Below are 195,673 nucleotides of genomic sequence, written 5' to 3'. Positions count from 1 at the left end.
GGATCGCGCCGTCCATCTGTGCGGCACCGGTGATCATGTTCTTGACGTAGTCGGCGTGGCCGGGGCAGTCGACGTGCGCATAGTGACGCGTGTCGGTCTCGTATTCCACGTGGGCGGTCGAGATGGTGATGCCACGTGCTTTTTCTTCAGGCGCGCCGTCAATCTGGTCATACGCTTTGAAGTCACCGAAATACTTGGTGATTGCTGCGGTCAGCGTGGTCTTGCCGTGGTCAACGTGGCCAATCGTGCCGATGTTGACGTGCGGCTTATTACGCTCAAACTTTTCCTTTGCCATGATGGCCTCCTTTTTCGGTAATGAAGGGAGCCCCTGAACAGAGCTCCCTCAAATCTTCGCTTATGCGTATTTCGCCTGGATCTCGTCCGAGATGTTCTGCGGAACCGGATCATAGTGATCGAACTGCATGGTGAACTGGGCACGGCCCGACGACATCGAACGCAGAGTGTTGATGTAGCCGAACATGTTGGCCAGCGGAACGAACGCGTCGATCGCGATGGCGTTGCCACGGTTTTCCTGACCGGAAACCTGTCCCCGACGTGATGTCAGGTCGCCGATGATGCCGCCGGTGTATTCTTCCGGGGTGATCACTTCGACCTTCATGATCGGCTCAAGCAGTTTCGCACCGGCTTTGCGCATGCCTTCACGCATACCCATACGAGCCGCGATTTCAAACGCCAGAACCGAGGAGTCCACGTCGTGGTATTTACCTTCGATCAGGGCAACTTTGAAGTCGATCACGGGAAAGCCAGCCAGCGGGCCGCTATCCATGACGGATCTGATGCCTTTTTCGACACCCGGGATATATTCCTTGGGTACCGAACCACCAACAACGCGGGATTCGAACGAATAGCCTTCGCCCGGCTCTGTCGGCGAGATGATCATCTTCACCTCAGCGAACTGACCCGAACCACCCGACTGTTTTTTGTGGGTGTAAACGATCTCGGCTTCGTGACCGATGGTTTCGCGATAGGCCACCTGCGGTGCACCAATGTTCGCTTCAACCTTGAATTCACGCTTGAGACGGTCAATCAGGATGTCCAGGTGAAGTTCGCCCATACCCTTCATGATGGTCTGACCAGATTCCAGGTCAGTTTCCACACGGAAGGACGGGTCTTCTGCAGCCAAACGGCCCAGACCCTGGCTCATCTTTTCCTGGTCAGCCTTGGTTTTCGGCTCAACCGCGATCTCGATAACCGGATCGGGGAAGGTCATGGTTTCCAGAACCACCGGATCGCCGGTCGAACACAGAGTGTCGCCCGTGGTGGTGTCTTTCAGACCTGCCAGTGCGATAATGTCACCTGCGAATGCTTCCGTGATTTCCTCACGATCATTCGAGTGCATCATCATCATACGGCCGATACGCTCTTTCTTACCCTTGGTCGAGTTCAGAAGCGTGTCGCCTTTGGCCAGAGTACCGGAGTAGATGCGGGTAAAGGTCAGAGAGCCAACAAAGGGGTCGTTCATGATTTTGAACGCCAGGCCCGAGAACGCCATGTCATCATCCGCGCGGCGGGCAATGTTACGGGTTTCTTCTTCGTCACCGGGTTTGAAGCCCATGTAATCGACAACGTCCAACGGGCTAGGCAGATAGTCGATCACAGCATTCAACAGCGGCTGAACGCCTTTGTTCTTGAACGCCGAACCACCCAGAACCGGAACAAACGCGATTTCCAGAGTACCTTTGCGCAGCAGGGCGCGCAGGGTCGGAACGTCGGGCTCATTGCCTTCCAGGTATTCCATCATCGCGTCGTCGTCCATTTCGACGGCCGCTTCGACCATTTTACCGCGCCATTCGTCAGCCATGTCTTTCAGGCTTTCACGGATCGGTGCTTTGACCCAGCTTGCGCCCAGGTCTTCGCCCTGCCACAGCCATTCCTCCATGGTGACCAGGTCGATCAGGCCTTCCAGCTCGGTTTCTGCGCCGATTGGAATACCAACCGGAACAGCACGTGCGCCGGTACGGTCTTCGATCATTGCAACGCAGTTGAAGAAGTCCGCGCCGATCTTGTCCATCTTGTTGACGAACACCATACGCGGAACCTTGTAGCGGTCAGCCTGACGCCACACGGTTTCGGTCTGGGGCTCAACACCGGCGTTTGCGTCCAGAACGCAAACGGCACCGTCGAGAACCGCCAGCGAACGCTCAACTTCAATGGTGAAGTCAACGTGGCCGGGGGTGTCGATGATGTTCAGGCGGTGCTTGGGCGAGTCAGCAGTTTCACCATCTTCGGTGCGTTCCCAAAACGTGGTGGTCGCAGCCGAAGTAATGGTGATGCCGCGTTCCTGCTCCTGCTCCATCCAGTCCATGGTGGCTGCACCATCGTGCACCTCACCGATGTTGTGGGATTTGCCGGTGTAATACAGGATGCGTTCCGAACAGGTCGTTTTACCTGCATCGATATGCGCCATAATACCGAAGTTACGGTAATGGTTGAGTGTATATTCGCGTGCCATTTTGATAAGCCTCTGGAATTACCAACGGTAGTGGCTGAAGGCTTTGTTCGCCTCGGCCATCTTGTGGGTGTCTTCGCGCTTTTTCACGGCAGTACCGCGGGACTGTACGGCGTCCAGCAGTTCGCCCGCAAGGCGCTCTTCCATGGTGTTTTCGTTACGGCCACGCGCAGCAGTGATCAGCCAGCGGATGGCCAGTGCTTCGCGGCGCTCGGGGCGCACTTCGACCGGAACCTGGTAGGTTGCACCACCAACCCGGCGCGAGCGAACCTCGACCGACGGTTTGATGTTGTCGAGCGCTTCGTGGAACACTTCGACAGGAGCGCGCTTGATCTTGCCTTCAACGCGGTCAAAGGCGTTGTAAACGATGCGCTCTGCGACCGACTTTTTGCCGTCGATCATCAGGTTGTTCATGAATTTGGTTAGTACCTTGTCGCCAAATTTGGCGTCAGGCAGGACTTCGCGTTTTTCGGCGGCGTGACGACGTGACATATCAGCCTCTCCTTCTTACTTGGGACGCTTCGCGCCGTATTTCGAACGACGTTGCTTACGGTCTTTGACGCCCTGGGTATCCAGAACACCGCGCAGGATGTGGTAACGGACACCGGGAAGGTCTTTTACACGGCCGCCACGGATCAGAACAACCGAGTGTTCCTGCAGGTTGTGGCTTTCACCGGGGATGTACGAGATGACCTCGAACCCGTTGGTCAGGCGAACTTTGGCAACCTTACGCATAGCCGAGTTCGGCTTTTTCGGTGTGGTCGTATACACACGAGTACAGACGCCGCGTTTCTGCGGGCACTGCTCCAAGTGCATGGACTTCGAGCGTTTTACTTTGGGCTGACGCGGCTTGCGGATCAGCTGTTGAATAGTTGGCATTCCGGTTTCTTCCCCGTTTTGCAACACACATGACATGCACGCGCATTGCGTGCGGCTAAACTTGCTGCGTTCGTGCGTCCACAAGCGCAAAACCCGCGAGCGTTCCCATTCCGAGGTGAACGTCGCGGTTTGTTATCAGAGGGCGCGAACGATAAAAGTGTCCGGGCCTTGACCAGTTCATTACTGGAATCGGTTGTGGGGCGGCCCCCGGCACCGAGATGACGCGCGTATATGGGGAGTCGGCCCGAGTGTCAACAGCACATACACGCCAAGCCAATTGGCAGCGTTTTATCAAGACTTAGCTGCGGCTTCCAGTGCCACTCGCCCGTTGCTGGCAATTGCGGATTTCTGCATAGTGGCCGCAAAACTTTTCGATGGATGAAACATGCAAGTCATTGGCCTGTGCCGCTTTTCCTACCCCGCGATCGGCGGCTATCAGGTAGAACACGAAACTGTCGAAGAGCGTCGTCAATACCTGTACAATCCAGAGCGGCTGGATGAACGGTTTCGTCTGTTCGAAACCACCACCCTGCCCGGTTTTCGCGAACAGACAGACGAAGATTTTGAACTTGTGGTGCTAACCGGTGAATGCCTTCCCAAGAAATCCATGGACCGGCTGTATGATCTCACCTCGGGCATCAGGCAGATCCGCATCGTCAAGCGCGCACCAGCCCGGCATCGCCCAGTTGTCAAAGAGGTTCTGCACAGCGCCCGCACCGACCCGGATCACCCGTGCCTCCAGTTCCGGCATGATGACGATGATGCCGTCTCGGTCGACTTTGTCGAACGTCTGCGCCTTGCGGCGATTGACGCTAAAGGACTGACCAGGAATAGCCGGACGGTCGGGCTGGATTTCAACAGCGGGTTTCTGGCGCGGTTTGGACCGGCTGGCACTCAAGCCCTCCCGGTGTTCCGATCCCTTTTGGGCGTTGGGTTGGGGATGTATATTGCCGGCGGCTGCAAACACACAATCATGAGTTTCACTCACCATAAGATCGGTCGTTTCATGCCCGTGATCAGCTATCCCGACGCGCCCATGTGGGTACGTACGCTGAACAACTTCAACGACTCCCCCCATGCCCGCGCCAGCAAGACCGAGTTGTCCCCACTGACACCGGAACAAGAAGGCGAGTTCATTGCGCGATTTGCCATTGAACAGGACAAGGTGCGGCGGGCTCACTCGGCTGGTTGAAACTGACGTTCCCGGAACAAGGTGAACAGCCCCGCGCCCACGACCAGAACAGCGCCCAACATTGTGATCGTATCAGGCCAATCGCCAAAGATGACCCATCCCAGCCCCAAAGCCCAGATCAGGCTGGAATAACGGAACGGCGCGATAAACCCGACGTCGCCTTCGCGCATGACCATGACGCTGCAAAGATATCCGGTGAGGACAAAGACCGCAGCTGAGGCCACCATTATCCCTGCCCCCAGGTTAACCGGCTCCCACCCTGTGACTGCAGTTGCGATCCCTGCGGCCAATGTAATGGAAACCGTCGTCGCCAATGTGACCGTCAAGGAAGGAACATGCGTCGACATGCGCCGGGTAATCAGATCACGCGCGGTGACGGATGCCACGGCAATCAGAGCGTAAATCGCGTAAATACTGAACCCATCAGGCCCCGGCCGTACGATAAGCAACATTCCGGCAAAGCCCATCCCGATCGCTAGAATGCGGCGCCAGCCGATATGCTCACCAAAAAACAGTACAGCGCCCAACGTCACAGTAAGTGGCAACGCCTGAAGAACGGCCGTAACATTCGCCAGCGGCATATGCAGAAGCGCTGTCAGAAAGAAGAATGTGGCCGACAACTCGGCCAGGCAGCGTGCAGCAACAAGCCACTTGTCGTGCCGCGGGAAGTTCAGGTGCAGCGCCCCAAGATGACGCGCCATCAGAAACACCAATAACGTCGCCAAGAGTCCACGCATCGCAACCATCTGAAACAGCGGCAAGTCTGCCCCCGCAACTTTGATCAAAGCATCATTCACGGTAAAGGCGGCCATGCTGCCCATCATCAGCACCGCGCCCTTCACATTCGGGGTCATAGTGATGGAATCCAATACTTTAAAAAAACTTGGCCCATTGGCCGTAAGCCCGTGAACGATGTCAATATGCAACGTCGAACCTGCTGATCAGCCAGGCAATATCACCAACGTGTGGTCCATACCCGCAAGAGCTGCGCCAATGAGCGGCGCGATCTCTGCCCAATCGCCGCCGGCCAGACCTGCACCAATCATCGGATAGCCGATCCGCGATGCGGGAAATGCGCGTGCAATCTTCGAAAAACAACCCGAGATCGCCTCATATTCCACAAGCGGCCTCGGCCCCTCCCAATGAAATTGGGTATAGGCATTAACCACTACAAATTCGGTCGTGCCCCGCGTGATCTGGACCGAAGAAATCGTTCCGAGTTTTGATCGGGACCCAAGGTCCGTCTGCTTGTCGGCCTCAAGCGCATCAGGGAATTCCGCCGCAATCGCCCGTGCTATCCCGGCCCCCATCGCATGGAAGCAATTGCAACCGTGGATGATGACATCAAACTCACCATTCAGTGCAAGCTGTATCAAATCACCCTTGATTGTAGGCATCATGCATCCCTTGGTCAGTGGGTCGCTGTCTTCGAGACTATTCAGTTGTATCACGATTGGGCGAAATCGCACCAAGGGCAAAAGAAAAGGCCCCGCGAAATCGCAGGGCCTTTCCGTATTTCTATGATGAATAAGTTACTCGCGGCTTTCCGGTGTTTCCACCAGAACGTCCAGCTCGTCACCGACCATATCGTCATCCATGACCGGCGCAGCGAGGGCAGCGGCCGCTTCGGCCTCTTCCCGGCGGGCTTCGATCACGACGTTGTCGCGGCCTTGCGCAACCTGGCGCACGGCCTGAGTAGCCCCACCGGTACCGGCTGGGATCAGACGGCCAACGATGACGTTCTCTTTCAGGCCAACCAGTTTGTCCTTCTTGCCCTGAACCGAAGCCTCGGTCAGTACGCGGGTGGTTTCCTGGAACGACGCCGCCGAGATGAACGAACGTGTCTGCAGCGAGGCTTTGGTGATCCCCAAGAGGATCGGTTCGCCCTGAGCCGGACGACCACCACGCGAGAGTGTTTTCTCGTTGGCTGCGTCAAACTCCTGCTTGTCGACATGCTCGCCTTTCAGCAGGGTGGTGTCGCCTGAGTCCAGGATCTCCCACTTCTGCAGCATCTGACGCACGATGACTTCGATGTGCTTGTCATTGATCTTCACGCCTTGCAGACGGTAAACATCCTGCACCTCGTCGATCATGTAGTCCGCCAGCGCTTCGACACCCATGATGGACAGGATGTCATGCGGAGCCGGGTTACCGTCCATCAGGTATTCACCCTTCTGGATAAAGTCGCCTTCCGCAACCGGGATATGCTTGCCCTTGGGCACCATATACTCGATCGTTTCCATCGACTCATCCGCCGGTTCGATGCTGATACGGCGCTTGTTCTTGTAGTCGCGGCCAAAGCGCACGTAACCATCGGCTTCTGCGATGATCGCGTGATCTTTCGGACGACGGGCTTCGAACAGTTCGGCCACACGTGGCAGACCACCGGTGATGTCCTTGGTCTTGGCGCCTTCACGCGGGATACGCGCAACGACTTCACCAGCCTCGATTTTGTCACCGTCTTCGATCGACAGGATCGCATCCACCGACATCGGATAGTGAACCGGGTTGCCCGCATCATTGCGGACCGGCTCGCCATCTTCACCAACCAGAATGATCTCGGGCTTCAGGTCGCTGCCTTTGGGGGCGGCGCGCCAGTCGATCACGATTTTCTGGGTCATGCCGGTTGCATCGTCGGTTTCATCGCGGACAGCAATGCCCGAAACAAGGTCAACATACTTCGCGGTGCCGGCTTTCTCGGCGATGATCGGCAGGGTGTAGGGATCCCACTCGTACAGTTTGTCGCCACGAGCCACCTTGGCGCCGTCCTTGACGAACAGCTTAGAGCCGTAGCCCAGCTTGTGGCTGGCACGTTCCTCGCCGTGTTCGTCCTTGATCACCAGTTTCATGTTCCGGCCCATGACCAGGATTTCGCCTGCGGAATTGGCCAGAACCTGCGGGTTCTCGAACGAAACCACGCCGTCTTGGCTGGCTTCCTGGAACGACTGCTGACCACCTTGGGCAACACCGCCGATGTGGAAGGTCCGCATCGTCAGCTGTGTACCAGGTTCACCGATGGACTGGGCGGCGATGATGCCGACAGCCTCACCCGTGTTGACCCGCGTACCACGTGCAAGGTCACGACCATAGCAGGTGGCACATACACCTTCCTCGGACTCACAAGTCAGAGGCGAGCGGATGCGCATCGAAGCAACACCGGCCTCGTCAATGGTGTCGGCCATGCGTTCATCAATCAGCTGACCCGCAGCGACCAGAACCTCTTCCGTACCCGGACGCAGAACGTCATCGGCAGAAACACGACCCAGCACACGTTCGGCCAGCGATGCAACAACCTCACCATCGTTGACCGCAGCTTCGGCGGTGATCGCACGTTCAGTACCACAGTCGATCTCACGAACGATGCAGTCCTGCGCCACGTCCACCAGACGACGGGTCAGGTAACCCGAGTTCGCCGTCTTCAGAGCGGTATCCGACAGACCCTTACGGGCACCGTGGGTCGAGTTGAAGTACTCGAGAACGGTCAGACCTTCTTTAAAGTTCGAGATGATCGGCGTCTCGATGATGTCACCGTTCGGCTTGGCCATCAGACCACGCATACCGCCCAGCTGTTTCATCTGAGTGACCGAGCCACGCGCACCCGAGTGGGCCATCATGTAGACCGAGTTTGGTTCTTGTTCGGAACCATCCTCTGCCCGATCCGAAGACGAGATCGTGCCCATCATAGCATCGGTGACTCGGTCGTTACACTTCGACCAGGCATCGACAACTTTGTTGTACTTTTCGCCCTGTGTGATCAGACCGTCCATGTACTGCTGTTCAAAGTCTTTTACCTGACTGCGGGTCTCATCAACGATGCCCCACTTGTCATCAGGGATGACCATGTCGTCCTTACCGAACGAGATGCCGGCCTTAAACGCTTCTTTGAAGCCCATCGACATGATCTGGTCACAGAAAATGACTGACTCTTTCTGACCGCAGTAGCGGTAGACGGTGTCGATCACCTGCTGCACTTCTTTCTTCCGCAGCAGACGGTTAACCAGCTCGAACGGGGCCTTGTTGTTCATCGGCAGCAAGGCACCCAGGCGCAGACGGCCCGGAGTAGTCTCGAAACGCTTCTGAACTTCGTTGCCTTCGTCGTCGATCTGCGTGATCCGCGCGGTGATCTTGGTGTGCAGGTGCACTTCGCCGGAATCCAGCGCGTGCTGAACTTCGTCGATCGAACCAAACACCTTGCCTTCGCCCGGCATGCCTTCGCGTTCCAGGGTCACATAGTACAGACCCAGGATCATATCCTGCGACGGAACGATGATCGGCGCACCGTTTGCAGGCGACAGAACGTTGTTCGTCGACATCATCAGAACACGGGCTTCCAGCTGGGCCTCAAGGCTCAGCGGGACGTGCACAGCCATCTGGTCACCGTCGAAGTCGGCGTTAAAGGCCGAACAGACCAGCGGGTGCAGCTGGATGGCTTTACCTTCGATCAGGACCGGCTCGAACGCCTGAATGCCCAAACGGTGCAGCGTCGGCGCACGGTTCAGCATGACAGGGTGTTCGCGGATCACCTCGTCGAGGATATCCCACACTTCGGGACGCTCTTTCTCGACCAGTTTCTTCGCCTGCTTCACGGTCGAAGACAGACCCTTGGCTTCAAGGCGCGAGTAGATGAACGGCTTGAACAGCTCCAGCGCCATCTTCTTGGGCAGACCACACTGGTGCAGCTTGAGTTCCGGACCGGTCACGATGACCGAACGGCCCGAGAAGTCGACGCGCTTACCCAAAAGGTTCTGACGGAAGCGACCCTGCTTACCTTTCAGCATGTCCGACAGCGATTTCAGCGGACGCTTGTTGGCACCGGTAATCACGCGCCCACGACGGCCATTGTCGAACAGAGCGTCCACGGATTCCTGCAACATCCGCTTTTCGTTGCGGACGATGATGTCAGGTGCGCGCAGTTCGATCAGACGCTTCAGACGGTTGTTCCGGTTGATGACGCGGCGATACAGATCGTTCAGATCCGAAGTCGCGAAACGGCCACCATCCAGCGGAACCAGCGGACGCAGTTCCGGCGGAATGACCGGGATCACGGTCATCACCATCCACTCAGGCCGGTTGCCCGACTCGAGGAAAGATTCAACAACCTTCAGACGTTTGATGATCTTCTTGGGCTTCAGTTCACCGGTTGCTTCGGCCAGATCAGCGCGCAGCTGCTCGGCTTCGGCTTCCAGATCGATCTGAGCCAGCATTTCACGGATAGCTTCCGCACCGATGTTCGCCGTGAACGCGTCCATGCCATAGGCATCCTGCGCGTCCATGTACTCTTCTTCGGTCAGCATCTGGCCATAAGACAGGTCGGTCAGACCGGGCTCGATGACGACATAGTTTTCAAAGTACAGAACACGTTCCAGATCGCGCAGCGTCATGTCCAACATCAGACCGATGCGGGACGGCAGCGATTTCAGGAACCAGATGTGCGCAACGGGTGCTGCCAGTTCGATGTGGCCCATACGTTCGCGGCGGACTTTCTGCAGGGTGACTTCCACACCGCATTTCTCGCAGACAACGCCGCGATACTTCATCCGCTTATATTTGCCGCACAGACATTCGTAATCTTTGATCGGGCCAAAGATACGCGCGCAGAACAGACCGTCACGCTCGGGCTTGAACGTCCGGTAGTTGATGGTTTCGGGTTTCTTGATCTCGCCATAGGACCAAGACAGAATCCGCTCGGGCGACGCCAAGGAGACTTTGATCTCGTCAAAGACTTTCGGCGGCGTCAGCGGGTTGAACGGGTTATTGGTAATTTCCTGGTTCATTTTGCGTCCTTACAAATTGGGATGGGATGAGTTTGGGGCGTTGCCGCCCCTACTCTTCCTCCGCATCCAGGAGTTCCATATTCAGGCCGAGGCCACGGACTTCTTTAACCAGAACGTTGAACGATTCCGGTACGCCCGCTTCAAAGTTATCCTCGCCCTTGACGATCGACTCATAGACCTTGGTCCGGCCGGCGACGTCATCCGATTTCACGGTGAGCATCTCCTGCAGGGTGTAGGCGGCGCCGTAGGCTTCCAGAGCCCAGACTTCCATCTCACCAAAGCGCTGACCACCGAACTGCGCCTTACCACCCAGCGGCTGCTGGGTAACAAGGCTGTACGGCCCGGTCGAACGCGCGTGGATTTTGTCATCCACAAGGTGGTGCAGTTTCAGCAGGTACTTGATGCCAACGGTCACAGGTCGCGCAAATTGCTCACCCGTACGACCGTCGAACAGAACCGACTGACCGCTTTCCGAGAAGCCTGCACGCACCAGCGCATCGTTGACGTCAGCCTCTTTGGCACCGTCAAAGACCGGGGTCGCGATAGGGACACCGCGGGTCACGTTGCCCGCAGCCTCGATCAGGTGACCTTCGTCCATGCCGGCAATGCCTTCTTCATATACATTCTCGCCATAGGCCAGCTTCATCGCTTCGCGAACCGGGGTCAGGTCGCCAGAACGGCGGTATTCACCCAGTGCTTCGTCGATGTTCAGACCCAGACCGCGTGCGGCCCAACCCATGTGGGTTTCAAGGATCTGTCCAACGTTCATACGCGAAGGCACGCCCAGTGGGTTCAGACAGAAGTCAACCGGAGTACCATCAGCCAGGAACGGCATGTCTTCCATCGGAACAACCTTGGAGATCACACCTTTGTTTCCGTGACGACCGGCCATCTTGTCGCCCGGCTGCAGCTTACGCTTCACGGCGATGAAGACTTTAACCATCTTCATCACACCCGGCGGCAGGTCGTCGCCACGACGGACTTTCTCGACCTTGTCTTCGAAACGGGCATCCAGAGCGCGCTTGAGCACTTCGTATTGCTCGTTCAGAGCCTCTACGATCTGGGCGTCCTTCTCGTCTTCCAACGCCAGCTGCCACCACTGACCACGGGTCAGCATGTCCAGCAGTTCCTCGGTGATCACCGATCCTGCCTTGACGCCTTTCGGGCCTTTGACAGCGGTCTTACCCAGGATCAGACCTTGCAGACGCGCATAGATGTTGCGGTCAAGGATCGCCAACTCGTCGTCCCGGTCACGGGCCAGACGTTCGACTTCCTCACGCTCGATCTGCAGCGCACGCTCGTCTTTTTCCACACCGTGACGGTTGAAGACGCGGACTTCCACGACCGTACCGTAATCACCCGGCTTCACGCGCAACGAGGTATCGCGCACGTCAGATGCTTTTTCACCAAAGATGGCGCGCAGCAGCTTTTCTTCCGGGGTCATCGGGCTTTCGCCCTTCGGAGTGATCTTGCCGACCAGAATATCGCCCGGCTCAACATCCGCGCCGATGTAAACGATGCCAGCCTCGTCGAGGTTGCGCAGCGCTTCTTCACCGACGTTCGGAATGTCGCGGGTGATCTCTTCCGGGCCCAGCTTCGTGTCACGGGCGGCGACTTCGAATTCCTCGATATGGACCGAGGTAAAGACGTCATCACGCGCAATACGTTCGCTGATCAGGATCGAGTCTTCGTAGTTGTAACCGTTCCACGGCATGAACGCGACGACCACGTTTTTACCCAGCGCCAGCTCACCGATATCGGTGGACGGACCATCGGCAACAACCTCGCCTTTAGTGACAGTGTCACCAACTTTCACCAGCGGACGCTGGTTGATGCAGGTGTTCTGGTTCGAACGCTGGAATTTGCGCAGACGGTAGATGTCCACACCCGCGTCGCCCAGTTCCAGATCTTCGGTAGCACGAATAACGATACGCTGGGCATCGACCTGGTCGATGATACCGGCACGTTTCGCCTGAATCGCAGCGCCCGAGTCGATCGCAACCTTTTCCTCGATACCGGTGCCGACGAGCGGCGCCTCGGCCCGCAGCAGCGGAACCGCCTGACGTTGCATGTTCGAGCCCATCAGGGCGCGGTTGGCGTCGTCATTTTCAAGGAACGGGATCAGCGATGCAGCGACCGATACCAACTGTTTCGGGCTGACGTCGATCAGGTCCACATTCTCGCGCGGGGCAAGGGTGTAGTCGCCGGACTGACGGGTCGAAACCAGATCGTTGATGAACTTGCCATCCGCATCCAGTGTCGCGTTCGCCTGCGCCACAGTGTGACGCATTTCTTCGGTCGCGGACATGTAGTGAACCTCATCGGTCACCTCGGCGTCTTTGACGACGCGGTACGGTGTTTCGATAAAGCCATACTTGTTCACGCGGGCGAAGGTGGCCAGCGAGTTGATCAGACCGATGTTCGGGCCTTCCGGCGTTTCAATCGGGCACATCCGACCATAGTGGGTCGGGTGTACGTCGCGCACCTCAAAGCCTGCACGTTCGCGTGTCAGACCACCGGGGCCAAGCGCCGAAAGACGGCGTTTGTGCGTGACTTCCGACAGCGGGTTGGTCTGGTCCATGAACTGCGACAGCTGCGACGAGCCAAAGAATTCACGAACAGCAGCAGCAGCCGGTTTCGCGTTGATCAGGTCCTGCGGCATGACAGTGTCGATCTCGACCGACGACATACGCTCTTTGATCGCGCGCTCCATGCGCAGCAGACCGACGCGGTACTGGTTTTCCATCAGTTCGCCGACCGAACGGACACGGCGGTTGCCGAGGTGGTCGATATCGTCGATGTCACCTTTGCCGTCGCGCAGTTCCACCAGCGCCTTGATGCAGGCCACGATGTCTTCGCGACGCAGGGTGCGCAGGGTATCCGGCGCATCCAGAGCCAGACGCATGTTCATCTTCACGCGGCCAACGGCGGACAGGTCATAGCGCTCGCTGTCGAAGAACAGCGTGTCGAACAAGGCCGAGGCCGCTTCGACGGTGGGCGGTTCACCCGGACGCATAACACGGTAGATATCCATCAGCGCGGTGTCCCGGCCCATGTTCTTATCTGCCGCCATGGTGTTGCGCATGTACGGACCGACGTTGATGTTGTCGATGTCCAGAACCGGAATCTCGGTGACGCCGGCATCGACCAGTTCTTTGACTGTGCCGCCGATCAGATCGCCGTCCTTGTCATATTCCAGCGTCAACTCATCACCGGCTTCGACATAGATCGCACCGGTTTCTTCGTTGATGACGTCTTTGGCGACGAATTTTCCAACGATGTGATCGAATGGAACCAGCAGGTTGGTGACAGTGCCTTCGTCGATCAGTTTCTTGACAGCGCGCGGTGTGACCTTCTTGCCTGCTTCAGCAATCACTTCACCCGATTTCGCATCAATCAAATCATAAGTCGGACGGGTGCCGCGCACACGTTCCGGGAAGAACGGAGCGATCCAACCCTTCTTCTTGTCCAGCTTGTAGGACACGGTGTCGTAGTACGCATCCATGATCGCTTCCTGATCCAGACCCAGCGCATACAGCAGGGTCGTCACAGGCAGTTTGCGGCGACGGTCGATACGGGCGAACACGATGTCCTTGGCGTCGAACTCAAAGTCCAGCCAGCTGCCGCGATACGGGATGATGCGGCAAGCAAAGAGCAGTTTACCCGAAGAGTGGGTCTTGCCCTTGTCGTGATCAAAGAACACGCCGGGCGAACGGTGCATCTGGGACACGATCACACGCTCGGTGCCGTTCACGATGAACGTACCGTTGGGCGTCATCAGGGGCATGTCGCCCATGAATACGTCCTGTTCTTTGATGTCTTTGACGGATTTGGCGCCGGTGTCCTCGTCAACATCGAACACGATCAGACGCAAAGTGACCTTCAGCGGTGCGCTGTAGGTCATGTCGCGCTGCATGCACTCTTCGACGTCATATTTGGGTTTTTCCAGATCGTATTTCACGAACTCCAGAACGGAGGTTTCGTTGAAATCCTTGATCGGGAAGACCGATTGGAACACGCCTTTGATGCCTTCGCCATCTGTGGGCACATCTGCATCGCCGGAGCGCAGGAATAGATCATAAGAAGATTTCTGGACCTCAATGAGGTTCGGCATCTCCAGCACTTCGCGGATTTTGCCGTAATATTTACGAAGACGTTTCTGGCCAAGGAACGTTTGAGCCATGTCAGATGTCACCTTTCGATGTTCTCAGCGGACAAAGACACCGTCGGGCCCCGGTGCCTTGCACATTAGAGACGACACGTCCGGATCAATTCGTGGCCACCGTCCCGAATGGCAGCCTCCCGATCCGCGAACCGCGTCTTAGAAAACGCCCTATTTTTCAGAGGCCCTTTCTAAGACAGGTTCGGCTGGACCCGGAATTTTCCGGATCCAGCCAAATTCTGCGGCACATCAGCGATGAACCTGTCGAATGGCTTAGGCCAACTCGACTTCGGCGCCAGCTGCTTCCAGCTTGCCTTTGACTTCTTCGGCTTCGTCTTTCGACACGCCTTCTTTGATCTTGCCGCCAGCTTCGACCAGTTCTTTAGCTTCTTTCAGGCCCAGACCGGTGATGCCGCGAACTTCTTTGATCACGTTGATTTTCGAAGCGCCGGCGTTCTTCAGAACGACGTCGAATTCGGTTTTTTCTTCCTCAGCTGCGCCACCGGCGTCGCCACCGGCTGCCATGACAACTGCGCCGCCTGCTGCGGGTTCGATGCCATATTCGTCTTTGAGGATGGTTTTCAGTTCTTGTGCTTCCAGCAGGGTCAGACCCACGATGCTTTCTGCGAGTGCTTTCAGATCAGCCATTTTATCAGCTCTTTCCGTTTACAGTGTGTGTTCCAACGTCAGGGTGGTTACCCTACGCAGATCATTCAGTGCCAACCGCTTACGCAGCTTCCGCCTTCTCTTCGATGGTGGAAAGGATGCTTGCGATGTTGCTTGCAGGTGCGCCAATTGCGCCAGCGATGTTCGAAGCAGGTGCGCCAAGCATGCCCGCGATAGTAGCAATAAGCTCCTCGCGCGAAGGCATTTTCGACACGGCTTCGACGCCGGCACGATCCAGAGCGTTCTCACCCATTGCACCGCCAAGAATTTCGAACTTTTGGTTCTCTTTGGCGTAGTCCTGGGCCACTTTGGCTGCTGCCACAGGGTCCTCGGAATAGGTCAGAACGGTCATACCCGTCAGCAGGTCGGCAATGCTTTCACATGGCTTTCCGTCGAGGGCGATTTTGGCGAGCCTGTTCTTGGCAACACGCACGGAGCCACCCGCGTCACGAGCACGTGCGCGAAGGTCCTGCATCTCGGCAACTGTCAGACCGGCGTAGTGCGAAACCACTACGACGCCAGAGCTTTCGAAGATTTGGCCGAGTTCCTCGACCACTTTCTCTTTCTGGGCTCTATCCACAGTTCTCTCCAAGTTTGGGGCGATATCTCACCCCGGCTCATATTAGCCGCAGCTTTCGCTCCGGCGTTCAGGTCCGTTGTTACGGGATTGGCCAAAATGCGCCCGAGGGTTGGACCCCCCAGAATTCTTTGGTCTTACCCGTCTCAGGCAGGGAATTAAGGGGCCATATGGCACCACCCACCGTCTTGGACGAAACAAAATAAAGCGCACGACGAATCGCACGCTTTACTTCGTAGCCTTACTTAGGGCAGATGGGGCCGGTTTCCAAGGGGTAAATTGCGGTTTCCGCAGGTTCGCCACAGCATCTGTCGAAAACGATTTCCACCCTGTTTGGGGCCTAGCGTGCTGATAGACGCAGATTTGCGAAATACAACGCGCAAACGCCAAATCAAGCAGGTCCAAGCATCGACTTTCCGTTGACACGGACATCGCACTGTTATCCTGTCCGGGGACTGGACAATAACACTCAGGACTTGGCTCGTTGGCTGGAACGCTGTCCCTTTCAGACGAAGAAGATGCCCGCGTCGCCTCGTACATCGACGAGTATTCAAACCAGTTCCTGAAGGAGCCCGTCGGCCGCTATGAATGCATCTACCGATCGCATGCGTTCGACGACACGCGATCCGTCGTGATCCTGCATACCGCAGCGCAGGCTTTCGCCCTTAAGATCGACACGCAATCGCCAGACACCGGGCGATTGAAGAACGAATTTGACCTGCTCGTCGAACTGTACCGATTTTTTGAGGGCAATGAGACCTCACGCGTTGTCCGGCCCGTTTACCTCTCGCCAGGTGGTGCTTTTCTGGTGACCGAATACATCAATCGGCCGACCGCCGTTGATCTGATCTATAACAGCAAGGACGACGATCAGGTCGCCCAGGTGTACCGTCGCGCGGGGTCGTGGCTGAACGATCTTCACAGTCGCAACCCGCCTGTTCGTTACGCCTTTCGCCCCAGGTGGATGACAGACAGCCTGAAAGAGCTGATGACGGCCGTTCCCAATAAAATCGCGAACCAAAGCCGGACGAGGGTAAACCTTATGCTGTCCGAAGGGACCCGCCTGAAGGGCACCGAGGACCTGCGCGTGTTTTCACATGGCGATTATCACGGACAGAACCTGATTGTAGGACAGGGGAAAACGATTGGTCTGGATTTCACCGAAGCCCGAGACAAGCTGGCGGTCTACGATATCGTCGATTTTCTGAAGGCGGATATCTTTCGGAATGGTGGCGCAGCGGGTGTCGACCGAAGCGGTATCCTTAAAAGAAACAAGGACATGTTTTTTCGCCTTTACCGACATCCTGTCAATGTTGAAGTCTTGGAGTATTGTCTCCGCGGACGGTTGTTGAAAGACTGGCTGGCCTTGTGGCGAAACGACCACGAATGCAGCGAATTCGAAAGAGACAAACGACAACGACTGGGCGATCGCCTGCAAGTCGCGTTTCAACACCGTTGAGCTGGATGGATGGTCAGCCCGAATGACGGGATTGTGAGCGGGAACGCGAAAATCTTAGTTGACCGCAGCACTCTGAAAATCTGTTATCCCAATCCATAACTCACACGGCCTTTGTCAGCTTAGGCCGACAATATCCGGTACGCAGAAGGTAAGTCCGATAGATGGTTGAACGCAGTTTTTTTGCTCAGGACAGCTTTAGCCTGATCGCTACTTTTGTCCCGGATACAGCTGACGCAAACGATATCGTGGTCGGCGGCTCGATCATCAATAATTCGGACACACCGGATGGCACTATCTTTACCTATTCGGGCGGCAGCGGAACCACCATCACCTTGGATGACACAGCTGGCAGCCCCGACGTTTTTGAAGATGATCTTCCAACGGGCCACATCATCACGGATGGCGGTGGCATTGTGACAAACGGAACGCAGGTTGAATCCGAGTCGACAATCACTGTGCGCGCTCTCGACGACGATCTCAATCCGACCGGGCCAGAGATCACCATCTATGTGTTTTCCCAGAATGGGATTACTCAGGACGTTTGGGGCTTTGCCACATCCGCCCCCCTGGACACTGGGACGTCATATGTCAAAATCAGTGGGTCGAATGCCGGGTCATCCGCCTATACGGACTATGTCACCTGCTTTGGGCCGGGAACCCTGATCGAAACCGCCGACGGTATCGTTGAGGTACAAGACCTCACAAAAGGTCAACGCGTCTGGACACGGGACAGCGGATTTCAACCGATCCTCTGGATCGGAACGACCGAGGTTCACGGTCATGGGCCATTTGCTCCGGTGGTGATCGAGGCTGGCGCTATCGGGAACACGAAAGAGCTGGTGGTTTCGCAACAGCATCGAATTCTGATCGGCTCACCTGCCACTGACATGCTTTTTGGATCATCCGAAGTGTTCGTGACCGCCAAGCACCTGTGTGGCCTGCCGGGGGTTTCGATCCGCCCGACGGATCGCATTACCTACACCCACTTCATGTTCGACCGACACCACATTGTCCGGTCCAACGGCGCACTGACGGAAAGCTACTACTACGGCGACAACGCAAAATACGCGCTGTCGTCCCCGCAACGGTCAGAAATCCTGGCGCTGTTCCCGTCGATCGAGGATATCAGCGATGCGTTCCAGCGCACCGCAGCCCCAACAATCAACGCGCGTGAGGCCGGTGTATTACGGGCATATATCTAAGCCGTAGAAGTCAGACGCGCGCAGTCTTAAACCGCAGCTTCCGCCTGGCGCAGGCCACTTGAATGCGACCCTCACGCGGACAGCTCGATCATCTTTAAGTATAAAAAAAATCCCGGGCGGTTTGCACCACCCGGGATTTCATATTCGCGTTATTGCAATTGGGCTTATTCGCCCGAAGCAGCAGCAACATCCAAAGTCACGCCAGGGCCCATGGTTGAGCTCAGCGCGATTTTCTTCATGTAGGTGCCTTTGGCGCCTGTCGGCTTGGCCTTGGCCACGGCCGAGATAAAGGCGCGGACGTTTTCGACCAGCTTGGCTTCGTCGAAGGACGCTTTGCCAACACCGGCGTGCACAACGCCGCCTTTTTCTGCCTTGAACTGAACTTCACCACCCTTGGCTGCTTCCACGGCCGCTTTCACGTCCAGGGTCACGGTGCCAACCTTGGGGTTCGGCATCAGGTTACGGGGGCCCAGAACTTTACCCAGACGACCGACGATCGGCATCATGTCCGGGGTGGCAATGCAACGATCGAATTCGATGGTGCCGCCCTGGATGGTTTCCATCAGGTCTTCTGCGCCGATGATATCCGCGCCAGCTTCTTTCGCTTCGTCAGCCTTGGGGCCACGAGCAAAAACAGCAACGCGCATCGTTTTACCGGTGCCATTGGGCAGGCCGACAACGCCACGAACCATCTGGTCTGCGTGACGGGTGTCAACACCCAGGTTCAGAGCGATCTCGACGGTTTCGTCAAACTTCGAAGTTGCGTGGGCTTTAACCAGTGCAACCGCTTCTTCCACCGACAGATCTGTCTTGCCAGCGAAAGCTTCGCGCGCGGTTCGCGTACGTTTACCGAGTTTTGCCATCTTACTTCACCTCGATGCCCATAGAGCGGGCCGAGCCCAGGATGATCTGCATTGCGCCTTCGACGTCGTTGGCGTTGAGATCTTTCATTTTGGCTTCGGCGATTTCGCGAACCTGCTTCGAGGTAACGGTTGCCACGGTCTCACGACCTGGGTTTTCCGCGCCACGGGGGCGGTTACGCTTACCAACCGGCTTCAGACCAGCGGCTTTTTTCAGGTAATAAGACGCGGGCGGCGTCTTAATGTCCATGGTGAAGGACTTGTCCTGATAATAGGTGATCACGGTCGGGCAAGGTGCGCCTTGCTCCATGTCTGCGGTCTTGGCGTTGAACGCCTTGCAGAATTCCATGATGTTGATGCCGCGCTGACCCAGCGCCGGACCAACTGGCGGCGACGGGTTCGCCTGACCTGCAGGAACCTGCAGTTTCATTGTACCAGCAAGCTTCTTGGCCATTTGGTTTTCCTTTCAACGTAGGCAGGACGCGTCCCACCCGGTTTATGTTGCGTGGTCCGATCCGGGATCGCGATCCCAGCAACCTCCCACGAGAGAATCTCGCCCAAAGACGATAGAGGCGGCATTTATCCGGGAATGCGGGATTTGGCAAGGGGATTGCATCGCTGCGTTACTCTACCAGTTAAGGGCAGATCAGTTCTGCTTCGTAACCTGCGTATAGTCCAGTTCGACCGGGGTTTCGCGGCCAAAGTCCAAAACCGAAACGTCCAGGTTCTGGACCTCGCCGTCCACGCCGTCGATCATGCCGCAGAAATCCCCGAACGGGCCGTGGGGGACCTGTTCGTCCCCATCTCGGTGTCAGAAAACTGTTTACCCTCGCGCAATCAGCGTCAAATTGGCAAAAATCCGCTAAAAATCGCCTAAAGACACTGCCTAGGGCGTCACGGCAACGTCCAATCCCGCGTTGCGTAGTGAATGTGCTATACTTCCCGAATTCAGGCGTTTTGTTTTGGAGGTAAGTTATGATTTTTCGTTTAGTAATGACGCTCGGAATCGCCCTATCCTTTGCTGTAGCAGTTCCTCAGGTGGTGCGGGCCGACGCCGGTGACTTCCTCGGCGGCGCTGTCGTTGGTGGGGTCTTAGGTTACGCGATCGGCCAGGACCAGCAGAAGAAAAAAACCCAGAGAACAACGCGGTCAACTCGGACCTACCGGCAGGGTATACCGTCGACGACGCAAGGTGCGCAAACTCAGACCGCGCTCAACTACTTCGGCTACAATGCCGGAGGGGTCGATGGTCAGGTTGGCCGCGGAACCCGGGCTGCAATCGAACGTTACCAGGTTTCAATGGGCTACCCTATCAATGGCTATGATTTTCAGCCCTATCAGCGCGACTTCCTGATGCAGGCATACTATTGGGCGACAAGCGGAGGACAAGCTTCTACTCAACTGTCGGGTCAGCCTCTTTTGTTGGCGTATCGCCAACAGGTGCATAGCGGCACAGCTCTGGCAGCTGCTCCCCAGCCCCCGGCAGTGGCAGCCCCCGTCGCAACCTCGCAAGAGGCCGAACCCGCGACGGATGTTGCCGAAGCACCATCCGCTACCCTGCCGACCCTATTTTCTGGTGGCGCAACAGGCCCATCACTCGCCAATCGCTGCAGCGCGGTTATGCTTCAAACATCAACCAATGGCGGCTACACGACTTTGGCAAATATGGCCGATCCTGATTTTGCACTAAGCGAACAGTTCTGCCTAGCTCGAAGCTATGCGATGGCGCGAGGTGAAGATCTGATGCAGGACATTCAGGGACTGACACCAGATCAGGTAGCAGCCCAATGCGATGTCTTTGGTGAGATGTTGGAGCCGCAAGTTGTTGCGCTGTCTCTGAAATCAAGGACAGAATCGGAAACTCAGATGCGCAAGCTTGCATTGGATTCTGGGCTCAGCCCTGAAGATCTTGCGGCGACAAGCAAAGTCTGTCTGGCAATGGGTTACCTTCAGGACAACATGGATACCGCTCTTGGTTCTGCACTGATGTTGGTCGCAATGGGCGAGCCAGCCTATGGAGAGTTGGTTGGACACCACCTGCGCGAAGGCTTTGGTGTACAAGAACGCCGCGATCTTGCGATGCAGTGGTACGATGCGAGCCTTTCTGCGCTGGATGCAGGATCGCAGGCTGTCTTCTTGCCATCCCAATCGGACCGCCCGCAACTCTTGCGAGCGGCTATGGTGCAGGCGCGATAAGCCGATAAACTAAACGCTTTGGCCGTCTGCCATGCTGAAACAAAAAAGCGCCGCGTTGCGTGTTGCATCGCGGCGTTACTAATGTAGCCAGAAAACCACCTAGCTCTACTTCGCAGGCTGCTAGAAACCTAGTTCGACCGTGACTTCACCGCCAAAAGTCAAAACAGCAGCTTGACCAGCACATCCCACCCGACTTGTTTCGCGCGGTCAGATACGGGACCGCGATCCCAGCAACCTCCCACGAGAGAATCTCGCCCGAAGACGATAGAGGCGGCATGAATAGGGGAATGGTGGCGTTGGCAAAAAGCTCGCACCTTATTTTCAAAAGGCGCGTTTGTGTCACGGGCGAGCCTCTGTACAGTCAGAAACAGCGAAACAAAATAAATAAATTGAATACATAAGTTGCTTAAGAAACGCAGGCGGGTATCTTGGTACAGCTTGGACACAGAAGAGGTGGTCAGGGATGGCATCATCTCGACTGAACAAGGGACTATTGGTCTGCATTCTTTTTGCTATGCTGCCGGGCTGTGGTAGCAAGGCTCAGGATCAGGGCACAGAGCCGGAGCCGGTCACGCAAACCGGCGGGTCCAACAGTTCTTCTTCATACTCTTCGACGGGAATTGATCCTGCCACCTATGCCGGTCGGTTTCAGATCAAATTAACTAAAGAAGTCCCGTTGCGCGATATTCCCGTTCCCTTCACTGTCTATGGTGGCCTCGAAGAAGCCAGCCCAACCCGTTTGCAACTGCGCGCCTTCATGGATTTGCGCGGATTGCAGGAAAAAGCGCCTCAGATACTGACCGGTCCTTTGGAAGAAAGCTGCAAACGCCAAATCTACCTCGAGATCCGTAACATCACCGCCAAAGATGACACAGTGCAGATTGAAGGCTCTGCCCGCGCGCGGTTTACAACCTGCAATCGGCGCGAAGAACCTGGCTTTCGATACTTTGGGGCCACAGTAGACGCGGTCGCCGTCGCTAAGGCCGAGGTGAAGGGCCAATGCCTGAGATTCAGCATCGAAGGTGTTGATCTAAATCCGCGCGGTTTTATTGGCGCTGTCTCCAATCTCTTCGGCCTGACCAACCGCATCAACGAAGCCGTCCTCGAAAAAGGCGGGGAGTTTTTGGCTGCGCACCCGGTCTGCCCGCCATTGCCCGCAGAGTTCACTTTACTCGACCCGGTTTACGAGTCCGGAGGCACTCGGGAAATTGCGCCTGGCGGGATGGGTGCTGCTATTGTCGGATCTGCCGATGTCAGCGCTGAGACAATTGTCGAAGTCCTTGGAGGACTGAAGGAGCTTGGCGTATTGGAGTTTGCTGAATGAGACTTTGGTTAATTTTTCCAGTCTTAATGGCAGTTGTTCTGGGAGCCCGAGCACCCAACGCGCAACAGGTAGATTTTGTCATCGACGCAACGCTGCCAGTTCGTGATACGGAATTGCCATATACGCTTGATCTGAACCTCTCCGCCGCTGCCCCGACGCGGATCGGTGTGGGTGCCCTTCTTGATCTGCGCGAAGTACAGAAAACTGTTCCTGAGCGACTGGCGGAAAACGCAATAGTCGACAATTGCGGCCTGCAAGTCCGACTGGATGAATTCAGCTTTAAAGCCCAAGACGACGCGATAGATCTGGATGGGCAAGTGACCATCACGATCTTTGAATGCAGCCGAACCAGTGAGCGCGACTTTCAGCGGGGTGAACAAAAAAATGCTATTCAGGCAAACATGTCCACCGAAGCGACTGTCGACTTGCGGGACAACTGTGCCTATTTCGAAATTGTCGACCTCGTACTCACGGCTCCCGAAGCGCAGCGCGAAAAACTCCTTGAGGACGATACCCTCGAGTCCGTCAAGAAACTGATGTTGGCCGCCGTAGACCTTGTTTTGAAAGAAACCCCTTTGTGTCCGGTCCTGCCGGCAGAGCTCGCGTCTCTTGATCCGATTTATGACACCGGCGGCCCACGAGAGATCGGGGAGGGCGGACTTGGTGTTTTCTTGGACGGTTCGGTGGATGTCAGCCCGTCGACAATTCTGGACATCCTAACAGTTCTTCAACAACAAGAACTAATTCCCGGACCGCCCTAGCTGCAAAGCTCTATTTTTCCGGTCGAGATCTTCCGCCTTTCACCCGTGAACCTGAAAAGCTGATGCCATAAAAGCAAAAACGCCGCGTTGCTCCAAGCATCGCGGCGCTCCAAAATTCGCTGAAGTGGGGTTTTAGCCCTGCTTCGTAACCTGCGTAAAGTCCAGCTCGACCGGGGTTTCGCGACCAAAGATCGAAACCGAGACTTTCAGCTTCTGGGCTTCGTCGTCCACACCTTCGACCATCCCGTCGAAATCTTCGAACGGACCGTCGTTGACCTTGACCTTCTCGCCCACTTCGAACGAGATCATCAGTTTCGGCGCGTCTTCACCTTCCTGAACACGGTTGAGGATCTGGTTCACCTCGGCGTCGCGCATCGGCATCGGGCGGCCCTGCGGACCCAGGAAGCCGGTGACCCGGTTGATAGAGTTGACCAAGTGATAGCCCTGATCCGACATTTCCATATGCACCAACACGTAGCCGGGCATAAAGCGGCGTTCGGTCGTGACCTTCTTTCCCCGGCGCACTTCGATCACCTCTTCGGTGGGCACCAGTACTTCGTCGATATCGTCCTCAAGGCCTTGCTCAGCCACGGACGTGCGGATCTGCTCTGCGATCTTCTTTTCGAAGTTCGAAAGAACGCTGACCGAGTACCACCGTTTCGCCATGAACCTGTCGTCCTTGTTTGCCTTCGGTGCGTTCGGAATTCCGCAAGCACCGTCATTGAAATTCTGTCACGTCACCCGGAATAAAAAGCGGCGCACAGCCCGAATCGCCGCACGCCCATTCCGAATAGTACTGTGTCAACTACTCTGACATCCCGCGCTGTGCAAGGGGGCTGTGGCGTTTCCGCTCGGCCCAATCCGGTTTAACCGAATGCGCCCAGGATCAGTTGAAGACCGCCGCGAATACCCAGATCGACCAGCGCAAAGAACACGGCGGTCAGGGCCGCCATGATGAACACCATGACCGTGGTCAGCAGAACCTCGCGACGCGTGGGCCATACGACCTTTGCGACTTCGGCGCGGACTTGCTGAATGAACTGGATCGGATTCACTGTTGCCATTTGGCTTGGTTCTCTCTGCTAGCGGATGGGCCGGACATAACCGGGCATTGCGGCAATTTCAAGAGTGGTCAGGACTTGGGTTTGTCATCCCATTCATCGCTGAGGATACGCCGCGCGTCACCTTCGGGATCATCATACTGGTTCGACCGCACCGTGTAGATAAACGCCACAAGGCCAACCCCGCCCAAAAACAGAGAAATCGGTATGAGATAGGCCAGAACTTCCATATCAACTACCTCAGGCGCAAGGCATTCAGGGACACGGTAATGGACGAGGTCGACATCGCCAATGCCGCGATCAGCGGTGTGGCAAACCCGGCCACGGCCAAGGGTACGGCTATAATATTGTAAACCGTAGCGATGCGAAAGTTCTCGCGAATCCTTTTGGTCGCCTTCACCGCTGTGTCACCGGCATCTGCAATCGGGGTCAAGTCGTTGCCGAGTAATACGATATCCGACGCCACCCGCGCCGCGTCCAGCGCCGAGGCGGGCGAGATTGACACATGCGCCGCTGCAAGCGCCGCCGTATCGTTCAGCCCGTCACCAACCATCAGGACATGGCGGCCCTGGTCGCTGAGCTTCTGCACATGGGTGGCTTTATCCTGAGGCAGCGCCTCGGCAATCCATGTTTCAATCCCAAGCTTGTCTGCCAGCGTTTGAACCGCGCCTCGTGTATCACCCGAGATGAGAACGACGCTCTTTCCGCCGTCACGGAACGCCTGCACGGCCTCAGCCGCGCCCGGACGCAGTGAATCCGAGAACAGGAACGCAACCGGTGACTGCCCCGTGACCGCCAACCAAGCTGCCGTCTGATCACCTTCGGTCGCGCCAGTCCAACCGGCGCGCCCAAGGCGCACGCGCTGACCACGGTAGGTTCCTTCGGTACCATACCCCGGAACCTCGACCACATCCTCAAGTCTGGCAGGCTTGATCCCGGCATCTCTGGTTGACTTGGCAAGCGACACCGACAAGGGATGCGAAGACGCCTCGGCCAGCGCCAGTGCAATCTCAAGATCCGCTCGGGAATGATCCTCAAGATTGGTCAATTCCGGAGTGCCGGATGTAAGTGTGCCGGTTTTATCAAAAACGACCGTATCAACCTCGGCCAGACGTTCCAGCGCAGTAGAGTGTTTGATCAGCATCCCCTTGCGGAACAGTCGCCCCGAGGCCGCCGTCGTCACCGCAGGCACGGCAAGCCCCAGCGCACAGGGGCAGGTGATGATCAGAACCGCCGCAGCGATGTTCAGCGCGGTTCGGATATCGCCGGAATAGATGTACCAACCCAAAAAACTAAGCGCGGACAGAATATGCACCCCCGGCGCGTATAGCTTGGCCGCCTTGTCAGCCAGCGACGTATAGCGCGATCGACCGGATTCTGCGATTGCCACCAGATCCGCCATACGGTGCAATGAAGTATCCTCACCGACCGCTGTGGTCCGGATCGTCAGCGGGCCGGTCAGGTTAACCTCACCCGCGCTGACGGCAAGACCGGCTTCGGCAAAGACCGGGAGGGTCTCGCCCGTCAACAATGACCGGTCGAGCTCCGATTTGCCCGATACAATCTCACCATCCACAGGCATACGCCCGCCGGGCCGAACTAGAATCAGATCACCAACCGCGAGGCTTGCGACGGACACCTCTTCTTCCGCCCCATCCACCAAGCGAATGGCACGCGGCACTTCCAGGGCCGTCAGTTCTTCGGCTGCTGATCGCGCTGCGGCGCGGGTGCGGTAGTCCAGATATCGGCCTGCGAGCAGGAAGAAGGTCAACGTCAGTGCGGCGTCGAAATACGCATGCTCTCCGCTAAGCGCGGTTTCCCAAAGCGACGTGACAAGTGCCAGTAGGATCGCCAGCACAATCGGCACATCCATGTTCAATCGTTTGACGCGCAGTGCACTCCAGGCGTTGGCGAAGAAGGGCTGCGCGGAAAAGGCAATCGCAGGCAGCGCAATGGCCGCTGAAATCCAGTGAAACAGGTCCCGCGTCGCATCCGTAGCCCCTGACCAGACCGACACAGACAACAGCATCACGTTCATCGACGCGAAACCAGCCACCGCAAGTCGCATTAGCAGATCACGCCCGGCCTTGTCGGATTGGGTAGCCGACAAAGCGCCCGGGTCCAGCTCATGCGCCTCGTACCCGGCGCGCTCCAAAACGGGGATCAGGTCGGCAGCGTGTGTCTCAGCGGCTGCTTTGACCATTGCACGCTTGAGCGTCAGATTGACCCGCGCGTCCTCGACACCCGGATGGGCGTTCAGCGCGCGCTCGACATTCGCAATACAGGCCGAGCAGTGAATGCCGGGCAGAGATAGGGCAATCTGCACATCTTCAGGAACGGGCCGCGCTGGTTCAGCCGGAGCTGCGATGCAACCGGGACACGCCGCCGTACCTGAGCTGAGCTGAGCGGTCATCCCCTACCCTTTCACATACAACGGGACCCGCTGCGCAAATTCGGCACCGCTGTTGTCTTTGGCCACCAGACGGATGTTCCAGTTCCCCTTGCCCAGCGCTGCGGGCGTGGAATAGGCGGTCCCGTCAAAAGTGAAATCCGGGGTGAAATCCTCTTTCACATGTGTCGCCCGGCCAACAACTGCCTGCAGCTCGGCCACCTTGACCGGCGCACCGGTTTGGTCGGTGATGTGCAGGATCAAAAGACCGCCATTGGTCTCAGCCCGGATTTCCCAACCCAAGGCCTGTTGCACCTTCAGGCGCTCGTTGAACTCCTGACTGGCGACGTAAGAGTTTTTGACCTCAAGCCCGGGAAAGGTTTTGACAGCTTTGTAGGCCAGCACGAGATTCACGGAAATGATCACCCCGAAAGCAGCGACAAAGATCGCCAGAAAGTGCTTTCCGGTAAATTGACGCTCGGCCATCTCAGTTTCCTCGTCCATTGAACGTCGTGTCCTTGTAGGCGCGCTCACCGCTTTCGATATCCTCGATCCAGATCCGAACCGGTGTCGCGTCCGCCGCTGCCGGATCCGTGTCTTTCGAGGCGATAATATAGACCCGCTGCAATTGCGCAGTATCCGCCGTGACATTCACCGTATCAAGTGGCGTGCCTTCGATCACGATCCGCATCGCCGGATCACCGGACAGAGACAGCTTGAACAGCCGTTCCTCGCCATGTTTGTTCCGCACGCGCACATCATAGGTGTTGCGGATCGTGCCGTCGGACAGGGTGACAAAGGTCGGGTTGCGAACCGGGGCCACGGTAACTTCGATGTCGGACCGAATGAACAGGGCAAACAGCAACCCAAAGCCGACAAGTGACCAAAGGGCCGTGTACAGGATGGTCCGGGGCCGCAGGATATGTTTCCAGACATTCTTTGGCGGCTTGCCTGCCCGCTCGCTAGTTTCATCGCTCAGCGCCATATAGTCGATCAGGCCGCGTGGTTTTCCAATCTTGGCCATCATGTCGTCACAGGCGTCGATGCACAGCGCACAGGTGATGCACTCCAATTGCTGCCCGTCGCGAATGTCGATTCCAACCGGGCAGACATTGACGCAGGCCATACAGTCGATGCAGTCGCCCAGCTCGGAATCCGCAGTACGTTTGCCCTTGCCGCGCGGCTCACCACGCCATTCACGGTACCCGACGACGAGTGTATCCTCGTCCATCATCGCCGCCTGAATCCGGGGCCATGGGCAGGCATAGATACAAATCTGTTCGCGCGCGAAGCCACCGAACAGGAAGGTCGTTCCCGTCAAAATCAGTATTGTCGTATAGGCAACCGGATGGGCATTTCCGGTCACAAGGTCCCGCAGAAGTGTCGGCGCATCGGCAAAATAGAACACCCAGGCGCCACCGGTCGCCAGACCGATCAAAAGCCAGGTAGTCCATTTCGTCAGTCGCAACCGCGCTTTACGAAAGTCTAGCTTTTCCTGACGATGCAGACGCAACCGGGCGTTCCGATCCCCTTCAATCCAGCGTTCGACAAGGATGAACAGGTCAGTCCAAACCGTCTGTGGGCAGGCATATCCGCACCACACGCGCCCCAGTGCCGAAGTAAAAAGGAACAACCCCAACCCAGCCATGATCAACAGACCGGCAACAAAATAGAATTCATGCGGCCAGATCTCGATCCAGAAGAAATAGAACCTGCGGTTGGCCAAATCCAGCAACACCGCCTGATCCGGCAGGCTGGGCCCCCGGTCCCATCTGATCCACGGGGTAATGTAATAAATCCCCAATGTGACCGCGAGAATGATCCATTTCAGATTTCGAAACGGCCCGGACACGCGCCGCGGGAAAATGGGTTCTCGTGCGGCGTAAAGGCTGGGTGCGGGGTCGGAATCGCTCACGGGCTGGCTCCAGATGTGGCTATATCACGGTGTCTTTTTCCAGAACACAAAGGTAGCCACTTTGACATGGGTCAAAAGCGCATCGTGCAGACACCTTTTGTCACATCTTACCAGCTTGCCGCCTGAGCCATGCAATAAAAGTTTTTGCCGCCGGCCGCAGAGGGAAATCGCCAGTAACAAGGTGATATCCGCTGTTTTCGGGCTCGCGAAACAGTTCGATGATTTGGCCCGACGTGATTTCTGCTTCGACAAAATGCCGCGCCGTGACGGTTACGCCCTGCCCCGCGCGCAACCCTTCCAAAAGCAGATTGCCGGGCAATGAGATTCGCCCTGCGCTTGGCCCGTGCCCGACACCACGTCGGGCCAGCCAGTTGGTTGCCTCGGTGGTGCCGAACTCTTCAAGCCAGGGCAGTTCGCTGAGCTCGTCTGGAGTCCACGACGTTTTTTCCCCCACCAGATTGCGGGCCGCGACGATCACCATAGGGCTTTGCAGCAACATTTCTGTACGGACACCGGGCCATGTGCCCGCACCATAACGGATGGCTACATCGACACCGCCGGGATCCAGGCTGACCAGTGCAGGTGACGGATCAAGCGCCAATTGGATATCCAGGTGTTCGGCCTGAAATGCAGGCAGGCGGGGCATCAGCCATGACGCGGCAAATGACGATGTCAATGATACGTGAACCGGACGATCCTGTTTGGATTGGGTCAGTTCGACCAAGGCATCGCCAATCGCACCGAACCCAAGATGCAGTGCGCGCGCCAACCTTTCACCTTCAGGCGTCAAGGTCATGGATTTGCCGGTGCGGTCCAACAGCGCAATTTCGAGGTGCTTCTCAAGCGCGCGCAATTGCTGGCTGATGGCAGCGTGGCTGACATTCAATGAGTTGCCCGCGTCCACAACATTCCGTGTCGCCGCAAAAGCGGAAAAAGCTCTGAGCGATGCGAGCGGCGGCATCTCCATCCAGTTCATATGTAAGCCCTGGTTACATATAGAAATGCTAATTGAGTCGCATTTTGCAGTCTGAAAATCAATCCTGATGACAGAAGAAACAAAACTCAGGAGATGTCAGATGCTCTCAATTCTTGCAAAGTCATTCATGATCGCTACCCAGACACATGAGTTGGATGAACCAAAATCATCGGATGGATCTGACAGACAAAAGCAACGTTGGTTGCCGGAAAGTCATTGGTGGAGGCAACACAAACGCGCCAGTTTTTCGCAATGCGACTAGCAAACCGAAGCCCGCGTCTGGACCGCCTCGCTGGTGATTTGTAAGGTAGAGAGGCAGCACCGGCTGTTCAGGAAACGCGCGAACAGATGGAACAGCCGGTGCCTCAACCTTCGGACGGCGAACCGTCCGAAGGTATTCTTTTGCGGTTACTGCCCGCCACCCAACTGGTGGACATATGCGGTGACGGCGCGGATTTGCGCTTCGGTTAGGCGGTTTTCCCACGGGGGCATCACACCAAAGCGGCTGTTGGTCACCGTTTCTGTCAGGGCTTCCTGGCTGCCGCCGTATAACCAGATCGCGTCGGTCAGGTTCGGAGCACCTTGTGTGACGTCACCCTTGCCGTCTTCGCCATGGCAAGCCGAGCAGTTGTCCTCAAATACAACCTTGCCCGCCTGCGCCGCCGCGTCGTCGCTTTGCGCATTGGTCAGAGACATGACGTATTGTACGACCTGGGTGACCTCTTCTTTTTCGAGTATTTCACCAAAGGCTGGCATCTCGGAATAGCGCGCGTCGTCGCTTTCTTCATTCCGAATACCATAGGCAATGGTGGTCTCGATATCTTCCAGCGAACCGCCCCAGAGCCATGCGTCGTCCAGCAGGTTCGGGAAACCCGGCGCACCCTGCGCGCCCGAACCGTGGCACTGCGCGCACCATGTCCGGAACACCGCACCGCCCGCGTTGACCGCGTATTGCTGCAGCTCGGGATCTTTCGAGACATCCTCAAGCGAGGTTTCAACCAGTTTGGCGTTCCACGGCGCGTTCGCTTCTTCGAAAGAAACGATCTCTTCCTGCACCAATTCTCGCGATGACCAGCCAAGAACACCGGCGGTTGCGGACTGAACCAGCGGCCAGGCCGGATACATGATTGTGTATATCACGCCCCAGATAATGGTGACATAAAAGGTCCAAAGCCACCAGCGCGGCATGGGATTGTCGAACTCTTCGATGCCATCCCAGGAGTGTCCGGTTGTGTTTGGATCGCCCGGCTGTTTTTCAGGTATCTTGCTCATTGCCGCGCCTCCTTGGATGTGGCGGGTTTGTCGCCCCAACGGGGCGCAGCTGTTTCGTCGCCTCTAAGGGGCGCAGGGGCATCTTCGTGCCGGAACGGGATGTTGGCGGTGTCCTTGTATTCTTTGCTGGCTCCGGGACGGAAAACCCAGATCACGATGCCAACAAAGAAGACAAACAGTACCAACAGCATCCAGCTATCCGCGAATTGCCTCAGGATTGTGTATTCTTCCATCACACCCTCCTTTAGCGGCTCGGGTCTGGGGTGAAGGTCGAGAAATCGACCAGTGTTCCCAGCATCTGCAGATAAGCAACCAACGCATCGGCTTCGGTCAGTTCCGGCTGACCGTCGAAGTTTCGAATGCTGACCTTGTCACCGTACCGTTCCAGCAGACCATCATAGTCGCTGTCCGGGTCGGCCTGCGCTCGGAAGTCGGCCTGTGCGTTTGCCAGCATCTCTTCGGTATAGGGCGTGCCCACGACGGCATTCGCCGCCATAACATCACCGATATACTTGCCGTCGATCTTGCGATGCTCGAGGAAGCCGTATTTCGGCATCACCGATTCAGGGACCACCGACTGCGGGTCACGCAGGTGATCCACGTGCCACTGGTCGGAATAGCGGCCACCGACACGGGCCAGATCAGGACCGGTACGCTTGGACCCCCATTGGAACGGGTGGTCATACATCGATTCAGCCGCCAGCGAGTAGTGGCCATAGCGTTCGACCTCGTCCCGCATCGGGCGGATCATCTGGCTGTGGCAGGTATAGCAGCCTTCGCGGATGTAAATATCACGGCCCGCCATTTCGAGAGGGGTGTAAGGGCGCATGCCCTCCACCTTCTCAATGGTGTTCTCAAGATAGAACAGCGGGGTGATCTGCACGATGCCACCGATGGTCACGACCAAAAAGCTGAAGATCAGCAGGAGGGTCGCGTTGGTCTCGAGGATCTTATGTTTGTCGAGAATTGCCATTGCTCCGGCCCTCCTATTCAGCCGGGACCGCGACGGTCAGGCTGGCCTCTTTGGCCGGCGCTTTCCGCACAGTCATCCACAGGTTGTAGCACATGATCAACGCGCCAGCGACGAACATCACGCCACCCAAAGCACGCACCACATACATCGGGAACTTAGCAGCCACGGTGTCAGCGAACGAGTTCACCAGGAAGCCGTTTGCATCCACTTCACGCCACATCAGGCCTTCCATGATACCGGTGACCCACATCGACGCGGCGTACAGAACGATACCGATGGTGGCGAGCCAGAAGTGCCAGCTGACCATCTGCAGCGAATACAGACGCTCACGCTTCCACAGCACAGGCACCAGGAAGTACAGCGCACCAAAGGTGATCATGCCGTTCCAACCCAGCGCGCCCGAGTGTACGTGACCAATGGTCCAGTCGGTGTAGTGGCTGAGGCTGTTGACCGCGCGGATCGACATCATCGGGCCTTCAAAGGTGGACATGCCGTAGAAGCCGACCGAGATCACCATCATCCGGATCACCGGGTCAGTACGCAGCTTGTCCCATGCGCCCGACAGGGTCATCAGGCCGTTGATCATGCCACCCCAGGACGGCATCCACAGGATGATCGAGAACACCATGCCCAGCGTCGACGCCCAATCCGGCAGCGCGGTATAGTGCAGGTGGTGCGGACCGGCCCAGATATACAGGAAGATCAGCGCCCAAAAGTGGATGATCGACAGCTTGTAACTGAACACCGGACGCTCGGCCTGTTTTGGGATGAAGTAATACATCATGCCCAGGAAGCCCGCAGTCAGGAAAAAGCCCACGGCGTTGTGGCCATACCACCACTGGATCATGGCGTCTTGTACACCCGACCAGACGATGACCGATTTAGAACCCCAGATGCTGACGGGGACGGTCATGTTATTAACCAGATGCAGCATGGCGACTGTGACGATAAAGGCCAGATAGAACCAGTTTGCCACGTAGATGTGGGGTTCTTTCCGTTTGACGATCGTCCCCAGATAGACGGCCAGATAGGCCACCCAAACGATGGTCAGCCAAAGGTCAACATACCATTCGGGTTCAGCGTATTCCTTGGACTGGGTCCCGCCCAGAACGTAGCCGGTTGCGGCGAGCACGATGAACAGCTGATAGCCCCAGAACACAAACCATGCCAGATTTCCGCCCCAAAGGCGCGCGGCGCTTGTGCGCTGTACGACATAGAACGATGTCGCGATTAGCGCGTTGCCGCCAAAGGCAAAAATCACCGCGGAGGTGTGCAGCGGGCGCAAACGGCCAAAGTTCAGATAACCTTGCGCCCATTCGAAGTTCAGCACAGGAAAAGCGAGCTGAAAGGCGATAAAAGTCCCCGCAAGGAACCCGACCACCCCCCAGAAGGCAGTTGCGATCACGCCATAGCGGATCACGTCATCCATGTACTCGGCTGAACGGTCGACGAGGATATCTGGCTCATCCGTATTTCTCAGCGTCCAGATGAACAACCCACCGGCGATCAGCATCACCAGAATTGCATGCACCTGATACGCCAAATCGCGTGCGTAATTGGTTCCGATCGCCGCGAATATCGCGATCAGACCAAGCACGATCAGCTTGATGTAATTTGACATATTGCGTCCCTTTGCCATGCCCCGCGCGATTCTTATTTGTCGCGGAACCCTTTTGACTGGCCGTTGTTTTGTCCGACAGCGGCCAATCTTGCTTTGATCTGTATCAAAACATTAACCTGAAATCTGTGACAATCCTAAGCCTTAGACTGAGCTGCGTAGCCGCAGGTGTCTCAGCCCCGAAGACAAGAGGTCAAAATGGCGTACAAATCTCTTCTCACAGTCGTAACCGACTCGGAACAATCACAATCGGCGTTGGCGCAAATGGCTGCACTGGCAAATGCACAGGATGCGCATGCCGAAGCGCTATGCCTTGGCGTCGATCGCAGCCAAGCGGGCTATTACTATGCAGGCGCCAATGCGCTGGTCCTGCAAGAAACGCTGAGCCGTGCCAATGCAGACGCAGAGGAGCTGCTGACGCACACACAGGAATATCTGGGCAAATCCGGTATTCGCTGGTCTGCCGAAAGCGGGGTCGCTCAGATCGCCGATATTGGTCGACACGTGGCGCATCGTGCCAGGTTCTCGGATCTGGTCGTTCTGCCGCAACCCTATGGCAAAGACCGCAGCGCCGAGGCTGAGCCTATTGTCGAAGCCGCCATGTTCGAAGGTCACGCACCCATTCTGGTTACGCCGGATAACACACCGCCATTCGAGCGACCCGGCACTATCATGATCGGATGGAATGAAAGTGTCGAAGCCATGCGCGCCATCCGATGCGCCCTGCCCTTTCTGACGCAAGCCGATCTGGTTCGGATTGTCGTTATAGACCCGCCGCGCCACGGTCCTGACCGCTCTGATCCCGGCGGGCTATTGTCTCAGATGCTGGCCCGGCACGGGACCAAGTGTGAGATCGACGTGCTCAGCAAAACCATGCCCCGTGTGTCAGACATCCTGAACAGGCACGCCGCCGACAGCGAAGCGGACATGATCGTCATGGGCGCTTACGGCCATTCAAGATTCCGCGAAGCCATCCTGGGCGGGGCAACCCGCAACATGTTGGAACAAGCCTCGGTACCAGTGTTTCTGGCACACTGACTGTAAGTTTTTCCGATTCGGGGGGCCATCCGTTCGAACGGGTGGCCTATACGCGTTTTATGAGACCAATCACAAACAACAGTATGACCGCGCCGATGGTTGCGAAGAGTATCGCCGAAAACACACCCCCACCGACCGAAAAACCCAGCGCCGGGAAAATCAAGCCTGCAAGAAAGGCGCCCACGATTCCGACTATGATATTTCCGATCAGGCCGAATCCTCGACCTTCCATGATTTTGCCCGACAGCCATCCGGCGATCGCACCGATGACAAGCATTGCCAAAATGCTACTGAATTCCATGCCTTGCTCCTGCGTGGTTCATTCACAGGTTCAGTAAATCACGACTGCACGCAGCAGAACAGGCTTAAACCAGAAAACCGCCATCCGAGTCGTCGCCGGCCTCGTCCATCAGGCGCCGCATGTCGGGGATTGTCACGTGGCGTTTGCCTTCCAACTCGATAACCCCTTCTTTCTTCAGGGCCGAAATCTGGCGACTTACGGTTTCAAGGGTTAATCCCAGATAATCTGCCATAGCCTCACGCGTCAGCGGCAGGTCAAAGACAATCGGGCCAGGTTTTTGCTTGGGCGCAATTGAAGCATCCCGCCGGGCAATGATTGACAGCAGGCTTGCAATCTTCTCGCGCGCGGTTTTGCGCCCGAGAACCAACATCCATTCACGCGCCGCGTCCAGCTCATCCAGCGTCATCTGCAGCAGTCGATGGGCGATGTGCGGCGTGTTGCCCATCAGGGTTTCGAACGGTTTCTTGCGAAAACAGCACATGACCAAATCGGTTGTGGCCAACACGTCGTAGGGCGCTGTTTCCCGACCGGGTCGTCCGACAAAATCGCTGGGCAATAGCAGGCCGACCATTTGCGTCCGACCATCTTCCATCGTCTGGGTCAACGAGGCGATGCCCGACACGACAGAGCCCACAAAATTCATCTGATCCCCCGACCAGATAACCGTTTGGCCCGCCTCAAAGGTCCGGTAATACTTGATGCCTTCAAGCTCTTCCAATTCATCGACATCACAATGTGCACAGACGGCTCGGTGCCGAATGGGGCAGTCCGAACAGTTGGTATGGTCAAATTGCGCTTTTAACATCGTTCGCGGTTCCACTTGATCTCGGTCAAGGCTTCATAGACGGCCGTGGCTTAACGGTATCGGTATGATAGTGAAACCGCAATTGGCACAGCTTGGACTATTTGACGCGAAAGTCCCGCGTTACACAAGCTATCCCACCGCCCCACATTTCAGCAACGATGTCGGGCAAAGTCTTTTTGGCGACTGGATTTCCGGGATTAAGCCCGGCAGTTCCGTGTCACTGTACGTCCACGTCCCGTTCTGCCGCAGGCTGTGTTGGTTCTGCGCTTGCCGGACGCAAGGCACCCAGACCGACAACCCGGTGATCGCCTATGTGGATGTCCTCAAGGCCGAGTTGGACCTGCTGGCCGCCCACCTTCCTGCGGGGGCAATCCTTTCGCGCCTGCATTGGGGCGGTGGTACTCCCACCCTGCTGAACCCCGATCTGATGCGCGATCTGGCCGCCCGGATTCTTGAGATTGTCCCACTGGGTTCGGATGCAGAGTTCTCGGTGGAAATCGACCCGAACGAGATTGACGAGGGTCGGCTCGATGCATTGGCCGAGGCCGGCATGAACCGTGCGTCTATCGGCGTGCAGGATTTCGACGACGAAATTCAGAAAACCATCGGACGCATCCAAAGTTACGACACCACTCGCAAGGCCATAGAAATGATCCGCGCGCGCGGCATTGCCAGCCTGAATGCCGATATTCTGTATGGTCTGCCGCACCAGACCAAGGCGCGGATGACTGAAAGCGTGCAGAAATTGCTGTCGCTCAGCCCGGACCGGGTGGCATTGTACGGGTATGCGCATGTGCCGTGGATGGCCAAGCGGCAACAGCTGATCCCGACGGATGCCCTGCCCACACCCGAAGACCGCCTGGATCTGTTCGATACGGCCCGGCGCCTGTTCCTGTGGGACAAGTATGCCGAAATCGGCATTGATCACTTTGCCACGCAGGATGACGGGCTGACGCACGCACTGAACACGGGAAGGCTAAAACGCAACTTTCAGGGCTACACCGACGATCAGTCCGACGTTCTGATTGGAATTGGTGCAAGCTCGATCTCGCGATTCCCGCAAGGATATGCCCAGAACGCACCGGCAACGTCGGCGCATACCAAAGCGATCCGCGAAGGTCGGTTCTCAATATCCCGTGGGCACTTATTCAAAGGTCAAGACATCTTGCGCGCCCGATTGATCGAAGCGTTGATGTGCGATTTCCGTATAGATACTGCCGAAATTCTGCGCGACCACAACATCACCGCCGCGGAATTGCAGGGGATGTACCAGACCGCAAACGCAACTTTCGACGGGTTGCTAAGCGTCTCTGAAGACGGCCTGTTCATCCCGCCTGAGGCGCGCGCGCTGACCCGGATGATCGCCCGCACCTTTGACGCCTATGATCTGAGCAAGGCGGGACATAGCTCGGCGATCTGATACCGACGCAGGACAGGACTTGACGCGGAGGGTGGGTTTTCCCCACACTTGTAGGGCGGGTGGAAATCCGCCCCGTGCCTGAGGCAGGCAGAGTACCAGACAGTATGTGCCGACGCGTTCGCGCTCGACCGCCTTTTTCGTGCAGCCGTTCTGCAACTTGAAAGAGGGACTGCATTCATGCGCGTTTTTTCTGTCCTCGGCCCCAGCCACTCGGGCAAAACAACACTGGTCGAGGCCATCAGTCGCCTTGATGGCCGGCCAACCACATTCGACGTTTCCGGAACCGTGCATTTGCACGGTTTTTCTTACTTGGACGAACCCTGGTGTGCCATTGACGTGAATGGCGGCAGCGACACAATGGCATATGTCGGTCCTGCCATGGCGATCTCGGATGCTGCTGTCGTTGTCGTACCGCCCGACCCGGACGCCGCCGTGCTGTGCGCCCCGTATCTGCGGCTGGTCGAAGAGGCAGGTATCCCCTGCTTTCTGTTTATCAACCGCATGGACACCCCAAATGGACGCATCCGCGATATTATCGCCGCCCTGCAGACCTACTGTACGCAACATATTGCCCTGCGGCAGGTGCCAATCCGCGATGGCGAGGCGATCATCGGCGCGGTCGACCTGATCTCGGAGCGGGCATGGAAGTATCAGGAAGGGCAACCCTCGGCCCTGATCGAACTTCCGCAGTCCGTCGAAGACCGGGAACAGGAAGCCCGAACCGAATTGCTGGAGACGCTTTCCGATTTCGATGATCATCTGCTGGAACAACTGATCGAGGACAAACAGCCGCCCAGCGCAGAAATCTATGATCTGGCCGCGCAGGTTCTGCAAAACCACCAGTTGATCCCGGCTTGCCTGGGGTCTGCCAGCCACGGCAACGGGCTGACCCGTTTGATGAAAGCGCTTCGTCACGAAGCCCCTGAATTCAATATCGCCGCCGGGCGGGACGAAGCAGCCGAAGACGCGCGCGCAATTGCCGGGTTCGCGGATGTCAAAAAGCACATCGGAAAAATCATCGTGCTGCGCGGTCTGGGCAAGGGCGTCAAAGCGCATGAAGCTTTAGGCGGCGAAACGGTTGGCAACCTGACGACACTGGACGCAAAAACACAAATCTCGGAATTGGAAGCTGGTCAGATCGGGCTGGCTGTGAAATCCGACCACCTCAACCCCGGCAACCTGTATGACAGTACCGGAGCCACACCGCTACCGGAGTGGGCCGAGGCCCATCCGGCCGCCCACCGGCAAATTGTGTCGCCGGCACATGAGCGTGACGATGTACGCCTGTCCAACGCGCTATCCCGACTGGTCGAGATTGACCCCGGACTGCACCTGCAGCACGATGAACTGAGCGGTCATGCCGTTCTGGGATCGCAAGGGCCTCAGCATATGCGCCGGGTCAGCGCCAAGCTGGCTGAAGACTTCGGTATCGAGATTGAGACCCAGACGGTTGAGACGGCCTATCGCGAGACCATCCGCGCACCGATCGAACATCGTCATCGCCACCGCAAACAATCCGGCGGCGCAGGACAATTTGCCGATGTGGTGATCTCGATCGCACCGACCCCACGTGGGGCCGGGTTCGAATTCGAAGAGATCGTCAAAGGGGGCGCCGTGCCCAGAAACTATATCCCTTCGGTCGAACACGGGGCCAAGGATGCGCTGGTGCAGGGGCCTGAAGGGTTCCCGGTTGTGGATGTCAAAGTCACGCTCAGCGATGGCAAGCATCACAACGTCGACAGTTCCGACTATGCGTTCCGCACTGCGGGCAAGAACGCGGTTCGAGAGGCTTTGCCGCAGGCGAAACCGGTGGTCCTGCAACCCATCCTGAACGCCGAAATCCACTTGCCCTCGGATTTCGTGGGCGACCTGGTGCCTACGATCAGTTCGCTGCAGGGTCAGGTTCTGGGCTTTGAAGGCAATCCCAACGCGTCTGGATGGGAGATTTTCAATGCCCAACTGCCTGCTGTGGCCGAAGACGAGTTACACCGTACCCTCGCCAGCGCGACACGCGGCACTGGGTGGGTGAAACTGCAATTCGACCATTACGAAGAGCTTCGCGGCCCGGTTCCAAAATCCGCGGCACGCGAAACAGCGAATGCCTGAAAGCCCCGGGCGGGCTGGTTTCAGCCCGCCGCCGCTATCAGTTCGCGGGTATAGTCTGTCTGGGCGTTTTCAAAAAGGTCTTCGGCCGCGCCCATTTCGATGACGTCACCGTTTCGCATGACAATCACATTGTGGGACATCGCACGCACAACTTTTAGATCGTGGCTGATAAACAGGTAGGCCAGCCCGTATTTGCGCTGCAAATCGCGCAACAGGTCGACGATCTGAACCTGCACAGTCATGTCCAGGGCGCTGGTCGGTTCATCCAGAACCAGCAACTTTGGCCTGAGGACCATGGCTCGTGCAATGGCAATACGCTGACGCTGCCCGCCCGAGAATTCGTGCGGATAGCGGTCCATCGCAGCCGGGTCCAAGCCCACTTCGGTCATCACTTCGGTCACCAGCTCCCGTGGCGAGCGGTGCGGGTCGACCTTGTGGATCGCCAGCCCCTCGGCAATGATCTGCTGGCAGGTCATCCGGGGACTGAGGCTTCCGAATGGGTCCTGAAACACAATCTGCATGTCCTTGCGCAAGCGCCGCAACTCTCGCGTCGACCAGCGGCGTACATCCTGATCGCGGAAGGTTATCGCACCTTCGGACGCAATCAACCGCATGATCGCCAGCGCCAGCGTTGTCTTACCCGAGCCGCTTTCGCCCACAATCCCTAAGGTTTCACCGGCGCGTACGCTGAGCGTTGCATCGTTCACCGCCTTCACATGGCCAACTGTGCGTTTCAGGAACCCGCGCTGGATCGGGAACCAGACCTTAAGATGATCGGTGCGCGCCACTTCTTCGGCGTCGGGTGCCACAGGATCGGGATGACCGGATGGTTCCGCCGCCAGCAGCTTGCGGGTGTAGGGGTGTTGGGGGTTGTCGAATATCTCCTGGGTCGCGCCAGTTTCGACAATCTCGCCGTCCTTCATCACACAGACCCGGTCGGCGATACGGCGCACGATCCCAAGGTCGTGGGTGATGAAAAGCATCCCCATATTCTCAGATTTCTGAAGCTCGGCCAGCAGTTCGAGGATCTGCGCCTGTATGGTCACATCCAGGGCCGTTGTCGGCTCATCCGCGATCAGGATATCGGGCTTGTTGGCAAGTGCCAGGGCGATCATGACGCGCTGGCGTTGGCCACCTGACAATTGATGCGGATAGCTGTCCAGGCGCTCCTCGGGATCGCGGATGCCAACCTTGGTCAGCAGTTCGACGATCCGGGCCCGTGCAGCATCACCTGTCAGACCCTGGTGCAGGGCCAGTGACTCGGCCATTTGTTTCTGGATCGTGTGCAGCGGGTTGAGCGAGGTCATCGGCTCCTGAAAGATGAAGCTGATATCGTTTCCGCGCACATCCATCAGGCGCTGGTCAGACGCGCCGATCATCTCCTGCCCTTCATAGGTGACCGAACCTTCGACAATCGCACTGTCACCCAGCAAAGACACTGTCGACAGCGCAGTGACTGATTTGCCGGATCCGGATTCGCCCACCAGCGCAACCGTTTCACCCCGATCCACAGTAAAGGACACGCCCTTGACTGCTGCGCTCACCTGCCCGTCCTGACGGAACGAGACCTTGAGGTTGTTCACATCCAGCAGGCTCATGAAAAGGTCTTTCTGGGATCAAATGCATCGCGCACGCCTTCGAAGATGAAGACCAGTAGCGACAGCATGATGGCAAAGGTGAAAAAGGCGGTGAAGGCCAACCAGGGTGCCTGGAGGTTCTGCTTGGCCTGCAGGGTCAACTCACCCAAAGATGGGGCCGAAGATGGCAGGCCGAAGCCCAGAAAATCCAGCGAGGCCAGGCCGCCGATGGTACCCGTAACGATGAAGGGCATGAAGGTCAGCGTAGCGACCATCGCGTTGGGCAGCATGTGGCGGAACATGATTGTCATATTGCCCACACCCAGTGCCCGCGCAGCGCGCACATATTCCAGATTTCTCGCCCGCAGGAACTCGGCGCGCACAACGCCCACAAGCCCGGTCCAGCTGAACAAGATCATCAGCGCCACAAGCAGCCAGAAACTTCGACCCAGAATGGCAAACATGATGATGATGACGTAAAGCGAAGGCGTCGCTGACCAGATCTCGATGATCCGTTGGAAGATCAGGTCCAGCCAGCCGCCAAAAAAGCCCTGAATGGCCCCGGCGAATATCCCAACCAGACTGGCCACACCCGTGACCATAAGCGTGAACAAAATCGACAGGCGGAAGCCATAAATTACACGGGCCAATACGTCGCGCTTGGTGTCATCCGTGCCCAGCAGGTTTTGTCCGTTGGGTGGCAGCGGCGCTGCACCGGGGCGATCAACACTGGTGTTGAAGGAATACGGGATCAACGGCCAGACGGCCCAGCCACGCTCGTACCCTTCTGCCTGGAATGTACCGGCCTTGATTTCGTCGATAATCCCCTCGGGATCGTCAAAACAGTCTTCGATGCCACCGCTGTCGATCAAACACTGAACCTCGGGGTCGCGATAGATCGCCTCGGTCTGGAAATCACCACCGAATTCGGTTTCCGCGTAGAAATTGAAGATCGGCGTATAAAACTCACCCCGGTATTTAACGAGGATTGGTTTGTCGTTGGCGATGAACTCGGCGAACAGAGAAAGGCCGAAAAGGACGGAAAAGACCATCAGCGACCAGAATGCACGCCCGTTACGACGAAAATTGCGCCAGCGGCGCTGGTTGAGTGGGGAAAGCGCCATTTACCCCTCCCGCTTTTCGAAATCGATGCGCGGGTCGACCAGCACATACATCAGGTCACTGATGATGCCGACAACCAACCCCATCAAGCCAAAGATGAACAGAGTGCCGAAGATCACCGGATAGTCCCGCGCAACGGCTGCCTCGAACCCCAGACGGCCGAGACCGTCAAGCGAGAAGATCGTCTCGATGATGATCGACCCCCCGAAGAAGACGCCGATGAAAACCGCCGGGAATCCGGCGATTACGATCAGCATCGCGTTGCGGAAAACATGGCCGTACAGAACCTGACTTTCGCTCAGACCCTTGGCGCGGGCGGTCATGACATATTGTTTTTTGATCTCGTCCAGGAACGAGTTCTTGGTCAGCAGAGTCAGCGTCGCAAAGGCCGAAATCGTCAGCGCGATAATCGGCAGGGCAATGTGCCAGAAGTAGTCAACGATCTTACCAAACAGGCTGAGGCTGTCCCAGTTGTCCGAGGTCAGCCCCCGGAGCGGGAATATCTGCCAATATGATCCCCCGGCAAACAGAACCAACAGCAGGATCGCAAACAAGAAGCCGGGAATAGCATAGGCTACGATGATCGCGCCACTGGTCCAGGTATCAAACTGTGACCCGTCCTTAATCGCCTTGCGAATGCCAAGCGGGATCGACACCAGATACGCGATCAACGTGGACCACAGACCCAGCGAGATCGACACCGGCATCTTCTCTAACACCAGATCGGTTACGCTGATCGACCGAAAATAGCTCTCACCAAAGTCCAGCGTCAGGTAATTGCCCATCATGTTGAGGAACCGCTCAACCGGAGGTTTGTCGAACCCGAATTCCTTTTCCAGCTCTTCGATAAACTCGGGCGGAAGGCCCCGCGCACCAATGTAGCGGTCATTCGTGCCGCCGGTCTGTTGCTCGATGTCACTGCCGCCGCCGGCGATCCCTTCGAACACATCACCGCCACCTTCCAACTGGGCGATGATCTGTTCAATCGGTCCGCCAGGAACGAACTGAACCAGCGTGAAGTTGACGATCATGATCCCAAGCAGGGTTGGGATGACCAGCAACAGTCGTCTAAGAATATATGCTCCCATGGGGGCGGATTACCTCAAGGCGCCGGAGGATTTCAACTCGGCTTCTTTCTCTTCGTTGATCCACCAGAGGTCTTCAACACCCAATGCGTAAGGCGGCAGATTTTCCGGGTATTCATACATGTCCCAATAGGCAACCCAGTGCTTGCCCAGATACCACGTGGGAACCATGATCCGCTTGGCGCGCAGGACGCGGTCCAATGCGCGGACATTTGCAAACAGTTCTTCGCTGTCTTCGGCAGAGGCAATGTTATCGATCAGCGGTTCGATATCCGGGCCATGCACACCCGACGGGTTGAAGACCGAGTAAGAGGCCGCTTCGGTTCCGAACTGCTGATACAACCCTGTCGACGGCTGCAACGACCTCGGGTACCCGCCAACAATCATGTCGAAATCACGGTCCCGGCGGCGCAAGGTGAACTGGGCGTTATCCACCCGGTTGTAGCTCGCATCAATCCCCATTGCCCGCAAATTGGCGACGAAGGGTTGAATAAGCCTGTCCAGCGTTGGCTGGTCGGACAGAAATGCAATGGACAGCACCTCGCCCTTGTCGTTGCGACGAATGCCGTCATCCCCAACAAGCCAGCCAGCTTCGTCCAGCAGTTTCATCGCCTTGCGCAAGTTGCCACGGTCATTTTGGCGGGCGGCCCGGGATTCATGCGCCGAGACGGGTTCCTCGGTCAGGATGGCAGGGTCCAGCGTGTCGCCCAATTCTTGCAACACCTCAAGCTCGCGCCCTTCGGGCAGACCGGTCGCCTCAAGATGCGTTCCTTCCCAGAACGAACTACGCTGCTGGAATAACCCATATTGCAGGCTCTCATTCGTCCATTCGAAATTATATGCCAGCTGGATAGCTTCGCGAACGCGGGGGTCCTGAAACTTTGGCCGGTCAAGGTTCATGATGAAGCCCGACGCTGACGGCACATTTCCGTCTGCCAGTTCAGCCCGCACGACAGAACCATTCGCAATTGCCGGGAAATCATAGGCCGTTGCCCAGCTTTTTGAGTTGTTTTCCTGCCGAAGGGTAAATGTGCCCGCCTTGAACCCCTCCATCGCAGCAATGGAATCGGCGAAATACTCAACGCGGATGGTGTCAAAGTTGTTGCGGCCCACATTGACGTTAACGTAGTTGCCCCAATAATCGGGGTTGCGCTTGTAGACGATGCGCCGGTTGATGTCATAATCATCCAGAACATATGGCCCCGAACCGATACCCGGATCCAGCCGCGACTTGTCCAATCGGCGGTTTTCAGGGTCTTCCTCGAACCATTTCTTAGAGAAAATCGACGTGGCCCCAACTTGAGAAATCCGGCCCCGGCGGGGGAAATCTGGCGAGAAGTAGAACTTTACACGATGGGTATCCAGCGCCTCGGCCTTGGGGATCCGTTGGCGAATTGCGTCGGCATAAGATTTCAGCCCTTGGTCCAGCAGCAGATTATGGGAAAACACCACATCCTCAGCTGTCACCGGTGTGCCGTCGGAAAACCGCGCCTCGGGGCGGATATTGAAGATCACCCACTCATAGCTTTCGGGATACTCCAGGCTTTCGGCTAGCAGGCCGTAATAGGCCGCAGGTTCATCATAGGACGGAACCAGCAGACTTTCGTAGTGATCTGCCGACCTCGCACCAGCCCGGCCCTGCCTGGTATAGGGATTAAAGCTGTCGAACGTGCCTTGCGCCGCATAGGAGAGTTCTCCACCACGTGGCGCGTCCGGGTTCACATAGTCGAAATGCGCAAAGCCTTCCGGATACTTCAAATCACCGAATTCCGAGAAACCGTGTGATTTGATGATCTTTTCCTCAGCAAAAAGCTGAGTTGCAGCGGCTGCACAGAGCAATGCCCCCAAAGCCAGAATGTGAACTAAGCGTCCGAAATCCCTTGTTCGCGCTAAAGCGGTAACTCGATTGGATTTCATGTGGTTCATCCCCTGCTCGTTGACGTCTTTAATATTGTTTGCGCCAGCTAAAAGACCAGCACTGCCAGTTCCAAGTTTAGAGTGCGTGAACACTTTGTGAAGATTTACTTAGACAAAAAAAAAAGCCGCTGCACGGGGCAGCGGCTTTTGAATGCGTCAAAACTGAGCGAAAGATCAGTTGATGGTCTGCAGATAGGCAATCAGGTCGGCCCGTTCCTGCGGTTTTTTCAGACCCGCAAAGCTCATGGATGTACCTGAGATATAGGCACTGGGGCGGGTCAGGAACGCATCCAGCGCTTCAGGTGTCCAATTGCCGCCATGGGCTTGCATCGAAGCTGAGTAGCCAGTGAAACCTTTGGCTGAAGCAACCGGGCGATCCACGATTGCAAACAGGTAGGGGCCAGTGCCGTTGGCGCCGTCTTCCAGCTTGTGGCAGGCAGTACACTTGCGGAAAACCCGCGCGCCCTTGTCCGGGTCTGCGGCGGCCAACATATCTTCGAACACCACTTCTTCGCCGTCAGCGCTTTCACCGGAGCTTTCGGTTTCGATAATATACGAGGCCGTCTCACCATGCCCATCCGCATGGTAAAGCACTTCGGCACCCCATTTGGCCAAAAGCAGCACCAGGAAGGTGCCAAACAGGCCTGCTGCGGCCTTGGTAACTGTCATCGTGTCGAACATTGATCGCGAGTCCATTTCAGCTGTCTGCGGGGTGTCTAAGGCTTCCCCTTACAAGAGGCAAGGTATAGACACCGCGACTAAACGCCCAATTATCGAACTTGTTGCACGGAATCGACCAAATGACCAAACGTATTGCATTTCAGGGAGAACCCGGCGCCTACAGCCACGAGGCCTGCCGTAATGCCCGCCCCGATATGGAGGCCCTGCCCTGCCGGACTTTCGAAGATGTGATCGAATCGGTGCGCGCAGGTGAGGCTGAATTGGCAATGCTGCCGGTCGAAAACACCACGTACGGCCGGGTCGCCGATATCCACCGTTTGCTTCCCCACAGCGGGTTGCACATCATCGAAGAAGCGTTCGTGCGCGTTCACATCAACCTTCTTGCCGTTCCAGGGGCCAAAATCGAGGATGTCACCGAGGCACACTCGCACCTGGTTCTGCTACCGCAATGCGCCGGGTTTTTGAAAGAACACAACATCAAGGGACGTGTCAGCCCCGACAACGCGCGTGCGGCCCGCGAGGTCTCGGAACAAGGCGAGGTGCATTCAGCAGCATTGGCCAGCGAGTTGGCCGGCGAAATCTACGGCTTGAACGTACTGGCCCGACACATTGAAGACCGCGACAACAACACCACGCGCTTTCTGGTGATGTCACAGCAGGCCGACATGTCACGCCGCGGAGAACACGGCATGATCACCAGTTTTGTTTTTCAGGTACGCAACATTCCGGCTGCGCTTTACAAGGCGATGGGTGGGTTTGCGACCAACGGCATCAACATGACCAAGCTGGAAAGCTACATGGTCGATGGGTCGTTCACTGCGACCCAGTTTTATGCCGATATCGTGGGCCACCCGGACGACAGGAACGTACAGCTGGCGATGGAAGAACTGGAACACTTCACCACGAATGTCGAGATTTTGGGCGTCTACCCAGCGGCTCAACCGCGCGGCTGAAGCGACCTCGGCTCAAATCACGCAAAAGCTTTTGCACTGGGCACCCTCGTGCTCCCGATAATCCACAAAGCCCATCGCCGAATAATAGGCCAATCCTTCGGCGTTTGTGGCCGAAATGGTCGCATCAATGGCCGGTAGGCCACTTTCCCGTGCCGCCAAGAGTGTTGCATGAAACAGGGCGCGCCCGACACCGCGCCGGGCGGCCGACGGGCGAATATGCGTTCCAATGACGCCCCACCCGACCGGAGCACCATATGGGTTGTTTTCAACCGCCCATTTCAGTGATTGAAATCCCAGGACCTCTTCTCCCTGAACAGCGACGGAACATCTGATCCGGTCGGGGTCGGCCACGTAATGCTCGCGGGCAAAATCAACGTCGCAGCGCTTGCTACGCTTTCCGGCCGCTGCGATGTCCTGCAGTACCTCTGAGATACCTTGGGCATCCGTCAAAACCGCCTTACGAACAATAAAACTATCCATCTCGTTCTCACCAAAGCTTTGGATAATCAGCCGCCATGAATGTGACGTTGTTCCATTTCCCGTGCGAACTCGGTCAGGCGCAACTGAAACTGTCGCCGAAACCGGGATTGCCCAAGCCTTAGTGATTGTAACAGCAGCCGCGCAGGGAGGGATTTGGCTGACAGGGACATATCAACGCTTAGACGCGTGCGGCGCTGCGACAGGGCCAAAAGCTCCACCGTCGTGACCCCGTTCATCCCCTTGCTTGCCGCTTCGAACCGCATCAGCAAAGGTGGGTCGCATTCGGCCATCTGCACAGAAATCTGACGTGGCTTTCCGCGTAACCTGAATTCTGTCTCCCAACTGGTGCCCGGAACAACGCCCAATTCACCCGAAACCCGCCGGACGTCGATCCCGCGCCGCATCGCGATCCGTTCGAATCGGTCAAAGTCGGCCACCATTTCGAACACCGAGTTGATGGGAGCTTCGATATCTTCGCGCACTGTAAACTGCATTGTGGTTCGGGGTTCTCTCGCTTTTCAGAACAGTATTTTGTCAGTCCAATGTATCCGCAAGCCAGTTTTGCAAAAGAAAATGCGCAATCGCTCCCTTGCGGGCTGGCAGCAAAACGGGGTGTTCGCCGGCAAAGGCCTGCAACATCTCGGATTTGGTAACCCACATCGCATCTTCGATTTCGACCGGGTCGATGGTGATGTCGCGCGACAACGCCTCACCCGCGCAGCCGAACATCAACGAGGCCGGAAACGGCCAGGGTTGGCTGGACAGGTAACGGACCTCACCTACGGGCACCCCGGCCTCTTCCATCACTTCCCGCCGGACCGCTGCCTCAAGCGTTTCACCTGGTTCAACAAACCCTGCCAACAGCGAATACATCCCTTCTGGCCAGCCCGGTGAACGTCCCATCAGCACTGAATCACCTTGCGTAATCAACATGATGACGACCGGATCAGTACGCGGAAAGTGCTGCCCACCGCAGGACGGGCAACTGCGCTGCCACCCCGCCTGCGCAAGTTCGCTGGCTGCGCCACACCGGGCGCAAAACCGATGCGTTTCGTGCCATGCGGTCACCGCCTTAGCCGAGGCCGCGAGTTCGGCGTCACGCGTCGACAAACGGGTCATGATCCGGCGCAGTTCGGCAAAGACATGGCCGTGGGGCAAGTCCGGGTGCTGTTGCTCTGACTTGTCGATAAAGCCTCCGACACCCGACACGTCCAACCCATCAGCCGTCCAGTCCGAAATATCAAAGGCAAACACCGGCGCATCGTCCGACAGCCCCAGGAACACAGGCTGCTCGACAGAACCTCCTGGCCCGGTTTCGACCAGCTTATGTGACATGGCGATCAGTCCCAACTGATCCAGCGCCTCGCCCTGAACCAAAACCTTACCGCGCCACAAGAGCAGGCATTTTGCATTGGGATGCCCCCGCGCCCCCGCGACCGCATCAGCATCCCCGCGAATATGCGCCGCACGATCCAGCCCCGAGCTACCAAACGTCACATATTCCGCATTTTTCATAAGTTATCCTTAGACTTGTCCGCACAGGGCTGCCATGTCGGCCAATCAGTTGCAACGGTATTTCACACCCAAAACCACAGGTCGCTATCGAATGAACACAGCTAAGCCTTGCAATTCGCAGCGATTAATCTTTTTGTTGAAAATGACTAAGACAAAACTGCCAAAAGTAGAAATTTGAAACCTTCCCCTTCTCTGCCTCCGCAGACCGTGCAGATCCGAATACTGGCCACCACGGATCTTCATATGAACTTGAGGAGTTTTGATTACTATTCTGACACCCCTGAACCCACAATCGGCCTGACCCGAACCGCCAGCCTGATCCGTGAAGCCCGAACTGAGGCGCAGGCGGATGGCTCAACCGTGCTGCTTTTTGACAACGGCGATTCGCTGCAGGGCACACCGGTTGGGGAGCTGGCCGCCGAGCAGGCCGATAAGCCTCATGCGCTGATGCAGGCCTTTGGCGCGTTAGAGTATGATGCGATCGGGTTGGGAAATCATGATTTCGGGTTCGGTCAAGATATACTGGACAGCATCCTTTCGCAGGCCCCCTGTCCAGTGGTTTGCAGCAATGTTTATCGCCCGGGCGCCAACGAGGTCTGGCAGGATCAGGCAGTTCTAACCCGCCGGGTTGAGGTCGCGGGGCACCAAGCCTCTCTAACCGTCGGCGTCTTCTCGGTCGTTCCGCCGCAGACCCGGAATTGGGAATCTCATCGGCTGGGTGATGACGTCCGGATAGACGACATCCTGACCTGCGCGCGTACTAAAGTGTCTGAGCTTCGATCTCACGGCTGCGACGTGATCATCGCGCTTGCCCATACGGGGCTGGGCTCCGCTGACCCCGCGCCCGATCTTGAAAACGCGATTATCCCTCTTGCCGCGATTGAGGGTATAGACGCCATCATCGCCGGGCACACACATCTTACCCTGCCGGGGAAATCGCACGCTGGGCTGGAACACGTCGATGCCACTGGCGGAATGGTGCATGGCACACCTGTTGTCATGCCGGGATCTGCCGGATCTCATCTTGGCCTGATTGATCTAACGTTGACTGCCACGACAGAAAAGGGCTGGGCGGTCGCGGCGCATCGCGTTGAACTGCGCCCGGTCTCAGGTGCTGACCCGGCACCCGAGGACCCGTCATTGGTGGCGCTATTTTCGGATGTGCATTCCGCAACACGAAAACGGGCCGAGGAACCAATTGGGCATACGGATCAGCACCTGCACAGCTATTTCAGCTTTTGCGCCAAGGATCGCGGGCTTGCGATGGTGGCCGCGGCACAGGCTTCGGCTGTGCGCCAGAACCTGAAGGGTACAGCCCATGAAGTGACGCCTTTGCTGTCCGCCGTAGCACCTTCAAAGTTCGGTGGTCGCGCCGGGCCTCGCTTTTACTCGGACATTCCTGCAGGCGTAATGCGTATGCGCCACGTGGCTGATTTGAACATCTTTCCAAACGAACTTCGAGCGGTCGTGGTGTCAGGAGAGCACGTCAGAGATTGGCTTGAAATGTCTGCGGGCGTTTTCAATCAGGTGAAACCCGGCGCGCAAACTGAATTGGTCAATCCTGATCGAGCCGGACACAATTTCGATGTTTTGTTCGGGCTAAGCTACGTGATCGATCTGAGCGTACCGCCCCGGTTCGATGCGGATGGACATCTGGTAAATCCGGCATGCCGGCGCATCTCAGATCTTCGTTTCCAAGGCCACGCGGTGACGGCCGAACAACGCTTTGTCGTTGCACTGAACAATTACCGCGCCAGCGGCGGTGGGCATTTTCCGTTCATACGGGACGCCGAAATCATCAACGTTCCGGCTTTGCCGATCCAACACGCGCTGAAGGATTACCTGACCGGTGCATTGCCCACGGAATCGCTGGAACAGGGCCTCTGCCCATTCCGTTTTGCGCCCATGCCGGGGTCCTCTGTCCTGTTGAAGACCGGTCAACAGGCACAACGTCACCTCGCGGACATCACAGAGTTCAGCCCAACGCTGGCTGGCACGAATGCCGAAGGGTTCTTGCGCATTCAACTCTCACTGTGACGGGTTGTCATTTCTGCGTGTCTTCCCTATATCGAATTTCGAGAGGTTGGCGCGGGCGAGCGCCTCGCCAACCTGGTCAGGTCCGGAAGGAAGCAGCCACAACGAGCCCCGCTTGGGTCGATGTCCAACCTCTCACTTACTTGAACCGTTAGCCGCAGGAGGGCTTTTATGATTGTAGCAAAAACCCTTTGGGCAGAGCGTTTCTGAGGCCGACTCTCACACCTGCCTGAACACGTTACCGCTGGATGCGCGACCGCCATCCAGACGGCTTGCTGTACCTGAACACAGGCAGAACAATGTCTTTTACACTTTCGGACTTGGGATGGTCCTCACACTTTGCCGCACAACATGCGGCCAATCCTACATGCGCTCCCTTTCGCATCACAGCCGTTCACCGTGATCGCCTGATCGGCGCAAGCATCAACGGTGAAACACCGCTGCTCACCCTGAACCAGTCGACGGGCGACTTTGCCGTCGGAGATTGGGTATTGGCGGATGATCAAAACCGGGTTCAACACCTGCTGGAACGCCGCAGCCTGTTGAAACGCCGCGCTGCCGGAACCGCGGCCGAGGTCCAGTTGATCGCCGCCAATGTGGATGTGCTGTTCATCGTCAGTTCCTGCAATGCCGACTTCAATCTGGCCCGGCTGGAACGGTATTTGGCTTTGGCACACCAGGCCGGGTGCTATCCGGTGATCGTTCTAACCAAGGCCGATACCTGTACCGATCCTGGTAATTTCTCCAAAGCAGCCGAGTCGCTGGCTCCGTTTCTGACCGTGCTGGCAATCAATGCTTTAGATGCCATGGACGTTCAGCAAGTTCTGTCCTGGTGCCCCACCGGGCAGACCGCTGCACTGGTCGGCTCATCCGGTGTCGGCAAGACAACATTGGTCAACGCCATGACGGGCCTGGATGAGGCAACCTCCGGCATTCGCGAAGACGACGCGCGCGGGCGGCACACGACAACTGGCCGCGCGTTGCATCCGATGCAGAATGGAGGCTGGTTGGTCGATACACCCGGCATGCGGGCTTTGCGGTTGCTGGATGCACAAGATGGTGTCGACGAGGTCTTTTCCGACATTCTTGAATTGGCTCAGACCTGCCGCTTTTCCGATTGTCAGCATCAGGCCGAGCCGGGCTGCGCCGTGCAGGATGCGATTTCCAACGGAACACTGGACGCTGAGCGGTTAGAGCGCTGGCGAAAGCTGCGGCGTGAAGATGAAAGGAACTCGGAAACCGTGGCGCAGTCTCGTGCGCGCGACAAGGCCTTTGGTAAGATGGTACGATCGGTGATGCAGGACAAGAAATCTCGCAAAAAGCTGTAAGTACCGGCTCAGGCGATCAACCGGGGCCATATGGCCGCATTTCGGCGCGCAAATGCGCCGATGTGACCGACCTCGACCAATCCAAAGTCTTTCGGCGACAACTGATGTCGGCGGGCTTTGGGACCGTAAAGATCGGCCAGGCGCCAAACCGCGTTCGGGGGCACCACCTGATCATCGTCCATTGTGAACAGATCGACGGGTGTTTCCGACGCAGCCCAACGGGCGTCTGGAAGGCTTTTGCCGATATCCGGCACGTAGCTCAGCGCAGCGGTGCACCATTTGCGCCACTGCCAGTAGACACGTGCCGGAAGGTCCGAGCCGAACCCAAGTGCCTTGCCCGGCAGGTATCCCAATGCCTTAACCAGCAATGGCGGGTGGCCATACCAAAACATTGTCGCCAGTGCGCGATATGGCCAGGGGTGGTCGGATACCGTCACCAAACCTGAACAGACACAGATCATCCGGTCGATCTGCTCAATATCGGGCTGAATTGGCCCCAGCATTCCACCCACCGAATGGCCAATGCTCCACTGCTGGGCGGCGGGAAATCTGCGCCGCATTTCAGCGCGGGCAGCGGGCATGTCGATCAACGCCCAGTCAGCCATCGTGGCCTGCGAATCGCGCAGGCGCCCGCGTAGAGAGTGGCCAAAATCGCGATAGTCATAGGTCAGACAGGCCATACCCTGTTCTTCCACCAACCACCGCGCAAAATGCTGGTAATAGTCGCGCGGTACGCCTGTGGCTGCATGGACTACAACCGCCACATCAGGTGCCGAGGCAGACATATACAGCCGTGCCGACAGTTCGGCCTCTCCGGCAGAAAACGTGAAATCTTCGGTCAAAACGACCGGAGTGTTGTCCAACATGGTGCCCTCGCAAGCATCTGAACTATTCGGTTCACATATGGCATATCGGCGCTTTTGCGCGACTAGAGTCAACAGATTTTCAAAGTGACCAAGCGTCCACTTGAACGATGGAAAACAGCCCGCTTGACTCAAGCCACCTACAACCGCTAGCGATGAGGTGATGGTTCTCGTCCTGATATTGGGGCGGGATGAAAAGGGAACTCGGTGCGGTCCAGCCCGGCAATGCCGGAACGGACCAAGGCCGCGACTGCCCCCGCAACTGTAAGCGGTAAGCAATGCCGAAATACCACTGGCCGAAAGGCTGGGAAGGTCGGCAAAGCAATGACCCGCAAGTCAGGAGACCTGCCATCAAAGTAAAAACCGAAACTCGGGCGGGGTGTCCGGGCAGGTCTTCAGTGCGCTGAGTTCCCTGTTCCACGTCCCCCGCTCACCGCGCGGAGGGCGCATTATGATCTGGAAGACAACGACCCACGAGTTCACCGCCACCCTGTGCCAGAAAACGGGGAAAACCTGCCCCGCATTGGCCCAAATGGCTCGGGCCTTGGCCGAGGCGATGGCAACAGCACAACCGATGACGACCAGCGAATTTGAGGTGGACGGCTCCAGCGAACTGACCCATTGCGATGAGGGCTGCACCGCACGGTTTCGCGCCAGCCCGGCCCGGATCAGGGTCTATTGCGGGGCAAACACGGGCGCCTCAGCCGACACGCTGGACGAATACGCCGATATGATGTTCGGCCCTGACTTTTCCACTCTGCCTGCTGGTGTTTTGGCGGCCTTGCCTTGCGCCATGCTTCAGGCATCGGCCCTTGTACCGTGTCCATCGCATCAGGTTGTTCAACAAGCCACGGCCTGATCCTAGTTCACCTATCGCTCTGGGCCGGTTTCATGGCCCAGGCCATCTGCTGCTCCGTTTCCACCGCGCATGGTCGGGCCAAGCGCAGCCGGTTTAGCGCATGGTTTGGATCTTCGCCGCATTCCAACATGAGCCTCAGCGCGACCATCCCCGACCGCCCACAACCGCCCCGGCAATGCACCAGCACGCGTCCACCGTCGGACAGCACTTGCCGGGCGGCTGCGCTGGCTTGAGGCCAAAGAGTTTCGATTGGCAGGGGCGGCGTGCCAAAATCCTCGACCGGAAGATGCACCCAGGTCGCGGGTCTGTTTTGAACGTCTCGACCAAAACCGCCTGCACCGACCTTCTGCATCTCGGCCTCGGTGGTCATTGAAATCACCAGATCGGGGTTCCAGTCCTGTATCACCCTCAGATCATCCACATACCCACCGCCGCCGCCAGGCAAGGGGGACAGCGCCAAGGTGCCTGAGCCAACAGGCAGCGCGTAGATTGCAAATTTTGCCAAAGCTTATGCTCCTACTGCCACCGGCCTACAGATTTTGACAGCCGGTTTATCCCGTTTACAGACGCTGTCCAAACCGAAATTCCACAAAGCCTGCTGTGGACGCGGGCGGCCCGTGTCTCTACGCTGCATTTCTGACACGAATCTGACAGAGCAGACATGACCGAAACGCCCAGCCCCGCCTATCAGGTTCTTGCCCGCAAGTACCGCCCTGAAACCTTTGCAGATCTGGTTGGACAGGACGCAATGGTGCGCACGCTGAAAAATGCGTTCGAAGCGGATCGGATCGCGCAAGCCTTCATCATGACCGGCATTCGAGGTACAGGTAAAACCACCACTGCCCGGATTATCGCCAAAGGTATGAACTGCATCGGTCCCGATGGTGAAGGCAAACCAACAACCGAACCTTGTGGCCAGTGCGAGCATTGCATCGCCATCATGGAAGGACGCCATGTCGACGTGATGGAGATGGACGCCGCCAGTCGGACCGGTGTGAACGACATTCGCGAGATTATCGACAGTGTCCGATATCGTGCCGCCAGTGCGCGCTACAAGATCTATATCATCGACGAAGTTCACATGCTGTCGACCAGCGCCTTCAATGCCCTGCTCAAAACGCTTGAAGAACCGCCCGAGCACGTAAAATTCATCTTTGCGACGACTGAGATTCGCAAAGTTCCAGTGACAGTGCTGTCGCGCTGCCAACGGTTTGACCTGCGCCGGATCGAACCCGAAGATATGATCGGTCTGCTCAACAAGATCGCCGCGGCGGAAAACGCACAGATCGCAGAAGACGCGCTGGCTTTGATCACACGAGCGGCCGAAGGGTCTGCCCGCGATGCAACATCGCTGTTGGATCAAGCGATTTCACATGGTGCCGGGGAAACCAGCGCCGATCAGGTTCGGGCAATGCTGGGCCTTGCAGATCGCGGGCGCGTGCTGGATCTGATGGACATGATCCTGCGCGGTGATGCGGCTGGGGCATTGACCGAGTTGAGCGGCCAGTATGCCGAAGGGGCCGATCCGCTGGCCGTTCTGCGCGATCTGGCCGAGATCACCCATTGGGTTTCCGTGGTCAAAATCACGCCCGATGCCGCCGATGACCCCACCGTCTCACCGGATGAACGCGCGCGGGGTCAACAGATGGCCGAGGCGCTGCCAATGCGGGTGTTGACGCGCATGTGGCAGATGTTGCTAAAGGCGCTGGACGAGGTATCTGCAGCACCCAACGCGATGATGGCCGCCGAAATGGCAATCATTCGTCTGACCCATGTGGCCGATTTGCCAAGCCCCGAAGAACTTATCAAGCGACTACAGGACGCGCCTCCCCCCCCACCGAACGGGGGACCCGGAGGTGGTGTGGCTGTGCCAACTCATGCACCTGCACAGACGACATCGTCTACGCATCTCTCGGCCCAGCGTGGACCGGCAGGGGCGCCCACCGCAGCGCTTGCCCAGGACATCCAGACCGAGCTGGCACGCTATCCAACCTTCGAATACGTGGTCGAACTGATCCGCACCAACCGGGACGTAAAACTATTGGTTGAGGTCGAAAACGGCGTGCGTCTCGTCTCGTATTCCCCGGGACGGATCGAGTTCACGCCTACAGACAAAGCGCCGACCGACCTGGCGCAAAGGCTTGGTTCGGCCTTGCAACGCTGGACGGGAAACCGATGGGCCGTCTCAATCGTGGCCGATGGGGACGCGGCAACAATCGCCGAGGTTCGAGACGCGGCTGATCTGGCGTTGAAAGCGCAGGCCGAACAACACCCACTGGTTCAAGCCGTTCTGATGCAGTTTCCAAAAGCGCGCATCAAGCGGATCGAAACCCCGGAAGAACGCGCCGCCAAGGTCGAAACCGAAGCCCTGCCTGAGGTCGAAGACGAATGGGACCCGTTCGAGGAGGACTGATCCGAGCGACCAAAGCGGAAACACTCCCGCGCTGCCGGGTCGGACGGGAGGAAAGGTCTTGCCACAGACCTTGACGACGGGCGGGAGAAGCTCTCCCCTTGTACCCTACCGACAGCATCCGTATTTAGGCGGCAAACCGATTTGCAGGAGAAAAGCAATGCTCAAAGGACTCGGTGGTCTGGGCGATATGGCCAAGATGATGAAATCCGCGCAGGATTTGCAGACCAAGATGACGGACATGCAGGAAGAGCTGAACAACCTGATGGTTGTAGGCGAATCCGGTGCAGGGCTGGTGAAGGCCACCGCCACAGCAAAAGGCGAGCTGAAGGGTCTGGACATCGATCCGTCGATCTTCAACGGCGACGATAAGGAAGTTGTCGAAGATCTGATTCTGGCCGCTATCAAGGACGCGCAAACCAAAGCGGCCGAGCGCTCTCAGGCAGAGATGGCAAGGCTGACCGAAAGCATGGGTCTGCCCGCAGACATCAAGCTGCCGTTCTGATAGATACTCCTGACGACCCAAAGGCCGGGCACAACTGCCCGGCCCTTTTGCAGGAGCGCACGCCGTGAGTTCGAACAGCGATATCGACAATCTGATCGATCTGATGGCCAAATTGCCGGGCCTCGGGCCCCGCTCGGCTCGCCGCGCGGTGCTGCACCTGATCCGAAAGCGCGCCCTGCTGCTGACGCCCCTGTCGGACGTAATGCAGCAGGTGGCCGCCACCGCCCGCGAATGCCTGAACTGCGGCAACGTGGGCACCACCGATATCTGCGACATTTGCGACAGCGAGGTCCGCGCGACTGGAGAGCTGTGCGTGGTCGAAGACGTCGCCGACCTCTGGGCGATGGAGCGCGCTGCAGTTTTCAAAGGTCGCTATCACGTTCTGGGCGGCACGCTGTCTGCCTTGGACGGCATCGGCCCGGACGAGCTTCGCATCCCCCGTCTAAAGGATCGGGTGATGGCCGAAGGGATCACCGAAGTCATTCTGGCGCTGAACGCGACCGTCGACGGCCAGACCACAGCCCATTACATTGCCGATCAGTTGGAGGGGCAGGTGCGCCTGACCTCGCTGGCGCAGGGTGTGCCAATTGGCGGCGAGTTGGATTATCTGGATGACGGGACGATTACGGCGGCGCTCAGGGCGCGGAAGGAATTGTAGGTAACCAGACTACGGTCAGAGCGCACAGAGGTTTTACCTGAGCAAAGCTACTTTTAGTGCAATTCCATCCGAGACAGATAGAAGTCTGCCCATTTGCGGTCTCTTCCAGACAAGTAACTAATACATCTTGCGCTGCTAATGCGCCGCAGCCTTTTGTTGCGCGGACCAATAATATACAAGTATTCAAAGCTGTTTAGGACGTTTCGAAAAGCCTGTTCGTCATGGGATGGCTTGTCTATCCTCCACCCTTCAAAACAAGCCAGATCAACGCGCTGCCAGAAGCTTTCGGGCAGTTCACTCATCAATGCCTCGTCCAGCCCCTGTGTGTCGGATTTCCAAATCAGGCGTCGGCCACTGGCCTCGTCCCCCATGCATTTATCCAACAGCCCTTCAGTTATTCTTCTGATTTTGGCGACGATGACCAGATGCTCACGGCCCGCCACGGCGTCTCGATTGAAGGAAAAATTCCCACCATTCACGCTGTCTTTATAAAATGCCAGTTCACCGTCTGATTGACCCAAGCCAAAGTCGAAAACCGACACCATGGGCATCGCTTTGAGGTTGCGCTTCAGGTGCTCCGTATTATCTGGGCTAGGTTCAAAACATGATGCTGATATTACCTGAGGGTAGTTGATCAAGACCTGCCGGGAAAAAAGACCGACATTCGCACCGATATCGATTAGATGATAGGGTCCAGTCGGACAGGCTTGCCCGATAAACCTGGTTTCGTTGAAGCTCCATTCTTCATGCTGGGCGACATGTGGAAATATCGAGCCATCGGTAAGAAGAGAAATCTCATTGCCCCCTTCGAACTCACCGCGCAGGGGGCTGCTTTCTGACAGTAAAAATTGAATTGAAGCGCATCTCTTGCGCAACAGTTTGGTCATTTCACGGTTCATGAAATCGGTCTCCCGCCAGACACAACTACAGCTTAGATCGCCAAATTAAACAAAAAACCTGTACCAACAAGTGCACACCGCTTGTCACACAAAAGCTTTTGGTGTGATAAGATCTTGTAGGTATCTCAGAACTAATAACCTTCCTCGCCGGGAATTGCCCTGTTTTGTCCGGAGCTTTCAATGACCCGTATTCTCGCCTTTGTCTTCGCCGCCTTCACCGCGACCGCCGCATGGTCACAACAACTCATCGACAAGGGATTTGTCGAAGGTTGGAACATCATGATGGACCCCGCGCTTGGCAACGGGTGCTTGATCCAAACGATCTATCAGGACCTCTCGGTCGTGCGGCTGGGCTATGACGCGCTGGACAATCGGGGATATTTTGCCGTCTACAACAAGGCGTGGGGCGACATCAAACAGGGCGAGAGTTATCCGATCCGGTTCGATCTGGACGGCAAAAGCTATGACGCCACTGCCATCGGATTCAATCAGCGCGACGTGCCAGGTGCAACGGTGTTTTTCACAGACCGAAGCTTCGTGGATGCGATTGCCCAGAACAAAACCATGACCGTCTATAACCCGGCGGGTGAGGTGGTCATGGCGATTGACCTGAAAGGCACGGCCAAGGCGCTGGAATATGCGCGCGACTGCCAGAACAAGAAACTCTAGCGAATCGGATCAAACAGGGCGTCTTTGGCGGTGCAATCTCGGATTACGTCTCGCCCACAAGGCACGGGTTCAAGGTCGCGCGACAGGCACAGGCGGACTTCTTCTATATAGCCCTGATTGCAGGTCACAGTGATCATGTCGCGCTCAAGGCCGGGGTTGGCTTTCAGAAAGGCTTCTTCCACAACCGATGCAGGCAGTTTGACCGAGGCGTCCAGCTTGCGGAATACCTGAGGACGCTCAACCGCCTCATACGCCTGCCGGGACAGCGCATAATAGTTGGACGCGCTGAGACCCGTGCAGGTGCCGTGCTTTTTCCACTGATGCCACGCCAGACCGGAACTGCCCTGAATATCGGTCATTTTGCGTGACATAGCGCGCGATGGCGGCGCCTCGGGCGTGCGGCAGAAGGCGGGCCAACCCTGATGGTACTGAGGCCACAGACCATGCAGTATCCAGCCATGGTCATGCCGGGTGTCGCATTGATCCGATCCGCGCGCGTCGCCTTCGCGGGCGCACCAGTTGGGCGACCAGCTAAGCGACAAGACATAGTAGTCAAACTCGCCCGCTTTTTCGCCATCGCCCAGCGCCGCCATTGCACCAAAAATCCACGAAACCAGCCCCAAAACAACCCAGCGCATTCGCCTCTTCCCTTCTTGCCTTGGCGCGACTATATACGGACCAAGTTCCCCGACAACGGAAACCTGCCCCAAAAAAGGGGCCGCCGAATTCCGGCGACGGGAAAGATGTATTTATAGGAGACGGGCTGATGGCAAAACCGCTTATGGCCAAGGCAACAGCCGTATGGCTGGTGGACAACACCACGATCAGCTTCAAGCAGATCGCGGATTTCGTAGGCATGCACGAGCTTGAGGTACAGGGCATCGCAGACGGCGATGTGGCCGCTGGCGTGAAAGGCTTTGACCCCATTGCCAACAACCAGCTGACCCAGGACGAGATCGACACCGCGCAGAACAACCCGCTGCACAAGCTGAAGCTCAAGTTCAACCCCGCTGCAAGCGGCGAGGAAAAGCGTCGCGGTCCGCGCTATACCCCGCTATCCAAGCGTCAGGACCGTCCGAATTCGATCCTGTGGCTGGTCAAATTCCACCCAGAACTCAGCGACGGTCAGATCGCCAAGCTGGTGGGCACCACCAAGCCAACCATCCAGTCGATCCGTGAACGGACCCATTGGAACATCTCCAATATGCAGCCGATCGACCCCGTTGCGCTAGGTCTGTGCAAACAGTCCGAGCTGGACGCGATCGTGCAGAAAGCCGCAGCAAAGAAAGCTGCCGAAGGTGGCGTCATGAGCGATGACGAGCGCCGCAAGCTGGTCTCGACCGAACAGTCGCTGGAAATGGACGCGGCGCCGAAGATCCCGACTGCCATCGAAGGTCTGGAAACCTTCTCGCTGTCGGACGAGCCTGCGGAAGAGAAAGAAGAAGAACCAATCCTCGACGCGGACAGCTTCTTCAACCTGCCCAAAGGCGGTGCCGACGACGAAGACGAAGACGATCCGCGCCCCTAAAGCACAGACAGCCCCGGCCTGAACGGACCGGGGCTTTTTTACGAGAAAACCATGCTGAACGTTCTTTCCAAACTATTTGGACCGCATCGCGCCGTTTCGATCTATGCCTTCCTGAAGACCTGGGGTTTGCCCGTGGCAGGCGGTGTTGGTCTTGTTGCCGTCGCTGCTGGTTTGCTGATCTTCAACGACAGCGGCGAGCACGAGCATGAGGCATTCATGACCGTCAACGTCTTGTCAGCGACACCCATCAACGGGGACCTCAAGAACGGCGTCATTGCTTCGGTCCGACTGCCGGACGGGTCTGCGACCTCGGTCACTTCGACCGACGCTCCGGTCTCACAAACCGTTGGCACCACGGCATGCATCGAAAAACGTGTGTACGTGGACAGTGGCGAGGCTCGGTATCGGTTCAAACTGCCGCGCCACTGCGAAGCAGGATAAGTAAAGCCGCCCGGTAAGAAAACCGGGCGGCTTTGGTTTCAGATCATCTGGAACAGAATGCCAGCGGTGATGGCCCCAGTGATCCCCAGCCCCAGATAGGTCGCAAAGACCCGTGGTTTGACCAATGACCAGACCGCGGCCATTGCCGGGATCGAACTGACGGCACCCGCGACCATGAAGGACATCGCGGCCCCTGCGCTCATCCCTTGTTCCATCAGGCCAGCCAGCAGCGGCGGCGCGACGTAAGAGTTCAGGTAAGCGGGCATCCCGACCAACGAGGCAATGACAATGGGTACAACACCGTCACCGCCGACAACGCGCGCGATCAGATCGGCCGGCACATAGCTGACCAACAACGCCTCAAGCACATAGGCCAGAGCCAACCATTTAAGCAGGAACAAGCTGTTGTGAATGAACTCGGACCGGAAGCGCTGACGACGCTCGGGTACCTGCCAGAACTTCCAGACAGGTTTGTCCTCCTGTTTAGGTCCGCATCCGCAGCCAGCCGGTTTGTATTCGCGCAGAGGCTGGGCAAACGCGCCGCCTCGCATCAGGGCACGGACGGCAAAGCCTCCAAACAGACCCAATGCGACCGCTGCAATGGCCTTGCCGATTGCAAATGGCCAACCCAATGCGCCTGCCGTGATCAACAGGGTAGGTGGATCAATCAAGGGCGAGCTGAGCCAGAACGCCATAACAGCGGACAGAGGTGCACCAAGCGCCAGCAGTCCAGCAATGAACGGAATGACTTCGCAAGAACAGAACGGTGCGAGGCCGCCGAAGACTGCGGCCAAAAAGATCATCCGCGTTTCGCGCCCCTCAAAGGCGCGCGCAACCATCACTTCGGCACCGGTCGCCTTGAGGTAAGACAGCAGCAAGACGGCGAACAGAATATACTGGCCGGTATGTGCAAGGGCTTTGCCCGCAAAGGTTACAACCTCTCCCCAATTGCCGGGGTCAAGGACGGCCACAAGCGCCAAAATGGCCACGATCACCGCCCATGGGGTTTTGATCAGATCAACGGCCACCTTTGCCGGTGCCTTTGGGTTTTGTGTCAGCTCAGCCATCGTTCGCAGCCTTTCCCACTTCGTCCGCGCAGCATTCGCTAAGAATGAACTGCGCGAGGTCTCTCAATTCTTCGTAATTTGCGCGGTTGATGGTGGCGCGCCCGATTTTCTCTTGCTCGACAACACCGCCGGCCGCGAGGAACCGCAGGTGATGGGCCAATGTCGAAGGCGCAATGCCTGTGCGGTTCTGGATTTCCCCAACGGTCAACCCGGCCTCACCAGCCCGAACCAATGTCTTGAGAACCTTCAGTCGCGCTTCAGAGCCCATGGCCGAGAATCCTGCTGCAGCTGTTTCCCACATCTGACTTCTCCATTAAGCTAGATTTATAGTTATTTAGGCGAGTCGTTCTTTTTCGTCAAGCGCCTTGTTCACGAATTCTCGAGACGAGATTAAGTCCAGATTGCCCTCACCTTAAGTCCACCCTATAAGGCGCTATGGGAATATCGGTCGACACATTCTTTCTGGAATTGAACGGACAGGGCACGCTGCAGGCGCAGATCCAGCAGATGATTGCCGAAGGCATCTTGTCTGGCCGGTTCCACGTTGGGGAAAAGCTGCCCTCGTCTCGCAAATTGGCGGCGCATCTGGGTGTTAGCCGGATCACGGTGACATTGGCGTATACGGAACTACTGGCCAATGACTACCTGACTGCCAAGGGCCGGTCGGGGTATTTCGTGTCGCAAAACGCGCCCGTGCCACCCAAGTATTCGCCTGTGCAAAAACGCGATGAAAATGTCGACTGGGACACGGCCCTCGCACGCAGGTTCTCGGACGGGGACGTGCTGCCCAAGCCCAGTAATTGGCGCGATTACAAATACCCTTTCATCTATGGTCAGGCAGATCGGAAATTATTCGACCACGCCAATTGGCGTCTCTGCGCGGTCCGTGCACTGGGTCACAAGGATTTTGCATCCCTGACCGGGGACTACATGGATCAGGATGATCCGCTGCTGATCGAATTCATCGCCCGTCACACGTTGCCGCGCCGCGGGATCGCCGCTCGCCCCGAAGAGATCCTGATCACAATGGGCGCGCAAAACGCGCTCTGGCTGGCTTCACGCATTCTTTTGAACCGCAACCGCACAGCGGTGATTGAAGACCCCTGTTACTATGCGCTGCGAGATTTGCTAAATCACTCCGACTGCAAAGTTTCACCACTGGCCGTTGACCGCGATGGCCTGACCCCGGATGCGTTGCCGGATGAAACAGATGTAATTTTCACCACCCCCAGCCACCAAAGCCCGACGACCGCAACCATGCCCGTCGACCGCCGCCACGAGTTGCTGAAACGCGCCCGCGAACTGGACGCCATGGTGGTCGAGGACGATTACGAGTTTGAAATGGCCTTTCTGGGATCTCCCTCCCCGGCCCTTAAGTCAATGGATCGCGACGGACGGGTGATCTATGTAGGCAGCTTCTCGAAATCGCTGTTTCCCGGATTGCGCCTTGGCTACATTGTCGGGTCCGAACCTTTTATCCGCGAGGCCCGTGCTTTGCGTTCTTTGGTGCTGCGCCACCCGCCGGGCCATATCCAGCGCACCGCGGCCTATTTCCTGTCCCTGGGCCATTATGATGCTCAGATTCGACGTATGTCGAAGACCCTTGCCCGGCGACGCGAAGCGTTGGACAGCGCGGTCGAACAGTACGGGCTTACCGTTGCCGGACGCGGAATCATGGGCGGGTCGTCGCTTTGGATGTCGGCCCCCGATCGTGTGGACACGACCAAACTTGCCAAAAAGCTGCAGAGCCAGGGCGTGCACATCGAACCAGGCGCCTCGTTCTTCAATGGGTTGCACCGACCGCGCAACTTCTATCGCCTTGGATACTCGTCCATTGGCCGGGACCGCATCGGGCCGGGCGTGAAACTGATCGCGGATGCCATCCGTTCCGCCTAGCACGACTCTGGACATATCCCGCCTAACGTTCTGGCCCTAACGCCGCTTCGCCCCTTGCGCCAAAACCGTATCAAAGGCGGGTGCTGTGCCCGAACCTTTCTTCAATTGTGCGGAGAACACTCAGATGAAAATGACCACTGAAGAGGCCTTTGTTAAGGTTCTGCAAATGCACGGTATCGAACATGCGTTCGGTATCATCGGTTCGGCCATGATGCCGATTTCGGATATCTTCCCGGCCGCAGGCATCAATTTCTGGGACTGCGCCCACGAAGGTTCGGGCGGCATGATGGCGGACGGCTACACCCGTGCCACCGGCAAGATGTCGATGATGATCGCGCAGAACGGCCCCGGCATCACCAACTTTGTGACTGCCGTTAAAACCGCATACTGGAACCACACCCCGGTTCTGCTGATCACTCCGCAGGCAGCCAACAAGACCATCGGTCAGGGTGGCTTCCAGGAAATGGAACAGATGCGCATGTTTGCGGACTGTGTTGCCTACCAGGAAGAACTGCGTGACCCCAGTCGTGTCGCCGAAGTTCTGAACCGCGTCATCCTGCAAGCCAAGCGTGCTTCGGCACCTGCTCAAATGAACATCCCGCGTGATATGTGGACCCAGGTTGTCGACATCGAACTGCCTAAGATCGTCGAATTTGCCGCAACTGCTGGCGGCGCCGAAGCGCTGGACGAAGCGGCAGCCCTGCTGTCCGACGCTAAATTCCCGGTCATCCTGAACGGTGCCGGTGTTGTTCTGTCCGGCGCGATCCCTGCGTCCGCCGATCTGGCTGAACGTCTGACCGCACCGGTCTGCGTTGGCTATCAGCACAACGACGCCTTCCCCGGCTCGCACCCGCTGTTTGCCGGTCCGCTGGGCTATAACGGCTCGAAAGCCGGCATGGAACTGATCGCCAAAGCGGACGTTGTTCTGGCTCTGGGCACTCGTCTGAACCCGTTCTCGACCTTGCCTGGCTACGGCATCAACTACTGGCCGACCGATGCCAAGATCATTCAGGTTGACCTGAACCCTGATCGTATCGGCCTGACCAAAGACGTGACCGTTGGCATCGTCGGCGACGCCAAGAAAGTGGCCGAAGGTCTGCTGGAACGTCTGGGCGACAACGCCGGTGAAGCAGGTCGCGAAGACCGCAAGAACCTGATCGCCACAACCAAATCGGCTTGGGCGCAAGAACTGAGCTCGCTGACCCACGAGAACGACGATCCGGGCACCACCTGGAACGAGCGTGCACGTGCCGCTAAGCCCGACTGGATGAGCCCCCGCATGGCATGGCGCGCAATTCAAGCAGCGCTGCCGACCGAGGCAATCATCTCGTCCGATATCGGTAACAACTGCGCCATCGGTAACGCGTACCCGTCCTTCGAAGAAGGCCGCAAGTACCTGGCACCTGGCCTGTTTGGCCCCTGTGGTTACGGCCTGCCTGCCGTTGTTGGCGCGAAAATTGGTTGCCCGGACGTTCCGGTTGTCGGTTTCTCGGGTGACGGCGCATTTGGTATCGCTGTGAACGAACTGACCGCGATTGGCCGCGAAGAATGGCCAGCCGTGACCCAGATCGTTTTCCGCAATTACCAGTGGGGCGCTGAAAAGCGTAACTCGACCCTGTGGTTCGACGACAACTTCGTTGGCACCGAACTGGACCAACAGGTCTCTTATGCCGGTATCGCAACCGCATGTGGTCTGAAAGGCGTCGTTGCACGCACCCAGGACGAGCTGACCGCGGCCCTGAACCAGGCGATCATCGACCAGAAAAATGGCATCACCACCCTGATCGAAGCCATGATCAACCAGGAACTGGGCGATCCCTTCCGTCGCGACGCCATGAAAAAGCCGGTCCGTGTTGCCGGTATCGACGCGGCTGACATGAATTCGTCGGCCGGGGCATAATCGCGTGAAGCCATTACGCACAATTCTCGGAGCTGCCAGCGGCTCCGACAAGATCATTGCCCTCGCTGAGGGCGATGATCCACGTGTTGTTGAAGGTGCTTTGAAGGCCCGCAAGGAAGGTGTCGCGCGCATCATTCTGGTCGGCGACAAAGCCAAAGTAACTGCCCTGCTGGCCGAACAGGCTGGTCAGGATGTCGATGGTATCGATATCCACGATCCATCGGACTCTCCCCATGCCGAAGCGTTTGCAGCTGAGCTTTTCGAGCGGCGCAAGCATAAGGGCATGACGCCTGAAAAGGCCGCTGAAGAAATCAAACACCGCCTGAACTATGCCGCGATGCTGGTTTATACCGGTAATGCCGATGGAACCGTCGGCGGAGCTGTTGAGACCACGTCGGCCACAGTGCGCGCCGCTTTGCAGATCATCGGCAAAGCGCCCGACGCGGCCATGGTTTCCAGCTTTTTCCTGATGCTCTACTGCCGCGATCACCACACGGTTCGCGGTGCGCACATCTTTGCCGATTGCGGCCTGGTCGTTGATCCGAACGAACAGGAACTGGCTGAAATCGCCCGGGCATCTGCCGCGTCTTTCAAGGCGCTGACGCACGAGACGCCCCGCGTTGCAATGCTGTCCTTTTCCACCGGCGGCAGCGCAAATCATCCGAAAGTCACGAAGGTCAGCGAGGCCACGCAGATTGCAAAATCGGCCGACCCCGATCTGTTGATCGACGGCGAGCTGCAGTTTGACGCCGCATTCGTCCCCGAGGTGGCTGCAAAGAAAGCCAAGGATTCGCCCCTGCGCGGCGAGGCAAATGTCTTTGTGTTCCCGAACCTCGACGCAGGCAACCTTGGCTACAAGATCGCGCAGCGTATTGGGGGTGCCGAAGCAATCGGCCCGGTCCTTCAGGGACTGGCGAAGCCGGCCAACGACCTTTCACGCGGATGCTCTGCCGAGGACGTTCTGCACATGATCGCGGTTACGGCCGTGCAAGCAGAAACATCCAAAACCCGGACAGACGCCTCGTAAATCCGGCTAAAGCGAAATACTGTTCCGATTGATCTCTGCTCATGAGAATAATCGGATCAAAAGCCACAGGGACCAGAAATGAACCAGCCAATCATTAATACCTCTCCCAAGGTCTCTGACGAGGTCAGAAAAACAACGTGCTACATGTGCGCCTGCCGCTGCGGCATCAACGTACACATGAAGGACGGCAAGGTTGCCTATATCGAAGGCAACCGCGATCACCCGGTTAACAAGGGCGTCCTGTGCGCCAAGGGCTCGGCAGGGATCATGCAGGTCAATGCCCCCTCGCGTCTGCGCGCGCCACTGAAACGTGTCGGTCCACGTGGTTCGGGCAAGTTCGAAGAGATCAGCTGGGACGAGGCCCTGGACATCGCCGTTGGCTGGCTCAAGCCTATCCGCGAGGACAATCCCGAGAAACTGGCCTTCTTCACCGGTCGGGACCAAAGCCAAAGCTTTACCAGCTTCTGGGCGCAGAACTTCGGCACATGCAACTATGCAGCCCATGGTGGATTTTGCTCGGTCAATATGGCCGCAGGCGGCATCTACACGATGGGCGGTGCGTTCTGGGAATTTGGCCAGCCCGACTGGGATCACACCAAGCTGTTCATGTTGTTCGGTGTTGCCGAAGATCACGACAGCAACCCGATCAAGATGGGCATCGGCAAGATCAAGGCCCGTGGCGCACGGGTGATCGGCGTCAACCCGATCCGCTCGGGCTATAACGCGGTTGCTGACGATTGGGTCGGGATCACTCCCGGCACCGATGGTTTGTTCATCCTGTCGATGATCCACGTGCTGATGAAGGCCGGCAAGATCGATCTGGACTATCTCAGCCGTTACACCAACGCGCCGGTTCTGGTCGACGCGTCCGAAGGCCCCACCAAGGGTCTGTTCCTGCGCGATGAGGACGGCAAACCACTGGTTGTTGACCGCAACACGGGCGAACTGACGGCGTTTGACAAACCGGGCGTCCGCCCCGACCTGTCGGCCACCTTTGAAAAGGATGGCGTCACCCACCGCCCCGTGTTCCATCTGATGGCCGAACGCTACCTCAGCGACGAATACGCGCCTGAGAACATCGCCGAGCAGTGCGGCATCCCCGCCACCCGTATCCGCGCCATCGCCGGTGAACTGGCCCGCGTTGCCTTTGACGAGGCGTTCGAACTGGAGCGCGAATGGACCGATTTCCGCGGCGAAAAACACACCAAGATGATCGGCCGCCCGGTTGCCATGCACTCGATGCGCGGTGTCTCGGCTCATGCCAATGGCTTCCAGACTTGCCGCGCACTGCACGTGTTGCAGATTATCCTTGGCACAGTCGAAGTCCCCGGTGGCTTCCGCTTCAAGCCACCCTATCCCAAACCGGTCGAGGCGCACCCGAGACCGCATTGCAAGGTGACCCCGAATACGCCGCTGGACGGCCCGCATCTGGGCTTTGTTCAAGGGCCAGAGGATCTGGCGCTGAAAGCAGACGGTAGCCCGGCGCGGATCGACAAGGCATTTACGTGGGACAACCCGATGTCCAGCCACGGGCTGATGCATATGGTAATCTCGAACGCACATGCCGGCGATCCCTACAAGATCGACACGCTGTTCATGTACATGGCCAATATGTCATGGAACTCATCCATGAACACCAAAGGTGTCATGGAAATGCTGACGGACAAGGATGAGAACGGCGATTACGTAATCCCGCATATCATCTACTCCGACGCCTATTCATCGGAAATGGTGGCCTATGCCGACCTGATCCTGCCGGATACCACCTATCTGGAACGGCACGACTGTATCTCGCTGCTCGATCGCCCAATTTGTGAAGCGGATGCTGCAGCCGACGCAATCCGCTGGCCTGTGATTGAACCCGACCGGGATGTAAAAGGCTTCCAATCAGCGCTGATCGAACTGGCCAACCGCTTGGGCCTGCCAGGGTTCACCAATGAAGACGGCAGCGCCAAATGGCAGGACTACGCCGACTACATCGTCAATCACGAACGCAAGCCCGGCATCGGCCCACTTGCCGGGTTCCGTGGTGAAAACGGCGACAAGGAAGGCCGCGGCGAGGTCAACCCTGACCAGTTGAACCGCTATATCGAAAACGGCGGGTTCTACGTGGCCCATATTCCCGAAGGCGCGGATTACTATAAACCATGGAACGCAGCCTATCAGGATTGGGCTGTCGGCATGGGCATCTATGACAGCCCGCAGCCATACCTGTTCCAGCTCTATTCCGAGCCGATGCGCAAGTTCCAGCTTGCAGCCGAAGGACATGGTGAACGTCAGCCCCCAGAACACCTGCGGGAACGCATCAAAGAGACATTGGACCCGATGCCCATCTGGTACGAAACAGACCAGACCGGCAACGAAGGCTTCACTGTCAACGCGCTTACCCAGCGCCCCATGGCGATGTATCACAGCTGGGGTACCCAGAACGCATGGCTGCGCCAGTTGCACGGCCGCAACCCTCTGTATGTTCCGACCAAACTGATGCGCGAGAATGGTCTGCAGGACGGTGACTGGGCCAAGGTGACCTCGCCGCATGGAGAGATCACGGTTCCGGTCATGGAAATGGCGGCCTTGAACGAAAACACCGTCTGGACCTGGAACGCCATTGGCAAACGCAAAGGCGCATGGGCTCTGCAAGAAGACGCGCCCGAGGCTACCAAAGGGTTCCTATTGAACCACCTGATCCACGAGCTGCTGCCGCCCAAAGGCGATGGTCTGCGGTGGGCCAACTCTGACCCCATCACCGGTCAGGCCGCCTGGTTCGACCTGAAAGTGAAGATCGAAAAAGCTGACGCTCCAACGGATGCGGAAAGCCAACCGGAATTCCCACCGATTGAATCTCCGGTCGGAACTGGACCGAAGGATTTGGCATGGAAGGTAGGCAAATGACCCGATCTTTGCTTCATCTGGCTAAAATTATCCTGGGGTCTGGGGCAACGCCCCAGTCCGCCCTCACTACAAAAGCAGAGGCAAGGTAGTCATGACCCAGCTCCCCACATCCACCGACCGCAAGATGGGTCTGGTCATCGACCTGGACACCTGCGTTGGCTGCCACGCCTGCGTCATCTCATGCAAAGGCTGGAACACGGAAAACTACGGCGCGCCGCTATCCGATCAGGACGCTTATGGTGCCAACCCGTCCGGCACATTCCTGAACCGGGTGCATTCCTATGAGGTGCAACCGGCGGAAGGTCACGCCCAGCTGATCCACTTCCCCAAATCCTGCTTGCACTGCGAGGACGCGCCTTGCGTCACCGTATGCCCCACAGGGGCCAGCTACAAGCGGGTCGAGGACGGCATCGTTCTGGTCAATGAAAGCGACTGCATCGGCTGTGGCCTGTGCGCGTGGTCCTGCCCCTACGGCGCACGTGAACTGGATCAGGCCGAAGGGGTGATGAAGAAATGCACCCTCTGCGTTGACCGTATCTACAACGAAAACCTGCCCGAAGTAGACCGTGTTCCGTCATGCGTACGCACCTGTCCCGCAGGCGCGCGCCACTTCGGTGATCTGGGCGATGCGGACAGCGATGTCAGCAAACTGGTCGCCGAACGCGGGGGCATGGACCTGATGCCGGAAATGGGCACCAAACCCGTCAACAAATACCTGCCGCCACGGCCCAAGGATAACGTCGAAGATCAGATCGACATCCTGGCCCCGTTGCTGGCCCCGGTCGCTGAAGAGCCCAAAGGGTTCCTTAGCTGGCTCGACAAGACCTTGGAGAAGCTCTGATGCATCCAGCACCTTCCGTTATCATTTTCACAACCCTGTCGGGTCTTGGATTTGGACTTTTGTTCTTTTTGAGCCTCGGTCTGCCAGACGTCTCTGGCTGGGTCGCTTTTGTCTTTTTCGCCATCGCCTACGCCCTGTCCGTTGGCGGCCTGATGGCCTCCACCTTTCACCTTGGCCACCCCGAGCGGGCTTGGAAAGCGTTTACGCAATGGAAGACCAGCTGGCTCAGCCGCGAAGGCTGGTGCGCGGTCATCGCTCTGATCGTCATGGGGCTTTATGCGATTGGCGTGATCTTCCTGGGCCAACGCTGGAGCCTTCTTGGCTGGATCGGTGCGCTGTTCTCGCTACTTACCGTGTTCACCACGTCGATGATCTACACGCAGCTCAAAACCATTCCCAGATGGAATATGAACCTGACTCCGGCCATGTTCCTCAGCTTCAGCCTGGCAGGCGGTGCACTGCTGGCCGGACAGGTCCGAGTGGCGCTGCCGCTGCTGCTGATCGCGGCGCTGGTGCAGATATTGTATTGGAAAAAGGGCGACAAAGCGCTGGAGGAGTCCGGCACAAATCTGGGCACGGCTACCGGATTGGGCGATCGCGGCACCGTGCGTGCATTCGAGCCTCCTCATACCGGCACCAACTATTTGCTGCGTGAATTCGTTCACGTCGTTGGCCGCAAGCATGCTGAAAAGCTGCGCATCATCTCGTTTATGCTGGCCTTTGTCTTGCCGGTTATCCTGCTGCTACTGCCGTTCGGCCACTTCTTTGCACTGCTGGCCGTGGCATCGCACCTTGCCGGCGTTGCCACATCGCGCTGGCTTTTCTTTGCGCAGGCCGAGCATGTCGTTGGACTGTATTACGGAAAACGATAGGGGGCTCTGCCCCCGTCGCGGCAAGCCGCGACGCCCCCGGGATATTTTGGGCCAGATGAAGTCTGGAACCGGAACAAAAAAGGCGGCGCTCGAGGTTCGAGGCCGCCTTTTTTTGAATTCGCCTTAGATAAGGCCGGCGTGCTGGAGCGCCGCGTCAATCGCGGATTTGGTGCTGCTTTCCAGCCCGGACAGGGGCGAGCGGACTTCTTCGCTGCACAGACCCAATTTGCTGAGCGCGTATTTGGCACCCACGAGGCCGGGCTCGATAAAGATCGCTTCGTGCAGGGGCATCAGGCGGTCCTGATACTCCAACGCTTTGGCATAGTCGCCGTTCAGCGTCGCCTGCTGGAATTCGGCACACAGTTTGGGTGCGACGTTCGCGGTGACCGAAATACAGCCCACACCGCCATGCGCGTTGAAACCAAGCGCCGTCGCGTCCTCGCCTGACAACTGGCAAAAGTCCGGGCCGCAGGACGCGCGCTGTTGGCTGACGCGGGCCAGATCTCCAGTTGCGTCCTTTACACCGACGATGCGTGGCAGTTTCGCCAACTCACCCATGGTTTCAGGGGTCATGTCGATGACTGACCGACCGGGAATGTTGTAGATGATGATCGGAATATCCGCGCAATCATGCAGCGCACGGAAATGCATCAGCAGACCCTTTTGCGTGGGCTTGTTGTAATATGGCGTCACGACCAGAGCTGCATCGGCGCCTACTTTCTGCGCGAATCGCACAAACCGGATGGCCTCAACAGTGTTGTTTGACCCCGCACCCGCGATCACGGGAACACGACCAGCTGAGGCCCTTACGACTTCATCCACAACAGTTTCATGTTCTTCGTGGCTCAGCGTGGGGCTTTCGCCGGTGGTGCCAACGGGAACCAGCCCAGTGGAGCCTTCCTGAATCTGCCATTCCACCAAATGTTTGAGCGTCTTCAGGTCCAACTCGCCGTTGCTAAACGGTGTGACGAGGGCTGGCATAGAGCCTTTGAACATGACACGCTCCTTAGGTGCAGTTTGTAATTTTTACGCCTCGGTTTGCCAGAAATCTGTCTTTCTTGAGTTGAACCCGACGGCGCAAGCTTTATCCTGAATGGCTGTATCCTTGGTTGGTTGGGAAATGCAAGGGATGACACGCTTTCTGGCGTTTTTGACGGTCGTAATTCTGATTTCGGGCACACAAGTGCGGGCCGACGCCGCAGGTGATCTGCGGGCCGGTATGAATGAAATGCGCAAGGGGGACTGGAATGAAGCCCTGCGTGTTTCTGGTGCGCGGGGCTCAGTGTCTCGTGACATCATCGTCTGGCATTGGCTTCGCGAAGGGTTTGGCAGTTCGGGTGACGTTCTGGTGTTTTTGGATCGTCGTCCAGACTGGCCTGGTCTGGCTTGGTTGCGGCGTAAAAGTGAACCCGCCTTTACTGGCGCCGATCCGGACCGCGTTCTTAGATTCTATGCCGAACAGCCGCCGCAAACCGCTGAGGGCGCGTTGAACTATGCAGTTGCATTGAAGGCAAAGGGTCGTCAGGGAGATGCTGAGGCGGATATCGTCGCGGCCTGGCGGACCATGCCAATGGGCTCTGGTCTGCAAAAAGACTATCTTGAGAATTTTGGCAAGCTGCTGAAACCCCATCACGCTGCCCGTCTGGATCGGATGCTATGGGACAACCACCTTGTCAGCGCAGGTCAGATGCTGCCTTTGGTCAGCGCCGAACAACGAAAACTGGCAGAGGCGCGGATCGGCCTTCAGAAACGGCAACCCGGCGTCGACGGCAAGGTGGCGGCGGTTCCAAAATCGCTGGTCGATTCACCGGGCTTGGCTTTTGACAGGTTCGTCTGGCGTGACAAGAAAGAACTGGACGACAGCGCGATAGATTTGATGCTGGCGCGCTCTACCGGCCCCGACGAGTTGGGTGAGCCTGACAAATGGGCCGAAGGCCGTCGCCGTTTGGCCCGACTTGAGATGCGAAATGGGGACCAGAACCGCGCTTATCAGATTGCAGCCAATCACCACATGACGCCTGAAATGGGCTATGGCTATGCGGATCTGGAGTGGCTTTCCGGGTTTCTGGCCTTGCGGAAGCTGAATGATCCTGCGACCGCGATCCGGCATTTCCAGAACTTCTCGGACGCGGTGAAATCGCCGATCTCGAAAGGGCGCGCCGGGTATTGGTTGGGTCGTGCCTATGCGGCGCATGGTGACGCCGAAAAAGCCTATGACGCCTATGCGATGGGTGCAGATTATCAATCCTCTTTCTACGGCTTGCTGGCGGCGGAGCAGATCGGGCGTCCTTTCGATAATGAACTGGCCACCCCCCGCCGGGCGCCACACTGGAAGCAAGCTGAGTTCTCCAATTCAAGTGTGCTGGAGGCGGGTCTACTGCTGCTGAAGGCTGACGAAGACACCCTGTCTGAACGGTTCCTGACCCATCTGGTTGAAGGGTTGGATCCGGTTCAGGCCAATCAGTTGGGCGATTTGGTGATCGAGTTGAAGCAGCCGCATCTGGCCGTGATGATCGCCAAACGCGCTGCAACAGTCGGCCTGGTTTTGCCAGCCGCCTACTACCCGGTGCATCCGGTGGCAGATATGGGTTTGCCCATGGCCAAGGAAATGACGCTGGCCATCGCCCGTCGGGAAAGCGAGTTTGACCCCGTTGTGATCAGCGGTGCCGGTGCGCGCGGGCTGATGCAGGTCATGCCAGCCACGGCAAAGCTTGTCGCCAAGGAACTGGGTATCCTAAGTGGCCACAAGACGATCAAGCTGACCTCGGATTGGCAATATAACGCGAAGCTGGGTGCCAATTACCTGTCCGGTCTGGCCGCTGATTTCAACGGAAACGTTGTGATGATGGCTGCCGGATATAACGCAGGTCCGCGTCGGCCGATGTCGTGGATGGATCGCTATGGCGACCCGCGCGCAGGTGAAATCGACGTGGTCGACTGGATTGAGGCGATCCCGTTCAGTGAGACCCGCAACTACGTGATGCGTGTGTCGGAAAGCCTGCCGGTCTATCGCGCCCGTCTTGGCAAACCTGCCTTGCCGATCCCGTTCTCGCAGGAACTGGTCGGGTCAACGCTGGCGTCTTTCGCGCCATAGTGTGAACAGCCCGGCGGCGACAACCAGCGCTGCGCCTATGACCACTTCGGGGCGCAGCGTTTCGCCAAACACCGAGATTCCCAGGATCGCACTCCAGACCAAGTGGAAGTAGGCGAAGGGCTGCACCGCGCTGGCCTCGGCCATCTCATAGCATTTGATCAGCAACCAGTGTCCCAGAACGCCGCTGACGCATAGCAGCGCCATCCAGGCCCAATCCGTCTGGGCCATCGGCTCCCAGAACCACATTCCCACTAACGTCATGGCGACGGCACCACTGACGCCTGTCCAGAAAAAGCTGGTGGCGGAATTGTCCCGGCGGGACACGTAACGGGTCAGCAAACCATAGACTGCAAACATGAAAGCCGAGATCAGCGGTACAATGGCCCAAGGGTTAAAGACACCCACGCCGGGCTGCAGGATGATCAGAACACCGATGCACCCAACGCCGATTGCGGCCCAGCGTCGCCAGCCGACCTGTTCGCCCAATACCGGCCCGCTGAGAGCGGCGATCAACAACGGGTAGCAGATGAAAACTGCCATCGCGTCGATCAGGCCCAGAACAGTAAAACTAAACACTGCGACGCAGATCTCGGCCGCCAGCAGCAGGCCGCGAAATATCTGCAGCTTCAGCTGGCTTGTCTGGGTGGTGGCCTTCAATCCGCCGGGCGCACGTGCGGCCAAAGCGATGACAAAGGCGGCGAAGAACCAATAGCGGATCATTACGACCATGTAGGTGTTGTATGTTCCCGCTAGATGGCGCGAAATACCGTCCTGCAGCGCAAAGACGATGGTCGCCCCGACCATCAACGCAATCCCGGCGCGCGAATTGTTCTGCTGCGTCATGATTTGATTGCCCGGGTCATGTGGCGCTTGCGGCCATAACCGGGCGCGCGCGTAACGGTGAAACCGGCATCCTCAAGCCCCCGCCGCACGAACCCGGCGGCGGTATACGTCGCCGCCGTTCCGCCAGTGGCCGTGTGGTCGGCGACTTGCTGCATCAGGTCTGCACCCCATAATTCCGGGTTTTTAGCCGGAGAGAAGCCATCCAAAAACCACGCATCGGCGGCACCTTCCCACGTTTGTAGGGTTCGTCGCGCATCGCCTTCAACAACCTCAAGCCGCAGGGTGCCCAAATCACATGTGCCACCCTCCCATTGCGCAAGGAACCGGTCAGACCAAGGCGCAAGTTCAGGAAAGGCCGCCAGCGCTCGGGACATGTCCGCGGACGCCATCGGATAGGCCTCAAAACTTGTAAAGGTCAGGGGCGTGGTCTGGCCCGATCTCTCCCATTCGGACCAGACGGTCAGCATGTTCAATCCGGTGCCAAAACCCAGCTCTGCTATGTGAAACCCCGGTGTAAACCGTGCGGGCAGGTCATTGCCCGCCAGAAACACATGCCGCGTCTCTTCCAGCCCGTTCTGCAACGAGTAATACGGATCGTCGAAATGATCCGAGACCGGGATCTGATCCTCAGTCCATGTCAGTTCGGCGCGCTGGTCTGCCATCGGAGAATCCTGTAGCTAAGCGGCGCGACACTGAACAAGGTAAAGGGGAATGGCAATGGTCGATGTGACGGTGCGCGGTGCAGGAATTTTCGGCCTGTCCATCGCTTGGACCTGCGCGCGGCGTGGCGCAAAGGTGCAGATCGTCGACCCTTTTGGTCCCGGAGCCGGATCCAGCGGTGGCCTGGTTGGCGCACTGGCACCTCATGTGCCTGAAAACTGGAATGCCAAGAAGGCGTTTCAGTTCGACAGCCTGATCATGGCCGAACCATTCTGGAAACAGGTCGAGGCCACAGGCGGCGTCTCACCCGGATATGCGCGGCTGGGACGGCTGCAACCCATCGCTGACACGCGAACGCTGGAACTTGCCCATGCCCGTGCGGGCACGGCGGTTGAACTGTGGCAGGGTCGCGCTGAATGGCGGGTCGTCGAAACAGCCGCGGTCGGTGCATGGTGTCCGCCCAGCCCGACAGGGTTTGTCATCCATGATACGCTGAGCGCCCGCATGCATCCCCGGCGCGCTTGTGCGGCCTTGGTTGCAGCGTTGGCTGTGATGGGCGTCGAGGTCGTAGCCGACACACCAGATCGCGGACAGGTTGTCCATGCAACCGGGCTCGCCGGACTTCAGGAACTGAGCGAGGCGTTTGGCAAGACAGTCGGAAACGGCGTCAAGGGTCAAGCCGCGCTGCTGCGGTTTGATGCGGGTGAAGTCCCGCAGCTGTTTGCAGACGCGATCCACTTCATACCGCATGCGGACGGGACATTGGCGATTGGATCGACCTCGGAGCGTGACTATGACGATCCGACCAGCACAGACGCGGCACTGGACGAGGTTCTGGACCGGGCGATGCGGGCCGTTCCCGTCCTACATGGCGCAGAGGTCATTGAACGATGGGCGGGTGTACGGCCGCGCAGCAAAAGCCGCGCACCGATGCTTGGCGCGCACCCGGTACACAAAGGTCAATTCATCGCCAATGGTGGTTTCAAGATCGGCTTTGGCATGGCCCCGAAAGTAGCTGAGGTTATGGCGGATCTGGTTCTTGAGAACCGGGACGCGATCCCCAGTGATTTCAGGCCCGAAGCATCACTCTGATCGCGGGACGGCCTCGGCGGACATGCATTGCCGCCCATCTGGTCCGCGCACCCACATCGCTTGGCCATTCCGGCACAAGGTCGCCGTCTCAGAGTGCATCAGCGGCGATGACGCGCGAAATGAGAACTGAGCCAGTGGACCTGCCAGATCCTCGGCAAACAGCATCAATAATTGTGCCAGCAAAGGTCCATGAACGACCAGACCGTCATAGCCTTCGACATCCCGCGCGTAGTCCAGATCGTAATGGATACGGTGCCCATTGAAGGTCAGCGCCGAGTATCGGAACAGCAATGTGCTGTCGAAGGTGACGTCTCGACTGTCGGTTTCATCGGTACGGGCCATAGGTGGCTTGGGCTTGATGTCAGTATCCGAAGGGTCAGGCCTATAAACCAGATCCTGCCATTCGCTCAGACACAATTGACCGTCCTGCGAAATCTCGTGTTGCAGGGTAACAAAACCCAGCGGACCGGTTCGCCCGGTTTTCGTGGACGCGCTTTCCCGCACTGACCGGCGCACGGCTTTTGAACCCACGACCAGCGGAGTGTGAAACTGCAACCGTCCCCCGGCCCACATCCGACGTTGCAGGCCCATATCGGGGATCAGACCGTCCCCAACCTTTGGATGCCCGTCGCGCCCCAAACTGGCAGGCAGCTGAGGGGACCAGAAATACAGCTGGTGGAAGAACGGCGGCAGTTGATCGCCTGCTGCGACCCTGTCCTTGGATCCAAGCGCCGCCAGCAGCGCGGAGGCGCGGGCCGGGTCCATCACATCTGTCTTTATATCCTCAGTCATGATGGGAGGTTATGTAGGCGGATCTGCCCCGGCAAGCGGCGTCTTGATCTCAGAACCCGGCCTCCGCCCGCAGTTTCTGCATGAGTGTCCGCAGAGAGCTTTCGTAACGGTCGCTCAACAATTTCCCCTGCTCATCAAACTCGTTCGAGCTGCTGGCCAGATGAATTTCCGGCCCCTGCAGGATACGAGGCTGGAACGGAACCATATAGCCGCGCAGAACCATCTGCGCCCGCTCGCCACCTGCGCGTCCTGCGGCAGCTGACATCACGGCAACCGGTTTGTCGGCCCAGGGGCGGCCATCTGTTCGGCTGACCCAGTCCAAAGCGTTTTTCAGAACACCCGACGGGCCTTTGTTGTATTCCGGAGTGGAAATGATCACGGCATCAGCCTGCGCGATCTGATCGGACAAGGTTTGAACTGCGGCAGGAATGCCCTCGCCATCCTCAAGATCACCATCATAAAGCGGCAGGTTCAGATCGGCTTCGATATGCGTTCCCGGCTCGAACAACCGTGCCGCTTCGCGCAGCAATTTGCGGTTGGTCGCGCTTTGGCGCAATGAGCCGGACAGGCTCAGAAGTATGGGGTCAGACATTGGGAAACTCCGGTTCGGGTGTTTCCCAATAGCTAGCGTAACTTTCGCGCGCACCAAAGACCGGATGACGCGCAGTCAATGTGCGAAAAATGGGCACCCGAAAGTGCCCATGTCATTATGTGTTTCCGTTCGGAATGATCTCGATGTCGACCCGGCGGTTCTGGGCCTTCCCCTCGGGCGTCAGGTTAGAGGCAATCGGGCGATTTTCTCCCTGACCAATGGTCGAGATACGTGCACCACTTACTCCATTGGCTTGAAGAATATCGGCGACAGACCGCGCCCGGCGTTCGGACAGGCCCTGATTATACGCAGCATCGCCGTCGCTGTCGGTATTGCCAATGACCTGCACGTTCGAATTGGGGTAATTCACCAGATTCTGCCCTACCCGGACCATATCGGCCCGCAGTGCCGGGCGCACGGTCGCGCTGTCGGTATCAAAGGTGATGTCATTCGGGACGGTCACAATCAGCCGGTCGCCTGCGTTGGTAACGATGATGCCCTGATTGGCCAGTTGCTGACGCAGTTCTGCTGCTTGTTTGTCTAGTTGGTTGCCTATCAGGCCGCCTCCTGCTGCACCGATTGCTCCGCCTGCTACGGCCCCCAAAAGTGGATCAGATCCATTGGCAATAGCGCCAACACCTGCGCCGATCAGACCGCCAAGGAGCGCACCCTGCTTGGCGTTCTGGTTCGGATCCGAGGGCAGGTTCAGCGTGCCGGGGTCCGTACAGGCCCCCAAAAACATGGCCGAACACAGCCCTGCGGCAAGAACACTCTTGGAAATCGTCATGAAATCACCTTCTGCTCTGGGGCCCGTTCACCGAACCCGCTTTGTTTGGCGCAGTATATCGCGTTACCTTATCTTAGGCTCAAGCAAGAATCGGGTGAAGTCGGCAAATTACCGCCGTTCAACAGGATCCAATTGGTTCTGGTCTTGCCAGATCGCTCGCAGAGGCTCCCCCTGCCCGCAGAAATGATCGTCTGTAACGTCGCAAGCCCAAATGCGATCCGTACGAAAATGGCGAAACCCATTCCTCAGCTCACACCACGCCGCCAACATCGTGCATTCAATGTGGTAGATCAGGGCGACGGGCCTGACGATCCGCTCGGTTCGCTCGCCTTCGGCATTCACATAGGTGATGCGAATTTTGCGTTCAGAGCGGATGGCCTCGCGATAGTTTACGACAGGCACGCACCCCTTGGCCGGATCATCCATCGGTGCACCCCATGGGGCGACTTGCAGCCAATCTGCAGGCGCGCGCAAAGCGTCAATCTTGCGGCAAACACGGTCCGCAGCTTGTTGCAGGGTGCTATCCCCGGTGCGCGCCAACATCGACAACCCGACCCACAGCGCCTCGACCTCTTCAGCGTCAAAATTCAAGGGTGGCAGGTCATATCCCCGCCGCATCAAGTATCCCACGCCGGCTTCACCCTCGATCGGGGTTCGCTGTGCTTGCAAAGCGGCGACATCGCGATAGACGGTACGCGCAGACACTTCCAGTTTTTCTGCAAGCGCCTCCGCCGTCACAGGCATTTCGGCCGAACGCAGGATCTGGATGATTTCAAAAAGGCGGGTTGAGCGGCGCATAAGGTTCTCCGGGCGGTCTGCTGACATCCTAGCACACCCCACTGACAGGGTGGTGTCAGGAGTGATCTGCGATCTTTGGAAAACAAACCAAAGGAGGTCGACCATGCCATACCTCGACAATCACGTGATGATGACATTGAAACTGGACTGCTGGGCGCAGGATCACACTTTGCGCGCGTTCGAGATCGAACGTGAAATTATGGCTGCCCGTCAGCCCTGCGCACCGCGCAAACGGACCAAGCGGTTCTCGCTGGGCAACCTCAAGATGCTGTGGACAAGCACGGCCTGAGGTCAGAAATCAGCCGGGGCGCGGAATTTCATCGAAACTCCGCCCTCGGGGCTTTTTAGGCGCAATTCCTCAGAATGCAGCATCAGACGCGGGAAATCGCGCGCAGGTCCGTCTGCGTAAAAAGGGTCGCCCAGAATGGGATGGCCCAGCGCCAGCATATGAACGCGCAACTGGTGCGACCTGCCCGTTTTTGGGAACAATCGGACGCGCGTTGTCTCACCTTCGAATTTCACAAACCGCCAGTCAGTGACTGCGGGCTTTCCAGTCTCATGACAGACCATCTGGCGCGGACGGTTGGGCCAATCCACGATCAACGGCAGATCGACGGTTCCGGACTTTTGCTCGATGCGCCCCCAAACGCGCGCAACATAGGTCTTGCGGGTCTGGCGCTTTTCAAACTGCATGCTCAGATGCCGCTGTGCGTGCGGTGACTGGGCAAACACCATGACACCCGACGTATCCCGGTCCAGCCGGTGCACCAGAAGGGCCTGCGGAAATGCCGCCTGCACGCGGGTCAACAGGCAATCGGCCAGATGCGCGCCACGCCCCGGTACAGACAACAACCCCGAGGGCTTGTTCACCACGATCAGCTGTGCATCCTCATGCAGCACATCCAACGGCGTATTCGGGGGATCATAGGTCTCGCTCATGCGCGCCTGCCTATCGCACGGCGTAGGTTCCCGCAACGTCGGCCTTGCCTGAACGGATCGGTTCAGCAACTCTCTGACCCAAAGCAGAGGAGAGAACATGCACCCCACAATCGAGCGCATGCAAGACGTTGTCGCCAAGGGCGATGAAACCCTGATCCACGAATTGCTGGCCGAAGACGTACGGTTTTCCCCGCCAACTTACTACAGCACCTGGACCGGTCGCGAACCGGTCGCGGCTGTTTTAGGACATGTGGGACAGGTGTTTTCCGATTTCCGCTATCGCCGGATTATGGGTGAAGGCAAGGATTGGGCGCTGGAGTTTCAATGCAAGGTCGGGGATCTGGACGCGGTCGGCGTCGATCTGATCACGTTGAACGATGAGGGTTTGATCCAAAACTTCGAAGTGGTCATGCGCCCCTACAAAACCATTGGCGCCCTGCGCGAGGCGATGATGGCCCGGGTGATGACAGACGCCCGCTTCCTCGAATACAAAAACGCGCTCAGCTAACCATGACTGCCCCGATTGCCGCCGATCAGATATTGCGTGTCCCACTGTTGCCGGTTCTGGCAGCACAGGCGATTTCCGTGCGTCGTAACACTCAGCTGCTGCCCGAACCCTCCGGCCCGCGCCAAGGGCGCGAAGGGCGCGGCCCCCGGTTGCGGCTGCTCATCGCTGGTGACAGCTCGGCAGCGGGTGTGGGGGCGGGGCGACAGCAACAGGCACTAACGGGGTTTCTCGTGGCGCGGTTGGCCTGCCATTACAGCGTGGAGTGGCGACTGGAGGCGACGACGGGCCACACAACACAGGATACGCTGGAACGATTGAACCGCCTTGAAGGCAGCTATGACGCCGCCGTGACAGCCTTGGGTGTAAACGACGTCACGCGTGGAGTATCCCGGCAAAAGTTCACGGCTTTGCAGACCCAACTTCTGGATCATCTGACGAGCAAACTGGGTGTTCGCCGTGTCGTGGTTACCGCTGTGCCGCAGATGAACCGTTTTCCGGCCCTGCCCCAGCCGCTGGCCTGGGCACTGGGGCGACAGGCGGCCCGGCTGGATCAGGGTTTGCAAAAGGCCGCTGCGACATTCCCGCAAGCCCAGCACCTGTCATTGGAGTTTCCGGATGACCCGGCACTGGCTGCTCCGGACGGATATCACCCAAGCCCCAAAGCCTATCGCTTGTGGGCAGAGGCCGCGGCTGACTTATTGCATCAGCGCTGACCCCGCATCTGGCGGATCATCGGGATCGTATAGACCACCAAAGCCGCCCAGATCAGCGGGAAGGCGATCATACGGCCCCGATCGATCTGTTCCCCGAACACGGTAATCGCAGTGATAAAGATCATCGTCGGCGCGATGTACTGCAGGATTCCCATTGTGGACAACCGCACCAATTTGGCCCCGTTGGCATAGACCAGCAGCGGAACAGCCGTGACAATGCCGGCACAGGCCAGCAGCATGGTGTCCCCAGCGGCAGCGCCAAAGTGGCCGGTTCCTTTTGCCCCCAACCAAGTGATGTAGACCAAGGCTGGGATCAGCAGTATCAGAACCTCTAGCAGAAAGCCCTGATTGGGGCCGATGGGCAGCGAGCGTTTGAAGAAAGCATAAAACCCCCAACTGACCGTCAGGGCCAGCGCGGCCCACGGCAGCCGACCCGCTTCGACGATCAATACCAACACACCCAAAGCAGCTAACCCCACTGCCGCCAATTGCGTACGATTCAAAGGCTCACGCAACAGGATTGCCCCTAGCGCAATGCTGAACAGCGGGTTGATGTAATAGCCCAACGCTGCGTCCAATGCGTTACCGCTGGCAATCGCCCAGACGTAAATGGCCCAATTCACCGAGATCAAAGCCGCTGTCAGACAGGCCATGCCCAGCATTTTCGGGTTTTGTAAGGCAGCCTTCAAATCCCCGGTTCGCCCCAGCGCCACCAGCAACAGCCCGGCCACAGGCACCGACCATACAATCCTATGCGCCACGATCTCGACCGGCCCGATATGCGCCAGAGCTTTCATGTAAAGCGGCAGGAAACCCCATAGAACGTAGGCGGTCACCGCCAGAGCCAATCCTTTTGGCGTGTCCTCATTCTGGGGTGATGTTGCGACGTCCGCCATCATGGATCTCCGGGTGATACCGTTTGTCTATACGGCTGTTCCGGAGGGTTTGGAAACTGCGAAAACCGTGAACGGTCGCATCAAGAAAATTGATATATACCAATAAAACGGGGCGCCGCAGCGCCCCGTGTGTCAAACCTTGGCGTTAAACTTTAACGCGCTCGGATTTTGGGTCGTACATCGGCTTGAGCGAAGCCTCGGCTTTGACTTTGACGCCGCACACATCGATCTCGTAGGTCGAGGCCAAAACGTCAGCGGCCTTTTCGCCTTCGCAGGGCACATAACCCAGACCGATCGCACCGCCCAGCGTGTGGCCATAGTTGCCTGAGGACAGATAGCCCACATACTCGCCGTCCCGGATGATCGGTTCGTTATGGAACAACAGCGGTTCCGGATCGGTCAGCTTGAACTGAACCAGGCGGTTATGTGGTCCGCTTTCCTTGCGCGCGATCACCGCCTCACGCCCGATGAAATCGCTGCCCTTGTCGACCTTGACCGCAAAGCCAAGCCCGGCATCGACCACATGGTCCTCACAAGTGATGTCGTGGCCGAAGTGGCGGAAGCCTTTTTCGATTCGGGCGCTGTCCATCATGTGCATGCCGCACAGTTTCAGCCCCATATCCTGACCTGCTTCGTGCAAGGTTTCGAACACGTGACCTGCCATGTCAGACGAGACGTAAATTTCCCAACCAAGCTCCCCGACATAGGTCACGCGGTGGGCACGGGCCAGACCCATGCCAATCTCGATGTCCTGCGCGGTGCCGAACGGGTTAGTCGCATTGGTGAAATCGTTGGGCGAGACCTTCTCAAGCAGCGTACGCGCATTTGGACCCATGATCGCCAGAACACCCACACCCGCCGTGACATCGGTGATGACGACGTTAAAGTTGCCCGCATGGCGCTGCATCCAGGTCTGGTCAGCCAAACGGGTCGCTGCCGGAGTGACCACCAGATATGCGATCTCGGTCAGGCGAGTGACGGTCACGTCCGCCTCAATCCCGCCTGCGCGATTAAGGAACTGAGTATAGACGATCTTGCCATTCGGGACCGAGTAATCGCCGCCACCGATATAGTTCATGAACTTCTCTGCATCGGGACCATCGACGCGGATTTTTCCGAACGACGACATGTCATACATGCCGACATTCTCGCGCACGGCTTTATGCTCGGCAGCCGAGTTCTCGAACCAGTTCTGGCGTTTCCAGCTGTACTGGTATTCCCGCTCCTGCCCTTCATTTGCGAACCAGTTGGCACGTTCCCAGCCTGCCAGTTCGCCCATGACCGCGCCCTGTTCCAGCAGGTGGCGGTGGAACGGGGTCCGACGCACGCCGCGCGCGGTGTCCTTTTGGCGATAGGGATAATGGTCGGCATAAAGCAAACCCAGCGTCTCTTTCGAGCGTTCGAAAAGGTACTGCTTGTTGCCCTGAAACGGCTGCATCCGGCTGATGTCCACGTCGCCCAGATCGAACGGCTTTTCACCGCTGTCCATCCATTCGGCCAGCGCCATACCAGCGCCACCAGCGGACTGGATACCAATCGAGTTGAAACCCGCCGCGACCCAGACATTGTCCATCTCGGGTGCGAGGCCCAGATGATAGGCGTCATCGGGGGTAAACGACTCGGGTCCGTTGAAGAAGGTATGAATACCGGCCTCGGCCAGCATCGGCATACGTTCACACGCGGCTTCGAGGATTGGCTCGAAATGGTCGAAGTCCTCGGGCAGCTGGTCGAACTCAAACGTGTCGGGGATGCCGTTCATCGCCCACGGCTTGGCGTTCGGTTCAAATGCACCCAACAGAATCTTGCCAGCATCTTCTTTGTAATACGCGCATTCATCCGGAACTCGCAGAACCGGCAACTGAGTCAAGCCGTCGATGCCTTCTGTGACGATGTAGAAGTGTTCGCACGCGTGCAACGGCACGTTCACGCCAGCCATCTGGCCGACCTGATGCCCCCACATACCGGCGCAGTTCACCACCATGTCGCATTCGATATGACCTGAAGCGCTGCCGTCATCCGCGACCCAGTCTACTCCGGTCACCTTGCGGCCCTGCTTGACGATGTCGGTGACTTTCACACGTTCTTTGACGATACCGCCACGCTGACGGGCGCCCTTGGCCAATGCCAAGGCGATGTTGGCCGGGTCACCCTGACCGTCCAGCGGCAAGTAAACAGCACCCTTCACGCCTTCGAGGTTGATGTGGGGATACAACTCCTGAACACGTTCATTCTCGATTTCTTCGACCTCGACGCCGAAAGCGCGCGCCATGGCCGCCTGACGGTAGATCTCTTCTTTGCGCTCTTCGGTTAGCGCAACAGTGATTGATCCACAGCGTTTAAAGCCTGTGGCCACACCGGTTTCTTCTTCGAGCGAGCCATAGAGTTCCTGGCTGTACTTCGCCAGCTTTGTCATGTTCGCCGTTGCACGCAACTGGGCGATCAGACCCGCCGCATGCCAGGTCGTGCCGCTGGTCAGTTGCTTACGCTCCAGCAGGACAACGTCTTTCCAGCCTTTCTTGGTCAGATGATACGCCACCGAACATCCGATGACACCACCACCGATAATGACAACACGGGCCTTGTTTGGAAGATCAGCCATTCTCATGATTCCGCTTTATGAGTTTCCACCCAAAATGACACGGAAGAGCGACACAGAATGCACGAAAAACGTCAGCCCATTTGCAAAAATCAACGTTGTTTGACTTGCCGTTTTTCGCGTCTCAGCACAAAGGGGGTTACGCCGAAAAAGCTTTTGTAGACCGACGAGAAACCGTTGGGAAACCCGCAGGCAAGACCAATTTCGCGAACACTCATCGTTGTGTTCAGCAACAGGTTATTGGCCTTGGCCAGCCGCATTTCGCGGTAAAAGCCGTTTGGTGTGGTTCCGAAATAGTTCTTGAACTTCCGTTCCAGCGATCGGTTCGAAAGCTTTAGCGCTTCGACGATTTCGTTAATCGGCAGCGGGTCTTCGATATTGGCCTGCATCACCTTGATGCACTGGTCCAGCTTGGCGTCGCCGGTTGCCGTGGTTTTTGACCCGGAAAAGGGCTGAAGCGAGGAAAAGTCCCGGATGTTCTCGTGCAGCATAATATCGGCCACGGTCATTCTGGTTGGCCCAGATATGTGGCGCCCGATCACGGCCAGCGCGACATCGGTTGTCGCCTCCATCCCGGCGCAGGTCACCACGGCGCCCTGTTCCGTTGCAATCGACAGTTTGGCCTCGAACTGGGCGCGGCGCTCACGCAGGAAGGACGCGTTTTCCCAGTGGGTCGACATGTCCTCGGTCCCCTGCTCGTCGATATACCGGCTTGCAGCTTCGGACAGCAAAAAGACCTGTGCACCGCGGAAAGTATAATCCGACACAACACGCCCCAGAGACAGATCAGGATGATCGGGGTCGGAATTTCCGATGACGAACAAATAGTCTGCGTTGGGCTGCGACGGAATGCGGTCGGTCTGGATCGTCGCCTCGCTGCTGCTAGCGACCGGGCCACCCCTGAGAGAGCGATAGGCATAGGTGAATGGCGGGCTCGGGCATACGCGGTTGGCCAGCCGCAGCACCTCAACCAATGACGCCAGTTCCAGCAGCACATAGCCCGGCGCGACAACGATGTCGAAATGTCGCAGCGCGCTAGAAGCCGGGATGTTCGACGGCGATGGCATCACGTTCCTCTCAGACAATCCGGTGTCCAGCGGACCGCAATCGATCGGCAAGGACCTCTATGTGATCCGGCCCGACTTCGCAGCATCCGCCAACAATCGTTGCCCCCTGCGCTACCCATTCCATGGCATGATCGGCATAAGCCTCGGGTCCAAGATCGTGGCGCTGTGTCAACACGTCGACAGTCGGCGCGTCTTTCAGGAAATCCTGTGCAATCCCGGTGAACCCATTTGCATAGGCCCCAAATGGCCGCCCCATCGTGGCGATGACCTTCAACGCGGCGGGGACGGCCTCGGGGCGCGAACAGTTTATCAGAACAGCGTCAGGGTTAAACCGATCCACAAGAGGCGCGATACCGGCAAGCGGTTCACCGGATCGCAGCCGTGTTCCGTCATCATCCATCACAGAAAGCGCCAGCCAAACCGGTTTGCCTGCCTCAGCCGTACCACGCAGGGCCCCTTCGGCCTCTTGCACCGAGGAAACGGTTTCGATCAGGAAAAGGTCGACGTCATCGGACATGAGGTTAACCAACTCGGCAAACTTTTCGGCGGCGTCTTCCACATCAGGATTCAGATCGGGGCGATAAGACGCCAGCAAAGGACCCAGCGCCCCGGCGATGCGCCCGGAACTGTCCTTTCGCGCCTGATTCGCCTGAGTAACCGCAGCATGGATCAGCTCGGGCAGTTGGCCTTCCATACCCAGACGCTCCAACCGAGAACGATGGACCGCGTAGGTGTTGGTCGTTGCAACCGTCGCGCCACGGCGGAAATATTCGGCGTGGACCTCTTGCACCAATTCGGGATGGTCGATCATAACGCGCGTCGACCACAGCGGAGTGGGTTTGTCCCCACTGCGTTTGACCAGTTCTTGCCCAATCGAGCCATCCAGAAGCGTGATTTCTGCCATTTGCCAACCTTCCTAAGGAATCAGAACGAGTTTTCCCGGCAGCGCCTTGGACTGGAAGTCCTCTTGCGCCTTGGCGATGTCTCTTAGTGAATAGGTCTTGGAAACCAAAGGCTTGATGCGGCCCGCATTCATCATCTCGACAAGGCGGCCAAAGACTTCAAATGCCTGATGTGTGCAGCCGTGAATCGTGATGTCGCGCAGGTAGATCTCACGCAGGTCAGCCGAAACGATTGGTCCTGCGATTGCCCCGGAAACGGCATAATGACCGCCGGGTTTCAGGGCCAGGATCAGGCTGGGCCAAGCCGGGCCTCCGACAACGTCGATCACGACGTCGAACATGTCCTTGGGCAGCGGCGCGTTGCGGTCAAAGGTGTCCACGGCCCCCTGCGCTTTGACCACCTCAGCCTTGGCTGAACTCGTAACGCCCCAAACCGTCGCCCCGCGAAGCGCCGCCAGTTGCACGGCGGCAAGGCCCACGCCACCCGAGGCACCGGTAATCAGCACCTTATGCCCAGCGGTCACGCCAGCACGGGTTAACAGGTTCTCAGCCGTGCCAAATGCACAGGGGATGGCGGCGATTTCGACATCTGACAGGTGTGAGGCCGTCACGTCATACAGGTCGTCGGCCTGAACCAGACAGTATTGCGCAAACGCTCCGTCGATTTCAGAGCCTAATGCGACAAAGCCTGTCGGATTGCCGGGACGTGGGCGTGGCAAGTTGATCGGGCAGGTCACCCGTTGCCCGGCTTGAAACCCGGTCTCTTGCCCTGCCAATTCGACTATCCCACACAGATCGCCACCCTGAATGCGCGGAAACGCCAACGCACCTCCCCAGCCTCCGGCATCAACATCCTGATCAACGGCGTCCGTTGCCCCGGTCACGTCCGAGGAATACCAGCCGACCCGTGTATTTATGTCCGTGTTGTTTACCCCTGCGGCCGCGACCCGAACCAGAACCTGCCCCGGTCCGGGCGTTGGAACCGGAATATCCTCGCGCCATTCCAGCGCTTCGGGACCGCCATGGCGCGTCAGGTAAATGCCGGACATTTTCGTGGGCGTGGTCATCTTTAGACCCTATCTTCCGGATGGGTTGGAGCCGGCCCCATCGGCACAATGTCGTAACGCGCGTTCAGCTCGGCCATTTTCGCCTCATCTGCGAATTCTGCCTCGGTCATTGTCGCCAGTTCGGCCAGAAACCCGTCGAACCCCGAGGGCTGAAAGATCATCAGCATTCTGGCGGGCGCGCCATCGGCGACACGACACGAATGGGGTACTCCGGGCGGGACATGCATGGTTGTGCCCGGAGTACAGCGATGCCAGTCGCCATCAACGTAGAAATCCACGGCGCCTTCCAGAAAATAGAAGGTTTCGGCATGGTTGTCATGGCGATGAAGGCCAAGCGCGAAGCTGGCCTTCAGATTATCTTCCATAAGCGTGTATGCGCCATCGGTGTCCTGACCAGATACTTTCACAAAGGTGTGGTCATTTTCCCAGTCATAGTTGGGACCCTCACCGGGTCCCAGTTTGGCGTATCGTTTGCTCATGGTGGTCTCCGTGAGAGTTTAAGCGCGCAACCGCTCGTTCTCGGGATCCCAGAGCGGCTGATCCTGCTCTACCACAGCGCGGCACTTTTGGCCGTAGATTTCGACTTCAAGCTCGGTGCCGGGGTTGGCAAGCTCGGCCTTGACCATGCCCAGCGCGATGGACTTGCCGACGCGGTAACCCCAAGCGCCCGAAGTGGTCTCGCCCACGATCTCGCCGTTCTGCCAGATGCAGGACATGTAGGGCGCGTCGCAGTCTCCTGCATCCACTGTAATGGTGACAAAGGCTTTTTTTACGCCCTGCTGCTTTTCGTTCAGGATCGCGGCCTTGCCGGGGAAGTCCTGCGGCTTGTCAAGTTTGACGAACCGCTCCAGCCCGCCTTCCAGCAGAGAGTAGTCGGTCGACAGGTCACCCTTCCATGCCCGATAGCCTTTTTCGATACGCAGTGAGTTCAGGGCATACATCCCGAACGGCTTGGCACCGGCGTCGACAATTGCGTCATAGATCGCAGGGATATGCTCGTTCAGGGCGTGCACTTCCCATCCCAGTTCACCGGCAAAGGAGACGCGGATCAGGTAGGCGGGCTGGCCAGCAACGGTGGCGGACTGGTGGGTCAGCCAACCAGTGGTCAGATCGGCATCTGTCAGGTTCGACAGGATCTCGCGCGATTTCGGGCCCGTGACGATCAGAGTGTCGCGTGTTGTGGTCACGTCCTCGATCGACACACTGGCAGGCATTGCGTTCATCAGGATGTCACGGTCATGCCACTGTGCAGTTGCGGCGGTGATCATGATGAACTCATCCTCACCCAGACGGATACATGACATCTCGGTCAGAATGCGACCACGGTCATCGGAGACGTAGATGAGGTTCATCCGGCCGACCTTTGGCAGCCCTCCGGTTGCGAGACCGCGCAACGCCTCAGCGGCGCCCTCTCCCTTGACCATGAAGCGCGAGAAGCCTGGCAGATCCAGCACTCCACAATCATCTCGCACGGCCTCGCATTCTTCTTGGATCCGCTGCTCCCACGGGCCGGAACGGCCCCAGGTATGGGTGGCATCGAGCGATGTGTCGTCGCCTGGCTTTGCGAACCAGTTGGCCCGCTCCCATCCATTATAGGCACCCATCACGCCGCCCAACGCTTTGACCTTGTCATGCACCGGCGACAGTTTCTTGTCGCGTGCGGCAGGCCATTCGTGATGAGGGAAGTGCATGGCGTATTCGTTGCCATAAACTTCCAGACCTTTCTGGTTGCAGTAGTCCTGATCTGTGTAGTCGGTGTAGCGGCGCGGATCGACGGCCCACATGTCCCATTCGGTCGCGCCGTCGACGATCCATTCGGCCAGCACTTTGCCCGCGCCACCGCCCTGCGCGATGCCGAAAGTAAAGGTGTGCGCTTCGAACGCGTTTCTAACTCCCGGCATCGGGCCGATCAGCGGCAGCCCATCCGGCGCATAGGGGATCGGGCCGTTGATCACACGTCCAACGCCGGAGGTCGCCATAAGCGGAACCCGCTCCATCGCATCGGTAACAATGTCTTCGATGCGGTCGAGATCGTCATTCCACAGCTGGAACGAGAAATCCTCGGGCATAGCGTCGTCTTCGGTCATCCAGTGGCCCTTGCAGTTGGGCTCATACGGACCAAGGTTGAAGCCATTCTTTTCCTGCCGCAGGTAGTACGAGATATCCACGTCGCGCAGCAGTGGCAGTTTCTTACCACCGTTCGCTTTGGACCATTCTTCAATTTCTGGAACTTCGTCGGTCAGCAAATACTGGTGGCTCATCACCATCGCGGGAACTGTGCGGCCGCCGAAAGGTTTGAACCACTCTCCCACGCGCTGCGCGTAATACCCAGCCGCGTTCACAACATAGTCGCAGGCGATATCGCCCTTGTCTGTATGGACGGTCCATGTGCCATCGTCGTGCTGAGTTACGCCAGTTGCCGGGCAAAAGCGGATGATCTTCTGGCCCATGTCACGGGCACCCTTGGCCAGTGCCTGCGTCAACTGTGCCGGGTCAATGTCCCCGTCCGTCGGGTCGTACAGCACGCCCTCAAGATTGTGCGTTTCTAGGAATGGATAGCGCTCTTTCGCTTCTTCAGGCGTCCACATCTCCATCGGGATGCCTTGATAGCGTCCCATCGCCATGGCGTGTTCGAACTCTTGCATCCGCTCCTTGCTGTGCGCAAGACGGATCGAGCCTGAAACGTGGTAGTTCATCGGATAGTCGACCTCTTCGCCCAGACGCGAATACAGCTCGGTCGAGTACCGCTGCATGTTCATGATCGCCCATGAATTCGAGAACGTAGGAACGTTGCCCGCCGCGTGCCAGGTCGAGCCTGCGGTCAATTCGTTCTTTTCCAGCAGGACACAGTCGGTCCAGCCCTTCTTGGCCAGATGATACAGCGAGGAGGCCCCCACCACACCGCCACCGATAACAACCACGCGGGCTTTTGTCGGAAAATCGCTCATTGGTCTTGATCCTTGTTACTGTGCCCGTTGAGGCAGATCGTCTGTGATGTCGTAATAATCGCCCTTGTCGGCCACAAAGATGTGCCGGGCGAGCTGTAATCCGGTGGGCGTATCGAAAGCCCCCATGGAAATCGAAATCGTGTCTTCGTCATTGTGCTGCCAGAAGAGGAATGAACCGCATGAACGGCAGAAACCGCGACGGGCGGTGTCCGATGCGCGGAACCAAGTAAGCGTATCGCTGGCGGTGAAGCTCAAGCTATCCTTATGCGTCCAGGTCGAAGACCAAACATGGCCGGACTGCTTGCGGCATTGACCGCAATGGCAGGCCGAAGGCGGTGAAAGCTCTCCGTCAATTGTGAATGCGACAGCGCCGCAGAGGCAAGAACCGGTTTGCATGTGACTACCCCTTTGCTGTGGGCGTGGAGCTGGCCCCCAGCAACACGCCATAGATGATGAAACAGGCGGCCATGACACGGCGCACCCATGTGTTGAACACAGCGCCCAGCGCCGCTTTACCCATCAGAGCGCCCATCAGGGTGAACCCGGTATAGCTGAGCGTGGTGATGATCAGCGCCGTGGGCATGATGACGACCATCTGCTGCCAGATCGGCACATCCGGTTGCACAAACTGCGAAAAGGCGGCGAGATACCCTGCCACGCTTTTAGGATTGATCGTCGCGACCGCCAGTGCGTGTAGATACACGTGACGCGCGGGGCGTTCGGTAACTGGCGTCGGACGCGATGCATTCATCCATCCGCGAACCCCAACCCAGATCAGGAACGCTGCCCCCACCACTTTGGCGATGAAAAACCCAGTTGGGGAGGCTGCGATCAACGCGGTCACACCTAGTGCTGACAGAATCAGAAACGCGCTGGCCTGCGTCAGAATCGCCAAGACACCCAGCATCGCCTTGGGAAACGGCAGGCCCATTCCGTTCGAGATGCAGTTTACCGCATTCGGACCCGGAGTGGTGACGAACACCACCCAGAACAATGCGAATATGGTCCAGGCCTCGAAACTCATCAGTACACCGGCGGGGCGATCACCCAGATGGCCACCGCGGGCTCATCATACGGGTTCGACCATTGATAGGGTTGGTGTTTGATGCGGAAGCTGTCACCGGGTCCCACGAGGAATCGGCGATCTCCGATCGTCAAATCCAACCGACCGGACACCATGTACCCAACCTCCTGCGTGGGTCGGTTGGCCGGGGTTTGCATTTTTGAGCGTGGTTTGAACGTCGAGTGTACCATCTCGAAATCATCGGTCAGGTCGGGCGAAAGCAGCTCTTCGATCAACCCTTCCTCGCCCGAGCCCATCGGGCGGCGCGATCCGGCACGCACGACGTAACCCTGTTCGTCCGCAGGTGCCGAAGAGTGCGCGAACAGCATAGACATTGGAACGCCCAGACATTCGGCGATCTCGCGAAGGTCCGAAATTGATGGATCCGACATGTCACGCTCGACCTGACTCAACCAACCGACCGAGCGTCCAAGGCGCGCTGCAATCTCGCTCAGCGTCAGCCCGCGCGCTTTGCGCAATGCGCGAAGGTCGGCTCCGAGTGTGGCGCTGTGCGGGGCTTGGCTGTTCACTGATCGCTCCGAAGTTTGGTGAAATTTTCTCCTCGTTTTTCACGATGCAATGATTCCGTGAAAAAACCAAGAATTTTTTCACTTGGGTCCACGACATTGTTTGGATATCCGTCAACCATGTGGATTGCGGTGATTTATCTGTGGGTCGTCAACACCCTGACTTTGCTTGCCTTTGGTTGGGATAAGCTGCGGGCAAGACAGCGGAAAAGGCGTATCCCAGAACGAAAACTATTGTGGTTGGCGGCGTTGGGCGGCAGTCCAGGCGCATTGCTGGGGCGGTGGATTTTCAGACACAAAACCCGCAAGCGGCTGTTTTCATACTACATCTTTGGGATTTTCGGCGCTCAGGCTGTGCTGGCCTATCTTCTGGCGGCCTTGGAATTGCCCAGCCTGGTCTAGCGCGAAAATTTCATCAGGGATTAGGTGCTAACCATTTGGGAAACTGTCTGCTACACTCCCATTCTATCTGAATATGATTATTCTTACGCATTCGCAAAGGGTTGGATGACAAATGGACAACGGCATCGGTTTCTTCGACATAGTCTGGTCAATCTTCTGGCTGTTCCTGATGGTGGCCTGGTTCTGGGTGATGATTTCGGTTGTGGCCGATGTCTTCCGCTCTAAGGACCTCAGCGGCGGTGGAAAGGCAGTCTGGATCGCCTTTGTCATCCTGATTCCATGGATGGGCGTTCTGGCTTACCTGATCGTCCGCGGCGACAAGATGCACCAGCACAATGCCGAGGCTATGAGCCAGATCGAACAGGCGCAAAAGGACTATATCCGCTCAGTCGCGACCGTATCCGCCGCGGATGAGCTGGAACGGCTTGCAGCGCTCAAGGAAAAAGGCGTTCTGACGGATGAGGAATTTGCGGCGCAGAAAGCCAAGCTTCTGAGCACCTGATAGGAAGCACACACTAATCAAAATGGCCGGGGGTACGCCCCCGGCCGTTTTTACTTGGCGAATACGCTGGACAGAATTCCGCTCAGTTGCCTTGCGTCTTGTTCATTAAACGCGTTGGGTTGATCACTGTCGATATCGAACACCGCAATGACGTCACCGGCGGCGTTGTGCACAGGCAGCACCACCTCGGATCTGGTCGAAGATGCGCAGGCGATATGGCCCGGAAACGCATCCACATCCGGCACCAACTGTACCTCGCCCGTACGGGCGGCAGCGCCACAGACACCGCGGTCGAACGGGATGACCAGACAGCCGTGCCCACCTTGATAAGGTCCAATCTTCAAAAGCCCCGGCTCGGTGACCCGGTAGAAGCCTGTCCAGTCAAATCGATCATCGGAATGATGCACCTCGCACGCGACTGTAGCCATCAGGGCCACGTCATCGGTTTCCCCCTCGGTCAGGGCTGCGATGGTTTTGGCAAGTGTATTATAATCAGCTGTCATGTCAGAACTCGTGGCACGTTTGCACCGGAGTATTTGGAAAAAGGTGAAGCGTCAAACGCGTTCGATGGCGATCGCCGTTCCTTCGCCGCCGCCGATGCAGATCGCCGCCACCCCGCGTTTCAGGTTTCGCTTTTCCAACGCGTTCAGCAGCGTGACTATAATCCGCGCACCCGACGCACCGATCGGATGTCCAAGTGCGCAAGCCCCGCCGTTCACGTTGACGATATCGCGGGGCAGACCCATTTCGTGCATGAACGCCATCGGCACGACCGCAAAGGCTTCGTTGACCTCCCACAGATCGACATCTTCTTTCGACCAGCCGATGTTGGTCAGCAGTTTCTGCGCGGCCGGAACAGGTGCCGTCGTAAACAGCCCCGGTGCCTGCGCATGGCTAGCGTGGCCGACAATACGGGCACGAACAGTCAGACCCTGCGCATGGGCTGCGTTCTCGGATGCCAGCACCAATGCAGCGGCACCGTCCGATATCGAAGAAGAGTTTGCCGCCGTGACAGTGCCATCCTTCCGAAACGCCGGCTTGAGCGTCGGGATCTTCTCGGGCCGCGCCGAAAGCGGCTGTTCATCCGTGGCCTGCGTGACCTCACTCTTTCGGGTGCGGACCGTAACCGGCGTGATTTCATCCGCGAATGCGCCGTTTTCCTGTGCGGCCAGCGCATTTGACAATGAACGCAGCGCATATTCGTCCTGCGCTTCGCGCGTGAACTGATAGGCCTCGGCGCAGTCTTCGGCAAATGTGCCCATCAGGCGACCTTTGTCGTAAGCGTCCTCGAGCCCGTCCAAGAACATATGATCCATTGCCTGCGTATGACCCAATCGCGCGCCTTCGCGCATTTTGGGTAAAAGGTATGGCGCGTTCGTCATGCTCTCCATCCCACCTGCGATCATTGTATCGGCATGCCCTAAAGCGATCTGGTCATAGGCCATCATGGCCGCTTTCATGCCCGATCCGCACATTTTGTTCAGCGTTGTGGCGGGAACGTCTTCGCCCAACCCTGCCGCAAAACCGGCCTGGCGCGCGGGCGCCTGCCCCTGCCCGGCCGGCAAAACACATCCCATAAGGACTTCGTCAACGGTTTCAGTACCGGCCCCTTGCAACGCTGCCCTGATGGCGTCGCCGCCCAGATCGGCCGCTGTCACGGTATCGAACATCCCCTGAAACCCACCCATCGGGGTCCGCGCCGCGCCGGCGATAACGACTTGCTTCATCTGGATGCTCCTTCGCTTTTCTACTGGAATGGATACAGAATGGTAAGAATTGTCGTCTAGCGTATTTCTACGAGTGATTTTCAGTTTAGAGAGCCCGTGCGCATGGCCCTGACCAGTAAGATAACAGACACGACGCAGATCATTACCGTGCATTCGGACCGGATTGATGCCGCAATGGCCATTCAGTTCAAGGAAGACATGCGCAATGAGGCCGACGGTGGCGCGTCGCGCGTTGTTCTGGACCTGACGGGGGTCGAATTTATCGATTCAAGCGGCCTTGGGGCCATCGTCGCGTCGATGAAACAACTGGGCAGTGACCGCAGGTTGGATTTGGCCGGGTTGCACCCGTTTGTCGAAAAGGTGTTTCGGCTGACCCGCATGGATACGGTTTTCAACCTCTATCCTACCCTGGACGACGCTCTGGCACCGCCGGCGGAATGACTTCACGGATTGAATAGGCGCGATGTCGATGGGGAACGGGAACTGCTTGGATCTGAGCTTTACTGCAACCGAAACCGAAGCCAGTGTTGGTATCGCCCAGCTAAGCAAAGGGCTGGAGGCGCAGGGTCTACCGCCACACAAGGCGAGCGACGTGAAAATCGCTCTGGCCGAGGCGATCAACAATGTGGTGGAGCATGCTTATTCGGACGTCACCCCGGCCAAGGTCCGGGTGCATTGTCGGCTGCACCAAAATTGGCTGGATATTTTGATCTCTGACACCGGGACTCCTTTGCCGGGATTTCGAGTGCCCGATGGTGTGCCCGCGCCTTTGGGATCGACACTCGACGAGTTGCCCGAAGGCGGGTTTGGCTGGTTCCTGATCCACGAACTGACCAGCGACATTCGCTATGAACATCGCAATGGCTGCAACCGGTTGTCCCTGCGGTTTGACTTTCCAAACCCGACCACCTGACCCAAAATAGTCACATAATGGCCCAGATCGCACCATTGCCGCGCCGCAATCAAAGGGCAAAAAGGTATCCGTAGCTCAGATAGCTTCCCTCGGCGCCTCGTGTCACAGCCCCCACCCAGTGAACGGCGCCGAGGATCTTCTCCTTGATGTGACTAGACAATCTCTGACCACGCTTTACCTTCGGCGCGTTCAAAGGGAGAAGGCAAAGCTATGCGGGATTTTCACACTCCGGGTCGGTCCGAAGTTTTGGCAACCGAAGGAATGTGCGCCACATCACATCCTCTGGCCGCGCAGGCTGCGGTGAGTATTCTCCAACAAGGCGGCAATGCCATGGACGCCGCCATCTCAGGTGCCGTGCTGCTGGGCATTTGTGAACCGCAGATGACTGGAATCGGCGGTGATTGCTTTGTTCTGTTCAATCGCGCGGGCGAAGATCAAATTCGGGCTCTGAACGGGTCTGGCCGTGCGCCAGCAGCTGCGGATGCCGATCGGTTGCGGGCCGAAGGGCTGGATTCAGTGCCATTGAACACGCCCGATGCTGTGACTATTCCCGGTGCAATTGATGCGTTATGCCATTTGGCAGAATCCGAAGGAAAGCTTGGGCTGGACGCAATTCTACAGCCAGCCATACACTATGCCGAGGTGGGTGTCCCGGTTGCACCCCGCGTCGCCTATGATTGGAAAACGGGGGCCGCCACGTTACAGGGCGCCGCGCGCAGGCACTACCTGACTGACGGCGAAGCGCCAAAAACAGGTCAGGTCTTTCGCGCGCCAGGGCAAGCCGAGGTTCTGCGCCAGATTGCACGCAATGGTCGTGACGCCTTTTATGCCGGTGAAATTGCACAGGATATGATTGACGCCCTAACAGCATTGGGTGGTGTTCACACGGCCGAGGATTTTCTAGCCACGCAATGCACAAAATCCCAGCCTGTCAGCGGAAACTACAACGGCATCGATCTTGTCGAACACCCGCCAAACGGCCAAGGTGCGACTGCAATCCTGCTTTTGAACATCCTAAAGAACTTCGATCTGACCGGTCTTGACCCATTTGGCCCAGAACTCATCCATCTTGAGGCCGAGGCCTCGAAACTCGCTTATGACGCGCGCAATCGGTTCATTGCGGACCCCGATCACACAACCCACGCTGAACGATTCCTCGACCAGAGCGTGGCGAATAAGCTGGCCGCGTTGATTGACCCCAAGCGCGCCATGCCAGCGGCAGCCCCACTAACCGAGTCCATTCACAAGGACACAGTCTATATTACGGTTGTTGACCGGGATCGGATGGCCGTTTCGCTGATCTATTCCATATTTCACAGCTTTGGGTCTGGCATCGCATCGGAAAAATACGGGATTTTGCTGCAAAACCGCGGCTCAGGCTTCAACCTGAGCGCCGGTCACCCAAACGAGCTTGGCCCGGGCAAACGCCCGATGCACACGATAATTCCCGGTATGCTTAAACAGGATGGCCGTGTGTTCATGCCATTTGGCGTGATGGGCGGAGCTTTTCAGCCAACAGGCCACGCACGCCTATTGTCCAACCTCACGGATCATGGGTTGGGTTTGCAGGCCTCTGTGGATGCCCCGCGCGCCTTTGCAGACGGCGGCGTTCTGAAACTTGAACGCGGAATTCCGCCCAGCACATCTCAACAATTGAGCGATTTTGGGCACAACGTTCAGGTTCCAGAAACGCCACTTGGCGGGGCGCAAGCAATCCGAATCCGCACAGATGGTGTTCTGGAAGGCGCAAGCGACCCCAGAAAAGACGGTTGTGCGTTAGGTTATTGACCGCCAGGGCGCGCAATCTGGCGCACCAAATTACTTAGTTCAAATTAAAGTGCAGCGGGTACGCGCCATTCTCGAAAGGACCGAACATGTCAGGAATATCAGGATGCTCAACCGGTTCCCCCGATTGGTCCGCAACCAGATTTTGTTCTGAAACATAAGCCACATAGAAGGATTGGTCGTTTTCTGCGAGCAGATGGTAAAACGGCTGATCCTTGATGGGGCGGCTGTCCTCGGGAATGGCCTGATACCACTCTTCTGTGTTGGAAAATTCCGGGTCCACGTCAAAAATCACCCCTCGGAAGGGATGCTTTTTATGGCGGACCACCTGTCCCAGGCGGTACTTGGCATTTGTCTTCAGCATTATCTCAGCCCCCAGAGATCTTACTACCTCTTTCCGGGCCGGAATGCCAATCATTGATCGGAAATTAAAGGAAACAGTCTGTGAACATCTTACTGGCAGTGTTCGAAATTGTGGCGCCGGTTTTCCTGCTGGCGGGCATTGGATTCACCTGGGTCAAACTTGGTTTTGAGTACCGTTTGGAGTTTGTGACGCGCCTTGCCGTGACGCTTGCCGTGCCCAGCCTGATCTTTGTGGCGCTGATGCAAACCGAGATCCCGGCAGGAGAGTTGACCCGCTTCACACTGGCCGCAATTGCGGGTCATGTTGGCCTTGCCGTGGCCTTTGGCGTTTTCGTTCGACTTTCAAACCTGGACCGTCGCACTTACCTGTCGCCGTTGATTTTCGGGAACACGGGCAATCTGGGCCTGCCGCTTTGTATTTTTGCGTTTGGACAGGCCGGTCTGGGTTTTGCAGTCATTTTCCTGGCCATTACCGCCCTGTTTTCCTTCACCTATGGAATTTACCTCGTCGCTGGAAAAGGTGCATTCGGCAAAGTTGCGCGCGAACCGATGGTTTGGGCAACCCTGCTTGGGGCCTTATTCCTATGGCAAGACTGGGAAACGCCACTGTTCCTGACCAATACGCTAGAGCTGCTAGGCCAAATGGCTATCCCCATGATGTTAATTACAGTCGGCGTGGCAATTGCAAGGCTGACGACGCGCAAATTGGGTCAGGCGATCTGGCTGTCCGTCCTGAAGCTGCTGGTCTGCTTTGCGCTCGGCTGGGCAATCGCCCGCTTCTTTGATCTGGATTCAACCGCCTTCGGCGTACTGGTCCTGCAGATGTGCACCCCGGTCGCGGTTACATCGTACCTACTGGCCGAGCGGTTTGACGCGGATTCGGACGCGGTTGCTGGGATGGTCATGGTTTCAACTGTGCTGTCCGTGGGCGCATTGCCTATAATACTAGCCATTGTTCTATAACGATTGTGATTTCCTAAACGCTCAATTTGCGCTAGAATAAAGAAAAAAGGCACGAGGCACATGAGCAGAATTCTTTTCGTACTCTTCGGGGTGCTGCTTTTGGCATCCTGCGGTGGCGGGTCCAAACAGCCACCGAGCAGATTGAATGACGCGTGCAGCATTGCGCGCGAACGGCCTGATTTTATCAAGGCGTTCAAAAGCACCGAACGGAAATGGGGCGTCCCAATTCACGTTCAGATGGCGACGATCTATCAGGAAAGCCGCTATAAGCACGACGCACGTACGCCGCACCAATACGTTCTGGGTGTGATCCCGATGGGCCGTCAAAGCAGCGCCTACGGTTTCAGTCAGGCGCTGGACGGCACCTGGGACGAATACCGCAAAGAGACCGGCAAGCGCCGCGCCAAGCGGGACCGCATCCGCGATGCGTCAGATTTCATCGGCTGGTACATGAATAAAAGCCAACAGCGGAACGGTATTCACCCCACAGATACGCGCAACCAGTATCTGGCGTATCACGAGGGGCACACCGGCTTTGCCCGTGGCAGCCATAACAGCAAATCCTGGCTGTTGAACGTCGCCAATGACGTGGATGCACGCGCCAAGCTCTATCAGGCGCAGCTGGCCAATTGCCGCTACTGACAGGAGTGCGGGTCAGCGATTGCCTGACCCGCTTCTTTTTGATCTGGAAAACAGATCGTTGCTGAGATTTCCGCCGGTACTCAACTGCCCCAGCAGAACGGTCGTCTGACTGCCGGCATTGTCGTGAATGACCCATTTTCGCAGCTCGATCGGGTCCCCCGTAAACATCAGTTCAATTCGGCCGGATTCGGGGTTCTTTGGGTCCCGAGCGGTAACAACCGTGGCCGTCCCGTCAAAATCATGGGCAACCACCATATTCGCCTGCCCCAGATTGACGTTGCGCGCCAGCACCAGCGACAACGGCGTACGTTTTAGCGGGTACTGCTCCGGCGGTTGGTTCGATTTCGGATCAAAGATCTGCACCGTACCTGCGCGCGCCAGAACCACAGCGCTGTTGGGCGGGTCATATTCGAACCGCATCTTACCGGGGCGTTCCATCCACAGCTTTCCGGTGCTCAGCGAGCCGTCATCGTTAACTTGTGTAAACGTGGTCTCAACGGTTTTGAGGCCATTGAGGTAGTTTGAGATTTGGGACAACGGCAGCTTTTCAGCCGCCCAGGCCGCAGGCGCGGCGAGTGTCAAAGCAAGGGCAAAGGCAATCTGTTTCATAAGTCCCCAGATAAGCGCTCTGCCCTTGTTATTAAATATCCTATTGCTCAGGGACGAGGATTTCGCGTTTCCCGACGTGATTTGCCGACGAAACAATGCTTTCATCCTCCATTTGCTCAACAAGTCGCGCAGCTTTGTTGTAGCCAATGGCAAGTTTCCGCTGAATGTATGAGGTCGAGCATTTGCGATCCTTTATCACAATCGCCACCGCCTGATCGTACAGCGCGTCTTCGCCGTTGGTGTTGCCGCCCGTGTTCAGGCCCAGAACCGCATCGATGTTGTCGGCTTTATCCTCAGATGGGCCGTCCAGCACGGTGTTCACATAGTCTGGTGGGCCGAACTGTTTTAGGTGGTTGACGATTTCCTCGACTTCCTCGTCCGAAACAAACGGGCCGTGGCAACGGGTGATCTTGGCGCCACCTGCCATATACAGCATGTCGCCCTGCCCCAGCAGTTGCTCGGCCCCCATTTCGCCCAGAATAGTCCGGCTGTCGACTTTCGAGGTCACCTGGAACGAAATTCGGGTTGGGAAGTTCGCCTTGATCGTACCGGTAATCACATCGACCGAGGGGCGCTGCGTGGCCATGATCAGGTGAATACCCGAGGCCCTTGCCATCTGCGCCAGTCGCTGGATACAGGCCTCGATCTCTTTGCCCGCGACCATCATCAGGTCGGCCATCTCATCAACAATCACGACGATGTAGGGCATCGATTCGGGCGCGAACTCTTCTGTCTCGAACGTTGGCTCGCCGGTTTCATCGTCGAACCCGGTCTGCACGGTGCGGCTGAACATCTCGCCCTTGGCCAACGCGTCCTTCACGCGGCCATTGTAGCCCGCGATGTTGCGTACGCCCATCTTGGACATCTTGCGATAGCGGTCTTCCATCTCGCCCACGACCCATTTCAGCGCGACAACCGCCTTTTTCGGGTCGGTCACAACGGGCGACAGCAGATGCGGAATGCCATCATAGACGGACAGTTCCAGCATCTTGGGGTCGATCATGATCAGGCGACATTCGTCCGGTGTCAGCTTATATAGCAGCGATAGGATCATGGTGTTGATCGCGACCGACTTACCGGAACCGGTTGTCCCCGCAATCAACAAGTGGGGCATCTTGGCCAGGTTTGCGACCATGGATTCGCCGCCGATATCCTTGCCCAGCGCCAGTGGCAGCGCGTGGTTACCATCACCAAAATCACGGCTGGCAAGGATTTCGCGCAACACCACCATCTCGCGGTTTTCATTGGGCAATTCGATCCCGATCACCGAGCGACCCGGCAGGGTCGAAACACGTGCCGACAGTGCCGACATTGAGCGCGCGATATCGTCGGCCAGACCGATAACCCGGCTCGCTTTCAGGCCCGGAGCAGGCTCCAGTTCGTACATGGTAACAACCGGGCCGGGGCGGACACTGGTGATCTCACCCTTGACGCCATAGTCGTCCAGCACGTTTTCCAACATGCGCGCGTTTTCTTCCAATGCCTCGTCGCTGAGGTGATGGCGCTGAATGCTGGAAGGGTTGGACAGCAAGCTCAAAGGCGGCAGCTCAAAGTCCGAATGCCGGTCTTCAAAGGACAGCCCAGGCTGTGCTTCGGCCTGTGCACGACGCGACGGCGCAGGGGTGCGGCGAACGGGCTGTGCCACTACGGGTTTGCGCGGTTCGGCCACTGGAATTTTCATCGCAGGAAGCGGGGCGGGTTCGGGTTCGGGTGCGTCTTCAAATACGGCCTCATCCTCATAGACGGGCTCGGGCGCAAAATCATGATGCAGGGCTTCCTGCTGCCACCCGGGTTCTGGCTCTGCTGTCAGCATCGGCTCAGGCGGCAGACCGTCCAATGTCATCGGCGGCTCGGGCGGAAGCTCCTCTCCGCCTCTGGCGTTCAGGATCAACGGATCCGGCCCCCGGCCACGCCCTTTGGTCAAAGGCAGGGTTGGATCGACCTCTGGCGCCACTTCACCCGCGGCCACTTTGCGATTGCGTACGGCTGCGGAAATCTTGGACTTGATACGATCTTCACCCGGCATTTCATCGAATCCTGCGACCGGTTCGCGGGCGACCAGTTCAGGTTCCGGCATGGGATCGGCGCGGCGGATCAGGCTTGGCATCCGCGCCAGCAGACCGGGCTTTGCGGGTTCGGGCTCTTCGAAATCCGGCTCTTCGAACATCGGATCGGCATACGCCATATCATCGTCAAACACCGCATCGGTGGCCTCTGCGCGGATGGCCTTACGCTCTTCCCACTGTGCCCGGCGATCTCGTGCCGCCTGTGCGGTAACCGACGCACTGCGACCCAAGAGGTTCATCAACATGTCATAGGACATCACAAGGCCCAACAAGAAGGCACGCGTGCCTTTGCGCACGTCGGCTTTTGTGAATCCAAGGACAAATGTACCCAGCACCAGCATGCCAGCTGCCATCGCCAGCGACATCAGTTTGACCATGAAATGTGACGATATAGGCAGCAGTGTCAGCAACGCACCCATGACGGTATCACCGAACAAGCCCCCCAGACCAAAGCTGTGGGTCGTGCGCCATGCCTCACCCGGCACCAAAGTCGCGGCATAAACGGAAACGATGGCAATCCAGATCGGAGCAAAGATAAGGCGGGCCACTGCGCGTTCCTCGCCGAAGTGCCCGGCAAAGCGTATGCCCCAGCCAATCAGCACCAGCGCGATGCTCCAACTGCCCCATCCGACGATCATGAACAGCGGCGCGGCGATCGACGCCCCAATCCGCCCCATCCAGTTCTGCACTGGCGCGTCTGTCGACACCATCCAGTTCGGATCATCCGGCGTGTAGGACCAGATCATCGCGGCTGAAGCCAGCCCCAGCAGGATCAGGGCGATCCCGATCAGTTCCTTGCTACGCCTTTCGATGGCGGCCTGGGTCGTACTGTCCAGCAATGGATCGCGGTTGCGCGCGTTATATGATGCCATTTTGCCCTCGTACCTCACGAATAGATGCAGTCACGGAGCGTAATCAGCCCCTGCCGCAACTCTGTTTTTGGGGCCACCATTGCGACCCGGATAAATTGTTCGCCCGGGTTTTGCCCCGGATCACCTTGAGAAAGATATGCACCAGGCAGCACCCGAACACCGGTTTCCTGCCACAGCCTTAATGTGGTTTCCTCGCCATTTTCGACTGGCAGCCATAGGAAAAACCCGGCTTCAGGCGCCATATAACCCTGCACGCCCGCGAAAACCTCATCCGCGATCGTGTATTTTTCCTGATACAGCGCGCGGTTCTCTACAACATGCACCTCATCTGCCCAAACTTTTGCGGCGGCAGCCTGCAAAGGTAGCGGTAAAGGCGCACCTGCGTAGTTGCGTAACTGCTTGACCCTCTTGATGGTCTCGGGACCACCGGCGATCAGGCCCGAGCGCAGACCAGCCAGATTGGACCGCTTCGACAGTGAATTGAACAAGGTGATCCGCTCCGGATCGGCCCCAAGTTCCTGCGCGACGGTCAGCACACCGGTTGGTGCCGTGTCGCGGTAAATTTCGGAATAACATTCATCCGCGAAGATGCGGAAATCATAGGTTTCGGCCAGTTGGATCAGTTCGACCCAATAGTCGCGCGAGGCGACTGCGCCCTGCGGATTGGCGGGAGAACAGATATAGGCCGCTACGGTGCGGTTCAGAACGTCCTTTGGTAGCCCCGAATAGTTCGGCAAGTGACCTGTGGCGGCAGTTGCGGATACGAATACAGGCTCGGCACGAACCGACAGCGAGGCCACCATATAGACTTGGTAGAATGGATTCGGGCACAGTATGACGGGCTTTTCACCGTTTTTCTGCTCGGGGCACAGCGCCATCGCGGCGTTGTACAATCCTTCGCGCGTGCCATTCAACGCCATCACGTTGGTGTCAGGGTCCATCGAAACGCCATAGCGGCGATCAATCCAGTCAGTAATCGCCGACCGCAACTCGGGCGACCCTTCGTTTGGAGGGTATCCTTTAAACCCGGCCGCGTTTTCTGTGATCACATCGGTGACCCACGCCGGAAAATCATGCATAGGCGCGCCAATGGTCATGTGAATCACTTCGCCACCCGGCTGGTGATGATCCAACAGGGTGCGCAGACGCGGGAATGCATATTCCGGTAGGTCCGAAAACCGTTCGGGGAAATTCATAACTACTGCCTCAATACCGGGATCATTTCGCCCCGTTTTACAGGCAGACTACAGATCGCACCCGGTTTCGTCCAGACAAAGAGGTGGCGAATCAGGGGATTGTGGCATTCAGGCCAACGCCGTCTCGGCCGCTGATCCCAGCCTTAGCAGGGCCTCTTCCGAGCCCGGATATCCCATCATCATCACGCCACAGCCGGGTATTCCGGTCGGCAGTGTCAGTGCAGCAATTCCCATCAGATTGCCAATACGGGTGTTGCGCAGCGCCAACAGATTTTCCGTGACATAGTAGTCATGGTCATTCATCAACCGATCCAGATTCGGCGGCAAAATGGGCGCTGTCGGCGCAAGCACTGCATCAAACCCGGATGTGGCGGCATCCCATGCCGCCCGACAGGCTTTCAGCCTGGACCAGGCCGCGATGTAATCGGCTCCGGTCGCGTTTTGACCCGACCGAAACCGTTCCAGTATCTCGGGATACATGGCGTCAGGGTTGGCCTCGATCACATCGCGCCACAACCCATAAGCTTCGGTCGTGTACAGAATGCCGGACAGCGCCATGGCGTCGTGCAGCTCGGGGACGTCCAGCGGAACGATCTCGGCGCCTGCCTCGGTGAGTCTTTGCAACCCATCCTCAAAGGCCTTACGCGGTTCATCCCTCAGGTCGTCCTGCGCCACAGTCTGAAGATTGGCAAAGCGGCGGCCTTTCAGACTGGCACCGCGAAGATCAGGCGGAGAGCGCCCCTCGAGCAAGGCCAGCATCTGAGCCGCGTCCTCGACTGAGCGGGTCAGTGGACCAACAGTGTCGAACCGCAGACACAAGGGCACTGTACCCTCAAGGCTGACGCGCCCGGCGGTGGTTTTCAGCCCGACCAGATTGTTCCAGGCCGCTGGAATGCGTACTGACCCGCCCGTATCCGAACCGATCCCACAGGCGGCAAGCCCCCAGGCCACCGATGCCGCCGCGCCGGAAGAAGAGCCTCCGGATACGGCGTCTTCATCGTCAATGCATGGGGGCGTGCCAGTGATCGGGTTCAGGCCAAGGCCTGAGAAGGCCAGCTCGCTCATATGCGTCTTACCCAGACAGACCGTGCCCATGGCAGTGGCGTTACGCACAACGACCGCGTCCATTTCGGGCACCCGGCCTTTCAGCAACGCCGAGCCTGCCTCAGTCGCGGTGCCGGCGGTGTCGAACAGATCTTTCCAGCTGATCGGCACACCATCCAACAGGGACCGCCGCAGGCCCAGATTGGCGCGCTCCTGCGCAGCCTGTGCCTCGGCTCGTGCACGATCATGCGTAACGCGGGCATAGATCCTGTCACGGTGCGGATGCGCGTCGATGGCGGCCAGATAGGTCTCGGTCAGTTCAACCGGATCGATCTGTCCCATGCCGATACCCCGACCCAGATCACACGCCGTCATGGTCAGCCAGTCCTGCATCCCTGCCCCCTTGCGAAAAAAGCACTTTGAGGGACGGTAGCGACAGGACCGCACATGGACAATCCCGAAAGGGCGCGCATATTGCAGGCCATGGAACACAACTCGGATATCCTGATCGTAGGCGGCGGCCTGAACGGCCCGGCCCTGGCACTGGCACTGGCCCAGACAGGGCATTCTGTCACCGTCATCGACGCATTGGCCGAAAAAGCCCGAAAAAACGCGGCTTTTGACGGGCGCGCCTATGCGCTGGCGCTGGCCTCGCAGCGGCTGCTGGATGCAGTTGGCGTCTGGGACAAAGTGGCAGACCATACCCAGCCCATGCTTGAGATCAAGGTCACTGATGGCCATTCCGGCGCTGGTCCATCCCCGTTTTTCCTGCATTTTGACCATGCCGAGATTGAAGAAGGCCCGATGGGTTACATGGTCGAAGACCGCCACCTGCGCCGCGCGTTTCTGGATGCCATGGCCGAACAGGACAGCATCACGCAGATCAGCGGCAAAACCGTTGTCGCGCAGGCCTCTGATGATACCGGCGTAACGCTGACGTTGGATGATGGCACGACCATGACTGGCGGATTGTTGGTTGGCTGTGACGGGCGCCGCAGTGGCACCGCCGCGCGTGCTGGGATCAAGCGCACCGGTTGGGACTACGGCCAGACCGCGCTGGTCTGTGCCATTGAGCATGAGCTGCCCCATAACGGCGTGGCGCATCAGTTCTTCATGCCCCCCGGCCCCTTGGCGATTCTGCCGCTGACCAGCAATCGCAGCTCGATCGTCTGGAGCGAACGCTCTGAAATGGCCAAACGCATCAACGCCATGCCCGAGGCGGATTATCTGCAGGTATTGCGCCCGCGCTTTGGTGATTTTCTGGGAGACATCCGCCTTCAGGGTGACCGGTTCACCTATCCGTTGAACCTGACCATCGCCAATTCCTTTATTGGTGACCGCATGGCACTGGTAGGCGACGCGGCCCACGGCATGCACCCAATCGCAGGTCAGGGTTTGAATGCAGGTCTTCGCGACGTAGGCGCTTTGGCGGAAGTTCTGACACTGGCTGGACGGCGCGGCGAGGATATCGCATCAGTTCTGGTACTGGAGCGCTATCAGGAATGGAGACGGTTCGACACGGCGGCGCTGGCCATGGCGACCGATGCGTTCAACAAGCTGTTTTCGAACGACAACCCGATTCTGCGCTTAGGGCGCGACATCGGGATGGAGATCGTTGGTTCAATGCCAAGCCTGCGCCGCGGCTTTGTACGCGAGGCCGCCGGGCTAACCGGAGACCTGCCGAAACTGCTGCAAGGGCGCGCGATTTAGTCTAGCTGCCGGGCTTCGTCCACCAACATCACCGGGATACCGTTGCGGATCGGAAAGGCTAGATTGGCAGCTTTGGACACCAGTTCCTGCTTTTCGGCGTCGTAGTGCAAAGTAGTGTGCGTCTGCGGACAGATCAGCGCCTCAAGCATATGGCGGTCAAAAGGGTGTTCGGCTTCGGTCATTGCAGTTTTTCCTCGCTCGATCCGCCGCGCATGGCGAACTCAATCAATGTCACCAATGTCTCGCGGCGCGTGCGAAGGCAAGGCGCTTCAAGCAACGCCTGTTTCTCTTCGGGATCAAAATCCAGCAGCATCGACAGGGAATTCACCAGTAGCTCGTCATCGGCGTCCTTCAACGTGTCCCAGTCGGTCGAAAGCTGGCGCGAGGAAAAAAACCGTTCAAGCAGATCCAAAAATCGCAACCGATCGAACGCATTGTCCGCCTCGGCCTTGCCAAGATCGCGGTCAAACCCGTCCCATGAAACAGCACAACGGCGATAAGGCGTAAACGCATCCAACTCGGACTTGATACGAAAACGCGAGACGCCGGACAGTGTGATCAGGTACCGACCGTCTTCGGTTTCAGAGAACTGCGTCACACGCCCGGCACAGCCGATTTGATGCAGTTTGCTTTCGTTGGACTGACATGGGTTCGGCTGGATCATGCCGATCAGCCGTTCAGGTGTTTTCAACGCGTCGTCCAGCATTTGCAGGTAGCGCGGCTCAAAAATATGTAGCGGCAAGCGAGACCGGGGCAGCAAAAGCGCCCCGGGCAATGGGAAAACGGATACCGTCTCCGGCAGGTCAGCGGGATGCATCATGTACCCGAGTGTAGCCCTGATCAGGAATTAGGCAAATATCATCGAGCTGAGCTTGCGCCGCCCGTTCAGAACAATCGGATCATTGGCCTTCAGCGCGTCGAAAATGGTGAACAGTTGCGCCTTTGCAGCACCGTCATCCCACTCGCGGTCGCGGCGGAACAGTTCCAGCAATTGCGTTACAGCCTCTTCAACTTCACCATTGGCGTGCAACGCCTGCGCAAGATCGAACCGCGCCTGATGATTGTCGGCATCCGCCTCGACCGCTGCTTTCAGCTCACCCACTGGGCCTGCATCGGCCGCTTGCTTCGCCAGCTCAAGCTGGGCATGGGCTGCTTCAACCTCAGCCGAGGTTGAAATCTCTGCGGGTGCGCCGTTCAAAATGGCCTCGGCCTGCTCCAGATCGCCTGCGGCAATATGGGCCCGCACCAGACCGCCATAAGCGGCAGCGTGGTTTGGGTCTTCTCCCAGAATGGCGGAAAAGGTCTGCGCGGCATCCACAGCTGCGCCATCGGCCAGCATTTCTTCGGCGGCCAGAACAGCGTCATCCAGCTGCCCCCCGGGGCTTTCACCACCGGCGGCCTCAATCACTCGGTCCACAAACGCCTTGATCTCGGACCCTGGAACGGCACCCTGAAACCCGTCGACCGGTTGACCTTTGTAGAACGCGTATACGGTCGGGATCGACTGAACGCGCATTTGCGAGGCGATCATCTGCGCCTCATCCACATTGATCTTAACCATCTTCACCGCCCCTTTGGCGGCGGTCACAGCCTCTTCCAACAGCGGCCCAAGCGTTTTGCACGGACCGCACCATGGGGCCCAGAAATCCACGATTACTGGGATTTCCTGCGAGGCCTCAACGACATCGGCCACAAAGGTGGCCTCGGATCCGTCCTTGATCAGATCGGCGGTATCGGGTCCGGCTGCGGCATTCAGAAGGTCCATGGCATTCACTCTTTCGTTCGAATTTGGCCCCTATATGCAACTGCAATGGGCAGAAACCAAGGGGAGAGTTACAGGGTCAAAGGTCGAATGTCGCAAAGACTGGTGCGTGGTCGCTGGGTTTTTCCCACCCGCGCGCATCGCGCAGAACGCGGCTGGAGTGCCCTGCGTTCGAGATATCCTGCGTGGCCCAGACATGGTCCAGACGCCGCCCCTTGTCGGCTGCGTCCCAATCGCGGGCGCGATAAGACCACCAACTGTATAGCTGCCCGTCGGGGATGTCCTGACGGGTAATGTCCACCCATCCGCCTGCGTCCTGCGTTTCAGCCAGCGCCTCAACCTCGATCGGCGTGTGTGAGACGACCTTGAGAAGTTGCTTATGCGACCAGACATCATCCTCGCGCGGGGCGATGTTCAGATCGCCAACCAGAATGGATTTTTCAGGTTTTTCAGCGTTGAACCAGTCGCGCATATCCGTGAGATAGTCGAGCTTCTGCCCGAACTTCTCGTTCTTTTCTCGGTCTGGGATGTCGCCACCGGCCGGGACATAGAAGTTGTGAATGGTGACACCGTTTTCCAATCGCCCAGCGATGTGGCGCGCGTGGCCGAGACCTGCAAAATCCTTGTCACCGACTTCTTCCATCGGCAGGCGCGACAGGATGGCGACGCCGTTATACCCCTTCTGGCCCCTTGCAACCATGTGGGTGTACCCCAGTTCGGCAAATCCGTCGGTTGGGATCTTCTCAACCGGCGACTTGCACTCCTGCAAACACAATACATCGGGAGCTTCTTCCTGCAGTAATTTCAGCACGATAGGCTCGCGCAGGCGGACCGAGTTGATGTTCCAGGTAGCAAGAGTAAAGGGCATGGGGGATTCCTCTGTCGCGGTTGGGCGGAGGTTAGCGTGGTGTGGGATGGGGTGCCATGAGAAATGTGTGCCCGGGGTGAGCTTCTGCAAAAACGTAATTTGGGCTTGATGCCGACCTTGCTTTTGAGATCAGTTGAGACTTGAACCACTGCGCGGACGTCTTATCGACGAGAATAACATTATGAAAAACAGAACTTATCTAATTCAGTTTGCGACCTCAGCCTTGCTGTCATTTGTCGCTGCAAATGCAGTCTTTGCCAAAGAAGTTCGTTTCTGGGACATGCCGACCGGCTGCAGTTGGACTGTCGAGTATTCGAATGGCGACACTTGGGTCAACACCTTCGACGGGCAGCGATCTGGCAAGTACATCGTCACCACAAAGAATAAATCTGGAAACAAAAACAGAGTAAAGACAACCGAGTACGACAAAGTGGGCTTGATGACCCAGCGCACTTGGGCAAACGGAAAGTGGGAGATGTTCGAACCACACAGTTGTTTTGGTGTTCCGGGAAAGTGTTCTTACACCTATCGAAACGCCGATGGTGTCGTTTCACAAACAACGTCAAAGACCACTGTAGTAGGCCCTACACGTTATCGCGTTAAAGCCAGATCAGGTGACGCAGGTACATACTCGGTTGATACTGTAACGACCACTCACTTTGGTCTTGCCTTAAGTTCAAGAAACAAGAACTTTTGGTCCAAAATCACCGAGTTCCGAAATTGTGGCATTGCTACTTCGTAGTCCGCAGCCTAAATCCCCCCAACAAAAAAAGCCGGGCCATAAGGCCCGGCAGTCCAACAGGGAGGTGCATGTCATAACCCGGACATGCGCGGGTTGGGAGTAATCTAATTACACATCCAGAGTATCACTTTGATCCACGTCAATCCACCCGGAGTTACGAAACCAAGCGATATCCGCCCGATTCTGTGACCAAAAGGCGCGCGTTCGATGGATCGGGTTCGATCTTTTGGCGCAGACGATAGATGTGGGTTTCCAGCGTATGTGTGGTGACACCGGCGTTATAACCCCAGACCTCGTGCAGCAACACATCGCGCGCAACCACCCCATCGGCCGAGCGGTACAGGAACTTGAGAATGTTGGTTTCTTTCTCGGTCAGGCGGATCTTGCGATCCTCTTCGGTGATCAACATCTTCATCGCAGGCTTGAAGGTATACGGCCCCAGCACAAAGACCGCGTCCTCGGATTGCTCATGCTGACGTAGCTGCGCGCGGATGCGGGCCAGTAGGACCGGAAATTTGAACGGCTTAGAAACGTAATCATTGGCGCCGGCATCCAGACCCAGAATCGTATCTGCGTCACTATCATGGCCGGTCAGCATCAGGATCGGGCTTTTGACGCCCTGCTTGCGCATCAGACGGCACAGCTCACGACCGTCCGTATCCGGCAGACCAACGTCCAGAATGACCAGATCGTAAATCGCCTCGCGTGCGCGCTCCATGGCGGATTGACCGTCTGCCGCTTCGAACACGTCGAAATCCTCGGTCATCACGAGTTGCTCGCTGAGCGCCTCGCGCAGGTCTTCATCGTCATCCACCAGCAGGATTTTCTTGAGCTGAGCCATGTCCGGTCCTCCTAAGCCTTTTCCATCATTTGCGTGCGGAAGATGCAATCAACAAGATTTACTGCAATGGTCTCACGCCCTCGTGTCTGACGCAGAGGAATTGTTTCACTTTTTCTTCTGTTCGGGTTAGACGAAGACCAACACGTTATAGGGTAACATAGATGAGTCTTATCCCCGATATCTCGGAATTGCTGGCACGGGCCCGCGCGGATCTGCGTATGGGCGTTCCCGTCGTATTGACTGATGACAGCGGGTTCAGCGTCATAGCGATAGCGTCCGAGACATTAAGCGCACAACGGCTGGCCGACCTACGGAACTTCGAAGGTCAGCCTGTGGTCGCGATCACCGTAAGACGCGCAGAAACGCTGAAGGCACGCGCCTATGATGGCGACCTCGCACGGGTAATTATCCCATCAGACACCGACATCGCATGGGTTCAGGCGGTCGCCGATCCCTCGGATGATCTGAATACCCCAATGAAAGGCCCCCTGATGTCCGAGCGTCAGGGTAGTGCCAACCTGCACCGTATTGCCATCGCTTTGACGAAGTCCGCACGCCTCTTGCCGGCCGCCGTGGTGGTTCCAATTGATGACGGTCGCGATTTTGCGGTGGCACATGGCCTGACCTGCATCGACCACACCCGTGCCGCGCCGCATCTGGCGGACCGCAGCGCGCTGCACGCGATTGCCGCCGCACGCCTGCCGATGGAAGTGTCCGAGGCCGGTCGGCTGCACGTTTTCCGCCCCGAAGATGGCGGAGAAGAGCACTATGCCGTGGAAATCGGTCGCCCGGACAGAAGCAAACCTGTGCTGGCCCGTTTGCATTCGGCCTGTTTCACGGGCGACTTGATGGGCAGCTTGAAATGCGATTGCGGGCCCCAGCTGCGTGGAGCTCTTGCCCAGATGGGGTCCGAAGGCGCGGGCGTATTGCTGTATCTCAATCAGGAAGGGCGTGGTATCGGCCTTGCCAATAAGATGCGAGCCTATTTCCTACAGGATCAGGGTTTTGACACGGTCGAGGCCAATCACCGATTGGGATTCGAAGACGATGAACGTGATTTCCGACTGGGCTCGGACATTCTGAAAGAACTTGGTTTTTCGTCGGTTCGGTTGCTGACAAACAACCCGGCGAAAATCGCGATGATGGAAAAGACAGGCATCGCGGTGACCGAAAGAGTACCGCTGAAAGTGGGTGAAACAGCCCACAACCGGGGGTACCTGGCCACCAAGGCAGCGAAATCAGGCCATTTGCTGTGACTCCGGACGATCTGGTTCTTACGCCACGGGGCATCCGGTTTGCCGGGCGCCTCTTTCCTTGTTCGATCGGAAAAGGCGGCCTGACGGATGACAAGCACGAAGGCGACGGGGCAACGCCAATCGGTGTGCATCACATAGTCGGTATGCTGTTTCGATCAGATAGAATCGCAGCTCCGGCCTCATGGGCTATCCCAATAGGCCCCGGCGACCTTTGGTCTGATGACAGCGCGGACGGCCAGTACAATCAGATGGTCAGCGCGCCCTATGCGCCCAGCCACGAAAAGCTGCGGCGCGCGGATCCTTTGTATGATCTTGTTCTGATCACCGACTGGAACTGGCCGAATTCTGTGCCGGACCGCGGTTCAGCTATTTTCCTTCACCAGTGGAGACGCCCCGGGTACCCGACCGAGGGCTGCGTCGCGTTTCGCCGCGATCACCTGCATTGGATCGCGCGCCGTATTTCCCCCGGATCTCGCCTGATTATCCCGCAGGTTTGACTCGCTCGCCAAAGATGGCGGACCCCACGCGCACGTGGGTGGCACCCAAGGCAATCGCCTGCTCGAAATCACCGCTCATCCCCATCGAGAGCCCTTGCAAACCGTTGCGTTCAGCGATCTTGGCCAACAATGCAAAATGCAGCGAGGGTTCTTCTTCAACCGGCGGGATTGCCATCAGACCCTGAACCGGCAAATCAAGATCGCGGCACTCGGCGATGAAGGCGTCCGCATCACCCGGCATGATCCCTGCTTTCTGCTCTTCTTCTCCGGTATTGACCTGGATAAACAAATCCGGGCACTGGCCAAGCTCTTGCGCCAGCCGTGCCAGTGTTTTGGCCAGCTTGGGCCGATCCACCGAGTGAATCGCGTTGAACAGTTCCATTGCCTGCCGGGCCTTGTTGGTTTGCAGCGGTCCGATCAGATGCAGGTCTATCCCTGAGATTTGCTCCTTAAAGCCCGGCCATTTTTCGGCCGCTTCCTGCACGCGGTTTTCCCCGAAACAGCGGTGGCCCTGCCTCAGCACAGCCTCAACACGTTCATTCGGCTGGACCTTTGAAACCGCGATCAGCTTTGTCGATCCCGCAAGTCGTCCGGCGGCGGATTCGGCCTTGGCGATGCGGGCAGTGATGTCGTGCAGCGACATGGATTCCCTCTCTCTGCTTTGAGGGCAGAAAAACACCAAGTCCACGCAAAAGAAAAGGGCAGGTCCGAAGACCTGCCCTTAAACTTTGTGGATTAGCTCAACTTAGAAGTTGAACTGAGCACCGAAGTCAGCACGGACGCGGCTGTCGCCGTCGCCACGCTTCTCGCTGCCAACACCACCGCGCAGCGATGCACCGCCACCCAGGTCGTACTTAACGCCAATACCATATTGCTGGTTGTCGTCATCCGCCGAACCGTCACCGTAAGCTGCGGTCAGAGTGGTTGCGGCGCCAAGGTTGTAGGCCAGCGACAGACCGTATGCGGTGCCGTTGCGAGCTTCGTTTACAACGTCATCGTCAGCTACGAACAGTGTACCCGAGAAGTCACCGAATTCTGCGCCCAGGGTCAGAACGGTCAGCGACTGCTTTTCGCTGCTGGCGTTCACGTTCGCCTTGGTCTGACCATAGGCCAGTGCAGCGGTGATGTTGTTGAAGTTGTAGGTTACGCTAACGTCCCAGCGGTCCGCATCCTGCGGCACACCGTCCAGAGCAACAGTTGCCTGGTCATATGACGCGCCGAACGCGAAATCGCCAACTGCGTACTGGAAGAACACAGCGTTCGAACCCGAACCGGTCGACGAGTAACCCAGGAAGCTATAGTCAACGCCCGAGTACTGGCCGATGAAGCTTTCCAGGCCAGGCTCGTTACCGTAGTAGTTCGCCAAGTTGTCGAACGAACCCGCAACGTTGCCGGCGTCAACACGCAGACCACCGTAGATGACCGAGAAACGTGCGCCGTTCAGGCCAGCCGAGTTGGCTTCGCCGTTGCCAGCGTTTTCGTCAGCCTGCAGACGAACACGAGCCGAGAACTCAACGCCGCCATCGGTTTCTGCGGTGCCGTCGATGTTCAGGCGGAAGCGCGAGACCAGGATGGTGTTGTCGGTGTCAACAGTTGCAGTTGCGGCATCACCAGTACCACGAGCAATTTCACCAGTTGCCGGGTCGGTCACGAAGTTGTCAACGGTACCGGTACGGTCTTCCTGATAGCCAATACCAAAACGGCCATAGCCGCTGAACTTAACGTCGGCCGCTGCAACACTTGCGGTTGCGATCAGAGCGGTCGATGCGAAGAGAACTTTTTTCATCTTGTTTCCCTCGGTTTCAAAAGTTTTTCTACTCGACACATGCCTCAGCACATGTCTCAGCACGGGAACCGTTTCGCTCGGATTACCCCCAAAGCGCAAGCTTGCCTTAAATGTGAGGGGTGCATTGACCCCAAATTGGTGCAAGGATGCCACAGTCGATATTTGGGGACTAAACTGCCGTCCACACTGACATGTGTAACAAGAATAGGGTTGTTGCTGAACTGGACCTTGTCTAGGAGTAACACGTAATAAAGTAGACCAAGTGAAACAGGACCAGTCGACAATGCGCCTGCAGACGATTTTCGGTTTGATCATAATGACTGCTGCCGTGTCGGCCTGCGGACAGAATCAGAGTGCGGCTCCGAATCCCGCGTTGCTGTATACAGATAGCACACGCACGGAAGAACGAGAGCTGAACGATCCAGAACGCACGACAATCTGGGACGTGTTCAACCGCGGGAATGCTGAACAGATCGTCAATGTGAACCGGTATTTGTGGGCGGCCTCACTGGATGTGCTGAATTTCCTCCCAATTCAGGAAGTTGATCCATTTACCGGCGTGATCGTAACAGGTTACGGCACGCCTCCTGGTGGCGGACGCTCTTATCGCGCTACCGTGCATATAAGTGACCCGGCCCTGGCGGCGCGGTCCCTTTCGGTAGCACTGCAAAGCAGCGGAGGCGCTCCGGTCAGCGCTGCAACGGCCCGGGCGGTCGAGGATGCGATCCTGAATCGCGCACGCCAGTTGCGCATTGCGGACAACAAACTCTAGCCACCCGCTGAAAATCACAATATTACCACGCCGGGTTCACGCCCGGCGTTTTCATTCACGAAGGACCGCACAATGTCGCGCTACTCGGCCACCGAAATCGAAGCAAAATGGCAAGAGGCCTGGGACAAGGCCGGGATCTTCACCGCCGACCATAAGGCGGACAAGCCGAAATATTATGTGCTTGAGATGTTCCCCTACCCGTCAGGGCGAATCCATATGGGGCATGTGCGCAACTATACGATGGGCGACGTCATTGCGCGTCACAAGCTCGCGACGGGGCATAACGTGCTGCACCCGATGGGCTGGGATGCCTTCGGGATGCCCGCAGAGAACGCCGCCATGGCCATTGGCGGCCACCCGAAAGACTGGACCTATAGCAACATCGCCGACATGCGCGGACAGATGAAGCCACTGGGCCTGTCGATTGACTGGTCCCGCGAATTCGCCACCTGTGACCCCGAATATTATGGCCAGCAGCAGGCTCTGTTCCTCGATATGCTCGATACTGGGTTGGTTTACCGCAAGAACGCCGTGGTGAACTGGGACCCGGTCGACATGACCGTTCTGGCCAATGAACAGGTGGAAAATGGACGTGGCTGGCGCTCAGGCGCACTGGTAGAACGGCGCGAGCTGACACAGTGGTTCTTCAAAATCTCGGACTATTCCGAAGAATTGCTGGATGCGCTTGATACGCTGGAGAACTGGCCTGCCAAAGTGCGGCTGATGCAGGAAAACTGGATCGGCAAGTCGCGCGGCCTGCAATTTGGCTTCGAACGTACTGATGGTGGTGAGCCCATCACCGTCTATACGACTCGGCCCGATACGCTGTTGGGCGCGTCCTTTGTTGGTATTTCGCCGGATCACCCGATTGCCAAGCAGCTTGAGGCCGAAAACCCCGAAGTTGCTGAGTTTGTTGCCGAATGCCGCAAGGGTGGCACCACGGAAGAGGCCATCGAGACGGCCGAAAAGCTGGGTTACGACACCGGCATTCGCGTGCGTCACCCGCTGGACCCGAACTGGGAACTGCCGGTCTGGATCGCCAACTTCATCCTGATGGATTACGGAACTGGCGCGATCTTTGCCTGCCCCGCGCATGACCAGCGCGACCTTGATTTCTGCCGCAAGTATGGCCTGCCGGTCATCGACACCTTCTTTGCACTGGGTGACAATACGACGGTCGACAAGATCGCTTTTGTGCCGCCGAAAACTGAAAAAGTCCGCTGGGTGGACCACTTCGCAGGCCTGACCGAGGCCACGGGGGATGAGGCGATCAACGCCACCGTCGATTTCGCGGAAAAAGCAGGTTGGGGTGAAGGCGTCACTAAATATCGCCTGCGCGATTGGGGGCTCAGCCGTCAACGCTATTGGGGTTGCCCGATTCCGGTCGTGCATTGCGACAAATGTGGCACCGTGCCCGAGAAGAAAGAGAATCTGCCGATAGAATTGCCTTATGACGACGGCAACGGCAAACCCATCGACTTCTCGATCCCCGGCAACCCGCTGGACCGCCATGCCAATTGGCGTGACACCCCTTGCCCGTCTTGCGGCGCGCCTGCCAAACGCGAAACCGACACGATGGACACCTTCGTCGATTCGTCGTGGTATTTCGCCCGTTTCACCGCGCCACGCGCTGACACACCCACCGATCTGGCCGAGGCCGAATACTGGATGAATGTCGACCAGTATATCGGCGGTATCGAGCACGCGATTCTGCACCTGCTCTATTCGCGCTTCTTCGCGCGGGCGATGAACATCACGGGTCACCTGCCTAAGAAAGCCATCGAGCCGTTCAATGCGTTGTTCACGCAAGGCATGGTCACGCATGAGATCTATCAGACACGCGACGCCAATGGCCGTCCGGTTTATCACCTGCCCGAAGATGTGACCGACGGAAAACTGGCCGACGGCACCGACGTTGAGATTATCCCCTCGGCCAAGATGTCGAAATCAAAGAAAAACGTGGTCGACCCGGTCAGCATCATCTCGGCCTTCGGCGCGGATACCGCGCGTTGGTTCGTCCTGTCCGATTCGCCGCCTGAACGGGATGTCGAATGGACCGCATCCGGGGCCGAGGCTGCGTTCAAGCACCTCAGCCGTGTGCATCGGATCGCCTCGGAAATCGCCGAATCGGATGTTCCGGCCAATGCCGAGGATGAAACCCTGCTGCGCGAGATGCACAAAGCCATCCATGACGTCACAGGCGGAGTCGAGTCTTTCGGCTTCAACGCCTCAATCGCCAAGCTTTATGCTTTCACCAACACGCTAGCCAAATCCAAGGCGGGCACCGCAGCCAAACGCGAGGCCGCCAAAACGCTGGCACAGCTGATGTCGCCGATGACCCCACACCTGTCCGAGGAGCTTTGGCAGCTGCTGGGTGGCGAAGGGCTGGTTGCCACGACGCCATGGCCAATTGCGGATGCAGCTATGCTGGTGGACGACACCGTCACCCTGCCGATCCAGATCAACGGCAAGCGCCGCGCGGAAATCAGCGTGGCCAAAGATATGCCCAAGGACGAGGTTGAAAAAGTCGCGCTGAGCACCGAAGCTGTGCAAAAGGCGCTGGATGGCGCCACACCCAAGAAAGTAATCGTTGTACCGGGCCGGATTGTGAATGTCGTCGTTTAACCGCAGAACCTTTTTGCTGATGCCGCTGGCCCTTGCCGCCTGCGGGTTTGAACCTGTGTACGCTCCGGGCGGATCGGGCTCGGCCCTTTTTGGTCGCGTAGAAGTGTCGGCACCAAACACGGTCACCAGCTTTCTTCTGGTCGAAGATCTGGAACAAAAGCTAGGCCGTAGCGCAACATCCGGCAGTGAATACAGTCTGGACGTTTCCGTCGTGACCCAGACGGTGGCGGCATCGATCACCTCAACGAACGAAACCAACCGTCTTATCATCAACGGGACCGCCAACTATTCGCTTAGATCGAAAGCGACGGGGCAAGTTCTTGCCTCTGGCTCGGTGACGGACTTCGTGGGGTATTCGGCTGCTGGTTCCACCGTATCCACACTGGCTGATGAGCGGGATGCTACGCAGCGCCTGATGGTGATTCTGTCCGATCAGATCATCAGTCGGCTGTACGCCACGCCGGGCCTGTCCGCATGAAGCTGAGCCCGCGCGAGGCCGAGGGATATTTCTCGAGACCCGACGCGGATAAGACCGGGCTGTTGATCTACGGTGCGGATGCGATGCGCGTGGCGCTAAAGCGGCAACAGGTTTTGGCCGCTCTGCTGGGCGCCAATGCCGAAGAAGAGATGCGGTTGACCCGCCTGCCCGGAAGCGATCTGCGTGGCGATCCGGCCTTGTTGCTGGACGCGGTCAAGGCGGTCGGGTTCTTTCCCGGGCCACGCGCTGTATTCGTCGAAGACACAACCGACACGGCCGCCCCCGCAATCCTTGCCGCGCTGGAAGATTGGGTAGCTGGCGATGCCCAAATCATCGTCACCGCCGGGCAGCTCAAGGCCAGCTCCAAGATTCGCAAAGCGTTCGAATCGCACCGCTCGGCCTATGCGGTAGGTATCTATGACGACCCACCATCCCGGGCCGAAGTCGAACGCATACTTTCTGAGGCCGGTTTGCAAAACATCCCGCGCGATTCGATGGCCGCGATTGCTGAGCTGGCAACCGGTATAAGCCCCGGTGACTTTACCCAAACGATTGAGAAACTGTCGCTTTACAAGCGCGGTGACAGTTCCGAGCTGACCATTGAAGACGTCGAAGCCTGCGCGCCCCGCTCGACCGAGGCCGCACTGGATGATGTGCTGAACGTGGTTGCCGATGGTCGCGCGGGTGAAATCGGCCCGCTGATCCGACGTTTGCAATCACAGGGAACCAATGCGGTCAGCCTGTGCATCGGCGCGACAAGGCACTTCCGCACTTTGTACGCCTGCGCATCCGATCCGGGCGGAGCAGCACAGGGCATCGGAAAGCTGCGCCCCCCGGTTTATGGGAAACGGCGCGACCGCATTCTGCGTCAGGCCCAAGGGTGGGGTGCGCCAAAATTGCAAACTGCGTTGACGGTTCTGACAGATACGGACCTGTCGCTGCGCTCGGCCGGGCAAACGGCACCGGCCATGGCATTGGCCGAACGTGCCATGATCCGTTTGGCGATGCTGGCGCGGACCCGCTAACCGCTTTGATCCAACCAATATGCCGCCGAACGCCCAGCCCAACGGCCGGTCGCCAGGCAGGCTGTCAGAAGGTACCCCCCGGTTGGGGCCTCCCAATCCAGCATCTCGCCCGCGCAAAACACTCCGGGACATGCAGTCAGCATGAGCCCTTCACTAAGCGCCGCACGTGGCACGCCTCCTGCCGTGGAAATGGCCTCGTCCATCGGGCGCAGGCCCGAGTGTTTGATCTGCAGATGCTTGATCATGCTCACGTCTAGCGACTGGATCTGGCCGTCACGCTTGGACATTTCATGAAACAGGGCAACCTTTTGCGGAGTCAGGTGCAGAGATTTCTTCAGCCACTGCGAAAGGGTTGTTTTTGATTTCTTTGACGCAAAACGGTTGCGCAGCGTATCGGCATCCAAATCCGGAACCAAGTCGACAAAAAGCGGTGCTCTGTCACGCAAGGCCGGGGTCAGTGAGTACAATCCGCCCCCTTCCAACCCTTTCGCCGACACCGCAGCCTCGCCCCGGCTTTCCAACTCTCCGGCCATCCACCGAACCGATTTCAAAGCCGCGCCAAAATGCGGCTGCATATGGGGGCTCCAATCTACGGAAACGGCTGAGTTTGCGGGTGCGAAAGGTGTGAGGGCCACGCCTTTACCCGTCAGCACCGATGCCCATTCTCCGTCTGATCCCAACCGCGACCAGCTTGCCCCGCCCAGCGCAAGAACAGTCACATCGGGGCACAGGTTCTGCCTGCCATCATCCGTGTCGAATACGGCTTGGGCACCATCCCAGCCAACCCACCGCCAACGTTTTCTGATCTGAACGCCAGCCTCTGCCAGCCGTGCCAGCCACGCCCGCAACAGCGGAGAGGCCTTCATCGACGTCGGAAACACCCGGCCGGTCGAGCCCGTGAACAACTCTTGCCCCAACCCTTGCGCCCATGTTTGCAAGTCCGAGGCATCGAATTCGGCAATCATTGGTCGCAACCAGGTCGCGGCCTCACCATAGGATCCCAGCAAAGTCTCAAGCGGCTCGTCCTTGGTCAGGTTCAGCCCGGACTTTCCCGCCATCAAGAATTTTCGCGCAACCGAAGGCTTGGCCTCGGCCACCACAACAGAGTGCCCGGCTTTGGCCAGTTCCTCGGCTGCCATCAGGCCTGCGGGTCCGCCGCCGATCACCAGTGCCTGTACCATCCCTGCCCTCTTGCCTTTCGCGCCACCTGACGCAACCTTGCCCTGTCATGACGAACAGCGATCCGATCTGCCCGCTCTGCAACCGCCCGATCCCGGACGGGGGCGGAAGCCTGCACCATCTGATCCCAAAACTCAAAGGGGGCAAGGGTGGACCGACTGTCTTGCTACACCAGATCTGCCATAAAGAGGTGCATGCAACCCTGACAGAGGCGGAATTGGCTCGTGAATTCAACACCGTCGAGGCCCTGTGCGCCCATCCGAGGTTGGAGAAATTCCTGAATTGGGTTCGCAAACGCCCGCCCGGCTTTCGGTCGAAGGTTCCGGGCAAGCGTCGGGGTCGTTGATTAAACAGGGTTTACCGGGTCGCCAAACGCATCCCGCGTCGGCCCGGCAAGCCCCTGAAACTCCAACCCGCGATAATCGGGAACTTTGGAAAATTGGGCGCCGTCGACATTCTGGAACTCCAACGTTGTGTAGGGGCGTTTCCAAAGCCATTCGCGGTTTTCCACAGACCAAGGGTCTGTTTTTGGAGGAACCTCGTCGGTGAACGCATAAAAATGCAGATCAAACCCGTATTGACCAACATCCTGCATCGAAAGCAGGCGCATACCCTGATCACGGCAGAATGCGTCCTCGGCTGCCATATCCCCGGTGCGCAGGGTGATCTGGCCGATACAAGCCTGCGCAAACGGATCGCTCGGGTCCGCGGCGTTGGGCGGCCTGTTCCCTTCAAAATCGTGCTGAAGCAGTTCTATCACGAACCCGTCGGGGTCTTTGAGGTGACACATATACCCAATGTCCAGAAACTGTTTCGGATCTGACACCTCAATCCCCTTGTCGCGCAGGACTGCGGTGGCCAGATCGACATCCGGTACGGTGATACCGATCTTCCAATAGCGCTGTCCTTTGTCATGGGTGTATCCCCTGCCGCCAGGCATCAGCAGCAAATCGGCGTCCTGCCCCAAATAGCCGATGCGAAGGCTCACCCCGTGAGTTTGCACTGACATCCCAAGAACTTCCGTATAGAATTTGCCAAGTTGTTCAGGATCGGCGACGCGCAGTCGCAAGCCAGAGAGCCTCATCCGCACAGCCCGGCTATACCGGCAGCGATCTGGGGATCGGCGGCGGTGCTATCAGCGACCAGTTCACGCGCTGTCTGGATCAGCGCGTCCGGCGCCACCACCCGGTCCACCAGACCAAAGGTATAAGCCTCATCCGCCGTGATCTTTTGACCGGCCATCAGGATCATCTTGGTTCGGGATGGTCCGATCAGGGCTGACATGCGGGCGGGATCAGACGGTTGCGGTAAAAACCCCAGTTTCATCACGGGATAGAAAAACTTGGCGGATGGGACCGCAATGCGAATATCGCAGGCCAGCACCATACCGTTCGCACCCCCAGCCAGGGTGCCATTCAGCGCGGCGACCGTCAGGCATGGCAGCGCAGCGATTGCGCCCGACAAACGCTCCCATACATCCGAGGTTGCAAGACCCGCGCGAGCCTCATCCAGATCGGCACCGGCACTGAACACTTTGCCGACCCCAGTCAGGATCAACGCGCGCGCCTCGGAGGCGGCTTCGGCAATCTCGGCCAGCTCAGACAGCATCGCCCCTGTCAGCGCATTGGCTTTGCCGGGATTGTTTAAGGTAACGATCCACAAACCGTCTTCTTTTTTTAGTTCGATCACGTCAGCTCAACCCTTTGTCGAATATCTTCACGCCGCAACGAGATTTCGGTCCCCAAAAATTCATCCGCATCGGACGTGCACATCCACAGCAGCGCCTTCGCTGGCCAATCGGCCGGGATATGATCGCTCCAATCCAACTGGCTGACGGCGTTTATGCCGCTGGTCTTGATGACCCGCTGCATGTCGGTTGCCACAGTGCCCGGTGACAGACCCATGGCGCGGATGCCGTGTATCGATTCCTCAAGATGCAGGCATTCCGTCAGCATCTTCGCTCCGGCCTTGGACGCGCAGTAATGGCTCCAGGCTTCGATCGGGTTCGAGGCCGCGCCGGATGATACGGTCAACACGGTGCCGCCGCCCGCCGCCCGCATAATGGGCAAAGCCGCGCGCATTCCGTAGAACACACCTTTGAGGTTGATATCGATCGCCTTGTCCCAAGCCGCAACATCCGCGTTCGAAAGATGGAAGATCGGATCAATGACACCGGCATTCCCGATCAGGACATCCAAACCGCCAAAGCGGTCGACGCAATCTGCAACGGCCTGTTCGACCTGCGCAAAATCACTGACGTCGCATTCCAGTGCGATAGCGTTTTCGCCAAGCGCAGATGCCAATGCGGCGATCTGATCGCGGCTGCGCGCGACCAGTGCCACGTTTGCGCCTGCTGCGGCAAAAACGCGCCCTGCCTCTGCTCCGATGCCGCGGCTGGCCCCGGTTATCAGTACGGTTTTCCCCTGCATTTGGATCCTCTACCTCCATCGGTTTGAAATTGTGTGAATGCTTACCGCGCGAAAGGGTAAAGGGTCCAGTCCTTGCCCCTTGACGCCCGACGTCACAAACACGACGATGCCGGCAAAATTATCTAGAAGGGTACTGTAATGTCCGTTTTCCTTCGCCGCAGTTGCGGTGCTATTTTGGCTTATGCCGTTATCACACAAGGTGCACTTGCCGACCTGACCTCACAGGATGTCTGGAATGACTGGAAAACCTATCTGGGTCAGATGGGGTACACCGTTTCGGGCGACCAGACCGATGCAGGAAATGTCACGACGATTGCCAACATGGCCATGTCCATGGACTTACCGGAAGAAGAGGCAACTTTTCAGATGGTCGTTCCAGAAATGACCCTGACGGAAAATGGCGACGGTACGGTCAGTATTGGTTTCCCCGAGAATTTTCCGATGACGATTTCCGGAGAGGGGGACGGCGAAAAGTTCTCAGTCAATGTCGATTATTCGCAGAGCGAGATGAACCTGGTCGTTTCAGGCTCGCCCGACGAAATGACTTACGACTATTCGGCCGACACGATAGGCATCAAGCTGGATGGTCTGAATGTTGACGGCGAAAAGATGCCCGCTGATGCGCTGGCGCTCAGCATGAACATGACAGATCTGGCTGGCAGCTCGGTCATGAAAATCGGTGAGAACCGTGACATTGATCAGAAGTTCACTGCGGGCGGGATGACCTATGATATGGCGTTTCAGGACCCGGACAGCGGCGATACCGCCAAGATTGACGGCTCGATGAGCCAGCTGGCGTTTGAGGGCACAAACGTTATCCCGTCTGAATTCGACATCTCGGACCCGCAGGCCTTTTATAAGGCGGGCTTCTCGTTCTCAGGGCTGTTCACCTACGGATCCGGCCAGAACGCGATTGCAGGCACCAGCGAAGGCGAGGCATTCTCGGTCGGAAGCGAGTCTCAGGGTGGCAAATTTGGCGCCAGCATCGACGCCGAGCGTCTTGCCTATGACATTGAGCAGAACAGCGCGAAAGTTGCAGTGACCACGGCCGACCTGCCCTTCCCGATCGAAATCGCGATGGAGAATGCCGGATTCAAGTTTGAAATCCCGGTGCAGAAATCCGAGGAAATCCAACCGTTTGGATTCGCGATGAACCTGACTGACTTCACCATGTCGGATATCCTGTGGAGCATGTTCGACCCAGCAGGCGCCCTGCCGCGCGACCCGGCGACGATTGCGCTGGACGCCACCGGAACCGCCAAGGTTCTGTTGAACATCTTTGATCCTACCGCAGTCGAAAACCTGGATACATCTGAGGCCGCACCGGGCGAGTTGCACTCGCTGAAGATCAACGAACTGCTGGTGTCTCTGGTCGGAGCCAAGCTGGCCGGTGAAGGCGATTTCACCTTCGACAACTCCAACGTCTCAGAGTTCGACGGAATGCCCACGCCGACCGGCGTTGCCAAGCTGAAGCTAAATGGTGCCAACGCCCTGATCGACAAGCTGATCGAGATGGGGCTGGTGTCGGACAGCGATGCAATGGGCGCGCGGATGATGATGGGTCTGATGGCCGTACCGGGTGACGAGCCCGACACGCTGAATTCGGAAATCGAATTCACTGCGGATGGTCAGATCCTGGCGAACGGCCAACGTATCAAGTAACACTTTGGGAAGGCAGCACCGCTGCCTTCCCAATCCTTCGCCCGTGGTGCGAACTCCGGCACCGGGCGGATCGTGCCGAATTCCCTTTCAATAGTTTGCTCAACCTAAAATAGCCGCAGGCCTTGCGAGACCGGCGGTCCAAGGCTAGGTCGAATGCACACAGACCGGAGGCCTCATGACCCGCACACCCGAAGAAATCAGCCTTAACCTGCTGGACGCGGCCCGCAAAGCCGGGGCCGAAGCGGCGGATGCCATCGTTCTGGATGGCTCATCGGTATCGGTTGAAGTCCGCAGTGGCGCGCTGGAGCACGCGGAACGGTCCGAAGGCACCGACCTGGGACTGCGTGTGTTTCTGGGCAAGCGGCAGGCGATCGTCTCAAGTTCGGACAGTCGCCCCGAAACGCTGACGGCGATGGCGCAACGTGCGGTGGCCATGGCAAGCGAAGCTCCGGAAGATCCTTTTACAGGGTTGGCCACGCCCGACCAGCTTGCAAAAGATTGGGATATCGCGGCGCTGGAACAATTCGACCCCACGCCGGAACCATCGGCGGATGCGCTTTTGCAGGATGCTCTGACTGCCGAAGCTGCTGCTTTGGCAATTCAGGGTGTGTCCCAGGTATCCGACGCAGCGGCAGCCTACGGCACCCACCGCGTGCATCTGGCTGCCACAAATGGCTTTTCCGGCGGGTATTCCCGCAGCAGTCGCTCGACCTCTTGCGTTGCCATCTCGGGCGAAGGCACGGGGATGGAACGTGACTATGACGGTGACAGTCGCACGTTCCAAAATGACCTGCGCAGCCCTGATGAGATTGGCCGCTCGGCAGGTGAACGCGCCGTTGCACTGATTGGGGCACAAAAACCCGCGACAGGCACATTCCCTGTTCTGTTTGACGAGCGGATTTCGTCTTCGCTGATCGGTCATCTTTTGGCCGCCAGCAACGGCGCCGCCATTGCCCGTGGTGCGTCATGGCTGAAGGACAGTCTGGGAGAGCAGGTCTTATCCGAACACCTGTCACTTATCGAAGACCCGCACCGCCCACGTATCTCAGGCTCTCGCCCCTTTGACGCCGAAGGTTTGCCAACACAGCGAAGGGCCATTGTTGAAAACGGAGTGCTGACCGGTTGGACGCTGGATTTGGCCAGCGCACGAAAACTGGGCATGACCTCGACCGGGAATGCGGCGCGTGGCGTGTCTGGCCCCCCGTCGCCCAGCAACTGGAACCTGAGCCTGACCCAGGGCACGCACAGCCGGGACGATCTGCTGCGTGACATGGGAACCGGCCTGCTGGTGACCTCGATGATCGGATCGACGATCAACCCCAATACCGGCGACTACTCACGTGGGGCATCAGGCTTTTGGGTCGAAAACGGGGAAATCACTCACCCCGTCAACGAATGCACGATCGCTGGCAATCTGCGTGACATGCTGAAACGGATTATTCCGGCAAATGACGCACGCACGTATTTATCCCGCGTGGTGCCATCGATCCTGATCGAAGGAATGACACTTGCCGGCACCTGACCTGCAACTGCTGATTGACGCCGCATTAGAGGCCGGAAAGATCGCCACTCGGTTTTCGGGGACCACGGCGCAACGCTGGGATAAACCCGACGGCGCCGGCCCGGTGACCGAAGCTGATCTGGCCGTTAACGCGATGCTTGAGCAAATGCTGCGCGCAGCGCGTCCGGGATATGGCTGGCTTAGCGAAGAGACCGAGGATTCAGCTGACAGGCTGTCGAAAGACCGTGTTTTCGTCATTGATCCCATCGACGGCACCCGCAGCTTTGCCGAAGGCTCGCGGACATGGGCCCATTCATTGGCCATCGCCGAACAGGGCGAGGTGACGGCCGCTGTAATCTACCTGCCACTGCGAAACCTGCTATATGCCGCAGCAAAAGGTCAGGGTGCTACGCTCAACACCGAAAATATCCGGGTCAGCGAACTCGGTGTGTTGGAAAGCGCCCAGGTTCTGGCCGCGAAACCCAACATGCAGCCGCAACACTGGCGTCAGGGGCAGGTGCCCGAGTTCAAGCGGAACTACAGGCCGTCGCTGGCTTATCGCATGGCCCTTGTTGCACAGGGTCGATTTGACGGGATGATGACCCTCAGACCCAGTTGGGAATGGGACATCGCCGCCGGTGATCTGATTATACGCGAAGCCCTCGGCCGGTGTTCGGACCGCGCGGGGCTGCCTCTGCGATTCAACAATGCAATTCCGCGCCTGAACGGTGTAATCGCTGCGGGTTCAGGTGTTTATGGGCTACTGTCGGAACAACTCGAACCGGAAAGCCCTGGAATCGAACCATGAGCAAGCCACGCTCGTTAAGCCTTGCCGCCTATCGCGTGCTGTCCTGGGGTATGCAGAATACCGCCGGCAACGGCGATATCGCGCGCCCCGAGGGCGAAGTGCTGTGGCTGCACATAAATGCGTGGGAACGCCACCGCGCCATTGTCGATTTTTGCCAGCGTCTGCAGCAGACGCGCCCCAATCTGTCGGTGGTGCTGACCGCGCCACCCGATGCAGATCTGACAAGATGGGCCAGCAGTGGATACCCTCTGGTCAACCTGCCCACCGAACAAACCGGGGCTGCGCGCGCGTTTCTGGACCATTGGCAGCCGGATATCGGAATATGGGTCGGGGGCGGCCTGATGCCCAATTTGATCACACGCGCCGAGGAACGCGGGATTCCCCTGATGTTGATCGAAGCACAGGCGGACGTGAAAATCGCACGGGGCGGTCGTTGGTTGCCCGATATCACAAGATACACGATTGACTGTTTTCAGACGATCCTGTGCACGACACCGGAAATCGCCCGTCAAATTCGGCGGCTAGGCGTCGCTTCGAACAAGGTGCAAGAGGCACCGCCCCTTCATATCAGCCCAAATCCGCGCCCATGGCCCGAGGACGAGCTGATCGAAGTGAACCATGCACTGTCTGGCCGACCGGTCTGGTTAGCGGCGTGGGTCCAAGACAAAGAATTCATCTCGGTCCTCAGTGCCCATAGACAGGCAATGCGCATGCTGCCGCGTTTGGCGTTGGTATTGCAAGTGGCCGACATTACCGAAGCCAGACCGTTGCACCGGCGGCTTGAGGCGATGGATCTGCGCTGCACCAACTGGGATGAAAGCGGGACTATCGAGGATATGACTCAGGTGATCCTCTCCGCCGTGCCCGAGGATCTGGGCCTTTGGCAGCGGGTATCGCCCGTTACCTTCATGGGCAGCTCTCTGGAACGCGGCGCCGGGGGCGCGGACCCGCTGATCGCCACGGCGCTGGGCTCTGCCGTGATCCACGGCCCATTTGTGCACAGCCAACAACAGCTATACGATCAGCTAGACCGGGCGGGGGCCGCGCGCACGGTCAGGTCCGCCACAGAGCTGGGCGATGCAGTGGTCGAGCTGTTGGCGCCGGATCAGGCCGCCAATATGGCGCTGGCCGGGTGGCAGATCGTAACCGAAGGTGCGCCGCAGGCGGATCACCTGATCGACATGATTCAGGACTATCTGGATCAGCGGAGTGCAGACGATGCGAGCACCTGATTTCTGGAATACCGCCCCGGATCGGCTGGACTTGCGCGCTCGAATGCTGGCACCGCTTGGGCGGCTCTACGCCGGCGCTACGGCGCGTCGGGTCGCCTCGGAACCCGGTGTTAACCCGGGCGTTCCTGTCATTTGTATTGGCAACCTGAACGCGGGCGGCACTGGCAAGACCCCGACGGTGATCTGGGTAATCGAGCAATTGCGCGACGCCTGGCATGAGACACATGTGGTCACGCGCGGCCATGGCGGCTCGCTCGAAGGGCCGGTGCGCGTGGACCCCGGCAAGCATACCGCGGCGCAGGTCGGCGATGAGCCACTTTTGTTGGCGGCTTTTGCCGATGTCTGGGTCGCCAAAGACCGCGCCGCTGGGGCAAAGGCAGCCGCCGCGGCGGGTGCCACAGTCGTCGTGCTGGACGACGGTTTTCAAAACCCCTCGGTGGCCAAAGATTTCTCGGTCATTGTGGTGGACGCATCGCGCGGATTTGGAAATGGGCTGTGCTTGCCGGCTGGCCCCCTGAGAGAACCGGTGGAAGTCGGATTACGGCGCGCTGATCTGGTGCTGTCCCTTGGCGAAGCTGATGCCCAAATCGAGTTTGCCGAACGCTGGGGGAAAAAACTGTCCGTCCCACATGCGACCGGCGCGGTTGAGCCGCTGCAAACCGGCATGGATTGGAGCGATACGCCTGTTCTTGCCTTTGCAGGCATCGGACACCCCGAGAAGTTCTTTGCCACTTTGCGCCAGCAAGGCGCGACCTTGCTGCGGGCCGAAGGGCTGGATGACCACCAGCCGCTGACACCCGCCCTGATGACCCGTCTTGAAAACGAAGCCCGCTTGTTGCGCGCGCAAATGGTCACCACGGAAAAAGACGCCGTTCGCCTGCCCGCTGCGTTTCGCAGCAAGGTCATCACGCTTCCGGTTCGTCTGAAGGTCGATGAGGCGGACAAGATCAGGCAGATGCTTTTGCAGATCGCCCCGTCGCCCTGAAGGACGACCGGCCCGGATTGAGCCGGTCGTAAAAGCAATTAGCTGCCCAGTTCGTCTTCGATCAGCTTTTTGAAGCCGTCATAGGACTGATTCTCGACCGGCTTGCCATTCACGATGAAGGACGGGGTCGCCTGAATACCGTCGCGCTCGGCATTTTCCTGATACCAGGCCACCAGCGTCTGCGCGCGGGTTCCGTCCTGCAGACAGGCTTCAAGCTGATCATTGTCGATACCAGCCAGACGCCCGATTTTGCGCAGCTCGTCCACGATTTCAGCGGGACCACCGGCTTTGGTCCACTCGGACTGACCTTCGTAGATCAGGTCGGAGATGCCAAAGAACTTTTCGGGCCCGCCGCAGCGTGCAACCATCGACGCCCACAGGCCATAGCGGTCAAAGTAGACCTCGCGATAGATGAACTTCACCTTACCTGTGTCGATAAAATCCTTCTTGAGCTGCTTGTACGCTCCCGAGTGGAAATTCGCACAATGCGGGCAGGTATAGGACGCATATTCGATGATCTCGACTGGTGCATCTTCGGCGCCCAGAGTCATCTCGACGATGGTCGAGGTGTCCAGATCGGCCTCTTGCGCCTCGGCGCTGCTAATCAGCGGATAGGCGGGGTTGGAATTTGACAGCGACAGCCAATAACCGCCAGCGGCCACGGCGACGGCCGCACAAATTCCGGTTGCAATACGGCTCATTTCTCAGCCCTTTCTCAGCGTTTTTGCTTGGATAAAACGTTACGGCCCAGACGTTCAAGGGCTGCGCGCAGATCACCATCGTGAACTTCCTGCGCAGCGCGGTCTGCCTCGGCTTCTATTTCTGGTTCGATCTTGGGTTTCGCTTGTTTCGGCTTGTGGTCGAAACTGGCCTGCCCCTCGGCAAATCCTGTCGGAGCGGTCTGGGTGATGCGCACCCGGCTGATGGCATTATAGCCATAAACCGCGTTCACCTTGCCACGCAATTGTTCCTTCTGCATCTCCAGCATCGGGGCCTGCGGTCCGGTGGTCAGAACCGTTAGCGTGGCACCAATACCACCCTTCCCGTAACCCACTTTTACCGGTCGCGCGATAGCGGCCATATCCTGTCCAACGATCTCGGACCAATGGGTCAGCAGGCGTGATACGGCAAAGCCCCGGCTTTCACCGGCGCGCCTGATCTGGTCGTTCAGCAATGTCGCGGTGCGTTTGAACCCGCGGGTCGAAGAACGTCTGCGCTGCATCTGGTTTCCAACTCCTGCGCCGCTATTGTAAAGGGCAGGACAACAGGCGCCAGCGAAACCCGACAGGGAGATAGATAAAACTTGCGTGACTCCGGTGAATTTGACGTGAGCGGTGCGCTGCTGGATTGGTACGACCGCCATGCCCGCGAGATGCCTTGGCGCGTAGCTCCTGCCGATCGGGCTGCGGGCGTGATGCCCGATCCCTACCGCATTTGGTTGTCCGAGGTCATGCTGCAGCAGACCACCGTTGCGGCTGTGCGCGACTATTTCGTGCGATTCACAAACCGTTGGCCGACAGTTAAGGCACTGGCCGCTGCCCCGGATGATCAGGTTATGGGGGAGTGGGCGGGGCTTGGCTACTATGCTCGCGCCCGCAATTTGTTGAAATGCGCCCGGGTCGTGGCCGAACAGCATGGTGGAACGTTCCCCGATACCTACGACGCGCTCCTCAATTTGCCGGGAATCGGTCCCTACACCGCCGCTGCAATTTCCGCCATCGCCTTCGACCGACCCGAAACCGTGTTGGACGGCAACGTGGAACGGGTTATGGCGCGCCTTTACGACATTCATGACCCGTTGCCAGGTTCAAAACCACAATTGAAAGAGCATGCGGCTGCGCTTACGCCTTTCACCCGCCCGGGTGATTATGCGCAGGCGGTCATGGACCTCGGGGCAACAATCTGCACACCAAAATCTCCGGCCTGCGGTATCTGCCCAGTGCAAGCCCCATGCGCCGCTCGCGCCGCCGGAACGCAATCCGATTTGCCACGCAAGACACCGAAAAAGCCCAAACCCACGCGATACGGCCATGTCTATATAGCCCAAGGCGATAACGGAGCCTTTCTGATGGAACGTCGTCCCGACAAGGGGCTGCTGGGTGGTATGCTGGGCTGGCCGGGGTCAGAATGGTCAGACGGCCCATCCGATGCACCGCCCTTCCCGTGCGAATGGCGGGAGCTGCCGGGTGAGGTACGCCATACATTTACCCACTTCCACCTGATCCTGCGCATCTGGACGGCCACGCTGCCGGTCGGCTGGTCGCATGACGATCTGATTGTCATGGAAAAACACGCTTTCCGCCCCAGTGACCTACCTACTGTTATGCGCAAAGCGTATGACCTCTGGCGCTCTACGTAACCCATTGTGTGGCATTGCCGGGTAGGGCTAATCTGCCCACAGTTTCTCGGAGCGAAGCGATGATCGCATCAGACAGTCTGTCACGCTGGCAAGTGGCATTGCCCTTCTGGGTGTCCTTCCTGCTGATCCCCGTCATCTGGCTTACCGCCGTTGCCGGAGGCTGGTGGGTCTTGCTTGTGCCTCTTTTGACTTGGTGGGCGTTTGCAGTTCTGGATCGGTTAACGGGGCGGAACCTTGAAAATGCCGATCCGGCCACGCCGGACGGCGGTCTCAAATGGTACATTCTGCTGACCAAGGCATGGGCCCCGGTTCAGTTTCTTACGCTGTTTGGGTTGCTCTGGTACGCCACACATACCGATCACCTGTCTGTTTTTAGCAAGATTGGATTGTTCTTCGGGATGGGTGTGATTTCGGGCACCATCGGGATCAACTACAGCCATGAACTGATGCACCAGAAAGGGCGGTCAGAACGTTGGCTGGGTGATATTCTACTGGCCATGGTGTTGTATTCTCACTTCCGGTCAGAACACCTGCTGGTCCACCACCGCTATGTCGGGACGCCGCGCGATCCGGTCACTGCGCGGTACAATGAAGGGTTTCACCGCTTCTATCCTCGCGTTCTGTGGCAGTGCCTTGCGTCCGCCTTCCACGCAGAACGGGACAAGCTCGCGCGGAAGCAACGTCCGTGGACCGACCCGGCGAACCCGTTCTGGCGCTATTGGGCGCTTCAGGCGGGTATGCTGGCGTTGGCTTTCGTGGTCGGGGGATGGCCGGGCGTTGCCCTGTTCCTGGTGCAGGCAGGCGTCGCCATATGGCAGCTGGAACTGGTGAACTACGTCGAACATTACGGCCTGACCCGCAAACACCTTGGCGATGGCAAGTACGAGCATGTCCAGCCGCGCCATTCGTGGAACGCCTCGCAAAAAGCGTCGAACTGGCTGCTGATCAACCTGCAGCGTCACTCGGACCATCACTACAAACCCAACCGGCGCTTTCCGCTGCTGCAGCATCATTCGGAAGATGCGGCTCCGCAACTGCCCTATGGCTATCCGGTTATGACCGTCGCTGCGATGGTCCCACCGCTTTGGCGGCGGGTCATGAACCCCCGCGTTCGGGCCTGGCGGCGTCAATATTATCCCGAAGTCACCGATTGGAAACCGTACAACAGATCTCTCAACCCGTTGCCGCGTTCGTGACCGCAGCGCGCGCCCGCGCGCTGCCCGGCCCAACAGAATGACGCGCATCTCTGATGCGTGTCAGATCGGCGGGAGCTGCCCGTTCTACTGCGCCCAGATATCCATAGTTCCCTGCACCCCGCGTACCGGCTGGTTTTCATGCTTCACAAAACCTGCTGTCAGGTCGGCGGCGTTATTGCCCTCTTGCATCACCTGTGCCCGGACCGCGTCACTCAGCACCACGCGGACACCAAGATCACGCGTCATCGCTTCGAGCTTGGCGGAGACATTCACCGCATCCCCGATAACCGCAAATTCCAGTCGGTTTGCTCCGATATCTCCCAATACCACCGAGCCATAGTGAACCCCAATTCCTACACGAATTTCCGGCTCACCTGCCCGTCGCCGCTCCAGGTTCCAGCGATCAATCACATCCACCATATCGCGGGCGCAAGCCACCGCGTTACTGGCATCCAATGGGGTGGTCACCGGCGTACCGAATGTGGCCATCAAACCATCCCCAAGGTATTTGTCCAACGTGCCATGATGGCGAAACACCTCGGTTTCCATTCGCGCGTGAAAGCCGCGCAAAACTTCAATGACGTCATACGGGTCGCGCCCGGCCGCGAATTTGGTAAACCCCACGATGTCGATGAACAAAACGGCGATGTCTTCTTTGCGAACCTGCTTGAGCGGCTCATCATTCTGGCTGAGTTCGTCCACGACGTTCGGAGAGAAATATCGCGACAGGTTTGCACGCTCCCTTTCAAGCCCGGCATTTGTCATCAACAATCGATTGAGCCGCCGCATCGAGATACCAAGCGTAACCGCAACCATCAGGAATACGATCACCTGCTGAATACGCTGAGGGACCATAAAGCTGTTGGGATCCAGAAGTTCCGCAACATCCGGATATCCGGCCAATGCCTCGTACACGCGCTCACTGATGCCCGGAATTGGCGTAGCCACCCACCAGGCGATGATCCAGCCCACTGTCCACATCGTCGCCGTCCACGTGCCGATAGCCACGACCGTGCGCCACGAATAGGCCAGAGTTCCCGCTGCCAGAATGATGAAGAAATACTGGAAGTTATCGAACCGGTATTGCATTGCCAGCGGTCGAACATCATCGCTGAACGGGTTCGGCACGATCATCCCCAAAGTCATGATCAGCAAGTCGACGAAGATCAGCAAAAGCTCGACTCGTGACTGGCCCACGCTGCCTGCCCGCCGGATCAACCAACCATTGGCGCAAATCAATAACAGGATGAAGTGATACCACAGAACGTCCCAATGGGGGTTCAGGTAGATCAACAAAATGCCGGTAAAGCCCATCGCCACCCAGCGGGCACGAACGGCCAGTTCCAACCCTTCGCGCTTATGCCGTTCCAGCGCTGCCTCGGTGTACTTGTTGTCCAGATCATACTTGTCTGGCTGTGTCACAAAAAACCGCCCAAATCGGGTTTCGCTGGCTGTGGTATCCGACATTGCCATGGTTCCTTCCGTGAGCAGCAGGACAAGGAATCTCATATCGGAACTGAATGAAGAATAAAACAAAAGACCCCGCCGAGATCGGCGGGGCAAGGCGTAGTGCCTTGTGTCAGGCCACAGGCACCGGCGGTATTCTTGAAATCAGTTGTGCATCTCGGCCCGGATCTGCTGACGCAAAACGTCGATCGGCACCGTTTTGCCATCGCGTTTAAAGCACCAGTAAGTCCAGCCATTGCAAGAGGGCGCGTTTTCCAGATGCGCGCCGACCTGGTGGATCGAACCTTTGACGTTGTCGCCCACCAGCGTTCCGTCAGCCCGAACCTTGGCCTTGTGGCGTTGGTTCATCGAATAAAGCTCTTCACCCGGGCGCAGCATGCCGCGTTCGACCAGCTGACCGAAGGGCACGCGCGGTTCAGCGCGCTTGCTGGCGCTGACTTCCAGCGCTTCGCGGTCGAACTTGCGGACTTTGGAAATCCGCTTCTCGGCGACCTTGCGATAGCTTTCCTCGCGTTCGATCCCGATGAATTCGCGGCCCAGCATCTTGGCGACGGCACCAGTGGTACCCGTGCCAAAGAACGGATCCAGAATAACATCGCCCGGGTTGGTCGAACCGATCAGGACGCGGTGCAACAAGGATTCCGGCTTTTGTGTCGGGTGCGCCTTGTCGCCGTTTTCATCCTTTAGGCGCTCATGTCCGGTGCAGATCGGCAGAACCCAATCGCTGCGCATCTGCACGCCTTCGTTCAGCGCTTTCAGGGCTTCGTAATTGAACGTGTATTTCGCGCCTTCGCGCTTAGAGGCCCAGATCATCGTCTCATGCGCGTTGGTAAACCGCTTGCCGCGGAAATTCGGCATCGGGTTCGATTTGCGCCAGACAACGTCGTTCAGAATCCAGTATCCGGCGTCCTGCAGGGCTGTACCGACGCGGAAGATGTTGTGGTAGGACCCAATCACCCAAATCGCGCCATTGGGCTTGAGCAGACGATGCGCCGCTTTTAGCCATTCGCGGGTGAACTGGTCATAAACACCAAAGCTTGAAAACTGATCCCAGTGATCGTCGACCGCATCAACCTGGCTGTTATCGGGGCGGTGCAACTGGCCTTTGAGCTGCAGATTATACGGCGGATCCGCGAAAATCAGGTCAACCGACTCCGCAGGCAGACTGTTCATCACATCGATGCAGTCCCCGGATAGAATCGTGTTTAAAGGGAGCGCTGTTGCGCCCTTTTTGGTTGTCGTTGTCATATCTCTGCCTCAAGTTCCACGGCGCTTTTGCGCTCATTTGGTTGAGACAAGGATGAGTCAAAGTCGATTCCCCGTCAATTTCTTTTTTGAATCAGCGGCTTACGATTTACTCTTGATACAAGATATTGTGTACCGGCTTGAACGAACGCCTATGATGTGGGGTCACACCAAGTTTTTGTAGCGCTTCCCTGTGTTGTTTTGACGGATAGCCTGCGTTCTTCTCCCATCCATAGCCGGGATGCTGTTGCGCCAAATCCACCATCAGTTGATCGCGCCAGTTTTTGGCAATGATCGAACCCGCTGCAATCGACACGGAATGCGCATCCCCTTTGACCACCGCCTGCGCCGGGATCGTCAAACCCCGCGGGATCATGTTTCCGTCGATCAGCAGATAGTCAGGCGGCGGATCCAAGGCCGCAACCGCACGTTCCATCGCCAGATGCGAGGCACGCAAGATGTTGTGTTCGTCAATCTCGGCAACTGAGGCTTCAGCTATCGCAAATTCAGCCCGGTCACGTACCGCGATATCCAAAACAGCCCGTCGTTTCGCCGTCAGTTTCTTGGAATCGTTCAGCCCCTCGGGAATATCTTCGGGGTTCAGGATCACGGCGGCAGCAACCACTGGCCCGGCCAATGGCCCACGGCCCACTTCATCCACACCGGCAATGCGCAGATACCCTTGCGCCACTGCCGCCTGTTCAATCGAATAATCTGGCGTTGTCATACCAACCGAAAACCGCGTTTCGCGCCCCACCGCAAGACAAAAAGAGAGGGCGGCTTGTGCCACCCTCTCCTGCGCGGCGCTTCTGTGGCACCGCTCCTGCTCGAAAGTGATTACTTGTAAACGACGCGGTATCCCTTCTGGCGCAGGCATGCGGGTTCATATGCCCGGTTCACCTTATTGCCGTTCCAGAAACCGACCTTGCACTCTTGCGGCAGGCTATTGGCATGTTTGTAATGCTTCTTGAGGCATTTCGGAGCCAGAAGCGGGTGATTGTTCGAATAGGCGCTATACTTGCGCAGGCATTTCTGCGGCAGATCATACCGCGCGACGTGTTGCGGCAAGGGGCGCACTGGGTAACTGGGCTGGGCCGCATAAGGCTGAGGCGTGTAGGTCTGATGACGCGTCGTCCGGTCCTTGCGTTTTTCCTTGTTATAGTAGTGGACCCCGGCACCGATGATCGCGATGGCAGCAAGCCCGCCAAGGATGTCCTTGGCATCCGCCGCCCGCGCCTGCGAGGCTGAGACGCCGGTGATGGTGATAGCGGTGGCAACGATAAAAGCGATGAACTTCCGGTGCATGATGCGTGTCCTTCCTGGTGTTTCGGGGCGATCCGGCACAGACCGCAAACGTGATGCCCCAACACTGGGTCCGCACCCTTCGGACAAGCAATAACGGGCGGTTGTTATCCGATATCACGCCCCTCAAACCCCTTAGGTTATTGAATATCGTGCAAACCCATGCGCAGGATGCAGCCTATGAAACCGATCCTCTCTTCTCTGGCCGTTGCGGCCCTGATATCGCTTGGTACCGCCGCGTCGGCGGAGTGCTATGCGGACTACAAGGCCAAGCAGGACAATCCACTGCGGCTGCATTACGGCGTGATGCAGGTTTCGGCCTGTGACAAAGGACAGGCTCAGCAAGAAGCCTCAAAACGCCTTAGTGCGTCGGGCTGGACATTGTTGAATGTCATGTCTGTCTTTGGGCCAGAAGGGTTGGATAAAAGGAAGGCCAATGCCGGACAATTCTATCTCCGTTACTGAGGCCAGGCGGTCAGGCACACGATTGGTCGGCGCAGGTATAGCGGCAATCGTCCTGATCCTGATAACCGCCGCCGTCTTCCTGTTCTGGACCCTGCCAGACGCCAACGCCTTCAACGCGCGAGTGGAGCGGTTGTTTGTCGAAAGCGACCTGACGTCGCAGACGGAAATCCGGCTGCTTGAGATTCTGGCCCAGTCCGGCACCGCCTTTGCCGATACCCTGTCCAGCTATCGGATGGTGATTTTCGTATTGCTGGTCTTTGCCAGCGCCATGCTTGTGACGGCGCTGGTCTTTTTGGTGATGCTGGTGATGCTGAACCGCCGGATGGCGCAGATCGAGCGCACGGGTATTCAGGTCACGTCGCTGCTGATCAGTCGCGAGGAAAACACCGTATATCTGAATAATATGGACTTCAAACTGACCCCAGCTGCGATGGAGACCCTGTCAGTCCTTGCCGAATCCCGACTGGATGACGAGGTCCTGTCCGGCGTTCAGATCGAAGCAGTGATTTCGGGCAAAAGCGCTGCCGATTGTGACGAAGCCGCTGGCGCTACGCGGATAAAACGGCTGCGTGACGCCTTGGGTAATCAGATGGTCAGCGAATTGCTGGTCAAGAACATCGCCAAGAAAGGTTATATGTTGTCCATCGAAAAGGACGTGATCCAGATGGTCTGATCCACTAGGACCGCACAGCTATCGTGCAGAAAAATGCCGAGGCTGCCCCTTGGAAAACCTCTTCACAAGGCCCATCCTATAGGGACCCCGCGCCAGGGAGGATGAAGATGAACGTCCACGCCACAGCAAGACCAAAAGGCTATGGAATCTCGGTCGAACGGTTAGATGGTAAGATTGCGATTTACCGGGACCAGACCCTTTTAGCCGAAAGCAGCAACGCCAAAGTCATGTACGAAACACGGCTGCCGCCGACGATCTACATTCCGCGCGAAGACGTGCTGGTGGATCTCAGCGACGAAACCGAGTTGCAGACTTTTTGCCCCTTCAAGGGCACCGCAACCTATCACGACGTCATTCTTGGCGGCGAACGGCTTGCCAATTCCGTTTGGGCCTACGAAGAAGCTCTCCCCGAAAGCGCCGCCATTCAGGGGCATATCGGGTTTTTACCCAATGCTTATTCCCGGATCGATTTGGGCGACAACCAACTGCGGGAACCCCAAGACGGCAATATCAGCGGCCCTTTGATCGATTGGCTGATGCGTGGGGCGTCCGCAAACAACACGCCTGAGGCGTTCACCAAAGCGCTGGCCGAGAAAATGCTGGAACACGGGATTGCCATTCAACGCCTCAGCATTCTGACATGGTCCCTGCACCCTCTGATCGCCGGCAAACACTATATCTGGGAAAAGGGCGAGGCTGAGATCTCGACCAATGTTCCGACCTATGAAATCCACGACCACCCGGCATACATCAACAGTCCGTTGCGCCATGTGTCGAACGGGCTGGGCGGTGTGCGTCAGCGGCTGAACGCGGAAAACCCCCACAACAGCTTTCCGATCATGGAAGACCTGCGGGAAAAGGGGGCAACCGACTATGTCGCCATGCCGTTGCCGTTCTCGGATGGGCGGACCAACGTTCTGACCCTGACCTGTGATCACCCGGACGGTTTCACGACCGAAAACCTTGGGCTGGTGTTCGAATGTTCGCTGGTCATCGCCCGGTTCTATGAGGTTTTCATGCAGCGCGAAAACGCGCAGGTCCTGCTGGAAACCTATGTCGGAAAACGATCGGGTGCGCGCGTACTTGGGGGTGAAATCCGGCGCGGTGACGGCGATGAAATTGATGCTGCCATCATGTTCTGCGACCTCCGCAATTCGACCAGTCTTGAGGAACAGCTTGGGCGCGAGGCGTATATCAATCTGTTGAACGACTTTTTCGAAACCGTTTCTGGCATCGTGCATGAAAATGGCGGCGAGGTCCTAAAGTTCATAGGCGACGCTGTCCTTGCCGTGTTTCCGGCAGGCGAGGATGCAAAAGCCGCCCGCGATAATGCCCAGCGCAGCGCCATCGATATCGTCGAAAAACTGGGAGAGTTGCGCCAGTCAGGGTCAGATGCACATTGCGATTGCTCCATTGGTGTTGCCTATGGGCGCGTAACCTACGGCAATGTCGGCTCGCGTGAACGGCTGGACTTTACCGTGATCGGACAAGCCGCAAACATCGCTGCGCGTCTGGGTGAATACGGAAAAACCAAAAACCACAGGATTGTCGTGTCTGCCGATATTTTGCCCGCCTGCGCCAACGCTCTGCCGCTTGGCGACGTCAAGCTGCATAACGTGTCGCAACCGGTCGAGTCATATGCTCTCAGAACTTCCGCGGATGCCGTTCTGAACGCTTGATTTACGCGATCGGTTTGCAATGTTTCAAAGCACTGAGTGTTGAGTTTCCAACACACGTTCAGATCGTTCTATGCCTCACCCGCCGACCAGAACCAGGCCGGCCATCAGGAAGGATCGCCCGCTGAGACCGCGCAACACACCGGTTCCTCTTCAAACGCGTCACCCATTCCCAAAACCGGCCCCGTTGGCCGCATCGACATGAGGTTGTGAAATTGATTACCCCGACCCAACCCAACGCCCAACCGTCAGCCACAGCACAAACCCAAGACGCACCAAAGCAAACAGGTCTGGCATCAGACTTTGAGACATTCCTGACAATGCTGACCGTACAGGCCCAGAATCAGGATCCTTTGAAACCATTGGATGCCTCAGAATATGCATCGCAACTGGCGCAATTCTCGATGGTCGAACAACAGGTTCAGACAAATAATTTGTTAGCGACACTTGGACAGGCGCTGGGTGGTGCAAATCTGGATAAACTCGGCAAATGGATCGGGATGGACGTTCGAGCGCCCGCGGCTTTCCAATATGAGGGCGAGCCTGTGACGCTGTTTGCCACACCTGCACCCGAGGCTGACAAGGCGGTCATGGTCATCCGCGACAGTGACGGAGCCGTTGTCGATCGTGTGGCTGTTTCCACGACCGACAATAAAACTGTTTGGACTGGTCAGGGAAGCGATGGGCAGCCTCTGGCGGCGGGAAGTTACTCGGCCACACTGGAACGTTATGATGGTGACGAACTGTTATCGACACAGCTGGCAGAGACCTATGGTGAAGTTGTCGAAGCTCAGGTTACGGACAATCAGGTTATGCTGACCCTCGAAAGCGGGCAGGTTGTCGCTGCCACGACGGTAACCGGGGTCAGAGCCGGAACTTGATCTGCCGGGCAGGACAGTTCACACCTTGGCAGATTCGACTCGCTAACTGCATTGGTGAAACTCCTGCCTGCCCCAACCCACCCTCCTTCTGATCTGATCGACGATCTGCGAGCCCGTGGCCTTGTTCAGCCCGGCGCAGAGTTTCAAACGTTGTATGGCGGGCGAACAAATCAGGTCTGGAAAGTACTGGGTGGCAGCGGTGACAAGGTTCTGAAGCTGTATCGCGCAACACCGCGCAATCCGCTGTTTCGCAATGACCCGGAACTCGAAGCGCTATGTTTGCGCGCCCTTGAGCCCACCGGATTTGTTCCCCGCCTGCGTGCGACCGGAACACATGATACAGGCCATTGGGTGTTCTACGATCACGCCCCCGGATCACCGTGGCAAGAAGGGCCTGAGAGTGTCGCCGGTTTGCTGCGTGAATTGCATAGGCTTGATGTTTCGGTCCAAGCGCCGGATGGCTGCAATGGCAGCAGGGATCTGGCTGAACATGCCGAACGTATTCTCAGCGTTTGCACCTCTGATACACGCGCACGACTCGCGCAGCTGCGCCCAAAAGGCCATGTGCCCGCGACCGCACACACATGCCTGATCCATGGCGATACCGTGGCCGGAAACATCCTTGTCGCGCCAACCGGCATAACCCTGATCGACTGGCAGTGCCCGGCTTGGGGCGATCCGTGCGAGGACATTGCGATGTTCCTGTCCCCGGCCATGCAACGGCTTTACCGCGGCGCACCCCTGAGCGTGACCGAGGAAGAGCGGTTTCTGGCAGCATATGGTCACCATGAAACTGTCGCGCGATACCGGGATTTGCGCCCGTGGTTTGCATGGCGCATGGCTGCCTACTGTTTGTGGCGCATCGAAAACGGGGCTGCGGATTATGCCCAAACGCTCGAACTGGAAATCGCCGCGCTTTAGAGCGATAACCGATCCGCGATTGCCATCGCAGCATAGGCGGGCGGCATCAGGGCGCGCCGCCAGAACCCAAGGGGAAACCGACCCGGCAGCTGTGCAATCGGCGCGGGCAACTCGGTCTGTTTATCCAAAACCACGCGGGCAAGGGCGCGTCCGCAATACGTCCCCATGGCGACGCCATTCCCGTGATAGGCAAAGGCAGCAAACATTCCGGGTTGATCGGGAACTGGCCCGACATAAGGCGTCAGCTTGCGCGACAGGCACACCATTCCGGACCACATATGGGCCACATCTACATCTTTCCATTCCGGAAACATGACCTGAAAGTCCCGGCGCATTGTCCGGCGAATGGCGGCCTCGGCCCGAGGGGACGACTGCAACCCTCCGCGCATACCGAACAGGAATCTCCGATCAGGCATCAGGCGGAAATAGTGCAGCAGGTTTCGGGTGTCATAACACATCTGCTCCGAGGTCCACCCCTGCGCTTGCAACTCAGCGTCTGTCAGGGGCCGGGTCACCAGAACCGTGGATTGCGTGGGCATGTAGCGTCCCGACAACCAGGGCGGCATATCCTCGCTGGAGTACCCGTTCGTGCAAATCAGCACGTTCGTGGCGCGGATGTGACCTGATCCAGATTCAATATCGAACCCGGCCTGAGTTTTCCTGATGGTTTCAACCGGCGATTTCTGGAAAACCTGTACGCCCCGCGCCTGGACAACGCCTGCCAAGCCAAACAGATACTTTCGAGGGTTAAGAGCGAAACCAACCGGATTTGTATATGCACCATGAAAGGAACCGCCCAGGCCCAGGCGCTGCAAGTCATCAGAACCGTGCAAGACACCTGATGCTTCTGCGTTACGACGTAGCTTTTCCATCGCCCGTGCCGAATGGGCCAGTTGGGTCTCCCCTTTCGAATGGGTATCGGCGTCGATCTGATGCTGTTCCAGCAAATCTGCGACAAGCAGAACAGCGTCTTCTTCCGCTTGTTCGTAAGACTGCGCAGCCTCAGCACCAAACCCACGGACCAAAGCCGCATGGCTCAGCTTGGACCCTCCGAGACAGCAAAATCCGCCATTCCGGCCCGAGGCACCCCACCCCGGGGTTGCGGCCTCAAGAACCGCAACTTTCACACCTGCCTCGGCCAGATGCAGGGCTGCCGAAAGCCCCGTGAAGCCGCCGCCGACGATTGCGACGTCAACGTTCAGATCACCTTTATGGGTCGGCCAATCAGGTGCCGAAATTGTCTGATCCCACCAGCAGTTCTGACGGGGTCCTGGCCCATAGGTGTAGTCCGGAAAAAGACGTTTCATTCGGTGCGCGCCGCGGCAAGTTCATCCTGCTTTTGCCGAACCATTGCGCGTTTCGTCACCAGCGAGGCGGTGATGACGCCAACCGTGACGACTGCAATCATGATGGTAGACAGCGCGTTGATCTCGGGGCTGACGCCCAGACGCACGGCCGAGAATATCTTGATCGGCAGCGTTGTCGCCGACGGGCCCGAGGTAAAGGACGCGATAACCAGATCGTCCAGCGATAGGGTAAAAGCCAGCAGCCAGCCTGAAATCACCGCGGGCGCAATGATCGGCAGTGTCACAAGACGGAACGCCTGCGCTGGCGAACATCCCAGATCCAAAGCAGCCTCTTCCAGCGACTTGTCAAATGTCACAAGGCGCGAGGACACGACGACCGACACAAAGCACATCGAAAAGGTTGTGTGGGCCAGAACGATGGTCAGAATGCCCCTGTCCAGCCCAATGCCGATAAACAGCAGCAGCAACGACAGGCCGGTGATCACTTCGGGCATTACCAGAGGCGCGTAAATCATTCCGGAAAACAGTGTCCTGCCAAAAAACCGCCCGCCACGGACCAGAACATATGCGGCAGCGGTGCCAAGAACCGTGGCCAATGTGGATGAGAACACCGCAACCCGTATTGTCACCCAGGCCGCGTTCAGAAATGCCTCGTTCTGGGCAAGCTCACCGTACCATTTGGTCGAGAACCCAGCCCATACTGTGACCAGCTTGCTTTCGTTGAAGCTGAAGATGATCAGGATGACCATCGGGATGTAGAGGAACGCAAAGCCCAGTGTCAGAGACACCGCGTTGAACCAACTTAGCCTGTTCATTGCTCGGCCTCCGTCTGTTTCTGCTGGTTGCGCTGGAACAGCACAATCGGGATCACAAGGATCAGCAACAACACAACGGCAACGGCACTGGCCACCGGCCAATCGCGATTTGAGAAGAACTCTTCCCACAGCACCTTGCCGATCATTAGCGTGCTGGATCCGCCCAACAGCGACGGGATCACGAATTCACCGATCACCGGGATCATCACCAGAAAACAGCCGGCAATGATGCCGGGGCGCGACAGCGGTATAGTCACCAGCCAGAACGCCTTCAGACGGGAACAGCCCAGATCTTCGGCTGCTTCGATCAGGGATTCATCCATGCGCTCCAACGATGAATAAATCGGCAGGATCATGAAGGGCAAATAGGTGTAGACGATACCGATGTAGACGGCAGTGTTGGTGTTCAAAATGGTCAGCGGGGTCGAAATGATACCCAGCCACAACAGAATCTGGTTCAGATAGCCTTCATTGCTGAGAATTCCCATCCACGCGTAAACGCGGATCAGGAACGAGGTCCAGAACGGCAGTATCACCAGCATCATCAGTGTCGGACGCCATTCGGCTGGCGCGCGGGCCATTCCATAGGCAATCGGATAACCCACCAGCAACGTCAGAACCGTGGAGATCAGAGCGATCTTGACGCTGGACAGGTAGGCTTTCCAGTAAAGGTCATCTTCGGTCAGCCAGACGAAGTTTTCGAAATCCAACTGGCTGAAAAAGTCGGTTATCCCAGACCAACCCTGCGACAGATCCAGTGTCGGCGTATATGGCGGGATCGCCAGTTCGACATCCGACAGCGAAATCTTCAGAACGATAAAAAACGGTATCAGAAACAGGGCCAGCAGCCAGACATAAGGAACAGCGATCAGAAGGGCGCGGCGCATCAGTTTGCCAGCAAAACCGCAGCCGTTGCCGTCCACGACAGCCAGACCGGGTCTTCCCATGTAAACGAGCGGCGCGAGATTCGGCGCGTGTTGGCCGATTGCGCCTTGATGATCGTGCCATTTGGCAGCTCCACGTAATAGGTGGACAAATTGCCCAGATAGGCAATGTCAAGCACCTTGCCCTGAACCGCGTTGATGGCATCCGCCGGGCGATCGGCCGATATCGTCACCTTTTCGGGGCGGATCGCAAGATGGCAGCTTTGCCCGTTCGAGAATCCTGTCGAAGAAGTTGCGGTTAGCGGCGATTGTCCTTCGGCCCAGTCGATCTGATAGGCTTCATCGCCGTTCGCGGTCGCGCGGCCTTCGATGATATTCACGTCACCTATGAAATCCGCGACATAGACCGAGTTCGGGTTTTCATAGATCCTGTCCGGCGTCGATACCTGCATCAGCTTGCCCTGATCCATCACGGCGACGCGGCTGGCGACAGTCATCGCCTCTTCCTGATCATGGGTCACGATCACAAAGGTGGTGCCGGTCTTTTCCTGAATGTCCATCAGCTCGAACTGGGTGTCCTGCCGCAGTTTTTTGTCCAGCGCACCCAAGGGTTCGTCCAGCAACAGCAGTTTTGGCGCTTTTGCCAGTGACCGTGCCAGCGCGACCCTCTGCCGTTGGCCACCAGAAATCTGGTGCGGTTTACGGCGGGCGAATTGCTCAAGCCGGGTCAAGCGCAACATCTCTTCCACGCGGTCTTCTAGATCCCGCTTGGGCATGTTGTCCCGGCGCAAACCGAAGGCGATGTTTTCCCAAATGCTGAGGTGAGGAAACAGCGCATAAGACTGGAACATCATGTTCACAGCCCGCTTGTTTGGCGGGATCGGGTCGATGTCCTGCCCGCCCAGCATGATGTGCCCATCGGTAGGCTTTTCAAACCCTGCCAGCATCCTCATCATGGTCGTCTTGCCGCAGCCGGATGGACCGAGCAAAGCAAAGAATTCCTGTTCGAATATGTCCAGTGACAGGTTGTCGATCGCCGTGAATCCGCCAAAACGTTTGGTCACATTCTGGAATTGGATCAATGGTTTCGCCTGTGGATCTTCCCACGGCGCAAAGACGTTTGTGTTCAAGGCGGCCCCCGTTCGACGGTCTGATTGAAAGGGCAAGGCGGTCGGGCCGCCTTGCTCAGATACTTCGGTTCAGGTGCCCGATTTGATTTTTGTCCACAGGCGGGTCACGCTCCGCTGTGTTTTGACCGGATAAGGCGTCGTGATGTAGAGATTCTGCATCGTGGCATCACTCGGATAGATTGCCTGATCACCAATCACGTCTTCCTCAAGGAACTCCTGAGAAGCCTTGTTGCCATTGGCATAGTACACATAGTTCGATGCGGCAGCCATGTTGTTGGCGTCCAGAATGAAGTTCAAGAACTGGTGTGCGCCTTCCGGGTTCGGAGCATCCGCTGGAATAGCCATCTGGTCGAACCACATCAGCGAACCTTCAGCGAAGGGGTGGTATTCAATTTCCACACCATTTTCGGCCTCGGCCGCGCGATCCCGCGCTTGCAGGATGTCACCTGACCAACCGACAGCTACGCAGATATCGCCATTTGCCAGCGCGTTGATGTATTCCGAGCTGTGGAATTTCTGGATATGCGGGCGAACGCCAGCCAGAACTTCTTCGGCTTTACCGATCACATCGGTGTCATGGCTGTCCGGATCTTCACCGATGTACTGCAGCACCATCGGAATAATCTCGGCCGGAGCGTCCAGGAAATGGACGCCGCACGAGGCCAGCTTTTCCATATTCTCTGGTTTCAGAACCAAGTCCATGCTGTCCAGAGCAACGTCGTCGCCCAGCACTTCCTTAACCTTACCAACGTTAACGCCGAGGCCGGTCGTCCCCCACATGTAGTTGATCGAATAGGCGTTGTTCGGGTCATAGCCAGCGGTACGTTCCTGAATCACGTCCCATAGGTTTCCTGAATTCGAAAGCTTTGCTTCGTCCAGTTCCTGAAAGGCGCCAGCCTGAATCTGACGCTGTAGAAACGTGCCCGACGGCACAACCACATCATAGCCTGATCCACCGGCAAGCATCTTGGTTTCCAGAACCTCATTGCTGTCAAACACGTCGTAGATCAGGGTCAGCCCTGTCTCTTCTTCGAATTTTTTCAGTAGATCCTCGTCGATATAGTCGGACCAGTTATAGACGCGCACCTCTTCGGCAAAAGCCGCCGAAGTCCCCAGCGCGACAATCGCTGTCATCGTCAGCGTTTTGATTGACATATTTCTCTCCCTGCAAGTGTACGGGTATTCTCCCGTTTTTTTTGATTTGATCAAGTTTTGCGTTTTCCCCCGATCCATCGTATGGTTTCACGAGGTCAGGCGTCTGGCAAGTCGACACCACGCGAAACAGGGTAAACCACTTGGATTTGATCAAAAATAAAGCATCCGGCTCGAAGGTGGATGAGGGCAAAAGACCAGCGCATGAACAGGTGTACCAAACCCTGAGATCGCAGATCATGTACGGTGATCTGGTCCCGGGACAACCCGTCACGATACAGGGTTTGACCGAATCGCTCGGGGTTGGAATGACCCCCGTCCGCGAGGCGATCCGGCGGCTGATTTCGGACGGCGCACTGGTGTTTCAGGGCAATCGGCGCGTCAGCGTGCCTTTGTTGTCGGGCACCGATGTTGAGCAGATGATTTTTGCCAGAATATCAATAGAATCAGAGCTTTCCAGACGGGCAACCGCGAATCTAGAACCTGCTGATATCGATCAGCTCGAAAAGCTTGATCAGCGATTGGATCAGACCATCACAGACGGCGACGTCAGTGGTTACTTGCGTTTGAACCACCATTTTCATGAAACGCTCTACGCGCATGCGGATGCCCCGATTCTCAACGATCTGGCCGAGCGGCTTTGGCTGCGGTTCGGTCCCTCACTACGCGTTGTCTGCGGACGGTTCGGAACACATAGCCTGCCGGATCGGCACAAGGACATCATCGCAAGCTTGCGGGCGAAAGATGCGGAAAAGGTCGCGAAAGCAACCGCTCAGGACATTGAGCAGGGTATGGAATTGATGTCGGACGCTTTGATCTCCGCCTGATTCAGGTCGATTCGATTGACACGAAAAAATTTGATCATATTGTGACGGGTAACCGCCTTTTGCAGGAGATTCTCTGATGTCGACCATCACCAATCACATGCCGACCGCCGAATTGCAGGCGCTGGATGCGGCGCATCATATGCACCCGTTTTCGGCCAACGGATCATTGGGCGAGGAAGGTGCGCGCGTCATCACTCGTGCCAAAGGCGTGTACCTGACCGATAGCGAAGGCGAAGAGATTCTGGACGCCATGGCCGGTCTTTGGTGCGTCAATATCGGTTACGGTCGCGATGAACTGGCCGAGGTTGCTGCCCGTCAGATGCGTGAACTGCCTTATTACAACACGTTCTTCAAAACGACCCATATTCCGGCCATCGCTTTGGCAGCCAAGATCGCAGAACTCGCGCCGGGGGATCTGAATCACGTGTTCTTCGCGGCCGGTGGGTCCGAGGCAAATGACACCAACATTCGCCTGGTGCGCACCTATTGGGCTGAGAAAGGTCAGCCGGACAAAAACATCATCATCAGCCGCCACAATGCCTATCACGGGTCCTCCGTTGGTTCGGCCTCGCTGGGCGGTATGGCGGGCATGCATGCGCAGGGCGGCATCCCGATCCCGAACATCCACCACATCAACCAGCCGAACTGGTGGGCAGAAGGTGGCGACATGGCGCCGGAAGAGTTTGGCCTAGCCCGCGCGCGTGAACTGGAAGAAGCCATTCTGGAACTGGGCGAAGACCGCGTCGCCGCCTTTATCGCGGAACCCGTGCAGGGTGCCGGCGGTGTGATTGTCGCGCCTGACACCTATTGGCCCGAGGTTCAGCGCATTTGTGACAAATACGATATCCTGTTGATCGCCGATGAGGTGATCTGTGGCTTTGGACGCACAGGTAACTGGTTCGGGTCCGAAACCGTTGGCATCAAACCGCATATCATGACGATCGCCAAGGGACTCAGCTCGGGTTACGCGCCCATCGGCGGATCCATCGTGAATGACGAGATTGCCGAGGTGATCGGCGGCACCGAGTTCAATCACGGCTATACCTATTCCGGCCACCCGGTTGCGGCGGCAGTCGCATTGGAGAACCTGCGCATCCTCGAAGAAGAAGGCATCGTCGACCACGTCCGCGACGTGGCCGCCCCCTATCTGAAAGAGAAATGGGGGGCCCTGGCTGATCATCCATTGGTCGGTGAGGCCAAGATCGTCGGCATGATGGCCTCAATCGCTCTGACGCCGGATAAGGCCAGCCGCGCCAAATTCGCGTCCGAGCCCGGTACGGTCGGCTACATCTGCCGCGACCGCTGCTTTGCCAACAACCTGATCATGCGCCATGTGGGTGACCGGATGATCATCTCACCCCCGTTGGTCCTGACCCCTGCGGAGATCGACGAGATGTTCGTGCGGATTCACAAGTCACTGGACGAGGCGCAGGCCGAGATCATCGCGCAGGGGCTGATGAAGGCAGCGTCATAGTCCAGATTGCTGCTTTTCAGGTTTGAGGGGTGCATAAAAATGCGCCCCTTTTCAATTTTTGAGTCGCAATTGCCCGTCAATCGCTCCAGCTCAATTGCTGAACACAACTAGATTCAATCAAATCGAGCGACAAAAAGAAGTAATTATGTATCGCGCGGCAACAATAAATTTATCGCGCGATAAATATCTTGATTTGATGTGACTCAGATTCAAGTATGCGAATGCGACTCGGTTATTTGTATTACCTCTACCGGCGTTGCGACCCGCTCTACTGCTGGGTCCACCTCCCGTCTATCGTAGTGAGTGCCGGTAGTCGGGAGGTTGCACAGCCATTACCTGAGAAAGTATCCGCGGCGCATACCCAGGCAATAGATCAACGCCCCTACATTGTCACCGCAACGCTTCCAAGAGGTTCAGACTGGCATATCCGTCTGGCAGCAACCCCTGCGCCAATTGATACGCCCGAACAGCTTTGACCGTGTTTGGCCCTGTGCGCCCGTCGACGCCTTGGGTATCAAATCCAGCCTGGGTCAGACGGGATTGCAGTTCCTTTTTCTCGGTGAAACTCAGCACCCTGTCACCACGCGGCCATTCGGTCTGGAACGACCCCCGTCCGGCCAGACGGTCAGACAGGTATCCTATCCCGATCACATAGGCGTCGGCACCGTTGTATTTCTCAATCACCTTGAAATTGTCGAAGATCATCAGCGCCACGCCCTGCCCTCCGGCCGGTAACAGGATCGCCGCTTGCCCGTGATCCGAAATTTGGGCGCCGTTCGCCGCCACCACACCACGTGCGGCCCATTGTGAGGGCATCAATGTGTGATCCCGCCGTGCGGTGGAATAGTCGAACCCTTCGGGCAGGGTCACCTCAACGCCCCACGGCTGCCCCTTGGTCCACCCATGCCGCGCCAGATAGGCGGCGGCCGAGGCCAGCGCATCGGTTGGATCGTCCGACCAGATATCGCGCCGCCCGTCCCCGTCGAAATCAACCGCATGGTCCAGAAACGAGGTTGGCATGAATTGCGTATGCCCCATCGCCCCGGCCCAGCTGCCCATCATATTGCGCGGGCTGACGTCGCCCGCCTGAATGATCTGCAATGCGGCGATTAACTGGGTTTCGAAAAACTGCGCGCGTCTTGCGTCAAACGCCAATGTCGCCAGTGATCGGATCGTGTGATCACTGCCCCGATAGGTCCCGAACGAGGTCTCAAGCCCCCAGATCGCTGTCACAACCTCTTTTTCGACGCCGTACTTGGCTTCGATGCGGATCAGTGCGTCGCTATGGCGTTCCAACCCCACCCGGCCGTTTCTGATGCGCGTGTCTGAGACGGCAGAATCCAAATACTCCCAAATGGGTTTCGAAAACTCTGCCTGGTTGCGGTCGCGCCTGATCACGTCCTTATCGTAGGTCAAACCCGCCAGCGACCTGTCCAGTGTTGAGGCTGATATCCCCTGCTCGGACGCCCGTTCACGAAATGCTCCAAGCCACGCCTGAAACCGCGCGTTTCCTTCCGTCGACACCCGGTACTCCTTAGCTGAGGGTCGTAAAACTGGCCGGATCGATATCGCCACGCCAGCTGACGCCAGCTGTATGGCCTGTGACCCGCCCAGAGTATTTATAGATTCCGCCTGCACAATGGATGCCCATAATGCGGCGGTCATAACGCCACCTATGCATTTACGCATTCCGAATTTTCCTGGTTACTGCTCGACTTCAGAGTACCGCAGAATTTGCATTTTCCAAAGCGTTCAGCTTGACCCCTCGCGATCTCTTGCTTTGTGTTCCGCACGAATTCCGGCAAGTGCCTCGCGCAGCAAAGGGATGCGGTTTGGTCTAAAGCTTTCGCCTGTCACGGACATTTCGCGTATCCGGTCCAGCCGAAAGACGCGAAAATCCTGCCTCAGATGGCACCAGGAAATCAAAACGCTGGCGCGGTCCATATAGACGATACTCAGCGGGTTCACCTTACGGCGCGTGCCATCGCCCTTGGCATCAGTGTAGGCAAACTCGATCGTGCGTTCGTTCCATGTGGCCTGCCGCAAGTCAGCCACCGCGATGGTGGGCTTGGCTGGGCGATCAAAGCGCGTTGCTGTCAGCACTGCATGGGACAGGCGGTGTGATTGGCGCTGTGGCAATCGCCCCTGCAATTTGCGCAACGTATTGCTGGCGGCGTCTGCCAACCCAGGATCACCAATGGCCTGAACCTCTCGCAGCCCCAAAACCAGTGCTTCAAGCTCATCATCTGTGAACCCAAGCGGCGGCAGGGTTGCGTCTTCGATCAGGGTAAAGCCAAAACCGGCCTCACCGTCGATCACCGCCCCAAGCCCGCGCAACGATTCAATATCGCGATGAACGGTACGCGGCGAGACGCCCAGATCCTGCGCCAATTGTTGCGACGTCTTCGGCGAAGGACCAGAGCGCAAGGCTTGCATCAATTGGAACAGGCGGGCGGTTCGGGACATAGTGCAGATTAATCTAAACCTGATGACAGAAACTGTCATCAGGCAAAGCTATTCCTCGGGCATCCCGAATTTGGAGCCTCCGATGTTGACCCTTATGATTTACCCTTCGGCCTTTGGCCTGTTCAGCGCCAGCCCCTTTTGCGTCAAGGCCGCATACATGCTGGAACATGCGGGCCAGCGTTGGCAGCGGTCCGATATGTTGGACCCCCGCAAGATGCCCCATCAGAAACTGCCGGTTCTGCGCACGCCAGAGCGTCTTGTCCCCGATAGCGACCTGATCCGCGATTGGCTTGAGGCGCAGGGCGCGAACTTCGACGCTGGGCTAAGCGACATACAAAGGGCGCAGGCGCGAACGCTGATCCGCATGGCAGAAGAACATATCTATTTTCAGGTCGTCCAGGACAGATGGGCCAATGACGAGGTTTGGCCAATTCTGCGCAAGACCTTCTTTTCGGTCATTCCCGCTTTGATCAGAACTCCTGTATCAAACTCTATTCGGAAAAAGGTCGTTCAGGGGTTGGGGTTTCAGGGTGTCGGCCGGTTCTCACCTGCTGAGCGTCAGGATCGATTGGAGCGGGACCTTGAAGCGATATCCGCTTATTTGTGGCAATCGCCGTACCTTCTGGGCGACCGGCCAACATCAGCAGATATGAGCGTTGGGCCCATGTTGGCCGCAATGCGCGCAACACCGGTGGAAACCCCGCTGACCCAGCGGATCAAACAGGATAGGCTGCTCAACGACTACGTAGACCGAATTGAGCAGGCAATACCGCTGCCATGACACCTTTTAACGACCCTGCGGTACAGACCGCCTTTGAAGCGTTCCCCGAGGACACCCGTTCAGGTGTCCTCGTCTTGCGCGAGCTGGTGTTTTCAACCGCTGGGACTTTGCCTAAAGCTCAGCCATTGAATGAAGCTCTGCGTTGGAGTCAACCCGCCTATCTGGCGCCCAAGGGGTCGACCATCCGGCTGGGCGGGCACAAAGCGGCATCGTTTGCGCTGTTCGTGCATTGTCAGAGCCGACTAATGGGTGATTTCACCACTGCCTTCCCGGGCGAGGATCGGTTGGACGGCAACCGGGCTATTCTGTTTGATGACCCGGATCAGATTGATAAAACCCGGCATGGCTGGCTGATCGCACGGGCGCTGACCTATCACCTTTGACGGCGTTTGCGTTCGACCTTGCGCTTGATCCTGTCCTTCTTGCGCTTTGTACTGACCGCCTTGCGCCGCGCACCCCCCCGCTTAGCAGGCCCGCCTCCGCGCGGCAGGGCCTGGTCATCGATGGACAGCAGCTCCAGCTCGAGCCCCCCGGTAACGGGCGTGGCCGCGGTCAGGCGAACGGTGACACGCTGGCCGATGGCAATGATCAGCCCTGAGTCCGATCCCATAAGCGTGCCGGCTTCGCGGTCGAAATGGAAAAACTCGCGCCCCAGTGACCGGACTGGCACCAGACCATCCGCGCCAGTTTCATCCATCTTCACAAAGGCGCCGAACCGGGCAATGCCGCTGATACGACCGCTGAACTCATTGCCCACGCGCTCGCTCAGATAAGCGGCCAGATAGCGATCCGTCGTATCCCGCTCGGCCATCATCGAGCGGCGCTCGGTGTCCGAGATATGCGTTGCCGTTTCATCGAGTCGCGCGATTTCATCCTCGGTCAACCCGTCGTCACCCCAGCCATGCGCCGTGATCAGTGCGCGGTGCACGATCAAGTCCGCATAACGACGAATGGGAGAAGTGAAATGCGCATAGTTCCGCAGCGCCAGACCGAAGTGTCCAAAGTTTTCCGAATTGTAATAAGCCTGTGCCATCGAGCGTAGGGTTGAAAGGTTGATCAGCTCTGCATCCTCGGTCCCGGCGGCAGCGTTCAGCAATGCATTCAGGTGCCGAGTTTGCAGCACCTGACCCTTGGCCAGGTTCAGACCAGCTGCCTGCGCGGTTTCCCGCAGGCTTTCTAGCTTTTCTTGCGCCGGTTCCTCGTGCACACGGAACAGCAACGGGCGCCGCTTGGCGATCAATGTCTCGGCGGCGGCAACGTTGGCGAGGATCATGAATTCCTCAATCAGCTTGTGCGCGTCTAAGCGGTCGCGGAAGGCCACACTTTGGACCTCACCCGCGTCGCTGAGAACGATCTTGCGTTCGGGCAAGTCCAATTCCAGCGGTTGCCGTTCTGCCCGCGCTTTCTTAAGCGCGGCATAGGCATCATATAGCGGCTTCAACACAGGCTCTAACAAAGGCCCTGTGCGGTCGTTTGGATTGCCGTCGATAGCGTCTTGAACTTCGGCATAGTGCAGCGACGCGGCCGAGCGCATCAGACCACGTACAAAGCGATGAGCAATCTTGTTTCCATCCGCATCGATCTGCATTCGAACAGCGATACAGGCGCGCGGAACGCCTTCGTGCAGCGAACACAGGTCTCCAGAGAGGCGATCCGGCAGCATCGGCACCACCCGGTCCGGGAAGTAGCTGGAGTTGCCACGCTTGCGCGCCTCACGATCCAGCGCCGTACCGGGCTGCACATAGGCGGCAACGTCGGCGATGGCGACCCAGATCACATGCCCGCCAGGGTTCTTGGGGTCATCGTCGGCATGGGCATAGCAGGCATCGTCATGATCCCGCGCATCTGACGGATCGATGGTCAGCAAAGGTATATCCCGCAGGTCTTCGCGGCCTTTTAGACCAACCGGTTTGGCCTTATCGGCTTCGGCAATCACCTTGTCAGGGAAATCATCCGGAATACCGTGCTGATGAATTGCAATCAGTGACACAGCCTTGGGCGCCGATGGATCTCCCAGCCGTTCCACAATGCGTGCGCGCGGCAGGCCCATTCGGTTCTTTGGCCCAGCCTGTTCAGCCTCGACCAATTCTCCATCCTTGGCACCCAATACGGCCCCATCAGCAACCAGCCATTCGGTCTGACCGGCTTTGTCTATGGGCACGATCCGTCCGCCTTCCGCCCCTTTGCGAAAGATGCCCACGATCTTGCGCGGGTTCGTCCCGACACGTCGGATCAGGCGTGCTTCGTAATTGTGGTCTTCTTCATGCACAACCGTGAGGCGGGCCAGAATGCGGTCGCCCTCGCCCAGCGCAGGATCGCTGGCACGGGTGATGAGCAGAATGATCGGCTCGACGCCTTCGCCATGCCATTCCAAAGGCCGCGCGAACAGGTCGCCATCCGCATTCGGAGCCTTCACCTGCAGCACGCTGACCGGTGGCAGGCGGTCCGGGTCGCGATAGCTGCGCTTGCGCTTTTCCAGATGCCCCTCGGCCTCTAGCTCTTTCAGGATGCGTTTCAGATCGATCCGGTCCGCGCCCTTGATACCAAAGGCTTTGGCGATATCGCGTTTCGAGGTCAGGGTGGGGTTCGCCGAGATCCAATCGAGGACCTCTTGCTTGGTAGGTATGCGAGTCATATCTCCGGCCTATCACGGGTATGCGACCGCGTCATGACCAAAAAGCTCAGGGCGTCAGGTCAGCCACCGTATCAACGTCCCGCAGATGGTCCAGCAATCCTACGCGGCACCCCGGAACTGAGGCCAGAGTGTCAGCCAGCGCAGTTTCAGTAGACCAGCGTACATTACGGAACAGGCTTGTCGGCAACGCCTTGTACCGCTGAGCCCCTACCAACCAATAGCCACCGTCCGGCGCAGGGCCAAATACAAATTCCGACTGTCCCAATTCCTTGAAGGCTCGTGCAATATGCTGGGATGTGATCCCAGGAATGTCCGCGCCGATCAGACAAACCGGTCCCTGCGGCATGCCGCGCAACATGCGTCCCATGCGGTCGCCCAGATCACCTCGCCCTTGCGCCGCGCGGGGCAGATCAACGGGCCAGATGCGGCTGGTCAGACCTTCCCGATCCGGGGCGACGGCAAGCACTATCTGCCAGCGTGGGTCCCGCAATCGCCGGATCAGCGCGCGTGTCTGATGGCGGAACCACCACGCCGCGCCAACCATGCCGATGTCGCGCCCCAGCCGTGTCTTGACCCGACCCGGGCGGGGTTCTTTCACCATGATGACCAATGTGCGCTGCATGGTTCAGGCGAAATAGTCCTGAAGGATACGCGTGTAGATCGCCTTGAGCTGTTCAATCTGCGCCACCTCGACGCATTCATCGACCTGATGCATCGTTCGGCCAACAAGGCCGAACTCAACCACTGGGCAATGGTCTTTGACAAACCGCGCATCAGATGTGCCACCTGTTGTCGACATCTCGGGGCGCACACCGGTTTCGGTCTCGACCGCTTTCGCGACCAGATCAGACAGGGGGCCGGGCGGGGTCAGAAAGCTCTCGCCTGAGATCTTGATCCGGACGTCGATCGCGACATCGTAGGTTTCAGCCACGGCTTTGGCTTCGGCCTCCAGCCACTCACTGAGGCTGGCGCCCGAGTGCAGATCGTTAAAGCGGATATTCACGGCTCCGGTACATTGCGCCGGGATCACGTTGGTAGCTGCGTTGCCCGTATCAATGTTCACAACAGCCAGGGTTGAGGCATCGAAATGGTCCGATCCCTGGTCCAGTTCGTGGCTGGCCAATTGATGCATCAACCGCGCCATAGCCGGCAAAGGGTTCTTGGCCCGATGCGGATAAGCCGAATGCCCCTGTACCCCGGTCACGGTAAACCAGGCGGTCATCGAACCACGCCGCCCGATTTTCATCATCTCGCCCATTGTGTTGGGGCAGGTCGGCTCGCCCACCAAACAGGCGGACATGCGCTCCCCGACCTCAGACATGTAATCAAGCAGTGCCGTTGTGCCATCCACGGCGTCACCCTCTTCGTCGCCCGTGATCGCAAGAATGATCGCCCCATCCGGTGGTGTGTCACGCACAAAGTCCACAGCTGCAGCCGCAAAGGCTGCCACGCCGGATTTCATATCCGTGGTCCCGCGCCCGTACATCACGCCTTCGCGGATTTCTGCACCAAACGGGGGCATCGACCATGCCGCCTCATCTCCGACCGGTACAACATCGGTATGTCCGTTGAATCCAAAGCTGCGCGGATGCGCTTTCGACCCCCAGCGCGCATATAGATTGCTAACATCACCCCGGTCCACACGGGTGCAATCAAAGCCTGCCGCCGACAATACCTGCTCCAGCAACACAAGCGCGCCGCCTTCCTCAGGTGTGACTGATGGGCAACGGATCAGGTCCGCCGTCAATTTCACCGGATCTGTCATTTCTGGGCCCTTTTGGTTCGTTCATGCGTAGGATCGTGCACAGATTCAACGAATTGGACCAATTGCCAACCCCTGACCACGGGAATCTGAACGCTTTTTCGCGCATCTCTCGAATTGACACCCCAATAAAACATGGCGGTTTACCTAGCGGCCACCTTGCCGTGCCTTTCAAATCTGCGTTAGAGGGCCGCGAAACAGGTGAATTGACGATGATACGTGCGCTTCTCGTTTGGATCTGCCTGACTTTCGCCGTTCTTGCACAGCAAAGCCAGGCGCAGACGCTTTCGGTCACAACCGTGACCCGCCCCCCGTTTTCCTATGTCGAGGACGGGGCCCAAACTGGTTTTTCCATGGACCTACTGCAGGCTCTGGCCGAGGCCCTGAACTGGGATTACTCAGTCAACCGGGTCGAGGCGTTCGGCGACATGCTAGATGCCGTGCAGAACGGAACAGCCGACATGGCTGTGGCCAATATTTCGATCACGGCTGCGCGCGAAACACAGATGGACTTCAGTCAGCCCATATTTGAGGCCGGCCTGCAGATCATGGTGCCATCGGATGCAGCCCGCAGACCTTCGCTGCTACACGCTTTGCTGTCTGTCGAGCTGTTCATTGCCATTGGTCTAGCCTTTGCGATCCTGCTTGGCGGCGGGATGCTGATGTGGGGGTTTGAGCGTCGGGCCCAGCCGTATTTCGACCGCAAGCTGAATGAGGCATGGTTCCCGTCTTTCTGGTGGGCGCTGAATCTTGTGGTCAACGGCGGGTTCGAGGAACGCATGCCGCGCACTCCGTTCGGACGGTTGCTGGGCGTGGTTCTGGTTGTGTCCTCTTTGTTCATCGTATCTGTCTTCACCGCGCGGATCACGTCGGTCATGACCGTGGATGCCATCAGCGGCAACGTGAACTCGGTCAACGATCTTTATGGCAAACAGGTGGGCACAATCTCGAACTCGACTGCCGCAAACTTCCTGAACCGACGCGAGATCGAGTTTTCCGGTTATGAAAACCTGGATGATGTGCTGACCGCATTCCAAGATAAGGAGTTGGACGCCGTTGTTTTTGACGCGCCGATCCTGTCCTATTACGCGGCGCATGAAGGACGTCGGATCGCATCGATGACTGGCGGTGTTTTTCTGCGAGAGAATTACGGGATCGCGTTCCCGACCGGATCACCATTGGTCGAGGACGTGAACCAGGCCCTGTTGGCGCTGCGCGAAGACGGCACCTATGACGAGATTTACCGCAAATGGTTCGGGGTCCGGAACTAAGCCGGTTCTTCATCCCCGAAAAACGGCGTCATTTGCGCCACGATAACGGCGTTTTCGTCCAAGGCCCGCTGCATCAGGTCGCGTTCGTCCGGGTCGATGTCGTGCCCCTGCGCCTCACGCTCGGCCAGAGTTCCATAGCCGGTGACGTCCAGTGGCGCGGTGTCGGCCTGTTTCAGGATCGCCACGGTTTCACGCACCGCTTCAGCCTCATCCACGCCGCTAGCAAAACACATCAGCGCTGCTCCGGTCGCGCCTTCGGGCAAGCCGTCGCCCTCTTTGCGGCCAATCTGAACGAGCAATGTATAAACTTGCTGACGGGACGGTTTCTTTTGCTTTTCCATGCAGGGGGCCATAGCCGCGCGTCTGTCCGTGGTCAAGCAGCCGGGAATTGCGGGAAGCTCCCAGCACGTCCATAGTACCCGCGAAAACCCATTTCAAACTGCAAAGGATTTTCATGGCCTACCCAGATTTCATCACAGACTTCCCAAGCCTCGCCGTCCCATTCCCCGAGGACGTGGTGCAAACCGCCGTCATCCGGTCAGATGCGGGTTTGGTCGCGTTCTTCACCTTCCTCAAGGACTTCGAACTGCCACCGCATTCACACAAGGCGCAATGGGGCACGGTGGTCGAGGGCGAGGTTGAACTGACAATCGGCGGAGAAACTAAGACCTATCGCCCCGGCGACAGTTATTCGATCCCGTCTGGTGTTGAACACGGCGGGAAAATCAAAGCCGGAAGCCGCGTGATCGACGTGTTTGAGGAACCCGACCGCTATCCGGTCAAAGGATAAACAAAAAGGGCTGCAGCGAGATACGCTACAGCCCCGTTTCATACCCGCGCCTACTTTAGTCGCGCAGCAGTTCGTTAATCCCGGTTTTCGAACGGGTTTTCTCGTCCACACGCTTTACGATCACGGCGCAATACAGGTTGACGTTGTTCTTGGACGGCATCGAGCCCGCGACAACCACCGAGTACGGTGGAACTTCGCCATAAGTGACTTCGCCGGTTTCGCGATCCACGATCTTGGTGGATTTGCCGATAAAGACGCCCATTCCCAAAACCGAGCCTTCGCGCACGATGCAGCCTTCGACCACTTCGGAGCGCGCGCCGATAAAGCAATTGTCTTCGATGATGGTCGGGCCAGCCTGCATCGGCTCCAGAACGCCGCCGATGCCAACACCGCCTGACAGGTGTACGTTCTTACCGATCTGGGCACAGGAACCAACGGTGGCCCAAGTGTCGACCATAGTGCCTTCGTCGACATAGGCGCCCAGATTCACAAACGACGGCATCAGAACCACACCGGGTGCGACATAGGCCGATTTGCGCACAACACAGTTCGGCACCGCGCGGAAACCGGCTGCGCGCCACTGGTTTTCACCCCAGCCAGCGAACTTGCTGTCCACCTTGTCCCACCAGCCGCCGTCTTGCGGACCGCCGGTCTGGATTTCCATGTCCTTGATGCGAAAGCCCAGCAGAACCGCTTTCTTGGCCCACTGGTTCACATGCCAATCACCGCTTTCCAGCTTTTCAGCAACCCGCAGCGAGCCGCTGTCCAGTGCGGCCAGCGTATCCTCGATCGCTTCGCGTTGTTCGCCGGTGGTGGCGGGCGTAATGGTGTCGCGCGCCTCCCAGGCGGCTTCGATAGCGGTTTCCAGTTGCGCGTTGGACATCGGATGGCTCCCTGCAGAATCTGTTCACGTTTGTTTGGCCTATACGCAACTGCACCTCGCGGTGCAATGCGACGCAGAAGGTACGATTTGCGGCTAGGTTAACCTGTGATCAGCTTGCGCGGCGGATATGACGCGTCAGAATGGCCGTCGCCGTGGCCGCGTCTTTGCGCTTGAGCGCCTGAACGATGGCTGCGTGGTCACCATCCGCACGGTGTACCCACTTGGGGCGCCAATGGGCAAACAGGTGGCGCGCGCCGGCGATATGCAGGTCATCAATCGCATGCAGCAGGCGTGGCAACCCGCACGGCGTCAGGATCGAGCGATGAAAGGTACGGTTGCACGCTTCCCACTCGGGCATCGTTTGCGCAGCATCACAGGCGATCCGAGCATCATCCGCCTCTTTAAGCGCGCCAGGCGTCATATTCTGTACCGAATGCTGCAAGGCCAGGGATTCCAGCGCAACGCGCATTTCAACCACTTCGCGCACTTCTGCCGGGTCCAGCGCCGAAACACGCATACCGCGGCGCGGCTCACTTTGGGCCAACCCGTGCGCTTCCAGACGCAGCAATGCCTCGCGCACCGGTACATGGCTGGTCTCAAAGGCCCGCGCGATGTGATCCTGACGCAGCTTTTCACCGGCAACCAATTCGCCCGTGATAATCTTCTGTCTAAGGTTTTGGTAAATTGTGTCGGCGATCGTAGTGGTCATAGATTATCGATAAAATCCTTAACCACCTTCCACAAGCCGATAATTCACCCCATCAGCGGGTCCGGGGTAATATTTCCCCCGCACAGCAGAACCGCCACGCGTTCGTCCGGTTCAGGCTGATAAACACCTGAGGTCAAAGCCGCCAACGCAGTCGCCCCGGCCGGTTCGACCAATATGCGATGGGTCTGCCACAGCGCCTTTTGCGCGGCTGCAATCGCCTCGTCTGAGACAAGAACAGATGTCATTCCTTGCGCAAGATCGAAACAAATCCCTCCGATCCGCCGCGCGCCCAGCGCGTTGGCTGCTATCCCCGAGACCGAGACATCCACAGGTTCACCCGCCTGCAGCGCCGCGTTCAGCGCGCAGGAGGTTTCCGGTTCGACTGCTACGACCTTGCGCGTGCCATCAAACCAACCCAAAGCCCCGCCAATCAGGCCACCGCCGCCCACTGCAACCAAAATGGTGTCAGCCTGCAGTCCCTGCGCCTCCCATTCGGCAAAACACGTGCCCTGCCCTGCTACGGTTGCGGGGGCATCATAAGCGTGGATTTGCATCGCCCCGGTCGCAGCCTCATGCGCTCTGGCCTCGCTCAGTGCGTTTGCGTATTCACCTTGCACCACCGTCAAATCCGCGCCCGTCTGTTCAATCAGGGCGATCTTGGATGGTCCGGCAAGGTCTGGCACGAAAATCTTGGCCGGATATCCCAGCGTTTGTGCCGCATACGCCGCCGCCGCACCGTGATTGCCGCCCGAAGCCGCCACAACGCCAGCCTCGGGCACGTCCAAGCTGAGCAGCGTATTAAACGCCCCGCGCGCTTTGAAACTGCCCGTGTGCTGCATATGCTCCAGCTTCATTTCGACCGGATAATCCAATCCGGGCACGCGGCTTTCAATCACCGGGGTCGCCTGCGCATAACCATTAATCCGTTCGGCGGCGGCGGAAATTTCACTCTTCCAATTCATTCTTGTTCTTCCGTGACTGGCACTCTGCCTGCGAACCCTATAGCTGTTTTATGAACACGCAAGCAGGGAACCATCACCCATGAGAGAAGACCGCCTCAGCCCTTTCCGCGACGCCCAGACAGACCGCTCGACCGCGAGCGAGGTGCCGGACACGCCGCAGACGCGCTCACCCGCCTATCGCCTTGCCTTTGCAGACGATGATTTCCTGTGTCGGGATGAGCTACGCCCCGTGCGTTTGCAGCTGGAGTTGCTGAAGCCCGAGATGATCATGACCGAACGTGAGATCACCTCGACCATCGTCATGTTCGGTGGCGCACGCATTCCTGAGCCGTCGCAGAAACACACTGCGCGAACCCAGACGCTGGCCAACCTGTCGCAATATTACGACGAAGCGCGGGAATTCGCCCGTCTGATGACCGAAAAATCCAATGAAACCGGCTGCCGCGAGAACGTGATCGTCACCGGCGGTGGCCCCGGCGTGATGGAGGCCGGAAATCGCGGTGCCCAGGATGCTGGCGGTTGTTCGATTGGCCTGAACATTGTGCTGCCGCACGAGCAGGCGCCGAACCTGTATGTAACGCCCGATCTCAGCTTTAATTTCCACTATTTCGCCATTCGCAAGATGCATTTCCTGATGCGCGCCCGCGCAATCACCATCTTCCCCGGCGGCTTCGGCACGATGGACGAGCTGTTCGAGTCGCTGACGTTGATCCAGACTGGCCGGATGGAGCGTGTGCCCTTCCTGCTGTTCGGTCGCGAATTCTGGGAAAAAGTCATCAATTGGGAGGCGCTGGCCGATGCGGGGACCATCTCGGACGAGGATCTCGATCTGTTCCGCTTTGTCGATACCGCACAAGAGGCGGTCGACATTATCGATAACTGGGAACCGGCCCCACCGCGCGACGAAATACCGGGGCGCTGAAACATGAAACCGCCAAAAACCGGTGAGATGCTGCACCTACGTGGGAACGCACTGAACAAGGGCGATCCGGTGGCCCTGCCGCTGACACAAAGCAGTATGTACCATCTGCCCGGCGCACCGGACGGGCATCCGACCTATGGTCGGGTCGACAACCCGACATGGGGGCATCTGGAACATGTGCTAGCACATTTGGAAGACGCGCCCTGTCTGACCTTTCCGTCAGGTATGGGGGCGATCTCTGCGGCTTTGTTCGCGACGGTCAAAGCCGGGTCCCATATCCTGATCCCCTCGGACGGGTATTATGTCACACGATTGCTGGCCGATCGGTTCCTGTCCAATCTGGGCGTCTCGGTTACTGAGCGTCCGACGACGGCGTTCGCAGAGGGCGGGTTTGGCGGGTTTGACGTGGTCTTTTTGGAAAGCCCCTCGAACCCCGGTCTGGATATGATGGACCTGCCTGCGATCGCCACTGCCGTTCGCGTGGTGGGCGGTCTCACGATTGCCGACAACACAACCATGACCCCACTGGGGCAACGCCCGTTGGATTTGGGCATCGACGTGGTGGTCGCTTCGGATACCAAGGCAATGGGCGGGCATTCGGACCTGCTAATGGGTCATGTCGCCAGCCGCAACGCGCAGATCATGGAACGGGTCGAAGAATGGAGGCGCGTTTCCGGCGCGATCCCCGGCCCGTATGAGGCATGGCTGCTGCATCGCGGGTTGGAAACGCTGGACGTTCGTTTCGACCGGATGTGTGCATCGGCGCAAGTACTCGCGGAACGGTTGGCAGAACATGAGGCCGTGAAACAGATCCGCTATCCCGGCCTGTCGGATGACCCGTCCTATGCTCTGGCCAAGTTGCAGACGTCCCGGTTTGGGTTCTTGTTGTCGATCACGTTAGAGACCGAGGAAAAGGCCGAAGCTTTCATCAACACCTGCCCGATGCTGCGGCCGGCCACATCGTTTGGCGGTGTTCACAGTTCTGCCGAACGACGGGCACGCTGGGGCGACGATGTCGACCCTGCATTCATCCGCCTGTCAGTAGGTTGCGAACCGTTAGAGGAACTGTGGCAGGCGATTGAGAGCAGCCTGAACGCGCTGTAATTACTTCTTTGGCTCGCGCAATTCGGTGAACACGTAGATCGGCAGCAGAACGCTGGCGATCAACGCGCCCAACCAAACAAGCAGGGTCGCCGCTAACAGGTTGGCAACGCCGCCAACTGTCAACCCGGCCGTAATCAGATCAGTCACCAACAGGCCGACAAACGTCACGATCAAGGCAATCCCACCCTTGATGGAGGGGGCTTTTTTCTCACCCAGTTTCAGGATCAGCGGCTCGGCCACCACCTGCACCAGCGTGAACACGATCACCACGACGATGAATGAAATCGGTTTAATCGCAAACCCCGACAATAATAGCGTAGCAAGCAACAACCCGATGGCGTTCCCGGCCATAAGGGCCAGTGCGGACTTGATTCTGCGCGTCATAGGGTTCTCCGTGGATGATCAGTTAGAAACATGCAGATATTAACAGGCCCATGGGATTTTGCGAGCGCTTTCAAAAGCCGCTTTCTTTTGGGTCATTGAAATCGCATGATAAAACACATTCATCCTGTTCAGACCGACCCGCGAGAGGTGAGATGAGCGACGATCCCTATACCATCCTTGGCGTCGCCAAAGACGCCAGCGCCGCCGAGATCAAAAAGGCTTACCGGCGCATCGCCAAAGAATGCCACCCGGATCTCAAGCCCGGGGATGCCGAGGCAGAGGCCAAGTTCAAGGACGCTGCGTCAGCCTATGACCTATTGAAAGACCCTGACACGCGCGCCCGGTACGATAGTGGTGAGATTGATGCCTCGGGTCAGGAACGGCGCAAACAGCAATATTATCGTGAATATGCCGAGGCCGCCGGGAACCCTTATCGCGGTCGAGCGGCAGATCCGGATGACATGTCCGACATCTTTGCCGAGTTCATGCGGGGCCGGGGGGGACACCAGCAGCGCACGCACGAATTTCACGCGCCGGGCCACAATCGCGCTTACAATCTGCAGATCAGTTTTCTGGACGCGGTGTTCGGCGCCAGCCAGAAGCTGACTCTGCCCGATGGCGATCGGATCGAAGTCAAAATACCCGCTGGCATCACCGACGGGCAGACCATCCGCCTGCGCGGTAAGGGTGATCCGGGGTTCGGCGACGGGCCCGCCGGCGACGCCTTGGTAACCGTGTCTGTGGCAAAGCATCCGGTATTCGATCGTCTGGGCGACGATATTCATATCACTCTGCCGATCACGATTGACGAAGCCATTCTGGGTGGCAAGGTTCCTGCCCCCACCATAGATGGTGGCGTCAATGTCAGTGTTCCAGCCGGCACCAGCAGCGGTAAAACCCTGCGTTTGCGTGGTAAGGGAGTTAAGAAGCGCGGCTCGTCTGATCGTGGGGATCAATTGATCGAACTGACGGTCTCGATGCCGGACCAGATTGATGATGATTTGAAGCAATTCATGGAGACATGGCGCGAAACCCACAGCTATGATCCACGGAAAGGAATGCCGTCATGACCCGCACCCTTACCGAAGAGCAGCTGATCGCAACCGTCACCCGCCTGACCTCGAACCGCCTGACCGAATACCTGGCTGCCGAGATCGTCATTCCCGAGCAAACCGAGCAGGGGTTGGTGTATCACACCCTCGACGTGGCGCGGTTGGAGCTGGCGTGCGAGCTGCACGACCAATACCAGATGGAGGCTGATGCGCTGTCGATGATGATCTCACTGATCGACCAGATGCATGGCCTTCGGGCTGAGTTACGAGAGGTTCTGAATGCGGTAGATACGCAACCGGAGCCGGTGCGTCAGACATTGATCGAGGTAATTGGAACGGCGCGGTTTGGTCGCAAGTAACCCGCGCTTAGTTGCCGACAACATACTCTTCGGGAACAAAGAAAGTGTAATCCCGATCAGCCACCGCTTCGTGACAATCATGGCAATAGATGACAGCGTCCGAACGCGCGCCCATCGTGTCACCAAACAAAGACCCGTCCGGCATGACCATGATATAGCGCCAGTCCGCAGTTTCCGGGCTGGTGCCTTCAGCGAGTTTTTCCATCACGAACAAAGCCCCGGGATGGACATTGCCCTCGTCCGTGACCGTGACGCTGTCCTTGGCCAGCACTGACCCCATCGGCAGCTTTTCACCCTCGGCCAAAGTGCCATAGTTGTGAGCCATGCGGTTGGCATAGCTGTTCACATAGCGCTGCCCATGGGTTGCCGAGATGTAAGGGGCATCGTTGAACAACGGCCATGCCTGATAGTTCATCAGCAAATCTAACTGCGCGGCGGCATAGCCACGCTCCATCCGGCGCTGCAGGGACTTGTAGATGCCCAAAGCTTCTTCTTTGGACAGCTCGGCAGGATTTTCAATGGCAAGGTGAGCATCCTCACCACTGGATTGAGCGCCAGCCTGATGCGCAGCAAGCCCCACCACAAACAAAGCCGCAAGAGATGTCGGAAACAGTCTTATAAATCGTACAAACATGTATTTGGCCCACCTGCTTCAAAAGGTTCGCCTGAACGCCGCAAGTTACGTGTAAAATGATAGCGGCCATGAACAAACGCGCCACGACCGGAATGCGACTCTCACTGCTTTGTGCGCAAGTGTGAAGCCTAGGCAGCCGGTTTCAGCCCCCAAAACATATCAAATTGTGCATACAAATAACAGCGGCCAAAACATTAATTTCGTGGCGTAGAATGCACGAAAGTTGGGTGTGTTAGTTCTGCAATCCCGCTTCGGCTTCGATCTGCTTGCGCGACTTGCGCGCGCGCTCTGTGGCGGATTTCAATTGACCACAAGCCGCCATGATGTCCTCGCCACGCGTCTTGCGAATGGGAGAGGCATAGCCTGCCTGATAAATGATGTTCGCAAACGCCCGGATGCGGTTGTTCGAGCTGCGCTTATAAGGCGCGCCGGGCCATTCGTTGAACGGAATCAGGTTGATCTTGGCGGGAATGTTGTGGCTTTTGATGTGGTCGATCAGGCGATGCGCATCTTCGTCACTGTCATTCACACCATCCAGCATCACGTATTCAAAAGTAATCCGCTCGGAATTGGACACCTTGGGATAATTTGCCAATGCCTGCAGCAGTTCTTGGATGTTCCAGCGCTTGTTGATGGGCACCAGAAAATCGCGGGTTTCATCCGTTGTCGCGTGAAACGAGATTGCCAGCAAACAGCCGATCTCGTCAGCTGTGCGCGCAATTTCCGGCACCACGCCGGACGTTGACAAGGTGATCCGACGGCGTGACAGAGAAATGCCTTCGGGGTCCATGGCGATCTTCATCGCGTCGCGCACGTTTTCAAAGTTATAAAGCGGCTCACCCATGCCCATCAGAACGATGTTCGACAACAGGCGTGTTTCGTCCTTTGGTGCACCAGGGGTTGGCCATTCGTCCAGATCGTCGCGGGCCATCATCACCTGACCGACGATTTCCGCCGCCGTCAGGTTCCGCACCAGTTTCTGCGTGCCCGTATGGCAAAAGGAACAGGTCAACGTGCAACCAACCTGAGACGAGATACACAGCGTCCCGCGATCCTCTTCGGGGATGTAGACAACCTCAACCTCATGGCCACCCGCGATGCGGCACAGGTACTTGCGCGTGCCGTCCTCGGACACCTGCCGGGTCACGACCTCGGGGATCTCAACAACGAAATTCTCAGCCAGTTGCGCACGATACGCTTTGGCGAGGTTGGTCATCTCGGCAAAATCGCGCACGCCCCATTGATAGATCCACTGCCAGATCTGCCCGGTCCGCATCTTGGCCTGCTTTTCCGGCGTGCCATGTTCGATCAGAGCGTCACGCAACTGATCACGGGTCAACCCGACAAGGTTGATCTTCCCCTCGGGCAGTTTGCGGGGGATGGTCATGACATCTTGAGTAATCGGCGCTTTAGGCGACATATTGCTATCTCAACGAATTCGGGCTTGGGATGCGCCTCTATATAGGATCGCGCGCAAAGATCAAAAGAATTCGTATCATTAATTTGCCATGCGCAGCAATTCATCCACACGCGCCCGGCCCAGATCAACGCGGCAGGACGCAATGGCAATACCGGTACCAGAGCCGCCACCGTATGAAGCCCCCACTGCTTCACATTGCGCATCGCGATATCCTCTCCATGCCTCTTGTGCAGCCTCAAGTGCCGGTTGTGCGACCACACGGTCTGTGACCTCGTCCAACTCAACTGCGGACTGCATGGCGAAGCCATAGCTTGTCTCAACAGCCATATTCACGCGTTTCTCCATTTCCCCAACGCAGGCTCCGATTTCGACCTGCGAACCTGCGTCGAAACATTCCAGGCTGGGATCTGCCCACGCGGCCGAAGAGAAAAGCACTGCAATCAAGACGTAACGCATTATCCGTTTCCACATATGAACCCTTGTATGTGGCCACCGTAGCACGCGTTGCGCCGTAGTCCCAATTGCAAGTCGGCCGCAAAGGCCAAACCGATGCGACCGAACTATCTGCATTACGATTACGAGGAATCAGGTCAGGTGAACATGTCAGATCCCTGCAGGTAGGATGTCGCAATCATCCGCGTCCAAAGTTTGCACGGGGTCTTTCGGGCCGCATTGCTCGCCAGATACCGGATATATTTCGTTGTTTTTTTCACATGCACTCAGAAATACGGCGGCGACCACCAACACAGCGGCAAGAGGTTTGTTCAGCATGGATAAGCTCCTTCCATAAATTTGAACTGATTGGTTCAGAAAAACGGATCGCTCGCCTTGATGCGGATCAAACTGGGGGGGAGACGTGGCGTAAAGATCAAATGGCATGCACGATCGCCCACGAAAAAGCCCCGCCAAATGACGGGGCTGCGTAAACCTGTTCTACTTACTTATTGGGTGCAGCGCTTTTCGGCGTCTTCGATCGCAGCACTGAAACCCAACAGCGAGAACGTGTCTTTGGTCTGGGTTCCGCGCTCGGACCGGGCGGTCAGAACGGCCTCGGTGCCGCGCTTCATCGCTGCGACGACCTTCAGGTCTTCGCCTTCGGTTGCCGGCCAGGCCCATTCACCTTCGGTGATCAAAGCGAACTCGGTGCCGTCAATCTCAAGGGTGACCGTCGATCCTGCCGCGAAAGGATAGCCGCCGGTAAAGGTCACCTGACCTTTGACTTCGGCATTCGGGCGGTAGAACACGAACAACAGGATGTCGCTGCGGCGCACCGAAACCACGCGTCCACCTTTGGTGTTCACAGTCTCTTTGGGCGCGGATACGCTCCAGCACTCTGTGGGATCTTTCTCCACAAAAACGCTCCAGTCGGTCTTCGCAGCAACCCGATTGGTGCTGGTCGCCTGCTGAGCGATTGCGGTTGTGGCCATTCCTGCCACGCACAGACCCGCAATTGTGCGGACGAGTTTTAATCCCATCTGTCCAGCCTCCTAGCTCGACCTAATACCTCATACCCATCGAGACCGCATTCGAACTCTGTCGGTTCGTCTGTAAGTTGCGTATTCCGATGATTGTCGACATACACACACTAACGCAGGTTTCGCCACAGGCGAAAGGGCGATTGGCAGATTTTTGCGCATATAATGGAGGGGCCAGATGACGCAGCCGGTACCAATGACAGAACTATGGCGAGGCCCCTTACTGGAAAGCCTGCATCTTGGCCATGCAGTGATCTGCGACGACAGCGGTCAAATTGTACGCAGCTGGGGTGATCCGGATGCGGTGATATATCCCCGTTCGTCTGCGAAAATGATCCAGGGGCTGCCGCTGATCACATCGGGTGCAGCCGCCAAATATGGCCTGAACTCCGAGCATCTGGCCCTCGCCTGTGCCTCGCATAGCGGCGCACATATCCATACCGACAGGGTTACTGCCTGGCTGGATCACTTGAGCTTGACCGAACACGATCTGCGCTGCGGTCCGCAAGAACCGCAGGACATGGCCGCGCGCGACGGGCTGATCCTTGCCGATGACACGCCCTGCCAGATCCACAACAATTGCTCGGGCAAGCATTGCGGGTTTCTGACGGTCGCGCAGCACATGGGTGCCGGTCCGGAATACCTTGAAATCGACCACCCAGTTCAACAGGCTTGCCTGACCGCGCTTGAAGAGACGACCGGGGAAGCCAGCCCGGCTTATGGAATCGATGGATGCTCGGCTCCGAATTTCGCCACTTCGCTGGTAGGGCTGGCACGATCAATGGCGTGGTTTGCCTCGGCCGCAGATCGGTCGGACCGCGCCAGCGACGCGGCACAGCAACTGACGGCTGCGATGATCAAGCACCCGGAACTGGTGGCGGGCGAAAGCCGCGCTTGCACCGAGTTAATGCGCGCCATGGACGGCCGCGCCGCAATCAAAACCGGGGCTGAGGCGGTGTTCATCGCCATCATTCCAGAAAAGAGAATGGGGGTCGCGCTAAAGATCACCGATGGCACAACCCGCGCCAGCGAATGCGCAATTGCAGCCATTCTTGTCAGCCTAGGTGTGCTGGAGGCCGATCACCCGGCCACCCGCAAATTCATGAACGCCACACAATACAGCCGTCGCGGGCTGGAATGCGGCGTAATCAGACCTGCGCCGGGGTTTCACGGCTAAGGTTACATTTCGATTTCATGCACCTCGGCCACTTCGACCGAGCCTGAGCCGTTGACTACCATCGGACACCCTTTGGCCATTTCGGTCGCAGCATCAATGCTATCGGCCTTTACGACCGTAAAACCGGAGGCCGGGTTTGCGCCGCCATTGTCGACGACGCTTCCGTTGCTGACCGTATAGGATTGACCAACCGGGTTGCCGGGAATGTCCAGCGCCTCAGCCATGCCTTGAAACCATGCGCCCCAGGCGGCCATAGTTGCTTCGACCTCGGCGGGGTCGGTTGGTGTGGTTCCGCCGTGATAGACAAACAAATATTGTGGCATCTTATTTCCTCCCTAATGAAAACTTATCCCAACTGCGCCTCAAGCTTGGCCAGCGACGATGTCCAGCCCATGTTGTGGTTCGCCGCGGCCTCGGAATCTGCCAGTTCGCGGTGGTCCAGCACTAGCCGCGCCCCGTTTTCGGCCGCAACGACCGAAAACGTCACATGACTTTCCGGCCCGCGCTGATCCTGATCGTCATGCCAGGCCCAGGTGAATCCAACCGAATTGGGAGGATCAACATGGGTGACATGACCGGACACCTTGAATGTCTGGCCTTCTGCGTTCTTCATTATTGAATACCAGGGCCCCGTGCGTGAGAAATTCAGGTCATGCTCGGGCACATGCACCCCTTCGGGGCCCCACCACTGCAACAGTTTCGCCCCATCACTGATCCAGGCAAACAGGTTTTCCGGGGTGGTCGGGAACTCACGTTCCAGTTTCAGGTCGGCCATGAGTTTTCCCTTTCAATGAGGTCGCCCAGACGATCGAGGCTGTTTTCCCAGAACTGACGTTTCGAAATCGTCCATTCGGCAATCGCCCGCAGCCCGTCAGGCTGGACAGAATACATCCGCTGGGTGCCGTGGACGCGCTGTTGTACCAATCCGGCCTCACGCAGCACTTTCAGGTGGCGCGATATCGCTGCGCCCGACATGCCGCGCCCTTGGATCAGGTCACCGGCAGGCAGCTCTCCGTCCTGCATCAGTTGCTCAACAATCGAGAACCGAGTGGAATCGGACAATGCAGAAAAAGCGTTTATCAGAGTGTTCATAGCCTTTATTTAACACGTGCGTTAAATAAAGGGAAGACCTTTAACCGGACACGAATTCCGAGCGGCTATAGCCCTGTATATACAGCAGTGCCGTCAGATCGCCATGGTTGATCCGAACCTCGCATTGCTCGGCAACCGTGGGCTTGGCATGCAGGGCCACCCCTGTTCCCGCGCAGTGCAGCATCCCCAGATCGTTGGCCCCGTCGCCGACGGCAATAACGTCTTCTTCACGCAGACCCAATCGCGCGGTGATCTGTTCCAAGGCATCCACCTTGGCTTGTCGCCCCAGAATGGGTCGCGCCACATCCCCGGTCAGTTTTCCGTCTTGGGCCAGCAGGGTATTGGCACGGTTCTCGTCAAACCCCAGCACCTCGGCCACTTTCGCAGTAAACGCCGTGAACCCGCCCGAGACCAAGGCGGCATAGCTTCCGTTCTGGCGCATCGTCGCGACCAGTTCCTTGCCGCCAGGCATCAGAGTGATGCGTTCGTCCAGTACTTTGCCGATCACTGCTTCATCCAGACCTTTCAGCAGGCCAACCCGCTCGGTCAGCGCGCCTTCAAAGTCCAGTTCGCCATTCATCGCACGTGCGGTAATGTCCTTGACGCGTTCGCCAACGCCGGCCTCATCCGCCAGTTCGTCGATGCATTCCTGTTGGATCATGGTGCTGTCCATATCGGCCAACAGCATCTTCTTATGCCGGCCTTCGGCCGGTTGGACAACCAGATCCACGCCCATTTGCTGAAGGTCCGCCCAGACATCCCACCGATTGCCCGGCATTTCGTTTAGATGGAAATCTGCAGCTTCATCCGGGCTGAGCCAAACGATCTCACCACCGCCCCATGCGTTCCGCAAGGACTCGACCAGCGACAAATCCAGATTAGACACATCGGGGTTGGTCAACAGGGTGGCAACGTACATATTCAATCTCCGGCAAGCTCACCTGCGCATATCGCAGGTGCAGCATTATCGCCAGAGTCTGTTTCGAACTAGCCCAAAATACCCGGCAAGCGCAGCCCGTGGGCCCGCGCGCAATCCTTCGCGACGTCATACCCAGCATCCGCATGGCGCCAAACGCCCGAAGCCGGGTCATTCCACAGAACGCGCTCCAACCGCCGCGCGGCATCTTCGGTGCCGTCGGCACAGATCACCACGCCCGCATGTTGGCTAAAGCCCATCCCGACACCGCCGCCGTGATGCAGAGATACCCATGTTGCCCCGCTGGCTGTGTTGATCAGCGCATTCAGCAACGGCCAGTCGCTCACGGCGTCCGAGCCGTCAAGCATCGCTTCAGTCTCGCGGTTGGGGCTGGCCACCGATCCCGAGTCCAGATGGTCACGTCCAATCACGACCGGCGCCTTCAGCTCGCCATTGGCGACCATTTCATTGAACGCCAGCCCAGCGCGGTGCCGGTCACCCAATCCAATCCAGCAGATACGCGCAGGCAAACCCTGAAACGCGATCCGTTCCTGTGCCATGTCGATCCAGCGATGCAGGTGCTCATTCTCGGGGAACAATTCCTTCATCTTGGCATCGGTTTTGTAGATGTCCTCGGGGTCGCCCGACAGAGCACACCAGCGGAACGGGCCGATGCCTTTGCAGAACAGCGGGCGGATATAAGCGGGTACAAAGCCGGGGAAGGCAAAGGCATTCTCAAGCCCCTCATCCTGCGCGACCTGCCGGATGTTATTGCCGTAATCCAGCGTCGGAACGTCCGCATTCCAGAAGTCCACCATCGCCGCGACATGCTGCTTCATCGAGGCGCGAGCGGCCTTTTCCACCTCTTTAGGGTCTGTTTCACGCTTCTCGCGCCATTCGCCCATGGTCCAGCCCAATGGCAGATAGCCGTTGATCGGATCATGCGCGCTGGTCTGGTCGGTAACAATATCTGGACGCATCCCGCCCGCCTGCATCCTGGCGTAGATCTCGGGGAAAACCTCAGCCGCATTGCCCAGTAGACCAACCGACTTCGCTTCGCCCGCCTTGGTCCAGCAGTCGATCATCTCAAGCGCTTCGTCCAGCGTTTCGGCCTTTTCGTCGAGGTATTTGGTCCGCAGGCGGAAATCGATGCTGTCCGGGTTACACTCAACAGCCAGACATGAGGCGCCTGCGAACACGGCCGCCAGCGGCTGTGCGCCGCCCATTCCACCCAGACCTCCGGTCAGAATCCACTTGCCTGTCAGGTCACCGTCGTAGTGCTGACGCCCTGCCTCGGCAAAGGTCTCATAGGTGCCCTGAACGATACCCTGCGTCCCAATATAGATCCACGAACCAGCGGTCATCTGGCCGTACATCATCAGGCCCTTCTTATCGAGCTCGTTGAAGTGATCCCAGGTCGCCCAATGTGGGACGAGGTTGGAATTGGCGATCAGCACCCGCGGCGCATCCTTGTGCGTGCGGATGATCGCGACCGGCTTGCCGGACTGGACGATCAGCGTCTCATCTTCCTCCAAATCCTTCAAACCGGCAACAATAGTGTCGAAATCTTCCCACGTGCGGGCCGCGCGTCCGATGCCACCATAGACGACTAGTTCGTGCGGGTTCTCGGCCACATCTGGGTGCAGGTTGTTCATCAACATCCGTAGTGGGGCCTCGGTCATCCAGCTTTTGGTGTTCAACTCGGGGCCGGTCGGCGGATAGATGTCGCGAGTGTTTTTGCGCGGATCGCTCATTTCTGGGCTCCTTGTCTGGTCAATGCGCCCGAGAGGGCAAGATCGTTGAGGCGGGTCAGCATAGTTGTCAAATGAGGGCGCAGGTTCGCAGCACGGTCCTCGCGCCATGTCCACGGGGGTGTCTCGTCCATGTAAGCCCGCTGCGCGATCTCCATCTGGATGGCGTGTATGCCATCAGAAGGGCGACCATAGTGGCGGGTGGTCCATCCACCGCGAAACCGGCCATTCAGGACCGAAGTGAACCCTTGGGCCTTGCTCGCAACGTCGTGCACGACTTGCTCAATGGCCGTGTCACACGTCAGCCCATCATTGGTTCCAGTGTTGAACTCTGGCAACTCACCTTCAAACAGAAACGGGATGAGCGACCGGATCGAGTGGCAATCAAACAGGATCGCCACTCCGTGCCGGTCCCGCACGCGGTTCAGTTCATCCAGAAGGGCAGCGTGATAAGGTGCGTGGTATTTGCGCCGTCGATCTTCGACTTCATCCTCGGATGGTGATTGCCCGTCATTCCAGATCTGCTGCCCGTCGAAATCGGTCAGAGGCACAAGTGTGGTGGTATTCTGGCCCGGATATAGCGAGGCTCCGAACGGATCACGATTAGCGTCGATGACGTAGCGATGAACGTGCGACTGCACGACCGTGACATCATCCAATGTCTCTTTATAGAACCTGTTTATGTGCCAGTCCGTATCGGCCAATCCGCGCCCGTTGTCATTCAGACGGGCCGCTATTTCGTCTGGCACATAAGTTCCGCCATGGGGCTGCCCCAGCACAATCGGACCATTCCCGCGCTGAACACTGAACACCTGCATCAGAACAGCCCCGGCATCTGGGCACCCACTGCCCCAAGGATGTCACCCTCAGCCACCAAACACTTGGACGTTTCCAGATCGGGTGCCAAATAGCGGTCTTCGTTCAGTGTTGGGATCTCTGCCCGCACCCTATTCATGACCCGTTGCAACAGTTCGCTGGTTGCCAGCGGTGCGCGGAACTCCACCCCCTGAGTGGCACAAAGCAACTCAACACCAAGAATGTAGTTCAGGTTTTCGACCATCCGCGTCAGACGCCGCGCGCCATGTGCAGCCATCGACACGTGATCCTCCTGGTTGGCCGAGGTCGGTGTGCTGTCAGTCACGCAAGGATTGGCAAGGTGCTTGTTCTCGCTCATCAAGGCGGCGGTCGTGACTTCGGCAATCATCAGACCCGAGTTCAGGCCGGGATCAGGCGTCAGGAACGGCGGCAGATCAAAGCTGAGCGTCGGGTCGACCATCAAGGCAATGCGCCGCTGCGCAATCGCGCCGACCTCGGACACCGCCAGCGCAATCATGTCTGCGGCAAAGCCCACAGGTTCGGCATGAAAGTTTCCACCTGAAACGATGGCACCCGCCTCAGTCAGAACCAGCGGGTTATCGGTGGCCGCGTTCGCCTCGATCTCAAGCGTGGTGGCCGCTTGGCGCATGACGTCCATGGCCGCGCCGGTGACTTGCGGTTGGCAGCGGATGCAATAAGGGTCCTGAACGCGTGTGTCGCCATCCCGGTGGCTTTCGCGGATCTCGGACCCGGCCAGTGTGGCACGCATGGCGCTGGCGGCTTCGGTCTGGCCGCGGTGCCCTCGCAGGGTATGGATTTCGGGCTGCAAGGGCGCGGTCGACCCCATGATCGCATCCGTCGACAGGGCCGAGATGACCAGCGCACTTTGCGCTGCACGCCAGGCTTCGAACAAACCGGCCAGCGCAAAAGCAGTCGAGAATTGCGTGCCGTTGATAAAGGCAAGCCCTTCCTTTGGACCGAGTTGAATAGGCTCTAATCCAGCTGATTTTAGCGCTTTTCCCCCCGGCAGGATGGTTCCGTCAACCTCGGCTTCACCTTCTCCAATGACCACGGCTGTCATATGCGCCAGAGGCGCAAGGTCGCCAGAGGCCCCGACCGACCCCTGCGCCGGAATAACCGGGGTCACACCCTTGGCCAGCATCTGCTGCAGCAGTTCGATCAGCTCCCAACGCACACCCGATGCTCCACGTCCGAAGGACAACAGCTTTAGCGTCATCATCAGCCGGGTCACACGGCGTGGCACGGTCGAACCAACGCCGCAGCAATGGCTCAGGATCAGGTTGCGCTGAAGAGTCGAAGTGTCCTTGGCCGCGATCTTGTGGCTGGCCAGCTTTCCGAACCCGGTGTTAACGCCATAAACCGGGTCTTCCCCGGCCGCAGCTTCGAGAATGCGATTGGCTGCAGCCTCCACCTTGGGTTTGCACCCGTCATCCAGCGATACTACTGGCTGCGACCAATACACTTCGGACAGATCCGACAGCGTAACCTGACCGGGCACAAGCGACAAGGTCTTCATTACAATCCTCCGAAAATGCGGGTGTGCAGCGGGTTGAAGCCGATCCGATAGGACAGTTCGGCTGGGTGCGTGATGTCCCATACCGTCAGGTCCGCGCGTTTGCCTTCAGTTATTGTGCCATTGTCGGTCAGGCCCAAGGCTTGCGCCGCATAGCGAGTCACGCCAGCCAATGCATCTTCCGGCGTCAGGCGAAAAAAGGTGCAGGCCATGTTCATGGTCAGCAGAAGCGACGTCAAAGGAGACGAGCCTGGGTTGCAATCCGTCGCCAGCGCAATCGGCACCCCATACTGGCGCAGCAGTTCAACCGGCGGCACCTGCGTTTCGTGCAGCGTATAGAACGCCCCGGGCAGCAGCACGCCCACGGTTCCGGCTTGTGCCATGGCGGCCACTCCCGCTTCGTCCAGATATTCGATATGATCTGCCGACAACGCCCCGTACGAAGCCGCCAAGGCTGCCCCTCCGAGGTTCGAAAGCTGCTCTGCATGCAACTTGACCGGAAGATTCAATTCTTTCGCCACATCGAAGACCTTGGCGATCTGAGACGGATCAAAGGCGATCCCCTCGCAAAAGCCATCAACGGCATCCACCAGCCCCTCTTCATGCGCCAAACGCAGAGTCGGGATGCACAGATCGCGAATGTAGGTATTGGCGCGCCCCTGAAACTCAGGCGGCACCGCATGTGCTCCTAGAAAACTTGTTTTCACTCGCACCGGGCGCACCTCGCCGATCCGACGTGCGACGCGCAGCATCTTGAGCTCTGAATCGGTGTCCAGACCATAGCCCGACTTGACCTCGATGCACGACACGCCCTCAGTCAGCAGGGCGTCCACTCGCGTCAGGGCATCCTCTAACAGGGCCTCTTCGCTGGCCGAACGGGTCGCTGTGACAGTCGACAGAATTCCACCACCTGCGCGCGCAATCTCTTCATATGAGGCACCATTCAGGCGCATTTCGAACTCGACCGCCCTGTTACCACCAAAGACGACATGGGTGTGGGCGTCGATTGGCGCCGGCGTTATCAGCCGGTCGCCATAGTCCACGGTCGGCCAGTCAGAGTAGTCAGCAGGCAGTGCATTCCGAGACCCGATCCAGGCAATTTTCTCACCATCAACAGCAAGTGCTGCGTCCTGAACCATCCCATAAGGTTCGGCGCCATCGTCCATGGTCGCCACTCGCGTGCTCAAAAGGACAGATTTTTTGGCCATATCGATTCTTTTGGGCTCCCTTTGTCGTTAGATTTTTCGTATACGTATAAAAGTTTAAAGTCTACACAAAATGGAAATACGATGACCATCCATGCGAAAACGGCTTTATTAGGCTCTGATTGGATCAGTAACTTGCGGGTAGAGATCGCGCACGGTCAGATCCAAAGCTTGGAATCACAAGCGACTGCGCGATCCGGAGACACACAGGTTGATGTCTTGCTGCCAGCCTTGGGAAACCTGCACAGCCACGCCTTTCAGCGCGCTATGGCCGGTATGACAGAAGTGCGCGCCGCTGGGCGCGAGAGCTTTTGGACCTGGCGCACCCTGATGTACCGGTTTCTGGACAAATTGACGCCGGACCACGTAGAGGCCATTGCCGCTTTGGTCTATCTGGAGATGCAAGAGGCCGGATATGCCTCGGTCGGTGAGTTTCACTATGTCCATCACCAGCCGGGCGGCGGGCGCTACGACCACGTGTCGGAACTGAGTCAACGCATATTTGCCGCAGCCACCCAAACTGGAATCGGGCTGACGCACCTTCCGGTTCTCTACACCTACGGCGGTGTCGAACAACAACCCTTGGCGGACGGTCAGCTACGCTTTAGCAATTCTGTGGATCAGTTGCTGAACCTGGTCGAGGAATGCCGTTTGGCCCCACCGCATGCGGATTCTGTGATCGGAATCGCCCCGCATTCTCTGCGGGCAACATCGCCTGCCGATTTGCGCAAGGTTCTGAATGCCACTCAGGATGGTCCCGTCCACATCCACATTGCCGAACAACTGAAGGAAGTGGCCGATGTCGAGGCTGCGCTTGGACAGCGGCCGGTCGAGTGGCTGCTGGACCATGTCGACGTCGATGATCGGTGGTGCCTTATCCACGCAACTCATATGACAGATGCCGAAACACGCGCCGTTGCGCGTTCTGGCGCCGTTGCCGGGTTGTGCCCGATTACCGAGGCGAATTTGGGCGACGGTATTTTCAACGGTGCAGTTTATGTCGAAGAAGGTGGTCGCTTTGGCGTAGGATCAGACTCTAATGTAAGGATTTCTCTGCCTGAGGAACTGCGGACTTTGGAATATTCCCAACGCCTGCGGGACCATGCGCGGACGGTTATGATCAAAGACGAAGGCTCGGTCGGCCAGGCGTTATATACAGGGGCCGTACAAGGGGGCGCGCAGGCATTGGAACGAAATGCCGGGGAAATCGCCGTCGGCAAGCTGGCCGACCTTGTGGCTATCGACCGATCTCATCCCACGATCTGCGCACTGACTGACGAACAGGTGCTGGACGGTCTATGCTTTGCAGCGCCGGATGGGCTGGTGACGGATCTTTGGTCGGCGGGGCGCCACATGGTGCAGCAAGGTCGACACATCGAACGGGATCGGATCATTCCCGCGTACCGGTCGGCGATTGCCGATCTTTTGGCAGACGTCTAAACGCACCTATTCAGGTAACCAGAGGCACCATGACCCAATCGAACGAAACTACCAGCTACAGGGACATTAAGGAAACCGTGCTGGCGCGCATTCGGTCGGGTGAGTGGCAGCCGGATTCGCTGCTGCCCAACGAACAGGATCTTGCCGTCGAATTCTCGTGCACGCGGACGACTGTGAACCGTGCCTTGCGGGAACTGGCCGATGAGGGGTTTCTGGAACGCCGACGCAAAGCCGGAACGCGGGTTCTAAGTGCGCCGCAAAGGCAGGCCCGCTTCACGATCCCCATGGTGCGGGACGAGGTTGAGGCGTTGGGCGGAATCTATCGCTATGCGCTGGTCTCGTCTGTTGCCGAGCGAGCGCCCGAATGGCTGTGCGCAAGACTGGCGCTGAAACCGGACCAACACGTGATGCATGTTCGCTGCATGCATTTTAACGGCAATACACCGTTTCAATACGAAGACCGGTGGATCGTCATAGACTCAGTTCCGCAGGTGGTGAACGCGGATTTCGCTTCAATAGGCCCGAATGAGTGGCTCATACAGACCGTTCCCTTCACCAATGTCGAACTGAGTTTCCTGGCCAGTCGCGCCGATGAATCGGTGGCCGCGTTCTTGGACCTGCCCATAGATGAGCCGGTGTTTACGGGCGAGCGGATCACATGGCTTGAGGGCCAGCCGGTCACCTTTTCAAAGATGTACTTCACCGCAGGGTACCGAATGACCACTCAATTCTAAACCTGACTTCGATTTCCGCTTTACCGTGCCTCTAATCCACGCCAGATTCGGGGCAATCTGGTCCTGCGAGAAGGAAGTATGAGATGGGTAACCCGCTCTACGATCGGTTGTTTGGTATCCATGCGGGCAAGGATACGCCGTTTCTTCACCTGCCTGACGGCCAAACCATCACCCATTCAGCTTTTTTGGACATGGCGTCGCGGATCGCAAACGCTTTGAACGGGTACGAGCTTGAGCCCGGAGACCGGGTCGCAGTCCAAGTAGAAAAGTCACCAGAAGCGCTGGCACTCTATGCGGCCTGCGCTCAAACCGGGTTGATTTTTTTGCCGCTGAACACGGCCTACACATCCGGCGAGCTCAGCTATTTCATCGAAGACAGTGGGGCTGCGCTGGTGGTCTGCGACACCGCCAAACAAGCGGAACTGACGCCCATCGCCGAGGCGCAAAACGCAAGGTTAGAGACGCTCAACGCAGATGGGTCGGGCAGCTTGATGCGGCGGGCATTGGGTATGCTTCCTGCCTTCGAACCAGTCAAGCGAACCGAAGGTGATCTTGCCGCATTCCTCTACACCTCTGGCACGACCGGGCGCTCCAAAGGTGCGATGCTGACGCACGCCAACCTGCTGTCCAATGCCGAGACGCTGGTGGACGAATGGCGGTTTACGCAGGATGATGTGCTGCTGCACGCCTTGCCGATCTTTCATACCCACGGGTTGTTTGTAGCGACGAACATCATTCTGGCCTCAGGCGGGTCGATGCTCTTTCTGCCGAAATTTGATCTGGATGACATCCTGCGCCTGATGCCCAATGCGACCTCGATGATGGGCGTGCCGACCTTCTATACCCGATTGCTGGCGGATGATCGGTTCACCGGTGATCTGGCGCAGCACATGCGGTTGTTCATCTCGGGTTCGGCCCCCCTGCTGGCCGAGACGCATGAACGGTTCGAGGACCGAACCGGACACCGCATCCTGGAACGCTATGGGATGACTGAAACCAATATGAACACTTCGAACCCTTATGACGGTGAACGTCGCGCAGGAACTGTCGGGTTCCCGCTGCCGGGTGTCGAACTAAAGGTAACCAACCCTGAAACCGGCGAGGCATTACCGCAAGGCGAGATAGGAATGATCGAAGTGCGCGGACCAAACGTCTTCGAAGGTTATTGGCAAATGCCCGAAAAAACCGCTGCGGAATTGCGCGAAGACCGGTTCTTTATCACCGGTGATCTCGGGCGCGTGGATGCGGATGGTTACGTACACATCGTGGGTCGCGGCAAGGACCTGATCATTTCGGGCGGGTTCAACATCTACCCCAAGGAGGTCGAACTGGTGCTGGACGACCAGCCCGGTGTACTGGAAAGCGCCGTGATTGGCGTACCACACGCTGACTTCGGCGAAACCGTTCTGGGTATTCTGGTTGCAGAACCGGGCCGAGCGCCTGACCTTGATGCCATTATGGCCAGCGTTCAGAACCAACTGGCGCGGTTCAAACACCCCAGCCAACTGATCGTGCTGAATGAGCTGCCCCGAAACACCATGGGGAAAGTGCAAAAGAACGCCTTGCGCGAGCTTTACAAAGATATGTTTACCGCGGATTAGGCTCTAACGGGGCCCGGCCAGCGTCCGTCAGCAACCAGCACTGACGCCCTTCGAACACGGCTGTGGCCAGTGGTCGACCATAACCTGCCCCTGCGTCCAGATTGACACGATTGCCGCAATGCTCCGCCGCATCCACGGGTGTGTGCCCATGCACAATCAGCCAAGGGTGCGGGTGTGCGTCGTGCAGGAATTCCTGGCGTATCCAGACCAGATCGTCTTCGGCTTGCCATTCTAACGGAAGCCCGGGTCGAATGCCTGCATGCACAAACAAAAGCTCATCTTCCTGATGATACAAAGGCAAGTCATTCACAAAATCAATATGTTCCTGGGGCACCGCGGCCCTTGCCCATTCATTTACCTGAAGAACCCGGTCTTTGTCGACCACCTCAACGCCGTAAGAGGCCAGCGTTTCCCGGCCACCCAAACGAGGGTCCAGCCAGTTCAAAGTGCTTGGCAGACGACTATCTGCAATCTCGCAATGCTGAACAAAACGCGACATCATCCGATCGTGGTTGCCTTTGACCATGACCCAGTTCCGCCCCACCTTGCGCCCTTCAATCAGCAGATCCAGCACCTCGCGGCTGTTCGGGCCACGATCCACATAGTCGCCTAAAAACACTATCCGCGCATCAGGGCCGCCATCGACTTCAATCCGGGCAAGTGCAGCTTGCAGCATGCCCAACTGACCATGTATGTCGCCGACCGCGTATATTGGGGTGCTCAAAACGGTGCCTCTTTGAATATGTCAATCACCTTGTGCAACAACTTGGGTGCAGAAAAAAGGCAATGCCCGCACAATTTTTGCACGGGCATCGCCAAGGTCACAATTTTCGGACCAAAACTCAGGCCACGTCAAATTCCAGCGGCTTAATCTGGGTAAACAACCCGGTCTCAGCCAGCTTGGCCCGCGCTTCAGCCGGTACCGGTTCGTCCACATAAAGGAGCGCAATCGCTTCTCCGCCTGCCTCGGCACGGCCCAGGGTAAAGTTAGCGATGTTTACGTTGTTCTCGCCCATGGTCTGACCCAACGCGCCGATGATACCCGGAACGTCTTCGTTGGTGGTATAGAGCATATGGGCACCGACCTCGGCGTCGATATTGATGCCTTTGATTTGGATAAAGCGCGGTTTGCCATCGCTGAAAACCGTACCCCCGATCGAGCGTTCGCGCTTGTCGGTTACCACAGTCACCTTGATGTAGCCGTCAAAGACACCGGTCTTGTCCTGATTGGTGGTCGATAGCTGAATCCCGCGCTCTTTCGCTACAACCGGGGCCGACACCATGTTCACTTCCGGGTTGAACTTTTTCATGATCCCGGCAACCACGGCGCAGTTCAGGGCAGCCAGGTTCATCTCAGCCGCGACACCGTCGTACAGGATGTTGATTGCCTTAACCGGTTCATCGGTCATCTGACCAATGAAACTACCCAGGTGACCGGCCAGCTTGATCCATGGACCCATGATCTTGGCTTCTTCGGCGGTGACGCTGGGCATGTTCAGCGCGTTTTCCACCGCGCCAGTCAGCAGATAGTTCGAGATCTGTTCAGCCACCTGCAGGGCAACATTTTCCTGCGCTTCGGTCGTTGCAGCACCAAGGTGCGGCGTGCAGACGACGTTCGGCAAATTGAACAGCGGGTTGTCCTTTGCCGGTTCTTCTTTGAACACATCAAACGCGGCCCCTGCAACATGGCCGGATTGCAGCATCTCGGCCAGCGCTTCTTCATCGACCAGACCACCACGGGCGCAGTTGACGATGCGCACGCCAGGCTTGGTCTTGGCCAGGTTTTCACGGCTCAGGATATTGCGCGTCTGGTCGGTCAGCGGCACGTGCAGAGTTATAAAATCTGCGCGGGCCAGCAATTCGTCCAGCTCGACCTTTTCGACGCCCATCTTGGCGGCTTTCTCTTCGCCCAAAAAGGGATCGTAGGCGACGACCTTCATTTTCAGGCCCAGCGCGCGTTCACAGACAATACCGCCAATGTTGCCCGCGCCAATAACGCCGAGGGTCTTGTTGGTCAGCTCAATGCCCATGAATTTGGACTTTTCCCATTTGCCTGCATGGGTCGACGTGCTGGCCTCGGGGATTTGACGCGCAACGGCGAACATCATCGCAATTGCGTGTTCGGCGGTGGTGATCATGTTGCCAAACGGCGTGTTCATGACGATCACACCCTTTTTCGACGCGGCATCCTTATCGACATTGTCGGTGCCGATACCAGCGCGACCGATGACTTTCAGATTGTCGGCTTTTTCCAGCAAGGTCGGCGTAACCTTGGTGGCCGAGCGGATAGCCAGACCGTCGTATTGGCCAATCAGCTCGGCCAGCTTGTCCTTATCCTTGCCCAGATCGGGCATGAAATCCACGTCGATGCCGCGGTCGCGGAATATCTGCACGGCGGTTTCGCTGAGTTTGTCGGATACGAGTACTTTGGGGGCCATGTTTGTGGTCCTTGAATGTCATGAAAAATCCGGGCCTGAGACGGCCCGGTAAAAAGGGTCAGGCGGCTTCTGTCTGCGCCGCGATCTCGGCCTCAAAGGCCCATGCCAGCCAGGGCAACATCGCCTCGATATCCGAGGTTTCAACAGTGCCACCGCACCAGATGCGCAGGCCTGCGGGTGCGTCTCGGTAGGCGCCGATATCCAATGCGATACTCTCGGCCTCAAGCCGCTTGGCCACAGCCTTGGCGAATGTCGCACCGTCCTGAATGCGTGCGTCGGTGAACTTCAGACAGACCGAAGTGTTCGACTGTGTCGCCACATCTTCTGCCAGATTGGCGATCCAGTCGTTTTGGTCGCAGAACGCGTGAACCGCACCGGCATTGGCATTCGCACGGGCGATCAGGCCCTCCAAACCGCCAACCGAGCGCGCCCAGTCCAGCGCAAAAAGGTAATCTTCAACCGCCAGCATCGAGGGCGTGTTGATCGTTGCACCGGTAAAGATACCGTCGATCAGCTTGCCGCCCTTGGTCAGGCGGAAAATCTTCGGCAGGGGCCATGCGGGGGTGTAGCTCTCCAACCGCTCCACTGCACGGGGGCTCAGGATCAACATCCCGTGCGCCGCTTCACCGCCCAGCACTTTCTGCCAGCTAAATGTGGTCACATCCAGTTTGTCCCAGGGCAGGTCCATCGCAAACGCAGCCGAGGTTGCGTCACAGATCGTCAGACCCTGACGGTCATCCGCGATCCAGTCGCCATTAGGAACCCGGACGCCCGAGGTGGTGCCGTTCCATGTAAAGACAACATCATTGGCAAAATCAACCGAGGCAAGATCAACGAGCTGACCGTAATCCGCCGTCTTCACCTCGGCATCGATCTTCAGCTGCTTGACTACGTCGGTCACCCAGCCAGAGCCAAAGCTTTCCCATGCCAACATCTCGACCTTGCGTTCGCCCAGCAGCGACCACAGGGCCATCTCAACAGCGCCGGTGTCCGAGGCGGGAACGATCCCAATCTTGTAATCCGCCGGAATACCCAGCACCTCACGCGTGCCTTCGATTGCGGCCTTCAGCTTGTCCTTGCCGACAGCTGCACGGTGCGATCGACCCAGCGCGGCATCGGCCAGTTTGGTCAGATCAAATGTGGGGGGTTTGGCGCAGGGGCCCGAGGAAAAACGCGGATTTGCCGGCCGCGTCGCCGGTTGTTTAATGCTCATGTGTATTACCCTTACAGATACACGCCCCTCGTTGGGGAGGGGTGTCCCGCAGACAGAGCTATTGCCTCGAACGACGCCCAGCAAGCGGAAAAGACGCATCGGGTGCCAAAAACGACACCCGATTATGTGCGTATCTGGAACGCGGGTTTCCTATCGGCATCAAGATGAGAGGCGCACAGTCTCTCCGGTTTCCAATGCCTGTTGCGCCGCCAAACCGATGCGCACGGCCCAAAGGCCATCGTTCAGGGTGACGTCAGGTTGTACCTTTTCGCCTCGTAGAACAGCTAAGAACCCCTGATGTTGGTAGAAAGTTGAACCATTGTGGTCCCCGGCGGCCAACAGGCGCGGATCGACGGGTATTTCTTTGGTGACCGGACCTTTTGGGGCACGTGGGCTGACAATGATCTGCGGGACCGGCGGCGTGCCAAGAAATTCCGGCCAGAACCGCCCCGGCCCTGGCACCAACGCTTCGATCTTGACGTCTGACCCAACGGCCGAGATTTCCTCTTGATACCGTGATCCTTCGGCAAACATGCACAGCTCTAGCATCGCACGCGCGCCCGAGGCGAAGTCCACGATGACATAGCCATGGTCAAGGATATCGGGCGTTTCGCCCTCATAGGTCTCGTCCAGATGGTTGACCGCCTGCCCGCCGCTGGCTGTAACGCGAACCGGATCGGATTGCAGGATCAAACGCATCAGGTCGAAGAAATGGCAGCATTTTTCGACAAAGGTGCCGCCCGTGTTGCGATTGAACCGGTTCCAGTTCCCGACTTTTTCCAGAAACGGAAACCGATGTTCGCGGATCGACAGCATCTTAACGCCGCCCGTGGCCTCAGCCTCTGCAATCAGCGCGGCAATGGGCGGCATATAGCGGTATTCCATCGCAACCCAGATTGGGTGCGGATAGTCGCGCTGTAGCGCCTCAAGCCGCGCCGCATCCACCGGATCTGTGAAAAGAGGTTTCTCTACCATCAACGGCAACGGGCGCGTCCGGGCAATCTCTTCGATTTGATCCACATGCAGGTGGTTGGGGCTAACGATGACGACGCAGTCCAGATCGTCGACCGCAAGCAATTCTTCGACTGAAGACACCATCACCGCATCAGGCGCAATCGCCTGCGCAGCCTTCGCCATCTCAGCGTCAGGCTCAAAGATCGCTGAAACGCGCGTGTCGTCCAGCAGGGCAATATTGTGCAGGTGTTCCTGCCCCATCATACCGCATCCGATCAGCCCGTAGTGAATGGTCCGGGTCATGCGCAGTTCCTTTTACTTCAGTCGTTGGACATAGGTGGCTCGATCCGGGTCGAACCATGTTTTTGAAAACTCAACCGGTTCGGGTTTTTCCGACCAGCTGAACCGTTCGATGTAGCCAACCGTTTCTCCGGCTGGCCTGGTGAAATCAGGGGGCGTCCAATCTGGCAGCACTCCAAGCGAAACCCTGTCTTCCGCCCGTGTTATCCAGAACCCCAACTGGTGCTGGTAGTACCGATAAAGCGAGTCCGACAGCAGCTGTCGATCAACTAAACCAGCGGACTCATCCAGCCAGATCTCTTCAACCGCGATAATTGTGTCATTCAGGTAGCGCATCCGACGCACCCGCGATCCCATCTCCGACGAACCAAAGCGCGGCAGATCCACAGGCTTTTTCAGGTGGTCGACCGAGAGGATATCTGCCCGCGGCAACCCACCGCCTTCAGGCAGTTCAAGACGGAACATCGCATAGACGCTGTTCTGCGTTCCGGTCTCGCGTACGTAATTCCCTGATCCCTGAATACGCTCCAGCATCCCTTTTTTCTCAAGCTCAGCCAGCGATTTTCGCAGGGTCCCTACCGATACTTTCAGTTCGGCTGCCAGATCTCTTTCCGGCGGCAAGCGCTCGCCATCGATCAGGCGACCGGCAGCGATGTCGCGGATCAGAAGCTCGGCAATCTGAACATAAACTGGCAGCGCATTCGGGTTTCGGTTGGCAGAAGACATCTTTTGGCGCTTCACTCGGTCGCAGGAAAAATTGATACACCATTGATCTACATCAATGTGATTGCTACGCAAGAGGAAAGTCATAGCCCTGCGGAGAACGAATCAGATGACCATCGTCCCCATCACCTCACCCGATCTGGATGCGGCCGAGGTTTCGTGGTTCGCGGCGCTGTGTTCGGACGATTACCAGTTTCTTGGAATGCCCGACGGCGACCTTCGATCCAGTTGGGATCACTGCTCGGGCATCGTGAAAGAGGCCGAAGCGCAGGGTTTTCGCAATATCCTCTGCCCGTCGTCCTATCAGGTCGGTCAGGACACGCTGAGCTTTGTGGCGGGATGCGCGCCGATCACTGAAAAAATCAACATGCTGGCCGCTGTGCGCTGCGGCGAGATGCAACCGATTATGCTGGCTCGTACCATCGCAACGCTGGATCACATGCTAAAGGGGCGGTTGACGGTCAACATTATCTCATCCGATTTTCCTGGCGAGAAAGCCGACAGCGCCTATCGCTATCAGCGTTCGCGTGAAGTGGTGGAAATCCTGAAACAGGTTTGGACGCAGGATGAGATCAACCATGCCGGTAAGGTCTACAACTTTTCGGGCCTGACGACCGACCCAGCGAAACCCTATCAAACCGGCGGGCCGCTGCTGTATTTCGGGGGCTATTCCCCGTCCGCCTTGGATTTGTGCGGTGAGCATTGCGACGTCTATCTGATGTGGCCGGAAACCAAGGATCAACTGGCCGAACGGATGAAGGCCGTGCATGCGGTTGCGGAAAACTACAACCGCACTCTGGATTACGGCCTGCGCGTCCACATGATCGTTCGCGACACCGAGGCCGAAGCGCAGGAATACGCGGATTACATCGTCTCAAAACTGGATGATGAATACGGCCGGGCAATTCGAGAACGCGCACTGGATGCAACGTCTCTGGGCGTTGCGCATCAGGCAAAGAACCGCGATCTGGCGGATGAATATGGCTATGTCGAACCCGGTCTGTGGACTGGTGTAGGTCGTGCACGTTCCGGGTGCGGCGCGGCACTGGTCGGTTCAACCGATCAGGTCATGTCCAAGATCGAAGAATATCAGAAGATGGGCATCCGCGCCTTCATCTTCTCGGGCTATCCCCACATGGACGAGGCCCGCCATTTTGGCAGCCGTGTTATGCCTAACCTAAAAACCTGTTCCCTTCCCGAAGCTTACGGAAGGGTTCCAGCAAATACCCCGGCCACCCCGCTGGGCAATGGAGTTCGCCGCTGATGCAACGTGTAAAACTATCTGACTCGCTGGACATGAGCCGCCTTGTCTATGGCATGTGGCGGCTGGGCGATGATACGGATACATCGGCGGACCATGTCGAAGCCAAGATTCAGGCCTGTCTGGATCAGGGCATCACCACCTTCGATCAGGCCGATATCTATGGCGGATACGCAGCCGAGGCCGTTCTGGGCAATGCCTTGCGCGCCAATCCGGGCCTGCGTAAACAGATGGAGATCGTCACCAAATGTGACATCGTCGCGCCGATGGGGCGGTATGCGGACGCGAAGGCGAAATACTACGACACCTCACGCGCGCATATCCTGAAATCGGTTGAGACATCGCTGTCCGAAATGGCCATCGATCATATCGACTTGCTGCTGATTCACCGCCCCGATCCCTTCATGGATCATCACGAAACAGGTGCCGCGCTGGACGAAGTTGTCGCCAGCGGCAAGGTCGGCGCTGTTGGCGTGTCCAATTTCCGTCCATGGGACTGGAAACTGCTGCAATCGGCAATGAAAACCCAACTGGTCACCAACCAGATCGAGATTTCGCTGGGCGAGATCAGCCCCTTTACCAATGGTGATCTGGCCTTTCATCAGCAGCATGGTCAGCCGGTGATGGCCTGGTCGCCGCTGGGTGGTGGGTTGTTAATGGCCGGAAACCCTCCGGTCGGGGTTGTTGCGGATGAAATCGGCGAAGAGTTTAGTGTGGATCGCGCCGCTGTCGCCGTGGCGTTCCTGTTGGCGCACCCCGCTGGCATCCTGCCGGTTCTGGGCACCAACAATCTGGACCGGATCAAACGCATTTCCGACGCACTGAAAGTCAATCTGGATCGCGAAAGCTGGTTCCGCCTGTACGAGGCGGCACTGGGGCATGAGGTACCATGATGAATGCAATCTCAAAGGACATGAGCCACACATTCGTTCCCCACAGGGAGGACACCCGAACCCTGCGCGACGCTTTTGGTCGTTTTGCCACCGGTGTCACCGTTGTTACGTGTGACAGCACAGACGGGCCGGTCTGCATCACGGCCAACAGTTTCTCGTCCCTGTCTCTCGATCCACCACTGATCATGTGGGCGGGAGACCGCAACTCTCGCCGGTTCCGTTACTTCCAAGAGGCACGGCATTTCAGCGTTCATGTCCTGTCGGCGGAACAGGCCGAGCTATGCTTCGGATGCTCGAAAGATGCATTTGCGCTTCAAGGTATCGACCACGGCAGATGTGAAAACGGAACCCCGCTGCTGCCTGATTGCCTGGCGCGTTTCGAGTGTGAACAGCACGCGTATCACGATGCCGGCGACCACGTTATCGTTATTGGAAAGGTTTTGCGTGCCAGTATGGCAGAGGGAGACGCACTGACCTTCTACGCCGGAAAGCTCGGCCAATTCGCGCACCAGTAAGCGCGGAATAACTGTCGCGGGGAACTCTCGCGGCTGAAAATGGAGGACCCGCATGGGCGGATTGACGTCGGTGCTTGCGCCGATCGCGTTTGTAAATGAAGCCGTGCTGCGATTGGGCCGCGCGGTTGGTGTCGTTGCGATTGCACTGATGGTAATCGCAATCCTGATACAGGTGTTCTTCAGATACGTTTTGGGCAACGCGCTGCCCTGGCCGGATGAGGCTGCTCGGTTCTGCATGCTGTGGATGACCGGCCTGATGGCCCCCACGGCATTTCGGCGCGGCGGGTTTGTCGCCATCGACATGGTGCCCCTGATGCTGCCGCGAGGGATTGGGCAAACCCTGAACATCCTGCTGCTGCTGGTTTCGCTGGCCGTTTTGCTGGTGGCCGTCAAAATCGGCTGGTCCGAGGTCACCGGGTTTGGCGGCAAGTTCGCCACCGCTGCACTGTATTTGCCAACGTCCTTTGGGTTTGACGAGTGGTACCGCATCCCGCGCAGCTGGATGATGGCCTCTCTGTTAGTTGGGGTCATCCTGCTGATTTCAGTGAATATTGAGCTTATCCTGCGCGCCGTCGTGACCCTGTTGGGCGGCAGTCATCTGCTGCCAGACATTGCCGATGCACCTGTGGGGGCCGAATAGATGCTGATATGGTTCCTGCCTACATTTCTGGTGTTTCTGCTGATTGGTCTGCCGGTCTTTTTCGCATTGCTGGCTGCGCCAGGCATTCTTCTGTGGTTGAACGGTCAGACGGCCGACATCACGCTGCTGTATCGCAATGTCTATAACGGCATGGACAGCTTTCCGCTGATGGCCATCCCCTTCTTCATGCTGGCCGGAGAGCTGATGAACCGCGGCGGCATCACCATTCGTCTGGTTGAATTCAGTCAGGCGCTGATGGGGCATTTTCGCGGCGGTCTGGCCCATGTGAATGTGCTGAGTTCGATCCTGTTTGCCGGGCTGTCAGGCTCAGCCGTGGCCGATACGTCGGCGCTGGGTTCAATGCTGATCCCAGCGATGGAAAAACAGGGCTATACCCGCAAGTTCGCCGCCGCAATCACAGCGGCCAGTTCGGTGATTGGTCCAATCATTCCACCATCAGGCATCATGATCATCTACGCCTATGTCATGGGCGAAAGCGTGGCCGCGCTGTTTCTTGCCGGCATCGTGCCCGGCGTGATGGTCGGCGTCGGCTTGATGCTGATGATCAAGGTGATGGCCGACAAATACGACTTCCCCGTCGCCAGCCGAAAATACACTTGGGGCGAGCGCCGACAGGCCAGCCTCAAAGCGTTCTTCCCCCTGCTGACGCCTGTCATCATTCTAGGCGGTATTCTGGGTGGTATCTTCACCCCAACCGAGGCCGCGGCGGTCGCCGTCGGCTATGCGTTCCTCATCGGCTTTTTTGTCCTGCGCACGCTGACGCTGAAAGAGGTGCCTGAAATTCTCAGCAATGCGGGTCTGACCTCGGCCGTCGTTTTGTTACTGGTCGGCGCGGCGATGGCCTTTAAAACCGTGGTCAGTCTCAGCCATGCGCCCGAACAACTGGCCGAGTTGATCCTCAGCCTGTCAGAAAACCCGCTGATCCTGCTGTTCCTGATTAACCTGCTGCTTTTTGTCGTCGGCATGTTCCTGGACGCGGGTCCCGCGATCATCATCCTTGGCCCGATCCTGGCCCCGATCTTCACCAGCCTGGGCGTCGATCCAATCCACTTTGCCATCATCATGAGCGTCAACCTGACCGTTGGTCTGGCCACGCCGCCAATGGGGCTGGTCCTGTTCGTGGCCGCCGCCGTGTCGCGCGAAAAGGTCGAGACAATCGCCAAGGCGATCCTGCCGTTTCTGGCTGTCGAAATCATAGTGATCTTTTTGATCACCTATATCCCCGCACTATCCATGACGATCCCGCGCATAACGGGATTTGCAAACTGACTGAGTATCACAGGGAGGAAACGCATGCTCGGAAGATTTATCAAAACAGCAGCCTTAGCGACGTCGCTGGTTGCCGCATCGGCCATCGCGGCCACGGCGGCAGACTACACGCTGCGCGCCACAGCAAACTCAAACGAAAACGACGAGGACTATGACGGTCTGATCGTTTTCAAGAACTATGTCGAAGCGGCCTCAAACGGCGCGATCGAGGTGGAGCTGTTCATTGGTACGCAACTCTGTTCGAATGGCGCCGAATGCTTGCAGGGTGTGGCTGATGGCACAATAGACATCTACATCTCCACCTCTGGTGGCGCGTCGGGCATCTTCCCATATGTGCAGGTTCTCGACCTGCCCTACCTGATGGCGGATGATCGCGTAGCCGAGCGTGTTCTGTCCGGTGACTTCACCCGTACGATGCGCGAGATGGCGCTGGAGGATTCCGGTGGTGCGATCCGCCTAATGACCATCGGCAATACCGGTGGCTGGCGGAACTTCGCGAACACGCAACGCCGGATCGCTGAACCCGCCGACATGGAAGGCCTGAAAATTCGTACTGTAGTCGCCGACTTGCCACAGGAACTGGTCAAGGCTCTGGGCGCGTCACCTACCCCGATCCCGTGGCCGGAACTGTTTACCAGTTTCCAGACTGGCGTTGTTGAGGGATCCAAGAACGGCATCACCGACATCATGGGCATGAAGTTCCCGGATGCCGGTCTGCAATACGTCACGCTGGACGGCCACGCCTACATGGGTGCGCTGTGGTGGATGAATAACGCCAAGTTCCAGGAGATGCCCGAGGAACTACGCCGTGTTGTGGTCGATGGGTTCTATGCCCTGCAGCAAGCCACTTTTGCGTCGCCCAAGCGCAAGTCGATCCAGGCCTATGAAGATTTCGTCGCAGGTGGTGGTGATCTGTACGTTCCAACTCCCGAACAGAAAGCCGCGTTCAAAGACGCAGCAACACCGGTTTACGAGTGGTTCCAGTCCAACGTTGCCCGTGGTGACCAAATCTTTGCCGCGCTGACCGAGGCCGTGTCCATCGCCGAAGGTGAGATCAACGCATCCCGCGATGCGGACCTGAACTAAGCAACTCTGGGCCGGGCTTTTGGCCCGGCCTTTTACCGAAACGGGTACATCCACCCTTTGTAGTCATCGACCAGAACATGCGCCCTTTCGATCTGCTCCGGCGACATTTTCTTGACCACTTCCTCAAGGCTGATCGCCGCATCGGGATCGCCGCCAATGGCGCTGAGCGTGTACCACATGTAAGCCCGAACCAAATCAGGCGCGGGCATGCCAAGGCCCAGTTCGTAATACCAGCCAACACCGGATTGCGCCCCGGGATGACCCTTCATCGAGGCGCGCAGATACCATTCAAACGCCCTTTCATAATCTTGCTCGACCCCCAGCCCGAGGCCGTACATCACGCCAATCAGTTCCTCTGCCTCGGCATTGCCCGATCGGGCGGCTGGCCAAAGCTCCTCGCGCGCGGCCTCGAACGCGCCGGCCTCCATCATATTACGGGCCTGCTCCAGTTCGGCCAGCGCCGGGGTCGCAAGACAGCAAAGTGCAAATACAAACTCGCGCATGGGGCTGCTTTCCTTTTCGTCGGTGCGGCGGCGGCGCATGATTTACCGCGTCCGCTGACGGATAATGACTTCATCGCCTTTGATATGGAACAGGCCACCATCGGTCATCAACTGTTTTACGATCCGATCCTGTCCGGCAATCAGAACATCGCCTGCGCCCATTGCCATCACCCGGATTTCGGCACGTCCGACGGATTATCGCTAGGTATTGGCGAGGGTGGTGAGGGTCTCGGCCCAGACCGAACCCCTGGAACCGGAGCGGAAAAAATCCACAAACGTATTCCGCGCAATTCGCCGGGTCTATGGAACCTTGGGGCGAAGGACATTCACACCCTGTTTCATGATGGCCGCCTGAGCATTTCGGATGTCTATGGCAATGGTTTCAACTCACCTGCGCAGGAATGGTTGCCTGACGGGCTGAATTCACTGCTGGCCGCGCAAGCGCTGTTCCCACTGACCTCGCAATTCGAAATGGCCGGGAATGTCGCTGAAAACCAGGTCACGGGCGCGGTCCATGATCGCATCGACAAGGGCTGGCCGATCCTGGCCAAACGCGTCCGCACCGATCCGCGCTATGGCCCGGCAATGGTCGCCGCGTTTGACGAGGTCGAGACGACCGAAGACATCTCGATTACACAAATCGCCAACGCGCTGGCGGCGTTCATGGCCACCGAATGGCGCAGTACCGACAGCCCGTTTGATCGGTATCTGGCCGGGGACACAAATGCCCTGTCGCCGACCCAACTGATCGGAATGAACCTTTTCTACGGAAAGGCGCAATGCTCTGACTGCCATTCCGGCCCGCTGATGTCCGATCAGAAATTCCACGCTCTGGCCCTGCCCCCATTTGGTCCGGGTCGTACCCGGCAGTGGGATCCCTATGTTCGCGACGTGGGCCGGATGGGCGAAAGTGACCGGCTTGAGGACGCCTATCGCTTCCGTACTCCGATGCTGCGCAACGTGGCCTTGACCGCACCTTACGGCCATAACGGCGCCTTTCCTGACCTTGAAAGAACGATCCGCCATCACCTGGACCCTGTGTCCAGTTTCGCAAACTGGGCACCCGAAATGGCGCAATTACCCAGTGTACCATGGCTGCAAAAGGCAGATTTTGTTGTTTGGCAGGACCAGTTTGAGATGCAGCGTGTGCGCAGCAAAATCGACATCGCTCCGGTGAATCTATCGCAAACGGAAATCAACAGCCTTGTCGCGTTTCTGCACGCGCTGACCGGGACCAGCGTGGACACGCCACCCTTTGGCGTACCCGCTGACTTCGCACCCTAAGAAAAACCCCCGCTGAGGCGGGGGTTTGTTTCGCGTTTTACTCTGCGGCTTCTTCGTAAGCGTCCATTGGGGGGCATGTGCATATTAGGTTTCTGTCGCCGTATGCGTTGTCGACGCGGTTTACGGGGGACCAGTATTTGTCGACGCCCATGGATCCTGGGGGGAAGCAGGCCTGTTCGCGGCTATAGGGCCGGTCCCAGTCGCCGACCAGATCGCGCACCGTGTGGGGGGCGTTTTTCAGCGGGTTGTTCTCCGCGTCGATCTTGCCGTCGATGATGTCCTGCGCTTCCGCGCGGATGGACAGCATGGCGTCGCAGAAGCGGTCCAGTTCGTCCTTGGGTTCAGATTCCGTGGGCTCGACCATCAAGGTGCCGGCCMCCGGC

The 195,673-nt window shown here is 57.9% G+C and carries 196 protein-coding genes, 1 other RNA gene, 2 pseudogenes and 1 riboswitch; of the genes and pseudogenes, 80 read left to right on the top strand and 119 right to left on the bottom strand.

Annotated elements, in window-relative coordinates:
- The 4 genes from DHN12_RS16565 to rpsL all read right to left on the bottom strand — a co-directional run.
- Positions 1-295, bottom strand: a 295-nt coding sequence (locus DHN12_RS16565; protein ID WP_234416670.1) for a GTP-binding protein, incomplete at its 3' end; no start/stop codon positions are given.
- A gap of 60 nt (positions 296-355) precedes the next feature.
- Positions 356-2,473: an elongation factor G gene (gene fusA, locus DHN12_RS16560; protein ID WP_108861200.1), complete on the bottom strand. Its 2,118-nt coding sequence runs from the start codon at positions 2,471-2,473 to the stop codon at positions 356-358.
- Positions 2,474-2,491: 18 nt separating this feature from the next.
- The gene (gene rpsG / locus DHN12_RS16555; RefSeq protein WP_008756926.1) at positions 2,492-2,962 is read right to left on the bottom strand and encodes a 30S ribosomal protein S7; all 471 of its coding nucleotides are present in this window, start codon (positions 2,960-2,962) and stop codon (positions 2,492-2,494) included.
- A gap of 15 nt (positions 2,963-2,977) precedes the next feature.
- Positions 2,978-3,349, bottom strand: coding sequence for a 30S ribosomal protein S12 (gene rpsL, locus DHN12_RS16550; protein ID WP_005621086.1), 372 nt, complete (start codon positions 3,347-3,349; stop codon positions 2,978-2,980).
- A gap of 385 nt (positions 3,350-3,734) precedes the next feature.
- Here rpsL and DHN12_RS16545 point away from each other — a divergent pair, with 385 nt between their 5' ends.
- Positions 3,735-4,541, top strand: a complete 807-nt coding sequence (locus DHN12_RS16545) for a putative rhamnosyl transferase (protein WP_108861199.1) — start codon at positions 3,735-3,737, stop codon at positions 4,539-4,541.
- On the opposite strand, the gene DHN12_RS16540 is transcribed toward DHN12_RS16545, so the two are convergent.
- The 6 genes from DHN12_RS16540 to rplJ form a co-directional block, all read right to left on the bottom strand.
- A complete protein-coding gene (locus DHN12_RS16540) occupies positions 4,526-5,395 on the bottom strand; it encodes a DMT family transporter (RefSeq protein WP_108861198.1) in 870 nt (289 codons plus the stop codon). The two genes, DHN12_RS16545 and DHN12_RS16540, sit on opposite strands and share 16 nt — an antisense overlap.
- Positions 5,396-5,482: 87 nt before the next feature.
- A complete protein-coding gene (locus tag DHN12_RS16535; protein ID WP_108861217.1) occupies positions 5,483-5,938 on the bottom strand; it encodes a macro domain-containing protein in 456 nt (151 codons plus the stop codon).
- Between the two features lie 135 nt (positions 5,939-6,073).
- Positions 6,074-10,315: a DNA-directed RNA polymerase subunit beta' gene (gene rpoC, locus DHN12_RS16530; protein WP_108861197.1), complete on the bottom strand. Its 4,242-nt coding sequence runs from the start codon at positions 10,313-10,315 to the stop codon at positions 6,074-6,076.
- Positions 10,316-10,364: 49 nt separating this feature from the next.
- Positions 10,365-14,498, bottom strand: coding sequence for a DNA-directed RNA polymerase subunit beta (gene rpoB / locus DHN12_RS16525; protein WP_108861196.1), 4,134 nt, complete (start codon positions 14,496-14,498; stop codon positions 10,365-10,367).
- 252 nt (positions 14,499-14,750) lie between these two features.
- Positions 14,751-15,125 (bottom strand): 50S ribosomal protein L7/L12, encoded by a 375-nt coding sequence (gene rplL / locus DHN12_RS16520; RefSeq protein ID WP_037314964.1) that lies wholly within the window; start codon positions 15,123-15,125, stop codon positions 14,751-14,753.
- A 79-nt stretch (positions 15,126-15,204) separates the two neighbouring features.
- Entirely contained in the window at positions 15,205-15,723 is a 519-nt protein-coding gene (rplJ, locus tag DHN12_RS16515; RefSeq protein WP_058272482.1) for a 50S ribosomal protein L10, read from the bottom strand.
- A gap of 481 nt (positions 15,724-16,204) precedes the next feature.
- Between rplJ and DHN12_RS16510 the strand changes: the two genes are divergently transcribed.
- Both DHN12_RS16510 and DHN12_RS16505 read left to right on the top strand, forming a co-directional pair.
- Positions 16,205-17,179 carry a phosphotransferase gene (locus DHN12_RS16510; protein WP_108861195.1) on the top strand — a complete coding sequence of 325 codons (975 nt, stop codon included), beginning with the start codon at positions 16,205-16,207 and terminating at the stop codon, positions 17,177-17,179.
- Between the two features lie 161 nt (positions 17,180-17,340).
- Positions 17,341-18,381, top strand: coding sequence for a Hint domain-containing protein (locus tag DHN12_RS16505; protein WP_108861194.1), 1,041 nt, complete (start codon positions 17,341-17,343; stop codon positions 18,379-18,381).
- A 164-nt stretch (positions 18,382-18,545) separates the two neighbouring features.
- Here the strand turns inward: DHN12_RS16505 and rplA are convergent, their stop codons facing one another.
- The 3 genes and pseudogenes from rplA to DHN12_RS16490 all read right to left on the bottom strand — a co-directional run.
- Positions 18,546-19,244 carry a 50S ribosomal protein L1 gene (gene rplA, locus DHN12_RS16500; RefSeq protein ID WP_108861193.1) on the bottom strand — a complete coding sequence of 233 codons (699 nt, stop codon included), beginning with the start codon at positions 19,242-19,244 and terminating at the stop codon, positions 18,546-18,548.
- 1 nt (position 19,245) lies between these two features.
- On the bottom strand, positions 19,246-19,695 hold the full coding sequence (rplK, locus tag DHN12_RS16495) for a 50S ribosomal protein L11 (protein ID WP_037314971.1): 450 nt from the start codon (positions 19,693-19,695) through the stop codon (positions 19,246-19,248).
- Positions 19,696-19,887: 192 nt separating this feature from the next.
- Positions 19,888-20,034, bottom strand: a pseudogene (locus tag DHN12_RS16490) (transcription termination/antitermination protein NusG); the annotation flags it as partial.
- A gap of 200 nt (positions 20,035-20,234) precedes the next feature.
- Between DHN12_RS16490 and DHN12_RS16485 the strand changes: the two are divergent.
- Entirely contained in the window at positions 20,235-21,437 is a 1,203-nt protein-coding gene (locus DHN12_RS16485) for a peptidoglycan-binding protein (protein WP_234416669.1), read from the top strand.
- 158 nt (positions 21,438-21,595) lie between these two features.
- Here the strand turns inward: DHN12_RS16485 and DHN12_RS24470 are convergent, their stop codons facing one another.
- Complete coding sequence (locus DHN12_RS24470; RefSeq protein WP_234416668.1) at positions 21,596-21,907, bottom strand: hypothetical protein; 312 nt, start codon at positions 21,905-21,907, stop codon at positions 21,596-21,598.
- Here DHN12_RS24470 and DHN12_RS16480 point away from each other — a divergent pair.
- Positions 21,901-22,761, top strand: coding sequence for a hypothetical protein (locus DHN12_RS16480; protein WP_159090044.1), 861 nt, complete (start codon positions 21,901-21,903; stop codon positions 22,759-22,761). The genes DHN12_RS24470 and DHN12_RS16480 overlap by 7 nt on opposite strands.
- A gap of 26 nt (positions 22,762-22,787) precedes the next feature.
- Positions 22,788-23,522, top strand: a complete 735-nt coding sequence (locus DHN12_RS16475) for a hypothetical protein (RefSeq protein ID WP_108861190.1) — start codon at positions 22,788-22,790, stop codon at positions 23,520-23,522.
- A gap of 132 nt (positions 23,523-23,654) precedes the next feature.
- Here DHN12_RS16475 and nusG read toward each other — a convergent pair whose 3' ends face one another.
- The 11 genes from nusG to ccoN form a co-directional block, all read right to left on the bottom strand.
- Positions 23,655-24,188 (bottom strand): transcription termination/antitermination protein NusG, encoded by a 534-nt coding sequence (gene nusG / locus DHN12_RS16470; RefSeq protein ID WP_058272488.1) that lies wholly within the window; start codon positions 24,186-24,188, stop codon positions 23,655-23,657.
- A 200-nt stretch (positions 24,189-24,388) separates the two neighbouring features.
- Positions 24,389-24,586 (bottom strand): preprotein translocase subunit SecE, encoded by a 198-nt coding sequence (secE, locus tag DHN12_RS16465; protein ID WP_108861189.1) that lies wholly within the window; start codon positions 24,584-24,586, stop codon positions 24,389-24,391.
- 68 nt (positions 24,587-24,654) lie between these two features.
- Positions 24,655-24,813 carry a cbb3-type cytochrome oxidase assembly protein CcoS gene (ccoS, locus tag DHN12_RS16460; protein WP_058272490.1) on the bottom strand — a complete coding sequence of 53 codons (159 nt, stop codon included), beginning with the start codon at positions 24,811-24,813 and terminating at the stop codon, positions 24,655-24,657.
- A 5-nt stretch (positions 24,814-24,818) separates the two neighbouring features.
- Positions 24,819-26,996: a heavy metal translocating P-type ATPase gene (locus DHN12_RS16455; protein ID WP_108861188.1), complete on the bottom strand. Its 2,178-nt coding sequence runs from the start codon at positions 26,994-26,996 to the stop codon at positions 24,819-24,821.
- 3 nt (positions 26,997-26,999) lie between these two features.
- The gene (locus DHN12_RS16450) at positions 27,000-27,458 is read right to left on the bottom strand and encodes a FixH family protein (RefSeq protein WP_108861187.1); all 459 of its coding nucleotides are present in this window, start codon (positions 27,456-27,458) and stop codon (positions 27,000-27,002) included.
- Between the two features lies 1 nt (position 27,459).
- A complete protein-coding gene (gene ccoG / locus DHN12_RS16445) occupies positions 27,460-28,887 on the bottom strand; it encodes a cytochrome c oxidase accessory protein CcoG (RefSeq protein ID WP_108861186.1) in 1,428 nt (475 codons plus the stop codon).
- A gap of 100 nt (positions 28,888-28,987) precedes the next feature.
- On the bottom strand, positions 28,988-29,863 hold the full coding sequence (locus DHN12_RS16440) for a LysR family transcriptional regulator (protein ID WP_108861185.1): 876 nt from the start codon (positions 29,861-29,863) through the stop codon (positions 28,988-28,990).
- 408 nt (positions 29,864-30,271) lie between these two features.
- Positions 30,272-31,135, bottom strand: a complete 864-nt coding sequence (ccoP, locus tag DHN12_RS16435) for a cytochrome-c oxidase, cbb3-type subunit III (RefSeq protein ID WP_108861184.1) — start codon at positions 31,133-31,135, stop codon at positions 30,272-30,274.
- Positions 31,132-31,368 (bottom strand): cbb3-type cytochrome c oxidase subunit 3, encoded by a 237-nt coding sequence (locus DHN12_RS16430; RefSeq protein ID WP_108861183.1) that lies wholly within the window; start codon positions 31,366-31,368, stop codon positions 31,132-31,134. The genes ccoP and DHN12_RS16430 overlap by 4 nt, the downstream gene beginning before the upstream one ends.
- A gap of 11 nt (positions 31,369-31,379) precedes the next feature.
- Positions 31,380-32,108, bottom strand: a complete 729-nt coding sequence (gene ccoO, locus DHN12_RS16425; protein WP_058272496.1) for a cytochrome-c oxidase, cbb3-type subunit II — start codon at positions 32,106-32,108, stop codon at positions 31,380-31,382.
- Between the two features lie 13 nt (positions 32,109-32,121).
- Positions 32,122-33,729, bottom strand: coding sequence for a cytochrome-c oxidase, cbb3-type subunit I (ccoN, locus tag DHN12_RS16420; protein ID WP_108861216.1), 1,608 nt, complete (start codon positions 33,727-33,729; stop codon positions 32,122-32,124).
- Positions 33,730-33,924: 195 nt separating this feature from the next.
- On the opposite strand from ccoN, the gene DHN12_RS16415 reads away from it, so the two are divergent.
- Positions 33,925-34,764 (top strand): universal stress protein, encoded by an 840-nt coding sequence (locus DHN12_RS16415; RefSeq protein WP_108861182.1) that lies wholly within the window; start codon positions 33,925-33,927, stop codon positions 34,762-34,764.
- A gap of 46 nt (positions 34,765-34,810) precedes the next feature.
- Here the strand turns inward: DHN12_RS16415 and DHN12_RS16410 are convergent, their stop codons facing one another.
- On the bottom strand, positions 34,811-35,065 hold the full coding sequence (locus DHN12_RS16410; protein WP_058272498.1) for a GlsB/YeaQ/YmgE family stress response membrane protein: 255 nt from the start codon (positions 35,063-35,065) through the stop codon (positions 34,811-34,813).
- Positions 35,066-35,129: 64 nt separating this feature from the next.
- On the bottom strand, positions 35,130-35,870 hold the full coding sequence (gene fnrL / locus DHN12_RS16405; RefSeq protein WP_108861181.1) for a transcriptional regulator FnrL: 741 nt from the start codon (positions 35,868-35,870) through the stop codon (positions 35,130-35,132).
- Between the two features lie 64 nt (positions 35,871-35,934).
- On the opposite strand from fnrL, the gene hemN reads away from it, so the two are divergent.
- Both hemN and DHN12_RS16395 read left to right on the top strand, forming a co-directional pair.
- Positions 35,935-37,290 (top strand): oxygen-independent coproporphyrinogen III oxidase, encoded by a 1,356-nt coding sequence (gene hemN, locus DHN12_RS16400; RefSeq protein ID WP_108861180.1) that lies wholly within the window; start codon positions 35,935-35,937, stop codon positions 37,288-37,290.
- A 177-nt stretch (positions 37,291-37,467) separates the two neighbouring features.
- Positions 37,468-39,396 carry an elongation factor G gene (locus DHN12_RS16395; protein ID WP_108861179.1) on the top strand — a complete coding sequence of 643 codons (1,929 nt, stop codon included), beginning with the start codon at positions 37,468-37,470 and terminating at the stop codon, positions 39,394-39,396.
- A 20-nt stretch (positions 39,397-39,416) separates the two neighbouring features.
- Here the strand turns inward: DHN12_RS16395 and DHN12_RS16390 are convergent, their stop codons facing one another.
- The 5 genes from DHN12_RS16390 to DHN12_RS16370 form a co-directional block, all read right to left on the bottom strand.
- A complete protein-coding gene (locus tag DHN12_RS16390) occupies positions 39,417-40,994 on the bottom strand; it encodes an ABC transporter ATP-binding protein (protein WP_108861178.1) in 1,578 nt (525 codons plus the stop codon).
- On the bottom strand, positions 40,991-42,097 hold the full coding sequence (locus DHN12_RS16385) for an ABC transporter permease (RefSeq protein ID WP_108861177.1): 1,107 nt from the start codon (positions 42,095-42,097) through the stop codon (positions 40,991-40,993). Before DHN12_RS16385 ends, DHN12_RS16390 begins: the two co-directional genes overlap by 4 nt.
- Positions 42,098-43,183 carry a microcin C ABC transporter permease YejB gene (locus DHN12_RS16380; RefSeq protein ID WP_058279808.1) on the bottom strand — a complete coding sequence of 362 codons (1,086 nt, stop codon included), beginning with the start codon at positions 43,181-43,183 and terminating at the stop codon, positions 42,098-42,100.
- Positions 43,184-43,192: 9 nt separating this feature from the next.
- Complete coding sequence (locus tag DHN12_RS16375; RefSeq protein ID WP_108861215.1) at positions 43,193-45,097, bottom strand: extracellular solute-binding protein; 1,905 nt, start codon at positions 45,095-45,097, stop codon at positions 43,193-43,195.
- A gap of 174 nt (positions 45,098-45,271) precedes the next feature.
- The gene (locus tag DHN12_RS16370) at positions 45,272-45,778 is read right to left on the bottom strand and encodes a cytochrome c family protein (RefSeq protein WP_058272647.1); all 507 of its coding nucleotides are present in this window, start codon (positions 45,776-45,778) and stop codon (positions 45,272-45,274) included.
- Positions 45,779-45,897: 119 nt separating this feature from the next.
- On the opposite strand from DHN12_RS16370, the gene DHN12_RS16365 reads away from it, so the two are divergent.
- A complete protein-coding gene (locus DHN12_RS16365; protein WP_058279807.1) occupies positions 45,898-46,731 on the top strand; it encodes a prephenate dehydratase in 834 nt (277 codons plus the stop codon).
- Positions 46,732-46,743: 12 nt separating this feature from the next.
- Here the strand turns inward: DHN12_RS16365 and DHN12_RS16360 are convergent, their stop codons facing one another.
- Genes DHN12_RS16360 through nudC form a run of 3 tightly spaced genes read right to left on the bottom strand, consistent with a single transcriptional unit; the run spans position 46,744 to position 48,726 of the window.
- Positions 46,744-47,211, bottom strand: a complete 468-nt coding sequence (locus tag DHN12_RS16360; protein ID WP_108861176.1) for a GNAT family N-acetyltransferase — start codon at positions 47,209-47,211, stop codon at positions 46,744-46,746.
- 26 nt (positions 47,212-47,237) lie between these two features.
- Complete coding sequence (locus DHN12_RS16355; RefSeq protein WP_108861175.1) at positions 47,238-47,705, bottom strand: SRPBCC family protein; 468 nt, start codon at positions 47,703-47,705, stop codon at positions 47,238-47,240.
- 40 nt (positions 47,706-47,745) lie between these two features.
- Positions 47,746-48,726: an NAD(+) diphosphatase gene (gene nudC, locus DHN12_RS16350; protein WP_108861174.1), complete on the bottom strand. Its 981-nt coding sequence runs from the start codon at positions 48,724-48,726 to the stop codon at positions 47,746-47,748.
- Positions 48,727-48,933: 207 nt separating this feature from the next.
- On the opposite strand from nudC, the gene DHN12_RS16345 reads away from it, so the two are divergent.
- From DHN12_RS16345 to rsgA, 3 genes are all read left to right on the top strand, one after another.
- Entirely contained in the window at positions 48,934-50,763 is a 1,830-nt protein-coding gene (locus DHN12_RS16345; protein ID WP_255415470.1) for a bifunctional 2',3'-cyclic-nucleotide 2'-phosphodiesterase/3'-nucleotidase, read from the top strand.
- A gap of 39 nt (positions 50,764-50,802) precedes the next feature.
- Positions 50,803-50,901: signal recognition particle sRNA small type (gene ffs / locus DHN12_RS16340), an RNA gene on the top strand.
- 158 nt (positions 50,902-51,059) lie between these two features.
- Positions 51,060-52,088 (top strand): ribosome small subunit-dependent GTPase A, encoded by a 1,029-nt coding sequence (gene rsgA, locus DHN12_RS16335; protein ID WP_108861214.1) that lies wholly within the window; start codon positions 51,060-51,062, stop codon positions 52,086-52,088.
- An 8-nt stretch (positions 52,089-52,096) separates the two neighbouring features.
- On the opposite strand, the gene DHN12_RS16330 is transcribed toward rsgA, so the two are convergent.
- Positions 52,097-52,954: an alpha/beta hydrolase gene (locus tag DHN12_RS16330; protein ID WP_108861172.1), complete on the bottom strand. Its 858-nt coding sequence runs from the start codon at positions 52,952-52,954 to the stop codon at positions 52,097-52,099.
- Between the two features lie 144 nt (positions 52,955-53,098).
- Positions 53,099-53,319, top strand: a riboswitch (cobalamin riboswitch).
- 83 nt (positions 53,320-53,402) lie between these two features.
- Between DHN12_RS16330 and DHN12_RS16325 the strand changes: the two genes are divergently transcribed.
- Entirely contained in the window at positions 53,403-53,810 is a 408-nt protein-coding gene (locus tag DHN12_RS16325; protein ID WP_108861171.1) for a hypothetical protein, read from the top strand.
- 7 nt (positions 53,811-53,817) lie between these two features.
- On the opposite strand, the gene DHN12_RS16320 is transcribed toward DHN12_RS16325, so the two are convergent.
- Complete coding sequence (locus DHN12_RS16320; RefSeq protein ID WP_108861170.1) at positions 53,818-54,315, bottom strand: dual specificity protein phosphatase family protein; 498 nt, start codon at positions 54,313-54,315, stop codon at positions 53,818-53,820.
- A gap of 156 nt (positions 54,316-54,471) precedes the next feature.
- On the opposite strand from DHN12_RS16320, the gene DHN12_RS16315 reads away from it, so the two are divergent.
- From DHN12_RS16315 to recR, 3 genes are all read left to right on the top strand, one after another.
- Complete coding sequence (locus DHN12_RS16315; RefSeq protein ID WP_108861169.1) at positions 54,472-56,223, top strand: DNA polymerase III subunit gamma/tau; 1,752 nt, start codon at positions 54,472-54,474, stop codon at positions 56,221-56,223.
- Positions 56,224-56,380: 157 nt separating this feature from the next.
- Positions 56,381-56,725 (top strand): YbaB/EbfC family nucleoid-associated protein, encoded by a 345-nt coding sequence (locus tag DHN12_RS16310; protein ID WP_108861168.1) that lies wholly within the window; start codon positions 56,381-56,383, stop codon positions 56,723-56,725.
- 64 nt (positions 56,726-56,789) lie between these two features.
- A complete protein-coding gene (gene recR / locus DHN12_RS16305) occupies positions 56,790-57,383 on the top strand; it encodes a recombination mediator RecR (protein ID WP_108861167.1) in 594 nt (197 codons plus the stop codon).
- Positions 57,384-57,436: 53 nt separating this feature from the next.
- On the opposite strand, the gene DHN12_RS16300 is transcribed toward recR, so the two are convergent.
- Positions 57,437-58,282: an FkbM family methyltransferase gene (locus DHN12_RS16300; RefSeq protein ID WP_108861166.1), complete on the bottom strand. Its 846-nt coding sequence runs from the start codon at positions 58,280-58,282 to the stop codon at positions 57,437-57,439.
- A 180-nt stretch (positions 58,283-58,462) separates the two neighbouring features.
- Between DHN12_RS16300 and DHN12_RS16295 the strand changes: the two genes are divergently transcribed.
- Positions 58,463-58,951 carry a hypothetical protein gene (locus DHN12_RS16295; RefSeq protein WP_108861165.1) on the top strand — a complete coding sequence of 163 codons (489 nt, stop codon included), beginning with the start codon at positions 58,463-58,465 and terminating at the stop codon, positions 58,949-58,951.
- On the opposite strand, the gene DHN12_RS16290 is transcribed toward DHN12_RS16295, so the two are convergent.
- The gene (locus tag DHN12_RS16290) at positions 58,948-59,589 is read right to left on the bottom strand and encodes a ribonuclease T2 (RefSeq protein WP_108861164.1); all 642 of its coding nucleotides are present in this window, start codon (positions 59,587-59,589) and stop codon (positions 58,948-58,950) included. The genes DHN12_RS16295 and DHN12_RS16290 overlap by 4 nt on opposite strands.
- Before the next feature lie 128 nt (positions 59,590-59,717).
- Between DHN12_RS16290 and DHN12_RS16285 the strand changes: the two genes are divergently transcribed.
- Positions 59,718-60,479, top strand: a complete 762-nt coding sequence (locus DHN12_RS16285) for a DUF1013 domain-containing protein (RefSeq protein WP_108861163.1) — start codon at positions 59,718-59,720, stop codon at positions 60,477-60,479.
- A 51-nt stretch (positions 60,480-60,530) separates the two neighbouring features.
- Positions 60,531-60,920 (top strand): hypothetical protein, encoded by a 390-nt coding sequence (locus DHN12_RS16280; RefSeq protein ID WP_108861162.1) that lies wholly within the window; start codon positions 60,531-60,533, stop codon positions 60,918-60,920.
- 38 nt (positions 60,921-60,958) lie between these two features.
- Here DHN12_RS16280 and DHN12_RS16275 read toward each other — a convergent pair whose 3' ends face one another.
- On the bottom strand, positions 60,959-61,987 hold the full coding sequence (locus DHN12_RS16275; RefSeq protein WP_108861161.1) for a permease: 1,029 nt from the start codon (positions 61,985-61,987) through the stop codon (positions 60,959-60,961).
- Positions 61,980-62,288: a helix-turn-helix transcriptional regulator gene (locus DHN12_RS16270; RefSeq protein ID WP_108861160.1), complete on the bottom strand. Its 309-nt coding sequence runs from the start codon at positions 62,286-62,288 to the stop codon at positions 61,980-61,982. Before DHN12_RS16270 ends, DHN12_RS16275 begins: the two co-directional genes overlap by 8 nt.
- A gap of 134 nt (positions 62,289-62,422) precedes the next feature.
- Between DHN12_RS16270 and DHN12_RS16265 the strand changes: the two genes are divergently transcribed.
- The 6 genes from DHN12_RS16265 (at position 62,423) to DHN12_RS16240 (ending at position 71,415) form a co-directional block, all read left to right on the top strand.
- Positions 62,423-63,883 (top strand): PLP-dependent aminotransferase family protein, encoded by a 1,461-nt coding sequence (locus DHN12_RS16265; RefSeq protein WP_108861159.1) that lies wholly within the window; start codon positions 62,423-62,425, stop codon positions 63,881-63,883.
- A 124-nt stretch (positions 63,884-64,007) separates the two neighbouring features.
- Positions 64,008-65,783 carry a sulfoacetaldehyde acetyltransferase gene (gene xsc, locus DHN12_RS16260; protein WP_108861158.1) on the top strand — a complete coding sequence of 592 codons (1,776 nt, stop codon included), beginning with the start codon at positions 64,008-64,010 and terminating at the stop codon, positions 65,781-65,783.
- 4 nt (positions 65,784-65,787) lie between these two features.
- Positions 65,788-66,810: a phosphate acetyltransferase gene (pta, locus tag DHN12_RS16255; protein ID WP_108861157.1), complete on the top strand. Its 1,023-nt coding sequence runs from the start codon at positions 65,788-65,790 to the stop codon at positions 66,808-66,810.
- Positions 66,811-66,888: 78 nt separating this feature from the next.
- Positions 66,889-69,702 carry a molybdopterin oxidoreductase family protein gene (locus DHN12_RS16250; RefSeq protein WP_108861156.1) on the top strand — a complete coding sequence of 938 codons (2,814 nt, stop codon included), beginning with the start codon at positions 66,889-66,891 and terminating at the stop codon, positions 69,700-69,702.
- A gap of 91 nt (positions 69,703-69,793) precedes the next feature.
- A complete protein-coding gene (locus DHN12_RS16245; RefSeq protein WP_108861155.1) occupies positions 69,794-70,543 on the top strand; it encodes a 4Fe-4S dicluster domain-containing protein in 750 nt (249 codons plus the stop codon).
- The gene (locus DHN12_RS16240) at positions 70,543-71,415 is read left to right on the top strand and encodes a DmsC/YnfH family molybdoenzyme membrane anchor subunit (protein WP_108861154.1); all 873 of its coding nucleotides are present in this window, start codon (positions 70,543-70,545) and stop codon (positions 71,413-71,415) included. Before DHN12_RS16245 ends, DHN12_RS16240 begins: the two co-directional genes overlap by 1 nt.
- Before the next feature lie 123 nt (positions 71,416-71,538).
- On the opposite strand, the gene dapA is transcribed toward DHN12_RS16240, so the two are convergent.
- Complete coding sequence (gene dapA / locus DHN12_RS16235) at positions 71,539-72,411, bottom strand: 4-hydroxy-tetrahydrodipicolinate synthase (RefSeq protein ID WP_108861153.1); 873 nt, start codon at positions 72,409-72,411, stop codon at positions 71,539-71,541.
- A 133-nt stretch (positions 72,412-72,544) separates the two neighbouring features.
- On the opposite strand from dapA, the gene DHN12_RS16230 reads away from it, so the two are divergent.
- Positions 72,545-74,509, top strand: coding sequence for a lytic transglycosylase domain-containing protein (locus tag DHN12_RS16230; protein WP_108861213.1), 1,965 nt, complete (start codon positions 72,545-72,547; stop codon positions 74,507-74,509).
- On the opposite strand, the gene DHN12_RS16225 is transcribed toward DHN12_RS16230, so the two are convergent.
- Complete coding sequence (locus DHN12_RS16225) at positions 74,483-75,352, bottom strand: DMT family transporter (protein ID WP_108861152.1); 870 nt, start codon at positions 75,350-75,352, stop codon at positions 74,483-74,485. The two genes, DHN12_RS16230 and DHN12_RS16225, sit on opposite strands and share 27 nt — an antisense overlap.
- Positions 75,349-76,014: a tRNA (5-methylaminomethyl-2-thiouridine)(34)-methyltransferase MnmD gene (mnmD, locus tag DHN12_RS16220; protein WP_108861151.1), complete on the bottom strand. Its 666-nt coding sequence runs from the start codon at positions 76,012-76,014 to the stop codon at positions 75,349-75,351. The genes DHN12_RS16225 and mnmD overlap by 4 nt, the downstream gene beginning before the upstream one ends.
- Before the next feature lie 49 nt (positions 76,015-76,063).
- Here mnmD and DHN12_RS16215 point away from each other — a divergent pair, with 49 nt between their 5' ends.
- Positions 76,064-77,104, top strand: a complete 1,041-nt coding sequence (locus DHN12_RS16215) for an FAD-binding oxidoreductase (RefSeq protein ID WP_199913517.1) — start codon at positions 76,064-76,066, stop codon at positions 77,102-77,104.
- Here DHN12_RS16215 and DHN12_RS16210 read toward each other — a convergent pair.
- From DHN12_RS16210 to DHN12_RS16195, 4 genes are all read right to left on the bottom strand, one after another.
- A complete protein-coding gene (locus DHN12_RS16210) occupies positions 77,096-77,896 on the bottom strand; it encodes a MaoC family dehydratase N-terminal domain-containing protein (RefSeq protein ID WP_108861150.1) in 801 nt (266 codons plus the stop codon). The two genes, DHN12_RS16215 and DHN12_RS16210, sit on opposite strands and share 9 nt — an antisense overlap.
- Positions 77,897-77,945: 49 nt before the next feature.
- Positions 77,946-78,488 (bottom strand): NADPH-dependent FMN reductase, encoded by a 543-nt coding sequence (locus tag DHN12_RS16205; protein ID WP_108861149.1) that lies wholly within the window; start codon positions 78,486-78,488, stop codon positions 77,946-77,948.
- Between the two features lie 115 nt (positions 78,489-78,603).
- Positions 78,604-79,275, bottom strand: coding sequence for an OmpA family protein (locus tag DHN12_RS16200; RefSeq protein ID WP_108861148.1), 672 nt, complete (start codon positions 79,273-79,275; stop codon positions 78,604-78,606).
- Positions 79,276-79,383: 108 nt separating this feature from the next.
- Complete coding sequence (locus DHN12_RS16195; RefSeq protein WP_108861147.1) at positions 79,384-80,073, bottom strand: YafY family protein; 690 nt, start codon at positions 80,071-80,073, stop codon at positions 79,384-79,386.
- Between the two features lie 103 nt (positions 80,074-80,176).
- Here DHN12_RS16195 and DHN12_RS16190 point away from each other — a divergent pair, with 103 nt between their 5' ends.
- On the top strand, positions 80,177-80,362 hold the full coding sequence (locus DHN12_RS16190; protein WP_108861146.1) for a hypothetical protein: 186 nt from the start codon (positions 80,177-80,179) through the stop codon (positions 80,360-80,362).
- Positions 80,363-80,364: 2 nt separating this feature from the next.
- Here the strand turns inward: DHN12_RS16190 and DHN12_RS16185 are convergent, their stop codons facing one another.
- Positions 80,365-81,012, bottom strand: a complete 648-nt coding sequence (locus DHN12_RS16185) for an RluA family pseudouridine synthase (protein WP_108861145.1) — start codon at positions 81,010-81,012, stop codon at positions 80,365-80,367.
- A 97-nt stretch (positions 81,013-81,109) separates the two neighbouring features.
- Between DHN12_RS16185 and DHN12_RS16180 the strand changes: the two genes are divergently transcribed.
- Both DHN12_RS16180 and DHN12_RS16175 read left to right on the top strand, forming a co-directional pair.
- Positions 81,110-81,520, top strand: coding sequence for a nuclear transport factor 2 family protein (locus DHN12_RS16180; RefSeq protein ID WP_108861144.1), 411 nt, complete (start codon positions 81,110-81,112; stop codon positions 81,518-81,520).
- 2 nt (positions 81,521-81,522) lie between these two features.
- Positions 81,523-82,233: an SGNH/GDSL hydrolase family protein gene (locus DHN12_RS16175; RefSeq protein WP_108861143.1), complete on the top strand. Its 711-nt coding sequence runs from the start codon at positions 81,523-81,525 to the stop codon at positions 82,231-82,233.
- Here the strand turns inward: DHN12_RS16175 and rarD are convergent.
- The 10 genes from rarD to DHN12_RS16125 form a co-directional block, all read right to left on the bottom strand.
- Entirely contained in the window at positions 82,224-83,129 is a 906-nt protein-coding gene (rarD, locus tag DHN12_RS16170; RefSeq protein WP_108861142.1) for an EamA family transporter RarD, read from the bottom strand. The genes DHN12_RS16175 and rarD overlap by 10 nt on opposite strands.
- A gap of 145 nt (positions 83,130-83,274) precedes the next feature.
- Positions 83,275-85,728 (bottom strand): FAD-dependent oxidoreductase, encoded by a 2,454-nt coding sequence (locus DHN12_RS16165; protein WP_108861141.1) that lies wholly within the window; start codon positions 85,726-85,728, stop codon positions 83,275-83,277.
- Between the two features lie 89 nt (positions 85,729-85,817).
- Positions 85,818-86,792 carry a GlxA family transcriptional regulator gene (locus DHN12_RS16160; protein WP_108861140.1) on the bottom strand — a complete coding sequence of 325 codons (975 nt, stop codon included), beginning with the start codon at positions 86,790-86,792 and terminating at the stop codon, positions 85,818-85,820.
- 10 nt (positions 86,793-86,802) lie between these two features.
- Positions 86,803-87,696, bottom strand: coding sequence for a homocysteine S-methyltransferase family protein (locus DHN12_RS16155; protein WP_108861139.1), 894 nt, complete (start codon positions 87,694-87,696; stop codon positions 86,803-86,805).
- 12 nt (positions 87,697-87,708) lie between these two features.
- Positions 87,709-88,761, bottom strand: a complete 1,053-nt coding sequence (locus tag DHN12_RS16150) for a zinc-binding dehydrogenase (RefSeq protein WP_108861138.1) — start codon at positions 88,759-88,761, stop codon at positions 87,709-87,711.
- Between the two features lie 2 nt (positions 88,762-88,763).
- Positions 88,764-89,240, bottom strand: coding sequence for a cupin domain-containing protein (locus DHN12_RS16145; protein ID WP_108861137.1), 477 nt, complete (start codon positions 89,238-89,240; stop codon positions 88,764-88,766).
- Positions 89,241-89,258: 18 nt separating this feature from the next.
- Positions 89,259-91,709: an FAD-dependent oxidoreductase gene (locus tag DHN12_RS16140; RefSeq protein ID WP_108861136.1), complete on the bottom strand. Its 2,451-nt coding sequence runs from the start codon at positions 91,707-91,709 to the stop codon at positions 89,259-89,261.
- Positions 91,710-91,724: 15 nt separating this feature from the next.
- Positions 91,725-92,105 carry a GFA family protein gene (locus tag DHN12_RS16135; protein WP_108861135.1) on the bottom strand — a complete coding sequence of 127 codons (381 nt, stop codon included), beginning with the start codon at positions 92,103-92,105 and terminating at the stop codon, positions 91,725-91,727.
- 4 nt (positions 92,106-92,109) lie between these two features.
- Positions 92,110-92,733, bottom strand: coding sequence for a LysE family translocator (locus DHN12_RS16130; protein ID WP_108861134.1), 624 nt, complete (start codon positions 92,731-92,733; stop codon positions 92,110-92,112).
- Positions 92,733-93,302, bottom strand: a complete 570-nt coding sequence (locus tag DHN12_RS16125) for a helix-turn-helix domain-containing protein (protein WP_108861133.1) — start codon at positions 93,300-93,302, stop codon at positions 92,733-92,735. Before DHN12_RS16125 ends, DHN12_RS16130 begins: the two co-directional genes overlap by 1 nt.
- A 117-nt stretch (positions 93,303-93,419) precedes the next feature.
- Here DHN12_RS16125 and DHN12_RS16120 point away from each other — a divergent pair, with 117 nt between their 5' ends.
- Both DHN12_RS16120 and DHN12_RS16115 read left to right on the top strand, forming a co-directional pair.
- Positions 93,420-93,701, top strand: a complete 282-nt coding sequence (locus DHN12_RS16120; protein WP_108861132.1) for a DUF1294 domain-containing protein — start codon at positions 93,420-93,422, stop codon at positions 93,699-93,701.
- Positions 93,702-93,813: 112 nt separating this feature from the next.
- Entirely contained in the window at positions 93,814-94,203 is a 390-nt protein-coding gene (locus tag DHN12_RS16115) for an SHOCT domain-containing protein (RefSeq protein WP_058279764.1), read from the top strand.
- A 50-nt stretch (positions 94,204-94,253) separates the two neighbouring features.
- Here the strand turns inward: DHN12_RS16115 and DHN12_RS16110 are convergent, their stop codons facing one another.
- Both DHN12_RS16110 and DHN12_RS16105 read right to left on the bottom strand, forming a co-directional pair.
- Positions 94,254-94,706, bottom strand: a complete 453-nt coding sequence (locus DHN12_RS16110) for a GAF domain-containing protein (protein WP_058279763.1) — start codon at positions 94,704-94,706, stop codon at positions 94,254-94,256.
- A gap of 51 nt (positions 94,707-94,757) precedes the next feature.
- A complete protein-coding gene (locus DHN12_RS16105; protein WP_108861131.1) occupies positions 94,758-95,930 on the bottom strand; it encodes an acetyl-CoA C-acyltransferase in 1,173 nt (390 codons plus the stop codon).
- Between the two features lie 102 nt (positions 95,931-96,032).
- Here DHN12_RS16105 and DHN12_RS16100 point away from each other — a divergent pair, with 102 nt between their 5' ends.
- From DHN12_RS16100 to DHN12_RS16090, 3 genes are all read left to right on the top strand, one after another.
- Positions 96,033-96,371 (top strand): STAS domain-containing protein, encoded by a 339-nt coding sequence (locus tag DHN12_RS16100; RefSeq protein ID WP_108861130.1) that lies wholly within the window; start codon positions 96,033-96,035, stop codon positions 96,369-96,371.
- Positions 96,372-96,399: 28 nt separating this feature from the next.
- On the top strand, positions 96,400-96,843 hold the full coding sequence (locus DHN12_RS16095; RefSeq protein WP_234416667.1) for an ATP-binding protein: 444 nt from the start codon (positions 96,400-96,402) through the stop codon (positions 96,841-96,843).
- Between the two features lie 210 nt (positions 96,844-97,053).
- On the top strand, positions 97,054-98,631 hold the full coding sequence (locus DHN12_RS16090; protein WP_108861128.1) for a gamma-glutamyltransferase family protein: 1,578 nt from the start codon (positions 97,054-97,056) through the stop codon (positions 98,629-98,631).
- Positions 98,632-98,665: 34 nt separating this feature from the next.
- Here DHN12_RS16090 and hspQ read toward each other — a convergent pair whose 3' ends face one another.
- The gene (gene hspQ / locus DHN12_RS16085; RefSeq protein WP_108861127.1) at positions 98,666-98,992 is read right to left on the bottom strand and encodes a heat shock protein HspQ; all 327 of its coding nucleotides are present in this window, start codon (positions 98,990-98,992) and stop codon (positions 98,666-98,668) included.
- An 80-nt stretch (positions 98,993-99,072) separates the two neighbouring features.
- Here hspQ and DHN12_RS16080 point away from each other — a divergent pair, with 80 nt between their 5' ends.
- Both DHN12_RS16080 and DHN12_RS16075 read left to right on the top strand, forming a co-directional pair.
- Positions 99,073-99,954, top strand: coding sequence for an AEC family transporter (locus DHN12_RS16080; RefSeq protein ID WP_108861126.1), 882 nt, complete (start codon positions 99,073-99,075; stop codon positions 99,952-99,954).
- 60 nt (positions 99,955-100,014) lie between these two features.
- Positions 100,015-100,596 (top strand): hypothetical protein, encoded by a 582-nt coding sequence (locus tag DHN12_RS16075; RefSeq protein WP_058279757.1) that lies wholly within the window; start codon positions 100,015-100,017, stop codon positions 100,594-100,596.
- A gap of 12 nt (positions 100,597-100,608) precedes the next feature.
- Here the strand turns inward: DHN12_RS16075 and DHN12_RS16070 are convergent, their stop codons facing one another.
- The 4 genes from DHN12_RS16070 to DHN12_RS16055 all read right to left on the bottom strand — a co-directional run bounded on the left by DHN12_RS16070 (position 100,609) and on the right by DHN12_RS16055 (position 106,776).
- The gene (locus DHN12_RS16070) at positions 100,609-101,205 is read right to left on the bottom strand and encodes an outer membrane lipoprotein carrier protein LolA (RefSeq protein WP_108861125.1); all 597 of its coding nucleotides are present in this window, start codon (positions 101,203-101,205) and stop codon (positions 100,609-100,611) included.
- A 40-nt stretch (positions 101,206-101,245) separates the two neighbouring features.
- Entirely contained in the window at positions 101,246-104,143 is a 2,898-nt protein-coding gene (locus DHN12_RS16065) for a DNA translocase FtsK (RefSeq protein ID WP_108861124.1), read from the bottom strand.
- Between the two features lie 14 nt (positions 104,144-104,157).
- Entirely contained in the window at positions 104,158-105,339 is a 1,182-nt protein-coding gene (locus tag DHN12_RS16060; protein WP_108861123.1) for an aminotransferase class I/II-fold pyridoxal phosphate-dependent enzyme, read from the bottom strand.
- 108 nt (positions 105,340-105,447) lie between these two features.
- Positions 105,448-106,776: an amidase gene (locus tag DHN12_RS16055; RefSeq protein WP_108861122.1), complete on the bottom strand. Its 1,329-nt coding sequence runs from the start codon at positions 106,774-106,776 to the stop codon at positions 105,448-105,450.
- 54 nt (positions 106,777-106,830) lie between these two features.
- Between DHN12_RS16055 and DHN12_RS16050 the strand changes: the two genes are divergently transcribed.
- Positions 106,831-108,093: an FAD-dependent monooxygenase gene (locus DHN12_RS16050; RefSeq protein WP_234416666.1), complete on the top strand. Its 1,263-nt coding sequence runs from the start codon at positions 106,831-106,833 to the stop codon at positions 108,091-108,093.
- Here DHN12_RS16050 and DHN12_RS16045 read toward each other — a convergent pair.
- The 4 genes from DHN12_RS16045 to DHN12_RS16030 all read right to left on the bottom strand — a co-directional run bounded on the left by DHN12_RS16045 (position 108,090) and on the right by DHN12_RS16030 (position 110,723).
- Entirely contained in the window at positions 108,090-108,275 is a 186-nt protein-coding gene (locus DHN12_RS16045; RefSeq protein ID WP_058272562.1) for a Trm112 family protein, read from the bottom strand. The two genes, DHN12_RS16050 and DHN12_RS16045, sit on opposite strands and share 4 nt — an antisense overlap.
- A complete protein-coding gene (locus tag DHN12_RS16040; RefSeq protein WP_108861121.1) occupies positions 108,272-108,913 on the bottom strand; it encodes an LON peptidase substrate-binding domain-containing protein in 642 nt (213 codons plus the stop codon). Before DHN12_RS16040 ends, DHN12_RS16045 begins: the two co-directional genes overlap by 4 nt.
- 27 nt (positions 108,914-108,940) lie before the next feature.
- Entirely contained in the window at positions 108,941-109,858 is a 918-nt protein-coding gene (trxA, locus tag DHN12_RS16035) for a thioredoxin (protein ID WP_108861120.1), read from the bottom strand.
- Between the two features lie 76 nt (positions 109,859-109,934).
- On the bottom strand, positions 109,935-110,723 hold the full coding sequence (locus DHN12_RS16030; RefSeq protein ID WP_108861119.1) for an exodeoxyribonuclease III: 789 nt from the start codon (positions 110,721-110,723) through the stop codon (positions 109,935-109,937).
- Positions 110,724-110,856: 133 nt separating this feature from the next.
- Here DHN12_RS16030 and DHN12_RS16025 point away from each other — a divergent pair, with 133 nt between their 5' ends.
- Positions 110,857-111,465 carry a hypothetical protein gene (locus tag DHN12_RS16025; protein ID WP_234416665.1) on the top strand — a complete coding sequence of 203 codons (609 nt, stop codon included), beginning with the start codon at positions 110,857-110,859 and terminating at the stop codon, positions 111,463-111,465.
- A gap of 154 nt (positions 111,466-111,619) precedes the next feature.
- On the opposite strand, the gene DHN12_RS16020 is transcribed toward DHN12_RS16025, so the two are convergent.
- The gene (locus tag DHN12_RS16020; protein ID WP_058272567.1) at positions 111,620-112,306 is read right to left on the bottom strand and encodes a response regulator transcription factor; all 687 of its coding nucleotides are present in this window, start codon (positions 112,304-112,306) and stop codon (positions 111,620-111,622) included.
- A gap of 161 nt (positions 112,307-112,467) precedes the next feature.
- Here DHN12_RS16020 and ribA point away from each other — a divergent pair, with 161 nt between their 5' ends.
- Together ribA and DHN12_RS16010 are read left to right on the top strand one after the other, a co-directional pair.
- Entirely contained in the window at positions 112,468-113,562 is a 1,095-nt protein-coding gene (gene ribA, locus DHN12_RS16015) for a GTP cyclohydrolase II (protein WP_058272568.1), read from the top strand.
- Complete coding sequence (locus tag DHN12_RS16010; RefSeq protein ID WP_108861117.1) at positions 113,559-114,059, top strand: L,D-transpeptidase; 501 nt, start codon at positions 113,559-113,561, stop codon at positions 114,057-114,059. Before ribA ends, DHN12_RS16010 begins: the two co-directional genes overlap by 4 nt.
- On the opposite strand, the gene DHN12_RS16005 is transcribed toward DHN12_RS16010, so the two are convergent.
- Together DHN12_RS16005 and DHN12_RS16000 are read right to left on the bottom strand one after the other, a co-directional pair.
- Positions 114,043-114,702 carry a YggS family pyridoxal phosphate-dependent enzyme gene (locus tag DHN12_RS16005; protein WP_108861116.1) on the bottom strand — a complete coding sequence of 220 codons (660 nt, stop codon included), beginning with the start codon at positions 114,700-114,702 and terminating at the stop codon, positions 114,043-114,045. The genes DHN12_RS16010 and DHN12_RS16005 overlap by 17 nt on opposite strands.
- Before the next feature lie 102 nt (positions 114,703-114,804).
- Positions 114,805-115,845 (bottom strand): porin, encoded by a 1,041-nt coding sequence (locus DHN12_RS16000; protein WP_108861115.1) that lies wholly within the window; start codon positions 115,843-115,845, stop codon positions 114,805-114,807.
- Between the two features lie 283 nt (positions 115,846-116,128).
- Here DHN12_RS16000 and DHN12_RS15995 point away from each other — a divergent pair, with 283 nt between their 5' ends.
- From DHN12_RS15995 to holA, 4 genes are all read left to right on the top strand, one after another.
- On the top strand, positions 116,129-116,617 hold the full coding sequence (locus DHN12_RS15995) for a DUF3576 domain-containing protein (RefSeq protein WP_108861114.1): 489 nt from the start codon (positions 116,129-116,131) through the stop codon (positions 116,615-116,617).
- 72 nt (positions 116,618-116,689) lie between these two features.
- Positions 116,690-119,242: a leucine--tRNA ligase gene (gene leuS / locus DHN12_RS15990; protein ID WP_108861113.1), complete on the top strand. Its 2,553-nt coding sequence runs from the start codon at positions 116,690-116,692 to the stop codon at positions 119,240-119,242.
- Positions 119,229-119,720, top strand: a complete 492-nt coding sequence (lptE, locus tag DHN12_RS15985; RefSeq protein ID WP_108861112.1) for an LPS assembly lipoprotein LptE — start codon at positions 119,229-119,231, stop codon at positions 119,718-119,720. Before leuS ends, lptE begins: the two co-directional genes overlap by 14 nt.
- Positions 119,717-120,745 carry a DNA polymerase III subunit delta gene (gene holA / locus DHN12_RS15980; RefSeq protein ID WP_108861111.1) on the top strand — a complete coding sequence of 343 codons (1,029 nt, stop codon included), beginning with the start codon at positions 119,717-119,719 and terminating at the stop codon, positions 120,743-120,745. Before lptE ends, holA begins: the two co-directional genes overlap by 4 nt.
- Here the strand turns inward: holA and DHN12_RS15975 are convergent.
- A complete protein-coding gene (locus tag DHN12_RS15975) occupies positions 120,742-121,926 on the bottom strand; it encodes a TIGR03862 family flavoprotein (RefSeq protein ID WP_108861110.1) in 1,185 nt (394 codons plus the stop codon). The genes holA and DHN12_RS15975 overlap by 4 nt on opposite strands.
- 47 nt (positions 121,927-121,973) lie before the next feature.
- Here DHN12_RS15975 and DHN12_RS15970 point away from each other — a divergent pair, with 47 nt between their 5' ends.
- Positions 121,974-122,270, top strand: coding sequence for an HNH endonuclease (locus DHN12_RS15970; RefSeq protein WP_108861109.1), 297 nt, complete (start codon positions 121,974-121,976; stop codon positions 122,268-122,270).
- Here the strand turns inward: DHN12_RS15970 and DHN12_RS15965 are convergent, their stop codons facing one another.
- Genes DHN12_RS15965 through DHN12_RS15955 form a run of 3 tightly spaced genes read right to left on the bottom strand, consistent with a single transcriptional unit; the run spans position 122,271 to position 124,359 of the window.
- Positions 122,271-123,008, bottom strand: a complete 738-nt coding sequence (locus DHN12_RS15965; protein WP_108861108.1) for a VOC family protein — start codon at positions 123,006-123,008, stop codon at positions 122,271-122,273.
- Positions 123,005-123,613, bottom strand: coding sequence for an enoyl-CoA hydratase/isomerase family protein (locus tag DHN12_RS15960; protein WP_108861107.1), 609 nt, complete (start codon positions 123,611-123,613; stop codon positions 123,005-123,007). Before DHN12_RS15960 ends, DHN12_RS15965 begins: the two co-directional genes overlap by 4 nt.
- Positions 123,610-124,359, bottom strand: a complete 750-nt coding sequence (locus DHN12_RS15955) for an SDR family oxidoreductase (RefSeq protein WP_108861106.1) — start codon at positions 124,357-124,359, stop codon at positions 123,610-123,612. The genes DHN12_RS15960 and DHN12_RS15955 overlap by 4 nt, the downstream gene beginning before the upstream one ends.
- 132 nt (positions 124,360-124,491) lie before the next feature.
- Between DHN12_RS15955 and DHN12_RS15950 the strand changes: the two genes are divergently transcribed.
- The 5 genes from DHN12_RS15950 to lpxK all read left to right on the top strand — a co-directional run bounded on the left by DHN12_RS15950 (position 124,492) and on the right by lpxK (position 130,541).
- On the top strand, positions 124,492-126,015 hold the full coding sequence (locus tag DHN12_RS15950) for a DUF2125 domain-containing protein (protein WP_108861105.1): 1,524 nt from the start codon (positions 124,492-124,494) through the stop codon (positions 126,013-126,015).
- 175 nt (positions 126,016-126,190) lie between these two features.
- Complete coding sequence (locus tag DHN12_RS15945) at positions 126,191-127,537, top strand: TldD/PmbA family protein (protein WP_108861104.1); 1,347 nt, start codon at positions 126,191-126,193, stop codon at positions 127,535-127,537.
- A complete protein-coding gene (locus tag DHN12_RS15940; protein WP_108861103.1) occupies positions 127,524-128,324 on the top strand; it encodes a 3'(2'),5'-bisphosphate nucleotidase CysQ in 801 nt (266 codons plus the stop codon). Before DHN12_RS15945 ends, DHN12_RS15940 begins: the two co-directional genes overlap by 14 nt.
- On the top strand, positions 128,321-129,556 hold the full coding sequence (locus tag DHN12_RS15935) for a 3-deoxy-D-manno-octulosonic acid transferase (protein ID WP_108861102.1): 1,236 nt from the start codon (positions 128,321-128,323) through the stop codon (positions 129,554-129,556). Before DHN12_RS15940 ends, DHN12_RS15935 begins: the two co-directional genes overlap by 4 nt.
- Positions 129,543-130,541 (top strand): tetraacyldisaccharide 4'-kinase, encoded by a 999-nt coding sequence (gene lpxK / locus DHN12_RS15930; protein ID WP_108861101.1) that lies wholly within the window; start codon positions 129,543-129,545, stop codon positions 130,539-130,541. The genes DHN12_RS15935 and lpxK overlap by 14 nt, the downstream gene beginning before the upstream one ends.
- A 38-nt stretch (positions 130,542-130,579) precedes the next feature.
- Here the strand turns inward: lpxK and DHN12_RS15925 are convergent, their stop codons facing one another.
- Both DHN12_RS15925 and DHN12_RS15920 read right to left on the bottom strand, forming a co-directional pair.
- Positions 130,580-131,242 carry a DsbA family protein gene (locus tag DHN12_RS15925; protein ID WP_108861100.1) on the bottom strand — a complete coding sequence of 221 codons (663 nt, stop codon included), beginning with the start codon at positions 131,240-131,242 and terminating at the stop codon, positions 130,580-130,582.
- Between the two features lie 14 nt (positions 131,243-131,256).
- A complete protein-coding gene (locus DHN12_RS15920) occupies positions 131,257-131,763 on the bottom strand; it encodes a DUF721 domain-containing protein (protein WP_108861099.1) in 507 nt (168 codons plus the stop codon).
- 81 nt (positions 131,764-131,844) lie between these two features.
- Here DHN12_RS15920 and mutY point away from each other — a divergent pair, with 81 nt between their 5' ends.
- Both mutY and DHN12_RS15910 read left to right on the top strand, forming a co-directional pair.
- Positions 131,845-132,900, top strand: a complete 1,056-nt coding sequence (gene mutY, locus DHN12_RS15915; protein ID WP_108861098.1) for an A/G-specific adenine glycosylase — start codon at positions 131,845-131,847, stop codon at positions 132,898-132,900.
- A 59-nt stretch (positions 132,901-132,959) separates the two neighbouring features.
- Positions 132,960-134,096, top strand: a complete 1,137-nt coding sequence (locus DHN12_RS15910; protein ID WP_108861097.1) for an alkane 1-monooxygenase — start codon at positions 132,960-132,962, stop codon at positions 134,094-134,096.
- A gap of 84 nt (positions 134,097-134,180) precedes the next feature.
- Here DHN12_RS15910 and DHN12_RS15905 read toward each other — a convergent pair whose 3' ends face one another.
- From DHN12_RS15905 to DHN12_RS15890, 4 genes are all read right to left on the bottom strand, one after another.
- Positions 134,181-135,563: an adenylate/guanylate cyclase domain-containing protein gene (locus DHN12_RS15905; RefSeq protein WP_108861210.1), complete on the bottom strand. Its 1,383-nt coding sequence runs from the start codon at positions 135,561-135,563 to the stop codon at positions 134,181-134,183.
- A gap of 144 nt (positions 135,564-135,707) precedes the next feature.
- Positions 135,708-136,811, bottom strand: a complete 1,104-nt coding sequence (locus DHN12_RS15900; RefSeq protein ID WP_108861096.1) for a site-specific DNA-methyltransferase — start codon at positions 136,809-136,811, stop codon at positions 135,708-135,710.
- A gap of 106 nt (positions 136,812-136,917) precedes the next feature.
- Complete coding sequence (locus DHN12_RS15895; RefSeq protein WP_108861209.1) at positions 136,918-137,535, bottom strand: ribonuclease HII; 618 nt, start codon at positions 137,533-137,535, stop codon at positions 136,918-136,920.
- Positions 137,536-137,645: 110 nt separating this feature from the next.
- Entirely contained in the window at positions 137,646-138,113 is a 468-nt protein-coding gene (locus DHN12_RS15890; RefSeq protein ID WP_108861095.1) for a hypothetical protein, read from the bottom strand.
- A 177-nt stretch (positions 138,114-138,290) separates the two neighbouring features.
- On the opposite strand from DHN12_RS15890, the gene DHN12_RS15885 reads away from it, so the two are divergent.
- The 5 genes from DHN12_RS15885 to DHN12_RS15865 all read left to right on the top strand — a co-directional run bounded on the left by DHN12_RS15885 (position 138,291) and on the right by DHN12_RS15865 (position 142,726).
- Entirely contained in the window at positions 138,291-138,575 is a 285-nt protein-coding gene (locus tag DHN12_RS15885; RefSeq protein ID WP_058272591.1) for a hypothetical protein, read from the top strand.
- Complete coding sequence (locus tag DHN12_RS15880; protein ID WP_058279725.1) at positions 138,547-139,248, top strand: helix-turn-helix domain-containing protein; 702 nt, start codon at positions 138,547-138,549, stop codon at positions 139,246-139,248. Before DHN12_RS15885 ends, DHN12_RS15880 begins: the two co-directional genes overlap by 29 nt.
- Before the next feature lie 107 nt (positions 139,249-139,355).
- Entirely contained in the window at positions 139,356-140,927 is a 1,572-nt protein-coding gene (locus DHN12_RS15875) for a DUF427 domain-containing protein (RefSeq protein ID WP_108861094.1), read from the top strand.
- 206 nt (positions 140,928-141,133) lie between these two features.
- The gene (locus tag DHN12_RS15870; protein WP_234416664.1) at positions 141,134-141,805 is read left to right on the top strand and encodes a flagellar hook capping FlgD N-terminal domain-containing protein; all 672 of its coding nucleotides are present in this window, start codon (positions 141,134-141,136) and stop codon (positions 141,803-141,805) included.
- Between the two features lie 54 nt (positions 141,806-141,859).
- Entirely contained in the window at positions 141,860-142,726 is an 867-nt protein-coding gene (locus tag DHN12_RS15865; protein WP_234416663.1) for a phosphotransferase family protein, read from the top strand.
- On the opposite strand, the gene DHN12_RS15860 is transcribed toward DHN12_RS15865, so the two are convergent.
- From DHN12_RS15860 to DHN12_RS15840, 5 genes are all read right to left on the bottom strand, one after another.
- Positions 142,723-144,033: an FAD-binding oxidoreductase gene (locus DHN12_RS15860; RefSeq protein WP_108861093.1), complete on the bottom strand. Its 1,311-nt coding sequence runs from the start codon at positions 144,031-144,033 to the stop codon at positions 142,723-142,725. The genes DHN12_RS15865 and DHN12_RS15860 overlap by 4 nt on opposite strands.
- On the bottom strand, positions 144,030-144,848 hold the full coding sequence (locus DHN12_RS15855; protein ID WP_058272596.1) for an ABC transporter permease: 819 nt from the start codon (positions 144,846-144,848) through the stop codon (positions 144,030-144,032). The genes DHN12_RS15860 and DHN12_RS15855 overlap by 4 nt, the downstream gene beginning before the upstream one ends.
- Entirely contained in the window at positions 144,845-145,735 is an 891-nt protein-coding gene (locus DHN12_RS15850) for an ABC transporter permease subunit (protein ID WP_108861206.1), read from the bottom strand. The genes DHN12_RS15855 and DHN12_RS15850 overlap by 4 nt, the downstream gene beginning before the upstream one ends.
- Positions 145,735-146,862: an ABC transporter ATP-binding protein gene (locus tag DHN12_RS15845; RefSeq protein ID WP_108861092.1), complete on the bottom strand. Its 1,128-nt coding sequence runs from the start codon at positions 146,860-146,862 to the stop codon at positions 145,735-145,737. The genes DHN12_RS15850 and DHN12_RS15845 overlap by 1 nt, the downstream gene beginning before the upstream one ends.
- A gap of 69 nt (positions 146,863-146,931) precedes the next feature.
- Positions 146,932-148,017 (bottom strand): polyamine ABC transporter substrate-binding protein, encoded by a 1,086-nt coding sequence (locus DHN12_RS15840; protein ID WP_108861091.1) that lies wholly within the window; start codon positions 148,015-148,017, stop codon positions 146,932-146,934.
- Between the two features lie 140 nt (positions 148,018-148,157).
- Between DHN12_RS15840 and DHN12_RS15835 the strand changes: the two genes are divergently transcribed.
- Together DHN12_RS15835 and DHN12_RS15830 are read left to right on the top strand one after the other, a co-directional pair.
- The gene (locus DHN12_RS15835) at positions 148,158-148,841 is read left to right on the top strand and encodes a GntR family transcriptional regulator (protein WP_108861090.1); all 684 of its coding nucleotides are present in this window, start codon (positions 148,158-148,160) and stop codon (positions 148,839-148,841) included.
- A gap of 76 nt (positions 148,842-148,917) precedes the next feature.
- Complete coding sequence (locus DHN12_RS15830; RefSeq protein WP_108861089.1) at positions 148,918-150,315, top strand: aspartate aminotransferase family protein; 1,398 nt, start codon at positions 148,918-148,920, stop codon at positions 150,313-150,315.
- 390 nt (positions 150,316-150,705) lie between these two features.
- On the opposite strand, the gene DHN12_RS15825 is transcribed toward DHN12_RS15830, so the two are convergent.
- The 3 genes from DHN12_RS15825 to DHN12_RS15820 all read right to left on the bottom strand — a co-directional run bounded on the left by DHN12_RS15825 (position 150,706) and on the right by DHN12_RS15820 (position 152,781).
- On the bottom strand, positions 150,706-151,839 hold the full coding sequence (locus DHN12_RS15825) for a lytic murein transglycosylase (protein ID WP_234416662.1): 1,134 nt from the start codon (positions 151,837-151,839) through the stop codon (positions 150,706-150,708).
- 10 nt (positions 151,840-151,849) lie between these two features.
- The gene (locus DHN12_RS24855) at positions 151,850-151,996 is read right to left on the bottom strand and encodes a hypothetical protein (RefSeq protein WP_234416661.1); all 147 of its coding nucleotides are present in this window, start codon (positions 151,994-151,996) and stop codon (positions 151,850-151,852) included.
- A 71-nt stretch (positions 151,997-152,067) separates the two neighbouring features.
- Positions 152,068-152,781, bottom strand: a complete 714-nt coding sequence (locus tag DHN12_RS15820; protein WP_108861087.1) for a YafY family protein — start codon at positions 152,779-152,781, stop codon at positions 152,068-152,070.
- 22 nt (positions 152,782-152,803) lie between these two features.
- Here DHN12_RS15820 and DHN12_RS15815 point away from each other — a divergent pair, with 22 nt between their 5' ends.
- Together DHN12_RS15815 and DHN12_RS15810 are read left to right on the top strand one after the other, a co-directional pair.
- Positions 152,804-153,562, top strand: a complete 759-nt coding sequence (locus tag DHN12_RS15815) for a glutathione S-transferase family protein (protein ID WP_234416660.1) — start codon at positions 152,804-152,806, stop codon at positions 153,560-153,562.
- Positions 153,559-153,945: a DUF1801 domain-containing protein gene (locus DHN12_RS15810; protein ID WP_108861086.1), complete on the top strand. Its 387-nt coding sequence runs from the start codon at positions 153,559-153,561 to the stop codon at positions 153,943-153,945. The genes DHN12_RS15815 and DHN12_RS15810 overlap by 4 nt, the downstream gene beginning before the upstream one ends.
- On the opposite strand, the gene rnr is transcribed toward DHN12_RS15810, so the two are convergent.
- The 3 genes from rnr to dapE are packed head-to-tail and all read right to left on the bottom strand — an operon-like array spanning position 153,936 to position 157,962.
- Positions 153,936-156,197, bottom strand: coding sequence for a ribonuclease R (rnr, locus tag DHN12_RS15805; RefSeq protein ID WP_108861085.1), 2,262 nt, complete (start codon positions 156,195-156,197; stop codon positions 153,936-153,938). The two genes, DHN12_RS15810 and rnr, sit on opposite strands and share 10 nt — an antisense overlap.
- Before the next feature lie 46 nt (positions 156,198-156,243).
- Positions 156,244-156,819: a TIGR04282 family arsenosugar biosynthesis glycosyltransferase gene (locus DHN12_RS15800; protein WP_108861084.1), complete on the bottom strand. Its 576-nt coding sequence runs from the start codon at positions 156,817-156,819 to the stop codon at positions 156,244-156,246.
- 3 nt (positions 156,820-156,822) lie between these two features.
- Complete coding sequence (gene dapE / locus DHN12_RS15795) at positions 156,823-157,962, bottom strand: succinyl-diaminopimelate desuccinylase (RefSeq protein WP_108861083.1); 1,140 nt, start codon at positions 157,960-157,962, stop codon at positions 156,823-156,825.
- A gap of 209 nt (positions 157,963-158,171) precedes the next feature.
- On the opposite strand from dapE, the gene DHN12_RS15790 reads away from it, so the two are divergent.
- Positions 158,172-159,230 (top strand): transporter substrate-binding domain-containing protein, encoded by a 1,059-nt coding sequence (locus DHN12_RS15790; RefSeq protein ID WP_108861204.1) that lies wholly within the window; start codon positions 158,172-158,174, stop codon positions 159,228-159,230.
- Here the strand turns inward: DHN12_RS15790 and DHN12_RS15785 are convergent.
- Positions 159,227-159,571: a hypothetical protein gene (locus DHN12_RS15785; RefSeq protein WP_058279829.1), complete on the bottom strand. Its 345-nt coding sequence runs from the start codon at positions 159,569-159,571 to the stop codon at positions 159,227-159,229. The genes DHN12_RS15790 and DHN12_RS15785 overlap by 4 nt on opposite strands.
- Before the next feature lie 113 nt (positions 159,572-159,684).
- Between DHN12_RS15785 and DHN12_RS15780 the strand changes: the two genes are divergently transcribed.
- On the top strand, positions 159,685-160,020 hold the full coding sequence (locus DHN12_RS15780) for a cupin domain-containing protein (RefSeq protein ID WP_108861082.1): 336 nt from the start codon (positions 159,685-159,687) through the stop codon (positions 160,018-160,020).
- A gap of 55 nt (positions 160,021-160,075) precedes the next feature.
- On the opposite strand, the gene dapD is transcribed toward DHN12_RS15780, so the two are convergent.
- From dapD to DHN12_RS15765, 3 genes are all read right to left on the bottom strand, one after another.
- Positions 160,076-160,903, bottom strand: coding sequence for a 2,3,4,5-tetrahydropyridine-2,6-dicarboxylate N-succinyltransferase (gene dapD / locus DHN12_RS15775; RefSeq protein WP_058279709.1), 828 nt, complete (start codon positions 160,901-160,903; stop codon positions 160,076-160,078).
- Positions 160,904-161,012: 109 nt separating this feature from the next.
- Entirely contained in the window at positions 161,013-161,612 is a 600-nt protein-coding gene (locus DHN12_RS15770; protein WP_108861081.1) for a GntR family transcriptional regulator, read from the bottom strand.
- A gap of 44 nt (positions 161,613-161,656) precedes the next feature.
- The gene (locus tag DHN12_RS15765) at positions 161,657-162,574 is read right to left on the bottom strand and encodes a threonine/serine dehydratase (protein ID WP_108861080.1); all 918 of its coding nucleotides are present in this window, start codon (positions 162,572-162,574) and stop codon (positions 161,657-161,659) included.
- A 79-nt stretch (positions 162,575-162,653) separates the two neighbouring features.
- On the opposite strand from DHN12_RS15765, the gene DHN12_RS15760 reads away from it, so the two are divergent.
- Positions 162,654-163,496, top strand: coding sequence for a TIGR00730 family Rossman fold protein (locus tag DHN12_RS15760; protein WP_058272611.1), 843 nt, complete (start codon positions 162,654-162,656; stop codon positions 163,494-163,496).
- Positions 163,497-163,499: 3 nt separating this feature from the next.
- On the top strand, positions 163,500-164,600 hold the full coding sequence (locus DHN12_RS15755) for a cystathionine gamma-lyase (RefSeq protein WP_108861079.1): 1,101 nt from the start codon (positions 163,500-163,502) through the stop codon (positions 164,598-164,600).
- Here the strand turns inward: DHN12_RS15755 and DHN12_RS15750 are convergent, their stop codons facing one another.
- A complete protein-coding gene (locus tag DHN12_RS15750; protein WP_108861078.1) occupies positions 164,601-164,984 on the bottom strand; it encodes a hypothetical protein in 384 nt (127 codons plus the stop codon).
- Positions 164,985-165,136: 152 nt separating this feature from the next.
- On the opposite strand from DHN12_RS15750, the gene DHN12_RS15745 reads away from it, so the two are divergent.
- Together DHN12_RS15745 and DHN12_RS15740 are read left to right on the top strand one after the other, a co-directional pair.
- Entirely contained in the window at positions 165,137-166,054 is a 918-nt protein-coding gene (locus DHN12_RS15745; RefSeq protein ID WP_108861077.1) for a DnaJ C-terminal domain-containing protein, read from the top strand.
- A complete protein-coding gene (locus DHN12_RS15740) occupies positions 166,051-166,395 on the top strand; it encodes a hypothetical protein (RefSeq protein WP_108861076.1) in 345 nt (114 codons plus the stop codon). The genes DHN12_RS15745 and DHN12_RS15740 overlap by 4 nt, the downstream gene beginning before the upstream one ends.
- 7 nt (positions 166,396-166,402) lie before the next feature.
- Here the strand turns inward: DHN12_RS15740 and DHN12_RS15735 are convergent, their stop codons facing one another.
- The 5 genes from DHN12_RS15735 to DHN12_RS15720 all read right to left on the bottom strand — a co-directional run bounded on the left by DHN12_RS15735 (position 166,403) and on the right by DHN12_RS15720 (position 169,924).
- Entirely contained in the window at positions 166,403-167,029 is a 627-nt protein-coding gene (locus DHN12_RS15735) for a cytochrome P460 family protein (protein WP_108861075.1), read from the bottom strand.
- A gap of 232 nt (positions 167,030-167,261) precedes the next feature.
- Entirely contained in the window at positions 167,262-168,449 is a 1,188-nt protein-coding gene (rlmN, locus tag DHN12_RS15730) for a 23S rRNA (adenine(2503)-C(2))-methyltransferase RlmN (RefSeq protein WP_108861074.1), read from the bottom strand.
- Between the two features lie 78 nt (positions 168,450-168,527).
- Positions 168,528-168,905, bottom strand: a complete 378-nt coding sequence (locus DHN12_RS15725) for a lysozyme inhibitor LprI family protein (RefSeq protein WP_108861073.1) — start codon at positions 168,903-168,905, stop codon at positions 168,528-168,530.
- A 147-nt stretch (positions 168,906-169,052) separates the two neighbouring features.
- Positions 169,053-169,328 (bottom strand): hypothetical protein, encoded by a 276-nt coding sequence (locus DHN12_RS24465; RefSeq protein WP_159090043.1) that lies wholly within the window; start codon positions 169,326-169,328, stop codon positions 169,053-169,055.
- A 62-nt stretch (positions 169,329-169,390) separates the two neighbouring features.
- Positions 169,391-169,924, bottom strand: a complete 534-nt coding sequence (locus DHN12_RS15720; protein WP_058272619.1) for an invasion associated locus B family protein — start codon at positions 169,922-169,924, stop codon at positions 169,391-169,393.
- A 178-nt stretch (positions 169,925-170,102) separates the two neighbouring features.
- On the opposite strand from DHN12_RS15720, the gene DHN12_RS15715 reads away from it, so the two are divergent.
- The gene (locus DHN12_RS15715; protein ID WP_108861072.1) at positions 170,103-171,101 is read left to right on the top strand and encodes an asparaginase; all 999 of its coding nucleotides are present in this window, start codon (positions 170,103-170,105) and stop codon (positions 171,099-171,101) included.
- 2 nt (positions 171,102-171,103) lie between these two features.
- Here the strand turns inward: DHN12_RS15715 and DHN12_RS15710 are convergent, their stop codons facing one another.
- The 8 genes from DHN12_RS15710 to hutI form a co-directional block, all read right to left on the bottom strand.
- Positions 171,104-171,424 (bottom strand): YciI family protein, encoded by a 321-nt coding sequence (locus DHN12_RS15710; protein WP_108861071.1) that lies wholly within the window; start codon positions 171,422-171,424, stop codon positions 171,104-171,106.
- 23 nt (positions 171,425-171,447) lie between these two features.
- The gene (locus DHN12_RS15705; RefSeq protein WP_108861070.1) at positions 171,448-171,876 is read right to left on the bottom strand and encodes an SRPBCC domain-containing protein; all 429 of its coding nucleotides are present in this window, start codon (positions 171,874-171,876) and stop codon (positions 171,448-171,450) included.
- The gene (locus tag DHN12_RS15700) at positions 171,864-172,193 is read right to left on the bottom strand and encodes a helix-turn-helix transcriptional regulator (protein WP_108861069.1); all 330 of its coding nucleotides are present in this window, start codon (positions 172,191-172,193) and stop codon (positions 171,864-171,866) included. The genes DHN12_RS15705 and DHN12_RS15700 overlap by 13 nt, the downstream gene beginning before the upstream one ends.
- Before the next feature lie 40 nt (positions 172,194-172,233).
- Positions 172,234-173,112, bottom strand: a complete 879-nt coding sequence (gene serB, locus DHN12_RS15695; RefSeq protein ID WP_108861068.1) for a phosphoserine phosphatase SerB — start codon at positions 173,110-173,112, stop codon at positions 172,234-172,236.
- Positions 173,113-173,180: 68 nt separating this feature from the next.
- Positions 173,181-174,863, bottom strand: coding sequence for a urocanate hydratase (hutU, locus tag DHN12_RS15690; RefSeq protein WP_108861067.1), 1,683 nt, complete (start codon positions 174,861-174,863; stop codon positions 173,181-173,183).
- A complete protein-coding gene (hutG, locus tag DHN12_RS15685) occupies positions 174,860-175,678 on the bottom strand; it encodes an N-formylglutamate deformylase (protein ID WP_108861066.1) in 819 nt (272 codons plus the stop codon). Before hutG ends, hutU begins: the two co-directional genes overlap by 4 nt.
- On the bottom strand, positions 175,678-177,213 hold the full coding sequence (hutH, locus tag DHN12_RS15680; protein ID WP_108861065.1) for a histidine ammonia-lyase: 1,536 nt from the start codon (positions 177,211-177,213) through the stop codon (positions 175,678-175,680). The genes hutG and hutH overlap by 1 nt, the downstream gene beginning before the upstream one ends.
- Complete coding sequence (gene hutI / locus DHN12_RS15675; RefSeq protein ID WP_108861064.1) at positions 177,213-178,418, bottom strand: imidazolonepropionase; 1,206 nt, start codon at positions 178,416-178,418, stop codon at positions 177,213-177,215. Before hutI ends, hutH begins: the two co-directional genes overlap by 1 nt.
- A gap of 81 nt (positions 178,419-178,499) precedes the next feature.
- Here hutI and DHN12_RS15670 point away from each other — a divergent pair, with 81 nt between their 5' ends.
- The 3 genes from DHN12_RS15670 to DHN12_RS15660 all read left to right on the top strand — a co-directional run bounded on the left by DHN12_RS15670 (position 178,500) and on the right by DHN12_RS15660 (position 182,190).
- Positions 178,500-179,855, top strand: coding sequence for a formimidoylglutamate deiminase (locus DHN12_RS15670; RefSeq protein WP_108861063.1), 1,356 nt, complete (start codon positions 178,500-178,502; stop codon positions 179,853-179,855).
- Positions 179,856-179,884: 29 nt separating this feature from the next.
- Positions 179,885-180,589: a GntR family transcriptional regulator gene (locus DHN12_RS15665; protein WP_108861062.1), complete on the top strand. Its 705-nt coding sequence runs from the start codon at positions 179,885-179,887 to the stop codon at positions 180,587-180,589.
- Positions 180,590-180,672: 83 nt separating this feature from the next.
- Positions 180,673-182,190, top strand: coding sequence for a malonyl-CoA synthase (locus DHN12_RS15660; RefSeq protein ID WP_108861061.1), 1,518 nt, complete (start codon positions 180,673-180,675; stop codon positions 182,188-182,190).
- Here the strand turns inward: DHN12_RS15660 and DHN12_RS15655 are convergent.
- The 5 genes from DHN12_RS15655 to DHN12_RS15635 form a co-directional block, all read right to left on the bottom strand.
- Positions 182,177-182,914, bottom strand: coding sequence for a metallophosphoesterase family protein (locus tag DHN12_RS15655; RefSeq protein ID WP_108861060.1), 738 nt, complete (start codon positions 182,912-182,914; stop codon positions 182,177-182,179). The genes DHN12_RS15660 and DHN12_RS15655 overlap by 14 nt on opposite strands.
- A gap of 118 nt (positions 182,915-183,032) precedes the next feature.
- The gene (gene serA, locus DHN12_RS15650) at positions 183,033-184,628 is read right to left on the bottom strand and encodes a phosphoglycerate dehydrogenase (protein WP_108861059.1); all 1,596 of its coding nucleotides are present in this window, start codon (positions 184,626-184,628) and stop codon (positions 183,033-183,035) included.
- A gap of 58 nt (positions 184,629-184,686) precedes the next feature.
- Positions 184,687-185,841 carry a phosphoserine transaminase gene (locus DHN12_RS15645; RefSeq protein ID WP_108861058.1) on the bottom strand — a complete coding sequence of 385 codons (1,155 nt, stop codon included), beginning with the start codon at positions 185,839-185,841 and terminating at the stop codon, positions 184,687-184,689.
- Between the two features lie 159 nt (positions 185,842-186,000).
- The gene (locus tag DHN12_RS15640) at positions 186,001-187,098 is read right to left on the bottom strand and encodes a Gfo/Idh/MocA family protein (RefSeq protein WP_108861057.1); all 1,098 of its coding nucleotides are present in this window, start codon (positions 187,096-187,098) and stop codon (positions 186,001-186,003) included.
- A gap of 12 nt (positions 187,099-187,110) precedes the next feature.
- Positions 187,111-187,821 carry a GntR family transcriptional regulator gene (locus tag DHN12_RS15635; RefSeq protein ID WP_108861056.1) on the bottom strand — a complete coding sequence of 237 codons (711 nt, stop codon included), beginning with the start codon at positions 187,819-187,821 and terminating at the stop codon, positions 187,111-187,113.
- A gap of 106 nt (positions 187,822-187,927) precedes the next feature.
- Here DHN12_RS15635 and DHN12_RS15630 point away from each other — a divergent pair, with 106 nt between their 5' ends.
- The 6 genes from DHN12_RS15630 to dctP are packed head-to-tail and all read left to right on the top strand — an operon-like array spanning position 187,928 to position 193,503.
- Entirely contained in the window at positions 187,928-189,082 is a 1,155-nt protein-coding gene (locus DHN12_RS15630; RefSeq protein WP_108861055.1) for an LLM class flavin-dependent oxidoreductase, read from the top strand.
- Entirely contained in the window at positions 189,082-189,972 is an 891-nt protein-coding gene (locus tag DHN12_RS15625; RefSeq protein ID WP_108861054.1) for an aldo/keto reductase family oxidoreductase, read from the top strand. Before DHN12_RS15630 ends, DHN12_RS15625 begins: the two co-directional genes overlap by 1 nt.
- The gene (locus DHN12_RS15620; RefSeq protein WP_108861203.1) at positions 189,972-190,487 is read left to right on the top strand and encodes a flavin reductase family protein; all 516 of its coding nucleotides are present in this window, start codon (positions 189,972-189,974) and stop codon (positions 190,485-190,487) included. The genes DHN12_RS15625 and DHN12_RS15620 overlap by 1 nt, the downstream gene beginning before the upstream one ends.
- A gap of 52 nt (positions 190,488-190,539) precedes the next feature.
- On the top strand, positions 190,540-191,127 hold the full coding sequence (locus DHN12_RS15615; RefSeq protein WP_108861053.1) for a TRAP transporter small permease: 588 nt from the start codon (positions 190,540-190,542) through the stop codon (positions 191,125-191,127).
- Complete coding sequence (locus DHN12_RS15610; protein WP_058279679.1) at positions 191,128-192,417, top strand: TRAP transporter large permease; 1,290 nt, start codon at positions 191,128-191,130, stop codon at positions 192,415-192,417.
- Positions 192,418-192,441: 24 nt separating this feature from the next.
- The gene (gene dctP, locus DHN12_RS15605) at positions 192,442-193,503 is read left to right on the top strand and encodes a TRAP transporter substrate-binding protein DctP (RefSeq protein ID WP_108861052.1); all 1,062 of its coding nucleotides are present in this window, start codon (positions 192,442-192,444) and stop codon (positions 193,501-193,503) included.
- 32 nt (positions 193,504-193,535) lie between these two features.
- Here the strand turns inward: dctP and DHN12_RS15600 are convergent, their stop codons facing one another.
- Complete coding sequence (locus DHN12_RS15600; protein ID WP_108861201.1) at positions 193,536-194,006, bottom strand: tetratricopeptide repeat protein; 471 nt, start codon at positions 194,004-194,006, stop codon at positions 193,536-193,538.
- Positions 194,007-194,090: 84 nt separating this feature from the next.
- Here DHN12_RS15600 and DHN12_RS15595 point away from each other — a divergent pair, with 84 nt between their 5' ends.
- On the top strand, positions 194,091-195,290 hold the full coding sequence (locus DHN12_RS15595) for a cytochrome-c peroxidase (RefSeq protein WP_306418408.1): 1,200 nt from the start codon (positions 194,091-194,093) through the stop codon (positions 195,288-195,290).
- Between the two features lie 37 nt (positions 195,291-195,327).
- Here DHN12_RS15595 and DHN12_RS15590 read toward each other — a convergent pair.
- Positions 195,328-195,673 (bottom strand): annotated as a pseudogene (locus DHN12_RS15590) (glycine dehydrogenase (aminomethyl-transferring)); the annotation flags it as partial.

Origin of the sequence: Ruegeria sp. Alg231-54 (assembly GCF_900143525.1) — a bacterium.
GTDB lineage: Bacteria > Pseudomonadota > Alphaproteobacteria > Rhodobacterales > Rhodobacteraceae > Ruegeria.
The sequence above is the reverse complement of the archived record's forward strand: the minus strand, read 5'-3'. Positions and strand labels throughout refer to the sequence as shown.

Coding starts and splice junctions, on each gene's coding strand:
- DHN12_RS16145 (WP_108861137.1), bottom strand. CDS start 89,240: ATGAGCAAACGATACGCCAAACTGGGACCCGGTGAGGGTCCCAACTAT.
- DHN12_RS15855 (WP_058272596.1), bottom strand. CDS start 144,848: ATGAACAGGCTAAGTTGGTTCAACGCGGTGTCTCTGACACTGGGCTTT.
- DHN12_RS15950 (WP_108861105.1), top strand. CDS start 124,492: ATGTCCGTTTTCCTTCGCCGCAGTTGCGGTGCTATTTTGGCTTATGCC.
- DHN12_RS16360 (WP_108861176.1), bottom strand. CDS start 47,211: ATGGATAGTTTTATTGTTCGTAAGGCGGTTTTGACGGATGCCCAAGGT.
- DHN12_RS15850 (WP_108861206.1), bottom strand. CDS start 145,735: ATGCGCCGCGCCCTTCTGATCGCTGTTCCTTATGTCTGGCTGCTGGCC.
- DHN12_RS16540 (WP_108861198.1), bottom strand. CDS start 5,395: ATGACCCCGAATGTGAAGGGCGCGGTGCTGATGATGGGCAGCATGGCC.
- DHN12_RS24465 (WP_159090043.1), bottom strand. CDS start 169,328: ATGCCATTTGATCTTTACGCCACGTCTCCCCCCCAGTTTGATCCGCAT.
- DHN12_RS15595 (WP_306418408.1), top strand. CDS start 194,091: ATGGAACAGGCCACCATCGGTCATCAACTGTTTTACGATCCGATCCTG.
- DHN12_RS16155 (WP_108861139.1), bottom strand. CDS start 87,696: ATGGCAGAAATCACGCTTCTGGATGGCTCGATTGGGCAAGAACTGGTC.
- DHN12_RS15660 (WP_108861061.1), top strand. CDS start 180,673: ATGGGTAACCCGCTCTACGATCGGTTGTTTGGTATCCATGCGGGCAAG.
- DHN12_RS16105 (WP_108861131.1), bottom strand. CDS start 95,930: ATGAAGCAAGTCGTTATCGCCGGCGCGGCGCGGACCCCGATGGGTGGG.
- DHN12_RS16000 (WP_108861115.1), bottom strand. CDS start 115,845: ATGAAAAAAGTTCTCTTCGCATCGACCGCTCTGATCGCAACCGCAAGT.
- DHN12_RS15830 (WP_108861089.1), top strand. CDS start 148,918: ATGTCGACCATCACCAATCACATGCCGACCGCCGAATTGCAGGCGCTG.
- DHN12_RS16355 (WP_108861175.1), bottom strand. CDS start 47,705: ATGCAGTTTACAGTGCGCGAAGATATCGAAGCTCCCATCAACTCGGTG.
- ccoP (WP_108861184.1), bottom strand. CDS start 31,135: ATGAGCAAGATACCTGAAAAACAGCCGGGCGATCCAAACACAACCGGA.
- rarD (WP_108861142.1), bottom strand. CDS start 83,129: ATGGCGGACGTCGCAACATCACCCCAGAATGAGGACACGCCAAAAGGA.
- DHN12_RS16270 (WP_108861160.1), bottom strand. CDS start 62,288: ATGTGGGAAACAGCTGCAGCAGGATTCTCGGCCATGGGCTCTGAAGCG.
- DHN12_RS16375 (WP_108861215.1), bottom strand. CDS start 45,097: ATGAAATCCAATCGAGTTACCGCTTTAGCGCGAACAAGGGATTTCGGA.
- hutI (WP_108861064.1), bottom strand. CDS start 178,418: ATGGCCAAAAAATCTGTCCTTTTGAGCACGCGAGTGGCGACCATGGAC.
- DHN12_RS15635 (WP_108861056.1), bottom strand. CDS start 187,821: ATGTCTTCTGCCAACCGAAACCCGAATGCGCTGCCAGTTTATGTTCAG.
- DHN12_RS16180 (WP_108861144.1), top strand. CDS start 81,110: ATGCACCCCACAATCGAGCGCATGCAAGACGTTGTCGCCAAGGGCGAT.
- DHN12_RS16190 (WP_108861146.1), top strand. CDS start 80,177: ATGCCATACCTCGACAATCACGTGATGATGACATTGAAACTGGACTGC.
- fusA (WP_108861200.1), bottom strand. CDS start 2,473: ATGGCACGCGAATATACACTCAACCATTACCGTAACTTCGGTATTATG.
- DHN12_RS15900 (WP_108861096.1), bottom strand. CDS start 136,811: ATGACAACGACAACCAAAAAGGGCGCAACAGCGCTCCCTTTAAACACG.
- DHN12_RS16475 (WP_108861190.1), top strand. CDS start 22,788: ATGGCAGTTGTTCTGGGAGCCCGAGCACCCAACGCGCAACAGGTAGAT.
- DHN12_RS16535 (WP_108861217.1), bottom strand. CDS start 5,938: ATGCCTACAATCAAGGGTGATTTGATACAGCTTGCACTGAATGGTGAG.
- DHN12_RS15970 (WP_108861109.1), top strand. CDS start 121,974: ATGACGAACAGCGATCCGATCTGCCCGCTCTGCAACCGCCCGATCCCG.
- DHN12_RS15615 (WP_108861053.1), top strand. CDS start 190,540: ATGGGCGGATTGACGTCGGTGCTTGCGCCGATCGCGTTTGTAAATGAA.
- DHN12_RS16505 (WP_108861194.1), top strand. CDS start 17,341: ATGGTTGAACGCAGTTTTTTTGCTCAGGACAGCTTTAGCCTGATCGCT.
- DHN12_RS16290 (WP_108861164.1), bottom strand. CDS start 59,589: ATGCGCTGGGTTGTTTTGGGGCTGGTTTCGTGGATTTTTGGTGCAATG.
- DHN12_RS15670 (WP_108861063.1), top strand. CDS start 178,500: ATGACCATCCATGCGAAAACGGCTTTATTAGGCTCTGATTGGATCAGT.
- DHN12_RS15630 (WP_108861055.1), top strand. CDS start 187,928: ATGACCATCGTCCCCATCACCTCACCCGATCTGGATGCGGCCGAGGTT.
- hemN (WP_108861180.1), top strand. CDS start 35,935: ATGATAGTGAAACCGCAATTGGCACAGCTTGGACTATTTGACGCGAAA.
- ribA (WP_058272568.1), top strand. CDS start 112,468: ATGAGTCTTATCCCCGATATCTCGGAATTGCTGGCACGGGCCCGCGCG.
- DHN12_RS15725 (WP_108861073.1), bottom strand. CDS start 168,905: ATGCGTTACGTCTTGATTGCAGTGCTTTTCTCTTCGGCCGCGTGGGCA.
- DHN12_RS16410 (WP_058272498.1), bottom strand. CDS start 35,065: ATGGAATTCAGTAGCATTTTGGCAATGCTTGTCATCGGTGCGATCGCC.
- DHN12_RS16485 (WP_234416669.1), top strand. CDS start 20,235: ATGACGCTCGGAATCGCCCTATCCTTTGCTGTAGCAGTTCCTCAGGTG.
- DHN12_RS16250 (WP_108861156.1), top strand. CDS start 66,889: ATGAACCAGCCAATCATTAATACCTCTCCCAAGGTCTCTGACGAGGTC.
- serB (WP_108861068.1), bottom strand. CDS start 173,112: ATGTACGTTGCCACCCTGTTGACCAACCCCGATGTGTCTAATCTGGAT.
- DHN12_RS16310 (WP_108861168.1), top strand. CDS start 56,381: ATGCTCAAAGGACTCGGTGGTCTGGGCGATATGGCCAAGATGATGAAA.
- DHN12_RS15700 (WP_108861069.1), bottom strand. CDS start 172,193: ATGAACACTCTGATAAACGCTTTTTCTGCATTGTCCGATTCCACTCGG.
- nusG (WP_058272488.1), bottom strand. CDS start 24,188: ATGGCGAAACGGTGGTACTCGGTCAGCGTTCTTTCGAACTTCGAAAAG.
- DHN12_RS16115 (WP_058279764.1), top strand. CDS start 93,814: ATGGACAACGGCATCGGTTTCTTCGACATAGTCTGGTCAATCTTCTGG.
- DHN12_RS15935 (WP_108861102.1), top strand. CDS start 128,321: ATGAGCAAGCCACGCTCGTTAAGCCTTGCCGCCTATCGCGTGCTGTCC.
- DHN12_RS16450 (WP_108861187.1), bottom strand. CDS start 27,458: ATGGCCGAGCGTCAATTTACCGGAAAGCACTTTCTGGCGATCTTTGTC.
- DHN12_RS16140 (WP_108861136.1), bottom strand. CDS start 91,709: ATGAGCGATTTTCCGACAAAAGCCCGCGTGGTTGTTATCGGTGGCGGT.
- trxA (WP_108861120.1), bottom strand. CDS start 109,858: ATGGACCTTCTGAATGCCGCAGCCGGACCCGATACCGCCGATCTGATC.
- DHN12_RS15820 (WP_108861087.1), bottom strand. CDS start 152,781: ATGTCCCGAACCGCCCGCCTGTTCCAATTGATGCAAGCCTTGCGCTCT.
- DHN12_RS16030 (WP_108861119.1), bottom strand. CDS start 110,723: ATGCCCTTTACTCTTGCTACCTGGAACATCAACTCGGTCCGCCTGCGC.
- DHN12_RS15710 (WP_108861071.1), bottom strand. CDS start 171,424: ATGCCACAATATTTGTTTGTCTATCACGGCGGAACCACACCAACCGAC.
- DHN12_RS16315 (WP_108861169.1), top strand. CDS start 54,472: ATGACCGAAACGCCCAGCCCCGCCTATCAGGTTCTTGCCCGCAAGTAC.
- DHN12_RS15735 (WP_108861075.1), bottom strand. CDS start 167,029: ATGTTTGTACGATTTATAAGACTGTTTCCGACATCTCTTGCGGCTTTG.
- DHN12_RS16325 (WP_108861171.1), top strand. CDS start 53,403: ATGATCTGGAAGACAACGACCCACGAGTTCACCGCCACCCTGTGCCAG.
- DHN12_RS16240 (WP_108861154.1), top strand. CDS start 70,543: ATGCATCCAGCACCTTCCGTTATCATTTTCACAACCCTGTCGGGTCTT.
- rplA (WP_108861193.1), bottom strand. CDS start 19,244: ATGGCAAAACTCGGTAAACGTACGCGAACCGCGCGCGAAGCTTTCGCT.
- DHN12_RS16060 (WP_108861123.1), bottom strand. CDS start 105,339: ATGAATTTCCCCGAACGGTTTTCGGACCTACCGGAATATGCATTCCCG.
- DHN12_RS15600 (WP_108861201.1), bottom strand. CDS start 194,006: ATGCGCGAGTTTGTATTTGCACTTTGCTGTCTTGCGACCCCGGCGCTG.
- DHN12_RS16185 (WP_108861145.1), bottom strand. CDS start 81,012: ATGAGCGAGACCTATGATCCCCCGAATACGCCGTTGGATGTGCTGCAT.
- DHN12_RS15640 (WP_108861057.1), bottom strand. CDS start 187,098: ATGACCCGGACCATTCACTACGGGCTGATCGGATGCGGTATGATGGGG.
- DHN12_RS16070 (WP_108861125.1), bottom strand. CDS start 101,205: ATGAAACAGATTGCCTTTGCCCTTGCTTTGACACTCGCCGCGCCTGCG.
- DHN12_RS16330 (WP_108861172.1), bottom strand. CDS start 52,954: ATGTTGGACAACACTCCGGTCGTTTTGACCGAAGATTTCACGTTTTCT.
- DHN12_RS16160 (WP_108861140.1), bottom strand. CDS start 86,792: ATGCCATCGCCGTCGAACATCCCGGCTTCTAGCGCGCTGCGACATTTC.
- DHN12_RS16480 (WP_159090044.1), top strand. CDS start 21,901: ATGGCATCATCTCGACTGAACAAGGGACTATTGGTCTGCATTCTTTTT.
- DHN12_RS15740 (WP_108861076.1), top strand. CDS start 166,051: ATGACCCGCACCCTTACCGAAGAGCAGCTGATCGCAACCGTCACCCGC.
- rpoB (WP_108861196.1), bottom strand. CDS start 14,498: ATGGCTCAAACGTTCCTTGGCCAGAAACGTCTTCGTAAATATTACGGC.
- DHN12_RS16130 (WP_108861134.1), bottom strand. CDS start 92,733: ATGAGTTTCGAGGCCTGGACCATATTCGCATTGTTCTGGGTGGTGTTC.
- DHN12_RS16195 (WP_108861147.1), bottom strand. CDS start 80,073: ATGCGCCGCTCAACCCGCCTTTTTGAAATCATCCAGATCCTGCGTTCG.
- DHN12_RS24855 (WP_234416661.1), bottom strand. CDS start 151,996: ATGCATAGGTGGCGTTATGACCGCCGCATTATGGGCATCCATTGTGCA.
- DHN12_RS16395 (WP_108861179.1), top strand. CDS start 37,468: ATGCGCGTTTTTTCTGTCCTCGGCCCCAGCCACTCGGGCAAAACAACA.
- DHN12_RS16275 (WP_108861161.1), bottom strand. CDS start 61,987: ATGGCTGAGCTGACACAAAACCCAAAGGCACCGGCAAAGGTGGCCGTT.
- DHN12_RS15745 (WP_108861077.1), top strand. CDS start 165,137: ATGAGCGACGATCCCTATACCATCCTTGGCGTCGCCAAAGACGCCAGC.
- rpsG (WP_008756926.1), bottom strand. CDS start 2,962: ATGTCACGTCGTCACGCCGCCGAAAAACGCGAAGTCCTGCCTGACGCC.
- DHN12_RS15840 (WP_108861091.1), bottom strand. CDS start 148,017: ATGTCAATCAAAACGCTGACGATGACAGCGATTGTCGCGCTGGGGACT.
- hutU (WP_108861067.1), bottom strand. CDS start 174,863: ATGAGCGATCCGCGCAAAAACACTCGCGACATCTATCCGCCGACCGGC.
- leuS (WP_108861113.1), top strand. CDS start 116,690: ATGTCGCGCTACTCGGCCACCGAAATCGAAGCAAAATGGCAAGAGGCC.
- rsgA (WP_108861214.1), top strand. CDS start 51,060: ATGTCTTTTACACTTTCGGACTTGGGATGGTCCTCACACTTTGCCGCA.
- DHN12_RS15925 (WP_108861100.1), bottom strand. CDS start 131,242: ATGAGCCGTATTGCAACCGGAATTTGTGCGGCCGTCGCCGTGGCCGCT.
- secE (WP_108861189.1), bottom strand. CDS start 24,586: ATGGCAACAGTGAATCCGATCCAGTTCATTCAGCAAGTCCGCGCCGAA.
- DHN12_RS16040 (WP_108861121.1), bottom strand. CDS start 108,913: ATGATGCATCCCGCTGACCTGCCGGAGACGGTATCCGTTTTCCCATTG.
- xsc (WP_108861158.1), top strand. CDS start 64,008: ATGAAAATGACCACTGAAGAGGCCTTTGTTAAGGTTCTGCAAATGCAC.
- DHN12_RS16090 (WP_108861128.1), top strand. CDS start 97,054: ATGCGGGATTTTCACACTCCGGGTCGGTCCGAAGTTTTGGCAACCGAA.
- DHN12_RS24470 (WP_234416668.1), bottom strand. CDS start 21,907: ATGCCATCCCTGACCACCTCTTCTGTGTCCAAGCTGTACCAAGATACC.
- DHN12_RS16280 (WP_108861162.1), top strand. CDS start 60,531: ATGCTGAACGTTCTTTCCAAACTATTTGGACCGCATCGCGCCGTTTCG.
- DHN12_RS16055 (WP_108861122.1), bottom strand. CDS start 106,776: ATGCAGGACTGGCTGACCATGACGGCGTGTGATCTGGGTCGGGGTATC.
- ccoN (WP_108861216.1), bottom strand. CDS start 33,729: ATGTCAAATTACATCAAGCTGATCGTGCTTGGTCTGATCGCGATATTC.
- rplK (WP_037314971.1), bottom strand. CDS start 19,695: ATGGCCAAGAAGCTTGCTGGTACAATGAAACTGCAGGTTCCTGCAGGT.
- fnrL (WP_108861181.1), bottom strand. CDS start 35,870: ATGTTAAAAGCGCAATTTGACCATACCAACTGTTCGGACTGCCCCATT.
- DHN12_RS15785 (WP_058279829.1), bottom strand. CDS start 159,571: ATGGAAAAGCAAAAGAAACCGTCCCGTCAGCAAGTTTATACATTGCTC.
- DHN12_RS15910 (WP_108861097.1), top strand. CDS start 132,960: ATGATCGCATCAGACAGTCTGTCACGCTGGCAAGTGGCATTGCCCTTC.
- DHN12_RS15875 (WP_108861094.1), top strand. CDS start 139,356: ATGAACGTCCACGCCACAGCAAGACCAAAAGGCTATGGAATCTCGGTC.
- DHN12_RS16205 (WP_108861149.1), bottom strand. CDS start 78,488: ATGTCTGACCCCATACTTCTGAGCCTGTCCGGCTCATTGCGCCAAAGC.
- rlmN (WP_108861074.1), bottom strand. CDS start 168,449: ATGTCGCCTAAAGCGCCGATTACTCAAGATGTCATGACCATCCCCCGC.
- DHN12_RS16135 (WP_108861135.1), bottom strand. CDS start 92,105: ATGCAAACCGGTTCTTGCCTCTGCGGCGCTGTCGCATTCACAATTGAC.
- rplL (WP_037314964.1), bottom strand. CDS start 15,125: ATGGCTGATCTGAAAGCACTCGCAGAAAGCATCGTGGGTCTGACCCTG.
- DHN12_RS15770 (WP_108861081.1), bottom strand. CDS start 161,612: ATGACCACTACGATCGCCGACACAATTTACCAAAACCTTAGACAGAAG.
- DHN12_RS15760 (WP_058272611.1), top strand. CDS start 162,654: ATGAGAGAAGACCGCCTCAGCCCTTTCCGCGACGCCCAGACAGACCGC.
- DHN12_RS16100 (WP_108861130.1), top strand. CDS start 96,033: ATGGCCCTGACCAGTAAGATAACAGACACGACGCAGATCATTACCGTG.
- hutH (WP_108861065.1), bottom strand. CDS start 177,213: ATGAAGACCTTGTCGCTTGTGCCCGGTCAGGTTACGCTGTCGGATCTG.
- DHN12_RS15920 (WP_108861099.1), bottom strand. CDS start 131,763: ATGCAGCGCAGACGTTCTTCGACCCGCGGGTTCAAACGCACCGCGACA.
- rpoC (WP_108861197.1), bottom strand. CDS start 10,315: ATGAACCAGGAAATTACCAATAACCCGTTCAACCCGCTGACGCCGCCG.
- DHN12_RS16045 (WP_058272562.1), bottom strand. CDS start 108,275: ATGACCGAAGCCGAACACCCTTTTGACCGCCATATGCTTGAGGCGCTG.
- DHN12_RS16430 (WP_108861183.1), bottom strand. CDS start 31,368: ATGGAAGAATACACAATCCTGAGGCAATTCGCGGATAGCTGGATGCTG.
- DHN12_RS16415 (WP_108861182.1), top strand. CDS start 33,925: ATGGCGTACAAATCTCTTCTCACAGTCGTAACCGACTCGGAACAATCA.
- DHN12_RS15895 (WP_108861209.1), bottom strand. CDS start 137,535: ATGACAACGCCAGATTATTCGATTGAACAGGCGGCAGTGGCGCAAGGG.
- DHN12_RS15790 (WP_108861204.1), top strand. CDS start 158,172: ATGATACGTGCGCTTCTCGTTTGGATCTGCCTGACTTTCGCCGTTCTT.
- DHN12_RS15890 (WP_108861095.1), bottom strand. CDS start 138,113: ATGCACCGGAAGTTCATCGCTTTTATCGTTGCCACCGCTATCACCATC.
- DHN12_RS15610 (WP_058279679.1), top strand. CDS start 191,128: ATGCTGATATGGTTCCTGCCTACATTTCTGGTGTTTCTGCTGATTGGT.
- DHN12_RS15665 (WP_108861062.1), top strand. CDS start 179,885: ATGACCCAATCGAACGAAACTACCAGCTACAGGGACATTAAGGAAACC.
- DHN12_RS16065 (WP_108861124.1), bottom strand. CDS start 104,143: ATGGCATCATATAACGCGCGCAACCGCGATCCATTGCTGGACAGTACG.
- DHN12_RS16050 (WP_234416666.1), top strand. CDS start 106,831: ATGGACAATCCCGAAAGGGCGCGCATATTGCAGGCCATGGAACACAAC.
- dapE (WP_108861083.1), bottom strand. CDS start 157,962: ATGACAGATCCGGTGAAATTGACGGCGGACCTGATCCGTTGCCCATCA.
- rnr (WP_108861085.1), bottom strand. CDS start 156,197: ATGACTCGCATACCTACCAAGCAAGAGGTCCTCGATTGGATCTCGGCG.
- DHN12_RS15860 (WP_108861093.1), bottom strand. CDS start 144,033: ATGAAACGTCTTTTTCCGGACTACACCTATGGGCCAGGACCCCGTCAG.
- lptE (WP_108861112.1), top strand. CDS start 119,229: ATGTCGTCGTTTAACCGCAGAACCTTTTTGCTGATGCCGCTGGCCCTT.
- DHN12_RS15905 (WP_108861210.1), bottom strand. CDS start 135,563: ATGTCGGATACCACAGCCAGCGAAACCCGATTTGGGCGGTTTTTTGTG.
- serA (WP_108861059.1), bottom strand. CDS start 184,628: ATGGCCCCCAAAGTACTCGTATCCGACAAACTCAGCGAAACCGCCGTG.
- DHN12_RS16440 (WP_108861185.1), bottom strand. CDS start 29,863: ATGAACTGGATGGAGATGCCGCCGCTCGCATCGCTCAGAGCTTTTTCC.
- DHN12_RS15815 (WP_234416660.1), top strand. CDS start 152,804: ATGACAGAAACTGTCATCAGGCAAAGCTATTCCTCGGGCATCCCGAAT.
- DHN12_RS16380 (WP_058279808.1), bottom strand. CDS start 43,183: ATGGGAGCATATATTCTTAGACGACTGTTGCTGGTCATCCCAACCCTG.
- DHN12_RS16175 (WP_108861143.1), top strand. CDS start 81,523: ATGACTGCCCCGATTGCCGCCGATCAGATATTGCGTGTCCCACTGTTG.
- DHN12_RS16120 (WP_108861132.1), top strand. CDS start 93,420: ATGTGGATTGCGGTGATTTATCTGTGGGTCGTCAACACCCTGACTTTG.
- hspQ (WP_108861127.1), bottom strand. CDS start 98,992: ATGCTGAAGACAAATGCCAAGTACCGCCTGGGACAGGTGGTCCGCCAT.
- DHN12_RS16215 (WP_199913517.1), top strand. CDS start 76,064: ATGGCAATGGTCGATGTGACGGTGCGCGGTGCAGGAATTTTCGGCCTG.
- DHN12_RS16225 (WP_108861152.1), bottom strand. CDS start 75,352: ATGACGCAGCAGAACAATTCGCGCGCCGGGATTGCGTTGATGGTCGGG.
- DHN12_RS15810 (WP_108861086.1), top strand. CDS start 153,559: ATGACACCTTTTAACGACCCTGCGGTACAGACCGCCTTTGAAGCGTTC.
- rpsL (WP_005621086.1), bottom strand. CDS start 3,349: ATGCCAACTATTCAACAGCTGATCCGCAAGCCGCGTCAGCCCAAAGTA.
- lpxK (WP_108861101.1), top strand. CDS start 129,543: ATGCGAGCACCTGATTTCTGGAATACCGCCCCGGATCGGCTGGACTTG.
- DHN12_RS15720 (WP_058272619.1), bottom strand. CDS start 169,924: ATGGGATTAAAACTCGTCCGCACAATTGCGGGTCTGTGCGTGGCAGGA.
- ccoO (WP_058272496.1), bottom strand. CDS start 32,108: ATGGCAATTCTCGACAAACATAAGATCCTCGAGACCAACGCGACCCTC.
- hutG (WP_108861066.1), bottom strand. CDS start 175,678: ATGCAGGTGTTCAGTGTTCAGCGCGGGAATGGTCCGATTGTGCTGGGG.
- DHN12_RS16370 (WP_058272647.1), bottom strand. CDS start 45,778: ATGTTCGACACGATGACAGTTACCAAGGCCGCAGCAGGCCTGTTTGGC.
- DHN12_RS16095 (WP_234416667.1), top strand. CDS start 96,400: ATGGGGAACGGGAACTGCTTGGATCTGAGCTTTACTGCAACCGAAACC.
- DHN12_RS16545 (WP_108861199.1), top strand. CDS start 3,735: ATGCAAGTCATTGGCCTGTGCCGCTTTTCCTACCCCGCGATCGGCGGC.
- DHN12_RS15995 (WP_108861114.1), top strand. CDS start 116,129: ATGCGCCTGCAGACGATTTTCGGTTTGATCATAATGACTGCTGCCGTG.
- DHN12_RS16295 (WP_108861165.1), top strand. CDS start 58,463: ATGACCCGTATTCTCGCCTTTGTCTTCGCCGCCTTCACCGCGACCGCC.
- DHN12_RS16230 (WP_108861213.1), top strand. CDS start 72,545: ATGACACGCTTTCTGGCGTTTTTGACGGTCGTAATTCTGATTTCGGGC.
- DHN12_RS16365 (WP_058279807.1), top strand. CDS start 45,898: ATGACCAAACGTATTGCATTTCAGGGAGAACCCGGCGCCTACAGCCAC.
- DHN12_RS16245 (WP_108861155.1), top strand. CDS start 69,794: ATGACCCAGCTCCCCACATCCACCGACCGCAAGATGGGTCTGGTCATC.
- DHN12_RS15965 (WP_108861108.1), bottom strand. CDS start 123,008: ATGAGGCTCTCTGGCTTGCGACTGCGCGTCGCCGATCCTGAACAACTT.
- DHN12_RS15975 (WP_108861110.1), bottom strand. CDS start 121,926: ATGGTACAGGCACTGGTGATCGGCGGCGGACCCGCAGGCCTGATGGCA.
- mnmD (WP_108861151.1), bottom strand. CDS start 76,014: ATGGCAGACCAGCGCGCCGAACTGACATGGACTGAGGATCAGATCCCG.
- DHN12_RS16285 (WP_108861163.1), top strand. CDS start 59,718: ATGGCAAAACCGCTTATGGCCAAGGCAACAGCCGTATGGCTGGTGGAC.
- DHN12_RS15945 (WP_108861104.1), top strand. CDS start 126,191: ATGACCCGCACACCCGAAGAAATCAGCCTTAACCTGCTGGACGCGGCC.
- dapA (WP_108861153.1), bottom strand. CDS start 72,411: ATGTTCAAAGGCTCTATGCCAGCCCTCGTCACACCGTTTAGCAACGGC.
- DHN12_RS16020 (WP_058272567.1), bottom strand. CDS start 112,306: ATGGCTCAGCTCAAGAAAATCCTGCTGGTGGATGACGATGAAGACCTG.
- DHN12_RS15625 (WP_108861054.1), top strand. CDS start 189,082: ATGCAACGTGTAAAACTATCTGACTCGCTGGACATGAGCCGCCTTGTC.
- DHN12_RS15780 (WP_108861082.1), top strand. CDS start 159,685: ATGGCCTACCCAGATTTCATCACAGACTTCCCAAGCCTCGCCGTCCCA.
- DHN12_RS16300 (WP_108861166.1), bottom strand. CDS start 58,282: ATGAACCGTGAAATGACCAAACTGTTGCGCAAGAGATGCGCTTCAATT.
- dapD (WP_058279709.1), bottom strand. CDS start 160,903: ATGTCCAACGCGCAACTGGAAACCGCTATCGAAGCCGCCTGGGAGGCG.
- nudC (WP_108861174.1), bottom strand. CDS start 48,726: ATGAAAAATGCGGAATATGTGACGTTTGGTAGCTCGGGGCTGGATCGT.
- DHN12_RS16150 (WP_108861138.1), bottom strand. CDS start 88,761: ATGACCACGCCCACGAAAATGTCCGGCATTTACCTGACGCGCCATGGC.
- DHN12_RS16075 (WP_058279757.1), top strand. CDS start 100,015: ATGAGCAGAATTCTTTTCGTACTCTTCGGGGTGCTGCTTTTGGCATCC.
- dctP (WP_108861052.1), top strand. CDS start 192,442: ATGCTCGGAAGATTTATCAAAACAGCAGCCTTAGCGACGTCGCTGGTT.
- holA (WP_108861111.1), top strand. CDS start 119,717: ATGAAGCTGAGCCCGCGCGAGGCCGAGGGATATTTCTCGAGACCCGAC.
- DHN12_RS16200 (WP_108861148.1), bottom strand. CDS start 79,275: ATGACGATTTCCAAGAGTGTTCTTGCCGCAGGGCTGTGTTCGGCCATG.
- DHN12_RS16165 (WP_108861141.1), bottom strand. CDS start 85,728: ATGGCTGATCTTCCAAACAAGGCCCGTGTTGTCATTATCGGTGGTGGT.
- ccoS (WP_058272490.1), bottom strand. CDS start 24,813: ATGGAAGTTCTGGCCTATCTCATACCGATTTCTCTGTTTTTGGGCGGG.
- DHN12_RS15705 (WP_108861070.1), bottom strand. CDS start 171,876: ATGGCCGACCTGAAACTGGAACGTGAGTTCCCGACCACCCCGGAAAAC.
- DHN12_RS16210 (WP_108861150.1), bottom strand. CDS start 77,896: ATGACTGAGGATATAAAGACAGATGTGATGGACCCGGCCCGCGCCTCC.
- DHN12_RS15800 (WP_108861084.1), bottom strand. CDS start 156,819: ATGCAGCGCACATTGGTCATCATGGTGAAAGAACCCCGCCCGGGTCGG.
- DHN12_RS15645 (WP_108861058.1), bottom strand. CDS start 185,841: ATGAGCATTAAACAACCGGCGACGCGGCCGGCAAATCCGCGTTTTTCC.
- DHN12_RS15620 (WP_108861203.1), top strand. CDS start 189,972: ATGAATGCAATCTCAAAGGACATGAGCCACACATTCGTTCCCCACAGG.
- DHN12_RS16265 (WP_108861159.1), top strand. CDS start 62,423: ATGGGAATATCGGTCGACACATTCTTTCTGGAATTGAACGGACAGGGC.
- DHN12_RS15885 (WP_058272591.1), top strand. CDS start 138,291: ATGAAACCGATCCTCTCTTCTCTGGCCGTTGCGGCCCTGATATCGCTT.
- DHN12_RS15755 (WP_108861079.1), top strand. CDS start 163,500: ATGAAACCGCCAAAAACCGGTGAGATGCTGCACCTACGTGGGAACGCA.
- DHN12_RS15765 (WP_108861080.1), bottom strand. CDS start 162,574: ATGAATTGGAAGAGTGAAATTTCCGCCGCCGCCGAACGGATTAATGGT.
- DHN12_RS15715 (WP_108861072.1), top strand. CDS start 170,103: ATGACGCAGCCGGTACCAATGACAGAACTATGGCGAGGCCCCTTACTG.
- DHN12_RS15750 (WP_108861078.1), bottom strand. CDS start 164,984: ATGACGCGCAGAATCAAGTCCGCACTGGCCCTTATGGCCGGGAACGCC.
- DHN12_RS16455 (WP_108861188.1), bottom strand. CDS start 26,996: ATGACCGCTCAGCTCAGCTCAGGTACGGCGGCGTGTCCCGGTTGCATC.
- DHN12_RS15880 (WP_058279725.1), top strand. CDS start 138,547: ATGCCGGACAATTCTATCTCCGTTACTGAGGCCAGGCGGTCAGGCACA.
- DHN12_RS16385 (WP_108861177.1), bottom strand. CDS start 42,097: ATGGCGCTTTCCCCACTCAACCAGCGCCGCTGGCGCAATTTTCGTCGT.
- DHN12_RS16110 (WP_058279763.1), bottom strand. CDS start 94,706: ATGACAGCTGATTATAATACACTTGCCAAAACCATCGCAGCCCTGACC.
- DHN12_RS16390 (WP_108861178.1), bottom strand. CDS start 40,994: ATGAGCCTGCTGGATGTGAACAACCTCAAGGTCTCGTTCCGTCAGGAC.
- DHN12_RS16005 (WP_108861116.1), bottom strand. CDS start 114,702: ATGTCGCTGCACGACATCACTGCCCGCATCGCCAAGGCCGAATCCGCC.